Genomic DNA, 224,242 nt, shown 5'->3' on the forward strand with positions numbered 1-224,242 from the left:
CCTGGCAGGCGGCCGACGGCTCCAGTGTGACCGGCACCCAGCTGGCGGTGGCGCCGGGCGGCGATGGCAACATACCCTTCCAGCTGGTTCGGGCGAACCCCGCCGAAGGCGAGGGGGCCATGACAGGGGTGACCTACATTCAGCGGCTGAATACGCAAGGCGGGGTGGCGCCGGCCATGGCCTGTGGCCAGGACAACCAGGGCGAGCGGCAAATCGTGCAATATCAGGCCGATTACCTGTTCTGGAAGGCCGGCTGAGGCACGTCCTCGACGGGCTCAGGGTAAACAGCAAAACTCAGGGCCGCCCGTTCAAACTGGTCTACGCTTGAAACTGAGTTAGGCTTCGTTTGACTACTTTTGGGCGGCCCTGCAGATGAGCACAGAGACGACAGATACCGATTACCGGGCCCTGCTGGCGGCCTGTGCCAGGGGCGAGCGCAGTGCCCTTCATCGGCTTTATGAACGGGAAGGATCCCGGCTGTTGGGGGTGGTCATGCGCATAGTGCGCGATCATGCCCTGGCGGAAGACATAGTGCACGATGCCTTGATCAACATCTGGCTGCGGGCCGGCAGCTTTGATGCGGCCCGGGGCTCGGCCCGGGGCTGGATCTACAGCGTGGCCCGACATCTGGCCCTGAACACGGTACGCAACCGGGGCAGAGAGCTGGGCCTGGACCCGGAGCAGGCCGAGCGCATGGAGGCGCACCATTCGTTCGAGCACTGGCTACAGCGCCGGGACGAGACCTCCTGGGAAGAGTGCGGCGCTCGAGTCGAGCTCTGCCTGGAACAGCTCGAGCCGGAGCGGCGCAACTGCATACTGCATGCCTATATGGACGGCTGCACCCATCATGAAATTGCCGGCCGCATGGGCGCGCCGCTGGGCACCATTAAGGCCTGGATTCGGCGCGGTCTGGCGGCCCTGCGGGAGTGCATGACATGAAGGACGGGCATCAACCGGATCCGGCACTGTATACCCTTGCCGGCGAATATGTGCTGGGGACCTTGTCCGCCGAGGAGCGACGGCGGGTGGAGCAACGGCTGCAAGCCGATGCGGCGCTGCGGGACGCGGTGGCGCAGTGGGAGGAGCGGCTGCACCCGCTGACCGCTCTGGCCGAGCCGAGGGCGCCCTCGTCCCGGCTTTGGCCCCGGGTGGAGCGTACTCTGGATGCCCTGGCGCCGGTGCGACCGGACCACCGGCGCCCGCCCTGGTGGCGCCGCCCCTTGCTCTGGCAGGGGGTGAGTATGGCCAGTCTCGCCGCCTGTGTGGTGCTGGCGGCGCTGTTGTGGCTGCGGCCTTCGCCCACGCCGCGCTATGTGGTGGTGCTGGTGGCGCCGGAGCAGCAGACCCCGGGCTGGCTGGTGCAGGCCAGCGACTCGCGGGAGGTGCAGCTGACTCCGTTGGCGGCGGTGTCGGTGCCGGCGGATCGGGTGCTGCAATTCTGGACCAAGGGGGAAGACTGGCCACGGCCGGTATCCCTGGGGCTGGTGGAGCCGGGGCAGCCGCTGCGGGTGCCGCTGGCGGAGTTGCCGCCGCTGGCGCCCAATCAATTGTTTGAGCTGACCCTGGAGCAGGCCGGCGGCTCGCCCACCGGCCTGCCCTCCGGGCCCATCCAGTTTATCGGCCGGGCGGTCGCCCTGTGAACGCGGGCCGGGGAGTCAGGGTTGCAGGGCTTCGGCCAGAAAACCGCCGGTCTGGTGGTTCCACAACTGGGCGTAGATGCCGTTTTGGGCCAGCAATTCCTGGTGCGAACCCTGCTCGACGATACGGCCTCGGTCAAGCACCACCAGGCGGTCCATGGCGGCGATGGTGGAGAGGCGATGGGCGATGGCGATCACCGTTTTGCCTTCCATCAACTGGTACAGGCTTTCCTGAATGGCGGCCTCCACTTCGGAGTCCAGCGCCGAAGTGGCTTCGTCCAGCACCAGTATGGGGGCGTCCTTGAGCAGTACCCGGGCAATGCCGATGCGCTGGCGCTGGCCCCCCGAAAGCTTGATGCCGCGCTCGCCCACCTGGGCGTCGTAACCCCGGTTGCCGTCCTTGTCCTCCAGGCTTTGAATAAAGTCGTGGGCGTGGGCCTGGCGACTGGCGGCAACCAGGTCTTCCTCGGAAGCCGCCGGCTTGCCGTAGAGAATGTTTTCCCGAATGGAGCGGTGCAGCAGGGAGGTATCCTGGGTCACCATGCCAATCTGGCCACGCAGGGAGTGCTGGGTCACGGCGGTTATATCCTGGCCGTCTATGGTGATGCGGCCACCTTCGAGCTCATGCAGGCGCAGCAGCAGGTTCACCAGGGTGGACTTGCCCGCCCCGGAGCGACCCACCAGGCCCACCTTTTCACCGGGCCGAATATTCAGGTTGAAGTGCTCGATCACCGGCTCATCCCGGCCATATTGAAAGGTGATGTCCTCAAAGCGAATGGCACCCCGGTTTACGGTCAGCTCTTCGGCGCCGGCCTTGTCCTCGATGGCCACGGATTTGGACAGGGTGTTCATGCCATCGATCACCGTGCCGATGTTTTCGAACAGGGCGCCAATTTCCCACATGATCCATTTCGACATGCCTTGCAGGCGCAGGGCGATGCTGATGGCCACGGCGATCACCCCGACGGTGACGGAGGCGTTCATCCACAATCCGATCGACAGGGCGGTAATGGTGAACAGCAGCAGGTAGTTGATGGCGTCCACGCTCAGCACAAAGCCGGTGGCCAGGCGCATCTGACCGTAAACGGTATCGAGAAAGGCACGCATGCCTCGTCGGGCATAGCGGGTTTCGGCGTCGGCATGGGCGAACAGTTTGACCGTGGTGATATTGGCGTAACTGTCGACGATGCGGCCGGTCATCATGGAGCGGGCATCGGCCTGGGCGGTGGCGACGCGCTTCATGCGTGGCACGAAGTAGCACTGAATGCCGATATAGGTCAGCAACCAGAGCAGAATGGGCAGCATCAGGATCAGATCCGACTGGCCCATCATCACCAGCATGGCGATAAAGTAGACGGATACATATACCAGCACGTCCAGCAGTTTCATCACGGTTTCCCGCACTGCCAGTGCCGTTTGCATCACTTTGGTGGCAATACGACCGGCGAATTCGTCCTGATAAAAGCTCATGCTCTGGTTCAGCAGGTAGCGGTGCGCCTGCCAGCGAATGGACATGGGGTAATTCCCCAGCAGCGACTGGTGCATCAGCATCGAGTGGCCAAAGGCCAGCAGCGGAATGATCACCAGTACCAACGCACCCATGAGGATCAGGGTACCCCGCTCTTCGGCCCAGAATGACTCCGGGCTATGGCTGGCCAGCAGATCCACCAGCTGGCCCATAAAGCCAAGCAGGGCGACTTCGATCACGGCCACGGTGGCACTGAGCAGCGCCATCACCACCAGGGGCCATTCAAAGCCTCGAGTGTAGTGGCGGCAGAAGGCATACAGGCCTTTGGGAGGACGAGTGGGTGCTTCGTCGGGAAAGGGCTGGGTCAGGCTTTCAAACAGTTTGAACATCGGGTCTTCCAGTTACGGACATACTCGCGTTTTTACCCTTGATGTCGCGTTTTGCCAAGCCATAACGCGGCAAAGTCGCTCGCCGGCAGCGGCCTGCCGGTCAGGTAGCCCTGCACCAGATCCACCGGATAGCGCTCCAGCGCCTGCATCTGGGCCTCGGTTTCCACCCCTTCCGCCACCACGTGAAACGCCAGTTCCCGTGCCAGTCCGGTCACCGCCGCCAGAATGGCGGCACTGCTGCGGGACTCGCCCAGGCGCTGAATAAAGCTGCGGTCGATTTTCAGAACGTCCACCGGCAAATCCTGCAGGTAGCTGAGTGAGGAATAGCCGGTGCCAAAGTCGTCGATGGCAATGGCGCAACCCAGTTCGCGCAGGCTGTTGAGAAGGGGAATGGCCTGTTGCTGCTTGTCGAGCAGCACGCTCTCGGTCAGCTCAATGTTGATAAGGCCGGCGGGTAATTGATGCTCGGCGAGCAGCTGGCGCAGCTGCACCAGCAAGTCATGTTGCCAGAACTGCTGGGCCGACAGGTTGACCGACACCGGCACCGGCACCAGGCCCTGATCCAGCCAGCGCCGCTGTTGTCTAATGGCCTGACCGAGCAGGGTGCGGCCAAGGGCGACCATGAGCCCGGCCCGCTCTGCCAGGGGAATAAAGTCGGCGGGGGAGACCCGGCCAAAGTCGGGGTGCTGCCAGCGGGCCAGGGCCTCTACGCCGGCCAGGGTGCGGTCGTGCCGGTGCACCTGAGGCTGGTAGTGCAGGCTGAGCCCGTCGCCGCTTTCTACCGCGTCGCGCAGGGCGGTTTCCATAGCCAGGGCGCGATGCTGCTGGTGGTTCATGTCCTGGCTGTAGAGGCGATAGTCGTTGCGGCCTTCCTGCTTGGCCTGATACATGGCCGAGTCGGCGTGGTGCAGCAGTGTTTCCGGCGTGTCGGCATCGTCCGGATACAGGCTTACCCCCAGGCTGCAGCCAATGCGAAATGGTTGGTTGCGAATGTAAAAGGGCTCGGCCACGGCGTCGATCAGCCGCTGGGCGATGCGGCTGGCCTCGTCGGCCTGCTCGAGCTCGGGCAGCAGCACGATAAACTCGTCACCGCCGAGGCGCGCCAGGGTGTCGTCTTCCCGCAGCCGGGCACGAATGCGTCGGGACACCTCCAGCAGCAACTCGTCGCCGGCGGCGTGCCCCAGGGTGTCGTTGACCTGTTTGAAGTGATCCAGATCGATAAAGATGACCGCCAGGTGCCGGCGGCTGCGATGGGCGTGGCGCACCGCCAGCGCGAGCCGGTCTTCCAGCAGGCGTCGGTTGGGCAGACCGGTGAGGGCATCGTAATAGGCCAGCTGGCGAATGCGATCCTCGTTTTCCCGAATATGGGTGATGTCGGTAAACAGGGCGGCAAAGTTGGTGATGTTGCCGCCGTCATCCTGTATGGCGGTAATGGTGAGCAATTCCAGGTAGAGCTGACCGCTCTTGCGCCGGTTCCAGATCTCGCCCCGCCAGTAACCCTGTTCGTTCAGGGTTTGCCACATGGCCCGGTAAAAGGCGGCGTCGTGACGCCCGGAAGAGAGCAGGGCCGGCGTGCGGCCCATGACCTCTTCGGCACTGTAGCCGGTGGTATGGGTAAAGGCGGGATTGACAAATTCGATGCGACCGCCGGCGTCGGTAATGATAATGCCTTCCAGCGAGGCCTCGATTACCCGCTCCGCCAGTTGCAGGTTGAGCCGGGAGCGCAGCAGCGCCTGATCCCGCTGCTCCAGTAGCTGACGCACTTCCTGAAGGTAGCCATGCTCCACGCCGTCGATGATCTGGCGAAAGCCCAGCAGTCCTGCAATGCGCTCGCCGTCGAGCACCGCCAGGTGCCGCACCCTGTGATTGATCAGCAGGTCCCGGGCGTGCAGCAGGGTGTCGGTGGGGGCCACGGACAGCAGGGGCCGGCTGGCCAGTTCCCCGATGGGCGTGGCCCCCGGATGCCGGGCAATGTAGCGTACCATGTCGCGCTCGGTGATGATGCCGAGTGGCGCCCCCGCGGTGTGCACCACGGCGGCATCCTTGTCTTGCTCCAGCATGGCGGCGGCGGCCCGGGACAGGCTGAGATCGCCGTTCAGCACCAGGGGCGTGGCGTCCATGGCCTCGCGTACGTCCCGCAGGCTGAGGTAGGGCTCCAGCCCCTGTTTCAGCGCCATGTCGGTTTGTGACACCATGCCCAGCGGCCGCTGTTCGTCGTCCACCACCAGCACATGGCGGCAGCGCCACTGCCTGAGCCAGCGGGCTGCTTCGGTCAGGGAAGTATGGCGGGGCAGGCTGTGCACCGGCCGGCTCATCACACGGCGAATGGGCTGGTTGAGGCTGTCGGGGCAGGAGAAGTCCAGCCGCAGGCTGTCGCGTTCGGTCCATATTCCCACGGCTCGCCCCTGCTCCAGTATCAGCACCGAGCTGCACCGGCGCGAAGCCATGCTTGCGGCGGCTTCCCGCAAGGGCGTGTCGGGGCTGCAGGTAAGCAGGCCGGTGTGCATAAGTCGTTCAAGGGAAAGATGGGCGGGAGTGGTGTCTGGATGTGTCACTGGGCTCGATTTGCTGGTAGGTTGTCATTCAACTCCCTACTGTATATGGGGCCATTATCCTTGGCAATGGCCCCGCCGGTTTTTACAGCCAGGGCTGCAACTGCCGGCGCATATTGACCTGGGCGCCAAGGCGCGCCGCCAGCAGATAGAGGCCTCCTATCTTGCGATGCAGAAACAGCGCATCGGCGGGCGGGCTGTGCCAGTAATCCTGTCGCATGCTGAGTGCGGTGCCGGCGTCGCGCAGGCGCCGGGCCAGGCTGCTGTGGCCAAAGTCAAAGGGGGCGTCCTGGTGCAGCGGCTTGCAGGCCAGTTGCACCATGTGAATCACCGCCTGCTTCTGCTCGGGAATAATATGCTGGCTGAAAAAGCCGATGTCGCTCAGGGCCTGCTCCATGGCGGAATTATCCTGGTGCAGGGCGGCGGCAAACAGGTGGCGGTATCCTTGCGCAAAACCGGAAGCGTATTCCCGGGTGGCGCCAAAGTCGAGCAGCACCAGCCGGCCTTGATGGTGGAAAAAGTTGGCGAAGTTGGGATCGGTCTGTACCAGATTGAATTCAAACAGCTCGCGAAACAGCAGCTCAAACAGCAGCGCCATCAGCCGGTTGCGCACCGGCTGGGGTTCATTACTCAGGGTTTCAATGGGGCTACCTTGCACATAACTCATGGCCAGCAACCGGCCCGTACTGATGTCTGTACGCACCCGTGGTAACACAAAGCGGTCATCATCACCCAGCAGGGCGTTGAAGCGCGCCAGCTGGCGCGCTTCCCGGTGATAGTCGGCTTCGGCGTGCAGTTGCTGTTTGGCTTCGTCGAGCATCCCCTGATAATCGACCCCGGCGGGCACCAGGCCACTGAGCCGCAGCAGGCTGGCGACATTGTTCACGTCACTGTCGATGCTGCCGGCAATGCCGGGGTATTGCACCTTGACCGCCAGCGCCTCGCCATCGTCGGCCCAGGCCCGGTGTACCTGACCGATGGACGCCGCCGCCAGGGGACGAAACTCGAAATGGGCGAAGTGGCGTTGCCAGTCGGGCCCCAGTTCCTGCGTCAGCATTCCGGCCAGCTGAGGGGAGGGCATGGGCGTACCTTCGGCCCGCAGCCGGGCCAGCAGGTCGGCCAGCTCCGCGGGCAGCAGTTCGCCGGCGTCCATCGACAGCAGCTGGCCCACCTTCATCGCCGCCCCGCGCAAACGGGCCAGCTGATCGCCCACCCGGCGGGCGTTGGCGGGGGTCAGCAGCAACTCCCGAGCCGCCGGGCGCTCTCCCCTGACCAGGCGGCGGGCGCCTTCGCTCAGCATGCCACCGGCCACCCGGGTGGCCAGTGATGCCAGATGGCCCATGCGCGCCAGCCGGTGTGCAGGGACTTTACTCCCCTTGTCGTCGGTGCTCATAATGTCTCCTCAAAGATGATGGGCACACAGACCGAGAAACGGCCATTTCCATTCGAATTCAAGGGCTCCCCATGATCCATCCCAACCCTTTGTCGATACCGAGGAACCCCCTGCACAGGGGCGCAGGCTGGCTGGCGCTGTGTTTGATGCTGGCCGGTTGCGCCGGCCCCCAGGAGCGAACCCTGGCCCGCCTGGAGCGCATTGCCGACGCGGTGATGGCCGCGCCCTGTGACGCTCCTCGCTATGATTACCGGCTGGTGGACAACGCCCATGTGCCAGGGGTGACCGACCAGGTTGAAATTCTGCGTTGTCCCGGACTGGAAGCCCGCACCTATTGGTCCCGGGAAAGCGCCAGGCCCGGCGGCCTGCCGGTGTTTTTGCTGCTGACGCGGCCGCACCCCGGGCTGCCGGCATTTCTACAGCCGGGCAGCCCGGGAGAAGGGCTGGAGCGGCAGCTGGGCCGGCCCACGGAGCGGCACGCGGATTACTGGCGTTATGGTTCGGTGGAAACCACGGAGGCGGTGACCATCTCCTGGCGGGACGGGCGCATTCGGCAGCTGCGCTGGGAGTGGTATCTGGACTGAGCACATCAAAAAGGGCGCCGTGGCGGCGCCCTTGCGGTAACTGCCGGCGGGATTATTCGGCGTTGGTACGCTTGTCCCGCTTCTCCTGGCGTTTTTCCTTCAGGGTTTTTCGGGCTTTCTTTTTCACTTTTTCCTTGCTCATGATGTGGCTCCGTGGATTTCTCGCCCACAAAAAGGTGCCGTTTTCCTTTCTGGAGGGCGCAAAATGTCGTGATGACGACAGAGTGACTACATGATCACGGCAAAACGACTACTTCAAGGCGATGTCTCCCTTATCAGCTGCCCGATGGCAATACCAACAAAACAAACCGGCTTAAAGCGCCGCCATGTCGCTCCATGGCGTTGCAAGTGACTAAAAATGAAGAAAAAAGCTATAACCACGTTAGCCGGGGGCAAGCGGAAAAGCAAGCCTCGGGGCGGGTGGCGGTGCTACCATAAAACCATCTGTGTCATTGCGTGAGAGCAACATCATGAAAAGGCTGCTGTGGGGACTGTGCTGGGGACTGCCGGCGCTGGCCGGTGCCGAAACCATTACCACCGCCCCGGTGGAGCTGAACATTGCCGCCGGCATTGAGCCGGTGTGTTATTACGCCGACAAGCGCTATTCCCGAGGGGCGGTGATCCAGATGGGACAACAGTGGTTTGTGTGCGCGAAGGAGAAGTCGTTTGAGCAAAATGGCCGGCTGAGCTGGCAGCCGTTTGATCCCAATGCCGGCGAGGCCGGCAAAATGCGTTGAGGCTCAGGCCTGTTTTTTGACTCCGAGCAGCGGCACGTCAAGCAGCACCTCGCCCTCGGGCCGGCAGCAACAGGGCAGTACTTCGCCGCTGGCCACAAAGGCCAGCGGCGTTTCCGGGTAGCGCACGCAGCCCTCAAGCAGGGGGGTACGGCAGGCGCCGCAGTAGCCCTCGCGGCACTGATATTCCACCGCGTGTCCGGTGCGTTCCAGGCCGTCGAGCAGGGTTTCCCCCGCCCGCAGTTCAAAGCTGAGATCGCGCGTGCGCACTTTGCTCACAGTTCAAAGTCACCCAGATCGTCGTGGCTCACATGGGAGTCAATCTGACCCACCAGATAGGAGCTCACTTCCACCTCCTGGGGCGCCACCTGCACATTGTCGGATGACAGCCAGGCGTTGATCCAGGGAATCGGGTTTTGCTTGGCGCCTGCAAAAGCCGGCTCCAGACCCACCGCCTGCATGCGCAGGTTGGTGATGTATTCCACGTACTGGCACAGAATGTCCTTGTTCAGGCCGATCATGGAGCCGTCCTTGAACAGGTATTCGGCCCATTCCTTTTCCTGAATGGCGGCGGCCTTGAACAGCTCAAAGCACTGCTGTTCGCAGTCTTTGGCGATCTGCGCCATGTCTGGATCGTCGTCACCGCTGCGCAGAATGTTAATCATGTGCTGGGTGCCGGTTAGGTGCAGGGCCTCGTCCCGGGCAATGAGTTTGATGATCTTGGCGTTGCCTTCCATCAGCTCGCGCTCGGCAAAGGCAAAGGAGCAGGCAAAGCTCACGTAGAAGCGAATGGCTTCCAGGGCGTTGACGCACATCAGGCACAGGTAGAGCTTTTTCTTCAGCTCATACAGGTTGATCAGCACCTTGCGGCCCTTGATCTCGTGCTCGCCTTCGCCGTAGAGGTGATAGAAGTTGGTGTATTCGATCAGTTCGTCGTAGTAGTGGGCGATATCCTTGGCGCGTTTCTGAATGTGCTCGTTGGCCACGATATCGTCAAAGACCTTGGCCGGATCGTTGACGATATTGCGAATAATGTGGGTGTAGGAGCGGGAGTGGATGGTCTCGGAAAACGCCCAGGTCTCAATCCAGGTTTCCAGCTCGGGAATGGACACCAGCGGCAGCAGTGCCACGTTGGGGCTGCGACCCTGAATGGAGTCGAGCAGGGTCTGGTATTTGAGGTTGCTGATGAAAATGTGCTTTTCGTGATCCGGCAGCGCCTGGTAATCAATGCGGTCCTGGGACACGTCCACTTCTTCCGGACGCCAGAAAAAGGACAGCTGCTTTTCAATCAGCTTTTCAAAAATTTCGTATTTCTGCTGATCATAACGGGCCACGTTCACCGGATTGCCGAGGAACATGGGCTCTTTCATGTGATCATTCTGAACTTGACTGAAAGTGGTGTAAGACATTTTTCTCATTCCGCAAAGACAAGAGCGCAGTGCCGCTCAACCGCCTGGGGCGGTATCAGCGACGCTGCGCACGGCGGCGGGAGCAAACCCGCCGCGAGTTATTTCAGTAAGGCGCCTTAAATCTTGCAGGCGCCGCCGGCGCAGCCGTCATCTTCCTGCAGGTCATTCTGGGCGTCTGCCGCACCGTCACGGGTGTTGTGATAGTACAGGGTCTTGAGACCGAATTTGTAGGCGGTGAGCAGATCTTTCAGCAGTTGCTTCATCGGCACCCGGCCGCCGTCAAAGCGGGCGGGATCGTAGTTGGTGTTGGCGGAAATGGCCTGATCCACGAATTTCTGCATCACACCCACCAGCTGCAGGTAACCGTCGTTGGACGGCATCTGCCACAGCAGCTCGTACTGGCTCTTGAGGCGCTCATACTCCGGCACCACCTGCTTGAGAATGCCGTCTTTGGACGCTTTGACCGACACCAGGCCACGGGGCGGCTCGATGCCGTTGGTGGCGTTGGAGATCTGGCTTGAGGTCTCGGACGGCATCAGCGCGGTCAGGGTGCTGTTGCGCAGACCGGTGGTCTTGATCTCTTCCCGCAGGGTTTCCCAGTCCAGGCGCAGCGGCTCCTGGCAGATGGCATCGAGATCCTTCTTGTAGGTGTCGATGGGCAGCACGCCCTGGGCATAAGTGGTCTCGTTAAAGGCCGGGCAGGGGCCGAATTCCTTCGCCAGCTGTACCGAGGCCTTCAGCAGGTAGTACTGAATGGCTTCAAAGGTCTGATGGGTCAGGCCGATGGCACTGCCGTCGGAGTACTTGACGCCGTTTTTGGCCAGGTAGTAGGCGTAGTTGATCACGCCAATACCCAGAGTACGGCGGTTCATGGAGCCTTTTTTGGCTGCCAGCAGGGGGTAGTCCTGATAGTCGAGCAGGGCATCCAGGGCGCGTACCGCCAGATCCGCCAGGCCTTCCAGATCTTCCAGTTTGTCGATGGCGCCCAGGTTAAAGGCCGACAGGGTGCACAGGGCGATTTCACCGTTCTCGTCGTTGATGTCCATCAGCGGCTTGGTGGGCAGGGCGATTTCCAGGCACAGGTTGCTCTGGCGCACCGGCGCCACTTTGGCATCGAACGGGCTGTGGGTGTTGCAGTGATCCACGTTCTGCACATAGATACGGCCGGTGCCGGCACGCTCCTGCATCATCAACGAGAACAGCTCCACCGCCTTGACGGTGCGCTTGCGAATGCTGTCGTCGGCTTCGTACTTGACGTAGAGCTCTTCAAATTTGGCCTGATCCTCAAAGAAGGCGTCATACAGGCCGGGCACGTCGGACGGGCTGAACAGGGTAATGTCGCCGCCCTTGATCAGGCGCTGGTACATCAGGCGGTTGATCTGCACGCCGTAGTCCATGTGGCGCACGCGGTTTTCTTCCACGCCACGGTTGTTTTTCAGTACCAGCAGGGACTCTACTTCCAGGTGCCACATGGGGTAGAACAGGGTGGCGGCACCGCCACGTACGCCGCCCTGGGAGCAGCATTTGACCGCGGTCTGAAAGTGCTTGTAGAACGGAATGCAGCCGGTGTGAAAGGCTTCGCCGCCACGAATGGGGCTGCCCAGGGCGCGAATGCGGCCGGCGTTGATGCCGATGCCGGCGCGCTGGGACACGTAACGCACGATGGCGCCGGAGGTGGCGTTAATGGAATCCAGGCTGTCGCCGCACTCGATCAGCACGCAGGAGCTGAACTGGCGGGTAGGGGTGCGCACGCCGGACATGATGGGCGTGGGCAGGGAAATTTTGAAGGTGGACACGGCGTCATAAAAACGGGTGACGTAGTCCAGCCGGGTCTCTTTCGGATACTTGGAGAACAGGCAGGCGGCCACCAGCATGTAGAGGAACTGCGGGCTCTCGTAGATGTCGCCGGACACCCGGTTCTGCACCAGATATTTGCCTTCGAGCTGCTTGATGGCGGCATAGGAGAAGTTCATGTCGCGCTCGTGGTGTAGGCGCGCATTCATGGCCTCGAATTCCTCGCGGCTGTAGTCGGCCAGAATGTGCTGGTCGTACTTGCCCATTTCGGTCAGGCGCACCACGTGGTCATGGAAGTGGGGCGGCTCGAACTCACCATAGGCTTTCTTGCGCAGATGGAACATGGCCAGGCGGGCTGCCAGGTACTGGTAGTCCGGGCTCTGCTCGGAGATCAGATCGGCGGCGGCCTTGATGATGGTCTCGTGAATGTCTTCGGTGCGGATACCGTCATAGAACTGGATGTGGGAGCGCAGTTCCACCTGGGACACGGATACATTGTCCAGGCCCTCGGCGGCCCAGGTGATCACCCGGTGGATCTTGTCCAGATCGATGGGCTCCTTGGCGCCGGAGCGTTTGGTAACCAGCAGATGTTTATTCATGAGATGGACCTTCTCCCAGTGGTGTTGTGTTGCTCGGCAAATCCCGTGCGTCCAACCACCCTATATAGTGTGGTCGTGGTGCGGAGGAAGCACAACATATAGTTGTCGTTGAGTGGAATGGGCACAATATAGTGGGTTGGTTCACGATTCTCAAGCCGCCCCGGCACTGGGCAGCTTGTGGATAATCTGTGTGAAATACACCGATGTTTGCGTTTACTAACTGGTGTGCCGTTGGGACTCTGGCATTGGCAAAACACTGTCTTTTTTGTGGCCGGCGAAAAACTTTTTTTTAAATATTTGGCTTGCAAAAATGACCGGCTTGCGGATCCGCGGGATCTTTCAACAGGGGGCGTCAAATGCCCCTTTCAGCCAGTGGCTGAGTGCATCAACCGAGTCCATGACGGCCCCGGCCTGCCAGCGGTGGGGATCCTCACCCGCCGACACATAACCCCAGCCCGCGGCCAGGGTGGCCATGCCGGCGGCCAGCCCCGCCTCGATGTCGCGACGGTGATCGCCCACATAGACACAGTGGTCGGCTTTCACCCCCAGGTGCGCGGCGGCATGCAGCAGCGGCGCCGGGTGCGGCTTTTTATGGGCCAGGGTGTCGGCGCTGACGGTGACGCCACACTGCGAGAACAGCGGCAAGGCCGCCAGCAGCGGCTCGGTGAGCGCCGCAGGCTTGTTGGTGACTACCCCCCAGGGAATGGCATTCTGATTGAGCCAGCCCAGCAGCTCGGGCACGCCGGCGTAAGGCTGGGTGTGGTGACACAGGTTTTGACGGTAAAAACCGAGCATGCGTTCCCGTAACCGATCCAGCCCGTGCTGCTCAATCATGGCCTGCGGAATGCCGGCCCTGAGCAGGGCATAGGAGCCGTCGGAGGTAGTGCAGGCCAGCACCTCGTCGGACAGGGCGTTGAGGCCAAGGCCGGTGATCACATGGTTGGCGGCGGCGCCCATGTCGCCCGCGGTGTCGAGCAGGGTGCCGTCGAGGTCAAACAATACCGCCTTGAGCATGCCGTTTACTCCGGTTTGATGGCGTGAACCATGTAGTTGACGTCTGCATCATGGCTGAGCTTGAAGTCGCCCTGCAACGGCCGGTACACCACGCCCTGAATGTCCTTTACCACCAGACCGGCGGCCTCGATAAAACGGCACAGCTCGGCGGGGCGAATGAATTTGCGGTGATCATGGGTACCCTTGGGCACCATTTTCAGCAGGTGCTCGGCGGCGCCGATCATCAGCAGCCAGGCCTTGGGATTGCGGTTGATGGTGGAAAACACCAGGTTGGCGCCGGGTTTGGCCAGCCTGGCGCAGGCGGCCACCACGGAAGCCGGCTCGGGCACGTGCTCCAGCATTTCCATGCAGGTGACCAGCTCATACTGGCCGGGCTGCTCTTCGGCCATCTGCTCGGCGGTGGCCTGGCGGTAGTTGACGCTGACGCCGCTTTCCAGGGCGTGCAAGCGGGCCACTGCCAGGGGCTCCCGGCCCATGTCGACGCCGGTCACCTCGGCCCCTTCCCGGGCCAGGCTTTCACTGAGAATGCCGCCGCCGCAGCCGATGTCGATCACCCGCTTGCCAAAGAGGCCGTCGGCCTTGTCGGCAATCCAGCCAAGGCGCAATGGATTGATGTTGTGCAGGGGCCTGAAATCCCCCTCCAGATCCCACCAGCGAGAGGCCATGGCCTCGAATTTGTCGATTTCCTGTTGATCTACGTTCATGAAACTGCCTTGTGCCTGGGCGATTGGGGTGCCCATTATAACCAAGCCGGCAGGGGTCGCCAGCTTCACTGCTCCCGTCGGGCCGGAACTGTGCTAGAATGGCTCGCTTTTTAAAGCCATATAATCAATAACCTGGGGACAAGGCTTGCTATGACCGATTTGGCCCGAGAAATCATGCCGATCAACATTGAGGAAGAGCTGACGCGCTCCTACCTCGATTACGCCATGAGCGTGATCGTGGGGCGTGCCCTTCCCGATGTTCGAGACGGCCTGAAGCCGGTGCATCGCCGCGTGCTGTTCGCCATGAACGAGCTCGGCAACGACTGGAATAAACCTTATAAAAAGTCGGCCCGTGTGGTGGGCGACGTAATAGGTAAATATCACCCCCACGGCGACAGCGCGGTATATGACACCATAGTGCGCATGGCACAGGACTTTTCCATGCGCTACACCCTGGTCGACGGCCAGGGCAACTTCGGCTCGGTAGACGGCGACTCCGCCGCCGCCATGCGTTATACCGAAGTGCGCATGGACAAGATTGCTCACGAGCTGCTGGCGGATCTGGACAAGGAAACCGTCGACTGGGTGCCGAACTATGACGGCACCGAACTGATCCCGGCGGTGATGCCCACCAAGGTACCCAACCTGCTGGTGAACGGCTCTTCCGGCATCGCCGTGGGCATGGCCACCAATATTCCTCCCCACAACCTCAACGAGGTGGTGGATGGCTGCCTGGCATTGATCGATGACGAGCACATCAGCCTCGATCAGTTGATTGAGCTGATACCCGGCCCGGACTTTCCGACCGGCGGTATCATCAACGGCAAGTCCGGCATTCTCGATGCCTACCGTACCGGTCGCGGCAAGATCTACGTGCGCGCCCTGGCGGAGATTGAAACCGACGAGAAAACCGGTCGCGAGACCATTATCGTCTCCGAGCTGCCCTATCAGGTGAACAAGGCCCGGCTGATCGAGAAAATCGCCGAGCTGGTCAAGGAAAAACGCATCGAGGGCATTTCCGCCCTGCGCGACGAGTCCGACAAGGACGGCATGCGCATCGTGATCGAGGTGCGCCGGGGCGAGGTAGGTGAGGTGATCCTCAACAACCTGTATGCCCAGACCCAGATGCAGACCGTTTTCGGCATCAACATGGTCGCCCTCGACAACAACCAGCCGCGCACCTTCAACCTGAAGGAAATGCTGGAGTGCTTTATTCAGCACCGTCGCGAAGTGGTGACCCGTCGTACCGTGTTTGAACTGCGCAAGGCGCGGGACCGGGCCCACATCCTGGAAGGCCTGGCCATTGCCCTGGCCAACATCGATCCGGTGATTGAGCTGATTCGCCGCTCGCCGACCCCGGCGGAAGCCAAGGCCGGCCTGCTGGCGCAAGGGTGGGAGCTGGGCAACGTGGCCAGCATGCTGGAGCGTGCCGGTGACGACGCCGCCCGCCCGGAATGGCTGGAGCCGGATTACGGTATTCGTGACGGTCGCTATTACCTGACCGAACAACAGGCCCAGGCCATTCTGGAGCTGCGTCTGCACCGCCTGACCGGCCTTGAGCACGAGAAGATCCTGGATGAATACAAGTCGCTGCTCGAGCAGATTGCCGAGCTGCTGCACATTCTCAACAGCAGTGCCCGCCTGATGGAAGTGATTCGGGAAGAGCTGGAGGCGCTGAAAGAGCAGTTTGGCGACACCCGCCGCACCGAAATCACCACTTCCAGTGCCGAAATCAACCTGGAGGATTTGATCACCCAGGAAGACGTGGTGGTGACCCTGTCCCACCAGGGTTACGTCAAGTACCAGCCGCTCACCGACTACGAGGCCCAGCGCCGTGGCGGCCGCGGCAAGTCGGCGACCCGCATGAAGGAAGAAGACTTTGTCGAGCGCCTGCTGGTGGCCAACACCCACGACACCATTCTGTGCTTCTCCACCGCCGGCAAGGTGTACTGGCTCAAGGTGTATCAGTTGCCGGAAGCCAGCCGCACCGCCCGTGGCCGCCCCATTGTCAACCTGTTGCCGCTGGACGAGCACGAGCGCATCACCGCCATTCTGCCGGTGAAGGAATATGCCGACGACAAGGCGGTGTTCTTTGCCACCCGTCAGGGCACGGTGAAGAAAACCGAGCTGACTGCCTTCAGCCGGCCGCTGGCCTCGGGCATTCGCGCCATCAACCTGACCGAAGGCGACGAGCTGATCGGGGTGGACATCACCGACGGCGACAACGAGATTATGCTGTTCTCCGATGCCGGCAAGGTGGTGCGTTTCCATGAAGATCAGGTGCGCGCCATGGGCCGTACCGCCACCGGCGTGCGCGGTATTCGCCTGAGCGACAACGACAGTGTGGTATCGCTGATCGTACCGCGAGGCGAGGGCGCCATTCTTACCGCCACCGCCAATGGTTACGGCAAGCGTACCGCCCTGGAGGAGTACCCCACCAAGAGCCGGGCCACGCAGGGTGTGATGTCGATCAAGGTGAGTGACCGCAACGGTGCCGTGGTAGGGGCCATTCAGGTGGACGAAACCAACGAAATCATGCTGATCACCAACGGCGGTACCCTGGTGCGTACTCGCGTGTCGGAAGTGAGCCTGATCAGCCGTAACACCGCCGGCGTGCGTTTGATCCGCACCGGAGAAGACGAGCAGGTGGTAGGGCTGCAGCGCATCGAGGAGCCGGAAGACGACGAGCCGATCGAAGGCGAGGAAGGGCTGGACTCCGGGGCGGCGGATGACGCTGCTGCACCGGCCACCGACGAGTAACAAACATGAGGCCTGCGGGCCTCTTTTTTGTGCTCTGGATCGGATTTTGCTTTGACTTGGCGCTCAAGCGCCGTGTAAAACGAGAAAGCGCCGGTGTTCGGCGCCAAACAACTTAGCAGGTTAACTCAGGGAAAATGGGAAAGATGGTTTACAACTTCAGCGCAGGTCCGGCCATGTTGCCGGTTGAGGTCATGCAGCGGGCACAGGCCGAGTTTCGCGATTTTAACGGCTTGAGTGTGTCGGTGATGGAGCTCAGCCACCGCGGTGCCGATTACATGGCGGTAGCGGCGCAGGCCGAGCGGGATCTGCGTGAGCTGATGCAAATCCCCGACAACTACAAGGTACTGTTCCTGCAGGGCGGCGGACGCGGCCAGTTTGCCGCCGTGGCGCTGAACCTGATGGGCAAGAACGCCAAGGCCGATTACATTGTTACCGGTCAGTGGTCCCGTTCGGCGGTAGCCGAAGCCGAGAAGGTGGGTACCGTCCGGGTGCTGGACGGCTTTGAAGCCGGCGAAGGCCCGCGCAAACTGGCCACCAGCTGGGATCTGGATCCCACCGCCGCCTATGTGCACTACTGCCCGAACGAAACCGTGGAAGGCATTGAGTACGACTTTATTCCCGATACCGGCGATGTGCCCCTGGTGGCGGACATGTCGTCCACCATTCTGTCCCGTCCGGTGGATGTGAGCAAATTCGGCATTATCTATGCCGGCGCCCAGAAGAACATTGGTCCGTCCGGCCTGGCGGTGGTCATTGTGCGTGACGACCTGCTGGATCAGGCTTGCCCCAATGTGCCCGCCATCATGGACTACGCCGCCATGGCCAAGGCCGACTCCATGCTGAATACGCCGCCCACCTATGCCTGGTACCTGGCCGGACTGGTGTTCCAGTGGCTGAAAGAGAAGGGCGGTGTGGAAGCCATTGGCAAGCAGAACCAGGCCAAGGCCGAGCTGCTCTACAGCTATGTGGATACCAGCGACTTCTATGAGAACCGGGTTCACTCCAGTGCCCGCTCCTGGATGAACATTCCATTCCAGCTGAAGGATGAGTCTTTGAATGAGGCCTTCCTGAAGGAAGCCAAGGCCGCCGGCCTGCTGGCGCTCAAGGGCCACCGCATCGTGGGCGGCATGCGTGCCAGTGTGTATAACGCCATGCCCATTGAAGGCGTACAGGCCCTGGTCGACTTTATGGACGACTTCGCCAAGCGCAACAGCTGAACCAGCCTACAATGCGAAGCAGCAGCGCGGTTGCACTCTGCCGACACGCTTCCATGAATGACACTCAGCAGTGAACCCCGCTGCGAACATAGTTAATGTTCGGTCGGGATTCACTGCTTCGTCACGGCGAGCAAGCTCGCCCCATGAGCGCTCGGCAAATGCGTCTGACCGCCAGGGATGGCGGGAATGCCGAAAATGCAGGAGCAACTTTTCGGCCATGGCATTTGACGGTCGGCTACGGCAATCCCCACTGCTGCTTCGTGAAGCTTTAGAATTGCCTGTTTGCCGTAGGTTGGTGATGAGCGCAGCGAATCCCAACAGCTAAGTCGGCAGGTTAAAAAAGAATACAGCGCCGTTTTGGAGGGGCTGGCTACGGCCTGAAGCCTCGGGTTGCAGAAAAATTCGTATTTCTCTGCTGTCACTCCCGCGCAGGTGGGAGTCCAGTGCGATATGTCATGGATCTCCGCCTCCGCGGAGATGACGGCTTTATCATGGAAATTAAAATTGTCAGTAGCCGTCACTTCAGTAGGCGGGCCTTGCGGAGCAAGGCATTAACAACACATACAAGGAGCCAACGTGAGTATTGATTTTCTGGCCCTGGCCAACCCGGGGGTACCGGGTCTGCATCCTTATCAGCCGGGCAAGCCGGTGGAAGAGCTGGAGCGTGAGCTCGGCATCAGCCACAGTGTCAAGCTGGCATCAAACGAAAACCCGCTGGGCCCGGGCCCCAAGGCCATTGCAGCCATTCAAAAAGCGCTGCCGGAGCTGGCCCGCTACCCGGACGCCAACGGCTTTGCCCTGAAAACGGCCCTGGCCGGCAAGCTGAAGGTGAACACCGATCAGCTTATTCTGGGCAACGGCTCGAACGAGCTGATCGATCTGCTGTTCCACACCTTTGTGGGCTCGCAGCAGGAAGTGGTCTATTCCCAGTACACCTTTATCGTTTACGCGCTGGCCACTCAGGCCCATGGTGCCAAGGCGGTGGAAGTGCCGGCGGTGGACTGTGGCCACGATCTCGACGCCATGGCGGCGGCCATTACCCCGGCCACTCGGCTGGTGTGCATTACCAACCCCAACAACCCGACCGGCACCTTCCTCGGCAAGCAAGAGGTAAAGGCCTTTATGGAGCGTGTGCCGGCCCATGTGCTGGTGGTGCTGGATGAAGCCTATACCGAGTATGTGGGCGAAGACGAGCGTCTGCCGTCCATCGACTGGCTGAACGAATACCCCAACCTTATCGTGTCTCGCACCTTCTCCAAGGCTTACGGCCTGGCGGGCCTGCGGGTGGGTTACATGGTCTGTCATCCCGATCTGGTGGCGGTGCTGAACCGGGTGCGTGAGCCCTTTAACTGCAACAGCCTGGCGCTGGCAGCGGCGGAAGCGGCCCTGAACGACGACGCCTACCTGGCCGAGGCGGTGGCGCTGAATAATCAGGGCATGGCCATGTATGAAACCTTCTTCAACGAGCGAGGGCTGAAATACATTCCTTCTCGAGGCAACTTTATCACCCTGGATCTGCAGCGGGACGCCGGCCCCGTCTATCAGGCATTGCTGCGGGAAGGGGTGATAGTGCGGCCCATTGCCGGCTACGGCCTGCCTACCTGCCTGCGTATCAGCATTGGCCTTGAAGCCGAAAACCAGCGCAGCATCGAGGCACTGAAAAAGGTACTGGACTAAGCCGGTGCCTTCGGGGACAGAGCAGACTCAGTGCCGCCCTGTCCTCGACCCATCACTGCTCACGGCAACCGGGCAAGTCGCTTGCCCTGACCGGCCCGCCCTGATAACGTCAGGGTAGCTTCAAACGTTTTATCCCCATCTCCAGGAAGATTATGGAAAGTCTCAAACTATCTCCCATTGCCCGGGTGGCGGGCACGGTGAACCTGCCCGGCTCCAAGTCGGTGTCAAACCGTGCCCTGTTGCTGGCCGCGCTGGCCCAGGGTACCACCCGCCTGACCAACCTGCTCGACAGCGACGACATTCGCCATATGCTGGATGCGCTCAAACAGCTGGGAGTGCAGTATGAGCTCTCGGAAGACAAGACCGAGTGCGTGGTGCACGGACTGGGGCGGGCCTTCAGTGTCGGCGAGCCGGTGACCTTGTTTCTGGGCAATGCCGGCACCGCCATGCGGCCCCTGTGCGCCGCCCTGTGCCTGGGTACTGGCGAGTTTACCCTGACCGGTGAGCCGCGTATGTGGGAGCGTCCCATCGGCCATTTGGTGGATGCCCTGCGGGAAGCCGGTGCCGATATCAGCTATCTCAAGACCGACGGCTATCCACCGGTGTTTATCAACGGCAAGGGCCTGTGGGGTGGAGATGTGCATGTGGACGGCTCCGTCTCCAGCCAGTTTCTGACCGCCTTTCTGATGGCCGCCCCCATGGCGTCGGGTGATACTCGCATCCATATCAAGGGCGAGCTGGTGTCCAAGCCCTACATCGACATTACCCTGCACATCATGAAGCAGTTCGGTGTGGTGGTGGAGCACGACGACTACCAGACCTTTTACATTACCGGCAACCAGACCTATGTGTCGCCGGGCGCCTTTATGGTGGAAGGGGACGCCTCCTCTGCCTCCTATTTCCTCGCCGCCGGCGCCATCAAGGGCCGAGTGCGGGTTACCGGCATTGGCCGTGACAGCATTCAGGGCGACATTCGTTTTGCCGATGTGCTGGAAGCCATGGGGGCAAAGATCACCTGGGGTGACGACTTTATCGAGGCCGAGCATGTGGGCCCGCTGAAGGCGGTGGACATGGACATGAACCACATTCCCGATGCGGCCATGACCATTGCCACCACGGCCCTGTTTGCCGAAGGCACCACCCGCATCAGCAATATTTACAACTGGCGGGTGAAGGAAACCGACCGGCTTTACGCCATGGCCACCGAGCTGAAAAAGCTGGGTGTCGAGGTGGAAGAAGGGGAAGACTACCTGGTAGTGACCCCGGCGCCGGCGCTGCAGGAGGCGGAGATTGCCACCTACAATGATCACCGTATCGCCATGTGTTTTTCGCTGGTGGCGCTGAGTGACACACCCGTGGTGATTCTGGATCCGGGCTGCACTTCCAAGACCTTTCCGGACTACTTCGACAAGCTGGCCAGCGTCAGCCACGACCAATAAATCAAAAGCCCCGCCAAGCGGGGCTTTTTCTTGCGTCTGACGTTTTATTTCTCAGTGGTGCTTCATTTTTTCCAGCGCTTCCTTTGCCTTGATATCGGCGGCGTCCAGCTCTGCCAGCACCTTTTCTATGTCGTCCTGCTGCTGCTGCAGCACGATGCGCTTTTCCGCGATCATGGCCACCATGGAGTGCAGCTGGGGCCGAGTGCTGTGCTCGGCATCATAGAGTTCGAACAACTCGCGCATTTCCGCCAGGCTGAACCCCAGGCGCTTGCCCCGCAGGGTCAGGGTGAGGCGAATTCTGTCCTTGTGGCTGTAAATACGGCTGTTGCCCTTGCGCTTGGGGGTGAGCAGACCCAGCTCCTCGTAATGACGCAGGGTTCGGGGGGTAATGTCAAACTCGTCGGCCAACTCGGATATGGTGTAGGTGACTTCCTTATTGGGCATCATGGCAACTCCTGCTACAGCTGAAAAACAAGTTTGAGCGGCGAACCTTACACCCAAGGTGACAGGCTGTGAAGTCCGGCTTTGACTCACACCGGCTATTACGCCAAGATTATTGCTTTATGGCAACCGGCGGAGACGGCGTGTTTATTTTCAAGGTCAGAGACGGCGAGGCGGCCAGGGCAGAAATTCGCATTCAGGCCCTGGACTGGAGCGAGCAGGGAGAGGTTGAATTCTGCTGCAACAGTGACGCCTTGGCGGTTGTGTTGCTGTCGGGTTGTCGCAGCGGCCGGGGCCATTTTGAGCTGCTCGCCGGCGCCAAGCCCATGGACGTGGAGCAGTGGCTGGATTACCTGCAGGAGCAGGGCCGCTTGTCCCAGGTTGAAGTCACCATTCACAGCCCCCTGGATGACGGCTACGCTGCACTGACCGGTCTGGACGAAGAGCAGGTACAGACCCTGCTGCAGTTGGTGTACAAGGTGGGGGGCTTTAACCGCCTGCAGATCATGCGCTACCTCAAGCACCGCAACAATGCCTCAACCATGTCTACCCGCTACAGTCCGGAAGAGCTCACCCGCTACCGCCACCTGGGTGAGCTTATCAACTACCTGATCAAGCTGAAGTCAGCGTCAGCCCCTTGAAGCCGGTCAGGGGCACCGGTTTGCTGACGAGATAACCCTGCACGCCGTCAATATACATGGTTTCCAGCATGCGTTTCTGATCTTCGGTTTCCACGCCTTCCGCCACCACGTGGCAGCCCAGGCGCTGGGCCAGGTCGATGATCATGCGCACAAACTGCTGGTTAGCGCTGTCGTCTTCCAGGTGGTGCACCAGCTCAGGATCCAGCTTGACGTAGTCCGGTTTGAGCTCTTTCAGCAGCCGAAAGGAGCCATAGCCGTGACCGAACTTGCTGATCGCCGAGCGGGCGCCGGTGCGGCGTATCATTTCCAGCAGGCGCTTGCCGTTGGTTAGCTGGTGTTCAAGGACGTGTTCGTCGAGTTCAAATACCAGGGCGGCGGTTACATTGATATTGCGCATCAGCACTCGTTCCAGCCAGATCAGAAAGGAATTCTGCTGCAGGCTGGCCGGTGTCAGGTTGATGGCCCAGCGCTGGGCCGGCACCTCACAGGCCGCCACCTGGCGCAGTATCATTTCGATGATCTTCTGCTCAAACAGCATCGACATGCCCAGGCGCTGCAACATGGCGAACACGGTAGAAGCGGGGTAGTTGCCACCCTTGTCGTTGGGAAAATGGGTAAAGATTTCGTTGTAGCCGGGCAGGGAAGGCTTCAGCAATCGGGCCGGCTGCACCATCAGCCGCACCTTGTCACCTTCCAGAATGCTTTGCAGCCGCTGGCGCCACTGGCTTTCCCCCATGTCTTCATCGTCGCTGTTCTTCAGCACCACCCGCCAGCCGTTGGGCTCGCCGCTTTGAGCCTGGGCCAGGGCAGAGTCGGCCCGGATCAGCACGCTTTCCGGCGACTGACCCGGCAGCAGTTGGGTAAAGCCGATATAGGCGGCACAGTCCAGCTCGTGCACATGCTGGTAATGATGCAGTTCCTGTCGCAGCTGGCCACCCAGGCTCTTGGCCAGGGGATTGCACTGGCCTTCCAGCAGCACGGCGATGTCGCTGCCGTTCACACGATAGGCATGGGCGCCCGGGTGGGTTTGAATGACCTTGCGGATCAGACGGGAAATGTCCTGTAGATACTGATCACCGGCCTGAAAGCCGTTGCGGCTGTTGATGTCCTGCAATGAGCTGGCCCGCACCAGCATCAGGGTGGCGGTGGCCAGGCGGTTTTCGTTACCCAGCATGTGGATCAGGTCTCGGCGAAAGGCAAAGCGGTTGCCCAGGGTGGTCAGGCTGTCCTGCTGGCTTTGCAGACGGGCGGCATCCAGCTCCTTTTGCAGTGCATTGAGCTGCTCTTTATGTTGCTGATGCAGATCGCTGATGCTTTTGGCAATCGCATCCGGGCCGGCGGCGGCCCCGGCCAGCTCTGCATTTTGCAGCATGGCCTGCAGGGTGTGTTGCCGCTGGGTCTGTTGCCGGCGCCAGCGATAATAAAGGCCGCCAAACAGCAGCAGGGTGGCGGCGACAAGGGGCAGGGAAGTGGACAACCAGTGCCGGGTTGCCGGTCCGGTGTTCAGCAGGTAAAACACGGCGCCCTGCTCCACCTCCAGTTGCTGAATGGAGGCGCTGTCGCCAAACCACCAGGCCTTGCCCGTTTCACCGGGAGGGGCTTGGTGGTAAATGTCGGCGACGCCGGGCAGCGTCAGGGGAGCGGGCTCGGCCTGCTGGTTCAAGCGGGTGGCCAGTTGCTGTCGGGCAAGCCGTTCCTGATCTCCCAGGGCGTTTAACGCCGACCACCAGGGCAGCAGCAGACTCAGCAGTATAAAGACGGTGGCACCCAGCAACAGGGACCGGCCAAAGGGAGGTGCTCCCCGCATAGTCAGCATCCTTGTGAAAATGGTATGAATAACAATGTGATATATGGATAAAAGGACTCATTCTGTCGCTGTTATAATGGGCCAACCCCTCGGGATTGACAAGAAAATTGCGGTCTCGCTTGGGCCGGGTCTTGAACAGCAGGCAGAGAGTCAGGGAAGGGCTGTGCCATACGTACACAAAAAAACCGGCACTGGGCCGGTTTTTTTGTAATGATTGGCTCCCCCTGCTGGACTTGAACCAGCGACATACGGATTAACAGTCCGCCGTTCTACCGACTGAACTAAGGGGGAACAACTATTCAAACTGGCTCCCCCTGCTGGACTTGAACCAGCGACATACGGATTAACAGTCCGCCGTTCTACCGACTGAACTAAGGGGGAAGAGGCATCGCTTGAATGCGTGGCGCATGTTAAAGGCTGCCCCTTAGGCTGTCAACAGCGAATATGGCTTTCCCTGTGAAATCAGACTGTTTGCTGCAATTGTGTGCGGATGAGGGTGAAATCTTCACCTTTGCGGTTATAAAGCGCGCGCTGCTTGGGTGTGGTGTATTGAGCTGAATAAAAACGCCGGTGACGAACCGGGCCAGGGCCTCGTTGGCCTGGAACAATCCGCGGCTTGTTTCTTGGTGTACCACCCTGATATTCGCGCTGCATGGTACATCTCTTGCAGTAGGGTATTCTGAACCTGGCTTATCGGGCAAACACGGTCGCCAGCGCCCCATTGTAGTGAAGCAGTTTATTTGGAGGCTTCTTTTTGGTGCGCCGAAGCACGAAATTCCATTAACAAGTGAGGGCAGGGTTATTTGCAAAATGAAACAATAAACCGGTGGTTGAGAAGTATAACATGTCACTGTAAATACAATGTTAAGTGTCAATGTTATGAGTTGATGAATTAAAAAATTCATTGGCCTGTTTTTTGACTTTGAGTTTATTTTTACGGTAAAGAAAGGTGGCGATATGGGCCGCTTTAATGCCGATAGTAAGGCTGTTACTGTCTGTTTTTAAGGGTATTTATGGTTCGGTGACGCGAATTGTCAACGCGGTAAATAGAGCATGTTTTTTTTCATTATTAGTGATTATTTTAATGCATTTGTCATGAAGATCTGGTTATAGTGGTTTTGCTCGAGCAGGGAGTTGGTTCGAGTGTTGTATATAGTAAAACAGATGTGTCAGTAGTACTTGTTGGCAGATTTCGCCGGCAATGTTCACAAAATTTAAAGTTTGGCTTTTCTTTTTATTGTATATCCAAAGGAGTGATGTATTCATGACCGACAAGAAAATCGCTTTGGTTACCGGCGCTGCGGGTGGAATAGGCACAGAAGTTTGTCGTTTGTTTGTAGACAATGGCTACAAGGTGCTGGCCACTCACCGTCCAGGCAAAGAACAGCAGGCTGCCAGCTGGCTGCAGGAACAGGGCCTGGCCGGCAAGGACGTACAGCTGTTGGCTCTGGATGTGAGCGACCATGAAGCGATTGGCAAGGTGCTGGCCGAAACTCTGCGTGAACTGGGCCACATCGATGTGCTGGTCAACAACGCCGGCATTACCCGTGACGCCACCTTTAAAAAGATGTCCTGGGATCAGTGGAAAGAAGTCATGGATACCAACCTGAACAGCCTGTTCAGCGTAACCCAGCCGATTTTCAATCAGATGTGCGAGCAGGGCAGTGGCCGCATTATCAATATCTCCTCCGTAAACGGCCTCAAGGGTCAGTATGGTCAGGCCAACTACTCTGCCGCCAAGGCCGGCATGATCGGTTTCACCAAGGCGCTGGCCGCCGAAGGCGCCCGTTTTGGCGTGACCGTGAACGCCGTGGCGCCCGGCTACACCGCTACCCCCATGGTGACCGCCATTCGTGAAGACGTGCTCGATTCCATCAAGGCCACCATTCCGCTCAAGCGACTGGCTACCACGGAAGAAGTGGCCGGTGCCGTACTTTACCTGGCCGGCGAGCACGGTGGTTATGTGACCGGTGAAACCCTGTCGGTCAACGGCGGCCTGTACATGCAATAACCCCTTTGGTTCTGTTTAACGGAGTGAACACACATTATGTCTGAACCTGTATATATTGTTGCGGCCAAGCGTACTCCCATCGGTGCGTTCCTGGGCTCACTGAAAACCGTTTCTCCCGCCGACCTGGCCGCGGCCGCCATCAAGGGCGCCCTGGAGCAGGCCAAGCTGTCCGGTAACGATATCAACGAAGTGATCGTGGGCAACGTGGTCAGCGCCGGCCAGGGCATGGGCATCGGCCGTCAGGCCGCCCTGGCCGCCGGCATTCCCGCCGGCATTCCCGCCTATACCCTGAACATGGTGTGTGGCAGCGGCATGAAGACCCTGATGGACGCCTGTGCCCACATCAAGGCCGGTGACGCCGAGGTGGTCGTGGCCGCCGGCTGTGAAAACATGTCGCAAATTCCCCATGTGGTCAAAGGTGACCTGCGCAACGGTCAGAAGATGGGGGACATGAGTCTGTCCGATCTGCTGATCAGCGACGGCCTGACCGACGTGTTCAATCAGTACCATATGGGCGTGACCGCCGAAAATGTGGTGGCCCAGGAAAACATCAGCCGCGAAGAGCAGGACGCCCTGGCCGTGGCCAGTCAGTCCAAGGCGGTGGCCGCCATCGAAGCGGGCTTCTTCAAAGACGAAATCGTGCCGGTGGAAGTGAAAACCCGCAAGGCCGTGGTGACCTTTGACACCGACGAATACCCCAAGGCCGGCACCACCACCGACGGTCTGTCCCAGCTGCGTCCTGCATTCAAACGTGAAGGTGGTTCGGTGACCGCCGGTAACGCATCCGGCATCAACGACGGTGGCAGTGCCATCATCGTGGCCAGCAAGTCTGCCGTTGAACGCCTGGGCCTGACGCCGCTGGCCGAAGTGGTGAGCTATGGCCAGGGTGGTATCGATCCGGAAATCATGGGCCTGGGTCCGGTGCCGGCCATTGGTCAGGCGCTGGACAAGGCTGGCCTGAAACTGACCGACATCGAGCGTTTTGAACTGAATGAAGCCTTTGCTGGCCAGGCCCTGGGCGTGGTACGCCAACTGGCTCGCGAGCACGATGTGACCGAGCAGGCCGTGCTGGAAAAAACCAACAAGAATGGTGGCGCCATTGCCCTGGGTCACCCCCTGGGTGCTTCAGGCAACCGCATCATGGTTACCCTGCTGTATGAGCTGCAGCGCAGCAATGCCAGCCTGGGTCTGGCCTCCCTGTGCGTGGGCGGCGGCATGGGTACCGCCGTTATCCTCAAGCGGGTGTAAACAACAGCAAGGCGGTGGCAGCCCGCCGCCTTATTCAGCGAATCTCAGTTTAAAGGACATTGCCATGTACACGGATATTTTCAAAACCTTCAACGATCAGACCGAAAAAGCCTTTGGCCCCCTGTATCAGTACAACCAGCTGGTTGCCAAGAACTTTACCGCCCTGACCAACCTGCAGCTTGAGGCCGCCCGTCAGTATGCCGACATCGGTCTGGCCCAGTTGCAGAGCAACAGCCAGGTACGGGATGTGCAAAGCCTGGTGACCAGTGGCGCCAAGCAGCTGGAAACCATGACTCGTATCAGCCAGCAGATGATTGAAGACGGCAAGAAACTGGCCGACCTGGCCCAGGAGTTCAAGGCCGGAATCGACGGCCTGGCCGCCGACGCCGCCAAGCAGTAAGCCGGCGCAGTCTTTCCGATTGTTGGTTATGAAGGGAAGGGGCCGTTGGGCCCCTTCCTGCTTGCCAGGTAACCTTCGCCGGGCAAGCTTTGCTGTGAACAGCGGTCACCTTTTCATGCAGGGAGGGACATAATGGAACAGAATACTTTTCAGGGCGGTGATCCCATACACCAGTTTTTTCAGTGGAATGAAAGCGTTTGGGCCGACATTCAGCGCAGCCGTCTGGGCGACAATCCGGTTACCGACGCCCTGTCGCAGGTCAATGCCGAAGACCTGAAAACCTTTTACGATGCGGTGGCCGCCAATCCGGTGCGGTTGCTGGAAATGCAGATGCAATGGTGGCAGGGACAGCTTGCCATCTGTCAGAACAGCATGGTCAGGGCGCTGGATTCCAGCGCCGACAGCGTGATTAATGATCCTCCCGGCGATCGACGCTTTCAGTACAAGGCCTGGAAGGATGATCCCAATTTTGACTTTCTGCGCCAGTCCTACCTGCATTTCGCCAACTCCCTGATGCAGACCCTCGAAGTGGTGGAAGGTTTGCCGGAGCCGGCACGTCAACGCCTGATCTTCTTTTTCCGCCAGACCATCAATGCGCTCTCGCCCACCAACTTTCTGTGGAGTAATCCGGAGCTGTTGCACCGCACCCTGGAAGAAAAGGGCGCCAACCTGGTCAAGGGTATCGGCCTGTTTCAGGAAGACCTGGCCAACAGCGCCAACTTGCTGAAAATTCGCATGACCCGCCAGTCCGCCTTTGAGCTGGGCAAGGATCTGGCCACCACCCCGGGCGAGGTGGTGTTCCGCAACGATGTGTTTGAGCTTATCCAGTATGGTGCCAGCACCGCCAAGGTGCATCAGACCCCACTGCTGGTGATTCCGCCCTTTATCAACAAGTTTTATATTCTGGATCTGCGGGAGCAGAACTCCCTGGTGCGCTGGCTTCGGGACCAGGGCCACACCGTGTTCCTCATGTCCTGGCGCAATCCGGGCAAGGAGCAGGCCAGCATCGGTTTTCAGGATCTGATCAACGCAGGCTCAATGGAAGCCATTCGTGTCATCGAACGCATCACCGGTGAAAAGGAAGTCAATGCCATCGGCTACTGCATCGGCGGCACCTTGCTGGCCAGCACCATGGCACTTTACGCCGCCCGACGCATGAAGCCACGAGTGAAGAGCGCTACCTTCCTGACCACCCTGCTCGACTTTACCCAGCCCGGGGAAGTGGGCGTGTTTATCAATGATCCCGTGGTCAGCGCCATGGAGCAGATGAATGACGCTCAGGGGTATTTTGATGGCCGCCAGATGGCGGTGACCTTTAGCCTGTTGCGGGAAAACAGCCTGTACTGGAACTATTACATCGACAACTACCTCAAGGGCGAGGAGCCGGCGGACTTCGACATCCTTTACTGGAATAGCGACAGTACCAACTTGAGCGCCACCTGTGCCAGCTTCCTGCTGCGGGAGCTTTATCTCGACAACAAGCTGAGCAAGGGCGAGGTCAAGGTCGGCAACTTCGGTGTAGATCTGTCCAAGGTACAGACCCCCAGCTATTTCCTCTCTACCAAGGATGATCATATCGCCCTCTGGGACGCCACCTTCAACGGCTCACGGCTGCTGGGGGGGGACACCACCCTGGTGTTGGGCGAGTCGGGCCACGTGGCCGGGGTGGTCAATCCGCCCGCCAAGAATAAATACGGCTACTGGCTGAGCGACGCGTCCTTTGAGTCGGCGGAGCAATGGCTGGCGTCGGCCAAACGGGAAGAGGGCTCCTGGTGGCCCCACTGGCAACAGTGGGCGGCGCCTTACCTGGGCAAACAGGTGGATGCCCGTGCCGTTGGCAACAACGAGTGTCCTGGATTGATGCCGGCACCGGGCCGCTATGTGCAGCAGACCCTGCCGGTAGAAGAGTAATATTAAGCCGCCTGTGGGCGGCTTTTCCGCTTTTGGCTCCTTTATCATGGCGGGCCTATTGAGCCGTGCGCCGGAATCATGGATCATGGTCGTTTGATCCCATCACACCATTTTCCAGTTCGAGGTGCATTGAATGAGTCAGGCGGACCACAGTCCCAGCAATTTCATTCGTCAGATCATTGATGAAGATCTGGCCAGCGGCAAGCATCAGTCGGTGCAGACCCGTTTTCCTCCGGAGCCGAACGGCTATCTGCACATTGGCCACGCCAAATCCATCTGCCTGAACTTCGGTATTGCCGAACACTACCAGGGCAAGTGCAACCTGCGCTTTGACGACACCAACCCCGAAAAGGAAAGTGTGGAATACGTCGAGTCCATCAAACGTGACGTGCAGTGGCTGGGTTTTCAATGGAGCGGCGACATTCACTATTCCTCCGACTATTTCGAAATGCTGTATGGCTACGCCGTTGAGTTGATCGAAAAGGGGCTGGCCTATGTGGATGAGCTTACTCCCGAGCAAATTCGCGAATATCGCGGCACCCTGACCAGCCCGGGCCGTAACAGCCCCTACCGGGACCGCCCGGTGGAGGAAAACCTTGAGCTGTTCACCCGCATGCGCAACGGCGAGTTCAAGGAAGGCACCGCCTGCCTGCGCGCCAAAATCAACATGGCGTCCTCCTTTATGGTGATGCGCGATCCGGTCATTTACCGGGTGCGATTTGCCCATCACCACCAGACCGGTGACCAGTGGTGCATCTACCCCATGTACGACTTTACCCACTGTATCTCCGATGCGCTCGAGGGCATTACCCACTCCCTGTGTACCCTGGAGTTTCAGGACAACCGCCGGCTTTATGACTGGGTGCTCGACAACATCAGCATCGACTGTCACCCGCGCCAGTACGAGTTCTCCCGGCTCAACCTGGAATACACCGTCATGTCCAAGCGCAAGCTCAACCAGCTGGTGACCGACGGTCATGTTGAGGGCTGGAACGATCCGCGCATGCCTACCATCTCCGGCCTGCGTCGCCGCGGCTATACGCCGGCGGCCATTCGCGAGTTCTGCCGCCGCATCGGCGTGACCAAGCAGGACAACACCGTGGAAATGGGCATGCTCGAAGCTTGCATTCGTGACGATCTCAACGATAACGCCCCCCGCGCCATGGCGGTGCTGCGGCCGGTGCGGCTGGTGATCGAAAACCTGGCCGAAGGCCACGAGGAGATCCTCAAGGCCCCCAACCATCCCAATAAGCCCGAGATGGGCGAGCGGGAGCTGCCTTTTACGCGGGAAATCTTCATCGACGAGGCCGATTTCCGCGAAGAAGCCAACAAGAAATACAAGCGGCTGGTGCTGGGCAAGGAAGTGCGTCTGCGCAACGCCTATGTGATCAAGGCGGAGCGGGTGGAAAAGGACGAGGCCGGCAATATCACCACCATTTACTGCAGCTATGACCCCGATACCCTGGGTAAGGATCCGGCCGACGGCCGTAAGGTCAAGGGGGTGATCCACTGGGTGTCCGCCAGCCATGGGGTGCCTGCCGAGGTACGTCTCTATGATCGTCTGTTCGCCGTGCCCAACCCGGGTGCGGCCGAGTCTTTTGAGGCGGCCCTGAACCCGAATTCCCTGCAGGTGCTGAGTCAGGCGGTGGTGGAGCCGTCCCTGGCGGCGGCGCCGGCGGAGCGGGCCTGTCAATTTGAGCGGGAAGGCTATTTCTGCCGCGACAGCGAGTCCGATGTGCTGGTGTTCAACCTCACGGTGGCACTGCGCGACTCCTGGGGCAAGGAAGACACCTGATGGTATTGCCCGGGCGCCTCGGCACCCGGGCTTCAGCCACAAAAAAGCCGCAGCATCTGCTGCGGCTTTTTTGTGGCTGGGGTAATGACTTACTCGTCGTTATGATCGCACTCGTCGTTGGTGCAGTGGCCATAGAGATACAGGCTGTGGTTGGTCAGCTTGATATTGAACTGACCGGCGATGTCACGCTGGCGCTGCTCAATAACCTCGTCGTGAAACTCAATGACCTTGCCGCAGTCCAGGCACACCAGGTGGTCGTGATGCTCCTGGGTGGCCAGTTCAAACACCGACTTGCCGCCTTCGAAATGGTGACGGGTCACGATGCCGGCGTCGTCAAACTGGTTCAGAACCCGATATACGGTAGCCAGGCCGATCTCCTCGCCCTGGTCAATCAGCAGTTTGTACAGCTCCTCTGCGCTCACGTGCTGCGTTTCAGGTTGCTGTAACAGCTCCAGGATCTTGACCCGGGGAAGCGTCACCTTGAGTCCTGCTTTTTTCAGTGCTTGGTTGTTGTCGGCCATAAAATCAACGATTCACATTTCATTTGGGTATTGCCTTTAATTTTGCTTGTTCCTGCCGGTAAAGGCAACCCGAATTCGTTCGGCAGCCAAATGCCGGCGGCAAGATGAAAGCCGGCATTTGGCTGTGGCTGGCTTGCCGTATGCAGGCGCTTCAGTTGAAAGTGAGAGACTCGACGAAATCCGACGTGTCCCGCAATCCAATAGCGAGTAATTTGGGGTTACCCATATTAGTATGAAAAAGGAAAGGCGGTTGGCTGACCGACATGCATCACTTAAATCAAGTGTGCAAAAAAACGGCAAACAAACGCTTAATCATGATGTTAAGCAAATTTTCCTAATGTCATGGTCTATAAAATAATTTGCGGTAAGTGCTGAACTTCGTTCATACTTAGCTCGCCAATGTGGTCTTTTTGACTCCCATTTAAAACAAGGAGCAGGTAATGCGTAATAAAATGATGATGGTTGGTGGTGTTGTTGGTGCCCTGATGCTGGCCGGTTGTAGCTCCACTACCGCTCTGGAAGAGAAGCTGGACAGCCTGGCCCAGGACGTACAAGCCGTGCAGCAGGGCCAGCAGGCCAACTCTGCCAAGATCGACCGTCTGGCTGCCGACGTTGCCGAAGCTCGTGCTTCTGCCGACCGCGCCAACTCTCGCCTGGACCAGATGGGCCGTTACACCAAGTAACACGAATTCTGGAATGCCAAAAAGGCCTGACGAAAGTCAGGCCTTTTTTTATGACTGATATTCAAAGGGGCGTGAAACGCCCCGACAGGACGATCAGTATTCGGTCTGGCCCACCAGCTGCGGCGTGGCCTGCTGCTGGCTGATAATGCGTTCCAGGGTGCTGCGGTCAAGGCCATTCTGCAGCAGCGGTGCCAGCTGGCTCATGTCGAGCGGGCGGGTATCAACGTGGCCCTCGGGGGTCAGGGGCTCGTGAGACTCCACAAAGGTCTGGCCGTATTCGTCGGTGCTGACCTTGAGCGCCTGGTTCACGATTTGTACACGGGTGCCTTTGTTCACCTGGGCAAACAGCCATTCCACATGCTCAGGATACATGCGAATGCAGCCGGCGCTGGAACGCAGGCCCACGTCCAGGGGATCATTGGTGCCGTGGATCAGGTATTCACCGCTGCCATAGGCCAAGCGCATGGCGTATTCACCCAGGGGGTTGTCGGGGCCGGCGGGCACCACGGCCGGCAGGGGGATACCTTTGGCGGCATATTCCTTGCGGGTGGTGGCGGTGGGGGTCCAGGTGGGGTTTTCCCGCATTTGGGAAATACTGGTCACCATTTCGGGGGTGGCGCGGCCAACCCGGCCGATGCCGATGGGAAACACATATACCTGCTCTTCATTTTCGGGGTAGTAGTACAGGCGCAGCTCAGCCAGGTTGATCACGATACCCTGGGTCTCGGCCCGGGGCAGCAGCAGCTGGTTGGGAATGACGACCCGATCACCGGGTTGCAGCAGCAGCAGATCCTGATCCGGGTTGGCGGCCATGACCAGAATGGGGCTGACGCCGTAGTAGCGGGCCAGGGCGGCCAGGGTGTCACCTTCCTGGGCGGTATGAATCACAATCTGACCTACCGGCTGGCCTTTGTCTTCCGGCAGGGGCAGGGGGCGAACCGCCGCCTGGGCCAGTGATACCGGCAACAGCAGGGCCAGCAGTATAGCGCTCAACAGTTTCATGGTGTGGTTCTCTCAGTCTCTGGTTTGAACAGGGCATCATACTCTTGTACGACGAAAAAGGGATGCGCCCTGCGCATCCCTTAAAGACCCGGATTGTCGTGTTATGCTTCCAGCTCTTGCAGGCACATTTCTTCGTAAAGCTGTTTGCACCAGGCCTTGACCCTGTCCTGGGTCAGCTCGGGCTGACGGTCTTCATCAATGCCCAGGCCCACGAAATGGGCGTCGTCCACCAGGGCGCGGGATGCCTCGAAATCATAGCCGTCGGTAGACCAGTGGCCGATGATAATGGCGCCCTTGGGCTCGATGATGTCCTTCAGGGTGCCCATGGCGTCAAGGAAATACTCGGCGTAGTCTTCCTGATCACCGCAGCCAAAGATGGCAACCAGCTTGTCATTGAAGTCGATCTGTTCCAGCTCGGGGAAAAAGTCGTCCCAGTCCGCCTGGGATTCGCCATAGTACCAGGTGGGAATACCCAGCAGCAGCAGATCAAAACCGGCGATGTCTTCCTTGGTGCTTTTGGCGATATCGTGTACCTCGACCAGATGCTTGCCCAGCTCTTTCTGGATCATCTTGGCCACGGCTTCGGTATTGCCGGTATCACTTCCAAAAAACAGACCTACACTTGCCATAATTATGCCGTACCTGTTGAAAATGTATTGTTGAATCCTGGCCCTAGTCCAGATCCTGCTGAGCCAGCTGTTGCAGCAGCAGGACCTCGATCAGCTCGGCTCGGCTGAGCCGGCGTTCATCGGCCAGAAGGTTGAGTTTACTGAACAGTTGCTCATCTACCTTGAGCTCGATGCGGCGCAGGCCGCGCTCGCGATCCCGTCTGAGCTGGTTACGCTTGTTGAGCCTGAGCTGAGCCTGCCGGGGCAGGGGGTTGGTCTTGGGTCTGCCGGGGCGACGCTCGTCGGCAAACAAGTCCAGCGTGGTTCTGTCCGCCTCTTGTTTGGCCATGGTTCAACCGATACCGCCGCTTTCCCAGGCCGCCTCGATAATGCCCTTGGCAACAAAACCGGCACAGCCCAGAAACAGCACCAGCCACACAATGTAGCGACCAAATTTGGGCACGTTACCGCGCTTGAGCACATCCTGAATGGCCAGCCCAATCAGCAAAAAAATGACCACGAAAAACAGCTTCAGGCCCAGGCTTTCAAGCAGCTCGATTTGATCCAATGACATTCTGTTGACCGACCGATAAGAATGGGCGCCACTATAGCACAAAGCCAATCGGGCTGTTAACCGACTCCAAGCAGGAAATCCCGCACCAGCCGGTTGAAGGTCTGCGGCTTTTCCGCATGCAGCCAGTGGCCGGCATTGGCGATGACATGGGCCTTTGCCCGGGGAAACTGGGCGGCCACTTCGGGCTGGTGTTCGGGTAGCAGGTAGTCGGAGTCGCCACCCTTGATAAAGAGCACCGGTTGCTCATAAGGCGTGCTCAGGCCGGGCCAGTCCATGATGCTCGAATACGACCGGGACAGAACAGGAACATTGAAGCGCCAGCCGGCCTCGGCGGGCACGAAGGATTTAAGCAAAAACTGGCGCACGCCGGGTTCATTTACATGCTCGGCGAGCACCGCGTCGGCCTCCTTGCGGCTTTGACTACCGGCCTTCAGCACCGCCTGCAAGCCGGCAAAAACAGCCTGATGACGGGCCTTGTGGTAGGCCACCGGCGCCATGTCGGCCACCACCAGGGCGTGTATCCGTTCCGGTGCCAGGCCGGCGGCCATCATGATGGCCTTGCCCCCCATGGAGTGTCCCACCAGGGCGGGTCTGTCCAGTTGCAGCTGATCGGCCAGGGCCAGCAGATCGCCGGCCATGGCGGCATAGCTCATGTCATCGCTGCGGGGCGACAGGCCATGATTACGCAGATCCACGGCGATCACGTCAAAGTGCTCCGCCAGCTCCCGGCTCAGGCCGTTGAGGTTGTCGAGGCTGCCAAACAGGCCGTGTACCAGCATGACCGGCATGCCCTGGCCCTGGCGACGATAATTCAGTTGCATGGATACTCGAGGGTTGTGTTGACATCAGGGAGTCATATTGTTGCTCGCCTCGCTGGCGGGCGCAACCCGCTTGGGCCGCGGCGCCGCTCCATGTATAATCGCCCACTCTTCACTGGGAGTGGATATGCCAGAAAAAATGATGAAAACCATAGAGGTGGATGAAGAGCTCTACCGTTATATCGCCAGCAACACGCGGCATATTGGCGAGAGCGCCTCGGATATTCTGCGCCGCCTGCTGAAACTGGATAATCAGGCCGACGTCGAGACGGTAACGCCGGCGGCACCTGCCCGGGCCCAGGGCGAAGGAGTGCTGCGTATGCTGGAGTCTGGTGCGCTGGCCGCCCAGGATTCGGCCATTGAGCGCTTTATGACGATCCTGGCGGTACTTTACCGGGAAAATCCCGCCGCCTTTGCCCAGGCTTCGGACATCAAGGGCCGCAAACGCATTTATTTCGCCGACTCTGAAACGGCGCTGCTGGCCGCGGGCAACACCACCAAGCCCCGCCCGATTGAGGGCAGTCCCTACTGGGTGATCACCAATACCAATACCGGCCGCAAGCGCAATATCGTCGCGCAGCTGATGGCCGCCATGGGCTATGCCCACGGCCTGATCGAGCGGGTCAGCCAGAGCATCTGAATACATCAAGGACCGAAAACATGAGCACGCACCCCAGGGCCGGCTTGCCGGCCCAACGCGCCGATCTGGTCAATATTCCCCAGTTGATGGCGGCCTTTTACCAGCGGGTGCCGACCCCGTCCGAGCCTGCCCAGCGAGTATCGTTCGGTACATCCGGGCACCGGGGGTCGGCCCTGGATACCAGCTTTAACCAGGCCCATATTCACGCCATCTGCCAGGCCGTGGCCGAATACCGGCAACAGCAGGGGCTGAGCGGCCCGCTGTTTCTGGGCATGGACACCCATGCCCTGTCGGAAGCGGCCTTTGGTGCGGCGCTGGAAGTGCTGGTGGCCAATGGGGTAGAGGTCAGGGTTCAGCAGGGCGGGGGCTATACGCCCACCCCGGTCATTTCCCATGCCATTCTCGGCCATAATCGACGTCATGCTGAACAGCAGGCAGATGGCCTGGTGCTTACGCCGTCACACAATCCGCCCCGGGATGGCGGCATCAAGTACAACGGCCCGGACGGTGGCCCGGCCAGCGCCGAGGCCACCACGGTGATCCAGCGTCGTGCCAATGACCTGCTGGCGGAGGGCAACGCCGGTGTGCGCCAGGTGCCTTATCTCGAGGCGTTGGCCCGGGCGGTTGAGCACGACTATGTCTCCGCTTATGTGGACGACCTGGCCGAGGTGATCGACATGGACGCCATTCGCCGCGCGGGCATTCGCATCGGCGTGGATCCTCTGGGCGGCTCCGGCCTGGCCTATTGGCCGCGCATTGCCGCACGCCATGGCCTCGATATTACCGTGGTCAACGAACGCCAGGATGCGGACTTTGGTTTTATGACCCTGGATCACGACGGCAAAATCCGCATGGACTGCTCGAGCCCCTGGAGCATGCAGAACCTGCTGGGGCTGAAAGATCAGTTCGACATCGCCTGTGGCAACGATCCGGATTACGATCGCCATGGCATTGTGGACGCCGAGGGGCTGATGAACCCCAACCATTACCTGGCGGTGTGCATTCATTACCTGTTTACCCACAGGCCCGACTGGCCGGTCAGCCTGGCGGTAGGCAAGACCCTGGTGTCGTCGTCCATCATCGATCGGGTGGCGGCCAGCCTGGAACGGCCGCTGATGGAAGTGCCCGTGGGCTTCAAATGGTATGTCCAGCCGCTGATGGAAGGCCGGTTGGCCTTTGTGGGCGAGGAGAGTGCGGGGGCGTCTTTCCTGCGCCGTGACGGCGGTGTCTGGACCACCGACAAGGACGGCTTTATTCCCTCGTTGCTGGCGGCGGAGATGCTGGCGGTCACCGGCCTGACCCCGCACCAGTATTATGATCGACTTACCCAGGAGTTGGGCCGCCCCTGCTACCGGCGGGTGGATGCGCCGGCCAGTCACGCCCAGAAAAAAGTGTTGGCGGCACTCAATCCCGAGGACGTACAGGCCGATACCCTGGCCGGTGATGCCATTATTGCCCGGCTGACGGCGGCACCGGGTAATGGCGCCGCCATCGGCGGTCTCAAAGTGGTGACCGGGCAGGGCTGGTTTGCCGCCCGCCCCAGCGGCACCGAGCAGGTGTATAAAATCTATGCCGAAAGTTTTCGGAATGAGCAGCACCTCGAACAGCTGATCACCGAAGCCAAGGCTTTGGTTGGTGATGCCTTCGCCCGCGCCGGCGTCTGAGCCTTCCCTTACCGGCCGGCATTTCACTGCCGGCCGTTTTGTTTTACGTACCTGCCTTTTTCAGCGCCCGCTGTTGTCCTGTGTGAACGTATTTAGACTTTGATACCAAAATCGTGTTTCATGGCATGGTAATATTTTGTCAAAACGCGGATTAATGGAGGTATCTGTGAACAATACTCGGCTGAACGACTTTCTGGCCCTGAGCCGACGCCACCCCTGGCACCTGGAACCCTTTACCGAAACCCTGCCCGATGGCACTCGCGCCGAGGTGTGGGACACCGGTGTGATTTGTCTTGAGCCGGCGCTACCGGCGCAGCGGGATCTGGTGATTTCCTGCGGCATTCACGGCAATGAAACCGCGCCCATCGAGCTGTGCGAGCGGCTGCTGCAACAACTGGTTTCGGGCCGGCTGCGCTGTCGCCAGCGACTGTTGCTGATCTTTGGTCATCCGGCGGCGATGAATGCGGGCGTACGGGAGCTGAAGGAAAATCTCAACCGGCTGTTTTCCGGGGCACACGCCCGCGGCGGGGTGGAGAGTCAGGAACGGCAGCGGGCGGCGGCGCTGGAAGGCTACGTAACCCGTTTCTTTGACGCGCGCGAAGACGGTGAACGGTTGCACTACGATTTGCATACCGCCATTCGGCCCTCACTGCATGAAAAGTTTGTGGTGCACCCCTTTACCCATGGAGCTCCCTACAGCAGCAGCCAGCTGGGATTGTTGCAGGCGGCCGGCATCAACACCATTTTGCTCTCCCAGGCGCCCACCACCACCTTCAGTTACTTTAGTGCCCGCCGTTTTGGCGCCCAGGCCTTTACCATTGAGCTGGGCAAGGTCATGCCCTTTGGCCAGAATGATCTCGGTCGGCTGACGGCGCTGGAGCAGTGCCTGACCGCCTTGATCTCCACGCCCGGCTGGCAACCTCCGGCGCCGGATCTGGCCAGGCTGGAGGTGTTTGACGTTTGTCAGGAAATCGTCAAGCAGAGCGAGAATTTTCGTCTTAACTTTAGCAAGGATGTCTCCAATTTCACGACCTTTGAGGCTGGCACGCTGCTGGCCACCGACGGAGAACGTCGCTGGTGTGCACAATCTGACGGTGAGGCCGTGGTGTTTCCCAATGCCGGTGTGGCGCCGGGCCAACGCGCTGCCCTGATGGTGACACCGGTGCGCTTGACCACGGATCAGCTGGCTTGAACGGGTGGCTGGTGCAGAACTTTTGTGAAGCTGACGCATTTTTGTAAACAAAATGTAGATTTTAAGTGTGTGCCTGTGTAATCATTTAATTGCTGAAAAGTTGGGTACAATAAGTACAAAAAAATATTGCTTTGTATTCACATCAGGATACACCCTTTGAACCATGTGAAGGAATCACGGTTATGAAGCACACCAGCAAGCGCGTTTTCACCCTGTCTGCCCTGGCCTTGGCCGTTGTTGCCACTCCTCAGCTGAGCGCCGCCACCTGGTCCGATACTTATATCGGCTATCGCTATGGCACCGAGTTCACCGAGCCGAACAATCCTAATGATGTAGAAAAACACATTCTGCAGCTGACTCATGCCAGCGGTTACGCTTACGGCCAGAACTTCTTTAACCTGGATATTCTGCAGTCGGACGATATGGATCCGGCCAGCGGCAGCGATCGTGGTGAAGGCGACGGTGCCATGGAAGCCTATCTGACCTACCGCCATCAGCTGCACCTGGGCAAGGTATTTGATACCGATCTGAGCTTTGGCCCAGTCAAGGAAGTGGCCGTGACCGCCGGTGTCGACCTTAATACCAAAAATACCGCCTTTGCCCCGCGCAAGCAGTTGCTGGTAGTTGGTCCGACCCTGAAGTTCGGTCTGCCCAAGGGCTTTGCGGATTTGAGCCTGTTTTACGGCTATGAGCGAAACCACTGTGGTGCCAGTTTCTGCCAGCAGAGCGACATCAGCTTTGACCCCTACTATATAGTGAACCTGGCCTGGGGCATTCCCTTTAACGCCGGCCCGGTACCGATGAAATTCCAGGGTTTCGGTAACTACAATGGTGCCAAAGGGGAAGACTACAACTTTAACGAGACCAAGCCGGAGGTGCTGATCCGTACCTCCCTGATGGTGGACGTGGGTGATCTGGCCTTTAACAAGAGCAATACCCTGTGGGCCGGCGTGGGCTACGAATACTGGGACAACAAGTTCGGTAACCATGGTAAGCCGGGCGTTGACACCCGTGCCCCGACTTTCCAGCTGGAATGGCATTTCTGAGCCGGGGGCTTTTCCGGGTGTAAATCCCTTTCCGTGATATAAAAAAGAGCGCCTCGGCGCTCTTTTTCCTTTTCTGGTTCAGAAGCGCCAGGCTGCCAGGGCCTGCACCGCGCTCTCGGTCACCGAGCCGCCGAACTTGTTGTGCCAGTACTGATATTCCACGCCCACGAACAGCCGCTTGGGATCATTGAACAGGGTCTTACCCAGATCGTAGCGTAACTGGGGTTGTGCCAGCACATGTGCCTTGACCTTGTCACCAAATTCGTTGTCACGGCTGCCAATGTATTCAACATGACCTTCCAGGCTGAAGTCGTGGCGCCCCAGGGCAAAGGGGAAGGCCCAGGCGGTATCCAGCATCCAGCTGTCGCTCTCCCGCGGGGCTCCGCCGCCGGCCACGCCGGTGCTGTCGTCGATATAGGCGGTGATCAGAGTATTGAAGAAGGCGGCGCCCGGTACGTCCAGGGCCAGCTGCAGGCCCGGCAGATACTTGCGCACCTTGCTGTCTCCCCCGGCATTGACCCCAAGCACGATGCCCACGTCCTTGATCGGCCCCAGGCTCAGATCGTGTCCGCCGATCTTGCCCAGGCTGAAGTTGAAATAACCCTCGCCATACCAGTCACGATGGCGCTGATCGTCCTTCCAGTCGGAGTAGTCCACGAAAAAGAAGTTGTCGCCATATTTCCAGCCACTGGCATGTTGCAGGGTGTAGATGCTGGTGGTCGACTTGCGGTTGGCCTCGGGGCCAAAGGGCTGCTGTTTGAGCTCGCCCAGCTGGTAGTGCAGTTCGGTGGTGCTCCAGTCGGCGGCCAGGGCCGGCATGCCGGTGATGGCAACCAGCAGGGGCAGGGTGGATTTCCTGATCATGACTTCCTGTATCCTTGTATCCATTGTATTGATTGTCGAAAACCCAATGACACCAATGTGCGTGTGTTTGGGGTACAAGGATGTTACCGATTTGTGATGAGAATAGTGTGATCCATCTCTTAAAACCACAAACAATTTTATATGAAGAATCTTCTATTGAAGGTTTTTAAGTGCTGTCCGGCCGAGTGCCGAGTGTGAAGGAAGGCAGGGAATAAAAAGAGCCTTTCGGCTCTTATTTATCTGGTCTGCCTAGGGCGGGCGCTGTGGCGTCCGCCGGCTTGGCCTTTGCCTGTTCACCCTGGTGAGACTTGGGTCCGAACGGATAGCGTCTGTGGGTAAACACATAGTGATAGGCACTGGCAAAGCCTACCATAAAGAGGGTGCCGGCCAGGGTGGGCAGAATAAAGTCCAGGGGGGACAGGTGGGCGGCCGACAGGTAAATCAGTATGGGGTTGGCACCGGCGGGCGGGTGCAGGGTATCGGTCACGACCATTAGCGCCAGGCTCAGGCCAAAGCAGAATCCCAGTCCCAGCAGCGGGTCGGGAATCAGCTCCAGTCCGGCGACGGCGACGCAGGTGGTCAGCAGGTGTCCCAGAATCACGTTTTTGGGGCGGGACAGGGGCGAAGAAGGCAGTAACAGCAGCAGCACCAGGCTGGCACCCATGGGCGCGCTCAGCACCATGAAATGGGTCCAGTGTTTCAGATAGCTCAGGCAGATAACGGCCACAAAGCCGGCAATACCGGCGAGGCCAGCGTCACGCAGGCGGTGTTTTAAGTGCATTGAGACCTCATGGGGATGCGTATTTTTATGATTAGGCTTATGAAGCAAGCAGTTAAATTGTATTTAAAATGCATATAAAATAAAAGTCGCCTTTCCCGAAGCCCCGGCAAGGAGTAAACCATGAGAGAACATGAATCCCTGCGCAAGGCGTTGCGCTGGCTCACCGAACAGGCGTGTATCGATCGGAATGCCATCGCCGAAGCCAGCAACCATTTCGATCTGTCTCCCCTGGATGAGCAGTTTCTACGGGACTACTTTCTGAGACGCGGCACACCCGGCCCCTCAAAAAATGCGCAAAATGATGATTTGAAAAGCAATTGAACCGTCACGCCCTTTACAGCGCGAGGCCGGCCGCAGTATGATTCGCCGGGTCAGGAGGGGTGGCAGAGTGGTTGAATGCACCGGTCTTGAAAACCGGCGTGGGTTTATAGCCCACCGTGGGTTCAAATCCCACCTCCTCCGCCAGACATCAAAAAGCCCGCTGCATATGCAGCGGGCTTTTTGCATTAATCCCATGTAACAGCCGGCCGAGTTGGCCGGCCGTGTGATCAGGGGCTTGGTGCCGGTCGGCGCCGGCGTTGTCCCCAGGCTACCAGGCCGGCCAGGATCAGGGCGGGAATAAACATCCATTCCTTGTCGGGCCGGTCCGAGGGCCGTTGCAGTGCCACCACCTCCAGGTCGAAGTCCACCCCCAGCCGCTCGGCCTGGCTACCAAAGTCGACCATGTCGACCATGACCTTGTCGCCGTCGCGACGCAGGCTGCTGATGCCGGTACTGGCCAGGCGCTCGGCGGCACTCTGCCGGCTGGCGTCAAAGTTGAGCTTGACGATTTTACTGACCGGCTCGCCAAACAGGTTGGTGCCCCCCAGTTGCAGAATGATCGACTCGCTTGCGGGCAGGCTCTCCACCACCTGCTCCCACTGGCTGGCGTCGTACTGGGCCATGGGCGGAAACACCTTGTCCCAGAAAAAGCCAGGCCGGAACAGGGTAAAGGCCACCAGCAGCAGCGCCAGGGTTTCCCACCAGCGACTTTTCACCAACCAGTAGCCCTGAGTGGCGGCGGCGAACAGCAGCATGGCCGCCAGCGCGCTGGCGATGGTGATCAACAGGCCGCTCCAGCTGTCGATGCCCAGTAACAGCAGCTGGGTATTGAAGATAAACATAAAGGGCAAAATGGCGGTACGAATGTCGTAGGTAAAGCCCTGAATACCGGTCTTGATCGGATCGGCCTTGGCAATGGCGGCGGCGGCAAAGGCCGCCAGCCCCACCGGCGGTGTGTCGTCGGCGAGAATGCCAAAATAGAACACGAACAGGTGCACGGCAATCAGCGGCACAATCAGCCCGTGCTGGGCGCCCAGGTTGACAATCACCGGTGCCATCAGGGTCGATACCACTATGTAGTTGGCGGTGGTGGGCAGGCCCATGCCCAGCAGCAGGCTGATCACCGCGGTAAAGATCAGCATCAACAGCAGGCTGCCGCCGGAGATAAACTCCACGAACTCCGTCATCACCAGGCCGATGCCGGTCAGGGTGACGGTGCCCACTACGATGCCGGCGGCGGCGGTGGCCACGCCGATGCCAATCATGTTGCGGGCGCCGGTGACCAGCCCCATAAACAGATCAAAGGCGCCTTCCCTGAGCAGTCCCTCGCTGTGCTGTTTGCGAAACAGGGCCTTGAGCGGCTTGTGGGTCACCACGATAAACATCATGAACAGGGTGGCCCAGAATGCCGACAGCCCCGGCGACAGTCGCTCCACGGTCAGACACCACACCAGCACCACGATGGGCAGCAGGTAATACATGCCCGACTTGAAGGTGGGGCCGGGCTCGGGCATGTGAATGTCCGGGTTTTCCGGATCATCCATGGCCAGATCCGGCAGTCGGGCGGCCCAGGCCACCAGCGCCAGGTACACCAGTAACGCCAGCAACGCTAGTATCCAGCTGGCCAGGGGGCCGAACAGGGTCTTGGTCCAGCCGATGCCGTAGTAGACCACGGCGGTCAGTAGCATCAGGGCGATCACCGCGGTCAGCCCGCCAAGCAGGCGCTGGGCCAGGCTGGGGCGGTGGCGCCGTTGCAGTGGCTGCATGCCGGCCTTGACGGCTTCCAGATGCACAATGTAGATCAGTGCGGCGTAGGAGATCAGCGCCGGCAGTATCGCCGCCTTGATCACCTCGATATAGGAGATGCCGACGTACTCCACCATCAGAAAGGCGGCGGCGCCCATGATGGGCGGCGTTAGCTGACCATTGGTGGAGGCGGCCACTTCCACCGCACCGGCCTTGGTGGCGGGAAAGCCGACCCGTTTCATCAGCGGTATGGTAAAGGTGCCCGTGGTCACCACGTTGGCGATGGACGAGCCGGACACCAGTCCCGACAGCCCCGACGACACTACCGCCGCCTTGGCCGGGCCGCCGCGCAGGTGGCCGAGCAGGGAAAATGCCAGCTTGATAAAGTAATTGCCGGCGCCGGCCCGTTCCAGCAGCGAGCCGAACAGCACAAACATGAATACAAAGGAGGTGGACACCCCCAGTGCCACGCCAAAGACCCCTTCGGTGGTCAGCCACTGGTGGGTCACGGTGCGAGCCAGGCTGGCGCCACGATGAGCGATCACTTCCGGCATCCAGGGGCCGGCAAAGGTGTAGAATAAAAAGATCGCCGCCACCACCATCAGCGGTGGCCCAAGGGCCCGGCGGGTTGCTTCCAGCAGCAGCACCATACCGATACAGGCCACCACCAGATCCTGCATGATGGGCAGTCCCGGCCGGCTGGCCAGTTCCCGGTAGAACAGAAACAGATAGGAGGCGCAGAAGGCGCCAATCAAGGCCAGGGTCCAGTCGTGCCAGGGAATGCGGTCCCGGGGCGAATGCTTGAGCGCCGGAAAGGCGGTGAACGACAGAAACACCGCAAAGGCCAGGTGAATGGAACGGGCCTCGGTATCGTTGAAAATGCCCAGGTTGAACATAAAGGGCAGGGGCGAGACATACCACAGCTGAAACAGCGCCCAGCACAGGGGAACCAGCAGCAGCACCCAATGGCCAATGCCGGTGGGATGACGGCCGCCGGTGTCGGCCTGGGCCAGCATGTCGTCCAGCTGTTGTTGCGTGTTGTCCTGAGGCGGTTGGGACATGGACTTTTCCTCCGAAGGTCAGGAATAAACAGCAAGCCGGGGCGGCAAGGCACATGCTTGCCGCCCCGGGTGCGTGCTGACCGAAACAGGGGGAAGCTTGCTTCCCCGTTGCAGGGCCGGGTTATTCGACCAGGCCGGCTTCCTTGTAATATTTCTGCGCGCCGGGGTGCAGCGGAGCACTCAGGCCGTCCTTGACCATTTCCTCTTTCTTGAGGCCGCCAAAGGCCGGGTGCAGGCGCACAAACTGATCAAAGTTGTCAAACACCGCTTTGGTCAGCTGATAAATCTGGGCTTCCGGCACAGTGGCGCTGGTCACCAGGTTGGCGCCCACGCCAAAGGTCTGCACGTCCTCGTCCGAGCCGGTGTATTCCCCGCCGGGAATGGTGATGTAACGATAGTAGGCGTTGTCGCCGACCAGCTTGTCGACCACTTCGCCGCTGACCGACACCAGGTTGGCCTCACAGGCGGTGGTGGCTTCCTTGATGGAGCCGTTGGGGTGACCCACCACATAGACAAAAGCGTCGATGCGGTTGTCGCACAGCGCCTGGCCGTGCTCGGCCGGGCGCAGTTCGGACACCAGGCTGAAATCATCGTGGGTCCAGCCATAGGCCTTCAGCAGCACTTCCATGGTATCGCGCTGGCCGGAGCCCGGGTTGCCGATATTGACCCGCTTGCCCTTGAGATCGTCAAAGGTTTTGATGTTGGCGTCCTTGCGCGCCACTATGGTGACCGCCTCGCCATGCAGGGCGAAGACGGCACGGAGATCCTCATAGGCACCCTGCTCGGCAAAGGGGCCTTCGCCATTCAGCGCCTGATATTCCAGATCCGACTGGGCCACGCCCACTTCCAGCTCACCGGAGCGCAGCGAGTTGAGGTTGTAGCCGGAGCCCCCGGTGCTTTCCACCGAGCAGCGAATGCCGTGCTCGGCCCGGCCCTGGTTGACCAGGCGGCAGATGGCGCCGCCGGTGGGGTAATACACCCCGGTCACGCCACCGGTGCCGATGGTGATAAAACTCTGCTCTACCGCCATGGCGGCGGGCACGCCGGCGCCCAGTCCCAGGCTCATGATGGCTGCCGCGCCGCTGATGGTCTTCTTGATCGACATAGTTGCTTTCCTTGTCTTGAGGGTTCACTAAAGGTGCTGGAAATTTTTAGCTAAGCCATTAAAAGATAGCAAAAAATAACTTCGAAAGGCGAGGATAAAGGCGTCTTTTGAGTATGATTCGGCTGAGTATGAAAAAGGCCGGCATGTCTTCATGCCGGCCTTGCAGGGAAAGGGCGTGGGTTCAGCGGCTGTTGATGGCCGCCACCATGCGGTGCAGGGCTTCGTCGAGCATGGCGCGAGGACAGCCGAAATTCAGCCGCACAAAGTCGCTGCCGCCGAACTGGCCACCCGGAGACAGCCCCACGCCGGCCTGTTCAAAGAAACCGATAGGGTCGTCCAGCTCCAGGCCGCTGATGTCGATCCAGGCCAGGTAGGTGGCCTCGGGGCACAGCACCCGTACCCCGGGCACGCCGTTGAGGCGCTCCACCAGCAGATCCCGGTTCTGGCGCAGGTAGTCGAGCTGGGCCTGCAGCCATTCTTCTCCGTCGGCATAGGCGGCCTCGGCGGCCACAAAGCCGAGCAGGTTGACGTCGGCCATGATGCCGCGGGCGGCGCGAATAAAGCGGGTGCGCAGCTCCGGATTGGGCACCACCGCAAAGGAGCAGCACAGGCCGGCGATGTTAAAGGTCTTGCTCGGCGCCATCAGAATAATGCTGCGATCGGCGGCGTCTTCGTCGATGGCGGCATAGGGCACATGAGACTTGCCTTCATCCAGCAGCAGATCGCAGTGAATTTCGTCGGAGCACACCACCAGGTTGTGGCGTTTGGCGATGTCGTTGATGGCCTGCAGCTCTTCCCGCGTGTAGATAGTGCCGCCCGGATTGTGCGGGTTGCAGAACAGCAGCAGATCGCTGTCTTTGGCCTGACGCTCCAGGGACTCGAGATCCAGCAGCCAGCGCCCGTCCTTTTCCACCATTTCCACGTGGGCGGCCTTGCGGCCGTGAAAGCCCGGGGCGTGCAGGAAGGGGTAATAAATGGGCTTGGGCATCAGAATATTGCTGCCTGGCTCGCTGAAGGTCTGACAGGCCAGGTTCAGGGCCGGCACCACCCCGGGCATGTAGACCAGCCAGTCCGCTTCAATGTGCCAGCCGTAGCGCTCACGCAGGCGGGTGATGATCAGCTCGGTCAGGGCCGGCGTGGGGCGGCTATAGCCGAAAATACCGTGCTCCACCCGTTCGCTCAGCGCCTCGATGACCGCCGGCGGCGCCTTGAATTCGGTGTCGGCCACCCACATGGGCAGAATGTTGGTGCCTTCGTATTTCAGCCACTTGAGGGCGCGAGTGGGCCTGCGGTCTATCCACTGATCAAAATCAAACATTGCGTGAGTCCTTGTTTACTGCGAGCCCAACAGCATAAGGAAGCGCGAAGGCGGAGGCAAGATTCAGGAGGCCGGCGGAGTGGTGCCTGGCTCGCCGTAGTGCTGGCGGATCAGGCTCAGCAGCAGGCTGGCGGCCGGTCCCGGTGGGGTGGTGCCGGGTAGCACCAGGTGAGTAAAACGCTTGCGCAAGGCCTGGTTGACCATTGGCAGGCGCACCAGGGCTCCGTCGCTTATCATGGGCGACACCACATCCTGGGGCAACCAGGCAAAACCGGTGCCTCGGCGCAGCAGTGACAGGGCGTCGTGCAGGTGATGAATAATCCAGCGTTGCTCGGCCCGGGCCCAGCCTTCCTCTTGTTCACTGCCGTCCGCCAGCACCAGTTCCAGCTGTTGTTCCAGCTCGGTCTGACTGACCTCGGCCAGCGCCGCCAGCGGGTGATCGGGGGCGCATACCGGCACATAGACGGTAGTGGCCAGGGGCAGCGAGGTGATATTGGCAAAGGCGCGGGAAGCAAACACCATGTTGGCGGCCTGCTGGTTGATTACCGCCTGGCAGCCGGAAGGCTGGGTCTCCACCAGGTGAATGCGGCAGCCCCTGGCCTGAGGGCTGAACTCGGCCAGCGCCTGATACAGCGGAGCCCGCGGCAAGGAAGCTTCCACCACAATGCGCAGTACCGGCTCCCAGCCGCTGGCCAGCACGCCGGCGAGGCGCTCCAGGTTTTCCACGTCCTGAGTGAGCTTGCGTGAGCGGCGCAGAAACACCTCGCCCTGGGGAGTGAGGCAGGCCTTGCGGCCGCGCACCTCCAGCAGTGCCAGCCCCAGGGATTGCTGCAGTTTGGCCACCGCATGATTCAGGGACGACTGACTTTTATTGAGCTTTTCCGCCGCCTGGGCATAACCGCCACAGTCGACCACTGCCTGAAAAATACGCCACTGCTCAACCGTGCTTTTGGGACGATACATGGATGCCTTGCCTGCCTTGGCCGGGGGTGATGGACGGGCCTGGCGGCCCGTCCGGGGTTCCATGATCAGTTTTAGCCGATTTTACCGTGGCTGTCAGCTTTTGACGGAGGCGCCGGGCACTCGGTCGGGCTGGGCATCGATGGACTGACCATTGGTATCCTGGCTGTCCGGACCCATCAGCCACAGGTAGGGCGCCATAATGTCGGCGGGGCCGCGCAGGCTGGAAGGGGCCTCGGCGGGAAAGGCGCGGGCGCGCATATGGGTGCGGGTGGCGCCGGGATTGATGCAGTTGGCACGCACGCCGGTGCCGTCGAGCTCGGCGGCCAGCACCTGCATCATGCCCTCGGTGGCAAACTTGGAAACGGCATAGCTGCCCCAGTAGGCTCGACCCTGTCGGCCCACGCCCGAACTGGTAAAAATGATGGCGGCGGGCTTGCTGTCTTTCAGCAGCGGCAGCAGCGCCTGGGTCATCAGAAACTGGGACTTGAGGTTGACCTGCATCACCTTGTCCCACTCGTCTTCGCCGATCATCTCAAAGGGGCCCAGTGCACCCAGCTGGCCGGCGTTGAACAGTACGCCGTCGAGGCGACCAAACTGCTGGCGCAGGGTGGCGGCCATGTCCAGATAGTTCTGCTTGCTGGCACCTTGCAGATCCAGGGGAATAATGGCCGGCTCCGGGCTGCCCTGGGCCTGCAGCTCGTCGTAAACGGCTTCCAGTTTCTTGACCGTTTTGCCCAGCAGCACCACGGTGGCGCCATGGGCACCATAGCTGAGTGCGGCCTGTCGGCCAATGCCGTCGCCGGCGCCGGTCACCAGAATAACCTTGCCCTCGAGCAGATCGGAAGAAGGGTGATAGTCGAGCATGTGCCTCGTTCTCTGTGCGCAATTCAAAGTGGCCCGATCAAACCAGACTCCGCGGCACTATGCCAGTGCCGAAAGCAAAAAAGCCGATTGGTGTTCCTGTTTGAGACTTTTACAATGGCGGCATCAGCCAGCGAAGGAGATGAAATAGTGGAGTTTTTATACGAATACGGCCTCTTTGCCGCCAAGGCATTGACCTGGGTGGTGGCCCTGGGGGTTATCATCGCCCTGGTGGCCGGTGCGGCGGCCAAACAAAAGCAGGGGGGAGACGGCATTCGGGTCAAGGATCTGAGCGCGGCCCTGCGCCGTCAGCAGCGCCGGCTGCGCCTGGAGACCGCGGCGAACGACGCCGAGCGCAAGGCGCTGAAGCAGGAATTTCAGAAGGCCGACAAGGCCGAGAAAAAACAGGGGGACGCTCGTTCCCGGATCTATGTGCTCGATTTTCGGGGTAGCATGGATGCGCGGGAAGTGGCCGGGCTGGGGCGGGAAGTCAATGCCCTGCTGCAGCTGGCCGAACCCGGTGACGAGGTACTGGTGCGGCTGGAGTCCGGTGGGGGCGTGGTGCACGGTTATGGTCTGGGCGCCGCCGAGCTGCAGCGGCTTAAGGGCCACGGGCTCAAGTTGACGGTGGCGGTGGACAAGGTGGCCGCCAGCGGCGGTTACATGATGGCCTGTGTGGCCGAGCGCATCATTGCCGCCCCCTTTGCCATTATCGGCTCCATCGGGGTGGTGGCCCAGTTGCCCAACTTCAACAAATTCCTCAAAAACCACGATATCGATGTGGAACTGCATACCGCCGGGGAATACAAGCGCACCCTGACCCTGTTCGGGGAAAACGACGATCATGGCCGGGCCAAGTTTCGCGAGGAACTGGAGGTGATCCATCAACGCTTCAAGGCCTTTATTGCCCAGAACCGGCCCAAAATCGAGCTGGAGCGGGTGGCTACCGGTGAGCACTGGTTGGCCAGCGATGCCGAAGCGCTGGGATTGGTGGATGGCTTGCAGACCAGCAACGACTACCTGCTGGCGCAGAGCGCCGGCAAGCGGGTGATTAGCCTGCACTTCAAGCCCAAACAAACACTGAGAGACAAGCTTGGCAAGGCGGCCGAAGTGGGAGTGAGCCGGGCACTGATGAAGCTGTATGAGACCGGTCAGCGGCCCTTTGGCTGATTAAAAATACGGGAAGGGGGAAGGGGACCATTCCCCCACCCCAGTCCCGAATGTGCATTACCGCTGAAACGGATACACGGAGCCCAGATTCAGGATGCGGGTCAGCTCGTCCAGGGCGGTGCGGGACTCGGTCAGCAGCGCCGGATCCCGCAGATCATCGGGGCTCAGTCGATCCCGGTAGTGGCGGTTGACCCACTGGCTCAGGCGGCCATGCAGTTCATCCGTCATCAGACAGGCCGGGTTGACCGCGGCCAGCTCTGCCTCGTTCATGGCCACCCGCAGTCGCAGACAGGCGGGGCCGCCCCCGTTTTGCATGCTTTGCTTCACGTCCATGAAACGCACTTCCTGCACCGGCGTGCCCAGGGTGGTCAGCCGCGTCAGGTAGGCGCTCACACTGGGCGTGTCGGCGCACTCGGTGGGGGCGATCAGCGCCATGTGCCCCGGGGCCAGGGTAACCAGCTGGGTGTTGAACAGGTAGCTTTTCACCGCGTCGGCCACCGGCACGTCCTTATCGGACACCTCGATAAAGTGCAGCCCGGCATCGGGTAGTTTGCGGATCAGCTCGTTCTGCATGGCTTGCGTGTCGAGGAAGGCCTGCTGGTGATAAAACAGCACGTTGCCGTTGCCCACTGCAATCACGTCATTGTGAAAGACCCCCTGATCGATCACCGCCGGATTTTGCTGAATAAAGGCGGTGTTGTGCTCACCCAGGCCGTGCAGCCGGGCCACGGCGCGGGAGGCCTCCAGGGTTTGGCGCGCCGGGTAACGTTGGGGCGCCGGAGCATCGGGTTGATGGGCGCTGCGGCCATACACAAAAAGCTCCAGTCCGCGACCCTGGTCGTCGTACAGGCGGGTGTGGTTGGCGGCGCCTTCGTCGCCCAGATCATCATGGGCGGGCAGGGCGGCGTGGTGATGAAAATAGCATTCGTCGGCAAACACTCGGCGCAGAATGCGGCCGGTTACCTCATGCTCCAGGGAGCGGTGAAACTTGTTGATCAGATTGGCAGGAGTGAAATGCAGCCGGCCGTCGGCGGTGTCGGCACTGGGCGATACCGTGGCGGCGTTGGCGGTCCACATCGACGAGGCGGAACAGCAGGCCGCCAGCAGTGCCGGTGCTTCGCGATAGGCCTTGTCCAGCACCTCGGCGTCGGTGCCGCCAAAGCCGAGCCGGCGCAGGGTGGCCAGGTCGGGGCGCTCCTGGGGAGCAAGTACGCCCTGCACCAGGCCGAGGTCGGCCAGCGCCTTCATCTTGTCAAGTCCCTGCAAGGCGGCCTGGCGCGGGTTGGAACTGTTGCGGGCATGATGGCGCGACGCCACATTGCCCCAGGACAGGCCGGCGTAGTTGTGGGTGGGGCCGACCAGGCCGTCAAAGTTCGCTTCGGTAACAACCATTACAATCTCCTTTAAAATGGTTTATGTGGCCACAATTCTGCTGCATGAGGCCATTATATTTGGATTTTTCAAGGAGTTGTAACCGGATTTTAACAGTCGAACCCGCCGTCAAAATAATGATGCATAAAAAGCGGGCGAACAGGCACAAGATGTAAAAAAGCAGTTGATTCCTGCTGAGGTGAGGGCGTTAATAAATAAATATAAATTCATTGAAATTTTTTCAGGCCCGGGCCCGGCGAGTTTGCTTTTTACGGTCATATCACTTATACAGCCGTCATTACCGAGCCGCCGACCCGCCCGAACGGGGCCAGACATTAAGGATCTCAACGCGCTTTATGAGCAAATCTCTCGTTATTGTGGAATCGCCCGCCAAAGCCAAGACCATCAACAAGTACCTGGGCAGGAACTACGTGGTCAAATCCAGTGTCGGTCATGTTCGGGACCTGCCGACTGCCGGCTCTGCCAGTGGCAAAAAGCCTGCCGCCCGCAAGACCGACACCAAGAGCCTGAGTGCCGAAGAAAAGGCCCGGCTGAAAAAGGAAAAGGATCACAAGGCACTGATCGCCCGCATGGGGGTGGATCCGGAGCAGGGCTGGCAGGCCAACTACCAGGTGTTGCCGGGCAAGGAAAAGGTGGTGAGCGAACTGCAGGCCCTGGCCGAGAAGGCCGACACCGTCTACCTCGCAACGGATTTGGACCGCGAAGGGGAAGCCATTGCCTGGCACCTGAAGGAGCTGATCGGCGGTGACGACGATCGCTTCAAGCGGGTGGTGTTTAACGAGATCACCAAGTCCGCCATTCAGGACGCCTTCAGCCAGCCTTCGGAGTTGAACCTGAACCGGGTCAACGCCCAGCAGGCCCGGCGCTTTCTCGATCGGGTGGTGGGTTACATGGTGTCGCCGCTGCTGTGGAAAAAGGTGGCCCGCGGCCTGTCCGCCGGCCGGGTGCAGTCGGTGGCGGTGCGCCTTATCGTGGAAAAAGAGCGCGAGATCAAGGCCTTTGTGCCCGAAGAATACTGGGACATTCAGGCCCTGCTCGGCAATGAGCAACGGCTGGCGCTGACCATGATGGTGGCCAAGTTCCAGGGCAAGGAGTTCCGCCCTACCAACGAGGCGGACACCATGACGGCGGTGAATGCCCTGCGTGCCAGCTCCTTTGAGGTGGCTTCCCGGGAAGACAAACCGACCCAGAGCAAGCCGCCGGCGCCCTTTATCACCTCCACCCTGCAGCAGGCCGCCAGCACCCGGCTGAGCTTTGGCGTTAAGCGCACCATGATGCTGGCCCAACGCCTTTATGAGGCCGGTTACATCACCTATATGCGTACCGACTCCACCAACCTGAGCCAGGAAGCGGTGGCTTCGGTGCGCGATTATATTCAAGAGCACCACGGCAGCGCCTATCTGCCCGAATCGGCCAACGTCTACGGCGCCAAGGCCAACGCCCAGGAGGCCCACGAGGCCATTCGTCCGTCCGACGTGACCCTGTCTGCCGAGCAGCTCGACGGCATGGAGGCGGACGCCAAGCGGCTGTATGACCTGATCTGGCGTCAGTTCGTGGCCTGCCAGATGACCCCGGCCAAATACGACAGCAGCACCATCACGGTGCGGGCCGGTGACTACGAGCTCAAGGCCCGGGGCCGCATTCTGCGTTTCGCTGGCTGGACCAAGGTACTCACGCCGCAAAGTCGCAAGGGCGAAGACACCGAGCTGCCGGCGGTGCAGGCGGGTGAAGTCCTGACCCTGAACGAACTGACCCCCAAGCAGCACTTTACCAAGCCGCCGGCCCGCTTTACCGAGGCGGCCCTGGTGAGAGAGCTGGAAAAGCGTGGCATCGGCCGGCCGTCCACCTATGCCTCCATCATTTCCACCATTCAGGACCGGGGCTATGTCAAGGTGGAAAGCCGTCGTTTCTACGCCGAGAAAATGGGCGAAATCGTGGCCGACCGGCTGCAGGAAAGCTTCGCCGAGCTGATGAACTACGACTTCACCGCCCAGATGGAAAGCAAGCTGGATGAAATCGCCGGTGGCCAGCTCAACTGGACACAGGTGCTCGACGCCTTTTATGCCGAGTTCAGTGAGGAGCTGGAAAAAGCCGAGCGGCCGGCGGACGAGGGCGGTATGCGCGCCAATGAAATGGTGATGACCGACATCGATTGCCCGGCCTGTGGCCGTAAAATGGGTATTCGCACCGCTACCACCGGGGTGTTTCTGGGCTGCTCCGGCTACGCCCTGCCGCCCAAGGAGCGCTGCAAGCAGACCATCAATCTCATTCCCGGTGACGACTTCGTGCTTGCCAACGATGAGGAAGCGGAAACCGACGCCCTGCGAGCCAAGCGTCGCTGCGGTAAGTGCGGCACCGCCATGGATGCCTACCTGATCGACGACAAGCGCAAGCTGCATGTCTGTGGCCAGAACCCGGACTGTGACGGCCACGAGTTGGAAGAGGGCCAGTTCAAGCTCAAGGGCTACGAAGGCCCGGTGATCGACTGCGATCGCTGCGGCAGTGAAATGCAGCTCAAGAGCGGCCGCTTCGGCAAGTACATGGCCTGCACCAACGAAGAGTGCAAGAACACTCGCAAGATACTGAAAAACGGCGAGGTAGCCCCGCCCAAGGAAGACCCGGTACATCTGCCCGAGCTGCCCTGCAGCCAGTCCGACGCCTATTTTGTGTTACGGGACGGCGCCGCCGGTATTTTCATGGCCGCCAGCAATTTTCCCAAGTCCCGGGAGACCCGAGCACCCCTGGTGGAAGAGCTGGTACGATTCAAGGATCGGCTGCCCTCCAAGTTTCTCTATCTGGCCGAGGCGCCGGCCGAAGATCCGGACGGCAACAAGGCGGTGGTACGCTTCAGCCGTAAAAACAAGGAACAATACGTGATGACCGAGGTCAATAAGAAAGCGACCGGTTGGACCGCTCACTACGTGGATGGCAAGTGGCAGCAACACCAGAAAGGCAAGAAGTAGGCCGCACTGCAGTGCCTCGGCACTGCAAGGTCAAGCCGTGAGTTTGCAGGAGTGAATATGGATATTCGTGAAGTCAGACCCGGCATGATATGCCACACCACCGAAGGCTCGGGCTATGTGCTGGAGGTGGATCTTCAGAATGAACTGGTGTTAATGCAGCGGGAAGACGAAACCATTCCCTTTCAGGTGCATGTGAGCGATCTGCTCGACGAGCTCGACTGACAACGCCCGCCTTCAGCCTTCCATCAGCATCAGCAGCGCGGCCAGATCCGGCCGCCACTGGTGCTGTTTCATGTCTACCCTTTTCCCTTTGAAAGTGATGCCTTCTGCCCGCAGGCGCTGTCGTTGCTCCAGTGCCTCGTCGCTGCCTTCGGGCAGGCTGATGCCGCCATTGGCAGCTACTACCCGGTGCCAGGGCAAGTCGCGGATATCGGCCAGGCGCAGCACCCGGCCCGCCAATCGTGCCCGTCCGGGCAGGCCGGCCAGATCCGCCAGCTGGCCATAGCTCACCACCCGGCCGGCAGGCACCAGAGCCAGTACCCGCAGCAGGGCCTGGCTGGCGGCGTCAGGAGAAGGTGCGGGTGAGGTCATTCAGGCCTTGAGAACGATTCAGCAGCTCCTGGCTGGCGCCTTCCACCTGGGCGATTTTGCCCAGGTTGGCGGACGAGGCTTCGGAAATCTGATGCACATTGCGACTGATCTCTTCCGCCACCTGTTGCTGCTGCTCGGCGGCGGTGGAAATTTCCACGGTCACCCCCACGATGTCATCGATTTCCTGTACCACCCTGGCCAGGCTCTCGGTGCCCGCTTCGGCGGCGTTCACGCAGTCCTGACTCTGGGCCATATTGGCATCCATCATGGTGCGCCAGCGTCCCAGGGTTTGCTGGATCTGGCCGATGCTGCCCTGGATTTGTTCGGTGGCGCCATGGGTGCGAGTGGACAGCGCCCGCACTTCTTCCGCCACCACCGCAAAGCCGCGGCCGTGCTCACCGGCACGGGCCGCCTCAATGGCGGCATTGAGGGCCAGCAGGTTGGTCTGATCGGCAATGCCCTGGATTTCCGTCATCAGGGTGCCGATGCGGTCGGACTCCTGTGATAAGGCCTGGGTCGCCTCAGCGGCCTGCTCCGCTTCCCGGGCCAGCTCCACGATTTTCTGCCGGGTCTGCTCCAGCTGTTGCTGGGTCAGGTGGCACTGGTGCTGGGCTTCCTCCGCATTGCTGGCGGCCTTTTGCGTATTACGGGTGATTTCAAAGGCGGTGGCCGACATCTCGTCGATGGCGGCGGCAATCTGATGGGTGTCGCTGTCCTGGCGGCCGAGATCGTGACGGGCGCCGTGCATGGCCTGCAGCATGCCGGCGGCCAGTTGCTTGAGCGAGCCGGTGGCGTCATCCACCCGGCCCAGTATGGTTCGGGCCCGGGCCTGCCACATGCCCAGGTGATAGTCGGCGATGGCGTGGGGCTGATCACCGGAATAGACCAGGCGTGACAGGCTGTCGTAGTCCCGGCTCAGTTGACGGAAAAAACGAGGTCCGGCCACCAGCTGCTGGCGGCAGCACAGCGCCAGCCAGGCCAGCGGCAGCAGGCTCCATACCAGGCCGGTGACGCCGCCATTGGCCCAGGCACCGATCAGCAGGGCACCCAACCCGGCGCCTGCCAGCCAGGGCAGGGTGGCGCGCAGCAGGTTGCCGGCGGCGCCGCGTTTGCGTCCCTGGGCCTCCAGCAGGCGGGCATAGGCCTGCTCGGCCCGGGCGCGCACCGCCGGATCCAGCCGGGTGCGCACCGACTGATAGCCGGTGACCTCGCCGTTTTCATAGATGGGGGTCACGTAGGCATCCACCCAGTAATAACGGCCGTCCTTGCAGCGGTTCTTGACCGCGCCCCGCCAGGCCTGACCGCGTTGCACGTGTTCCCACAGATCCCGAAAGGCGGCCCTGGGCATGTCTGGATGGCGCACGAGATTGTGATTTTTACCGACCAGCTCGTCGGCGGTATAGCCGGCCACCTGACAGAACACCTCATTGGCATAGGTGATCACACCGCGTTTGTCGGTGGTGGACACCAGTTGTTCCCGTTCACCGTAACTGACTTCTTCATCGATCACGTGCTGGTTTCGTTTGTTCATCCGCGTACTTGTTCGTTGTTGGAGTTGGCTGTGCCTTACTATCGGCCCCATGGTCAACTTCTTGAGTGACTGGGATCCCACTTTCCGGCGCTGGCACCGAAGCTGCCAGTGCGGTTCGCTTAGTCGGCGGCAAGAGCCTGTCCTTCCCGGCGGGGGTCGGCGGCGCCGAACAGGCCGTCGGGCCGGCGCAGGATCAGATGCAGGCCGGAATTGAGCTCGGTCAGTCTGGTGTCAAAGCCTCGCTCGGCCATGGCCTGCTGCAGCGCTAGGTTGCGCCCAAAGGGCTCCAGCTCGAGGGCACCGCCCCGGTGCAGCACATGCGGCTGATGCAGGGCGTCGCGCACGTCCATGCCCCAGTCAAGCACATTAAGCAGGGTGTGCAGCACATAGCCGATGATGCTGCTGCCCCCGGGGGAGCCCAGTACCAGCAGCAGATCGCCTTGCTCATCAAACACCAGGGTCGGGCTCATGGAGGAGCGTGGCCGCTTGCCCGGCTGCAGGCGGTTGGCTACCGGCACGCCGTCCATCTCGGGGGTAAAGGCGAAGTCGGTCAGCTCATTGTTGAGTAGAAAGCCCTGTACCATCAGCCGGGAGCCAAAGGCATTCTCTATGGTGGAGGTGAGCGACACGGCATTGCCATCGCCGTCGATGATGCTGATGTGGGTAGTTGAGGGAAATTCGGGTGAGCCGTCGAACGAAGTGGGCCAATGACCTTTGGGGGTGCCCGGCGTGACCTCGGGCAGGGCCTTGTCGGCCCCCTTCAGCAATTGGGCCCGTTGCGCCAGGTAATCGCGATCCAGCAGGCCTTCGACCGGCACCGGCACAAAGTCGCTGTCGGCGGCGTAACGGCCGCGGTCGGCGAAGGCCAGCCGTGAAGCATCGGCCACCAGCCGCCAGGCCTGGGGAGAATTGGGGCCCAGCCGGCTGAGATCAAAGTGGGCCAGCATGCCCAGTATCTGTCCCAGGGCCAGGGTGCCCGAGCCCGGAGGACCCATGCCGCAGATGTTGTACTGGCGATAGGGGAAACACAGTGGCGGGCGTTCCTGAACCCGGTATTGCGTCAGATCGTCTAGGGTGAGGTGGCCGGGAGCGGCGGCATTGCGCACCTTGTCCACCATCAGCTCGGCAATCTTGCCCTGGTAAAAGGCCGAGGGTCCCTCGATGCTGAGTCGAGTGAGCAGGGCGGCCAGCAGCGGGTTTACCAAGTGGCTGCCGGCACTGAGTGGCCGGCCCTTGTCATCAAAAAAGTAATGGCGGCTGTCGGTATCCTTGCCGAGACTGTGCCGATTGTCGGCTATCAGCCGTGCCAGCCGGGGAGAAACCGTAAATCCGTTCAGCGCCAGGGTAATGGCCGGGCCAAACAAATCCTGCCAGGGCAATACGCCAAAACGCTGGTGTGCCTGCCACATCAGCATCACGGTGCCCGGCGTGCCCACCGAGCGTCCCCCAACCACCGCATCCATAAAGCCAAGGGACTGGCCATGGTCGTCAAGGAAGAGGTCGGCAGGTGCCTGTCTTGGGGCCGTTTCCCGGCCATCCAGGGTGACCAGCTGCCGTTCGTCCTCCTGCCAGTGCACCAGAAACCCCCCTCCGCCCAGCCCAGAAGACTGGGGCTCGACCAGGGTTAGCACCATCTGGGCGGCGATCATGGCATCCACGGCGCTGCCGCCTCGCACCAGCATGGCCTGGGCGGCGCGGCTGGCGTGGGGGTTGGCGGTCACCACCATGGCCTGCTCGGCCTGCACCAGGGGCTGGTTTTGCCAGCCGGTGGCGGCTTCGGGGGCGGGGCGGGTGTCGGCCTGGGCCAGGGGAAGCCAGAGCAGGGCGAACAAAAACAGGCGCATGGCGAACTCCATCATTGGGGAAATCAGGCCTAGGGTAGCCAGCGGAGAGGCGTCCTGCCAGCCAAAAATCACCCAAGGTGCTGAAAATAAAAGCAAACGGGGTGTCATTCAGAAAAATTGCTTGTATTGCCCAACGTCCTGCCTATAATGCCCACCCATCAGCAGCGACACTGCTGAACAGTCAAAAATGGTATGCGGGAATAGCTCAGCTGGTAGAGCACAACCTTGCCAAGGTTGGGGTCGCGAGTTCGAATCTCGTTTCCCGCTCCAAATCTGCAAAGGCGCGTTAGCAAAGCGGTTATGCAGCGGATTGCAAATCCGTTCAGTCCGGTTCGACTCCGGAACGCGCCTCCATTATTCCATCCTTGTATTCCCCTTTTACGCTTATCTTTCTTCGTTCCAGTTACGCTCCACTTTTACGTACCAGTTTCCTTTTGCATCCCGGTAGTTCTGACGTTGCCGAATGTCGTCGGTCTTGCGCCCTCCCGTCATCCAGCCCAACTTGTGCTGGGGCTCGAAGCCGTGTGCGGGTGCCTCATGACCCCAGCGGCCAGTGCGTGCTTCGTGCCCCTTGGGCAGGGGCGCATCAAGGGGATAAAACAGCCTGCCCTTGAGCACTAGCCGGGTATGGGAGGGCATCAGTCCTTCCGCCGCCAGGGAGCGCTTTACTTCGGGACGCTGACTCAGGCGCAGTTGGTGTTGCTGCATATGGTCCAGTTTGCGTCTCAGCCTGTCGCAGGGATTGATGCCAAGGGCACTGTCTCTGGGCTGTCGGGTGTCGGTGATCAGGTAAAATTTCACCGCCAGCTCCCAGTGCTCTACCCGGCGGTGCTGGTTGTCCCACAGCAGAAGATCAAAGGCCCCCAGGGTGCGTCCGGCCACCACCTGCTGACGGTTAAAGCCCAGCACCTGAAAGCGCGGGTTATCCAGCAAGAAAAAATGCCACAAGGCCTCAAAATACTGTCCCAGACGGAGACAATCCCCACAGTGGCGGTGCAGCAGGTCGGGGTGGCTGTCGAGCGCCAGTAGGCGAGGGTGATAGTCTCGTAGCAACTGCTCATACCATTGATCCGCAGGGGCCTCTTGTAGCCCGGGCAGCAAGCCGGGGCTGCCGATGGCCCAGGCCAAATCGCGCACCTGATTATTGCGGAGGGAGGTCAGCAGTTCGTCCAGTAAAGGGCTCATAATCGTTCTCTTTTGATTTACAATGGGCCAATTTTCAATGACGGGAGCCGGCATGAACAACATGGAGCTCGAACAGCTGCTGAACCGGCAGCTAAACGTGGATGCCATAAAGGATTATTGCCCGAATGGGCTGCAAGTGGAAGGCAGGACCCAGGTGCGCCATATTGTTACCGGGGTGACCGCCAGCCAGGCACTGATTGAGCGCGCCATTGAGCTGGGGGCCGATGCCTTGCTGGTGCATCACGGGTATTTCTGGAAAGGCGAATCCCAGCCGGTGAGGGGCATCAAGCGCCGCCGGCTGAAGGCGCTGCTGGAGCATGACATCAACCTGTATGCCTATCACCTCCCCCTGGACATCGCCCCCGAGCTTGGCAACAACGCGCAACTGGCACGGTTGCTGGATATTGCGGTGACCGGGCCGCTTGAGCCCGGCAATCCCCTGTCGGTGGCCATGCAGGGTGAGCTGGGGACGCCGGTCAGCGGCGCCGAACTGGCTAACCGCATTGAGCAACGACTCGGCCGCTCTGTGCTGCATGTGGGCGAGGGCGGCCCTCAGAGCATTCGGCGGGTGGGCTGGTGCACCGGCGGTGGCCAGGGTTATATCGATCTGGCGGCGGCGCAGGGCATGGATGCCTTTATCAGTGGGGAAGTCTCCGAGCAGACGGTGCACTCGGCCAGGGAGCAGGGCATTCATTTCTTTGCCGCCGGCCACCATGCCACCGAACGCTATGGGGTCAAGGCGCTGGGCGAATGGCTGACCCAGGCACATGGAATCCAGGTGGATTTTGTCGATATCGACAACCCGGCATAAAAAAAGGCCAGGGAGGACGGACCATCCCTGGCTTCGCAGCAGCCACACGGGCATAAAAAGCTTCGTTGTCGAATCGCACTAACTACATGGAGAACGGAACACTATGGTTCTGTATGAGTCAAAACTGATGTTGAAACCATGTTAACATGATGTTGCCTTTAGGCAAGTTTTTTTATGGCGAGAGAACAAATGACTGGAACGGAAACAACAAGAGAGGCGACATGCTAGAGGAAAGGCTGAGCGTCCTGATGGTGGAAGACACCCCATCGCTGGCGGCCATGTATCAGGCATTTTTGCAGGACGAGCCTTTGGACCTGACCGTGGTCAGCAGCGGCCAGCTGGCGCTGGAGCATATTCGCCGCGCCTCCCCCGACATTTTGCTGCTGGATCTGAACCTGCCGGACATGCCGGGCATGAACATTTTACAATGGCTGCACGAAGAGCAGCGTAACATCACCACCATCGTCATGACGGCACATGGCTCGGTGGACGTGGCGGTCGATGCCATGCGCTTTGGTGCCCACGACTTTATCAGCAAGCCGGTGGAAGCCGAGCGGCTCAAGGTGACCCTGCACAATACCATGCAGTTTCGCCACCTCAATCAGCTGGTCAATCAGTACCGCCATGAGATGGAGCGGGAGCGTTTTCAGGGTTTCATCGGAGAAAGCCTGCCGATGCAGAAGGTATACCGGCTCATTGAAAACGCCGCACCCAGCACCGCCACCGTGTTTATTACCGGAGAAAGCGGCACCGGCAAGGAAGTCTGCGCCGAGGCCATTCACCAGCTCAGCGGCCGGGCCGAAGGGCCTTTTATCGCCCTGAACTGTGCCGCCATTCCTCGGGATCTGATGGAAAGTGAGTTGTTCGGCCATATCAAGGGCGCCTTTACCGGCGCATTGCAGGACAGGGATGGTGCCGTCAGTCGAGCCCATGGCGGCACCCTGTTTATGGACGAAATCTGCGAAATGGATCTGGAGCTGCAAAGCAAGCTGTTGCGTTTTTTGCAGACCGGCTTTATTCAGCCGGTGGGCAGCTCCCACCACGTCAAGGTGGACGTGCGCATCGTCTGCGCGACCAACCGGGATCCCCTGGTGGAAGTGGAGCAGGGCCGGTTTCGGGAAGATCTTTACTATCGGTTGCACGTGATCCCGGTGCACCTGCCGCCCCTGCGCGAACGAGGCGCCGATGTCATCAGTATCGCCACTGCCCTGGTACGGCAGGCATCCCGGGAAGAGGGTAAGGAGTTTGTGGGGCTGTCCGAGGCCACCAAGGACCGGCTGCAGGCCTATCACTGGCCGGGCAACGTGCGTCAGCTGCAAAACGTGATTCGCAACGCCGTGGTTCTGCATCAGGGGGAGTGGATTGAGGTGGACATGCTGCCGGCACCCCTCGATCGTTCCCTGACCCAGCCGAGGGAAGGGCAGGGCGCCGCGGCGCCGGTAGTGCCGCAGCCGATATTGCCGCTGGCGGTGATTGAACGTCAGGCCATAGAGCGCACCATCGCCCACTGTGACGGCAATATTTCCCGGGCCGCCGCCCTGCTGGAGGTGAGTCCGTCCACCATTTATCGCAAGCTGCAGAGTTGGGGTAGCGACCATGGCTGACTGGAGTGCGTTGCAGCAACGCTTGCCGCTGATGGATAAGGCGCGCCTGGCCCAGCTTGACGGCGAGCTGGGCACCGACACCCTGCATCGCCTGCTCGGCTTGTTTCTTGAAGACGGCCGGCTTCAGGGGGAGGCCCTGAGCAGGACCTTTGCTGACGGAGACTTCGAGCAGATGGCCAAGTCCTGCCACAGCCTGAAATCGGCCTGTGGCAGCTACGGTGCCCTGCGTTGCCAGTTTCTGGCAGAAAAGCTGGAAGCTGGCTGTCGCCAGCAGGATGCCGAGGCAACCGGTGCACTGATGGTGGCCTGGGAACTGGCCCTGAGCGAAACCCTGAGCGAGGTGCAGGCGCAGCTGGAAGCGCGCTAACAGGCAAAAAAATGGCCAACCCAATGGGTTGGCCGAACTTCAGCGGGAGCTGAAGAGAGCACGGGATAAAAACGACTGAACATATACATGAAAGTATCGTGCCAACTTTTCCAAGCCCCATTCTACAAGGGATGAGCGCGATAATGTGGAAAAAACAGTCAATCCAAAATGCGAAAAATACCAAAATGCAACAACCTTCCCTTGTTAAATGCAATTCTCCTTCCTTGCTTTTTCCACTCCGACGAGATGCGGCTTCAGTCAACTCCTCGATAAATATTTCTTGATTTGAAACAATGTTTGCCTCTAAGGTGGAACAGACAATCATCCACCAATGTGGTTACAAACTCCGAGTCCGGCAGGCCTAAGTCCCCGCAGCGATAGGGTGGCCGGACCGCTCGGGCCGCCAGATCGGCGGCGCGTAAGGGTGCCGATAGAAATGTCGTCGCCTCCCGCTTTTCGGAAAGGTGTTTATGCTGGAATTACAAGACGCGTTCGCGCGCAAATTTCATTATCTGCGGCTGTCGGTCACCGACGTCTGCAACTTTCGCTGTCAGTATTGCCTGCCCGACGGTTATCGGCCGGACGGGCGCAAGTCGTTTCTGACCCTGGACGAAATTCGTCATATCACGCGGGCTTTTGCCGCCATGGGCACCAACAAGGTGCGCATCACCGGGGGTGAGCCGTCCATGCGCCGGGACTTCACCGACATCATTGAGGCGGTGGCATCGACCCCGGGCATTCGCAAGGTGGCCACCACCACCAACGGCTATCGCATGGCCGAGCGGGTGGCCGACTGGCGCAGCGCCGGGCTGGATGCCATCAATGTCAGCCTCGACAGCCTGGATCCGCGCATGTTTCATCAGATCACCGGCCAGAACCGTTTTCACGAGGTGATGGCGGGCATTGATGCCGCCTTTACCGCCGGCTTTGAACAGGTCAAGGTCAATACCGTGTTGATGCGCGGCCTCAACGACGGCGAGCTGGGGGAGTTTCTGGCCTGGATTAAATCCAGTCCCATTCAGCTGCGTTTTATCGAGCTGATGCAGACCGGCGAAATGGACGAACTGTTTGAACGCCACCATGTGCGCGGTGCCGCCATCAAGGAAAAACTGCTGGAGGCTGGTTGGCAACAGCGGGTGCGGGCCCACAACGACGGTCCGGCCGAAGTGTTCTGGCACGCGGACTATGTGGGCGAAATCGGCCTTATCATGCCCTACGCTCAGGACTTCTGCGCCAGCTGCAACCGGCTCAGGGTTTCGGCCCTGGGCAAGCTGCACCTGTGCCTGTTTGGTGAGTACGGGGTGGATCTGCGTGATCTGCTGCAGAGCCCGGGCCAGCAGGCGGCACTGCAGCGCCGCCTGCGTGAAGCCCTGGCCGACAAAAAGGCCACCCATTTTCTGCATCAGGGGCACAGCGGTATGACCCCGCACCTCGCCTCCATCGGCGGTTAATGCGTCGCGGCCACGCCCGTGGCCGCGGATAATTGATCTGAGTCAAGTCCGCCTTAAATAGGTATTTCATTTCATTCTTTTTGTCCTGCCGTTGCCATACCCTGTGATCAGCAATTCTGATTAGACCCACAGACATAATATTTTTATTGCCTTTGTGGGGCGTTGCCAGGTACGGGAGCATCATGGGCACACTCGATTTATCCAGGCGGCGCTGGCTCAAGGGAGGGCCGGGCGCCGACCGCCTCACCCAGTCGCTGCCCTGGGCGGTGGACCGGGCACTCTTCAGTGATGGCTGTTCCCGCTGTGGCGACTGCCTGAAGGCCTGTCCCGAGCACATCATTACCCTTGCCGATGGCGGCTTTCCGGCCGTTGATTTTACACGGGGGGAATGCACCTTTTGCGGTGACTGTGTCAGTGCCTGCAGCGAAACCCTGTTTAACCCAACCACTGAACCTCCCTGGCGCCAGCATGCGGTGTTGCAGGACACCTGCCTGGCGCACCGGGGCGTGCACTGCCGCAGTTGCGAAGACGGCTGTGGGCCTGCGGCCATTCGTTTTCGCCCCCGTCTGGGGGGCGTGTCGGTGCCCGAGCTGAACCGGGAGGTCTGTAATGGCTGTGGCGGTTGCGTGGCTGCCTGCCCGGTGGGGGCCATCGAGATTGTGAAGGAGAGGAGCAAGCATGAGTAAGCAGGAATGGCATGTGGCCAGCCTGGTGGTGTATTGCCGGCCCAAGCAGGTAGCGGCGGTGATCGCCACCATTGAAGCCGAGCCCGGCGCCGAGGTGCCGGTGTCCGGTGAGCAGGGCAAGTTGGTGGTGGCCCTGGAAGGCGCAGGCCAGCGCCATATTGTTGATCATATCGACCGCATCGCCGCCCTGGCGGGCGTGGTGTCCACCACCCTGATTTATCATGAATTTGCCGAGCTTGTGCCCGGAGAGGAGTCAGCATGACACTGAATCGTCGCGACTTTATGAAAGCCAATGCCGTGGCGGCGGCCGCTGCGGCTGCCGGGCTGGCGCTGCCGGCCGGCGCCACCAACCTTATCACCAGCCGGGAGCAGACCGCGATCAAGTGGGACAAGGCGCCCTGTCGCTTCTGCGGCACCGGCTGCTCGGTGCTGGTCGGCTCGCAAAACGGTCGAGTGGTGGCCACCCAGGGGGATCCACAGGCACCGGTGAACCGGGGCCTGAACTGCATCAAGGGCTATTTTCTGTCGAAAATCATGTACGGCAAGGACAGGCTGACCACGCCGCTGCTGCGCATGACCGACGGAAAATACGACAAGCACGGTGAATTCACGCCCATCAGCTGGGAGCAGGCCTTTGATATCATGGCCGAAAAGTGGAAGGCGGCGCTGAAGGAAAAAGGCCCCGAAGCCTTGGGCATGTTCGGATCCGGCCAGTGGACCATCATGGAGGGCTATGCCGCCGCCAAGCTGTACAAGGCCGGTTTTCGTTCCAACAACCTGGATCCCAACGCCCGCCACTGCATGGCGTCGGCGGTGGCCGGCTTTATGCGCACCTTTGGCATGGACGAGCCCATGGGCTGCTATGACGACATTGAAGCCACCGACGCCTTTGTGCTGTGGGGCTCCAACATGGCGGAGATGCACCCCATTCTGTGGTCGCGGCTGACCGACCGCCGGCTGAGTGCAGCTCATGTGCGGGTGCATGTGCTGTCCACCTTTGAGCACCGCAGCTTTGAGCTGGCCGACAATGGCATGGTGTTCAAACCCCAGACCGATCTGGCCATTCTCAACTACATCGCCCACTACATCATTGAAAATGGCCACGTCAATCAGGACTTTGTCGCTCGTCATGTGCGCTTTGCCCGGGGCGAAACCGACATCGGTTACGGCCTGCGCTCGACCCACCCGCGCCAGGCCGCCGCCGCCAATCCCGACTCGGGGGCGTCCAGCCCCATGAGTTTCGAGGAATTCGCCGCCTTTGTGGCCGACTATGACGTGAATACCGTGGCCAAGCTCTCCGGCGTGCCCGTCGAGCGCTTGCAGGCGTTGGCAAAGGCGTATGCGGATCCGAATACCAGGGTGGTGTCGTTCTGGACCATGGGTTTTAACCAGCATACTCGAGGCACCTGGGCCAACAACATGGTCTACAACATTCATCTGCTCACCGGCAAGATATCCGAGCCCGGCAACAGCCCGTTTTCCCTCACCGGTCAGCCCTCTGCCTGCGGTACCGCCCGGGAAGTGGGCACCTTTGCCCACCGGCTGCCCGCCGACATGGTGGTGGCCAACCCCGAGCACCGCGCGGCGGCGGAAAAAATCTGGAAGCTTCCCGAGGGCACCATCAATCCCGTGCCCGGTTATCACGCCGTGCTGCAAAACCGCATGCTCAAGGACGGTAAGCTCAATGCCTACTGGGTGATGTGTAACAACAACATGCAGGCGGCGGCCAACATGAACGAGGAAAGCCTGCCCGGCTACCGCAATCCCGACAACTTTGTGGTGGTGTCGGATCCGTACCCCACGGTCACCGCCCAGGCGGCGGATCTGGTGCTGCCCACCGCCATGTGGGTGGAAAAGGAAGGGGGCTACGGCAATGCCGAGCGCCGCACTCAGCTGTGGTATCAGCAGGTCAGGGCGCCGGAAGGGGCACGCTCGGATCTGTGGCAGCTGATGGAATTTTCCAAACGCTTCACCATGGAAGAGGTCTGGCCCGAGGCGCTGCTGGCGCAAATGCCCGCATACCGAGGCAAGACCCTGTATGAGGTGCTGTTCGAGAATGGTCAGGTTGACCGCTTTCCCGCCGAGGATTGCAGGAACGAGTTTAACGACGAGCGGGATCACTTCGGCTTTTACGTGCAAAAGGGCCTGTTTGAGGAATACGCCGAGTTCGGCCGGGGACATGGCCACGATCTGGCGCCCTACGACCGTTACCACCAGGAGCGCGGCCTGCGCTGGCCGGTGGTGAACGGCGAGGAAACCCGGTGGCGCTACCGGGAGGGGTATGACCCTTATGTGGAAGCGGGCAGCGGTGTGCAGTTTTACGGCCACAAGGACAACAAGGCGGTGATTTTTGCACTGCCCTATGAGCCGGCGGCGGAGGAACCCGATGACGAATTCGATCTCTGGTTGTCCACCGGTCGGGTACTGGAGCACTGGCACTCCGGCTCCATGACCCGCCGAGTGCCCGAACTGCACCGCTCCTATCCGGCGGCCCAGGTGTTTATGCATCCGGATGATGCCAAAGCCCGTGGCCTGCGCCGGGGCGATGAAGTGCGGGTGGCTTCCCGCCGGGGCGAAATGAAAACCCGGCTTGAAACCCGGGGCCGCAACCGGCCACCCAGAGGCCTGGTATTCGTGCCCTGGTTTGATGAAAGCCAGCTGATCAACCGCCTGACCCTGGACGCGACCTGCCCGCTGTCCAAGGAAACCGACTACAAGAAGTGTGCCGTCAGGGTGACCAGAGCATAACCGACTTATGTGAACAAGGTGGAGAACGCAGGATGAGCATCACCGCAAGACCGTTATTGGGGCCACTGTTGCTGGCTTTGGCCGGACTGGCCGTGGCCGCCCCCGACGCCGGCAACCTCGAGGCCCTGCGGGGCAGCATGCACCTGGATCGGGATCCGGCACCGGCCCGCATTGCCGATCCGCTCAAGGATCAGGGGATTCAGGACAGGGAGTACATTCACCAACCGCCGCTGGTGCCCCATCAGGTGCGTGGTTACGAGGTGGATCTCAAGGTGAACCAGTGTCTGTCGTGCCATGGCTGGAAAAACGCCGCCGATCGCAATGCGCCCCGAGTCAGCCCGACCCATTATGAAAACCGGGACGGCCTGACCCTGAGCGACATCAGCCCCCGACGTTATTTCTGCCTGCAGTGCCACATACCCCAGACCGGTGCCAAACCGCTGGTGGAAAATACCTTTACGCCGGTTGAGTCACTGCGCTAGGGAGGTCATATGGCGAACAAACATGGGTTGTTGCGGCGTTTGTGGAGAATCTTTCGTTCGCCCAGCCGAGTGGCCGTCGGTGTGGTGCTGTTTCTGGGGTTTGTCGGCGGTGTGGTGTTCTGGGGCGGCTTTAACACCGCACTTGAGCTGACCAACACCGAGACGTTCTGTATCAGTTGTCATGAAATGCGCGACAACGTGTATCTGGAATACCGGGATACCATTCACTATGCCAACCGCTCCGGGGTCAGGGCCAGTTGCCCCGATTGCCATGTGCCCCACGAATGGACCCACAAAATAGTCCGCAAGGTGGCGGCTTCCAAGGAAGTATGGGGCAAGATCACCGGTATTATCGACACGCCGGAGAAGTTCGAGGCCCATCGCCGGCACATGGCGGAGCGGGAGTGGCAACGCATGAAGGAAACCGACTCCCGGGAATGCCGTAACTGCCATAACTTTGATTATATGGACTTCAGCGTGCAGGGCAGCCGTGCCGCCGCGGCCCATTCCACCTCTTTGGCCAGTGGTGAAAAAACCTGCATTGACTGCCATAAGGGCATCGCTCACCAATTACCCGACATGCATGACGTGGCCGGTTTCTGAACAGGGTACCGGCGAGACAAGTTTCTGCGACCTCCTTGTTTGCGTATCGTCCGCCAAGCCTCAAATGGTAACAACTGTGCTACATTTTTGAGTTCAGGTCTCGACATTAACACCAATTCCATGACCTGGAGTGTTCATGGCGGTACAGGCTTCATTGCCGGTCGCCTGACGCAATGCGGGAGCAGGAGGAGAGCATGATGACACAACAAAAATGGCACATGGCCACCCTGGTGGTGTATTGCCACCCGGAGCGAATGAAGGCGGTGACCGTTGCCATTGAAGCCCTGCCGGAGGCGGAAGTGCCGGTGGCCGGTGAACAGGGCAAGCTGGTGGTGATGCTGGAAGGACCCGAACAACATCACCTCAAATACCATATCGATCATATTGCCGCGCTGGACGGGGTGGTGTCGGTCACCCTGATCTGCCAGGAGCCGGTCGTGTTTAAGGCCGGTGAGGGCATTGTCGTGGCTCCCTGACGCCGTCGGGCAAGGCCGTGAGAGGCGAATGATATGACCGCTTTCTGATCTGGGTCCATGAAGCGGACGCAAGCCTGTGGCATCATGACCTCAGGCTTTTTTGTTATTGACCTGCTGCGCCCCGGGGTGAACAATGCAGGCAAGAGATGATTTCAAGTGGAAATATTCAGGGGATTCTCATGAGTCATGCAAGCCAGGAGTTGGTACCGCTCAATATCGCGGTGCTCACCGTTTCCGATACCCGTACCGAAGACACCGACACCTCGGGCCGTTTTCTGGTTGATGCGCTCACCGGCGCCGGCCACCGACTGGCCGAAAAGGCCATTTTAAAAGACGACAAGTACCAGATCCGCGCCCTGGTGTCCCGCTGGATTGCCAGCCCGGAGGTACAGGTGGTGATCATCACCGGTGGCACCGGCTTTACCGGCCGTGACACCACTCCCGAGGCGGTGGGTCCGCTGCTCGATACCCAGATTGACGGCTTTGGCGAGCTGTTTCGCCATATCACCTATCAGGAGCTGGGCACCTCCACGGTACAGAGCCGTGCCCTGGGCGGCCTGGCCAACCGCACCGCGGTGTTCTGCCTGCCGGGCTCCACCGGCGCCTGCCGCACCGGCTGGAATGGCATTCTCGCCGAGCAGCTCGACGCCCGCCACAAGCCCTGCAACTTTGTGCAGCACCTGGTGTAATTCATGAGCGAACTGACCCACATCAATGCCTCGGGCGAGGCCAACATGGTGGACGTGAGCGACAAGGCGGTGACCAGTCGTGAGGCCCGGGCCGAGGCCTGGGTACTGATGACCCCCGACACCCTGGCGCTTATCGTGGAAGGCCGGCATCACAAGGGCGATGTGTTCGCCACCGCCCGCATCGCCGGCATCATGGCCGCCAAAAAAACGTCCGATCTCATTCCCCTTTGCCATCCGCTGGCACTGTCCAAGGTCGAAGTCAAACTCGAAGCCGACGGTGAGCGGGGCGGGGTGCGCATAGAAAGCTACTGCAAGCTGGCAGGCCAGACCGGGGTGGAAATGGAAGCCCTCACCGCCGCCTCGGTGGCGGCGCTGACCATTTACGACATGTGCAAGGCGGTACAGAAAGACATGCTGATCGACGGCGTACGCCTGCTGGAAAAACGGGGCGGCAAGTCCGGGGAGTTCAAGGCCAAATGATTAAAGTGGTATTTTTTGCCCGCGTGCGGGAACAACTGGGCGAGGATGAGCTGTCTCTCAACGCCGAATTTACCGATGTGAACGCCCTGCGGGAACATCTGGCCGGCCGTAATGACACCTGGGCTCAGGTGCTGGCCGATAACAGCCTGCTGGTGGCGGTCAATCATGAAGTGGCCACTCCCGGCACGGCGCTCAAGGACGGAGACGAAGTTGCGTTCTTTCCGCCGGTCACCGGAGGCTGAGATGATTCGGGTACAGACCGGCGATTTCTGCCTCGCCACCGAATATAACGCCCTGAGTCAGTCGCATCAGACCGGTGCCGTGGTCACCTTTGTGGGCAAGGTGCGGGACATGAACCAGGGGGATGCCGTGAGCGGCATGACCCTGGAGCACTACCCGGGCATGACCGAGCATGCCCTGGAGCAAATTGTGGCTGAGGCCAACGACCGCTGGCCCTTGCTGGAGTGCCGGGTAATACACCGGGTGGGGGCGCTGGCGCTGGGCGATCAGATCGTCTTCGTCGGCGTGGCCAGCCAGCACCGGGAAGCGGCCTTTGCGGCCTGCCATTTCATCATGGACTATTTAAAGACCAGGGCGCCGTTCTGGAAAAAGGAGCGCACCGCCGAGGGCGAACGCTGGGTGGACGCCAAGGACAGCGACACCGACGCCGCCAACAAGTGGTGAAGGCAACCTGATGAAGGCGGGCAGCCTGTGCGCCCGCCTGCATTGCTTACCAGTACAGCCCGTCAATCAACTCCAGGGTGACGGTTTCTCCGGTTTCCACCCGCCCTCTTTCCTGCTCCAGATACAGCAGGCAGTTGGCCTCGGCCATGGCGCTGAACACCGCCGAGCTCTGCGAGCCGGCAGGGACCACGCCCAGGCTGCCATCATCCTGGCGTTCCACCCGGCCACGCTGAAAGTCCATGCGTCCGGGAGATTTGTTAAAGGGCATCAGGGCGGTGGCCTGCAGGGTGAGGGTGGGGGCCAGGCGTTCACCGGCCAGTTTCGCCAGCGCCGGACGCACCAGCAGATGAAAGGTCACCGCCGCCGAGACCGGGTTGCCCGGCAGGCCAAAGAAGGCGCAACGGTTGATATGGCCAAAGGCAAAGGGTTTGCCCGGCTTGATGGCCAGTTTCCAGAAGCCGATGCGGCCCACATCTTCCAGCACCGCCTTGGTGTGATCCGCATCCCCCACCGATACCCCGCCCGAGGTGATCACCGCATCGTGGCTGGCCGCTGCCTGCACAAAAGCGGCGCGAATTTGCTCGGGATCGTCGGCAATAATGCCGTAGTCGCTAATGCTGGCTCCCAGCCGGGTCAGCATGGCGGCCAGGCCAATGCGGTTGGAGTCATAGATTTCGCCCGGCGCCAGCAGCTCGCCGGGGCGTTTCAGCTCGTCACCGGTGGACAGCAGCGCTACCCTGAGCGGCCGGCGTACATACACCTGCTCCAGCCCCAGCGATGCCAGCACCGACAGCACACGGGCGTTAATGCGCATGCCTGCGCGAAACACGGTTTCGCCCTGGGCCAGATCTTCCGCCGCCTGGCGCACATGCTGACCGGGCTCTATGTTGCCGCTGACGGTGACGGCGTTGTGCTCGGAGGTGCAGTTTTCCTGCATGACGACAGTGTCGGCCCCCAGGGGCAGGGCCGCGCCGGTCATGATGCGCACGCATTGCCCCGGCCCGACCTGGCCGTTAAAGGGGTGGCCGGCGAGACTGGAGCCGATCAGGGCCAGGGGGCCGGCATTGGCATCCTCGGCCCGCAGGGCGTAACCGTCCATGGCCGAGTTGGCAAAGGCGGGCACATCCAGGGGGGATTCCACGGCGTCTGCCAGCACACGGTCAAGGGCCTGCTCCAGCGGCACCAGCTCCGCCGGGGCAAGGGTGTCCAGCTGGCCCAGCATATCGGCTTTCGCGTCTTCAAAGGGACGCAGCCCGGGGTGACTGCAACTATCTTGAATGGCCATGTTAAGGCTCCGTATGGGATATCAATAAATATCATTATTTCAGACTCCGGCCCCGCTTGTCATGGCAACTGACGCGAATCCGTCATTCACAGAAAAGACCAAATGCACTAACATGCTTCCAGATTGTATATCCCACGGAGATCACCATGACCGCATTGAGCGACGCAGCCATTCGGGTCCGTTCCGCCCTGGAAGCCCGGGGCCTTGAAACCCCGATGCGTGGAACCCACCTGAGTACTGATGAACAGCAGGAACAAATCACCGGCCTGATGACCCAGGTGATGGACGTACTCGGGCTGGATCTGGAAGACGACAGCCTGGCCGAAACGCCCCAGCGTATCGCCAAGATGTATGTGCGGGAGATTTTTTCGGGCCTGGATTATGCCCACTTTCCCAAGATCACCCTGATCGAGAACAAGATGCAGGTGGACGAAATGGTCCAGGTGCGAGATATCACCCTGACCAGCACTTGTGAGCATCACTTTGTCACCATAGACGGCACCGCCACCGTTGCCTATATTCCCCGCGGCAAGGTGATTGGTCTGTCCAAGATCAACCGCATCGTGCAGTTCTTTGCGCGCCGTCCCCAGGTACAGGAGCGCCTTACCCAGCAGGTGCTGGTGGCGTTGCAGACCCTGCTCGAGTCCGAAGATGTGGCGATCAGCATCACCGCCACCCATTATTGCGTGAAGGCCCGGGGGGTGATGGACGCCACCAGTGCTACCACCACGACGTCCCTTGGCGGCATCTTTAAAACCCGGCCGGCCACTCGCCACGAGTTTCTGAGCGGCGTGGTGCGCTGATCTCTCGTTTGCCCATGTCGGGCCACCGGCATGGGCTCAAGGAAGCAGCATGAAACCCAGAGTGGAAATACGCTACTGCAGCCTGTGTCGCTGGTTGCTGCGTTCGGCCTGGCTGGCCCAGGAAATTCTGTCGACCTTTGCCGATGAAGTGGGAGAGGTAGCCCTGATCCCTGGTGACAAGGGCCAGTTTCAGATTTATGTCGACGGCACCCTCATCTGGTGCCGAGTGGCCGACGACGGTTTTCCCGAGGCCAAGGAAGTGAAACAGCGGCTGCGGGACCACATTGCCCCAGAACGGGACCTGGGCCACAGCGACCGGCCCTGAGACCGGTTCAGGCCGGCTCAGGGGACAGGTGCGGCGCGATGTAGCGCTGATAGCGGCTGTCCTTGAGTCGGGTCAAATCCACCACCACCAAACCATCAATGCAGTCGGCGAAGTCCGGATCCGTCCCAAAGTCCACAAACTGCACGCCACCGGGCTCACACAGTTCGGCGTATTGTTTGTACAGGGTGGGAATGGCCGCACCCAGGTGGTCCAGTCGCTGTTTCAGGCGTTGCAGATCCGCCCGGTAGTCATTGCCGTCAAAGGCGTTGAGCAAGTGGGCGGGACTGGCGGGAAAGGGGCGGCGCGAACGGGCTAGCTCGGTTTTCCGGGAGAAATACAGTCGGTAAAAGGCCACCAGCAGATCCCGGGCGGCCACCGGCAGCGCCGCACTCAGCGAAACCGGGCCAAACAGGTAACGGTATTGGGGATGGCGGGCCAGAAAGGCACCAATGCCGAACCACAGGTAGTCCAGGCTGCGCCGGCCCTGGTAGGCGGGCTGAATAAAACTGCGGCCCAGTTCAATGCCCTGCTCCAGGAAGGGGGCCATGTCCTCACCGAATTCAAACAGCTGGTGGGTGTAAAGCCCGTCGGTGCCGCGACGCTCCAGTTGCCGGCGCGCCGGCACAAAGCGGTAAGCGCCGATCACTTCCAGCTCTTCGGGATCCCACAGCAGCAACTGATAATAATCATCATCAAACGGGTCCAGATCCCGGCGTTTGCCGGTGCCTTCACCGACGGCGCGGAATGCCAGTTCCCGCAGCCGGCCGATTTCTCTCAGGATCACACAGTGGCCCGCTGGGTCCCGTTTGGTGAGGTAAATGGCCTTGCCGTCCCGGGTGCGGCCTAGCAGTTCGCTTTTTTCCACCGCCTTTTTCAGCAACTGACGCGGCTCGGGGGGGGCAATGGCCACCTGGGTTTCAAACAAACCGCTTTTTCCCTTGCCCAGCCGGTACAGATGGCTGCGAAACAGCATGGCCAGGCCCTTGTCGCTGACGCCGCCCTGGCGGCAGTGCTGCCAGGCCACCGGACGGCCGATGCGCACGCTAATCTGGCGGTTGCGCTGGCGAAACATTTCGCGGATCAGCAGCACGCCGCTCAGTGGGCGGCACAACAGTGAGCTTAAATAAAAGAAGGCGGAGTTTCGGCCATCCAGATGAATGGGCACGATGTCGGCCCGAGCGCGAATGGCCAGGCGAATAAAGCCGGCATGCCAGCGGCTGTCGCGTACGCCGGCGGGGCTGAGGCGCGACACCTCGCCGGCGGGAAAGATGATGACCACGCCACCGGCGCCCAGGTGATGTTGCACCGCGCCAAGCTGGGCACGGCCGGTACGGCCGCCCAGGTTGTCTACCGGCAGCAGCAGTGGACTGAGCGGCTCAAGCCGGGCCAGCAGCTGATTGGCCATGATTTTGGTGTCGGGGCGCAGGCGGCAGACCAGGCGCAGCAGGGCCAGGCCATCCAGAGAGCCGATGGGGTGGTTGGCCACGATCACCACGGGGCCGGTGGCCGGAATATGCTCCAGCTCCTGATCGTGCACCCGGACGCGAAAATGAAAATACTCGAGTACCTGCTCTACAAAATCCAGGCCGCGCAGATGGGGGTATTCGGCGGCAAAGTCGATAAAGGCCTGCTCGTGCAACAGGTAACGCAACGTGGCCTTGCAACCGGGAACGTGTTGCCACCGGGGCAGAAACTCGGCGGCCAGGGTATCTACAGAGAACATGGCGTGCTCCTTCACTTGCGGTGAGCCCAGCCTAGACAGGACCAATGACGGCCACATGGCGCCGTCATGATGATTTGATGACAGGGTTGTCTATGATCAGTCAGCGACCATATCTGGCGGCCGAAGTTGCCGCCGTAGTTAATGGGGCCGAGCCGAATACCGGCCGCCTGGCCCTGATTTGCGAAGGTGGTGGCCAACGTGGCATTTTTACCGCAGGCGTACTCGACGCCTTTATGGCCGCCGATTTTGACCCTTTTGACCTCTTTATCGGCTCTTCCGCCGGTGCCCAGAACCTATCGGCCTATGTCTGTTACAGCCGCGGCTTTGCCCGGGAAGTGATCACCGATTACACCACCCGCGCCGACTTTTTTCGTCCGCTGCATTTTGCCCGGGGGGGAGATCTGGTCGATCTGGACTGGTATTTCGAGGTGCTCCGTCACGAGCTGCCGCTGGATGTGGTGACCGGGCGCCGTCGGCTGGGCGAACGCGAGTTGTTGTTTTGCAGCACGCGGGCCCGGGATCACGTGCCCCATTATTTTCATCCCGCCGACACCGACTGGTTGCTTGGCCTGAAGGCGTCGAGTGCCATTCCGCTGTTCTACCGGGCGGGAGTGGAGTGGCGGGGAGAACGTTACCTGGACGGTGGCGTGGCCGACGCCATTCCGGTGTGTGAAGCCTGGCGGCGGGGCGCCGGCGTGCTGGTGGTGATCCGTACCCATCCCGGCGACAGTCGCTTCAGCCTGAACTGGGCCCGGCGGCTGGAAGACTGGCTGGGGCGGGAGCGGGTCGGGGAGTTAAAAGCCATGGTGGAGGCCCACCGGCGCTGCTGTAATGAGGCCCATCACTTTATGAGCCGGCCGCCGGCCAGCGTGCGGGTGTTTGACATTGCGCCACCGGAGTCGCTACACAGTCGAGTGCTGGGCTCGACGCGAGGGCAGCTGGAGCAGGATTATCAATTAGGGCTCATTTGTGGCCGGCGCTTTCTGAAGGAGCAGGGAGGCCTGCTGGAACGGCTGGCGCGCCGCTAAAATGCAGTTGACGGCCGATCAGTACTGGTCAGCGCCGGGCTCGAGCGTTACACTCGGCCCCCGATTTTTTTGCAGCTCACGGACGGCGTGCGCCGCTGCCTTATACTGACGAAAATCGACTCATTATCGTACCGGACCCATGTCGGGTTCGGATTATCTGTGACCCTGAACGAAAAAGGGGACAAAGAGCATGGCTGAATGGTCCGCAAACGATGCGCTCAAGGTGTATAACCTGCCTTACTGGGGCGCCGGTTTTTTTCATCTCGACGAGCAGGGGCGAGTCTGTGTCACGCCCGACAAAACCCGGCCCGAGGCCAAAGTGGTGCTGTCGGAGGTGGTGGAGCAACTCAAGGCCGAGGGCTATGCCGCCCCGGTACTGCTGCGTTTTCCCGATATTATCAAAAGCCGCATCGACGCCCTGTTCAACGCCTTTAACGGTGCCATCGAAGACTACGGCTACGAAGGCGATTACCTGACCGTTTATCCCATCAAGGTCAACCAGCAGCGTGGTGTGCTCGACGCCGTGACCAAGGCGTACAAAGACAAGCCACGGCTGGGCCTGGAAGCCGGCTCCAAGCCGGAGCTGCTGGCGGTGCTGGCCCACAACCACGAAACCGAGTCGGTGATCGTGTGTAACGGCTACAAAGACAAGGAATACGTGCGCCTGGCGCTGCTCGGCACCAAAATGGGCCACCAGGTCTACATCGTTATCGAAAAGCTCTCCGAGCTGTCGCTGGTCATGGAAGAGGCAGACAAGCTCAAGGTAACGCCGCGCCTGGGCGTGCGCGCACGGCTGGCGTCCCAGGGGGCCGGCAAGTGGCAGTCGAGTGGCGGCGAAAAGTCCAAGTTCGGCCTCAGCGCCACCCAGGTGCTGGCACTGGTCAACCGGCTGAAGGATGCCGGCTGCATCGACTGGCTGCAGTTGCTGCATTTCCATCTGGGCTCCCAGATCGCCAATATTCGTGACATTCAAAAGGGCATTCGCGAATGTGGCCGCTTCTACGGCGAGCTGCGTCGCCTGAATGTGCCGGTAAATATCGTGGATGTGGGCGGCGGCCTGGGCGTGGATTACGAAGGCACCCGCTCCCAGAGCTACTGTTCGGCCAACTACAACCTGCGCGAATACGCTAACAACGTGGTTTGGGGCATTGGTAACGTGTGCCGGGAATACGATCTGCCGCACCCGCGCATCATCAGCGAGTCGGGCCGGGCCATTACCGCCCACCATGCCATGCTGATCGCCAATGTGATCAGCATTGAGTCGGCCCAGAGCACCCGTCCGGCGGCGCCCCGGGATGATGCCCCCTTCCTGCTGGGCAACATGTGGGAAACCTGGGAAGACTTGTGTCGGGAAGATCCGCCTCTGCTGGAAATTTACCACGACACCGTGGCGGAGCTGGCCGATGTACACGAGCAGTACAACATGGGCCTGATGAGCCTGGAAGATCGTGCCTGGGCAGAAGAGGTGCACCTGAACATCTGCCTCGGCATCAAGGCCAGGCTGGACCCGGTTAACCGCGCGCACCGGCCCATTATGGACGAGCTTAACGAAAAGCTGGCGGACAAGTGTTTTGTCAACTTCTCGCTGTTCCAGTCGCTGCCCGACGCCTGGGGCATTGATCAGATCTTTCCGGTGCTGCCCCTGGACGGCCTCGACCGGCCGCCCAGCCGCCGGGCAGTGATCCTGGACATCACCTGTGATTCGGATGGTGCCATCGATCAGTATGTAGACGGCCAGGGCGTGGAAACCACCCTGCCCATGCCCGAGTTTGTGCCCGGCCAGCCTCAGTATCTGGGCTTTTTCCTGGTGGGTGCCTACCAGGAAATTCTTGGCGACATGCACAACCTCTTTGGCGACACTCACAGTGCCGAGGTGGTGCTGGATGACCAGGGCCAGCCACACATCACCAACGTCAAGGCCGGCAGTAACGTGGCCGAGTTGCTGCGTTACGTGGACATCGATCCCACGGTGATCAACGCCCAGTACGAGCTGCAGGCCAGCCACCCGGATCTGGATGAAGAAACCCGGGCATTGCTGCTCAAGGAGCTGTCTGCGGGCCTGGAAGGTTACGCCTACCTCGAAGAAGAGCACTAAGCAAAACGCCCCGTTACGGGGCGTTTTTTGTTTGGGACCGCGGCGTCAGTCGCCGTGATCCGTTTGCTGCTCGTTGCGCTTGCGTTCAAAGTCTCGCGTGACGATGGCCAGCGCGGCCAGGGCGACCTCGGCCGGCACCTCGTTGACTTCCAGCAGTTCAATCAGATCGACCGCCAGCTGAATGTGGGCGGGGGCGTCGTTCAGGCTCATGATGCTTGCGTGATGGTGAAGGAAGCGGGCAGTGTACATCAAAAAAACGCCCAGCAAGGAATGCTGGGCAAAGACTTAGTGCTTAATTGCAGTGGCACTAGGTAAGAGCGTCCTCTTTGGCAAAGGTTCCCCTTCGTTCAAAAAAAAAATGAATAAAATTTGTGCAAGCCGTGTCGCCTTGACAGGGGGCGGCCCCCTGCATAGCTTTTAAACGGGTGTTTGAATTCGCGGAGGCAGCCGGTGGCGCGACAGGATACCAGGCAAAAAATACTGGATACCGCCGAGGTGCTTTTTGCCGAGCAGGGCTTTAACGATACCTCGCTGCGGCAGATTACTCGCATGGCCGGTGTCAATCTGGCCTCGGTCAGCTATCACTTCGGCTCGCGCAAGGATTTGATCAAGGCGGTGATGGATCGTTATCTGAGCCGCTTTATGCCGGCACTGGACGACGCGCTGCAGCGTCTGCTGCCACGGCCCGATATTGCCCTGGAGCAGGTATTTGAGAGCTTTGTGGCGCCGCTGATGGGGCTTTCCCGATTGCGCCGGCGCGGCCCGGAAATATTTTTGCAGCTGCTCGCCTCCGGTTATATGGACAATCAGGGTTTTCTGCGCTGGTTCATCATCAATCATTACGGTGGGGTGGTGGTGCATTTTACCCAGTGTGTTCGCCGGGCGGCACCCGAGCTGGGTCCGGCGGAGCTGTTTTGGCGGTTGCATTTCACCCTGGGTACCGTGGTGTTCACCATGGCTTCGGGCGAGGCGCTGCGGGACATTGCCCGCAACGACTTCAACGAACACATCGATGTGGAAGGCCTGGTGCGCCGGGTGATTCCCTATCTGGCCAGCGGCATGAAAGCCGGTACCAGCCACGACGGCCGGCCGGCTGAGGAGGGGTAACAATGAGTTTACGCAAAAAGTGGATCAGCGGTCCGGCCTTTGCCACCTTCAAAAAGGTGTTGCCGCCGCTGTCGGCGACCGAGCGTGAAGCCATGGAAGCCGGCTCTGTATGGTGGGACGGTGAGCTGTTCAGCGGCCGCCCCGACTGGTCAGTCCTGCTGTCTTATGGCCCGTCCCGGCTGAGTGAGCGTGAGCAGTCCTTTCTCGACAATGAGGTGGAGACCCTGCTGGCCATGCTGGACGAGCACCGCATTGTCAGCGAGGAAAGGGAGCTGCCGGAGCCGGTGTGGGATTACCTGCGGCACCATGGTTTCTTCTCGCTGATTATTCCTAAGTCCTACGGCGGGCTGGATTTCTCCGCCTTTGCCAACTCCACCATAGTGGGGCGTATTGCCAGTCGCAGCATCAGTGCCGCAGTCACCGTGATGGTGCCCAATTCCCTGGGGCCCGGAGAGCTGCTGATGCACTACGGCACCGAGGCACAGAAGCAGCGCTGGCTGCCGGGCCTGGCCAACGGTGCCGAAATTCCCTGTTTTGCCCTGACCGGCCCGGAAGCGGGCTCCGACGCCGGCTCCATTCCCGACAGCGGCGTGGTATGCCGGGGCGAGTTCGAGGGCGAGCAGGTATTGGGTCTGCGCCTGAACTGGGACAAGCGCTATATTACCCTGGCCCCCAGGGCCACCGTGCTGGGACTGGCGTTCAAGCTTTACGATCCCGAGGGCCTGCTGGGCGACAGTGAAGAACTCGGCATTACCTGTGCGCTGATCCCTACTTCGCACCCCGGTGTGCACACCGGCGAACGTCACTTTCCCATGGGCCAGGCCTTTCTCAACGGCACCACCCGGGGCAAGGATGTGTTTATTCCCCTGGACTGGATCATCGGCGGGCCCGATTATGCCGGCCGAGGCTGGCGCATGCTGGTGGAATGCCTGTCGGCGGGGAGAGGCATCTCCCTGCCGGCGCTGGGCACCGCCTGTGGCCACCTGGCTACCCGCAGCACCAGCGCCTATGCCGTGGTGCGCAAGCAGTTTGGCTTGTCCATCGGGCGCTTTGAAGGCGTGCAGGAAGCGCTGGCACGCATTGGTGGCCTGACCTACCAGCTTGAAGCTGCCCGGCGGCTCACCACCCGGGCGCTGGACATGGACGAGAGCCCGGCCATTGTCACCGCCATTTCCAAATACCACATGACCGAAATGGCGCGCACCGTGATCAACGACGCCATGGATGTGCATGCCGGCAAGGCCATCCAGCTGGGTCCGAAAAACTACCTGGCCCACAACTACATGTCCATTCCCATCGCCATTACCGTGGAAGGGGCCAACATCCTTACCCGCAACCTGATGATCTTTGGCCAGGGGGCCAGCCGCTGTCACCCCTATGTATTGAAGGAGCTGGAAGCTGCCGCCAATCCCGATGAGCAGGCAGGACTGGAGGCCTTTGACCGGCTGTTGTTCCGTCATGCCCGCTTTGCCGCCGGCAATGCCCTGGGGGCACTGTGGCAAGGGCTGACCGGCGCCCGTTTCAACGGTGCCCCGGTGTCGGGGGAGACCGCTCAGTATTTTCGTCAGCTGGCCCGCATGAGCCGAGCGCTGGCGTTGTGCGCCGATGTGTCCATGCTGACCCTGGGGGGCGATCTCAAGCGCCGTGAAATGCTCTCGGCCCGGCTGGGCGACGTGCTCAGCCATCTGTATCTGGGCAGTGCCACGCTCAAGTTTTTTGAGGACAATGGCCGGCCCGAGAAGGAGCTGCCCTTTGTGCATTACGCACTGGCGCGCAACCTGCACGCCATGGGAGAAGCCCTGACCGGCTTTTTGCAAAATTTTCCCAACCGGGCGTTGGCACTGACCCTGAAGGCCCTGATCTTTCCCCTGGGCAACCGCTACCGGCCACCGGCGGATCGGTACGCCACCGCCATCTGTCGCCGGCTGATGACCCCGGGGGGCGTGCGCGACCGGCTCAGCGCCCTGTGTTACCTGCCGCCGGCCAGCGAACCCGGCCTGGGCGAGGTGGAGGCCGCCTTTGTGGCCATGGTGCGGGTAATGGACATCGAGAAGAAAGTGCTCAAGGCGCAAAAGGACGGGCTGCTGCCACGCAAACTGGCGCTGACGGAGCTGTTGCAACAGGCCAGGCGGCAAAACCTGCTCACCGATACCGAGGCGCAGCAACTCCGAGAGGCGGACGAGCTGCGCCGGCGGGCCATTGCCGTGGACGAGTTTGCCGTGGGCGAGTTGAGCCGGCAGCAAAGCCGAAAACGGGCGGACGTGGCCTGAGTTTGATGCCATAAAAAAGGCCGGGCGAGGTGCCCGGCCTTTGTCATTTCACAAGGCTGATCCTTACTCGACGGTGAGGATCTTGCAGGTGTTGGTGCTGCCTACCACTTCCATCATGTCACCGTGGGTCAGCAGTACCAGATCGCCGCTGTTGACGTAACCGGACTGCTTCAGGGTGGCGAGGGCTTCGCGGCAGATCTCGGCGATGCTCTTGGTCTCGTCGGTCTTGAAGAACACCGGGGTGACACCACGATACAGGTTGGCCCAGGACAGGGTTTTTTCTTCCTGGGACAGGGCGAAGATCGGCAAGCCGGAGCTGATGCGGGACAGCAGCAGCGGGGTGGTGCCGGAGTGGGTCAGCGCCACGATGGCCTTTACACCCTGCAGGTGGTTGGCGGCATACATGGTGGACATGGCCACGGTCTCTTCCACCGAGGTGAAGGTGAAGTTCATGCGGTGGTTGGACACATTGATGCTGGGGTGCTTTTCGGCGCCCAGACACACCTCGGCCATGGCCTTGACGGTTTCCACCGGAAAATCGCCGGCGGCGGTCTCGGCGGACAGCATCACGGCGTCGGTGCCGTCGAGCACGGCGTTGGCCACGTCCATTACCTCGGCCCGGGTGGGCAGGGGGGCGGTGATCATGGACTCCATCATCTGGGTGGCGGTGATCACCACCCGGTTCAGGCGACGGCTGGTGCGGATCAGCTTCTTCTGTACGCCCACCAGCTCGGGATCACCGATTTCCACACCCAGGTCACCCCGGGCCACCATGACGGCGTCAGAAGCCAGCACTACGTCTTCCATGGCGGCGTCGGTGGCGACGGCCTCGGCGCGTTCTACCTTGGCGACCAGCTTGGCGTTGCTGCCGGCGGCGCGGGCCAGTTCACGGGCGATGCGCATGTCTTCGCCGGTTCGGGGGAAAGACACGGCCAGGTAGTCGACGCCAATCTTGGCGGCGGTCTTGATGTCTTCCTTGTCCTTGTCGGTCAGGGCCGGGGCTGACAGGCCGCCGCCTTTCTTGTTGATGCCCTTGTTGTTGGACAGGGGGCCGGCCACGGTGACTTCGGTCAGTACCTTGTTGCCGTCCACGCCGTCCACGCGCAACTGCACGCGACCGTCGTCCAGCAGCAGAATATCGCCATTTTTCACGTCGCGAGGCAGCTCTTTATAGTCGATGCCTACGCTCTGCTGATTGCCTTCGCCCTTGGGCAGATCCGCGTCGAGCACGAATTTATCGCCGATGCTGAGGTGAATCTTGCCGTCCTTAAAGGTGGAGACGCGGATCTTGGGACCCTGCAAATCACCCAGAATGGCCACGTGCTTGCCCAGCTTTCTGGCGATTTCCCGTACCTGGTTGGCGCGGTTCTGGTGATCTTCCGGGGTGCCGTGGGAAAAGTTCATGCGAACCACGTTGGCGCCGGCCTTGATAATACCTTCGAGGTTGTTGTCGCGGTCGGTGGCCGGACCCAGCGTGGTTACAATCTTGGTACGTCTTAGCATGTTAGACTCCAATTGGAAGAAGGAATGAATACGACTGAATGAAGGAATGGGATGTCAGGTAACGCCGACAATGTGGGTAAGTGCGCAAAGACATGTCGGCAATCGATGCCGAACCGGCTGCATTTCCGGTTGAGGTTGACGGTATCTGAAGGCCTGCGCTGCTCACGGTTTGAGGCGTCGTCCCGGTTAATTAAATTGTTATCGATGATACCCGAAGACATGAAAAAAGTGTAGACGGGATCACAAAAATGCCGTTTTTTTTGCAAGGCAATGACGTCTTTTGAAAGTGAAGGCAAGAGAAGGCTGCGTGTTGCCTGGCTTGTATTACAAGTTAATGATATTAAAGATAAATCATTATTAACCTGACGCTTTGTCAAAAAGATCTCCCTGCTTTGTATGCAATATGTATACAAACGTGAGGTAAATATGCACATCAAAATGTGCAATGTAAAGTTTAACATTTGCACTGCAAATTAACATGAGGCAGGGCTGCACCCGTGCCGCCTTGATTCGGTGCCTAAAGCGGGGCATTGTCTGCGCCACTGGCGGATAACACGATGAGGAAACGGAATCATGACGGCGCTAAGTGAACAACTGGCCGCCCTGAAAATACTGCCGGTGATCACCCTTGAGCGGGCCGAAGATATTTTGCCGCTGGCGGAGATCCTGATACGGCACGATCTGCCGGTGGCGGAAATCACCTTTCGTACCGAGGCGGCGGCACAGGCCATTCACCTGCTGCGCCGTTACCGGCCCGCCATGCTGGTAGGTGCGGGAACGGTGATCAATCGGGAGCGGGCACGGCTGGCCGCCGAGGCGGGGGCTGACTTTGCCGTGTCGGCTGGGTTTAATCCGAGTACGGTACGAGCCTGCCGGGAGTGGCAATTGCCGTTGATCCCCGGCGTTAACAATCCCAGCGCCATTGAGGCGGCACTGGAGCAGGATCTGACGGTGTTGAAATTTTTTCCAGCGCAGGCATCGGGGGGCGTGGCCATGCTAAAAGCCCTGCAAGGGCCGTTTGAGCAGGTGCAATTTGTGCCTACCGGCGGCATTGATGTGAAAAACCTGGGTGAATATCTGGCCTTGCCCAATGTGCTTGCCTGCGGCGGCACCTGGCTGGTGGATCCGCAGCTGATTCGGAGCGGAGACTGGGACGCCCTGGAGCAGCGGGTCGCCGGGGCGGTGGCACTGGTCCGCCCGGGCCGTCAAGACTGAATCAGAAATGGGGGCTGTCGAAACGGGAGTTTTTGATGCCTTCCTTGACCTTTTTCAGGTTTTCCCGAAAACGGCTGCCGCGGCGCAGAATAAAGCCGGTGGCGAGCACGTCTATCAGTACCATCTGCGCCAGTCGTGAGGCCATGGGCAGATAGACATCGGTGTCTTCCGGCACATCCATCGACAGCACCACGTTGCACTCCCGGGCAAGGGGGGAGTCCTTTGCGGTCAGGCCAATGACCACGGCATCATTCTGCCGTGCCAGCTGGGCCACCTCTACCAGCGCCTTGGTGCGCCCGGTGTGGGAGATCAGCACCACCACATCGCCCTCGGCACTGGCGATGCAGCTCATGCGCATCATCACCACATCGTCAAAGCACTGTACCGGCACATTGAAACGAAAGAACTTGTTCATGGCGTCGTGGGCCACGGCGGAAGACGCGCCCAGGCCAAAGAACGACAGCTTGCGGGCCTGGGTCAGAATATCGACACAACGATTCACCGCCTGGGGATCCAGGCTTTGTCGGGCCGAGTCAAGACAAGCCATGCTGGACTCGAAAATCTTGGCGGTATAGGACTCGGGGCCGTCGTCTTCCTCTACGTGGCGGTTTACATAGGGTGTGCCATTGGCCAGGCTCTGGGCCAGATGCAGCTTGAAATCGGGAAAGCCCTTGGTATCGAGACGGCGACAGAAACGGTTGACGGTGGGCTCACTCACATCCGCCAGCTTGGCCAGGGCGGCAATGCTGGAATGAATGGCGGTCTGGGGCGAGGCGAGGATCACTTCCGCAACCTTGCGTTCCGACTTGCTGAAACTGTCGAGATTTTTGGTGATTTTTTCCAATGTATTCATCTGAACTTCCGGCTCAGTGAGGTAGCCCGGCCTGGACTCCGGGAGGCGCGTTACAACGGGATACACTATACAGCACAAGCGCTTGGGGTAAGAGCCCTGCCATACCAAAGTATGACGATAGCATGAAAAAATGATTCGTTGGGTGAAAAAAAGACCAACAAAACTGTAGCTAAATAACACATGAAATGAATGGATGGTTGTCCGGACACAAAAAAGCCCCGTTGCCGGGGCTCATGATTACCAGCGATGTGTTTACATTCTGCTCAGGCCAGCTCGGCCCAGAGATCGTACTCGTCGGAGTGGGTGACGGTGGCGGTGATCATGTCGCCGGGCTTGAGGTCGGTTTCCCCGTTCAGGTATACCAGGCCGTCAATTTCCGGGGCGTCGGCGCTGGAGCGGCCGATGGCACCTTCCTCGTCCACCTCGTCGATCAGCACTTTGATGGTCTTGCCCACCTTCTGCGCCAGGCGGCGGGTGGAAATCTGCTGTTGCAGCGCCATAAAGCGCTCAAAGCGTTCCTGCTTGACCTCTTCCGGTACCGGATCGGCCAGTTCGTTGGCGCGAGCGCCCTCCACCGGGCTGTAAGTGAAGCAGCCCACCCGATCCAGCTCGGCCTGTTCGATAAAGTCGAGCAGCATCTGAAAGTCTTCTTCGGTCTCGCCGGGGAAGCCCACGATAAAGGTAGAGCGAATGGTGAGCTCGGGGCAGATTTCCCGCCAGCGGCGAATGCGCTCCAGGGTGCGCTCCACTGCGCCGGGGCGCTTCATCAGCTTGAGAATGCGCGGGCTGGCGTGCTGCAGCGGAATGTCCAGGTAAGGCAGGATTTTGCCGTCGCGCATCAGCGGAATAAGGTCGTCCACGTGCGGATACGGATAGACGTAGTGCAGGCGCACCCACACCCCCATTTTGCCCAGCTCTTCGCACAGGGCCTGAATGTGGGTCTTCACCGGCATACCGCTGGCAAAGCCGGTCTTGTGCTTCACATCCACGCCGTAGGCTGAAGTATCCTGAGAGATCACCAGCAGCTCCTTCACGCCGGCATCTGCCAGGCGACCGGCTTCGGCGAGCACGTCACCGATGGGGCGGCTGTCCAGATCGCCACGCATGGACGGAATGATGCAGAAGGTGCACTTGTGGTTGCAGCCTTCGGAAATCTTCAGGTAGGCGTAGTGCTTGGGAGTCAGCTTGACGCCTTGCTCGGGCACCAGGTTGACAAAGGGATTGTACTCCGGGCGCGGTACATAGCGGTGCACGTGCTCCAGCACCTGCTCGTAGGAGTGGGGGCCGGTGATCTCCAGCACCTTGGGGTGCACTTCGCGAATTTGATCTTCCTTGGCACCCAGGCAGCCGGTGACGATCACCTTGCCGTTTTCGTTGAGGGCCTCACCAATGGCCTCCAGGGATTCCTGTACGGCACTGTCGATAAAGCCACAAGTGTTGACGATCACCATATCGGCATCATCGTAGGAAGGCACCACGTCGTAACCTTCAATACGCAGCTGGGTCAGAATACGCTCGGAGTCGACCAGGTTTTTCGGACAACCAAGGCTGACAAAGCCGATGCGGGGTACATTGCTGTCTATCATTGCTTGTTTTTTAACCAAACTGACGGGGAGGGCGGCAATTGTAGCGCAAACAGGCAGGTCAGAACAGTAAACTGTCCAAGCCCTCACCGAGGTGGTCACTCTATGTTTTTAATATATTTTAAATCAATGGGTTAAAGTCTTGTATTGAGCAGTCATTGGGTCTGGAGGATACTAATCAGTACGATGTTTTCTCTCTGTATCCAGTAGTGCTCGTTTTCGGTCCAATCCCCAGCGGTATCCACCAAGACTTCCGTCTCCTCTTAAGACTCTATGGCAAGGGATCAGCACGCCAATACGATTTTTTGCACAGGCTGATGCGACCGCCCGTACTGCTTTGGGCTTGTCGATTCGTGCTGCTACCTCACTGTAACTAAGAGCGTCACCTTCACGGATGCTCAACAGGAACTGCCATACCTTCATTTGAAACGCGGTGCCTCGCATATCCAGGGGCAAATCAGGCCTGGGAGCTCCTTTGCTAATATGCAGATCTAGTGCTTCCATCCAGGCATCGAGTTCGGGGTCATCTTGAGCAGGAGAGGCGATCAACTCTGCATTAGGAAACTCCGCCTTCAGATGGGTGACCAGTGACGTTTCATCATCACCAAATTGGGCAAAGCAGACTCCCTTATCTGTCGCTGCCATGGCCATTAGGCCCAGTGCAGTGGTTCGACACACGTAGTTGATGATCTCGCCAGTCCCGCCTGCTCGATAGACTTTGGGCGTCATGCCTATATTGCGGGTCGCTTCGCCGTAAACTCGGCTTATAGACCCAAATCCTGATGAGAAAATAGCATCAGTCACGCTGTTGCCTTCCTTCAAGGATTGCTTGAAATGCCGCATTCGAACTGCGTCTTGATAGGCTTTGGGCGAAACGCCAAAGGCTTCTTTGAATATTTTCTGTAGCCTTGATGGAGACAGCCCCGCCATATCTGCCAAGTTAGCCAGTGTTAGTTGTTCATCAGCATGCTCCTCAATATGACGTGCGATCTCAACCAGTCGAGTAACTCGCGGTATTCCTTCAGTTTGTTGGCAGCGCTTGCAGGGCCTGAAACCAGCCACCATAGCGCTTTCAATGGTAGGGAAGAATCTAAGGTGCTTGGGCTTGGCTGGGCGTGCGGAGCAGGATGGTTTGCAGAATACGCCCGTCGTGATGACGCCATAGAAAAACTGTCCATCACTGGACTTATCTCTCGCAGCTATCGCTTTTCGCATTTCATGTTCAGAAGGCATAGGCATGACATGACCCTTAATTCGAAGTGAAGTGGTTCCCATAGCCTCGGCAAGCATCCGCGTTGCTTGCCGGTTCATTCCGCCCCCCTGTTTCGTCATTCTGTGCAGTGACAGTTAGGCTTTCGCAGTCGCCTTGCGTCGCCAAAGTCTCCCATCGATAGCGGTTAATCCCAGCGCAATCAGCGCCATTCCAACAAAATGAACCGTCCCCAATGATTCGTTGAGGAACAGTGAACCGAGCAATATCGCCGAGACAGGAACCAGTAATGTGACCAGTAGCAGATTGGTTGCTCCTGCCGATGCCAGTATTTTGAAATAGAGAACATAAGCGACAGCCGTTGAGAGTACGGCAAGCCCAGTGATAGCGGACCATGTCCCTATGCCGGGCCCTGCAACGTCGAGAGGGCCATCTACAGCCAGGGCGATAGGCGCCAACACTAGTGCCGATGCAGTGACCTGACCGGCGGCAGTCATGATGGGGTTCATCGCCATTTTCTTAAATCGGCGGCCATATACCCCTGCAAACGCATAGGACACAGTCGCAGCAATGATAGCGACCTGTGCAAGCAAGCTGCTGTTGCCATCGATAGCTGGTAGTCCGATCATCACAACGACGCCGATAAAACCAACCATAACACCCGCAAATTTCAATGGCGTGGCACGCTCGTCAGGCAGCAGCATTCCCGCGACGACAACGGTAAAGATGGGAGTCGCAGCGTTAAGAATCGATGCCAGTCCAGAGGCGATTTGAGTTTGCCCCCAAACGATGAGAACAAAAGGAATGACGTTGTTCAACAATCCCATTCCCAGAAATGTCACCCACACCCCCATATTTTTTGGTGGGCGCAGCCTCATGACAAGCGCGATGCACCATAATGCGATGGCAGCAAGTCCCACTCTCAGCGTCACAATGGTTAGTGGCGGTAGGTCCGCAACAGCCACACCGACGAAGAAAAACGATCCTCCCCACAGTGCGGACAGTGTGATCAGCATTGCCCACTCACGAGCACCCATTGAGGTGTTTATTGATGATGTCATAGAGAATGTTGCTCTCGTGTTAACACATTGAGCACTAGCTTAGCGAGGTGCTGAAACACAAAACATCCGATTTTTGCCCCTAATTTTTTCTTTCTTGATGGAATACGGCGTCTGCTCGATGCGCCTACCGTTGCCGGTACCTGTCTGAGCATGATCAATAAGTATGCGGGAGAAAAGGAAGGTCGGGAAAAGCCGCTGGAAAAAGAACGGGCTGAGGTCAATGTGGATGTTAATCCCATGGTGTTCACCAGGGTATCTCGGGAAGTGCTTGATTATGAAAACACGAAGCCAGGGTGGAGGTGCGGCTGCTGATATATAAGACCGTCAGGCGCCTGGAGCTTCACGTCGACCGCAGCATCTTGGTCTGCTACGTCAATATGCAGCATAACCGGGTCGATGCTGATAAAAATGGAAGAAAAATCAATCTTATAGATGAGACTTGGTAAGTTATTAATAGTGGTGTGGCATGATCACCCTGAGCCAGCCGAGAGACACAAAGCCGATACGGGGAACAGACATACTCACTAGAATGGACTCACTTTGAAGTACTAACACAAGAAAGGGCGCATTTTACACCCAGGCAGGCTGATTAAAAAAGCCCCAATAACAAAAACACCCCGGCGGGCCGGGGTGTTTTACGTGGAAGAAAACTTACTTGGCGAAGTTTTCTGCTACGAATTCCCAGTTGACCAGGGCCCAGAAGGCTTTCACATAGTCAGGGCGTACGTTGCGGTAATCGATGTAGTAGGCGTGCTCCCACACGTCGCAGGTCAGCAGGGGAGTCAGACCGGCTTCGGTCAGCGGGCAGCCGGCGTTGGAGGTGTTAACCAGACCCACGGTGCCATCGGCCTTTTTCACCAGCCAGGTCCAGCCGGAGCCGAAGTTGGTCACGGCAGACTTGGTGAACTCTTCCTTGAAAGCGTCGAAGGAGCCAAAAGCGGCCTTGATGGCATCGGCCAGGGCGCCGGTGGGCTCGCCGCCACCGTTGGGGGCCAGGCAGTTCCAGTAGAAGGTGTGGTTCCATACCTGAGCGGCGTTGTTGAAGATGCCACCGGAAGAGGTCTTGATGATGTCTTCCAGAGACTTGCCTTCGAACTCGGTGCCGGGAACCAGGTTGTTCAGGTTAACCACATAGGTGTTGTGGTGCTTGCCGTGGTGATATTCCAGGGTTTCCTGGGAGATGTGCGGCTCCAGAGCGTTCTTGGCGTAGGGCAGAGCGGGAAGTTCAAATGCCATTTTTAGTTCTCCATGTTTATGCGCCGGATGACACCGGCGAAGACATTGCTGCTTGCTTATTATTGGTGACGATGACGACCGCTATCAGCATAGTCGCCCTTCGCTAAATTGCTGACGGGAGTGTAACAGTTAGCGCGCCGGCTAAACAACAACAGCTTTTGTACGGATACCACCGGCGGCAATTAATCGGTCGCGGCCCTTGAGACCGGGAAGGGATAAAGTAGAATGGAATCTTTAACAACCCTTGTCCGGAGTGGTCATGGACACCATTGAAAAGATCAAAACCCAAATCAGTGAAAACCCCATTCTGCTGTATATGAAGGGGTCTCCCAAGTTTCCGAGCTGCGGCTTTTCCGCCCAGGCGTCCCAGGCCCTGATGAACTGCGGCGAGCCCTTTGCCTACGTCGACATTTTGCAGAACCCGGAAATTCGCGCCGAGTTGCCCAAATACGCCAACTGGCCGACCTTTCCCCAGCTGTGGGTGGAAGGCGAGCTGATCGGTGGCTGTGACATCATTATCGAGATGTTCCAGCAGGGGGAACTGCAGACCCTGATCAAGGACACCGCCGCCAAGCATCCCAAGCCCGAACAGGCTTGATGTTGAACCGGCAGCCTCAGGCTGCCGGTTTTTTTTGCCTTTCTGATCAAGTGTTGCGGCCACGCCGATGACGCTTCGACCTGTTCACCCGCCAGGTACAACGGACACTTTCCATGGATGCAGACATTCTTATTATCGGTGCCGGCTCGGTCGGCATGGCAGCGGGATATTACGCGGCCTGTCAGGGCGCCCGAGTGCTGCTGCTCGACGAGGGCCATCCGCCCCATACACTGGGCTCCCACCATGGCAGCACTCGGCTGACCCGCACCGCCTATGGTGAGGGAGAGGCCTATATTCCGCTGTTATTGAGGGCGCGGGCGCTGTGGACCGAGCTCGAACAACTGAGCGGCGAGCGCCTGTTCGAGCCCTGTGGTGTGCTCAATCTGGGCGTGGCCGACAGCCCTTTCCTGGCCCAGGTCAGGCGCAGCGCCGCCGAATACGGGCTGGCGCTGGAGCAGGAAAGTGCCGCCGGCATCGAGGCCCGCTGGCCGGGCTGGGGACTGCCCGCCGGCTTTTCGGGCGGGTATGAACCCGAGGCCGGTGTGCTCTATTGCGAACGCGCACTGAGTGCCTGGCACCGGCTCGGCAGCGCGCAAGGGGCGCGGTTACTGGGTGGCCGCACCGTCACCGGGCTGAAGGCCATTCCCGGCGGGATGGGGGTCGAGCTGGCCGATGGTGAGCGGTTCACCGCCGCTCAAGTACTGGTGTGTGCCGGTCAGCGGGTGGCCCCGCTGATGGCCCAGCTGGGATTGCACCTGCCGTTGCAGCGAGTACGCAAGACTTTTGCCTGGTACCGGGCAGATGTGATGCGTTACGGGCCGGCGGCGTTTCCCGGCTTTTCCGCCGATCTTGCCAATGCCGTCTACTATGGGTTTCCCACCCTGAATGGAGAGGGATTCAAAATTGGCCGTCATGATGCCGGTCAGCCCTTGGAACCCGGTGAGCCACTGGCATCATTTGGTTCTTTTTCCCAGGACAGGGCGGAGCTGGACGCCTTTGTACATGACTACCTGCCGGGCGTGGGAGAGTTTATCGAGGGTAAGGTGTGTCATTACATTCGCACGCCCGACGAGCACTTTATTCTGGATCGCCATCCGGAGCACGAAGGGGTATTTTTCGCCAGTGCCTGCTCCGGTCACGGTTTCAAGTTTGCCGCCGTCCTGGGGGAAACCTTTGCGCGCTGGATGCTGGACGGCGAGCCGGGGTTTGATCTGGGCTCCTTTGCCCTGAGCCGGTTTGGCCGGTAAAAAAACCGGGGTCGACCGACCCCGGTTGCAGGCACTGATGCCGGCGTTTATACCGCCGGGATCTGCTGGGTGATGCAGTGAATATTGCCGCCACCGAGCAGGATTTCCCGCGCCGGTATGCCCACCACTTCCAGCTCCGGAAAGATTTGTTCCAGTCTGGCCTTGGCTTCGCCGTCGGTACGTGAGTCCAGCAACGGAAACAGCAGCCGGCCATTGGTGATCAGAAAGTTCACGTAAGAGGCCGCCAGCCGCTCACCCGCCGGACGTGGCACACCGCTGCCGGTGGCAATGCCCGCGGCTTCCTGCTCACTGATGTAAAGCGGGCCCGGCTGGGGTAGCAGCCACACCTTGAGTTTGCGGCCCTTGGCGTCTACCGCCTGACTCAGCACCTCAAATGCCGCCTGGCTGCGCAGGTACTGCGGATCCTGGGGATCGTCACAGCCGTGCAGAATGACCTCGCCCGGGCGGGCGAAACAGGCCATGTTGTCGATATGGCCATCGGTTTCGTCCATATATACCCCTTCATCCAGCCAGATAAAGGTGCTGACCCCCAGGGTGTCGCGCAGGTGTTGTTCGATGTCGGCCTGGCTCAGGTGCGGGTTGCGGTTGGCGTTCAGCAGGCATTCCCTGGTGGTGAGCAGGGTGCCTTCGCCGTCCACATGAATGGAGCCGCCTTCCAGCACCAGGGGGCTTTCCACCGCGGCAATGTCGTGCCGTGCCAGCATGGCCTGGGCCATGGCCTGATCCTGATCCCAGGGGGCATAAAGGCCGCCATGGTCGCCTCCCCAGGCATTGAAGCGCCAGTCGATGCCCTTGATGCCACCCTGGCCGTCAATGACCACGGTGGGGCCGGTGTCCCGGGCCCAGGCATCGTCGCTCTCAATGTCGACCAGGGTCACCGCCGCCGGCATGGTGGCCCTGGCCTTGTCCATTTCCGCCGCCGGCACCGCCATCAACACCGGCGTGGCCGCCGAGATGGCTTCGGCCAGTTTGGCAAAGGTGGCCTGGGCCGGGGCGGCGCCGTTGCGCCAGTTGTCGGGCCGATGGGGCCAGATCATCCACACCGCCTGCTGGGGCGCCCACTCGGCGGGCATGTAAAAGCCCTTGAGCGCGTCCATCAGCGGCCTCCGTTTTGTTTGCCGTCGGAGGTCATCAGGGTCTGATACATGGCCGGGCGGCGATCCCGGAACAGGCCCCAGCTGGTGCGGGTCTTGGCAATTTCTGCCAGATCAAAGCTGTGCACCAGCACGCCTTCGGAGGTCTTGTCGGCCTGCTGTACCAGCTCGCCGAACTGATCGGCAATAAAGGAAGATCCGTAAAAGGTGGTCTCCAGCCCGTCTTCGTATTTGCTTTGTTCGGTGCCGATACGGTTGGAGGCGATCACCGGCACCAGGTTGGCGGCGGCATGACCCTGCTGGGTACGGGTCCAGTGGGGCTGGCTGTTGATGGTCGGATCCTGCGGCTCGCTGCCGATGGCGGTGGGGAAGAAAATCAGTTCTGCTCCCATCAGCGCCAGGCTGCGGGCGGTTTCCGGGAACCATTGATCCCAGCAGATGCCCACACCAATTTTGGCGTAGCGGGTCTGCCACACCTTGAAGCCGGTGTCACCGGGGGTAAAGAACTGCTTTTCCTGATAGCCGGGGCCATTGGGAATGTGGGTCTTGCGATACAGGTCCAGTACGGCGCCGTCGGCGTCAATCACCACCAGGGAGTTGTAATAGGCGTTGCCGGCGCGCTCAAAGAAGCTGAGCGGCAGCACCACTTCCAGCTCCTTGGCCAGGGCCTGAAAGTGCCGAATCAGCGGGCTGTTATCCACTTCCTGGGCCAGGGCAAAGTGCTCCGGGCTCTGATCGATGCAGAAATAGGGCGCTTCAAACAGCTCCTGAATCAAAATGATCTGGGCCCCCTGACCGGCGGCCTGACGCACCAGCTTCTCGGCGCGGGCGATGTTTTCGTCTCGGTTCCAGCTGCAGGCCATCTGGGTGGCGGCCACGGTTACCATGGTCATGGGAAAGCTCCTTGTATGAGGTCAAAAGGCCGGCGTCATTTGCTGCCGCCGGTAGTCATGGGATGAGTCTGCGGCTTGCCAGTCCATCCATCAAATGAATAATATTTATTTTATTATCCATGATGTGAATTTTGCATGAAACTTCACCAGCTCGATCTCAACCTGTTGCTGGCCTTTGATGCGCTGATGAGCCAGCGTAACGTAACCCGGGCCGCGCAGCAGTGTTTTATCAGCCAGCCGGCCATGAGCCATGCCCTTAACCGGTTGCGCCAGTTTTTTGAAGATCCGCTGCTGGTGCGCAGCGCCACCGGCATGCAGCCTACCCAGCGGGCCCTGGGCCTGCACCAGGCGGTGCGCCGGGCACTGACCCTGCTTGAGCAGGAGTTGGGTCGGGAAGAGCACTTTGAGCCGGCCAACTCCCGCCGACGTTTTGTGATCAGCACCACCGATTATGTGGAATGCGTGCTGATCCCACCGCTGATCCGCCGACTGAAGACCTTGGCACCGGGGGTGCACATTGAAATCGATATTTTGCGGGATCAGTTGCCCGAAGCGAAGCTGGCCAACGGCGAGGTGGATCTGGTGCTGGGGTTTGACGAATACATGAAGGTGCCGGCGTCACTCTGCACCGAAACCTGGCTCACCGAGCCCCTGGCCGGCATCGTCGCCGACGATCACCCCGAGGTGGGCGAAGCCTTGTCGCTTGAGCAACTGACCGCGCTGCCCCATGTGTTTCACTCGCCCCTGGGCACCCGCGAGGCCAGCATCGATACCTGGCTGGCCAGCCAGGGGCTGAAACGGCAAATTTCGGTGAACAGCCAGAGCTACATGTCGGCGGCGGCCATCGTCGCGCAAAGCGATCACCTGCTGGTGCTGCCCAACAAGGTGGCGGGCCTGCTGGCCGGTGCCTGGCCGCTAAAAAAGGTAACGCTGCCGGCGGATCTGCCCGCCTATCACCTCAACTGCGTCTGGCACCCGCTGCACGACCGCCAGCCGGCCCTGCAGTGGCTGCGGGAGGTGCTGCGCTCGCTGATTTGAGTTAGCTGCTGGGTGTGAGGGGGAAAAGGAGTGAGGAAATGAAAACCAGTGTGCCGGGCAGGGCCCGGCACACAAACTGATGACTTACTGCTGAAATTCCGTTTACAGCACCATGGCGGCAAGCCAGCCAAAGCCGACCAGTGGAATGTTGTAGTGCAGGAAGGTCGGCACCACCGAGTCCCAGATATGATCGTGCTGGCCGTCGGCATTCAGCCCCGAGGTGGGGCCCAGCGTCGAGTCCGATGCCGGCGAGCCGGCGTCACCCAGGGCACCGGCAGTGCCGATAATGGCCAGGGTGGCCAGGGGCGAAAAGCCCAGAGACATGCACAGGGGCACATAGATGGGGGCGATGATCGGAATGGTGGAGAACGAGGAACCAATGCCCATGGTGATCAGCAGGCCCACCACCAGCATGGCCAGAGCCGCCAGCGCCTTGTTGTCGCCCAACACGGTGGCCACCGCCTGCACCAGGCTGCCAATGCCGTCGGTGGCCTTGATCACGGCCGCAAAACCGGCGGCGGAGATCATGATAAAGCCGATCAGCGACATCATCTTCACCCCCTGGGTAAAGGCGTCCTGGCTTTCCTTGAACTTGATCACCCCGCCCATGGTGAAGATCACAAAGCCCACCATGGCGCCCAGAATAATGGAGTCGCTGTAAAGCTGCAGGCTCAGGGCGCTGACAATGGCCACCACCGCAATGCCAATGTGCAGCGGGTTTATCTGAATGTGCTCCGGCTCCACCGCAATGATCTTGCTCTCATCGTAACGGCGTGGCTTGCGGTAGCTCACAAAGAGGGCGACCAGCAGGCCGAGAAACATGCCGCCCACCGGAATGCCCATGGCCAGGGGCAGCATGCCCTTGGTGGCTTCAACGCCGTTTTCAATCAGGTTGGCCAGCAAAATGTTGTTCAGAAAAATGCCGCCAAAGCCCACCGGCAGCATCATGTAGGTGGCGGTCAGGCCAAAGGTCAGCACACAGGTCACTGCACGGCGGTCCAGCTGAAGTCGCGCCATCACGTGCAGCAGGGGAGGCACCAGAATGGGAATAAAGGCGATATGAATGGGGATCAGGTTTTGGGAGGAGACCGCCGACAGCAACAGGGCACACAGCAGCACAGCCTTGATCCACACAACACGACCCTGGCTGGCATCCTGTCCCAGGGCGCGAATAATGCGCACCGCCAGCAGATCGGTAATGCCGGAGCGGGAAATGGCCACCGCGAAGGCACCCAGCATGGCATAGCTGAGGGCGATGGTGGCACCGCCACCCAGGCCATCGGCAAATATCTTCGCGGTGTCGGTCAGCGGCAGGCCGCCTACCAGGCCCCCCACCAGGGCGCTCAGCGCCAGCGAAATCACCACGTTGATGCGCAGCAGGCTCAGCACCAGCATCAGACACACGGCGACGACAACGGGATTCATGAAATATCCTTCAGGTTTTTACGAAAAATGAAGCGGGTAGTTTGCAAATCGAGCCGGGAATGTCGAGCATTATTTGCCAAAAGCGGGGAAAAACCGCATTGTGTGAACTTTGTGCAAGCGCAACGTTATCGGTGGGTCGGGTCTTGGGTTTGTCATGTGTCGCCCATATACTGTCTGTTCGAGTGCGATGGTTTGATGAACCATCCCCGTACAATACACCAAGGAGATAGACATGAGCGTACTGGTAGGCCGTCAGGCTCCCGACTTTACCGCTGCTGCCGTTCTGGGTAACGGCGAAATCGTTGAGAACTTCAACCTCAAGGAGTTCACCAAGGGCAAGGCTGCCGTGGTGTTTTTCTATCCGCTGGACTTCACCTTCGTGTGTCCGTCCGAGCTGATTGCCTTTGATCACCGCTTTGACGAGTTCCAGCAGCGCGGCGTGGAAGTGATCGGTGTGTCCATCGACTCCCAGTTCAGCCACAATGCCTGGCGCAACACCGCCGTTGAGAACGGTGGTATCGGCCAGGTGAAATACCCGCTGGTTGCCGACGTGAAGCACGAAATCTGCAAGGCTTATGACGTTGAGCATCCGGAAGCCGGTGTGGCCTTCCGCGGCTCTTTCCTGATCGACGCCAACGGCCTGGTTCGCCACCAGGTAGTGAACGATCTGCCCCTGGGTCGTAACATCGACGAGATGCTGCGTATGGTTGACGCCCTGCAGTTCCACGAAGAGCACGGCGAAGTGTGTCCGGCCCAGTGGGAAAAAGGCAAGGCTGGCATGCAGGCCTCTCCGGACGGCGTGGCCAAGTACCTGTCCGAGAACGCCGAAGGCCTGTAAGGTTCGACGTTATTCCATAAAAAATGCCGGCATTTGCCGGCATTTTTTTGTTTGCGTTATTCTCCCTCTGGGGTAACCGTAACCAGCTGAGGGTTGTCCTTGCCCGCCGCCTGCAACTGTCCCGGGTTGACCGGACCCAACAACACCATCAACACCACGGCAGCCATGCCACTCAGCAACCAGGGAACGGGTTTGCGCAGTGCAGTGCCGTCCTCCAGGCCCTCCCGCAGTGAGTGACAATGGCTACAGTGATCATGATGATCGTAAAAGTGCCTGTTGCACTGGTGGCAACGAATGATTGACATATCCCGACTCCGTACTGTTATTTTTGTTTTTTCGAAATCACTATAGCTGCAATTGCAAAATGAAAATGCGCAAAAAAGCGAATGGTATCGATACGGAAAGGAGATGGTGTGTTTGAGGGGCCGCAAGGCTGGCGGGCGTGGTACTGAAGCCCGCCAACCGGATTCAGGAGGGCACTTTTTCTTTCAGCAGACCCAGCAGCATTTGGGCATGTTCGGCGGTTTCCCGGCCCAGCTCGGTCAGGTAGCCGCCATCGACCTGAGTGATCAGTCCCTTGTCGTGCAGGCGGCTGGCGGCCTGGACCATGCCGGGACTGGCATCGTGATGCACCTTGATGCCTTGCCGGGTGGTATCGAGATCAAAATGCAGCAATAAGTTGAGTTCGTCCATCAGTGCCTGGTGATAATGCATGAGTACTCCTTGTACGTTGGCCACCTCTTATGACGTTAGCCGGTAATTGTGCTTTTGAGTGAGGCACACCTCACAATTAGCGTACCGGATGGGTCTTTTTCAGGCTTGCATCCATGGGCTCTGTTGCGGATTATGTGAGTTTTGTCACGCCAATAAAGGATAATCCCGCATGAGCGCCATTCGTATCAAGGACGCCCGCTTCTCCATCAGTGAACGCCACCAGCTGCATATTCCCGAGCTGAGCCTGGCCGAGGGCCAGTGCTGGGCGTTTGTAGGCGCCAACGGCAGCGGCAAAACCGCCCTGGCCCGCGCCCTGGCGGGAGAGCTGAAATGCGCGCAAGGCGAAGCCGACCATGAGTTTGCCCATGTGGAGTGGGTGTCCTTTGAGCAGTTACAGCAACTGGCGGACCGGGAGCGGGAAGAAGACGAAAGCGATCTGCTCGATGCCCAGGACGACGGCCACAGCGCCCGCCAGATTATTCAGGAAGGTGGTCGGGATCACGAGCGCCTGGAGCAGCTGGCGGCGCGCTTTGGTATTACCTCCCTGCTGGATCGCGGCTTCAAGTATTTGTCCACCGGTGAAACCCGCAAGGTGCTGCTGTGCCGGGCGCTGCTGAGCCAGCCCGAGCTGTTGGTGCTGGACGAGCCCTTTGATGGCCTGGATGCCAACGCCCACGAGGGCCTGATGAGCCTGCTGGCCGAGCTGGTGTCCGCCGGGCAGACCCTGGTGCTGATCGTCAACCGCTTTGAAGAGCTGCCGGATTTTGCCAGCCATCTGGGTATTCTGGTCGAATGCGAACTGACCCAGGCCGGCCCGCGGGACGACGTGAGTGCCTCGGTGGAGCTGCAGCAGCTCAATCACCTGGCGCAACTTGAGGCCAGCACCCAGGCGCTGCCACCGGCGGATCCCGATGCCGAGCGTCGGGAGCTGGACGCCGGCACGCCGCGTATTGTCATGCGTGATATACGCGTCAGCTTTGGCGACAAGGTCATCCTCGACGGCCTGAACTGGCAGGTAAATTCAGGGGAGCACTGGCAGATCATGGGGCCCAACGGTGCCGGCAAGTCTACCCTGCTGAGCCTGGTCACCGGCGATCATCCACAGGGCTACAGCAACGACCTCACCCTCTTTGGCCGTCGCCGCGGCAGTGGCGAGACCATCTGGGACATCAAGCAGCACATCGGTTATGTGAGCACCACCATGCAGCAGGACTATCGGGTCACCGCCACTCCCAGGGCGGTGATCCTCTCGGGCTTTTTCGATTCCATCGGTGTCTATCAGCAGCCGGGGGATGCCCAGCTCAAGCTGGCCGATCAGTGGTTGGCACTGCTGGGCATGGAAAGCCTGGGCAACGAGCCATTTCGCAACCTGTCTTATGGCCAGCAGCGGCTGTTGCTGATCGCGCGAGCCATGGTCAAGCATCCCCCCATCCTGATCCTGGACGAGCCACTGCAGGGGCTGGATACCTTTAACCGGCACTGGGTCAAGCGCTGGATCGATCTGCTGGTGGCCGAGGGCGGCACCCAGTTGCTGTTTGTATCACACCATCAATCCGACGCACCGGCGTGCATCAGCCATCGGCTCAGCTTTGTAGCCAATGAGGAAGGCGGTTACCGTTATCCCACCGAGGCACTTGAGAAAGCTTGACCCGAAACCGGGACGGGGTCAGGATGGGGATCCCACTTGTTCGTCGGGATCCTTGACCGATGCTGAATATGGACTTCTCTCAATCCTTGACCCTTCCTTACCAGGCCGAACGCTGGCAGCGCTCACCGGCAGACGGCGTGTGGCGCTATCCGCTGGAGCGCGAATCCGCTGAAAGCGGACACGTGACCAGCCTGGTGCGCTTTGAACCGGGGGCGGCGTTTCCCGAGCATGAGCACCCACTGGGTGAGGAATTCTGGGTGTTGGAAGGCACCTTTTCCGATGACAACGGTGATTACGGTGCCGGTACCTATGTGCGTCATCCGCCGGGCAGCCGACACCGGGCCTTCAGCCGGCAAGGTTGCCTGATTTTCGTCAAGCTTAACCAGTTTGTCGCCGACGATAATGGTTTTAAAGCGCTGGATGAACGTCAGGGACTCTGGCTGACCGGCGATCACGGCTTTCGCCGGCTGTCGCTGCATCGTTATCAGGGGATCAATACCAGTCTGCTGGAGTTTGCCGAGGGTGGGCGCTTTCCCGCCTGCTGCTACCGCGCCGGTCTGGAAATACTGGTACTGGAAGGGCAGCTGCATGACGGCGCCAGTGTTTTAGGCCCGCTCAGCTGGTTGCGTCTGCCGCCCATGGCGGTGCCGGCACTTGAAGTGACCGGGCATACTCGGCTATGGGTGCGCACCGGCCACCTGGTGGCCTCCAGCCCGGTGAGCCGCGCCGTCTGAATCCCCCGGTAAAACCACAAAGCCCGCCATTGGCGGGCTTTGTATTATGCCTGCTGCTCGGGGTCGGTGAAATCCGGCATGTCGGCAGGAGCGGGGGGCCAGCCGCCCAGCAGCTTCCAGCGATTAACGATGGTGCAGAACAGCTCGGCGGTCTTGCGGGTATCGTACAGGGCGCTGTGGGCTTCCTTGTTGTCAAAGCTCATGCCGGCGGCGCGGCAGGCCTTGGCCAGCACGGTCTGGCCCAGGGCCAGGCCGGCGAGGCTGGCGGTGTCAAAGGTGGCAAAAGGATGGAAGGGGTTGCGCTTGAGCTCGGCACGTTCCGCCGCCGCCATGACAAAGCCATGATCAAAGGAGGCGTTGTGGGCCACGATCACCGCGCGCTGGCAGTGATTGGCCTTGATGCCCTTGCGCACCCCCTTGAATATCTGCTCCAGGGCGTCCCGCTCGGTCACGGCCCCGCGCAGGGCACTCCAGGGATCAATGCCGGTAAATTCCAGCGCCGCCGGCTCCAGGTTGGCGCCTTCAAAGGGGGTGACATGAAAATGAAAGGTCTGATCCGGGCTCAGCCAGCCATTTTTGTCCATTTTCAGGGTGATGGCGGCAATTTCCAGCAGGGCGTCGGTACGGGCGTTAAAGCCGCCGGTTTCCACGTCGATCACCACAGGGTAGTAACCCCGAAAACGCTCGTGAAGCTGGTTGGCTGAAGTTGTTGCCGTCATGATGGTCCTGTTGCTGCAAAAAACGGTCGTCCATTATGCCAGAGTCCGGGGTTATCGTCGCCCGTCCCGGCAGCCAGACGGGCGAGTGGCGCAATTCTGCGCAAACGAAACGCAAAGCCAGAAAAAGGGTTGCACCCGGCGCCGGCCTTGCCTACTATACGCCCCGCTGACGAGGACGAGCTTCCGACCAGCAACAATTTGGTGAGGTGTCCGAGTGGCCGAAGGAGCACGCCTGGAAAGTGTGTATACGGAAACGTATCGAGGGTTCGAATCCCTCCCTCACCGCCAAACAAGATAAGCCCTTGATTCTTAACGGATTCAAGGGTTTTTTCGTTTCAGAACCCAAGCCGCCTTTCACCGATTGGTACAGAAGGGTGGTACAGAATGCGTGTCATGGCTACACCGTGGAAGCATTCTGAGTCGGGGTACTTTTACTTTCGTCGTCAAGTGCCCGCCGATATTCTAACCGTCGTTGGTCGCTGTGAGTGGAAGGTATCACTCAAGACCAAAGACCTGTCTGTTGCCGGCTTTCGTCTTGCCGCTGGGTCGCCTTATTTCAGCAATTTTGTTCAAGTCTCAATGCAACCGCCTCCCTATAATTTCTATTGTTTCTCTTGAGCGTAATAATGAACTCGGCAAGGCGACAGGCTATGCAGCAGGACAACCAATTCCAATACCGCAAAAGCAAGCATCTGGACCAGGTGATGCTCCTGAGTGCGCTCATGCATGATTTCGCTTATGGCAAACATGCGCACGAAGAATACTCGCTGGGTATCACGCTCGCCGGTCGCCAGGACTTTTTCTCCAACGGCATGTTTCATTACAGCACGCCCGGCAATGTCATCGTTTTTAACCCGGACGTGGCCCACGATGGGCATTCCGGCACCGATGATGTGCTGCAATATAAAATGCTCTACATTCACCCCGAGCAGTTGGCTCCGGCCCTGGCGGCGGCAGGGGTAAGGCGACCGCATGATTTCAGAATCGAAGACACGCTGCTAAAAGATGGTGTGCTGCGCGCCGAACTGCTGCGTTTGTGCACCCTGATTGAATGCGATGAGGCCGAGCCACTGGTTCAGGAGAGCCTGCTTTACTCGTTAGCGGCGCGTATTGCCCAACTGCACAGCGATTACTCACCGAACCAGACCCAGCAGAGGGTTGACAGTCTGTTGCTAAGGGCGCGCGATTACATTCATGCCCATGTGTTTGACGTTCTTTCACTGGAGCAGATCAGCCAGCAGGCGGCGTTATCAAAGTATCACTTTTTGCGCTTGTTCCGGCGGCAGTTTGGCATGACACCGTATCAGTACGTGTTGAACTGCCGCCTCAATCGTGCCCGTGAAGCCCTGGCCGCAGGTGTACAGCTGGATGATGTGGTTCACTCTTTTGGTTTTGCCGACCTGAGTCATCTGAACCGCCGCTTCAAACCCGTTTTTGGCATGACCCCTCGTCAATATCAGCAAATCGTTTTGAATCACTGATTTCCACTTATCCACTCTAACTTGATTCATTAGGAGTTCGACCATGGTCGAGATACTCATGTATGCGTTTGGCATTATGTATACCCCAGGCCCGGTAAACCTGCTGAGCCTGAATGCCGGGCTGAACGGTCAGGGAAAGAGGACGGTTCCTTTTTGTGTTGGTGTGGGCGTGGCCATGTTTCTGCTGTTTTTTGTGTTCGGTTACAGCGGTGCCTTGCTGCCTGTAGCGTTTCAGGCCGTCATTGGGTTGTTCGGCGGCCTCTATATCTTATGGCTGGCACTTAAAATCGGGAAGACGGCCATTCAATCCACTACGCCGGCCAAGGCGGACGACGCCAAAGTGGGGCAAGCCGCCCTGTCGTTCCGTTCAGGCCTGCTGATGCAGTTATGTAACCCCAAGGCGCCGGTCGCAATCCTGCCGATTGTCACCGTTCAGTTTCCGGCTGTCGGTATCAGCGGAGCAGGTATTGCCTTATGGTCGGTACTGCTGGGGGGGATGGCGCTTGGAGCCCCGGGTAGCTACCTGCTGCTGGGCGCACGACTTGGCAAGCTCATTCGGACACCGGCTTTTTTTCGCATGCTTAATGCGTTAATGGCGCTACTGCTGGTTTATGTTGGCTGCAATATCGTCAACGCCCAACTTGGAGTGTTTCAAGGCATGTCGTGATGAGCTGTCTTGCTCGAGTGAGGCTGTAAACATTCCGGCTCTTTTTTTGAGCAGTAATATCAATCAGCGGGCATTATCGAGTTTCGAATTGACCGGACATTCATGGGCGCATGAGTGAAATATTAATGATGAAAATAATGATGTATTTTTACTGAGTCATGAATTATATTCATTGATCTGGGTGCTATAGACCGGAGTTAAGGCATGTTGGAGAGGTTTCATCTTGAAGTACTGGCAGCAATCAAAGAGCAAGGAACGTTAACTCAGGCTGCTGAGTCATTAAATTTATCTCAGTCTGCCTTGAGTCACAGCATTAAAAAGCTGGAAGGTCAGCTCAAGACACCTGTTTGGCAAAAAGAAGGCAGAAACTTGCGGCTTACCAATGCGGGTGAAAAAGTATTGACTCTTGCGAACCGGGTATTGCCACAATTTAAACATACTGAGCATTTATTGCGCCAGATAGCGACAGGCGAAATGGGTTCACTGCGCATCGGCATGGAATGTCATCCTTGCTATCAATGGTTGTTAAAGGTCATTGAACCTTATCTTGAAAAATGGCCAAACGTTGATATTGACGTAAAGCAGGAATTTCAGTTCGGTGGCCTGGGTGCTCTCTATAGCTACGAGATAGATATCCTTGTTACTCCCGATCCCTTATATAAACCCAATCTGACGTTTATACCGGTATTTGATTATGAACACAGACTCGTCGTTGCATCATCCCATTCGCTTGCGACGCAAGACTCGGTTATGCCTGATGAGCTGAATGAAGAGGTGTTGTTCAGCTATCCGGTAGAGCCCGAGCGACTGGATATATACAGTCAGTTCTTAAACCCCGCCAAATGTTCGGTCAAAAAGCACAAAACCATCGAAACGACGGAAATCATGTTGCAGATGGTGGCGGCAGGCAGAGGCGTCTGTGCTCTCCCTGGCTGGCTAGTGGATGAATTTGCCAAACATATGGCCATTAAGAGCCTGCGATTCGGCAAGCATGGCATAAAAAAGCAAATCTTTTTGGGGGTGCGAAAAGGCGAAGAACAGATTCACTACCTGAGTGACTTCATTGCTCTGGCTCAGAATGTCAGGTAATGACTCAGCCTTGCTCGATCTCGCACATTTCCAAGCTGATACTGCTGTGGGCACTGTAAGGTGGCGCTGCCTTCTATACAGGTAACCCTGTCTCTCCTTCTCCTGAACTGCCCCTCTGACGAACGGGCTCACGAAGTGAGCCCATGATAAAGTACGGCATTACCTCAGCAACTGCTGGCAGTGCAACCGAATCCTGGTCCATCGACGTTTACTGACCTTCCAGATGGATGAAGAGGCTACCCGCTAGTGGTGCCGCCACTTTTCAACCGACAGAACCGGCCTGTCCTGCCGGGCTGCAGCCTGCTCTGTCAGCGTCCCATACCAAGAACGTGGCACATCGTTCGACCGAGAGCTTTGGCTTACCACAAATCATGAAATTTGTTCATGTATTTATGAAATCAAATCATTATTTTTCATGTAACCGTCCCTGTATAACATACTCACGCTTAGCTCTAGACATCTGGACTTCTGGATAGAAAAGAATCGTCAGGCCCAGAAAGAGCAAGAAACAAATTCAGGTTTTATCTCGGAAATTGGATGCCAGACTATGAGTAACGAATTTACATTTACTATCAACAGCATTGCCTTCGACGAACATTATCAGCCGTCAGACAGTACGCGTATTACTACCAACTTCGCTAACCTTGCCAGAGGCGAGAGCCGTCAGGAGAACTTACGCAACGCCTTAACGATGATTGATAATCGGTTTAATGCCCTGGCGAATTGGGATAACCCCAAAGGGGATCGTTATTCAGTCGAGCTTGAAATTATTTCTGTTGATATGGATGTTGATAGTGAAGGCAACGGCCAAAGCTTTCCCACGATTGAAATTTTGAAAACAAATATTGTTGATAATAAAACAAAGAAACGTATTGAAGGTATTGTAGGTAATAACTTCTCCTCTTATGTTCGCGATTATGACTTTAGTGTATTGCTGTTGAGTCATAATAAGGGTAAAGCCAGCTTTAGCATTCCAGATGGTTTTGGCGATCTGCATGGAAAGCTCTTTAAGTGCTTTGTGAATTCTCCTGCCTACAAACAACACTTTACTAAGCTACCTGTGATATGCCTCAGTGTTTCAGACAACAAGACCTATCATCAGACCGAAAATCAGCATCCCGTATTGGGTGTTGAATACCTGCCCAATGAGTCATCGCTGACGGAGCAATATTTCAAGAAGATGGGGCTGAAGGTGCGCTACTTTATGCCGCCACATAGCGTCGCGCCTCTGGCTTTTTTCTTCTTTGGCGATTTGCTGAATGATTACAGCAATCTCGAGCTCATCAGCACCATCAGTACGATGGAGACATTTCAGAAGATCTATCGGCCTGAGATTTATAATGCTAATGCCGTGGCAGGGAAATGCTACAAGCCTAACCTGAAAAACTCGGATCATTCGTTGACGCAAATTGTTTATGATCGAGAAGAACGTAGCCAGTTAGCTATCAAACAGGGAAAGCTTGCTGAGGAAAATTTCATTAAACCATACCAGTCTGTTCTGGAACAATGGTCTGCCAGTTACGCATTGTAATTAACAAAAACTTAAACGGTACCTATCATGAAAAAATTATTACCTACTTCCACTGCCGGAAGCTTACCCAAACCATCCTGGCTCGCACAACCCGAGACACTGTGGTCACCCTGGAAATTGCAAGAAGAGGAACTTATCGAAGGCAAACAGGATGCGCTGCGTGTGTCGCTGCATGAGCAGCTACAAGCAGGTATTGATATTGTCAGTGATGGCGAGCAAACACGTCAACATTTTGTCACTACCTTTATTGAACACCTCGACGGTGTTGATTTTGAAAAGCGCAAGACCGTTAAAATTCGCGACCGCTATGATGCGAGTGTGCCGTCGGTTGTGGGTGCCGTCAGTCGCCAAAAACCGGTGTTTGTTGAAGATGCAAAATTTTTACGACAGCAGACCAAGCAGCCCATTAAATGGGCACTGCCTGGCCCCATGACCATGATAGATACGCTCTATGATGATCATTATAAAAGTCGTGAAAAACTGGCCTGGGAATTCGCCAAAATACTCAATCAAGAGGCCAGGGAGCTGGAAGCGGCGGGTGTTGATATTATCCAGTTTGATGAGCCGGCATTTAATGTGTTCTTTGATGAGGTCAATGACTGGGGGATTGCCGCCCTGGAAAGAGCCATTGAAGGCCTGAAATGTGAAACTGCCGTACACATTTGTTATGGCTATGGTATCAAGGCCAACACGGACTGGAAAAAAACCTTGGGCTCCGAGTGGAGACAATATGAAGAGGTCTTTCCCAAACTGCAACAGTCTAATATCGATATCATTTCGCTGGAATGTCAAAACTCTCGTGTTCCGATGGAGCTGATTGAGCTCATTCGAGGTAAAAAAGTAATGGTAGGGGCCATTGATGTGGCAACCAACAGCATTGAAACGCCGGAAGAAGTCGCCAATACGCTGCGAAAAGCACTTGAATTTGTGGATGCCGACAAGCTCTATCCCAGCACCAACTGTGGCATGGCTCCCTTGTCTCGCCGGGTAGCAAGAGGCAAGCTGGTGGCCTTGAGTGCGGGCGCAGAAATCCTTCGCAGAGAACTCCTGGCGAAGGGCGTTGCTGCCTAAAGCAGAGAAACATTTTTCAGCCACGACTGCTTTTCTGACGAACGGGCTCAGGTGCCAGCGGGCGTGCAAAGCGCGGCAAAACATAAGTAACCGCCCTCATGCCAAAGGCTTTCTGCGGCCTTTCGCTGGGGAAGGGGTTATTAACTTCATGTTCAGTTGATGAATGTGTCGCTTCGACGCCGGTTATATCAGGGCTCGGATGAGGGGGCTGACGACACCAGAGAGTGCCGTCAGCCCTTGTCCGGCAGATTGAGCAATATGACCACCCCACCTCGCAAAAAATTAGGGCTATAGATGCGGCCTGATTAACGACATCGGTCGGTTTGGTGACGTTCTGGCCGGCCCTCCTGTGGCAGAGAGTAATTTGAACAATAACTCGCCTGCGTTGGTGGCAAAAAAGGTCATTGTTTGATCTGACGCGTGGGCGACTCAATTAAATCCAATGTTAAGACTGGAATAGCGTGGGTAATTCCGTTAGCTTCCTCGGGTTTTTGCCTGTCACCATGGGTCTAAATTATGAGTGAAGTTTCCACAAGTCGGCAGTCGTCATGGCATGTTCCACAGGTACAAAAGGCCTGTTGCTGTATTATTACGCTGTTGCTGATCTTGGGGCTGTCACAGTGGTTCTCCATTTTCAGAAGCGTGGAGTTTCTGATCAACTATGTACCGCTGAACATTATTTTTGAGGTAGCGGCCTTTGCCATTGCCATGATGATCTTTGGCATGGCCTGGGTGACCCAGCGTTACCGGCCATCCTTGCAGACCCTGGTGATCGGCATCGGTTTTCTGGGCATCGGCCTGCTCGATCTCTCCCATGTGCTGTCTTATCGAGTCCTGCCCGACTTTGTGACCGCCAACACGCCGGAAAAAAGCATCAATTTCTGGCTGCTTGCACGCAGTCTGACCGCGGTGCTGCTGTTGTATGTGGCCTTTGTGCCGTCGCTGGTCAACAAAAGGCCTGGCCAAGGGCTGCGTCTGGGGTTATTGGTGCTGATGCTGGCAGGGGTGGCAGTGGCCCACCTCTGGTTTTTCTACTGGCCCGAGCTGGTGCCGGATACCTTTATCGTCGGGCAGGGACTGACCGACTTCAAGATCCACAGTGAATACGTCATTATCATGGTGCATCTGCTGGCGGGCCTTGGCCTGGCCAGGCGCTACCTGCAGGAAGGCTACCTCGGCTACCTCTATCTGGCGGCCTCGGCCGTCATCATGGCCATGGGCGAGTATTTCTTCAGCATTAATGTGGACTTTACCGACGCCTACAATATTTTCGGGCACCTCTACAAAATAATTACTTATTGCTTTCTGTACCGAGCACTGTTTCGGGAAATGGTATACGAGCCCTATCAGGAGCTGGATGATGCCCGTAATCGGCTGCAGGCCACCCTCAAGGCCCTTCCCGATACCCTGCTGGAGGTGAGTGGGGCTGGGCGGGTGCTGTCGGTGAATGCCCGAAAAGAGAACGGTGAGTTTGCGCATTGGCAACCGGGCACGTATGTGCGTGACTGGCTGCCGGCGCCGGCCACGAAGGTATTTTTGGATGCCCTCAGTCGCGCCGAGAGTGATGGGGTGGTGCACGATCTGCGCATTGTGTCTGAGCGGGGCTGCCACCTTGGTCTGTCGGTATCCCGCCATGAGGGATGGTGCTATCTGGTGCTATGCCGGGATATCAGCGCCCAGGTGGAAAATGAGCATCGTATTCTGCATGAAACCCGGCTCAACAACCTGTTGCTGCAGATAAAGCGCCTGGCTCGGGACGATAACGAAAACGCCTTGCTGGACTGTTGTGCCGAGCAGCTGGCCGGTCTGACCGCCAGTGCCGGCAGCCTGATCCACCTGTGTCCGGAAAATACCCCCGACCAACTGCCCGAACAGCCTCGGACCTTTGGCGCTAGCCCGGCGCCCTGGCTGACTGACGGGCAATCGGCTTCTCCCTGGCAGCAGGCCGCCCGCAGTGACCAGGTGGTTGCCTGGGAGGGAGTCTCCGCCGGCGAGGGCATCAGCCTGCCCGTGCGCGATCATCAGGGGGTGGCACTGGTTGTCAGTGTGTTCGGCAGGAAAGAAGGCTACGGCGAGCAGGAGCGAACTACCCTCGGCATGGTGGCTTCGGCGCTGTGGAGCCGTATTCGGCAACGCCGTCAGGACAGGGCGATCCACCGGCTTTCCAAGGCCCTGGAGCAAAATCCCTATCCGGTCATCATTACCGACGCGCAGGTGCGTATTCAGTATGTTAACCGTGCTTTTACCCGGGTCAGCGGCTATGCCGTCGATGAGGTAGAAGGGCGTAATCCGAGCATGCTGCAGTCGGGCAAGACCGAGAACAAAACCTATGTCGACATGTGGGCACACCTTCACCGGGGCCAGCCCTGGAAAGGCGAACTGATCAACCGCCGACGCGACGGCAGCTGCTATATCGAGAGCGCGTCCATCTACCCCATCACCGATGACGCCGGTCGGGTGATCAACTATGTGGCCCACAAGGAGGACATCACTCAGCACCGTAACAACGAGGAGCGCCTGCGTCAGCTGTCCCAGTGTGATCAACTTACCGGCGTGCTCAACAAGCGGGCCTTTGAACAACAACTTATCCAGCAGTTGCGCCGTAGCCGCATGCGTGGTGGTGGCCTGTCGTTACTGTGGCTGGACATGGACAACTTCAAGTCGGTCAACGACAGCCTGGGTTATGTTGCCGGCGACGAGTTGCTGGTGGAGATCTCCAATCGGCTCCGTGCTCAGCTGGCTCCGGGTAGCCTGATAGGCAGGCCGCTGGGGGATGGCTTTGTAATGGCGGTGGAAGGCAACGAACAGGAAACGATCGCCCTGCTGGCCGAGCAGTTGCTGCAGGGCATTCAGGCACCGGTCACCCTCAACCATCAGCTTCTGTCGGTGAGCGCGTCCCTTGGCATTGCCACCTGTCCCCATGATGGCGATAACGCCGTGGCCCTGTTCAAGGCGGCGGAGCTGGCCATGTACCGAGCCAAGCAGGATGGGCGCAATGGCCTGCGCTTTTATGCTCCCGAGATGCAAAAGCACAGTGAACGGGCGCTGTCCCTGGCCACGGCGCTGAAAAATGCCATTGCCAGCCAGGAGCTGGCATTGGCATTCCAGCCCCAGATGGATATTTCTCACCGGCGCATGATCGGTGCCGAAGCCCTGTTGCGTTGGCGCCACCCTGAATGGGGCTTTGTTTCGCCCGCCGAGTTCATTCCCCTGGCCGAGCAGAACGGCCTTATCGTCAGCATTGGCTGGTGGGTCATTGATCGGGTACTGGAACAGCTGGTGGCCCTGCGCGCCGCCGGCCGGGATAATATTTCCATTGCCGTGAATGTGTCTGCCGCCCAGCTGGTGCAACCCGACTTCGTGACCGAGCTGCAGGCCAGGGTGCACGCCAGCGGCGTGCCTGCGCAGGCCATTGACATCGAACTGACGGAATCGGTGGCCATGGTGAACCCGGAAGACACCGGTGAAAAGATGGCCGCCCTGAGTGCCGCCGGTTTTCGCATTTCCATTGACGACTTTGGCACCGGCTATTCCTCCATGAGTTACCTGAAACGCTTTGCCATCGACAAGATCAAGATCGACAAGTCGTTTGTGGACGAGGTCACCCACAAGCACGAAGACAAAACCATCGTCAACGCCATCATTCACATGGCACGCAGCCTGGGGATGCGCACCATTGCCGAGGGCGTGGAGACAGAGGAGCAGTTTGAAACCTTGCGGCGCAAGGGCTGTGACGCCATTCAGGGCTACTGGTACAGCCGGCCGTTGCTGGGCGAGGATTTTTCCGCCTTTGTCAGGGCACACACATAGTGTGCACGTTTTATTTGAAACCAGGTGGTGCCATTCGGGCTGCTGACTTGGAAAATGTTTGCAATACTGAGGGTTGAGTCTCACGCCAGGCAATAAGGATAGCTATGAGTACCTCTTCACACACACTGCCGCTGCAGATGTTGTATCACTGGGCCGACGCCAGCCCGCATCAAACCTATCTGCACCAGCCCAGGGACGGGCGCTGGCACGAACACAGCTGGAGCAGCGTGCTGGAGATGGCCGCCCGGCTGGTGACGGGACTGAGCAGGCTCGGACTGACGCCGGGCGACAAGGTGGCCATTCTCTCCAAGAACTGTGCCGAGTGGTTTATCTGCGACTTTGCCCTGCAGATGGGCGGCTATGTCAGCGTGCCCATTTATCCTACCGCCGGGGCCGATACCGTCAATTACGTGCTGGAGCACAGTGAAAGCCGGGCGGTGTTTGTCGGCAAACTCGATGATGCCGAGCAGCAGGCCCCGGGCATTCCCGACGGGCTGTTGCGTCTGGCCATGCCCTATGACAGCAGCATTCGTACCGACCATGACTGGGACAGCCTGTTGGTGCACGAACCCATCAGCGAGCGGCCGGTGCCCGAGCCGGAGCGGCTGATGACCCTGGTGTATACCTCGGGCAGCACCGGCAAACCCAAGGGGGTGATGATAACCCATGGCGCTTATGCCGCCGCCTGCCAGGGGGTGCTGGAGACCACGGGACTCAATGCGGATGACAGGGCGTTTTCCTACCTGCCGCTGGCGCACATTACCGAGCGGGTCTACATTCTCGGCTCCAGCCTCTATGCCGGCGCCCAGGTGGGCTTTGCCCAGAGCCTCGACAGTTTTATCGACAACGTCAAAACCATCTCACCCACGGTATTCATCTCGGTGCCCAGGCTCTGGACCAACTTCCGCAGCGGCATTCTCGACAAGGTGCCGGCCTCCAAATTGAACCTGCTGCTGCGCATTCCGCTGTTATCGGGTCTGGTGAAGAAAAAGATTCAGACCGGCCTTGGACTGGACCAGGCCCGTATTCTGGGCTGCGGCTCGGCGCCCATCGCCCCGGCGCTGCTGCGCTGGTACGAGCGGTTGGGCATGCCGATCACCGAGGCCTGGGGCATGACCGAAAACCTGGCCTATTCCACCCTCAACTACCCGTTTCGTTCCGACAAGGTCGGCACCGTGGGCAGACCCGGTGCCGGGGTGGAAATCCGCATTTCCGAGCAGGGTGAGGTATTGTGTCGTTGTGACGGCATGATGCAGGGATACTACAAGGATGAAGAGGCCACTCGGGCGGCGCTGCAGGATGGCTGGCTGCATACCGGCGATCAGGGCCGGCTCGACGACGACGGCTATCTGACCCTCACCGGCCGGCTCAAGGACGCCTTCAAGACCGCCAAGGGCAAATACGTGCTGCCCGTTCCTATCGAATCCCAGTTGATCGATAACCCGCTGATCGAACAGGTGTGCGTGGTGGGCAGCGGCCTGGCCCAGCCCGTGGCACTGGTGCAGCTGGCCGACAGTGCCGCCGCCCGTGATAGGGACGAACTCGCCACGGCCCTGGGCGCCAGTATCGAGCAGGTCAATCACACCTTGGAAAGCCACCAGCGCCTGGGGGGCATGCTGGTCATGAAGGACGCCTGGACGGTGGAAAACCACATTATGACGCCCACCCTCAAGATCAAGCGGCACCTGCTGGAGCAGCAATACCAGGATCTGGATCAGCGCTGGGTCAAGGGCAACACCGTGTTATGGGAGCAGGATCTCGCGCCTTCCTGATTGTTCCAAAAATGGAATAATGACATATTTCGTTTTGCAAAATAACCGCTAATTAACACAGCCTCGCTGTGTTACCTTGAATTCAGCTTACTGAGTATCTTTTGTTAGTGGAGTCGGGCAGAGAAACACTGCCCTTTTTTTTGTCCATCATTCCTGCTTTCCCTCTTCCGCCATCACCCAGGTCGATGCCAGCCGCTCCCGCATGTGCCGATCAATAAATTCGATAAAGGCGTTCAGTCGCACCGGTGCCAGTTCCCGACCGTGATAGACCATGTGAAAGGGACGTTTGCCGCCCAGCCAGCCAGGCAGCACCGGGCGCAGCAATCCCGCCTCGGTATAATGGGCCACGTAGTGGCGGGGCACGTTGACGATGCCCAGCCCCTTGAGCGCGGCCTTGACCGCCGCCTGCATCTGGTTGACCGACAGCCTGGCCACCGGCTTTAAATGAAAACGCCGGCCCTGATTGTCGGTCAGCTGCCAGTTGCGGTGCGGCCAGCACTGAATGATGTGGTGTTGATCCAGCTCTTCGGGGCTGCCGAGCTCGCCCTTTTGCGCCAGGTAGCCGGGAGAGGCGAACAGGCCATATTGCACCTCACCCAGCTGACGGGCATGCAGGCTGGAATCGGGCAGTTCACCGCTGAAGAACACCACATCCAGATCGGTATCCAGCAGGCTGGTATAGTCGTTGCTTTGCAGCAAGTCGATGCGAATGTCCGGGTATTGCAGGCAAAACTCGATAATGCCATCCATCAGAAAGGTGTTGGAAATGGCGATGGGCGCGGCCACCTTGATAAGCCCGCTCATGCGCTGGCTCTGGCCCTGAATGTCGCCGGTAACCTGCTCCATTTCGCTCAGCAGCGGGTGCAGCCGTTCAAAATAACGCCGGCCTTCCTCGGTCAGCTGCAGCTTGCGGGTGGTGCGGCTGAGCAGCTTGCAGCCCAGCACCTGCTCCAGGGTGGAGATGCGCCGGCTGAGGGTGGCGGTGGGCATGCCGAGTTGTGCCGCGGCGTGGGAAAAGCCGCCCTGCTGCACCACCTTGACGAACAGGTAGAAGGCGTCCAGATGTTTCATGGTGATGGGACTCCGGGCTGAGGAATGGCAGGTCGGCGCATTGTGCCCGCCTTGGCCTGCTCAGGAAAGGGCGCCGGGGCCAGTGGCCAGGTAATGGCGTAATAATTGCACAAAGTCGGCGCTGTCCCTATCCAGGTTGGACTCGTGCACCAGCAAATCGTAACCGTAGAGCTCGCGCAAATGGCTCATGCGATGGCCCAGCATGGCGGCCAGGCCATGGTAATGCCGACCGGCGGCGGAGCGGTAGTGATTATCTTCGATCAGCCAGTCCTGCAGCCGGGCGCGATCAATGGCGCCGTGGCGCACGCCCATGGCCAGCAGCGGGCGCTGCTCGGTGAGCAGATGCACAATCAGCCTGGGCGTCATCAGCGGCAGAAATTCGTCGTAGTTCCGAATTTTGATGCCCACATAGGGCAGGGACACCAGCTCCAGGCCGCTGTTTACCCTTGGCTGATCCACGCGAATAATGTTGCTCCAGTGCAGGCTCCAGCCACCGATGCGGTGATGAAAGTGCAGGTTGTCTTCACTCAGTGAAAAGCTGTATACCGGCTCGCGCAGCTTGAGCAGGCCCAGCACCAGGGTTACCAGGCAGGCCAGCAGCAAGAACACCAGCACCAGCTGACCGCGGTTGCCGAGCCAGTAGAGCAGCGGCAGCAACACCAGCAGGCCGGCGCTACCGGCCAGGATCAGGGTCGGACCATGGCGGCGCGACATGGGCTCTATGTGCTGTGTTTCCTTCACTCGGGCTCCCAATGCTTGGCGGCTTGCTTTAAGGTGATGATACACACAGACCGACAGCAAGAGGTAGAAATGACAGGCACCATTGAGGTGATGCGCCAGCACAGATCCATTCGCAAGTTTACCGATGAGACCATTGCGGCTGAACAACTGCAGGCCATCATGGCCGCGGCCCAGTCGGCGTCCAGCTCCAGCTTTTTGCAGGCGTCCAGTGTGGTACGGGTGACCGACAGGGCCCTGCGCGAGGCGGTGATGCCCCTGTGTGGCAATCAGGCCTACGTGGCTGAAGCCGCCGAATTTTGGGTGTTTTGCGCCGACTTTTACCGCCATCTGCACTGGGTGCCCGAGGCCAAAACCGGCTATGCCGAACAGCTGCTGATCGGCGCCATCGATACCGCCCTGATGGGGCAAAATGCCATCACCGCCGCGGAATCTCTGGGGCTGGGTGGGGTCTTTATCGGTGCGGTGCGCAATCAACCCCATGAATTGAGCGCCCTGCTGGGGCTGCCGCAGGGCGTGATTCCGTTGTTTGGCCTCTGTCTGGGGCATCCGGCCCAGGATCCCGAGCCCAAGCCGCGGTTGCCGGCCCCGCTGGTATTCATGGAAAACCGTTACCAGAGCGAACCTGATGTGGCCGCGATGGCGAATTATGACGAGCAGGTGCGGCACTATTACCAGACCCGAACCGGCGGCAACAAGGACACCAGCTGGACCGGGCAGATAGCCGCCACCCTGGCCAAGGAGGCCCGGCCCTTTATGCTGGATTTTTTGCGTGAGCAGGGTTTTTGTCTGAAGTAACCGGATCCAGTTTTACCACCAGCAGATCGCAGTCGCTGATGTCGAGAAAACTGACACTGTTGGAAAACAGGTGACCCCAGAAGCGATGATCGGGACGGTGGCCACAGATCAACAGGTCTGCCCCGGTTTCCCTGACCGCCAGGCGCACCGCCTGGCGTACATCGCCGCTGGGCAACGACACGCTGGCCACATGATGCTGCTGCGTTCTCAGCAGGCGCATCAACTCGTGGCCGCTTTCCAGCCGCAGTTTCATTTTAAGCTGGCGCAGATCCATGCTTAGGCTGCCCACATAAACGCCGCTCAGATCAGGCTCAACGTGTACCAGATGCAGTGCCGCCTGATAACTTTCGGCCAGATCCGCCGCCCGTTTAAGCAGCGGTTTTTCCCTGTGGTTGAGCTCCAGCGCCACCAGAATATTGCGATAGGGCATGGCCACCTCCCTGGCTGAACCCTGTCAAGCCGGCACCGATAAGCCTCAGGCCGACACCATGTGTGTTACCAGCAACCCGCCAAGGCACAAATGCACAAACAGCATGCCCGCCAGTAACAGGGGTTTGATCCCCACTGCCCGCAGGGCACCCAGCTGGGTGCTGGTGCCCAGTGCCGCCATGGCCATGGTCAGCGCCCAGGTATCAATATGGCGGACTTGCTCCACCAGCCAGGCAGGTAGTGGCAGCAGCGAGTTGGCGATCACCACGGCCACGAAGCCAAAGGCAAACCAGGGCAGGGGAGCCCGGCTTGCCGTCCGATCCGGCTCCCGGCGGCTCAGCCACCAGCCCAGCAGCACCAGCACCGGTGCCAGCATCAGCACGCGGGTCAGCTTGCTGATCACCGCCACCTGGGCCACATCGTCACCCATGGCGCTGCCGGCGGCCACCACCTGCGCCACCTCGTGAACGGTGGCCCCGGTGTAAATACCCATGGCCTGGGGCGACAGCCCGAGCAGGGGATACAGTAAAGGATAGATCACCATGGCCAGGGTACCGAACACCACCACCGTGCCCACTGCCATGGCCGTTTGCTGGGGCCGGGCCCGCACCACCGGCTCGGTGGCCAGTACCGCGGCAGCCCCGCATATGGCGGAGCCGGCACCGACCAGCAGGGCGGTGGGGCCATCCAGACCCAGCCAGCGGCGTCCCAGCCACCAGGCCAGCAACAGGGTAGAGCTCAGCATCAGCACATCCACCAGCAGGGCGCCGGCACCTACGTCGGCAATCTGTTGCAGGGTAATGTGAATGCCGTAGAAGGCCACGCCAATGCGCAGCAGCCGTTTTTTGCAGAATTCCAGGCCGGCATGCCATTTGCCCTGAGTGATGACCGGCAACAGGTTGCCCACCGCTAGCCCGAATAAAATGGCGAAGATCAGCGGGCTAACCAGTCCGCCCATACGCTCGGCCAGGGAAACACTGAGTACCGCCAGCAGTCCGGCTAGCGTCAGACCGTGAATCAGCTTCATGATGGAGTGCTCCATTGACAACAGGCGGCCAGTCTAGGTGCAGGAATTTAATAATTAAAATTGAGATTAATGAGGTGTTATATCAATTTTTATGATGTTTATCAGGGCAAGGCATGTCCTTACTTCGACAAGGGGCAATGTGTTACTATTTCGCCACTCAGGAGGATTCACATGCTTGTTGCCATTATTCTGCTGGCGCCGCTGAGCGGGCTGCTGTTTTACGTTTTTGCGCTGAAAAGTGCGCTGCCGCCCCGGCGCTGGGCTATGCTGGGCTGCCTGTTTGGCCCTGCCGTGCTGCCCTTGTTTATGGCGCGGCGGCGCTGGTCTCTGGTGTGTGCCAGGGGCATGAAATATGCCCTGCTGAGGGCATGAGCGCGTGTGTGGCCGCATCGTCATTCTTTAAAGAGTTCAGGAGTCACCCATGAGTGTCATGGAACAATTGCTGTGGAACGTGCTTGGCTATGTGACCATGCCCCTGCTTTTTCTGGGCGGTTTTATCGCCGTGTCGGTGGCCGCCTGTCTGGCGCTGGGCTGGTTGGATAAACGCAAGTCTATTGACCGGGATCAATAAGAAGAGGTGTCAGTCGGCTATGATTCTTCGTGTTGGCGTCATGCCAACACGCTGCAGATCACCGGGGTGATCTGGGATTCTGGTTTCTGTTCACTCTTTCATACTGGCCTGCTGGCCAGTTTTTTTTGCCCTTGAAGCGCCGTCATGAAAGCGTCACCTGCCGTCGGCATTATAAGGCCGCTGGTTAAACCGGCGGGCCCCAGCCTTAAACATGAATGATTTATGTGATCGAAATGTTCTATATATGTTATAAAGGCAGCGACCAGTGCAAGGACTCAGGCGACTGTTCAAATGGTGAGCTGGATCCTTGAGCACAATACGTCGCAGGGGTATGATGCCCGCCGTTTTTACAGGGCGGGTTCGCCTGAAGGTGAGGTGGAGATGAACGTCTTTATCATGCGTCATGGGCAGGCTGCGCCACAGGCGTCGACAGATGCACTGCGGCCACTAACCGAGCAGGGATGTGAGGAAGTCTGTCTGATGGCGCAGTGGCTGGCACCCCAGGTGCCGGCTTTTGACCGGGTGCTGGTGAGTCCTTATCTGCGTAGTAAGCAAACCTGGCAACAGTTGTCCCGTTTTATTACCGGCAGCCGGGTGGAATATTGCGACGAGCTGCTGCCCAATGCCGATGCCGACATCACCGCCAGCCTGCTGCTGGCCTACGGTGAGCTGGAGAAAGACAGTAACCTGCTGGTGGTCAGTCACATGCCCTTGGTTGGCTACCTGGTGGAAAGCCTGTGTCCGGGCACCATGGCGCCGATTTTTGTTACGGCGGGCATGGCCAGGGTAACCCTGCACAAGGGGCAGGGTGGTTTGTTTAACTGGCTTGAAGGACCTCACAACGTGCGGCCTCACTATTCGCGGCCCACGCCGCTATGCGGTTTTATGGGCTGAATCTCAATCAATAACAATACGAGCACAGAAGATAAAACTGAGGTGGAAAATGCGCATATTTAACAAATATCAGCCTTTGTTGATTGCCAAGTATGTAAAAACCTTTTTCAAGGGAAGGCTCTACATTCACGGCCGCGGCGCCTACAGTTACGCCAAGGGCATGCTGATCATGCCCGAGCAGGCCGATGACCGTCACCGCAAGACGGTAAGTGAAATCAACCGTCTTATCGGCCAGCTGAATGCACCCCAGCCCGCGGCCTGATCGCGGCGTGATATAACCCTTTAACAAGGCCGGGCTCTCGCCCGGCCTTGTTGCGTTTTATTGCTCGGTTTTCAGCAGCACCAGCAGGGCGGCATCGCCACCCCATTCCTTGGTCGCCTGATGAAACGCCAGCACCTGAGGGTGCTGGGCCAGCCACATGGGCAGGCGCTGCTTGAGAATGTGCTTGCCATGGCCGTGCATGATCGACACACAGTCGATGTGGTTGCGCCGGGCCGCCAGCAGCAGTGCAGAGAGCTCCTGTTTGGCTTCTTCCTGGGTCAGGCCATGCAGGTCGAGAAACAGCTCGGGCGCATAATCGCCTCGGCGCAGCCGCTTCAGCTCAAAGGCCGAGGTGTCGTCGGCGCGAAAGCGGGTGGGGCCGTCCTGATCCAGCCAGGGTTCATACAGGTCGGAAAACGGATGGGCTTCGGCCCTGTCTTTGCGGGCCATCGCCCGGGTCGCTTTCACCTTGACCGGCGCCCGGAGCGGACTTATGGTATCCTGCTTCAATTTACGGACACCGCGCACCGCTTCCATAAACAGCGTTTTATCGTCGTCTTCGGGAGGGGATGAGGCGGTCATGTTCGCTTTTGTCACTTGAAAAACAGCCATTTTAGCGAGGCGGAGGGGATTTGGACACGCTTTTTAACGACGAGGCACTCAACGAGCTGCACACCATGGGTGACTGGCTGCGCTTTGCCGCCAGCCGCTTTCAGCAGGCCGGCCTGTTTTATGGTCACGGCACCGACAACGCCTGGGATGACGCCGTGCAACTGGTGCTGCCGCTGCTGCATCTGCCTCTCGACTGTCCTCCCCAGGCGCGGGATGCCCGCCTGGTGCCTGCCGAGCGCCGTGTGTTGCTCGAGGCCATTCGCCGCCGGGTGGAAGAGCGTTTGCCCACGCCTTATCTCACCAACACCGCCTGGTTTGCCGGTTACGAGTTTTATGTGGACGAGCGGGTGCTGATTCCACGTTCGCCCATTGCGGAGCTTATCGACACTCGCTTTTCACCCTGGCTGGCCCATGAACCGGCCCGCATCATGGACATGTGCACCGGCTCCGGTTGCATCGCCATTGCCCTGGCCCACGCCTTTCCCGAGGCGGAAGTGGATGCCCTCGACATCTCTCGCGACGCCCTCGACGTGGCCGAGATCAACATTCAGAACCACGGTCTGGAGCAGCAGGTCATTCCCATCGAGTCGGATCTGTTTTCGGCGCTGCCGGCCGGCGACAAGTACGATCTGATCGTGGCCAACCCGCCCTACGTGGACGAAGAGGACATGAGCGATCTGCCCGAGGAGTTTCTGCACGAGCCGGAGCTGGCGCTGGCGTCCGGCTTTGATGGCCTCGACTTTACTCGCCGCATGCTGGCTCAGGCCTGTGATTACCTCACCGACGACGGCGTGCTGGTGGTGGAAGTGGGCAACAGCCAAATTCACATGGAAAACGCCTTTCCCGAGCTGCCCCTGTCCTGGGTGGAGTTCGAGCACGGCGGCCATGGCGTGTTCGTGATCAGCCGGCGGGATCTGCTGCCGCACAAAGACCAGTTTTAACCATTTACAGTCAAGGAAACATTCATGGCAGGGAACAGTATAGGTACCCTCTTTCGCGTCTCTACCTTCGGCGAGAGCCACGGCCTGGCCTTGGGCGCCGTGGTCGACGGCGTGCCCCCGGGTGTGGCATTGTCCGAAGCGGATCTGCAGCAGGACCTCGATCGGCGCAAGCCCGGCACCTCCCGCTTTACCACCCAGCGGCGGGAAGCGGACGAGGTCAAAATTCTTAGCGGCGTGTTTGAAGGCCAGACCACAGGCACCTCCATCGGCCTTATCATCGAGAACACCGATCAGCGCTCCAAGGACTATTCCGCCATCAAGGATCTGTTCCGTCCGGGCCACGCCGATTACACCTATCATCAGAAATACGGCATTCGCGACTACCGCGGTGGTGGTCGCTCTTCTGCGCGGGAAACCGCCATGCGGGTGGCCGCCGGCGCTATCGCCAAAAAGGTGCTGGCCCAGCTCGGTGTGTCCATCTATGCCCACCTGACCCAGCTTGGCCCGATCAAGGCCGAGGCTTTTGACCAGGACATTATCGAAACCAACCCCTTCTTTTTTGCCGACGCCGGCAAGCTGGAAGCGCTGGACGAATACATGCGTGACCTGAAAAAGGAAGGCAACTCCATCGGCGCCAAAATTCAGGTGGTCGCCACCGGCGTGCCCGTGGGCCTGGGCGAGCCGGTCTTTGACCGGCTCGACGCCGATATTGCCCATGCGCTGATGGGCATCAACGCGGTCAAGGGCGTGGAAATCGGTGACGGCTTTGACGTGGTGGAGCAGAAGGGCTCCGAGCACCGGGACGAAATGACTCCGCAGGGCTTTGCCAGCAACCATGCCGGTGGCATTCTGGGTGGCATTTCCAGTGGCCAGGACATTGTCGCCAGCATCGCGCTCAAGCCTACCTCCAGCATCATGGTGCCGGGCAAGACCATCGACAAGGACGGCAACCCCACCGAAATGGTTACCCGGGGCCGCCACGACCCGTGCGTGGGCATTCGCGCTGTGCCCATTGCCGAGGCCATGATGGCCATTGTGCTGCTCGATCACCTGCTGATGCACCGGGCCCAGAATGCCGGCGTGCACACCGGTACGCCGCAGCTGAAATAAAACCGGCGTCACAGCCATGCCCCTTGTGTGCCCGCAGCCAGCGGGTAGAATAGCGGCCCTGTGAAGGGCCGTTTCTTTATCTGTTTATGTCGTTTTGCTACCGGGAGCTGATCTCCCTGTTTGATCACACCTTCTTCGACACTCATAACACGCGGCTTGAGCTGGGGAAGGATGAGCCCATCTATCTGCCCGCCGACGACGTGGTGGCGCACCACCGCATTGTGTTTGCCCACGGCTTCTTTGCCAGTGCCCTGCATGAAGTGGCTCATTGGCTGCTGGCGGGCGAGGCCCGGCGGCAACAGGTAGATTATGGCTACTGGTATCATCCTGACGGCCGCGATGCCGAGGCCCAGGCTGCGTTTGAGGCGGTGGAAGTCAAGCCTCAGGCCATTGAATGGGCGTTGTCGCTCAGTTGCGGGTTCACCTTTAACGTGAGTTGTGACAACCTCGAGGGCACGGTGGAGCCGGATCGCCATGCCTTTCGAAGCAAGGTACGAAAGCAGGCGCTGCATTACCTTGAAGCCGGATTTCCGGCCCGGGCGCAGCGTTTTATGGCCGAGCTGCAGCGTCATTACCGGCGCTCCCCCCTGACCGCCGCCGACTTTGTTTGAGGAGCCGTGATGTTCAGAATCGGACTAATCATCAACCCCCTGGCAGGCCTCGGGGGCAGCGTTGCCCTCAAGGGCAGTGATGGTATGGCCGCCGAAGCCCTGGCGCGGGGCGCCGAGCCCCGCGCCCAGCTGCGCAGTGGCCTGGCCCTGGCCGAGCTGCGTGAACTGAAAGATCGCTTTTGCATCTACACCGTGGCGGGCGACATGGGCGAGCAGTTGTGCCGGGAGCTGGCGCTGCCCTTTGAGGTCAGCCACCAGCCGGGCCATCCCACCACCGCCGACGACACGCGGGCCGCCGTGGTCAGCCTGGTGGAGCAGGGCGTGGATTTGCTGCTGTTTGCCGGTGGCGACGGCACCGCCCGGGATATTTGCGCCGTGGCGCCGAAGGGTCTGTGCGTGCTCGGCATTCCCGCCGGGGTCAAGATTCATTCCGGGGTTTATGGCGTCACCCCCGCCGGCACCGGCCGGCTGCTGGCCAAGCTGGTGCGCGGCGAGCCGGTGAGCCTGATGGAAGCGGACGTGATGGATATCGACGAAACCGCCTTTCGTGAAGGTAAAGTGCGCGCCCGTCGTTACGGTGAAATGCTCATTCCTGGCGAGCTCAGCTATGTGCAGGCGGTCAAGGTGGCCGGCAAGGAGTCGGCGGAGCTGGTGCTTACCGACATTGCCGACGAGGTGATTGAGCGCATGGAGGAAGAGGACGATTGCTACTTCATCATGGGCTCGGGCAGCACGGTGGCGGCGGTGATGGAGCGGCTGGGCCTGCCCAACACCCTGCTGGGGGTGGATCTGGTTTATCAAAAACGGTTAATCGCCTCGGATCTGGATGCCCAGGGCCTGTATGAACACATCAGGGACAGAAACTGCAAGCTGGTGATCACCCTGATCGGGGGCCAGGGCCATGTGTTTGGCCGGGGCAATCAGCAGCTCAGCCCGGCGGTGATTAACGCCGTGGGGCGCGACAATATCTGGCTGCTGGCGACCAAGTCCAAGCTCAGCTCTCTGAACGGGCGCCCGCTGCGAGTCGACACCAATGATCCCGAACTGGACCGCGAACTGGGCGGCCTGATGCGGGTGATCACTGGCTACCATGATGAAGTGCTGGTACGGGTGGCAAACCCGGAATACGAGGCAAATGAATGAATATTTTTGAATTTGAACAACGGCTGCTGAACGAGATCGACGGCAAGGTGGCGGTCGCCACCAACGATCAGCTCTTCGCCGGCGGTTACCTGCGCGGCCACATCACCCTGGCGGTAGCCCAGAGCGAACTGGCCGGGCGCAACCATGTGCGCGACGTCAAGGCACGGGTAAAAACCAGCCTGAACCAGGCCATTCTGAGCGGCGAACTCAACGACGACGATCAAAAGCTGGTGTTCAATTACTGGAACCAGTTGCTGGCCAAGGCGGAAGCCGACGCGTAACTGGCAGGACACTATGTAGTGGAGCATTAACAAAACTGATTGGCTTACCCGAGCGAAGGTCGGGACGCCAAAGAAACGAAGCTCCTCAGCAAATAAAAAGGCCGGCTCAATGAGCCGGCCTTTTGCGTTCAGCAGGGCTGGGGTCAGATAGACCAGTCACCGCCCTCGATAATGCCTTTTTCCTTCAGCAGTTCGATGACCGCATCCGCCGCTTCGCCGGCACTCAGCGCCGTGGTGTCGAGGCGAATTTCCGGGTTCTCCGGCTGCTCGTAGGCGGAGTCGATGCCGGTGAAGTTCTTCAGCTCGCCGCGGCGGGCCTTCTTGTACAGCCCCTTCACATCACGCTCTTCCGCCACGTTGAGCGGGGTGTCCACGTGCACTTCGATGAATTCACCGTCTTCCAGCAGCTCCCGGGCCAGGCGGCGCTCGGCACGGAACGGTGAGATAAAGGCGGTGAGCACAATCAGGCCGGCATCCACCATCAGCTTCGACACTTCCGCCACCCGGCGAATGTTCTCCACCCGGTCGGCGTCGGTAAAGCCCAGGTCTTTATTCAGGCCGTGGCGCACGTTGTCGCCGTCCAGCAGGTAGGTGTGGTTGCCTTGCGCGTGCAGCTTTTTCTCCACCAGGTTGGCGATGGTGGACTTGCCGGCGCCGGACAGGCCGGTAAACCACAGCACCGACGGCTTCTGGTTTTTGGCGAGTGCTCGCGCTTCCTTGTTCACGTCCACGTGTTGCATGTGAATGTTCTGGCTGCGGCGCAGCGAGAAGTGCAGCATGCCGGCGGCGACGGTGTTGTTGCTGAGTCGGTCAATCAGGATAAAGCCGCCGGTGTCCTTGTTGCTCTGGTAGTCGTCAAAGGCGATGGCGCGATCCAGGCTGAGGTTGCACACCGCAATGCCGTTCAGATCCAGCTTCTTGGCGGCCACGTGCTCCAGGGTGTTGACGTTCACCTGGTACTTGATGTCGGTCACCGAGGCGGTCACGGTTTTGGTGCCGATCTTCAGCAGGTAGGGGCGGCCGGGCAGCAGGGCGTCTTCGTGCATCCACACCAGGGTGGATTCAAACTGATCGGCGGTTTCCACCGGCGCCTCGGCGGTGGAGATCACATCCCCCCGGGAGATATCGATTTCGTCCTTCAGGGTCAGGGTCACCGACTGGCCGGCGACGGCCTGCGCCAGATCGCCACCGTGCACCACGATGCGATCCACGGTGCTTTCCTTGCCGGACGGCAGCACCCGAATGCGATCACCGGGTTTGACCACGCCACTGGCCACGGTGCCGGCAAAGCCACGGAAGTCCAGGTTGGGGCGGTTGACCCACTGCACCGGCAGGCGGAAGGGCGCGCGCTGCATGCGGGTGTCGTCCACTTCCACGGTTTCCAGGTAGCCCATCAGGGTGGTGCCGTGGTACCAGGTCATGTTCTGACTGGGCTCGACGATGTTGTCGCCCTTGAACGCCGACATGGGAATGTAGGTGATGTTGTCCAGGTTGAGCTGGGCGGCAAACTGGGCGTAGTCTTCCTTGATCTGGTTAAAGGTGGCTTCCGAGTAATCCACCAGATCCATCTTGTTGATGGCCACCACCACCTGGCGAATGCCCAGCAGCGACATCAGGTAGCTGTGGCGGCGGGTCTGGGTGAGAATGCCCTTGCGCGCATCCACCATCAGAATGGCGGCATCGGCGGTAGAGGCGCCGGTCACCATGTTGCGGGTGTACTGCTCGTGTCCGGGGGTGTCGGCCACGATAAACTTGCGCTTGTCGGTGGAGAAGAAACGGTAGGCCACGTCGATGGTGATGCCCTGCTCGCGTTCGGCGGCCAGGCCGTCCACCAGCAGCGCAAAGTCGATGTCTTCCCCTTGAGTGCCGTATTTTTTGGAGTCCGCCTCCATGGCGGCGAGCTGATCTTCAAACAGCATTTTGGATTCAAACAGCAGGCGACCAATCAGGGTGCTCTTGCCATCGTCCACGCTGCCGCAGGTGATAAAGCGCAGCAGGCTCTTCTGCTCGTGCTGTTGCAGATATTGCTCGATATCGGAAGCGATAAGATCGGATTGGTGCGCCATCAGAAGTAGCCCTCTTGTTTTTTCTTTTCCATGGATGCGGCGGAGTCGTGGTCGATCATGCGGCCCTGACGCTCCGAGGTTTTGGTCAGCAGCATTTCCTGAATGATGGCGGGCAGGGTGTCGGCCTCGGACTCCACCGCGCCGGTGAGCGGGTAGCAGCCGAGGGTACGGAAGCGCACGTTTTTCATCATCGGCACTTCGCCTTCCTTCAGCGGCATGCGCTCGTCGTCCACCATGATCAGGGTGCCGTCACGCTCCACCACCGGGCGCTTGGCGGCGTAATACAGCGGCACGATGGGAATGTTCTCCAGGTGAATGTATTGCCAGATGTCGAGCTCGGTCCAGTTGGACAGCGGGAACACGCGAATGGACTCGCCCTTGAGCTTGCGGGTGTTGTACTGCTTCCACAGCTCGGGGCGCTGGTTTTTGGGGTCCCAGCGGTGCTGGGCGGTACGGAAGGAGAAGATACGCTCCTTGGCGCGGGACTTTTCCTCGTCGCGGCGGGCGCCGCCAAAAGCGGCGTCAAAACCGTACTTGTCGAGCGCCTGCTTCAGGCCCTCGGTCTTGGTGATATCGGTATGAATGGCGGAGCCGTGGGTGAAGGGGTTGATGTCCTTCTCGATGGCTTCCGGGTTGATGTGCACCAGCAGCTCCATGCCCAGCTTCTTGGCCATGTGATCGCGGAACTCGTACATTTCGCGGAACTTCCAGCGGGTGTCCACGTGCAACAGGGGAAAGGGCGGAACCGAAGGATAGAAGGCCTTCATGGCCAGGTGCAGCATCACGGCGCTGTCCTTGCCGATGGAGTAGAGCATGACGGGGTTGTCGGCCTCGGCCACCACTTCCCGCATGATGTGGATACTTTCGGCTTCCAGCCGTTGCAGGTGCGTCAGATTCATAGTGATACTGTTCTCGCCTTTGGATTATACTAATAACAAAATGTTATAGATACTTCATGTATCCAGTCTATTTGATATATGCGTACAATGGTAGCCCTGCTAAAGAGCGAGTGGTTATATATGTCAGCATATTTGGTATTAGCATCGATTGGCGCCCTGCTGGTGCTGCTGGTTCATGGCCGAATATCACCGGCGGTATTGTTCAGCGGTTGGGCCGTAGGCTACGTGATTGTCGGCGTGGTGGACGAGCAGGCCATGCTGTCGAGCTTTTCCAACCCGGCACTGATCACCTTGCTGGTGCTGATGCTGGTGTCGCTGGCACTGGAGCGTTCCCCCTTGCTGGAACGCTTGTCCGACGCCCTGCTGCGGGGCCGGGAATGGCGCGCCAGCCTGAGGCTGATGGGACTGACCGCCGGGCTCTCGGCCTTTCTCAACAACACCGCCGTGGTGGGATCGCTGCTTGGTGTGATCTCCCGCCAGCGTCATATTCCCGCTTCGCGTCTGCTGATCCCGCTGTCGTTCGCCTCCATTCTGGGGGGCATTACCACCCTGGTGGGCACCTCCACCAATCTGGTGGTGAATTCCTTTGTGGTGAATGCCGGCCTGCCGGCACTGGGCATGTTCCAGTTTACCCTGGTGGGGCTGCCGGTGGCCTTGCTGTGCCTGTTGGGCCTGCTGTTCAGCCGGCGCTTTCTGCCCGCGCACCAGATGCAGGGCGAAGAAAGCACCCAGCCCTATTTTCTGGAAGCGCGACTGGAAGGCGGCTCACCGCTCATTGGCCACAGCATTGAAGATAACGGCCTGCGCCGGCTCAATGGTCTGTTTCTGTTGGAAATTGCCCGCAACGATCGGTTGATCAGCCCGGTGTCACCGGACGAAGTGCTGGAGGCCGACGACGTGCTGGTGTTTACCGGCGAGGTGGAAAAGGTGCAGGCGTTGCAGCAGTTTGCCGGCCTGCAGCTGTTTGGCAACGGGGTAGACCGGCTGCTGGCCTCCAACCTGGTGGAAGTGGTGGTGTCCAATGAGTCGGAGCTGGCCAACCGTACCCTGCAGGAAGTGGACTTTCGCACCATGTTCAACGCCGGTGTGGTGGGCATTCGCCGGGGCGGCCGACGGCTTTATGGCACCCTGGGCAAAATTCCGCTCCGGGTTGGCGACAGCCTGCTGCTGGCGGTAGGCCCGGACTTCAAGCAGCACCGCAACCTGGACCGCAATTTTCACCTGCTCAGCAATAGCCTGCAACGGCCAAAGCTGAGCGTGCGCCAGAGCCTGTTTGCCTTTGGCGGCTTTGGTGTGGTGATCGGCCTGGCGGCACTGGGGCTGGTGCCGCTGCTGAACGGTCTGTTGTTGCTGCTGGCGGCGCTGCTGCTGACCCGCATCCTCACGGTGTCGGAGCTGCGTCGGCGCTTTCCCTTTGAGCTGATGATGGTGATCGGCTCGGCGCTGACCGTGGCCAGGGCCCTGGAAAGCTCCGGGGCCGCCCAACTGGTGGCCGACGCCATGCGCGGCTTTTTCAACGGCTATGGCGTAGTGGGGGCCTTTGTGGGGGTGTATCTCATCACCCTGCTGCTGACCGAAACCGTGACCAACAATGCCGCCGCGGCCTTGGCCTTTCCCATTGGGCTGTCTACCGCGCAAGGCTTTGGCGCCGATCCCATGCCCTTTATCATGGCGGTGGCGTTTGGTGCCAGTGCCTGCTTTATGGTGCCCTTTGGTTATCAGACCCATTTGATGGTGTATTCGCCGGGCCGCTACCGGGTGATGGACTACATCAAGACCGGCCTGCCGATCAGCCTGCTCTACAGCGCCGGGGTGCTGGTTCTGGTGCCGCTGTTCTTTCCGTTTTGAGCCAATACACAAGCGTCAGGTCAGGAAGTGAAGCAGCCACAACGAGGTACCGTGACTGCGCATTAATGGCCATAAACGGCCAATAAATCCGCAGTCGGTTCAGCGATGGTTGCATTGAAACGGCATTTTGCTAGACTGGCGGCGCTTCGATGGTGGCCCCGTTGGTCCTCTCGCATCGAAACCTTGTCTACCTGGTCAGGCCCGGAAGGGAGCAGCCACGGCGAGGAGCTTCGAGTGCCGGGATGTGGCTGGCGGGCGCCACCTCCAATCCTCATTAAGAATCTTTCTAATTTTTCTTCTCTTTACGTTTCTCATTCAAGAAGCTGAACTTCCGACATCTGTTAAAACCTGTGCACGGCTTTCGTGTGGTCGGGTAGATCGTTGTCGTCTGTATGCTGTTGTGGTTGAGATTAACCGGCTCGGGTATGGCCGGGAGCACAGGCGGCTCGCTCGTGTTTTTACCACGACGCAGTAATTGCCTGTTAATCGCGCTACCGCAGTCTCAGCCAAAGCGGTTCAGGCACCAGTCCCATACCGCTTCCGCTGCCTTGCCGTGGGAAGGGGAACGCTTACGTACCAGAAAGTAGTCTGAGTCCGTTTCACGGCTTTCTTCCGTCACCTGTACCAACCGGCCGGCCGCCAGATCAGCCGCCACAAAGGCCCGGCAGACCAGGGCAACGCCCTGGCCGGCCATGGCCGCATCCAGGGCCAGCGTGGTCTGGCTGAACACGGCGCCGGGCAGCGTTTTGCCGGTTTGCAGCCACGCAGGCCAGTGGTTGTGGGCGTCATGCAACAGTGGTAGCCCGGCCAGTTGTTTTGCCGTGAGTGGCAGTGACAGTCCCTTTACCAGCAGCGGGTTGGCGACCGCCACCAGCTCTTGGCGGAACAGCAGTTTTGCTTCCTGCGCGGCGGGAAAGGGCGGGCGGGTCAGGCGCACTGCCATGTCCACCTGATCGCGGTCAAAATCGGAGATGGTCTCGGTGGCGATCGTGCGCAGCTCCACCTCGGGCAGGGCGGCGTTCAGTGCGGCTAGACGAGGGATCAACAGTTTGGCCGCGAAGGTGGGGGTGACGCTGATCGTGACCGCCGCCGGCGCGTCATAAAGCCGCCCCGTGGCCTCAGCAAGCAGATCAAAGGCGCGGGTCAGCTCCGCCAGGTAGGCGGTTCCCTGCGGGGTCAGGGCCAGGCCTCTGGGCAGCCGCCGAAAGAGTGTCAGGCCCAGGTGCTCTTCCAGGGCGCGTACCTGCTGGGCAACGGCGCCCTGGGTGACCCCGAGTTCGTCGGCGGCGGCACGAAAGGTCAGTCTGCGGCCTGCGACCTCAAAGGCGCGCATGGCATTTAGCGGTGGCAAGCCGCGGCGAGATGGCGTCATGGCATTTACCTGTAGATTTTCTACAGTCTGGCACGTTTTTATATCACGCGAAACCAGTGTCGGCCTTGGTCATAATGGCGGAAGTCCTGACCGGTCGGCGCATGCGCAGCACCAGTAAAACGGGGATGCATGGTCACCGGTGGGCGTCATTGCCATTTAAAGGAGATCAGACATGTTGCGCATCTATGCGGCACTCATTGCACTCGGGATTATCTGGGGTTCGAACTTTATTTTTATGAAGTGGGCCACGGAGCTGGTTTCGCCCACACAAACGGTATTATTGCGGGTGCTTTTCGGTTTTCTGCCGCTGGCCCTGGTGGCGTGGCGAACCGGGGTCCTGACACGGCGTCAGCTACGCCACCTGCCGCATTTTGCCGTGATGTCGGTGCTGGCCACAACGTTTTACTATTACGGTTTTGTGGCCGGCACGGCCCGGTTGCCGTCCAGCATCGCCGGGCTGCTGAGCGGCTCAATACCCATGTTTACCTTTATCTGTGCATTCCTGTTTCTGCGTGAGGATCGCCCAACCCCTCGCATGACGGTGGGCATGGTGCTCGGCTTTGTGGGCATAGTGCTAAGTGCAAGGCCGTGGCAAGGCGCTGCCGGGGCAGATGTGCTCGGCGTGCTCTGGATGCTGGCGGGCACTCTGAGCCTGGGGATGTCCTTTGTGTATGCCCAGCGGTTTTTGTTGCCGTTGAAATTGCCCTCGCTGGCACTGGCGACCTGGCAAACGGGGCTGGCGCTGTTGACCCTGGTCGTACTGACAGACGTTGACGGCATGGCTGCCATCGCAACCGACATGCATGCACTGCTGGGCACCGTGATTGGCCTGGGCATGCTGGGCACCGGTGGCGCCTTTTTTATCTATTACCTGATCATCGAGAGGCTTGGCTCGGTGCGGGCATCCGTGGCCACCTACATTGCTCCTGTGGTGGCGGTGATCATTGGGGCCGCGGTGGGAGAAAGCATCACTGCAGGCCTGCTGCTGGCACTGGGGCTGATCCTGGGCGGAGTGGTGCTGATCCAGACCGGTAAGCGCACAACGACTCCCGGCCGTGAACGTGAAGGGGCGGCAACCTGACCTCGACCACCTCATGGCGCTATCCTAGTGTTAGCCCAGGCCGGGAACCTCCAGGAGGCCGTCATGCTCGAGTTTCGTCAGGTTCACAAAAGCTATTCCACTCCTCAGGGACCGCAGTATGTGCTGTCGGGAGTGGATCTGCGGCTGGCTGCCGGTGAAAGCCTGGCGCTGATGGGGGAGTCGGGCAGCGGCAAGTCTACCCTGCTGCACCTGGCGGCAGGGCTGGACTTGCCCGAGCGCGGGGAGGTGTTGATCGGCGGCACGTCGTTGGCCGGGCTGAGCGAAACGGGCAGGGCAACGTTAAGGCGCCATACCCTTGGTCTGGTATTTCAGCAGTTTCACCTGGTTCCAAGCCTGAATGTGGCCGACAACCTGCTGCTGCAGGCCCGGCTGGCGGGGCGGGAAGATTCACGCTGGACCGCCCGGTTGCTGGAGCGGCTGGGGCTGGTGAAGCATCAACATTATTACCCCGAGCAGCTCTCCGGTGGTCTGCAGCAGCGGCTGGCCATTGGCCGCGCGCTGGCACCGCGGCCGGCCTTGTTGCTGGCCGATGAGCCTACCGGCAACCTGGATGAAACCACCGCCGATACCGTGCTTGGCCTGCTGCTGGAGCTGGTGGCCGAAAGCGGCAGCAGCCTGCTGATGGTGACCCACAGCCCCAGGGTTGCCGCCCCGCTGGATGCCTGCTTAATCCTGCATCACGGCCGGTTGTTGCCCGAACGTCCTACACCATGATGCGAGTGGTCCTGGCAACCCTGTTATCCCACTACCGCCGTCATCCGGGGCAGTTGGCGATGCTGCTGCTCGGGCTTTGGGTCGCAGGGGCGTTGTGGAGCGGAGTGCAGGCCATTAACGCCTCGGCACGGGAGAGCTATGGCCGGGCCGAGGCCTGGCTGGGCAGTGGCGTCGTTTGGCTGGTGCGCGAGGATGGCCAGCCGCTCACCTACCGCGATTTTGTGGTGCTGCGCCGGGCCGGCGTGCCGGTTTCGCCCCTGCTGCAAGGAAAGCGGGACATCGCCGGCGGTGCGAGGATTACCCTGGTGGGCATTGATCCGCTGACCTTGCCGGCCAATAGCGCGCTGGCCGACACGAGCGGAAGCTTGCGGGATTTTATTCAGCCGCCCTGGCAGGTGCGGCTGGCGCCGGACACGCGCGCGCAACTGGGCGATTCCCCTCGGCTGCAGGACGGCACTTTGCTGCCTCCCCTGGTGGAAGCCTTCGCGTTGCCTCCCCAAACCCTGGTGATGGATATTGCCGTCGCCGCCCAATTGCTGCAGGCCAATGATGGTATCACCGCACTGCTTATTGATAAGGAGCAGGCTGCCCCTGCGGGCTTTATGAGAATGACCCGGGCCGGCCCGGGTGAGCTGACCGAAAGCTTTCACTTAAACCTCACCGCCATGGCGCTGCTGGCACTGATCGTCGGTTTGTTTATTGTGCAGGTGGCGCTGGGACTGGCGCTGGAGCAGCGCCTGGCACTGTTGCGCACCCTGCGTGCCCTGGGCGTGCCGGCCCTTACCCTGCTGGCCTTGCTGGTGCTCGAGTTGCTGGGGATTGGGCTGATTGGCGCCTCGGCGGGGCTGATCAGCGGAGTCTGGCTGGCCAAAGCCCTGCTGCCCGACGTGGCCGCCACCCTGCAAAGTCTGTATGGCGCAAAAGTGAGTGCCAGCCTTAACCTGCCCTGGCATTACTGGCTGGGGGGCATGGGCGTGACCCTGGGCGGCCTGGTGGTGGCTGCCGGCGGCGTGCTCTGGCGGGCGAGCCGCCTTCCGCTACTGGGGTTGGGTCAGGCGCAGGCATGGCGCAGTGGGTTTGAGCGACAACTGCGCTGGCAGGCGCGGCTGGGTGTGATGGCCGCCCTGCTGGCACTGGTATGCGGGCTTGTGCTGTGGGGCTCCCCCGCCGGCGAGGGACTGCTCGCCGGGTTTGGCCTGGTGGCGGCCCTGCTGCTGGCTGCGGCACTCTGTTTGCCGCCGTTGCTGGCCCGGCTGTTGGTGCTGCTATTACCCTGGGCGCGACCGCGGCCACTCATGCAATGGGCCCTGGCGGACATGCAGCTGCAACTGCCCCGATTGTCGCTGGCCATGATGGCGCTGCTGATTGCCCTGACCGCCAACCTGGGGGTAAGCAGCATGGTTGGTGGTTTTCGGCTGACCTTTCTCGACTGGCTAGAGCGGCGGTTGATGGCGGACTTGTACCTTAGGCCGCCGCCGGCGCAGTTCGAAGAAATACACGCCTGGCTGGGCCGGCGCCCTGAGGTACAGGCGCGGCTGACCACCGTCAGTGCCGAGGCCGAACTGCTTGAGATCACCTCAACTGCCACGGCGCGCCGTTTGAGCCTGACCGTGGCCGTGTTCGGCATTACGCCGGCCCCCGAGCTGGTGGCGCGCTGGCCGCTGCTGGCCTCCTTGAGTGAGCGCGACGCGGCATGGCAAGCACTTCGCCGCGGTGAGGCCTTTATCAACGAGCAACTGGCCCGGCGGGAAGGGATTGCACCGGGAGACCGGTTGAGCCTGGTCACTCCCGGCGGAGCCCAGGTGATCACCGTGGCGGGCATCTACCCGGATTATGGCAACCCCAGGGGCGAACTGGTGCTGACCACGGCTCGGGTGCAACTTTTGTTCGAGGTGCCGCCAACGGCCATGGGGGTGGTACTGTCGCCCGGTATCAGTGCCGGTTCACTCAGGCAGGCGCTGCGCCAGCGCTTTAATCTGGGGGAGCAACAGCTGCAGGATCAGCGGGAGGTGAAGGCCGGGGCCACCGTCATTTTTGAGCGAACCTTTGCCATTACGCGGGCGTTGAATGCCCTGACCCTGGCGGTAGCGGCGCTGGCGCTGCTGGCCACCCTGCTGGCCCAGGCCGGGGCACGGCGTCGTGCCATGGCCGTACTCTGGGCGTTGGGAGTGTCACGGCGGCGGTTAGTGGCCATTCAGCTGGCACAGCTCGCCGGCATGGCGCTGGCCACCGGCCTGTTGGCCGTTCCCCTGGGCGTGGCGGTGACCGCCTGCCTGGTGTGGGGCATTAATGTGGCGGCCTTTGGCTGGCGGCTGCCGCTGCATGTGTTTCCGGGTGAAATGGGCCTGACCCTGGCCCTTGCCGTGCTGGTGGCGCTGTTGGCGGCGGCCCTGCCCATGCTCAAACTCTTTCGCACGCCACCCCGCGCCCTGCTGGCGGAGGATGAATACCCATGATCACCCTGCTTCGCGTATTACTCCTTTTGTGTTTGCCGAGTGCCTGCGATACCCGCCATAACAATGAGCACAGCGGCTTTGCCGGCCTGGGAGCCGCAGGTGAAGGCTATACCCAGGCTCACGCCGGCATGACCCTGAACTTTCCCGAGGATCACGGCCCGCACGCCGACTTTCGCATTGAGTGGTGGTATCTCACCGCCAACCTGAAAGACCGGCAAGGCGAGCCCCTGGGGCTGCAGTGGACCCTGTTTCGTCAGGCTCAACGGCCCGACACCGCGGAAACACCGTCCGCCGCCCCCTGGGCGGTGGAGCAGATCTGGATGGCGCATATGGCGCTGTCCCGAGGCGGGCAGCACAGAGTGGCCGAGCGCTTTGCCCGAGGCGGCCAAGTGAGCCGGGCCGGGCAGGCCGGGGTCATTGCGGCTCCTTTTCGTGCCTGGCTGGATAACTGGCAGCTGACCAGCCTGAGCACCACCGGGAACGAGCTGGACCGGCTGCGACTCTCGGCCGAAGCCGAGGATGAGCAGGGCCGCTTTGGTTATACGCTGGCGCTGCAGGCCAGCGGCCCGCTGGTAAGCCATGGCATTCACGGCTTCAGCCAAAAGTCGGACGATGGTCAGGGCTCCATGTATTACAGTCAGCCCTTTTACCGGGTGAGCGGTGAGGTATGGTTGAACGATGAGCGGCTGACGGTCAGCGGGCAGGCCTGGCTGGATCGGGAATGGAGCAGCCAGTTGTTGAGTGAGCGTCAGACCGGCTGGGACTGGTTTTCCCTGCACCTGGACAGCGGCCACAAGCTGATGGCCTTTCGCCTGCGCGGCGGAGGCGACCACCACGGTAATTATGTGTCCGGCAGCTGGATGACACCCACCGGCGAGGTAACCCCGCTCAATGCCGAGACATTAACCCTTACGCCGCTGGCCAGTGCCGAGGTTGCCGGCCGGCGGCTGCCGGTGCGCTGGCGACTAACACTGCCGGTGCAAGACCTCGTCATGAACGTCAGTGCCTACCATGCCAACCGTTGGATGAACACGTCGGTGTCCTACTGGGAAGGGGCGGTCAGCGTCAGCAACGCCGTCAGCGGTGCGCCACTCGGGGAAGGCTATCTGGAAATGACCGGGTATTGACCGGGTGACGGTTGCCACCCGGTATCCCTGGCTGGGGGTTAAAACATAAAGCGGGTGGTCACGCCAAACATGCGTGGCGCGCCCAACTGAATGTAGTCTTCGGTGGCGTAGCCCTTGCGCGGATCGTTGCCGAACTGAAAGCCGCGCACGGCGTAGTCTTCGTCGGTGAGGTTGCGGCCCCACAGGGTGATGCTCCAGTTATCCTGCTGGTAGCCCAGGCGGGCATGCAGCAGGGCGTAGGCATCGGAACGGGCATCGTGGCTGTCGGAGAAGTAGAACGCGTCCTTGCCTTCCACATCCAGCCCCGAGAACCAGCCATTGCCGAGATCGAGATTGGCGCCCAGGGCAAACTGATATTCCGGCGCATGGGCGGCTTCGCGGCCATCAAAGCTGGCATCGGCCTCTTTCAGGCGAGTGTCCAGCAGGCCCAGGCTGCCGTAGATGTCCAGATCGGCACTGGCCTGCCACTGGGCCTGGGCTTCCAGGCCATAGCTGTAAGCCCGCTCGGCGTTGGCAGTGTAATCGATGTAGTCGGTGGAGCCATTGGCACGCCTTACGTTGCGATAGGCGCTGATCTGAGCGTCATCCCGCTGCTGAAAGAACAGGGCCAGCTGAGTGTTAAGGCGATTGTCCAGCAGGCTATGCTTGGCGCCAAGTTCGTAGTTCCACAGGGTTTCGGCCTCAAAATCGCGCAGCTCGGCGGGCAGATCGCCGGTGGCGTTATAGCCGCCCACCTTGTAGCCCCGGGAGATCAGGGCGTAATACATGCTACTGGCGTCGGCCTGGTATTCCAGTGCCACCCGGCCGCCCCAGAGCAGATCGACAGGATCGCTGCCATTGTTGTCGCTGTCACGGTATTGAGTGCGATCCTGCTCTACCCGCAGGCCGTTGATCAGGGTCAGCTGGTCGGTAAGGGCCGTTTCCAGCTCGCCATAGGTGGCCACCCGGTTGGCTTCATATTCGCTGGTGAAGTGTTGTGGGGCGAAGGTGTAACGACGGGTCAGATCCGAGCTGCGGTGAAAGAAATAGACTCCGCCGGTCCAGTCGGTGCGGCCATTGAACAGAGCGGACTGCTCGGTGGAGATAAAGCGAATATCGGCGGTGGCGCCGCGCTCGTCCCGCTGGTAGTTGTCGGTGGCACTGTAGCCACCGAGGCCGGGGTTGGCCCAGTCCACATCATAGCCGTATTCCAGGTTGCTCTTGTTCACCGCCAGGGCGGTTTCCAGAATAAAGGCTTCAACGCCATACCAGCTGGCCTTGCCCGACAGGGCAATGGTTTCCTGGCGATCATGGCCCGGGTTGTCCGACAGGGTATGGCGGCTGTTGTCGAGGGAGAAGGCATCGTAGCCGTTGTCGATATTGGCGTAAAACGCGGTCAGATCCAGATCCAGATCGTCGCTGGCGGCAATGCGAAACTTGGTGCGCAGCAGGGTTTCATCAATGTTGTTGGTATTGTCGGCGTTTAAATAATCATTGGTAATAAAGCCGTCGCTCAGGTTGCGCTGGGCCGCAATGCGATAACCTACCTTGTCATTGATGGGGCCACCCACGGCCGCACTCAGGTTGCGGGTGTTGTATTCCCCCAGGGTCAGCTCCACATTGCCTTCCGGTGTATCGGTGGGCTCGTTGGCACGCACGTTAATCAGCCCGGCCAGGGCGTTGGCGCCATACAGGCTGCCCTGCGGGCCGCGCAGCACTTCAACCTGACTGGCATCCAGCAGGGTGGCGCCCGTGGTCATGGCGCTCATGTCGATGCCGTCCACCACCACGCCCACCGAAGGGTTGACCACCCCAATAAACTGGCTGCGCTCGCCCACACCACGGATCTGGTAAAACTTGCCCCGGGATGCACCGGCACTCAGGTTGACGTTGGGGGCCTTGGCCAACACGTCTTCCAGGTGGTTGGTGTTTGGCTTGTCGAGCTCGGCTTCATCGATCACGCTCACGCTGGCGGCGGTGTCCTGCAGGGTGTCTTCCCGAAAGCTGGAAGTCACCAGCACGGGGGCCAGGGTGTAAACGGATTCTGTATTTTCCTCGGCCTGGGCCGGCAGGGTGGCCGCCATGGCCAGGGTCAGGGCAGAAGGAACAAAGGGGGTCAGTCTCGGCACTTTACATCTCCATTTCAGTGCGAAGACCCGGTAACAATACGAGCAGGGCAGGGCGTTGTGAGCTTCCTATTCCTACGCCGGTATCAACCGGATCAGGTTCAAAGGGTTCGCGCGTTGCGCATCTCAGGCGGAAATGCCACCCCTTAGGATTTGGCCTTGGTTATAAGGCGAGCGGAATTATACGCATTCGGTAATAGAAATCGATAAAAACCGGCCGAATCCGGTTATTTAGTGACGAAGACGGCCGGAGATATTTCTCGACGGAGAGGTGCCGGTTGCTGGGGTGCAACCGACGTCATGGGAATAACTCAAAGGGCGGACAAGCCACCCTTTGACGGGGCTTACTGCTGCTGCACCAGGGCGGTGCCCACGCCGTGGCGGCGGGGTTCACTGACCGCGGTGACCGAGCCGTCGGCATGAAAGGCAATGCCGTTGGCGGCGCCAATCTGGTCGGTTTCCACAAAGCGGTGGCCCAGGGCTTCGAGCGCCCTGGCCTGCTCGCTGCCGGGAAAGCCGAGCAGGGTTTCCACCAGGGTGGTGTCGCCGTTGCGCTGGCTCATGCGCGGGGCTGCGAGGGCATCGGCCAGCGACATGCCCAGATCGATGTGGTTGACCATGGTCTGCAGCACGGTGGTGATGATGGTGGAGCCGCCGGGTGAGCCTATGGTAAAGGCGGGCTTGCCGTCGCGCAGCACTATGGTGGGGCTCATGCTGGAGCGGGGCCGCTTGAAGGCTTCGGCCACGTTGGGGTGCGGCGCACTGAAGTCAAAGTCGGTGAGCTCGTTGTTGAGCAAAAAGCCCCGGCCCGGCACCACAATGCCGCTGCCGCCCCAGTCTTCAATGGTAAAGGTGTAGGCCACCACGTTGCCGTGCCGGTCCGACACCGCCAGGTGGGTGGTGTGGGCCGACTCCTGCATCAGGCCGGCGGCGGCAGGGCGCAGGGGCACGGAAGGATCGTCCTGATAGGCGAAGGGATCTCCCGGCCCGCGCTGGCCGGCGGCCCGGGCTTCCAGCTGCGGGGCCCGGTGTTTGGCATATTCCTTGGACAGCAGGCCGGCGATGGGCACGTCGGTGAATTCGGTGTCGGCCACATAGGCGTTCCGGTCGGCAAAGGCCAGGCGCGAGGCTTCCAGATACAGGTGTTCCACCTCGGTGCGTGAAGCCGCCGACAGATCCCGGGTTTCCAGCAGGTTCAGTGCCTGGGCAATGGCAATGCCGCCGCTTGACGGCGGCGCCATGCCATAGACGTCATAGCCCCGGTAGGTGGAATGAATGGGCTGACGCAGCCGCACTTCGTAATCTTTGAGATCGTTCAGGGTCATGGTGGCGCTCAGCACGCTGACGCCGTCCACCACCGGCGGCTGGTTGACCGCCGCCACAATGTCGCGGGCGATGTCGCCTTCATAAAAGGCCTGAGCGCCGCCTTTGGCAATGGCCCGGTAGGTGGCGGCCAGATCCGGGTTGCTGAAATGGCTGCCCACGGGCAGGGCTTTGCCGTTCTGCAGATACAGGGCGCGGCTGGGCTCAAAGCGGGCGAACTTGTGTTCGTTTTTTTGAGCGATGCGGTGAAAGTTGTCGGTCACGGTAAAGCCCTGCTCCGCCACCTCAATGGCGGGGGCCAGGGTCTGCTCAAGGCTCATGGTGCCGTAGCGGCCAAGGGCCTCCTGCCAGCCCAGCACGGTGCCGGGCACACCCACGGAAATGCCGGTGGGCACCACCTCTTCCCAGGCCATGGCCTCGCCGTTGTGCTGAAAAATGCCGGGGTGAAAATAGGCCGGGGCGGTTTCTCTGTGGTCGATGCTGATGACCTTGTCGTCATCGGCGGAGTAAATCAGCATAAAGCCCCCGCCGCCAATGCCGCAGCTGAAGGGATCGGTCACGCCCAGGGTGGCGGCCGCCGCCACGGCGGCGTCGATGGCATTGCCGCCCTGGTCGAGGATCGCAATGGCGGCCCGGCTGGCCTGCTCCGAAATGGTTGCCACGGCGCCGCCCTGGCCGGTGCTGACGGCGGGGGCCGCCTGCAGGGTGATGCTCAGGGTGAGCAGCGAGAGGGTAATCACTGGTCGTAATGCCCGGTTCATGGGGGGTTCCTTTATCCGTGCTCGAGGTGAGAGGCGCGCACAAGCGCACCGGTGCCCGCTGAGTGTAGTTCTCTTATGAGTACCTTTTTGCCATAAGAAAAAATATTTCCGTTACCGCCCCGGCGAGGCTGGCGCCGGCCTTGGGTTCTGCTATTGTCGTGAGCGTTTCGCCCCGTGCCGGGGCCGGTGTTGTTGCAGGAGAGCGCAGATGGTCTGGTTGATGCTGGCGGCAGGATTGCTGTTGCTGATTGTGGGCGCCGATTTGCTGGTGCGGGGCGCGGCCCGGCTGGCCGCCAGTCTGGGCGTGCCGGCGCTGGTCATCGGCCTGACGGTGGTGGCCTTTGGCACCAGCGCGCCCGAGCTGGCGGTGAGCGTGAAATCGGCCTGGGCCGGGCAGACCGAGCTGGCCATTGCCAACGTGGTGGGCAGCAACATTTTCAACGTGCTGTTTATTCTGGGGCTGGCGGCGGTGATCTCGCCGCTGGTGGTTTCGCAGCAGCTTATTCGCCAGGATGTGCCCATCATGATCGGGGTGTCGGTGCTGGCGGTGATCCTGGCCTGGAACGGCACCCTGGGCCGGCTGGAGGCGGGGGTGCTGTTCGCCGGGCTGCTGGGTTACACCGGCTTTTTGTTTGTGCAGGGCCGGCGTCAGAGCGACGGCGGCACCGGTGACGAGGTGGTGCAGACTCCGGCGCCGGTGTGGCAAAACCTGCTGCTGGTGTCGGGCGGTCTGCTGCTGCTGGTGACCGGGGCGCGCTGGCTGGTGCAGAGCGCGGTGCAGCTGGCCGCCGGCTTTGGCGTGAGCGAGGCGGTGATTGGCCTGACCATCGTTGCCGCCGGCACCTCGCTGCCGGAGGTGATGACCTCGGTGATGGCCACCCTTCGCGGGCAGCGCGACATTGCCATCGGCAACGTGGTGGGCAGCAATGTGTTCAACATTCTGTGTGTGCTGGGGCTGTCGGGGCTGGTGTCCCCGGCGCCGCTGCAGGCCGGGCCGCAGCTGGCGTCTCTCGACATGCCGGTGATGCTGGGAGTGGCCTTGCTGTGCCTGCCATTGTTCTTTACCGGGGCGCGGCTCAATCGGGCCGAGGGCGGCCTGTTTCTGGCGCTTTATGTGACCTATGTGTGGTACATGGTGGCGCTGACCCTGGGCTCGGATTATGTATCCTGGCTGCGCGCCGGCATTCTCTTTGGCCTTATCCCGCTGGTGGTGCTGTTTGTGGCGGTGACCCTGGGGCGGGATCTGCGCCTGCGGCGCCGCAGTTAGGTGCCGGCACGTACGGCCGGCGCCCGTGTGCTCAGGCCGTGGCCAGCGGCGTGCCCCGCTGGGCCCAGGGCTTTTCCTCTATGGGCAGGTGCGCCAGGGCCGAGATGGCACCAAAGCCCACGCCAATCCACCAGACCATAAGGTAATTGGAGTGCAGGTCATAAAGGGTACCGCCCAGCCAGACCCCCATAAAACCACCCAGCTGATGGGAGAAGAACACCAGGCCATACAGGGTGCCCATATAGCGCAGCCCGTATATCTGGGCCACCAGGCCGGAGGTGAGGGGAACGGTGGCCAGCCAGAGCGCACCCATGGCCATGGAAAACAGCACCACGCTTTCCGGGGTAATGGGGTTGAGAATAAACACCGCCGACACCAGGGTACGCAGGGCGTAAATGACCGCCAGCAGATACTTGCGTGAATAGCGGTTGCCAAGCCAGCCGGCCAGCAGGGTGCCACCGATATTGAACAGGCCGATAAGGGCAATGGCCATGGCACCGAGGCTGGAGGTGGAGCTCACCCCCAGGGCCTGAATGATGCTGTCCGGCGCAATGGCGCTGCACATTTCGGCAATAAAGGCCGGAAAGTGGGCGGTAATAAACGCCAGCTGATAGCCGCAGGAGAAAAAGCCGATAAAAATAAACAGAAAGGACGGATCCTTCAGCGCCCGTTTCAGCACCACACCCATGTCTTCATCCTGAGGACCCTTGGCCGCCGGAGGCGGAACCCGCATCAGCCCCAGGGCCAGCAGCGAAAGCAGAATAAAGCCCGCCAGACTGACAAACACCGACTGCCAGGGCAGGTGGTCCAGCAGCAGCTGAGTCAGTGGCGGCCCGACTATCTGCCCGGCCGAGCCGGCGGCGGTGACAATGCCCAGGGCCAGGGAGCGGTGCTGATCCGAAGCCGCCCGCCCCACCACGGCGAGGATCACGCCAAAGCCGGTACCGGCAATACCAAAGCCCACCAGCATTTCCAGCAACTGATGCTGACCGGGAGTGATGGCCAGGGCGGAGAGCACCATGCCCACTACGTAGCAGGCCACCCCGGCCACAATGGCCTTGCGGTCGCCGTATTTCTCGGCAAGGGCGCTGAATAAAGGCTGGCCTATGCCCCAGAACAGGTTCTGCAGGGCGAGGGCAAAGGAAAAGTCGGCCCGCGGCCAGTTAAACTCTTCGGCAATGGGCAGCTGAAACAGTCCAAAGGAAGCCCGAACGGAAAAACTGACCAGAATGATGATGCAGCCACCGAGTAGCACGGGGTTAAGCAGCGCAGGGGAAGGAGAAGAAGAAGACGGTGTGCTTGAGGCCATTGTTATTATCCCGTTGGTCGTTTATGCGCGGCTCAGCGCATGCCAGCCCGTGTTCGTATGTTAGCCGTCCATTTTAGTGTGTGGCTGCCGGCATTTCCAAGCAGTAAAACGGTGCGTAACCTCACAGGCCGAAACGAAAGGCCGGCCCGCGCCAGGGGCGGATTCTGGCGCGCCGGCAGTGTGAAACGCTGGGCTCCGAGGCCGCCCACGGGTATGCTGGCCCATTGCGCGCCACGCTCATCGTTATTCACTTACCAACCCGGTGTTATGATGCATAGTCGACCCTGTTCCTCTTTCGTGACCGGCCGCCTGTTTGAGCAGGTGGATGCCGCGTCGCTGGCGTTTTTTCGCATCTGTTTTGGCGTGATCATGCTGGTCGAGTGCGGTCGCTTCTACCGCCATGACTGGATTGAGCGCTACTACATTAGCCCCGATTTTCTGTTCAGCTATTACGGCTTTGAATGGATCACGCCGCTGCCGGGCAATGGCATGTACTGGCTGTTCGGCGCGCTGGCGCTGTTGTCCTTGTGCGTGACCATCGGCCTGTTTTACCGGCTGGCCATCGTGCTGTTGTGGCTGGGCTTTACCTATGTATTCCTGCTGGATCAGGCGCGCTACCTCAACCACTTCTACCTGGTCAGCCTGATGCTGTTTTTGCTGTCATGGGTGCCGGCCCATCGCATCTGGTCGGTGGATGCCTGGCGCAAGGGCGGCCGGGATGGCACCACGGTGGGGTTGTGGTCGGTATGGCTGTTGCGGGGCCAGATGGAGGTCATGCTGATCTTTGCCGGCCTGGTCAAGCTCAACCCCGACTGGCTCAGGCTGGAGCCCCTGGGCATGTGGCTGGCGCGCCGCGCCGAGGCCCCGCTCATCGGCCCCTGGCTGGAACAGGACTGGATGGTGGCGGTGGCCGCCTACGGCGCCATTGCCGTACACCTGGTGGGGGCGCCGCTGCTGCTGTGGCGGCGCACTCGGCTGCCAATCATTCTGGCCTACTGCGGCTTTCACCTGTCGAATCACTTCATGTTCACCATCGGCATTTTCCCGTGGCTGACCATGGCGGCCACGCTGCTGTTCCTGGATCCCGACTGGCCAAGACAGGTGCTGCATGGCCTGCGGCGGCGGATGGGGCTCACGCCGGCACCGTATCGGCCTTCATTACCGGGACCAACACCCGGCCCGGCGCTGCGCCGGGTGGTGCTGGGAGGCATGGTGGTATGGTTTGCGGTGCAGGTGCTGTTACCGCTGCGCCACCTGCTCTATGAGGGCAATCCCAGCTGGACCGAGGAAGGTCACACCTTTGCCTGGATGATGAAGCTGCGCGACAAGAAGGCCGATATTGAGTTTCGTGTGTTCGACCCGCCCACCCGTCGGGAATGGCGGGTGGAGCCGAATGACTTTTTGTTTCCGCACCAGGCCCGCAAGGTGGGCACTCGCCCGGATCTGATCGTGCAGCTGGCCCATCATATTGAGCGGGTCTGGGAGCGGGAGCTGGGAGTCAGTGATGTAGAGGTGCGGGTTCGCAGCTGTGTGTCGCTGAACGGCCGCCCGGCGGCGCTGCTGATAGATCCACAGCGGGATCTCACCCAGGTGAAGCGCAGTCTGCGTCAGGCCGACTGGATATTGCCCCTGCGGGTGCCCTTTGAACGCCCGCCACAACGGAGCCGCCGTTATGATCTCAGCTGCTGAACAGGGCCCCATTCTGCTGTTTGACGGCGTGTGCAACCTGTGTACCGGCTCGGTGCGTTTCGTCATTGAGCACGATCCCGGCAAGCAGTTTCGCTTTGCCTCGCTGCAATCGCCGGTGGCGCAGCAACTGCTGGCCCGTTACGGCATCAAGGCGGCGGCGAATCTGAGCTCGGTGGTGTTGATTGATGAGCAGGGCGTCTGGCTCAGATCCACCGCCGTGTTGCGCACTGCCGGCCGGCTTTCCGCCCCCTGGCCGCTGCTGAAGGTGCTGTTGCTGGTGCCGCGGCCGCTGCGCGACCGGGTCTATGACATGATTGGCGCCCGCCGTTACCGCTGGTTTGGCCGCACCGAGCACTGCTGGGTGCCGGCGGAGGATGTTAGCGAGCGGTTTCTGGACCAATAAAAAACCGGCCTTGGCCGGTTTTTTTACGTGTTAGCCGCAAGTGCCGGTATGGCGCGCCGATGAGGTTGCCCGCTCCAGCTTCAGTGCCGGGGCTTCTCCCTGACGACTGCCCTCGAAATGTACCGTGCTTTGCGGGTAGGGGATCTCGATGCCGGCCTGTTCAAAGTGCATCTTCACCAGTCGGTTATAGGCTCGGCCCACGGCCCACTGCATGCCGGGGGCGGTCATGATGCGCACGCGAATGTTCACAGAGCTGTCGGCCAGGGCAATCACACCGGCCACCTCCAGTGCCTCCAGCACATAGGGCTTTTGCTCAGGATCGGCCACCAGCTCTTCAAAGGCGTGCTGCAGATGGGCAATGGCCTCGTCAATGTTCTCCCGGTAGGCCACTCGGTATTCACCCACATGGTAGGCAAAGTCGCGCATGTAGTTCGACACCGTATCCACACTGGAAAACGGAATGATGTGATAGGTGCCGCTCAGGTCACGAATGCCCACCGAGCGAATGCTGAGTTTTTCGGCGGTGCCGGTAATGCCGCCCAGGGTCACCACATCGCCGGTGTTCATGGCGTTTTCAATCTGAATAAACACCCCGGTAATCACGTCCTGCACCAGTTTCTGGGCGCCAAAACCAATGGCCAGGCCCAGCACACCGGCGCCGGCAATGAGCGGACCGATATCAATGCCCAGCTCCGACAGCGCAATCATCACCGTCATGGTCACCAGCAACACCGCCAGGGCACTGCGAAACAGCGACAGCAAGGTCTGGGTGCGGGCCGAGGGCATACCGGTGCCGGTTTCGGGGTTGAGCTTGTGCTCGATCAGGCTCGCCAGGCCGACCCAGATGGCGGCGGCCATGGCCAGTATGAACGCCACTGAAACAATACGACCCATCAACACCCCACCGGCGTCGGACGCATACCAGGTGGCCAGATCCAGCACTTGCCAGGCATTCAGGCTGAGCAGGATCACTGTCGCCAGCAGCAGCAGGCGCACAAAACGCAGGCCGTTGGGGATATAGCTGTTGAGCCGGGCCTCAAGCAGTGGCAGCTTGCGGCGCAGATCGTCCGACAGGCGAATGCGCCGGCCTATGATCTGGCCGAGCAGGGTTGATAACAAGGCGCCCATGCCTATTACCCCCAGGGTCTTGAGGGTGGCGAACAGCACAAAGGGCAGGGCGTTGCTCGGGCTCAGCAGCACCAGTACCAGCACCACGGTGAAATAGCCCAGTGCCAGCCAGTGCCAGGTGCGGGCCAGCAAATGCAGGCTGAGCTTGCTGGCGGTCAGCCTGCTTTGATTGGCCCGATCCCGCAGAGCCGCGCTCAGACGACGACGGTTTTTGAGGATGACCGCCACCGCATAGCCAAAAGCCGCCAGCATCAGCAGGGTGTTCAGGCCCTGGCTCAGGGCCGGTGACACATGAATGGCCACTAGCGGCTCCATCACCATGACGCCATAGCCCAGCAGGCTGATCAGCAGCGCCAGCCAGCGGTTCCAGTAGTCGGCTTCGGTGGCGTGAATGGGCAACAGTCGCAGGCCATTGTAGCGGCTGGAAAACAGCATGCGCAGGCCTGCCTTGAGCAACTCGATCACCATAAAGGCGTTAAGAAACAGCGAAGCCTGGGTGCTCTGCTCGCCGGTGACGCCCACCGCAAAGGTGGCCACCAGGTTACCGCCCACATAGGCCAGCCCCACTGCCAGCACATCCAGCGCCGCTGCCAGCGCCACGCACAGCACCAACCGTAGCACCGGCGTGTTGCCGGCGCCGTGGCGGGACCAGTGGTCCAGCCGGGAAAACAATGGTCCCGCCAGCCGGCGCAGCAGCAGAAAGGCCGCCAGGGTGGCGGCGATCACCAGGCCCAGGTTCAGGCTGGCATCCAGCAACCCGCTCATGCTGAACTGGCCGTTATCGCCGGTCAGGCGGCCCTCGGCCAGATTATTGAGTACGTCGGCCAGCACGGTGAACTGATCGCCCAAGCCTTCGGCAATGGCGCGAGTACTCTGGGCCAGTTCACGAGAGGCGGAAGGCTCCGCGGCGGCCGAGGCGGCAGCATTGGCTTCTGCCGGCGTGCCTTGCGCCAGGTTACGCAGCTCGTTAACGAGTGCGTTCCGGGACTGCTCGTTTTCCAGCAGGTCGGCCAGGGCGGAATAGGGTGGCGTGTCGGTGGTCTGGCTCTGAGCCTGTGCCAGGCCAAGGGGAAGGGCAAAAAGCAGCCACAGTAGCGGCAGCAAACGTCTTGTGGGTAGGGTCACCATGGCCTCCGGTTGGCGTTTGGTGCGGTGAATGTTACGACATCAGCAATGTCGCCCGGTTAACAGGGTATGAAGGGGCAGGGTAACATAGCCCGCCCGGCAATGATAATTGGCAAAAACCGGCATAAAATGCAGTGAAAAACACCGTCAGGAATCAATACGGACAAGATATGGAGCTGGTTTTTCTGGGTACTTCATCGGGCGTACCGACTCGGGGGCGCAGCCTGTCGGCGGTGGCGCTGCGCCGGCACAAGGCCAAAACCTGGTTGCTGGTGGACTGTGGTGAGGGCACCCAGCACCGGTTGCTGCGGGCGCCGCTGTCGCTGCACTGGCTGCAGGCGGTGTGCATTACCCATCTGCACGGGGATCACTGCTACGGCCTGCCGGGGCTGCTGGCCAGCGCCGGCATGGGCGGGCGCACCGCGCCGCTGACCATTATTGGCCCGGCGGGTCTGCAGGCCTGGGTGGAGCATACCGCCGCCGTCAGCCAGCTGCAGCTGAACTATGCCTTGCGGTTTGTGTTGGTGGAGGAGCTGGCCGCCGGGGCGGCACCGCTGGCGCTGGAGCAGTTTGAGGTCTCCGCCACCGCGCTGTCGCACCGGCTGCCCAGCTTTGGCTATGCCTTCACCGAAACCGGCCTGCCCAGCCGGCTCGACACCGCCAGGTTAAGGGCCGACGGCGTGCCCGCCGGGCCGCTGTGGGGGCGGCTGCACCGGGGCGAAGTGATCACGCTGGACGATGGCCGTATTATCAAGGGGCGGGACTATCAGCTGGCGCCGCCCACCCCGCGCAAGGTGGTGATTGGCGGTGACAACGACACCCCGGCCCTGCTCAATGAGGCGGTGAAGGGCGCCAGCGTGCTGGTGCACGAGGCCACTTATACCCATGAGGTGGCGGCCAGGGTGGGCCCAGAGCCGCAACACAGCAGTGCCGCCGCGGTGGCCGCCTTTGCCGCAAAGGCGGGGGTGCCCAATCTGGTGCTCACCCATTTCAGCCCCCGTTACCGGCACGGCGGCCCCGGCCTGACGGTGGCGGATCTGGAGCTGGAAGCCCGGGCCCACTATGCCGGGCGGCTGTTTATGGCCGAAGATCTGGCCCTGTATCGGCTGAACGGGGCAGGGGTGTTGAGCCGAATATAGGGCCTGCCGGGCTCACACCTTGCGGCCGGCAAAGGCGTCGTCCACCGGGGTGTCAAACAGGTGGTTGCAGTAATTGCTGAGGGTTTTCACCGCCAGCGCCAGGATCACGTCAAGCATGGCGGCTTCATCAAAGCCGGCGTCAAGAAAGGCCCTTGCCTGGTCCGGCGTGGGGTTGCCCCGGCTGCTGAACATGACCTCGGTAAAGGCTGCCAGTGCCGCCAGCCTGGCATCGGGCACCGGCTGGCGGGCGCGAATGGCGTCGGTCACCGCCTCGGGCACACCGGAGGCGGTATCGGCCAGGGTGCTGTGGGCCGCGAGGCAATAGTCGCAGCCGTTCTCCCGGCTGATCACCAGCAGTACCACTTCCTGCTCCACCGGGTTCAGGCTACCGTGTTCGCGAAACTGCTGGTAACCGTGCAGGTAGGTGTTGAGCAGTGCCGGGCCATTGGCCATGGCGCGGTACATGTTGGGCACAAAGCCGAGTTTCTGCCGGGCCTGCTCCAGGGGCGGTCGGGCTTTGTCACCGGCCTTTTCCGGATCAAGCAAGGCCAGCCATTGCATGTGATAACGCCGAGACATAAGGGCTCTCCCGAGTGATGAAGGTGGTGTCAGTATAGGCACTCGGGGCCAGGGTCACCTGTGGGTATCGAGGGTATAGCCCATGCCCCTTACGGTGTGGATCAGCCGAGGTTCAAAGCCGTCGTCTATCTTGCCGCGCAGCCGGCGAATGGACACGTCGATCACATTGGTGTCGCTGTCGAAATTCATGTCCCACACCAGTGAGGCAATCAGCGAGCGGGGCAACACTTCACCCTGGCGACGCACCAGCAGCTCCAGCAGGGCAAACTCCTTGTTGGTGAGATGAATGGCGACCTCGCCACGGCTGGCCTGGCGGCGGGGCAAATCCAGCACCAGGTCGGCTACCTGCAGCCGGTGCTCGTCCTGACGGGGCGCGCCCCGGCGCAGCAGGCTGCGCACCCGGGCCAGCAGCTCGGCAAAGGCAAAGGGTTTCACCAGATAGTCGTCGGCGCCCAGCTCCAGGCCACGCACCCTGTCTTCCACGCTGTCGCGGGCGGTCAGAAACAGCACCGGCATTTGCCGGTCCTGCTCCCGCAGGGCGGCCACAATGCGCCAGCCGTCCAGATCCGGCAGCATGACATCTGCCACCACCAGATCGTAAGGCTCGCTCACCGCCTGGTGCAGGCCATCGAGGCCGTTGCGTACCAGATCCACCACAAAGCCCGCCTCGCGCAGGCCCTTTTGCAGATAGTCGCCGGTGCTGTGTTCATCTTCGATGATCAGCAGTTTCATGACAGTCTCCGTTGAGGCAAGGACAGCATGATGACGCACAAGGGCCGGCGGGCTCAAGCCCCGCAAGCGGCGGTGCCAAGATGACAATTTTGTCATTTTCCCGTCATGTTGGCTTCAGGTGCGCCTTTCTATGCTTGATGTATGCACACCAAGTAGGACAACGGCATAGGTAAGGAATGTGATGACACAACCAAAAAAGAACCTCAACCTGCCCCGGCGGCGATTTGTGCAGGGCCTGGCCGCCGGCGGTGCCGTGCTGGGGCTGGCTCCCATGCTGGCCACGGCCAGGCAGCCGGCCCCCGTCACCGTGACCGGCCATGTGCCGGTGCTCTCCGGCACCGAGTTCGATCTGGTGATCGACGAAACCCCGGTCAACTTCACCGGCCGGCCGCGCATGGCCACCACCATTAACGGCTCCATTCCCGGGCCCACCCTGCGCATGCGCGAGGGCGATACCGTCACCATTCGCGTGACCAACCGGCTCAAGGAGCCCACCTCCATTCACTGGCATGGCATTATTCTGCCGTTTCAGATGGACGGCGTGCCCGGCATCAGTTTTGCCGGCATCGCCCCCGGCGAGACCTTCACCTACCGATACACCCTGGAGCAGAGCGGCACCTACTGGTATCACTCCCATTCGGGCATGCAGGAGCTGACCGGCATGTATGGGGCGCTGATCATCGAGCCGGCAGCAGCCGACACCATCAGGGCCGATCGTGAGCATGTGGTGGTGTTGTCGGACTGGACCGATGAAGCCCCCATGCGGGTGTTTGGCAAGTTGAAAAATCAGGGCGACTTCTACAACTTCAATCAGCCGACGGTGGCGGATTTTTTTCGGGACATGAGCAAGGATGGCCTGGGCGCGGCGCTGGAAAAGCGGCAAATGTGGAACCAAATGCGCATGAGCCCCAGCGATCTGGCGGATTTGTCCGCCGAAACCCTGACCTACCTGATGAACGGTACCACTCCCGCCGGTAACTGGACCGGGCTGTTCAGACCGGGCGAGCGGGTGCGGTTGCGCTTTATCAACGGTGCCGGCAACACCTTTTACGATGTGCGCATACCGGGACTGACACTGACCGTGGTGCAGGCCGATGGCCTCAACGTGGCGCCGGTGGAGGTGGATGAATTCCGTTTTGGCCCTGGTGAGACCTACGATGTGCTGGTGGAGCCCACCGCCGAGGCCTATACCCTGTTCGCCCAGGCCATGGACAGAACCGGTTATGCCCGGGGCACCCTGGCCACCCGTGAGGGGCTGAGCGCCGCCGTGCCGCCGGTGGATGAACCCCAGCAACTGACCATGGCCGACATGATGGGCGCCATGGATCACGGTGCCATGGGCCACGGCAGTATGGCGGGCATGGATCACGGTGCCATGGGCCACGGCAGTATGGCGGCTATGGATCATGCGGCCATGGGTCACGGCAGTATGGCGGGCATGGATCATGCGGCCATGGGCCACGGCGCCATGGCGGGGGGACTGACGGCGGCCAGCACAGCGGTGCGCCATGCGCGCACCGAATATGGCCCCAGTGTCGACATGCGGGTCGATACCCCTCGTACCAACCTGGACGATCCCGGTGTGGGCCTGCGTAATAACGGCAGGCGTGTGCTCACCCTGGCAGATCTGCGCACCCCCGGCGGCCCCATGGATCCCCGGCCGCCCGAGCGGGAGATTGAATTGCATCTCACCGGCAACATGGAGCGCTACACCTGGTCGTTCGACGGCGTTGAATTCGGCAGCTCCACCCCGGTGCACCTCAGCTACGGCGAACGGGTACGCATTATTCTTCACAACGACACCATGATGACCCATCCCATGCACCTGCATGGCATGTGGAGCGAGCTGGAAAGCCCGGACGGTGAATTTCTGTGCCGCCGGCACACCATACCGGTGCAGCCGGCCCAGCGTATCAGCTTTCTGGTGACCGCCGACGCCCTCGGTCGCTGGGCCTGGCATTGTCATCTTATGTTCCATATGGATGCGGGCATGTTCCGCATGGTGGTGGTGTCATGAGCAAGCACACAGTAATGATGAGGCATGTATTGGGCGCGTTGGCGCTGACCGCCTGGCCGGCTCTGGCTCAAATGGATCATGGCGATATGCAAATGCAGGGCGGCAAGCCGCCGGCCGACGCCCGGGATCCCCATGCCTACTCCGGTGGCGTATCCCTGGATGAAGGGCCTTACGCCCTGCCCGGACCCCGCCAGCTGAAACTGGCCGACGAGCACCTGTTTTACGGTGTGCTGGCCGAGCGGCTGGAGCGGGTGGACAACGGCGATGACCAGGCCCTGGCCTATGAGGTGAGCGCCTGGGCCGGGCGGGATTACGACCGCGCCGTGGTGAAGGCGGAAGGCGACATCGAACACGGCCGGCTGGCAGAAACCAGCACCGAGCTGCTGTGGAGCCACGCCCTGACGGCGTTCTGGAACAGCGAACTGGGCGTTCGTTACGACACCGGCCATGGCCCGGATCAGGGCTGGCTGGCCGCCGGCGTCTCCGGACTCGCGCCCTACTGGGTGGAGCTGGACGCCACCGCCTACCTGGGTGACGACGGTCAAACGGCGCTGGCGCTGGAGGCGGAATACGAGCTGTTGCTGACCCAGCGGCTGGTGTTGCAGCCGGCCATCGAGCTCACCGCCTTTGGTCAGGATGACGCCGAGCGTGGCCAGGGCCGGGGGCTGTCGGAGCTGGTAGCGGGCGCGCGCCTGCGTTACGAGTTCAGCCGCCAGTTCGCGCCCTATGTGGGCTGGGAATGGTCCGCCGCCCTGGGCAAGACCGCGGATCTGGCGCGGGATGAAGGTGAATCAACCCAGGACACCCGCTGGGTGGCCGGGGTCCGGTTCTGGTTTTAAGCCAGGGCCTTACGTTGTTTTAGGGGAGAAACAAACCGATGAAAGCAAAGTATTCCATCATGATGCTGGCACTGCTGCCTGGTCTGGCAGTGGCGGCGGGCACACACGGCGGCGGCCATGGCAGTGGTCACGAACATGGCGCGGCCAACATGGAGCAGCATATGGGCGGCCACGATATGGCGCAGCCCATGAGTGGTATGGGCCGGCCAGGGCAGGCGGCCGAGATCAGCCGCACCATCGCCGTGGACATGAACGACGACATGCGTTTCACGCCGGCGCGTATTGAGGTGAAGGCCGGAGAAACGGTGCGCTTTTTTGTGAGCAACCGGGGCCGGCTTGAGCACGAGCTGGTGTTGGGCAACCTGGTCATGCTGCAGCAGCATGCCGAGATGATGCGGGAGATGCCGCATATGGATCATGCCGAGCCGAATATGATCAGCCTGAAACCCGGCCAGAAAGGGGGCCTGGTCTGGCACTTTGACCAGGCCGGCACCGTGGACTTCGCCTGCCTGATCCCCGGGCATATGGAGGCCGGCATGAAGGGACAGGTAAGCGTGGCGCATTAAAGCGCTGACCTATCCTGTGACCAAAAAGGACGGCAAGAGGTGAAAAAAACATTGGGTGCAAACCGTTGGGTGATCTGGCTTGCCGGCGCCATGGTAGTGGTGGGGCTTTCCATGATCGCCGGCCATTTGATGATGGGCGGCCGCTTTATGGGGGCCGGCATGCCTCACGACCGGGAGCTGTCCCGCCAGGGGCGGGTGGCTTACGGTGAATATTGTGCCAGCTGTCACGGTGCCGACCTCAGGGGCACGCCCCAGGGGCCGCCCTTTTTGCACAAGGTATACGAGCCGTCACACCATGGCGACGAGGCCTTTTACCGGGCCGCAGCAAAGGGTGTGCATGCACATCACTGGCGCTTTGGCGATATGCCGCCGGTGGCCGGGGTAAGCCGCGACGAAGTCAGCGCCATTATTGCGTATGTGCGGGAGCAACAGCGCCGTCACGGCATACATTAAGGCGTCATGTCGTTGACGCAGGGGCGGGAAACCGGGCGGTAAAGCAGGTCTCCCGCTTATCGGAATGCACCGTCAGGGTGCCGCCATGACCGACGATAATGGCCCTGGCAATGGCCAGACCCAGGCCGGTGCCTTCGGTGGTTGGCTGACGGGCGCTGTCTGCCCGATAGAAGCGATCAAACAGCCGCGGCCACTGTGCCGGCGGAATAGGCGGCCCCGGATTGGCCACGGCCACGGTGACGCCGTTCTCGTTTTCACCAATGATGATGGTCACCGCTTGCCGTGCCGGCGTGTAGCGAATGGCATTGCTCAGCAAATTGCTGAAGGCCCGCTGTAACATGGCCCGGTCACCTTGCAGAGCGGCCTGTCCCTGGCGATGCAGCCGCACCTCTTGCTCGCTTGCCACGGGCTCGAAAAATTCAATCAGTTCATCCATCTCCTCGGCCAGATCCAGTGTACTGGGGTGCAGCGCCAGCTGCCCCCGATCTGATTTGGCCAGAAACAGCATTTCATTGATCATTCTGCCAAGCCGCTCGGCGCTATCCAGGTTGGCGTAGAGGGCTTCGCGGTAGTCCGCGGCATGACGTGGCTGGCTCAGGGCCACCTGAGTTTGCAGCATCAGGCTGTTTATCGGCGTGCGCAGCTCGTGGGCGATGTCGGAAGAAAAATCGGTCAGCCGCTGAAAGGAGTCTTCCAGCCGGTCCAGCATATTGTTGAAGGCGGCAATGGGGGCATGCAGTTCCGCCGGCGCGCCATGCAGGGGCAGCCGGTGATCCAGCTTGCTGGCGGTAATGCGGGTGGCGAGCCCGGCCAGGGCCCGCAATGGCCTGAGCCCGGTGCGGGAGGCAAACCAGCCCAGCAATACCGACACCAGTGCCATGCCTGCGGTCAACCAGAGCAGGCCGGCCTTAATGTCATCGATAAAATGCTGGTGGTAGCGGGTGTCGAGCACCACGCGGATCATCAGTGTGTCGGGCAGCTCCGCTGTGGCAGAGGGCGGCGCGAAGGACGAGGTGAGGGCACGGTAGCGAGTGCCGTTTTCAACCCAGCTTTCAAATACCGGCAGGGCCTGCAACGGGGGCAGTGGGTGGTGCCGGGCTTCGGGCGCGCGCGTGTCTGCCAGCACTCTGCCCTCGGGCGTGCTGATCTGCAGGGCATGGTCGCCATAACCGGCCAGGGCCTGGTGCAGGCGGGTCTGCAGCCGCGGCCAGTCGGGCCGGCCGCTGTTCAGCTGGCTGGCGAGCAGGTTGTTGACCAGCACGGCCTTGCCCTGCAGGGCGGCCTCGTCCTGGCGGGCAAAGTGCTGATCCAGCGCCTGCATCAGCACCAGGCTGACCAGGCCCCAGATGGCCAGCATGGTCAGGGTAAAAATCAGGCTGAGGCGCGTGGTAAGAGAAAGCAAACGGCCCATGGCTGGCGCTGTGCTCCGGTTGGTTGCAACAGCGCCCAATGTACCCTCAAGCCTTCAGCACCGCCAGCAGGGCGTCGGCGGTGGCGGCACTGGAGGCCGGATTCTGTCCGGTAATCAACCCGCCGTCGGCGACCACATGGCTGCTCCAGTCTTCGCCTTTGCTGTAATGCGCCCCCTGGCCGGTGAGCATGTCTTCAATGGAAAAGGGCACCACCTCGGTGAGCCCCACGGCGGCCTCTTCACGGTTGCTGAAACCGGTCACTCGCTTGCCCCGGACCACCGGCTGACCGTCGGGCGTTCTGGCGTGGCACAGCACGGCAGGGCCATGGCACACCGCTGCCACCGGACGGCCCCGGCGCAGCATGTGTTCAATCAACCCCACCGAGGTGGCGTTTTCGGTCAGATCCCACAACGGGCCGTGGCCGCCGGGGTAAAACACCGCATCAAAGTCCCGATCGTGAATTCGAGTGAGCGGCAGGGTGTTGTCGAGGGCGGCCATGGCCTCGGCGTCGGCCTCAAACCGCCGAGTGTCGTCGGTCATCATGTCGGGATCCCGGCTTTTGGGATCGAGGGGCGGCCGGCCGCCCCTGGGTGACGCCAGGGTAATGCGCGCGCCGGCGTCTTTCAGCCGGTAATAGGGGGCGGCCAGCTCCTCCAGCCAGAAGCCGGTGGGCTCGCCGGTGTCGCCGAGCCGATCGTGGGAAGTCAGCACCATCAGAATGTTCATGTCGGTCTCCTTGGGGTCACAAAGAGGGTGGCAGGTACAAGGTTATGCATTCAGTGTAAGAACTGCCGGGGTGGTTGCGACAAATAAATAACCACTGCAGGGTATCAAGGCACTGGCTTGCGCCGTGCAGTCGGGTTGTCAAATAATGTCAATAAGGAGACATACCATGAAAACCCTGATGTCACTGGCCCTGGCGGCACTGTTTTCCGTGGCCGTGGTGCCTGCCCAGGCCGCACCGCTTGCTTCCGAAGGCCCCATTGTCAGCAAAACCCTGTCGATGGGGGACGGGATTGACCGCAAGAAGTGTCAAATCTTGAAAAAACGCGGCATGAAACTGCCCGGTTACTGTGGTCCTAATTAATGCGACCGGCTACATAAAACAACGGGTGCCATTGGCACCCGTTTTAGTGTGTGAAGGTCTGGGACCTGTTACATACGTTCCACCCGGCTCCAGGGATCCGGTTTGCGACTGAACTGTCCGTGTTTCCAGTCATTAGCCAGTCGGCGAAAGTCGTCGCCGCTGATATGCACCAGATCGCGGTGATCCCCGCTTTCCAGATAGATATCGGCCATGCCCAGCAGCTCGTCGTCCACCATGGTATCCACGGCATAGGCTTCCCCCATGGCCGGAATGGCGCCCGGATCGCAGTCGTTGAACCAGTGGCTGAGGTGATGTTCCGGTGCCAGCGCCATGGGCGCGTGTATCAGATAACTGAGTCGCTCCATGTCGAGTTTATCGGCGGCGGGCAGCACCGCCATCATGGCACGGCCGTCTTCGCTTTCCAGCATGACCGCCTTGGCCATCTGAGCCAGGGGAATATGGCTGGCAATGGCGCTCTGGGCTGCGCCCTCGGCGTAGGGGTGGTGCACCATGTTGTAGGGAACACGGCGTTGTTCAAGAAACTGTTTAAGTCTGAGTGACATACCCATGATTACCTCCCGAAAACAGGCACAAAACACCCTGCTTTCTATAACAGCACTCAAAGTATAGTTCGGCTGATGTATTGGTGTGCGAATTAAAGATTCGTAAGAGTCTATTGATCCAAATCAAGCGCACTTTGGATTGTCATTTTCCCAAAATGAAATTGCTCTAGAATGAATGTATTGGCCCCATACGAAAACTCACCTCACATGCGTAACCTCTCACTGAACTGGAAAATTCTACTGCCGCTGCTGGCGACCTTCATCTTGGTGTTTGCGTTGTGCTATGGCGTGTCGACCCAGTTGCAGCGTGGCCTGGCCCTGAGCCTGGCCGAGGAAAAAATAGAGACCACCGCCAACCTCTATATGGATGAGCTGAATGTGCTGATGGTAAACGGGGCCATTCACCGGCGTGGCCTGGTACAGTCCAAAATTCAGCAGGAAAAGGGCATTGAAAGTGCCCGAGTGATCCGCGCACCCGCGGTGACCGAGGTGTTTGGCCCGGGGGCACCGGATCAGGGCGTGGAAGACGAGCTTGACCGGCGTGCCATTGAACAGGGTGAAACCGTGCTGGAGCTGAACCTGAAGGGGGACAGTCCCAGTTTGACCATGGTCAAGCCGTTTCGGGCCCATGAAGCATATCGCGGCACCGCCTGCCTGCAGTGTCACCAGGTGCCGGAAGGCACCGTGATGGGGGCGGTGCGCATCAGTTACGATCTGCGCGATACCTTTGCGCAAATCAAACACAACAACCTGCAGCTGGCGGCCATGCTGCTGGCGGTGTTCCTGTTGGCGCTGGGAGGGCTGTGGCTGGTGCAGCATCTTTACCTAAAGCGACCCATTCTCGGTATTCGTCGGCGCCTGCAGCAGGTGGCCAAGGAGCGGGATCTCTCCGGGCGCCTGCCCGAGCTCGGCAAGGATGAGCTGGGTGGCCTGGTAGACTCCATTAATGGCCTGCTTGGCAGTTTTCAGCACAGCCTGGCCGAGGTGCGCCGGGTGACCGGTAACATTTATGCCGCCGCCGGAGAAATTCAGCATACCGCCCAGCAGACCGACGCCTCGGTCAAGGCTCAGGACGGTGAAACCGCCCTGATCGCCACTGCCATCAATGAAATGGAGGCCTCGGCGCGGGAAGTGCGGGAGAACGCCAGACTGACCGCAGAGACCTCGGAGCAAACCCATGCCTTTGCCCTGACCGCCAGCGATCAGGCCCGGGTGGCGGTGACGGGCATTCAGGCCCTGAGCGGCGAAATTGGCCGTATCGACAGAGTGATTCGCGAACTGGACGGCCGTTGTGATCAGGTGGACAAGGTGCTCGACATGATCAAGGGCATTGCCGAACAGACCAACCTGCTGGCGCTGAATGCAGCCATAGAGGCGGCGCGTGCCGGCGAGTCGGGGCGGGGCTTTGCGGTGGTGGCCGACGAGGTGCGCACCCTGGCACTGCGCACTCAGCACTCAGCAGAAGAGATCACCGGCATGATTCGGCTGTTGCAGAACGAAGCCAAGGAAGCGGTGCACGCCATTGAAAAAGCAGAAGGTCAGGCCGGTGACAGCGTGGCCCGCACTCAGGATGCCATGGGCTCCCTGCAATCCATTATCGATCAGGTGGCGCGCATCAATGAGCTGAATGCCCAGGTGTCTACCTCGGCGGATGAACAAAGTGCGGTGTGCTCCGAGGTCAGCCGTAACATCACGCGCGTGCGGGACAGCTCCGGCGACACCCTGGCGCAGGCCGAAGCCGCCGCCAGTGCCAGCCTGCAACTGGTGGAGGAATGCCGAGTACTGGAGCAAATGATTGCCCGGTACCGGCTGCAGCATGATATGCATGCCGGCACCGAGTCCTTGACGGTACGGCCGGTGGCGGTGCATTAACGCCAAGGTTAATGGGAAAGCCGGCGGCCATCTCTTTTCTGAGCACGGATACTCATGTTTTTGAACGCCGGTCGGGTTCAACACCAAATCAGTCTGATTCGGCCGTCACGCCTTCCACCCGGCTTACCACTTCGCCCTGGGCCAGCCGAGTGGTGATAACGTCATTTTCCTTCAGCTGGCCGGCATTGGTGATCACGCTGTTGTTGTGCAGGGTGATGCTGTAACCCCGGGACAGGGTGGCCAGGGGACTCATGGCGTGCAGCCGAGAGCCGGCCAGGGCCAGTTTATGTTCGAGGCGGTTCAGTTTGGCACTCAGGGCTCGGTGCAGGCGTTGCTCCAGGGTGTTCAGTCGCTCTGCGCTGTATACCAGGCGCTGACCCGGGTGCTGGTGTGTCAGGCGCAGTGTGGCCTGCTCGGTCCGCTGCTGTGCCTGCTCCAACCGCCGGCTCATCGCCCGCTCCAGGCGTAGCTGCAGCTGGTCGAGCTGCTGGCTTTGCTGCTGCAGGCGTTGGCGTGGGTGCTGTCGCTCCAGTCGGTGCTGCCATTGCTGCAGGCGGTTGTGCCGGTCGGCAAGCCAGCGCAACATGGCCTGCTCCAGGCGCTGGCCGCCCTGTTGCCACTGGCGCCGCTGCACGCCGCCGTCCTGGCTGATGAGCTCGGCGGCGGCAGAGGGGGTAGGGGCGCGCAGGTCGGCCACCAGATCACTCAGGCTCACATCCACCTCGTGGCCCACGGCACTGACCACCGGCAGGTGGGACGCGGCAATGGCCCGCACCAGGCGCTCATCGTTAAAGCACCACAAGTCCTCCAGCGAACCGCCCCCTCGGGCCAGCAGCAGCAGATCGGTCTCGTTGCGCCGGTTGGCCTCACTCAGGGCATGAATGAGCTGGGGCACGGCGCCTTCACCCTGTACCTGGCTGGGATAGAGGATCACCTCCAGCTGCGGCGCCCGGCGGGCCAGCACGGTGAGAATGTCGTGCACCGCCGCGCCCGTGGGAGAGCTGATAATGCCAATACGCGTTGGGTGGGCCGGCAGCGGGCGCTTGCGCTCGGCGGCAAACAGGCCCTCGGCGGCCAGCGCCTGTTTAAGGGCCTCAAACTGCTGCTTGAGCAAACCTTCGCCGGCGGGAGCCAGGGTCTGGGCTACCAGCTGAAAGTCGCCCCTTGGCTCATAGAGCGTAACTTTGCCGAAGATAAGTACCTGATCGCCGTTTTTCGGCCGAAAACCCACGCTGCGGTTGTTGCCGCGAAACATGGCGCAGCGCAGTTGCGACTGGTTGTCTTTTAACGAGAAATACCAGTGGCCCGAGGCCGGCATGACCAGGTTGGAGATTTCACCGGTGAGCCATACCGCCCCCATGTCGCCTTCCAGCAGCAGCCGGGCGTGGCGATTAAGGCGGCTGACGGTGTAGATATTGGTTAACTTTTCCTGCTGCAAAATCACCTCTGGTGAGTATTTTTATTTGAAAATAAACCGCTTTGGGGAGAATTTTTCGTCTTGCCGACCAAAATAACAAAAAATCGCTTTACCCGAAGGGGGTGAATGCCTAAAATTCTTTGGCAATATTTTTACCCCCCAACTTATGGTGAATATTGCGATGCTTAGGATTGCCCAAGACGCCCTGACCTTTGATGATGTACTGCTGGTCCCAGCTCATTCCACCGTATTGCCCAACACGGCGGATCTCCGCACCCGGCTGACCCGGGAAATCAATCTTAACATCCCCATCGTCTCCGCTGCCATGGACACCGTGACCGAAGCCGATCTGGCCATTGCCCTGGCCCAGGAAGGCGGCATTGGTTTTATTCACAAGAACATGTCCGTTGAGGCCCAGGCTGCCCAGGTGCGCAAGGTCAAGAAATTCGAAAGCGGCATGGTGTCGGATCCGGTCACCGTGACTCCCGACATGACCATTGCCGATGTGCGTGAACTGACTCAGCAGAACGGCTTTGCCGGCTACCCGGTCATTGCCGCCGACGGCGAGCTGGTGGGCATTATCACCGGCCGTGACGTGCGCTTTGTGCAGGACATGAGCAAGCCCGTGCATGAAGTCATGACCGACAAGAGCCGCCTGGTTACCGTGCCGGTGGGCGCCGGCCGCGATCAGGTAGAAGCCCTGATGCAGCAGCACCGCATTGAAAAGGTACTGGTGGTAGAAAACAACGGTCGCCTGGCCGGCATGATCAGTGCCAAGGACTTCCAGAAAGCGGAAAGCAAACCCAACGCCTGTAAAGATGCTCAGGGCCGCCTGCGCGTGGGTGCCGCCGTGGGCGCCGCACCCGGCAACGAAGAGCGCATTGCCGCCCTGGTGGCCGCCGGCCTTGACGTGCTGCTGATCGACTCTTCTCACGGTCACTCCGAGGGTGTGCTGCAGCGCATTCGCGAAACCCGTGCCGCCTATCCGGATCTGGCCATCATCGGTGGCAACGTGGCCACCGCCGCCGGCGCCCTGGCCCTGGCCGAAGCGGGTGTGAGCGCGGTGAAGGTGGGCATCGGTCCCGGCTCCATCTGTACCACCCGTATCGTCACCGGTTGTGGTGTGCCGCAAATTACCGCCGTGGCCAACGCCGTGGAAGCACTCAAGGATCTGGGCATTCCGGTGATTGCCGACGGCGGCATTCGTTTCTCCGGTGACATCGCCAAGGCCCTGGCGGCCGGCGCCAACTGTGTGATGATGGGCTCCATGTTTGCCGGCACCGAAGAGTCTCCCGGTGAAATCGAGCTGTTCCAGGGCCGCGCGTTCAAGTCTTACCGTGGCATGGGCTCCCTGGGTGCCATGAGCAAGGGCTCCAGCGATCGCTACTTCCAGAGCGACAACGCCGCCGATAAAATGGTGCCGGAAGGCATTGAAGGCCGGGTGCCCTACAAGGGCAAACTGAAGGAAATTATCCATCAGCAGATGGGCGGTCTGCGCAGTGCCATGGGACTCACCGGTAGTGCCACCATAGATGACCTGCGCACCAAGGCAGAATTTGTTAAGATATCCGGCGCGGGCATTCAGGAGTCGCACGTGCACGATGTGACCATTACCAAGGAAGCGCCCAACTACCGGTTGGGTTAATCCCGGAACGCGACGAACGGGGGGCTGGTCCCCCCGTTTTTCTATTGCCGCCTGCTCCCCCCACAGGCGGTGTTTGTAACGAGTAGGAAGACGATGACCAAGAATATTCACGACAACCGGATCCTGATCCTGGACTTCGGCTCACAATACACTCAGCTGATTGCGCGCCGTGTGCGTGAACTGGGCGTGTATTGCGAGCTGTGGGCCTGGGACGTCACCGAGGAGCAGATCCGCGACTTCAATCCGAACGGTATCATTCTGTCCGGGGGGCCGGAGTCGGTCACCGAGGAAGGCAGCCCGCGGGCGCCGGAATACGTGTTTAATGCCGGTGTGCCGGTATTTGGCATTTGCTACGGCATGCAAACCATGGCTCAGCAGCTGGGTGGCGCCGTGGCCGGCTCCAACGAGCGTGAATTCGGTTACGCCCAGGTGCAGCGCGTGGCCGACTGCGCCCTGTTCGCCAACATTGAAGACGCCATCGACGACAACGGCAATGCCCTGCTGGACGTCTGGATGAGCCACGGCGACAAGGTGGTGGCCCTGCCCGAAGGCTTTGACAAGGTCGCCCAGACCGGCAGCTGCCCCTTTGCCGCCATGGCCGACGAAAGCCGCCGTTTCTACGGCGTGCAGTTCCACCCGGAAGTGACTCACACCCGTCAGGGCGCGCGCATGCTGGAGCACTTTGTGCGTGATATCTGCCAGTGTGAAGCCCTGTGGACCCCGGCTTCCATCATTGAAGACGCCGTGGCCCGTATCAAGGCGCAGGTGGGCGACGACGAGGTGATTCTGGGTCTGTCCGGCGGTGTTGACTCCTCCGTGGTGGCCATGCTGGTGCACCGTGCCATTGGCGACAAGCTGACCTGTGTATTCGTGGACAACGGCCTGCTGCGCCTGAACGAAGGCGAGCAGGTGATGGAAATGTTCGGCGATCACTTCGGCCTGAACATCATCAAGGCCGACGCCGAAGACCGCTTCCTCACCGCCCTGGCCGGCATCGACGAGCCGGAAGCCAAGCGCAAGGCCATTGGCCGCGTGTTTGTGGAAGTGTTCGACGAAGAGTCCAAGAAGCTCAAGAACGCCAAGTGGCTGGCCCAGGGCACCATCTATCCGGATGTGATTGAATCTGCCGCCTCTGCCACCGGCAAGGCCCATGTGATCAAGTCTCACCACAACGTGGGCGGTCTGCCCGACGACATGAAGATGGGTCTGGTTGAGCCGCTGCGCGAACTCTTTAAAGACGAAGTTCGCCGCGTGGGCCTGGAGCTGGGTCTGCCCTACGACATGCTCTATCGTCACCCCTTCCCGGGTCCGGGTCTGGGCGTGCGGGTGCTGGGTGAAGTGAAGAAGGAATACTGCGACCTGCTGCGCCGGGCCGACGCCATCTTTATTGAAGAGCTGCGCAAGCACGACCTGTACAACAAGGTCAGCCAGGCCTTTACCGTGTTCCTGCCGGTGCGCTCCGTTGGCGTCATGGGCGATGGCCGCAAGTACGACTGGGTGGTGTCTCTGCGTGCCGTGGAAACCATCGACTTCATGACCGCCCACTGGGCCCACCTGCCGTACGATTTCCTGGGCCATGTGTCCAACCGTATCATCAATGAAATCGACGGCATCAGCCGCGTGGTATACGATATTTCCGGCAAGCCGCCCGCCACCATCGAGTGGGAATGATCACACGTTAGGCATTAGCTGGTACTAACTGGCATTAAATGACGATTAAGCCCATGTTTTCATGGGCTTTTTTGTTTTTATGTCTGGCAGTATTTGGCAACTGATGGCAGCGGGAAGCACCGCTTGAGCGTGGTATCCAAAGTGGTATTATCGAGACATGATGCCATGAGTGATAGCCGATACCATGCTGCTTGATCCTGTGTGTTCATGGTATCAAAATTACTTAACTATCTGGTTTTATTGATTTTATGGCCTAATTTTCAGGTGATCTTCCAGCATGGTATTGGAATCGAAGAAGGATAAGACTCTTGCTGACCGATACCAAGCTGCGCAACCTCAAGCCGAGGGATAAACTCTACAAGGTGAATGACCGGGATGGCCTCTATGTGGCTGTCACTCCTGCCGGCTCTATCTCATTCCGTTACAACTACTCGATCAATGGCAGGCAAGAGACAATCACCTTTGGCCGCTATGGCGTTGGGGGGATCACGCTAGCAGAAGCCCGTGAGCGAATTAGTGAAGCCAAGCGGATGGTCGCTGATGGAAAGTCGCCAGCGAAGGAGAAGGCACGGGACAAGGCGCGTGTAAAAGGGGCTGAAACCTTTGGTGCCTGGGCGGAAAAGTGGCTACGTGGCTACCAGATGGCCGACTCTACCCGTGATATGCGCCGCTCGGTTTATACGAGAGAGCTGGAAACGAAATTCGGCAATCAGAAGCTGACCGAAATCACCCACGAGGACTTGCGAGCACTTACCGACGCCATCGTAGAGCGCGGTGCGCCTGCTACGGCGGTTCATGCGCGTGAGATTGTACTCCAAGTATACCGCTGGGCGACTGAGCGGGGTCAGAAGGTCGAAAACCCGGCAGACCTGGTTAGGCCAGCAAGCATTGCTAGGTTTGAGCCGAGAGATCGAACCCTGACGCCAGAAGAAATCAGTACCATGTACCAGTACATGGGGCGTATTGGTACATCACCATCGATCCGGGCAGCGGTAAAGCTACTGTTGTTGACGATGGTGCGTAAAAGCGAGCTGACGAATGCTACCTGGAGTGAGATCAACTTCAGCGAAGCGCTCTGGACGATCCCCAAAGAACGGATGAAGCGGCGAAACCCTCACCTGGTGTTTCTATCCAGGCAGGCTATGGACATCCTCATCGCTTTGAAGACGTTCTCCGGTGGATCGGAGTATGTTCTGCCGTCACGCTACGATTCTGACGTCCCCATGAGTAGTGCCACGCTGAACCGGGTAATGACGATGACTTACAAGCTGGCTCAGAAAGAGGGGCAACCGCTTGCCAAATTCGGCCCGCACGACCTGAGACGAACAGCCAGTACCTTGCTCCATGAAGCCGGTTACAACACCGACTGGATAGAGAAATGCTTGGCACATGAGCAGAAGGGTGTAAGGGCAATCTATAACAAAGCCGAATATCGTGAGCAGCGTACAGGCATGTTGCAGGACTGGGCGAATATGATTGATGAATGGACGGCTTAGAGTTGTATGTGCTAAAGGTTAGTATTTGTATGCTGGGAAGTGAAAAATGATGGTATAGTCATTGTGTTTATTCTCGATGTATGGGATTAGTATAGGAAAGCTAAAGTGCTTTTTTATTGCGTTATTAAATGTAAAAAAAATTATTTATTCGATAAATGAGGAAAAGTTTGTGAGTGAAGAGATCTCGATAAGTCACCCATTTGATCCTTCAAAAATTCAGATGGTATCAAAAGTACAATCTGTTTATAACTTGTTGTCTCGGGTTGAGCATAATGAGATTTCAACACCCTCGTACCAACGTGGTTCATCAATATGGACTAATGATACAAAAAGTCGACTAATTGAATCTTTGCTTGTAAGAATTCCGATTCCAGTTTTTTATATTGATGCTTCTGAGGAAAATGACTGGAAAATAGTAGATGGACTTCAGCGTATATCAGCTCTAAAAGAATTTGTTATTGATAAAAAATTGGTTCTTTCAGGATTGGAATATATAACTGAGTTAAATGGAAGTTATTTTGATGATTTAAGTCGTACATTCCAGAGACGTATTTTAGAAACTGATGTGACGGTTTTATTTATAAATCCTGGAACTCCGGAAGAGGTAAAGTATAATATTTTTAAAAGGATAAATACCGGCGGTCTTCCATTATCAGATCAAGAAATAAGGCATGCCCTAAATAATGGTAAAAATGGTAAGGCGACAAAGTGCTTAGAAAAAATTGTGATAGAACTCGATTTTCCGAGTTTATGGAGTAGTAAAGCTGATGCAAACGAGAGAATGGAGCTAAACGAACTGGTATTAAGGGGGCTCGGATCCTGGTTTGTTGAAAATGATGATGTCTATTATTCGGATATTGATCGATATTTAACGGAAAGTATGAAGGCAATAAACTTAGCTGGTGAAGAGCTGATTGAGGTTAAAGTTGAGGATTTTTCAAATGCATATAAAACTGCAATAAATATTTTTGATGATCTAGTATTTAGAAAAATAAAGTTAAAAGAAGACGGAGGCTACACGAGGCCTCGTGTGAATAAAAATATATATGAAGCTTGGATTTATTGCCTTCGCATGTTTTCAAAATCTGATCGAGATGTTCTTGTTAAAAATAGAGGTTTAGTTGTAAATTTGTTTTCGGAACTTTTAGAAGTAAAGCAGTTTAGCTGGGCGGTTAACTCTAGAAAGCCAGAAACTATGCGTTATAGAAATAGTGAAATTTTAAAATTGATTAAAAGGATTGTTGAGATTGATAGATAATATTTCATTAACTAATTTTAAAAGCTTCGATAATTGTAACCTCGAGCTGAGTAATCTTAATGTATTAAGTGGTATAAACGGTTCGGGAAAATCAACTATTTGTCAAGCTTTGCTCCTGCTTCAGCAGTATTCGAGGAACTTAAAGGAGACAGTCAGTCTTAATACTGAGACTTTAAGCCTTGGTAGGTTAAATGATATTTATTATCAGAATGCCGAAGCTGCATTTATAGATTTACATATTAGCAGCAAAGGTTTTAGTTTTGGGATTCATATTGATGCTTCTCAATATAAATTAGATAATGATTATGCTGACCTTAAACCCATAGAGAAGTTAAATCCTGATCATCAGGAAGGGGATAGTGAGCTTGTTTATGCTCTTTCGAAAATTAGATATTTATCAGCAGAAAGGCTAGGTCCTAGAGCAGCTCAAAGTGTTGATCATCAAATTGTACGTATAGATAAGCATGTCGGTATATTTGGTCAATATTCTAATAGTTATTTGGAATTTTATGGTGCTGACTCTTTGGATTTAGGGCTTAGAAATCATATAGATTCCCCCTCAGACCAATTAGCTATTCAAGTGGCTTACTGGCTAAAAGATATAAGCAAAAATATTAATTTAACAACAAAGGCTCATCCGGAAACAGATCAAGTGAGTCTGTCATATAGCTTTGATGTTAGTCTGGGTAAATCATCTGATGTTAGGCCAACAAATATAGGTTTTGGTATATCTTATGTTCTACCAGTTGTCGTTATGTGCTTATCTGCGTCTCCTGGGGATACGATAATTATTGATACGCCAGAAGCTCACTTACACCCTAGGGGGCAGTTTATTATTGGTGAGTTAATAGCATGTACAGCAGCTGATGGAGTTCAAGTTATTGTTGAGACGCATAGTGATCATATTATTAATGGTATTCGCGTTCAAACGCTGAAGAATGTTTTTGATTCAGATAAATCTAAGTTTTATTATTTTGAGTTAGGCACAGGAAAAGATTACGAAGCACCCACAACGATCGTGCATAATCCAGTAATGAACGCCTCTGGACAGTTTGATTATTGGCCTGCTGGATTCTTTGATGAATGGTCTTACGCGTTGAATGAGATCCTAAGATTACGTGGGAATAGTACGCCTTAATAGAATATATATTTTATACTGAGGTATAAATTCGTGGATTTTGCTTTTAATGAACTATCTGAGTCTAATATACGCTCACCTGATGATCTCGATGCTTTTTATAATCAGTTGGTAAAGTTGATGCGAATTGCCAATCTTAAGGAGTTTCCATCTGTTGTTTTTACCGATGATTTTTCTTCAAAAGATTTTAATGGGTTGGGAAACGCATATAAATTGATGAGCAGTAGTAAGTTAGAAAGGGATGAATATGAACATTTTTTAAGCATTATTGTTAATGCTCCTTTTTCTAGCAGTATTGAGATCATTGATGATCAATACCTGTATGATTCTTCAGAAGTTAAGGGGTTTCAGTATTCCTGCATTAACAGTATTCGTAGTGTATCTATTCCTGGATCTAATTGGGATAAATATAACTATTTGGTAGATAAACTTTCTTTAGATGACACAAGCGACGAACTGATTACTAGTCAGATTAATATTGAACATCTAGGAAGCTTATCAAACACAGCTGGTACGTGGCTTCAAAAGTACCTGCCAAGATCAGAATTCAGCAATGCTCAGGAATTTTTAGAGATATTCCCCTCTAAATATCCTAATGTCCTCATTTCTGATGAGGCAAGGAACTCTTTGCGTGGCTTTAATATGGGAAAGCTTAACCAGCTAGATCGGGCTATGGGAATCTTTCAGATATATTGTGATAATTATTGGAAAAATTCATTTCGTCGGCACGTAATAACGAAGCTTGGTGTGCATATAAAGGATGAAAGTGAGCAAACAATGAATAGATATGGAGATCAGAGATTATTTTTAAATGAAAATGGGGAGAAAGAAATAATACCTTTGCATTTTAATATATCGGAAGATTTTAGAGGTTACATTAAGCCGGCTGAAGAAAATAAAATATTTTTAGCTTATCTTGGTCCTCATTTAAGCACTGTTAAATATAAATGATTTTATTTTTATATAATTGTATCTATGTGTTTCTATCTTTTTAATTTAAAATCATCGGGAACTTTCGATAACGCTTTAGACACTGCCTGGCGCGTCATTGGCTGCTGCTTGGCATTTAGTATTCGTTTCCCTATCTCCTCCTGGTTAAAGCCGTTTCGCTTTAGTACCAACATTTTTTTCTTCGTATCCGATAGCTTAGAATTCACCATTCTGCGGGCGATATTGCGTAATTCGGATTTGTCTGCTGGTTGCAGAGTTAGACGCAACATTAATTGGAAGAAGTAGCTGTCAATCAACTCATCGCCTGACATAGCGTGAGGCTTGGACCGATTCGCACACTGGTGGGTCAGTCGTGTGAGTTCGATATTAAATTGTGTTTGAGAGCGTTTTGCCTGCCTATAAGTAGGGTTCCACTCACCATTCACCAACTTGGGTCTATGCTCTTCGCAGTACTTGTGGCTGAGCTCAAGTTTCTTACGATCCTCTAATTCAACGTCATTGATATGCTGACCTGCCACCGTCGTCATGAATGCCGCGAACTCTGTCTTGTTTCCGCATAATTCGCAAAAATCGTGTTTACGTTGTTCGTTTAAGTTGACGCCTTTTGTAGAGAATGATCTTTTGGGGCGCTTGCAAGCACATTCCCAAACCAGCCCAGTCAAGGATTCGAGAGTCGCTATGAAGTGCTCGTCCGTCGTGGTCTTCTGTTCTACTGTCTTGATGAACTGGCGCAGTAACTGGCGTTGCATTCGTTCCATGGCCTCAAGTCCTACCATTCGAATGATCGCGCTGAATCCTAGTCCAGTACCGGCTCCAGGAACATAACCAGCGTAGCTTCCTGGAAGGGTATCCATGTAGGTTGCCAGGGCAGGATCGATGACTTCCTCTATCAAGCGCACGATCGGGTAGCGTCTTGAGGACGCAGAGTAAGGATGCCAGCGTTCTTCAAACCGTTGGATAGCTTCTGTGACTATTGGGGCACAGCTCTCCCAGATGACGATTGTCCTTTTGGGGCGCTTGCACGCACAATCCCTAATCAGTCCGGTCAAGGATTCGAGAGTCGCTGTGAAGCACTCGTCCATCGGACTCTTCTGCTCCACTGTCTTAATGAACTGACGTAGTAATTGGCGTTGCATTCGTACCATGGCCTCAAGTCCTACCATTCGAATGATCGCGCTGAACCCTACTCCAGTACCTGCTCCAGGAACATGACCTGCGTAGCTCTCTGGAAGAGTATCCATGTAAGCAGCCAAGGCAGGATCGATGACTTCCTCTATCAATCGAACTATCGAAGATGCAGAGTAAGGATGCCAGCGTTCTTCAAAACGCTGGATAGCTTTCGTGACGATTGGATCACAGCCTTCCCAGATGACGATGTTCGACTCATTTTTCATGTCAACCATTTTAGCCAATTAATAGCCTTAATCAAGTGGAATTGCTGGGCACTATAGAGCTTTCATAAGTAAGTGGAGGCACAAGTATGCAAACAATGGCAAACAAGACGCTGATCAATCGAAAAGTGCTCTTGGAGATGATTCCTCTCTCCTCACGGACAATTTACAACTTGGAGAAGCGAGGTGAGTTCCCTCGTCGAATTGCACTTACCAGCAGAAACGTCGCGTGGGACCTGTCGGAAGTAGAGCAGTGGATTGAGGAGCGTAAGTCTTCAGGAATCCAGGCTACTCGGCCTGGCAACACGATAGGGGCCTAACAGTATGGCCCTTGATCTTATGGCGGCCTTTTCGGAAGCGCCGCTGCCTCTTGATTATGTTTTACCTAACATGGTTTCCGGCACTGTGGGGGCCTTGGTTTCACCAGGTGGTGCCGGAAAATCCATGCTGGCCTTACAGCTTGCCACGCAGATCGCTGGAGGCCCGGACTTGCTGGAGGTCGGAGAATTTCCTGTTGGGCAAGTTATCTATCTTCCCGCAGAAGATCCTCCAGCTGCTATCCATCACCGATTACATGCGCTTGGAGCACATCTCACTGCCGAGCAGCGGCAAGCCGTTGCTGAAGGCTTGCTGATTGAGCCGCTGATAGGAAGGTGCCCCAACATCATGTGTCTCGATTGGTTCGATGGCCTTAAGCGAGCGGCTGCGGGCCGCCGCCTGATGATCCTGGACACCTTACGTCGTTTCCACATCGAAGATGAAAACGTTAGCGGTCCAATGGCGCAAGTGATCGGACGTATGGAGGCCATTGCCGCCGATACGGGGTGCTCTATCGTATTTTTGCACCATGCCAGTAAGAGCGCCGCCATGATTGGTGCGGGTGACCAGCAACAGGCCAGCCGTGGGTCGTCTGTTCTGGTCGATAACATTCGCTGGCAATCGTATCTGTCTGGCATGACGCAAACCGAGGCTGAGGAATGGGGTGTTGATGATAGTCAGCGTGGGTACTTCGTCCGCTATGGCGTGAGCAAGGCGAATTATGGCTCTCCTTTCGCAGAGCGTTGGTTCCGGCGTCACGAGGGCGGTGTGCTGAAACCTGCCGTGCTGGAGCGGCAGCGCGTAGCCAATGGTGTGTTGCCATTCAAGAAATCTAAGGGGAGGTCACGTGATGAGCTTTGATTTTACCCATGTTCGACATGATCCAGCTCACTGCCTGGCTCCTGGCTTGTTCCGTAGTCTGAAGCGTGGAGAGCGCAAGCGGCTCAAGCTGGACGTAACCTATACCCATGGCGAGGATTCGATACGTTTCTGGGGGCCGGAGCCTCTAGGTGTTGATGATCTTCGTATCTTACAAGGGCTTGTGGCTATGGCCGCAATTTCTGGTGATGGGGGACGCGGGATTGTGCTGCGAAATGAAACAGAATCAGAAGTTGGGCAGCAATTGCGTCTCTTGTTAGACCTGAAGTGGGACGCGGTTGAGAAGGATGCAATGGTTGCCAAGGGCAGCTTCCGACAATTGGCCCGAGAACTTGGTTATGCCGACGATGGAGGCAGCCAGTTCAAAACTATCCGCGATAGCATCGAGCGCCTATGGGCAGTATCGGTCATTGTGGAGCGTAACGGGCAGCGTCAGGGGTTCCGCATACTGTCCGATTACGTCAGCGACGACCGGGAGGGTAAACTGTTTGTCAGCCTTAATCCTCGATTAGCAGAGGCTGTAATGGGAGAGCGTCCACATACTCGGCTCGACATGACTGAGGTTCGGATGCTACAGACCGATCCTGCTCGATTAATACATCAGCGATTATCGGGCTGGATTGATGCCGGTAAATCTGGGCGGGTAGAACTGGATACTCTTTGCAACTACGTTTGGCCGGACGAAACGAAGAACCCCAACACCTTGAAAAAGCGCCGTCAGACGGCCCGGAAAGCGTTGACTGAACTTATTTCAGTGGGTTGGACTGTACATGAATACGCCAAGGGGAAATGGGAAATTAGGCGGCCAGGGGCCAACCAGGCCACCCCCCGGCGCGACAGCACCCATCCCCGGCATAATAGTACCCGTGCCCCGGCATAACAGTATCCCATCCCCGGCATAACAGTACCCGCTACAATCGCGCAAACGCTTGCAGGGCAAGGCTTTCCGGCCTGTTTTGGAAATCGATCCAAGATATTCCAAAGAATATCCATCATGCGCGGCATAGCCCGCGCCTGAATGGCGCGTTCATACCTTGCCAACTCAATCGGCCTTTGGCCGATGTTTTAACGCCAAGAGGGTGGCCGATTCTGCTTACTCGTCAAGGGCTTTCACCTTTTATTGGCGTTCAATCCGTCCGAAGGACGACCAAAGCCGCCTTACAAGCCCCAGGAGCGTCGTTCAGAGGCTAACTAGGGGTTTGGGTGGGGGGGCTGGAGCGCCTCTCTGGGCGGTTCAGAAAGCCGTAATCCATACATCAAGATGAATAGCCACTTCAGGCGGTAGTAGGCTGGAAATGCGTGCGGTTTGTAGGTTGTAGTAGCACCATACAACATACTACAACACTACATTTCCTATCTGCACTGACGTTGTGCCGAAAAACTGTCCGAAGCTGGGTGCTAGTGGCTCGACACGCGCAGGGTGTTAATAGCGATCCCTCCTGACCGCATGACCCAATCGATATCAATCTGAAACCGTCAAAGAAAAAGCTGGCGAGAGCGTCTAGTGGGTTAGAAAACCCATGAAATACAGCGCTCTACACTCGATGAGTTGCTAGCACTTGTACGTTTCATTGACACTTGAGGGGCGCTATCCCTCCTAAATTGGTAAAGCTGTGTATTTCTGTGTTTGTTTGCTGTGTAAACTCCCGCGTTAGCGTAGTAATTGCCTGATATTACGTGCTTATTTCGTGCTTCTGTTCTAGCAAGAGGGTGCACAAGCGATTTTATATGGTTTGCACTAAAGAACAGATTTTCGCGGCAACACTTTCCTTGGCGTAAACAACGCTGAAAGGCGGGCAAGATAGGTGAAGTAGGCCCACCGACAAGTCGGCGGTTCCTATTTCACTCCCCTTTATTCGCACCGGAGGTGCTCAACGGGAATCTTGCTCTTCGAGGCTACCGGCTGCCGCCGTAGGAGTTATTGGCTTAAATTCTTCATGTCAACTTTTATGTCCAATTATTGAGCTTATACGTTATGTATTGAAAGGCACGATAAAGCATTCATTGGTAATGGAGATCAACGTATGCAAAAAGTTAAAAGAAAAAATTTAGCCGCTAAAATTGCTCTGGCCGTCGTTATGACGACCTGCACTTTGCAGCCCGTCTACGCCGGTATTCCAGTAGTTGATGGCACCAATCTGACGCAAAACATCATGTCTGCTTTGGAAGCGGTCGCGCAGACGGCCAAGCAGATTCAGGAATACCAAACCCAACTCCAGCAGTACGAAAACCAACTGCAAAACACGATGGCCCCGGCGGCCCATATTTGGGACCAGGCGCAGCGCACCATCAACGATCTGAACCAGGCGACCAACACGCTCGCCTATTACCAGAACCAGCTTGGCAGCCTCGATGCGTACCTGGGCAAGTTCCAGGACGTGGCCTATTACCGCAGCTCGCCTTGTTTCTCGTCGGCGGGGTGCAGCGATGCCGAACGGGCCGCGATGGCCGAGAACCGCCGCCTGGCGTCCGAATCGCAGAAGAAGGCCAACGACGCGCTGTTTAAGGGTCTGGAGCAGCAGCAAGACAACTTGCAGGCTGACGCCCGACAGCTCCAGCGTCTGCAATCTGCCGCCCAGGGCGCAGACGGCCAACTGGCCGCCATTGGCTACGCCAATCAGCTCGCCAGCAACCAGGCCAACCAGCTCCTGCAAATCCGTAGCCTGCTGATTGCTCAGCAAAATGCCGTTGGCACGCAAATGCAGGCCGACGCCGACCGCGAAGCTCAATATCAAGCGTCCCGTGAAAGGTTGTTCGATATGGGCGAGCCAACCGACCGCTCAGAAAACAGGGGGTTTTAATCATGAAGAATATCACCCGAGTTTTTATCGTTAGCGCGTTGGCCTCTTTCGTTCTGGTGGGGTGCGGTGAAGATGATGGGCCAAAGCCTGCAACGATCAACTGTGACAACCCAAACCTGACGAAAGAGCAGAGGGAAGAAGGGAACTGTCTTTGGGATATGGGCGAACCCACGGATCGCTCCAAGAACAAGGGGTTCTAATCATGAGCAAGATATTCATTCGACTTGTGATGCTCCTGGCAGTTTTACTGACTTCGCAAACGGCGTCAGCGGCCATTGAGCCTAATGGTGTCTTGGATGAAGTGGCCGTGCGTTTCATGACGGCCAGTGCTACTTGGGGCACGGTAATTACAAACTATGCCGCCTGGCTGTTCTGGACGCTGGGCACAATATCCCTTGTTTGGACTGGCGGGACCTTAATCCTTAAACAAGCGGATATAAGGGAGTTCTTTGCCGAGTTCGTGCGCTTCATCCTGACGTTTGGTTTCTTTCTCTGGTTGCTCAGGAACGGCCCAGACTTTGCGACGTCAATCATCGACTCATTGAGAACGATCGGTGCCCAAGCCGGTGGCCTTCCGAGAGACCTAACCCCGTCAGAGCCTATCAGTATTGCGTTCGACATTATTGTGAAAGCTGGTAAGTCATACAGCATCACAAGCCCGATAGATAACTTGTCTATCTTCTTAATCACGCTGGCAATTTTGGCATGTATGGCGGTAGTGGCGGCCAATGTGTTGTTGGCCTTGGTGACGGCTTGGATATTGATCTATGCCGGTGTCTTCGTGCTGGGGTTTGGTGGTTCGCGTTGGACTTCAGATATAGCAATCAACTACTTCAAAAGCGTATTAGGCGTTGCTTTGAAGTTGATGACAATGACGTTGCTCATTGGCATTGCCATGTCGATCATGGACGGTTTCTATGCCGATCTGTCCAATGATGCCCCTATGCGTGAACTGCTGGTGATCTTTGTCGTTTCACTGGTTCTCGTGATGCTCATTCACTCGGTTCCCAATGTGGTCGCCAGCCTGGTTCCTGGAGGCGGTGCGGCGGCAGGTGCTGGCAGTATCAGTGCCGGAGCGATGGCTGGAGCGGCTGTTGCCACTGGCGGTATGGCTGCCGGTGCAGCAATGGCTACCGCTGGCGGTGCGTCTGCTATTCAGGCTGCATTTGCAAAAGCAGGTGAGAACGTAGCGAACAATACTGACGTTATGTCGAGCCTGGGCGGAGCATTTAGCGGTGGCGGCGACTCTGATGAAGCTGGCTCATTTTCCCAAGCGTCCGGCCAATCTTCTAGCGGTGGCGAATCCTCTGGCGGCGGCTTTAAAGGCAGCGCTGTAAAAGCTGGTCGTATTGCAGCGGATACCGGTGCAAATTTGATGAAGGGTATGGGTGATATGGCCGGGGATCGGATTGGCCGAACTGCTGGAGGTCGTCTAGCCAGCTCGATCCGAAACAGTACGAAAGATAACTGGGATGACGACGACAAGGAGGGCGACTGACGACGCTTCCCCTGCATTTGACAACGATAGCTTAGGCGGTGGCGGCACTGGCTGGATGAATCAAACCGGCGGCTTTGATGGCCTATCCAGTGAGGACCAGGAAGAAGCCCGCCAAGCACACGCAGAATGGCAAGAGCGCGACCCGGAAAAGCACACCCTCGACGTTGAGGATTACGTTTCGTATGCCCAGGAACGTCAGCAGGAACGAAATAGTGAGATTGCCAGCTTTGTTAAAAAAGGCCGCATGGCCTAACTAGATAAGGATTACTGATTATGGAGTTTAACTTTCCACCCCAAAACCTTGCGGAGGTATTTGGTTTCTTCGCAGTGATGTTCATTGTGATGCTGGCCTTCTATTTTTTGGGCCAGTGGCTGCACAACACCGGACACGGCCCGAAGATGAAAGCCATTGCCGACAAAATGGAGGTATTCCAAAACAGGTTGGCCGGGCGTGCTTACAAGGACATGACGCGATCAGTCGATCAAATCGACAAAATGAGACGCTGGCCGTTTGGCCGACGCAAGTAGTTAGAAAGCACACGGGCCGGTGATGGTGCACCGGCCCGCATTTCCACATACCACCTGTCAGAGAGGTGACACATGACAACCACACATAATATCGAAGCTCAGCAAGCAATTCATCAGGCAGCGACCAAGCTGGCCGCCCTGGAGTTCATCGACCAGGAAACCGCTCGGCAGATTTCGCCTGTCGCGGAGGCAGTCGCCAATATGTTCACGATCCTGTACTACCAGGCTGAAACTGGTCGAGCGACGCCAGAGGACTTCCAGGAGGCGTTGGACACTATCCGCCAGGTAACAAGGAGGTAAGGCAAAAGATGATGAACGATAAGGCAAAACAAATAACGAGGAAGAGCAGTACACCTATCAAGGTGTACTGCTTACCCGAGGAAAAGGAACATATCGAGGCGCAAGCAGAGCGAGCAGGTATGAGCGCTGCGCGTTATCTGCGTGAGGTTGGTCAGGGCTACAAGATCAAGGGTGTGGTCGATTGTGAGCAGGTCCGGGAGTTGGCTCGAATCAACGGCGATCTTGGCCGTTTGGGTGGCCTATTGAAGCTATGGCTTACCGATGACGTGCGAACTGCCCAGTTCGGTCAGTCAACGATCCTTGCTGTTCTCAGCAAGATCGAAGCGACGCAGGAGGAAATGGGTAAGGTCATGACCAAGGTCGTTATGCCGAGGTCTTAGCTGTAAGGACTAAGAGCGTATCGCTTAGGTTCTCTGCTGTCTCTGTTGTAGCGGTTAGCGCCCTAAACGTGCCTTTCATTCATTACACTGTTAGTGCATAATGCGTGCATTGTAGTGCTGGAGAGTATAGGATGGCGCAGACAAATTTCACTTGCCGTGTTGATGCGGAGCTTAAAGAAGCCTTTCTTCGGGCCGCCAAGGCTAATGATCGGCCGGCGTCAGTTTTAATCCGTGATTTTATGCGTGACTATGTGCAGCGTTCAGTACAAGGGCTGCAGTCTAGTTTGCCTTTTGATCGCTTGGAAGATCGTCATGAGAGTTAAAAACACTTCTGGAAGCATGAAAAGAGTAAGTTTTCTCAGGAGAATGATGTAGATGGAAAATATCCTGATTCAAGATTTTGATGCTGCCCAGGCGCTTAGCTATTCGGCATTTTCTGGTCGTGTTCAGCAGAGCGATGACCAGCATCACCTTGATATCGTAGAAAAAGAGCGTACTAGTGCACTGCCTTGGCGAGGACAATTTAGTCCACAGTTAATTGAGTATCTTCTTGCAAAGCACTGTAAGAAAGGTGACCGTATTCTTGACCCATTCTGTGGGAGTGGAACTGTTCTACGTGAGGCTGCTAGGGGCGAGTTTAGTGCTTTGGGAATGGATGTTAACCCAGCCGCAGTATGTCTAGCTAAAGTAAGTGAATTGGCCGGAATGAAGCCTGATTTTCGTTGGCCATTGGTTGAACGCATACGGCAATTTAGCAGGGACTTGCAGTTGTCCTCTGATGAGCAAGGAATCATTGAAGTTGGTAAAGCTGCTGAACTATTTTTCAGCTTACAGTTAGATGCTCAGGAGAAAATTGCATTAGAGGGAGTTCTTCTCTTTTTGTTTTCTAACGCTAAATCTATCGCTGTAAACAAGGTGGAAAAAGGAGTTGACCGTTATTTGTCTGTTGCTTTCGACACGAATAACTCTCAGTGCAAAATTGAAGCTAGAGTTGGGGACGCTAGAGCTATTAATGAAGCGGATAATACTTTTGATTATTTAGTGACTTCTCCTCCGTACATAAATGTTTTTAATTATCATCAGAACTACCGGCCAATTATCGAGGCTCTTGGACATACGCCGCTAACAGCCGCGAAGTCTGAAATAGGGGCCAATAGAAAATTCCGTCAAAATAGGTATATGACAGTAGTTCAATACTGTATGGATATTGCGCAGTTCTTTGTGGAGGCTGGTCGTGTCCTAAAAGATAACGCGAAAATAACTATAGTATTAGGCCGTGAGTCTAATGTTCGCTCTGTATCTTTTAAAAATAGTGAATTAATAAGTGCAATAGCTTGTGAGGGCATGGGGTATAAACTTACTGACTGGAATGAACGGAAATTCATGAATAGATTTGGAGAGTCCATTTATGAAGATGTTCTTACTATGGTCCCTCAAAAATATTCCCATGATAAAGCTGTGGAAATCGGGCGGGCAGTTGGTGCTCAAGCGTTAAGAAATGCATTGGAGTATTGTCCGGAAGAGAGGCGTGTGGAAATCTCAGATGCTATTGCATCAGCTAATAAAATTACCCCTTCGCCACTGATAGGAAGTGTTGTTAATGGTTAATGTTGTTCAAATTCGAGCGCATGGAGATAAGCTACATGCCTTAGCGAGAAACACTAAGCTTCCTGCTAGTGATCGACCGCGCGTAGAAGCACAAATACAAGCTTACGATTCTTGGGTTGCAAGCATGGATGCGCTTCAGAGCGAGGGAGATGAGTTGTTAGCAGAGTTAGTGGGGCTGCTTAATGAGTATAAAAAGTCTGTAGAGTTTGATCTTATCTTTTGCTCTGAAGAGAACTTTCTATACCGGCAAAAAGGTCAGTTAAAGCTAGACAATACTATTTTGGAGGAGTTTCTTCCACGTCTATTTGATGCACGATTAATCCTTGGCTTTGCAAGGCAAAATGGACTTGAGTGTGGACCAAGAGCCAGCTTCGCAGGTCTTTCTTTTGAAAGTCCATTGCTCTCTTTGTCTAACGGTGGTGTTTATATCAAGCGCAAAGATCAAGATTTCTCTGTCACTCGTCAGCACAAGTTGAGGATTACGACACCTTCAAATCCTGATGATGCCTTTGAGCAAGACTTCCACGTTTCTTATTTTGCTACAGAGATAAAGACCAACCTAGATAAGACGATGTTCCAAGAAGCTGCTGCAACGGCGGGGGAGCTTAAGCGGGTGTCATCGGGGTCAAAGTATGTGCTGCTTTGTGAATGGTTGGATATGACACCGATTAATACGAAGCTAACGGCGATGGATGAAGTTATTGTTCTTAGACGAGCTAAACGTTTAGGTTCAAATCAGCGTTCTGCCTTTTCTACAGCAGAAGGGAGGCATGAGAGGAGGGAGTGGTATAGTGACTTTTTGGATAGCCACCCGCTTAGTCTTGAAGGATTCAAGCGTTTAATTTGGCACCTCAACGAATGCTTTCCAGCGGTAGAGCATGACTCTGAAGATATTGTGTTGGAACGTGGGTATTTTTGATATTGCAAACCGCTAAATGGCGGGTGTGTCAGAGTCATGACGTAATGATGTGATTTTAGGAGAAGTTTGTGACGCTTAGTGTGGATAAGGCTTCTATCAACCTGGCGGAGCCGAAAGTTAGAAGGCTGACGCCCGAGGAGGTGGCTGAATTGCGCCAAGATATGGCTGAATCCTCTGCTTGGGCCAAAGCCGAACTAGAGCGTCGACGAGCAGGAAAAAATCAAAAAAAATCTGAGCATGGTATGGGTAATGGTATCGAGAGTAAGTGATTTTATAACCATCTGTTATTTAAGTATGTTTTCTTATTGTTGATGTTAGAGTGGGAGTAGGGCTAGCTATGAATAGCTAATCCGCTTTTTCAAAAAAATAAAATGCCAGTCAGTTTTCTGACTGGCATTTTTTATGGTTCCTCTGATTATGGAGTTTAACTTTCCACCTAAAAACCTTGCGGAGATATTTGGTTTCTTCGCTGTGATGTTCATTGTGATGCTTGCTTTGTATTTTTTGGGGCAGTGGCTGCACAACAGAGGATACAGCCCGAAGATGAAAGCCATTGCCGACAAAATGGGGGTATTCAAAAACAGGTTGGCCGGGCGTGCTTACAAGTACATGACGAGAGCGGTCGATCAAATCGACAAAATGAGACGCTGGCCGTTTGGCTGACACAAGTAGTTAGAAAGCACATGGGTCGGTGATGGCGCACCGGCCCGCATTTCCATATACCACCTGACAGAGAGGTGACACATGACAACCACACATAATATCGAAGTTCAGTAAGAAATTCACCAGGCCGCGACCGAGCTGGTTGCCTTGGAGTTCATCGACCAAGAAACCGCCCGGCAGGTTTCGCCCGTCGTGGAGGCGGTTGCCAATATGTTCACGATCCTTTACTACCAGGCTGAAACTGGTCGAGCGACGCCGGAGGATTTTCAAGCCGTAGATTACGAGAACCAATACCAAAAACGACTGGAGAGTATCTAGTTTATTGGTGGCGATTAACTCTTTATAATTTTATACGAGCTATCGGGACTATCATTGAACTCTAAACCCCAAGGGTATTTATTTTCCGAACTATGGACATACTCGTACACTACAAACGATGGGTGGTTTTTGGTAATTTGCTGCCCGACAGAGAAATTAAATGAAGCCTGCGCTGCACAATAAACGTGAACCCTCTTGACTCCATCTCGACTCAACCGATTGAGCAACTTGCGAAACTCAACAAGGAAGTCATTTAGCTTTGACAAACTAGACATGTTGTCATGGTGAATCTCAGGCATAGTAATGGTGACAAGGGATTTAGTAGGGGCGCAGGCTCTGGCTACGTTATCAACATCAAATGAGATGCTCATTAACAAAGCCACTTCATTTGAATTTTCTTGGTATTCATCGAAGCAAATTAAAGGTCTGTTGTCATCAAATCCTCTGTCTAGAGGGTGCCAAAGTCCAGCATTTCGCTCATAGTCCCACAGTACTACCTTGGTAGTGTTTCCAACTAAATAGCCAGCGTAGAAGCCAAATGAGACAGGAGGAGTACCGCCGTAGTGAACCACAGCTTTACTGTTGCCTGTTGCGTTGGAATGCGCTGTCAATGCGCTTTCAAGCAAAACGTGTGTATTGTTGATCGCATCTTCCGGCTTGGATAAAACCCCACCTTCGTAATATTTGGAGATGTCAATTTTATTGCTAGTTACCCTACCGTAGGCTTTGGTCACTGTAGAAGCAAAAGATGTGCTCAACGGTGGGTACAAGGCAATATGCTCTACTAGGATGTTATTAGCCTCCTTGCTATCCTTTATAAATATGATTGCATCAATAATTATCAGCACGATCCCTAATGCAGTGATACTCAACAAAACCGCAGTAATGTACAGAGGTAGGTCACTTTCTTGCACGGAAAATTTCAGCTGACTTCCATCAGGCGCAGCGTAAGTGAACTTGAATGCCGTAACGCCTATTAGCCCTATTACTCCGATACTGACTAGGGAGCGACCAGCTACCATCAGCTTGCTCTTCGGCCTTGTGCACCAGCGAACGTAGGCATCTATCCAACTCAAGAATTTGTACCATGTAAATTTAAGATGTTTCTTCACTTTAACCTCAAAAATTTTCCGGAATCGGAGCAAGCAGAATTTTATTTACCAAAGTGACGTTCTCCAATGAGCGATATTTTAGTTTCCTTCTTTGAATTCACGCCCACCCAGCAGCGCAAACTTTGTTGGCCGACGATGATGAAAAACAAATGTTGCCCTTCGTATCGAGACTCTTTAAGGGCTTTCTCCCAATCACGCCTGTCTAACAAGGAATAGTTGGGGTTGGACTCTGGATGGGTGTGCCAAAGGCCAACATAGGTAGCGTGGCCTTCACTCTCTCTCCAGGCCTGGGTCACGATCCTGTTATGGGTTGCTGAGCGATAGAAACCACATCGACTCTGCTTATCTGTTGGTTGAGGCGGTGTGAAATCATCAATTTGCATTGCGCCACCAGAATTCAGATATTTGCCGATTAATACGCCTCCTGATTCTTTGTCACAAGCGTCGAGCTGGCGAAACTTCGCAAGCGATTTTAATAGCTCTTGGCGAAATATGACTTCACCAAGATTTGGAACATCAATTGACCAGTCACTTTGCATGACAACCCCGGCAACCTGCTTGTTTTACTAGTACCAATTCTTCTTGTATCTGCATCTGGTTAAAACGCTCTGTAACTTGTAACCCATACCTGTTTTTCCCCTTCCAAGAGTGAGCGACGGACAAGTTATTGTGACCAAGAAGAGCATCTATAGTTTGTTGTGCAGCAATAGCAGCTGTGCGTGATGAATCCAGGTATGAAAAGGGAGTAAATACGCCAGCACAACCAGTAAGGTTCTTAGAGATAGCTTGACCCGGCTTAACTAACGAAAGTATGTGTTCCGCCGTAAAGCCATTTTCATCACTAAAAAGGCATTCATAACATACCTTTGCCAGCTTTAATGAAACCGAATGTCCACCGTAACCGGAAGCTTCGTTCCAACAGAAAATGGCATGGTTGACTCCCAACTTCAGCAGCTGCTTGTTTAACAGAAGACTGAGACTTGGATTTCCGACAGCGACGACTACAGTGTCAACACCACTTATAGATCTAATTGCATTAACTTTTTCTGCCATTGATGCAACAGGGATGACTTTGACAAAAGGCAAGTTCGCCTGGATTTCTGAAGCGAGCGCGTGAACTTTGTTTACCGCCCTTACTTTTCCATCACTTCTTGAAGGCATGAAGTTAAGGTAAGAACCCCCAAGTCGATGGCGATATATGTTGTCTGCTTCGAGCGTGTCAGGGTCTATTAAAATAAGCTCACCAACGCCCGACTTTGCAAGCATGGCGGCAACCTCACCACCAACCGAACCACAACCTATGACAGCGACTTTCTTTTGGCTGAGCGACGCATTAGCTCCCCCCCTATCTAAGAGGTATGCTTTGTTGTGCCTCTGCACAGAATAAGTATCAACTTCCCAATCTGGGCAGAACTTTAGTAAAGGGTGCAGTAAACATGCGTTTGCTTTGAAATGAAGAAGCAACTGGGATCGCTCTTTTCCATCTCGAGGCATACTAAAAAGCACGAAGAATTGCCTGCCATGATCCTTTCTCTTAAGGATTTCTCGCAGGACGCCTAGCGCATGCTCATCAACTAATTTGAGAAGCTGCGTGACATAGTCGTTCGTGATTTCGCTGGCATTTTCGGGTGGATCAATGGCTTGCTTTAGAGGAAGGTGGGGAATATTTATGCTTTGAAGTTGGCCTAATTTCTCCGTGTTGCTGAATTCTATAGGAGGCCGTTCCCCATCACCTGATAGCATTATAGGAATAGTGTAACTGTATCCAAGAATCCGTTGCCTTTGAATTACTTTCAGGGTTGCTTTTTCTGGTTCAGTTCCAGCGAAATAAAATGAGTTAACAGCTGGCATACTAGAATAATAACCTTCAATCTCATTATGCAACTCACTTCGATATATCTTGAGTGATACTCGTTCTAACAGACGGAGCACATCAGCCAAGAAACTAATGATTATGAGCTCTGGCTTCGCATAATCAATCAGTACGCTATCGCTCTCCTCGACACAGATAGTGCCAAGTATGTTGACATGCGGCAGTTTCCCGATCAGAGCTTGATCAAGCAATTTGGCTTTCGGTAGGCAGAAGGGAAAGGTTGCACCAAACCACAATTCAACCTCCCAAACTCTTGAATTACCTTGAAGGGTAAATCGATGGGTTCGATCGCCGGTTTGAGATTGTTCAATGATGAAGGCTAACTCAATCTGCTTGACTACCTTGTTCAGCTCCTCTGGGGTCATGCATTGTTCCCGGTCGTCACATAAGGCGCTTGCTTGATGGCTCGACTGTCTTCAATAAGCGGAAAATCACCGAAGATCTTCCTCATGAGCTTGCTTGCCTCATGAGCTGAGTCGTTATCTCTAGCGCATTCCAAAGCTTCCAGCAGAGCATCCACCTTGTTGTAATAGTTGTCGAGTTGAGCCGGTGTCATCTTGTAGTAGACATTTTTATATGGCTTTACGGGTAGATTGACAGCGACTGTCTTTTTGGAAGTGAGGGTTTCAAGATCTAACGTACTTGAAAAACTGTTTTTTATGCTACTTGCGATGGCAATGAGGCAGTCAAGATCACTACCTGCTTTGTAGGTGAAAGCATCTCGAGCCTGGATAGTGAGCCCGATGGATGGAGGAGCAACGTTGCCGTTATTACTAAATTGATTATCTTTCCACCGCTTGAGGTAGCGGACACAACGTCTGAATTGAGCACGAGCATCGGAGTCAACCGATACGTCATAGACCCATGTCTTAAGCCCCTCTGGATCGGCCTCGTACCAACTGTATTCTGCTGAGAACTCTTTACCCCAAGCGATATGGATATCTCCATCATTTCGGGTGTAAACAGGCAAGTCAACATGGTATCCATCTAGATACTTTACGGTGATACAGGGCCTGTTAAATACAACTGTTCTGTTGTTTTTCTTTTTAAGCTTGTCTCTGACTAACTTTTTCAACTCACGAGAGTCGTACTCATCATTGGTAATGTCGAAGATAACTCCGACATCGATGTCATAATCTCCATCCACGGGCTTTACGCCGGTATGCATTGCATAAGATCCCTGATCGAGCTTGGAAAATGTCAATTTTCGCTCAGTGTTGGGTATCTTTTCCTCTGCCAACGACTCCCTCAGTTCATCAAGCAATAGGTCTCGCTTTTTGCGTAGGCCCGTGTTCTCTTCATAAGTCCCAAGCTTTATCTGGTCATGGTAAGCCAGCATCTGTTTTTGTAGTTCAGCCATGTCACCTCCGGCATATATTATCAAACAAAGATGGTGGCGAACCTGTACAAAAACAAGGGTTAAATGATTTTATTTTAAATTATTATCCTAAATAATCTCCTCTTAAGGCTTGATGGCAAGGGATCAGCACGCCCATATGATTTTTTGCACAGGTTGATGCGACTTCCCGTACTTTTACAACCTTATGAGTTACAGCTTTTTACCTTTGAGCCACTGCAGAAAAAGCTTGCTCTGCTCAAGGCAGCAAAGCCAGACCCTGCCGGCAGACTTTGGTTGGTCCCGGCGTTCTGGGGAAAGGAGCTGGATATCAACACCAAAGCCAAGGCGCTGCTGGCTGTTGCCGAGCTGCTTGCAAGTAACGATAGCCGAAACAAAAAGGTTGCCGAACTCATCAATGAGCAATATTTACACCTTAAAACTCTCCCTGAAACCCGCGTGTGAACCAGGTACAAGGTCGTGATAGTTCTGGCCGGAAAGCAAAGCTGTATCCCTATTAACATGAAAACCGCCTCAAGTGAGGCGGTTTCTTTATCACGCTGAGTTAAGGTATCAACCAGCTGCTTGTAACGCCTTGATAGGTGGTTGCGGGTGCTGCCTGGCTTGGGCCAGATCATAGTTCACCTGCATGGCGAGCCAGGCTCGGGCCGTGCTCACTCCTGCCATTTCTAGGCGAAGCGCAAGGTCAGGGCTGATCGCTGCTCGGCCGTTCAGTACACGGGACAGAGCTACACGGGACATGCCCAGTCGCTCAGCCGTTTCCTTGACGGACAGGCCCAGTTCAGCAATAACGTCTTCGCGCAGCAATTCGCCTGGGTGCGGAGGGTTCATCATCATGGTTTATTCTCCCTAGTGGTAATCGACGTAATTGACCAATTCAACATCCACTCCAATGAACCGAAAGGTCACACGCCAGTTGCCGTTTACCCGAATTGACCAGTACCCGTTCAGCTCACCTTTCAACTGGTGTAATCTGAACGAAGGAATGTTGAGGTCGTCTGGTCCAGCGGCAACGTCCAGTAACGCCAGGATACGACTCAGTTTGGCCGCATGTGCCGCCTGAATGCCTCGGGTCGTCCCAGTCTTGTAGAAGGCTTCAAGCCCTTTATGTTGGAATCCTGTGATCATGGGTTTGAGTGTATCTCGTAACGCTACGCTTTACAAGTGAGAGCTGTCATAACGGGTTCCTGCTTCTGTGGGATGATACTGTATTTTCATGCAAAGTTTATGAAAATTCTGAACATGGTATTTTTCTTGGTATTGAACAATGTCTACTTTTTAAGTTGCTGATAGTTAAAGGTTAAAATTCACTGTTGATATTAGAGTGGGAGTGAGGCTGGTTATCGATGAATAAGAAAAGCCCCTGCATGCAGGGGCTTTTTATTATGTGGGCTTTATCAAGCCTTGTGCTATCTGGTGTGGGGGAGGCACTGGAATAGGCCCGTTTCTAGCAGTGTTCGGGTTCTACAATACCGGCTTTTAAAGCATACGGGCCGGTAATGATGCTTTGCTAACCATCGAGCCACTCATCCTCAATGAGACGGCGCATGTCGTCGGGGGTCAGTTGCTGTGTCATCCGGCCACGTAACACGTGCCGATGCTCAAATGAACGTGCGCCGCGGGCCATTACCTTGGCCCTGAACTTCTCAATATATTCATCGCTGAAATGACTATTAAAGGTATTGAAGAGCACTACATGCTGGCCATCGAAGCGGTTGTGTTCAAGAAAGGCCCAGATCGGCGGAGCAGGACTGTAGAGCCACACCGGTGAACCGAGCCAAATACTCTCGAAGGGGGTCAGGTCAAGGACATGCGGGGTGATGTCGGGCAGTGCCTCTGGTTCGGTTTTCAGTGCGTTGGCGTCCTTAAGGGCGTGGGCCAGGCCGCTGAGGCCGAGCTGGTAGTCTGGTGCTTCCAGGGGGAAGAGTTGTGCATTGAGCCGTGCGGCGACATGACGGGCAGCCAGTGCAGTGTTGCCCGAGCGCGAGAAATACACCACAGCCGTACGGGAGTCCGTGACCAAGGAGCCCGCAAAGGGAAGCTTGCCCTCCAGTTGGCGGGCCTGTCGCTTTTCAGTCCAGGTCACGGCGAGTAATACACCCGATATAACGACAATGGCCAGCACGAGCACAATAAGGCTCCAGTGCAAGAATGACAGTGACTTCACAGAGCTGCACCTCAACATCTATTGTCCTGGTTAAACGATGGAAGCGCGGCTTTCTGCAGCGCGCGCTTCAGGGAAGACATTACGGTATGCCTGTTAGAGGTTCTCCTTAAAGAAGGGCACCACCTGGGCCAAGGCGATACCCACCGGCTCGGGTTTGTCGTACAGATCATAGTGCGACCAACCTTCGGCCACCACGATGTGCTTGTTTTCCGATGCGGCACGACCGTAGATTTCCCAGCCATCACGGTAGGCGCCGAAACCGCCAGGCTTGTCGCCGATAACGATCATCAGCGGCTGCGTCAGCAGCACTTCGGCATGGGTAAAAGCATCCCAGCCCATGGCGGCACCACTGAACGACATCAGCTGGCTGGTGGTGCCGTTCGGCTGCTGGCCTCGGGCTGTTTTGTAGTACTCGGTGGCTTCGAGCACATCAATGTCGGTAATCCCGGCCTGTTTTGCCGAATCTACCGATTCGGGCAACAGATCGGTCACCTCACGCGCCGCGCCCTGGGCCTGCTCAGTACGCATCCCGGCAATGTGTTGCGCCAATTCGCGCGGCTTGAACTGGGCAAAACCTTCGCGGATCAGGCGGCCATAATTCACTCCGGTGATGGACACCAGCGCCTTGAGGCGATGATCGGTTATTCCTGCATGCACCGTGTAGGCCCCGCCGCCGCACACACCAATCGCACCGATACGGTCGGCATCAACGTAGGGCAGCGATTGAAGGTAATCCACGGCAAAACGAATGTCAGACACCCGAATAGACGGATCTTCAATGCCGCGTGGCGTTCCGCCGCTGGCACCCTGGAAGCTCGCATCGTGCACCAGCACAATGAAGCCTTCCCGAGCCAGGTCCTTGGCGTAGATGTTGCCGGCAGTCTGCTCCTTGCAACTGCCGATAGGGTGGGTACTGACAATGGCAGGGTATTTGTTGTGCTCGTCAAAGCCGGGCGGCAGGTAGAGATCGGCGGCGGTTTCCCACCCCAGGTTCTGATAGGTGACAGTCTGGACGGAATTCATGTCGGGCTCCATTAAATTAATGATGGGGCAGATACGCCCCTGATCAGGATTACTTCAGCTTGGTCAGGAAGAACGGTGCCAGCTTCGAAATGGCCTCATCCACGTACCTGGGTACATCGTACAGGTCCATGTGATCGGCACCTTCAACAATGTGCAGTGTCTTGTCGGTACTGGCAGCGCGGGCAAGCAGATCGTCACTCATCCACTTGCTGCCCGCGTTGCTGCCTGCCACCGCCAGGATCGGCTGGCTCAGAAAGGCCTCAGCCTTGTGGTAGGCGTCATAAGTGATGATTTGTGTCAGGCAGCGCGCCAGGGTAAAGCCAGGGGCGTTAGGGTGCTGGCAACGTGGCGTGTGGTAATACTCCCAGGCGCCACGCAGTTCGTTGTTGGGGGCGTCTTCTTCCTTCATCGGGGCCAGGGGCATAACGGCCATGTCGTTGCCCCTGGCATCGGCGGTACGGGCGTGCGTACCTGCCTCTATATAGGGCAGAGCCTCGGCATCCTTGACGGAGCCATCCCAGCCATTACGGAACATCTGGCCGATGTTCACCGCGCTGACCATGCCAAGTGCCCGGATACGGCGATCATTGATTGCAGCATTGGCGCTGTAGCCAGCACCGGCACAGATGCCCATGGCTCCAATCTTGTCATTGTCTACGTAGGGCAGTGTGGTCAGGTAGTCCACCACGGCGCTGACGTCTTCGGTGCTGATGTAGGGGTTTTCCAGTTGGCGCGGTTCTCCGCTGCTTTCCCCCTGATAGGAGCGATCAAACGCGATACTGATCAGACCGTGCTCAGCCAGCTTTTTGGCGTACAGGCCGGCAGCTTGTTCCTTCACCCCGCCGCCGGGGTGAGATACAACAACAGCAGGGTACTGTTTGCTCTCGTTGAAGCCTGCGGGGAAGTTTATAACGGCGGCCATGGTGATGCCCTGGCCGTTGAGGTTCTTGAAAGTGACGTTAGGCATATGGAGTCTCCTACAAAAGGGGTTGTGATATAGGGGTTAGCACAAATAGTAGGAAAGTGATTGGGTTTAATAAACGCACTTTTAGTAACATGAGTGTTTAGCTAGACTATACAAATGAAAATCGAGCCTGCACTTCTTGCTTCCCTGACGTGGTTTGCCCATATCGCCCGTCACCGTAGCTTCACCAAAGCCGCCACAGAGATGGAGGTAACGCGTGGAGCCTTGTCTCAGCATCTGAAAGGATTAGAGCAGCACTTAAATGTGCGGCTGCTTAACCGTACGACACGGCATATGTCTCTGACCGAGGAAGGCCAGCGCTTGTTGGATGTCTTGGAGCCGGCGCTGATGGCCATCGAACGTGCGGTGTCGGAACTGGGGGAAACCCATGTCGAACCTTCGGGCTTGATCCGCATGAACGCTTCTCGCATTGCCACCAGGTTGCTGATCGAGCCGCATATGGGCGAATTTCTCTCGCGCCATCCCAAGGTACGGCTGGAGCTGGTAATGAATGACGGTTTATCAAATATTGTGGCTGACGGAATGGACGCCGGCATTCGACTGGGTGCGAGCCTGGACGAGCACATGGTGGCGGTGCCCGTTACGCCCCCCCTTGAGATGGCCATTGTTGGGTCGCCGGAATATTTTGAACGGCACGGCATACCCAAAACGCCAGCAGATCTGATGCAGCACAACTGCCTTGCCTACCGTTTCACATCCAGCGGCACGATTGACCGTTGGTCGTTTACTTCTCCCGATGCCGAGAAGCGCACTTTAGTGTTCGAACCTAAAGGCAATGCGGTATTCAATGATGACGAGAACATGCTGAACGCTGCGTTGCAGGGCGTAGGCCTGATTAAATATCTGGATCTGTGCATTCATGAGCATCTGGCCGAGGGTCGGCTGATAAGGGTACTTGGCCCTTGGTGTAAGCCGTCTCCCGGTTTTTATCTGTATGTGCCGTCACGCGCGCAGATGCCAGCCAAGATAAGGGCACTTACGGATTTCCTGATCGAAAAGCGTGAACAACTGGCGAAGGTGTCTATGGACTCTCTGCCGCCCCCATCTACATAATGACGGGCGGTCGCCGGTTCAGGCCTAATTTACTGTCCGGATTAGTTGGCCACTAAAGTCTGGCAACAATTGGCAGCGGGAAGCACGGCTTGAGCGTGGTATTTAACTTGGTTTATCGGTGAGCGATGCCATAAGTGAGAGCCAATACCAATTTGCGCCACCTGAAGCCAGAGACAAGCTCTTGTTGCTGATTACCGAGCCGTCATTCGAAGAAACAAGAATGTCGAGATGAAGAGTGCAGTTTTGGGGTTGCACATACCTCACTGGTTGGTGGAAACATCTAGATATATCATTTTTCAATAATGGTATTTCAGTCAAGCAAATCGCTTTCGCACTGCAGCCGCAACATCAGGTATATCGACTGTCTCAAACTACCAAGGGGCTTTTATCTAGAATTGAGCGGAACCAACTATACATGGGAGTTGCCGCCGCGTTGTCCTGGTTTGGCGCCTCACGCCCCAATCGAAGATCCTGACGATTGATAGTGCGCATTTCGACGCTGAAACGTGTGGCGTTCGTGATATTCACGACACTTGCATGCAGATGAGCGCTGGAAAAATTCAGGATATCACCCGGTTGCAATACAACTTTAACCACGTCGAATTCGTCGACGGCTTCAGTCGGGTGAGGAGCAGAAGGGTAGTTGACCTGGCGTTCTATCGGTGTTCGCTTTCGTGTTGCCAGGTAGTCATCAAAACTCCAGGTTGACGTATTATTGGCCAGATAACGATCCCAGTAACGCGGGTAAAAGGCGATGGTGCGCTCCTCTTCCAGTGGGTAGAGCGGTGCCCACCAGTTGATCTGACTTTGAATATTGCTGCCCCAGGTATCTCGATGATGACCGATGGCGGCTCGCAGTGCACCCTGGTGCTGATCGGAGTAGGGCACCACCCGCATTGGAAAATGATCATAATAGGTTTCATTCAGGTCGACACCGCATGCCTTCAGGGCTCGAAAGAACATTGTCTTGGGCGCTTCGCTGGTACGAAACGCTGTCTGAACTTTTCCCGTTCGTTCGATAAAGGCTTCTCTCGAGAAATGCTGTTGTGCCGTTGTCGGATCCCGTCCATCCAGAGCCTCTCGCAGATGCTTATCGCTGTAGGACACCAGCTCAGACATGGCGGGAATATTACGGTAGATCAGCAAATCGCCGGCAAACAGCCGCTCGGCACGTTCTTGATCCGAAACCGGTCGATCCAGGTGACAAATTTCCATAGCGGGCATCCTGTATATGACTTTGAACATCCATTCTCAAACCGTGATATTAAACCTACGTCGCCAACAGGAAAACAGGAACAGATCAGGAATAAAAACCGGAACAGATCAGCTGGAGAAGGGCAACACCATGAATCACACTGTGGTGTCTGTACCTGAGCGTCGACGAAGTGAAGGTTGACTGAGACTCGACCAGAGTTAACGGTGCGCATTGAGATAGGAAAGAAAAAATTGTTTATGGTAAAGAGCATAGTATGTACTTGAATGCGATATATAAATCCCTGTGATTTATTGTTTTTATATGCAGAGTAAAGTGACAGCTTTGGCCTAATGAAATTGCTTAGGTTTCTATTTGGTTTTCACCTTTATGTTTTTATAAGGTGACAACTTTATATTTCTGCTGAGGAAGCCGGAGTTTTTCCCTTTTAAACGGAAGGTCTATACGGTTTTTAATATTTTCCCAAATAGACTGCTCATGCTTTTTTATATATTGCCCATGCCAAATGTCGAATGGCTATTGAGCATGGCGTTATAGTTTTGCTGAAAATACAGAAGGCGGCCGACCAAACTGTTTGCTGAACGCCGTAGTATAAGCGCTATGACTCTCGTAACCACTCGCCAGTGCCACCTGGGTGATTGGTATACCCTTTATCAATAGCGTGAGTGATGACATCAACCGCAGTTGTTGGCGCCATTTGCCAAAAGTCATGCCGGTCGATTGCAGAAAACGTCGGTGAAAAGTTTTATCGCCCATTGCCAGCCTGTCAGCCCATTCGGTGGCGGTGGTTGCATCGCCAGGGTTGTTCAGTAGTGACTGGCACACTCGTTGTATCGGGCTGTCGGCATTTCCCGCAGGCCAGGGAAGATGAAACGGAAGGGCAGGCTGGGCATGTATTTCCTCGATCAGGAGCTCGCCCAGTAAACGCATGCGGGTAGCAGACAGGCTCTGTTTGTCGGCCTGGGTCAATGCCATGATCAACTCTCTTACCAAACCGGAAACATGTATCACGCAATCTGTCTTCGGCAGGCGTGCGCAGATATCATTGTGCACGAACAGACCGTGTGCTTGCAGTGCCACGGGAACAACCAGGCGGTGCGCAACACCTGACCGTAACCAGACCGCTGCAGTGGGAGGAACCAGCCACTGACCGCTTTGTGCTTCTACCCGCAGCAAACCACGATCTGCATAAATCAAATGACCATACGAATGCGTGTGCATGGGAACGACATGGCCGGCAGGGTAGTGCACCGCCACACCAAATATCGGCAGACCGCTTGCTTCTTTCAGGCTGAGGTCAAGTGCATGACTGCCGTCTTCAGGAGAGGAAAAACCCATACAGGTGGAATTTGTCCATTTGAATAAAGTATCTGTCCATTTTTATGTAGTTAGACAAATTGTACAAGTCTAATATTGGGTCTAGGCAAATCACCGGATCTCATTCCCATGTTCAATTTTTATCTTTCTCAACCACGACTAACGCTGGCTCCTGGTCGGGGTCCGCACGTATTTGCTTGTGCTATGACCCATCCTGATTTCCCCTGACCCCGACCATCGTCAGCTTGTTTCGAGCCAGGGGAGTCAGGAGTGAACCGATTCTTTTGGAGTATTTTTAATGCTGGCTGATCCTTCCCGAAAATATTGTCCTGTCTCCCCGGTTAATCTGGTCGATCGTCAATGGCCGTCCCGTACCCTGACGCAAGCGCCTGTCTGGTTGTCTACTGATCTGCGCGATGGCAATCAGGCACTCTTTGAGCCAATGAACCGCGAACGCAAGCTGCACTTGTTCCATGAACTGGTGCGGATCGGTTTTAAAGAAATCGAAATAGGCTTTCCCGCGGCCTCGCGCACCGACTTCGAGATTGTGCGCCATCTCATTGAAGCAGACCAGATCCCTGAAGACGTTACCCCCATGGTGATGACGCAATTACGCGATGACTTAATCACCGAGACGGTACGCAGTGTGGCGGGTGCACGGCGTGTCATTGTGCATGTTTATAACGCCATCGCGCCCGCCTGGCGTGACATCGTGTTCGGCATGAGCGTGCCCCAGATGATAGAAATGGTGGAACGCCACATTGGGCTGCTTAAGCAACTGACGGCCGACCATCCAGGGACGGAATGGGTTTTGCAGTACTCGCCCGAGACATTCAACATGGCTGAGCCGGATGTCGCGCTGGCCATGTGTAACGCCGCCATCCGCGTCTGGGATGCCGGGCCGCTGCGACCGATGATCGTCAATCTGCCGACCACGGTAGAAGTCTCCACGGCCAATGTCTTTGCCGATCAAATCGAATGGATGGATCGGCGGCTGGAGCGCCGCGAGCATGTTGTTCTGTCCGTGCATCCTCACAACGACAGGGGTACGGGGGTGGCTTGCGCCGAGCAAGCCATGCTGGCCGGCGCGCAACGGGTTGAGGGCTGTCTGTTTGGTAACGGTGAACGCAGTGGCAATGTTGATTTAGTCACGCTGGCGTTGAACCTGTATACCCAGGGCATCGCACCCGGACTGGATTTTTCCGATATTGCAGCGGTTGCCCGTGTGGCTGAGGAATGTACCGCCTTGCCGGTGCATCCACGTCATCCGTATGTAGGCGATCTGGTGTTTACGGCGTTCTCGGGCTCTCATCAGGATGCCATCGCCAAGGGATTTGATGCGCAGCAGGCCGATATGCCCTGGCGGGTTCCTTATCTGCCAGTCGACCCACAGGATCTGGGGCGCACTTACGACAGCATAGTGCGCGTTAACAGCCAGTCGGGAAAAGGCGGTATCGCGTTTTTACTGCAACGGGATCACGGCATCACCATGCCCCGTCGCATGCAGGTGGAATTCAGCTCTGTTGTTCAGGCTTTGGCCGACACCAGTGAAACGGAGCTGAGCAGCGAGCAAATTTGGGAGCTGTTTGAGAGCACTTATTTTGCTTCGATACGGGAGCAGTCCGGCTTCACCTATCGCGGCCATCGTCTGTACGAACATGCAGACGGGCAGGGCATTACCCTGGATATTGCGGATGCGAATGGCAATATCAACACTGTCGAGGGAGCAGGCAAGGGGCTGATCTCCGCTACTGTGGCTGCGTTGGGACTGCCGTTGCGTGTCGATAGTTATGAGGAGCGCAGCCTGGGCGCGGGCTCTGATGCAGAGGCACTGGCTATTGTAGAGGCGGCCATACCCGGCGTTCCCGGGTCCCGCTTTGGCGTGGGGCGGCATCTGAACATCGTCACCGCTTCGGTTTTGGCAGTGTTAAGCACGGCGGCCAGGTTTTCGATATTAAACGAGCCGGTCAGCTGATTTGGTGTGCATTGGTCACCAGGTTTGTAATGGGTTGCTGGTTGCAGCCCATTATGAATGGCACAGTAAAAATGCGGTATATGAACAAGTGGCTGTATCACTTGGGGCAACGGCTCCTCTTACCGCTCTTGTTGTTCATTGTTTTGATTTGTTCATGATTCATGAACAAAAAATTAGTGTGAACAGTAAGGTGGCCTTGCTGACTCCAGAGGTAGGGCCGCCATCTAACATCGGTAAAGGTTTATAAACAGCCTGTGCGTGGTATTTTGCATGGCACCATCCGATTATTTGTTTTTAAGTTGCTTATTTTAAACCTGTTAATATCGTTATTTAGAGTCGTGTTAAATCATTCCTGCTTCCTGAATAAATGAAAACCCCCTGCAGTGCAGGGGTTTTTGTTCGGAAGGGGCTTGCCAGGATCTTACTCCGGTTATAACCCCCGGCGCTAGAGTTCAATCACCACTTTACCCATGGCCTGGCCACTGGCCAGGCGTTCATGTGCCTTGCCTGCGTCCCTCAGGCCGAAGCGGTGCTCATCCACAACCGGGCGAAGGCCACCGGCTTCTGCGAGGGTTGTCAATTCGGCCAGGATGCGGCCATGGACAGAGCGGGCATGGTTGTGGATCATCGGGAGCAGCATAAATACCACGTGCAAAGACAAGCCTTTGAAGTGCGCCACCGACAGATCCAGCTCGGCCAGAGACAGGGTGGTGGCAACCTGACCGTTCAGGGCGGCAGCATCAAAGGAATTGAGCAGGTTGGCGCCGCCAACGGTATCGAAAATCACGTCAAAACCCGCGCCTTGAGTATGACTGGCCACATAGTCGGCAACCTTTTCCGTTTTGTAGTTAATACCTTTGGCTCCGAGCTTTTCGATCAGTGACAGTTGCTCGTCACCGCCGCCGGTGGCAAACACCTCGGCACCAAAGTGACGGGCCAATTGTACGGCGACGTGACCCACGCCACCGGCACCGCCATGCACCAGCACACGTTGCCCCTTGCCGGTGCCGGCCCGGGTGAGGGCCTCAAAAGCGGTGATTCCCACCAGGGGCAGGGCCGCCGCCTCGCGCATCGACAGGTTGGCGGGCTTGCGGGCAATAAGCCGGGCGTCGGCCGGCATATATTCGGCCAGGGTGCCCTGCAGCTCCCCCAGGCCACCGGCACAGCCATAGACCTCATCTCCCACCGTATATTCGGTCACACCCTCACCAATGGCCACTATGGTACCGGCAAAGTCCATGCCCAGCACGGCGGGCAGTGCGGGAGCAAACGGCAGATCCGCTCCCATCTGACGGATCATCAGGTCTATGGTGTTAACGCTGGTCGCGGCGACTTTCACCAGCACATGGCCGGGGTTGAGGTCGGGTTTGTCCATCTCGGCCGGCTCGAATGCCTCGGGGCCACCAAATGCGCAGATTACCATTGCTTTCATCGGTTGTTACCTCTGTTGGATTGCACCGATTCACTTTAGCCGACCATTCAATTCATGATAATGCTGGGAAATTACCAATCAGTTTTTATTTTTTATTAAAAATATAAGTGCCCTCGAGCCTTACCGTGAGGCCGGACTGCGTGGTTTTGGTTCGAACAACGGGCAGGTTGCCAGACGGACTGTTAGGTAAAGCTAGAGTAATCGCTTATATTCTTGGGTGAGTTTCGCCCTTTTGTTGAGAATGCGCATGAAAGTAGAGCACCTCAGGTTATTCGTACGGCTGGCCGTAACCCATAACATCAGCCTGGCAGGCCAGGAACTGGCCCTGTCGCCGGCGGTGGCCAGCTCGTATATCAGCAAGTTGGAAGAAGGGTTGGGGGTGCGACTGGTGCACCGCACCACCCGCAAGGTATCCCTGACCGAAGAGGGCAAGGCGTTTCTGCCCCATGCGGAAGAAGTGCTGTCGTCGGTGGAGGCCGCCTGTGCGTCAGTGGGAGCGGGGAAAGCCTCACCCACCGGTACCCTGAGGGTGTCGGCACCGGCGTCCTTTGGCCGCATGCACCTGATCCCGGCGATGCACGGATTTTTGTCGCAGTATCCCGAGCTGAAGGTGGATCTGAAGCTGAGCGACGCCATTATCGATATGGTCGAGGGCGGGTTTGATATTGCCATTCGCAATGCCGAGCTGAAGGACTCCACCCTGATCGCCCGCAGGCTGGCGTCTGACCGGCGAATCATCTGTGCGTCACCGGCTTATCTGGCCAGATTTGGCGAGCCCGCCACGCCGCAGGAACTGGGCGAGCATCAGTGCGTTAATCTGATGGGGCTGGAGCACTGGACCTTTGAGACCCCGAATGGGCCGCTCAATGTTAAAACCGGCGGCAGCCTGCGTATCGACAACGGCGAGGCGGTGCGGGATGCCTGTGTAGCAGGCCTGGGCATCGCAATGAGCTCCACCTGGAATGTATATCAGCATTTGCGGCGGGGTGAGCTGGTGCAGATCCTGCAGGAATACCCCTATGTTTCCGACACCGCCATCTGGGCGGTGTATCCCAGTTCACGGCTGCTGGCCCCCAAGGTCAGGGCCTTTATCGACTATTTTTCGGCGTGTTTCGGTGGCGAGCCCTACTGGGACCGGCAGGAAGACTGGGCTTCCAGCCGGTCAGGGGAACGCTAACTACTTATGCAGGGGTATGCTTGGCAATCAGCATGTCAATCAGGCTCACCATGTCGGTTAGTTTCCGATCATCCAGCGCATCGGCGTGAGGAGAGGCAAAACGGCCCGCATCGTTGTCGAAATAACGACCTGAAGCGTCGGCGAAGTCCTTCGACAATGCAGCCTGAGTGAGAATGTCGGCACCAATACCAATGTCGCCACCGGCCACGCCAAAGCCTTCCTTGACCATTTTGCTGCCCAGCAGGGAGCCCGGGTTGACCGCGATAATGGCCGGGCCCTTGTCCTTGAGGGCAAGCCCCATGCTGCGGGACCACATGGTCAGCGCCAGTTTACTCTGGGCGTAAGTGGCAAAGTCGTCGGTCAGCCTGGTATTCCCCGCCAATGCTTCAGGGTTCACCGAAGCCTGTGCCGCTGAAGACAGGTTAATCACCCGCCCGGAGTCGCCCAGCAAGGAGAACAGCCGTTGGGTCAGCAGATAGGGAGCCAGGGTGTTGACCACAAAGCGCACATCCAGACCATCCCGGGTAACGGGAGAAGCCGTGCGAAAGATACCGGCATTGTTGATTAACACATCCAGCCTGTCGTGGCGGGCGCTCACCGCCTTCGCCAGGGTCACTACCTCGGCCAGCTTTGACAGATCCGCCAGATAGCTTTCAATGTGACCTGCTCTCGGAATGGCAGAGAGTGACGCCTCGGCGTCGGCCAGCTTTTGCGGGTTGCGTCCGTGCAGTAGCACGCGGTGACCTTGAGACAGCAGCACTCTGGCGGTTTCCAGTCCAATGCCGTCGGTGGAGCCGGTGACAAGAATGGTTTTTGGCATGGGTTATTTCCCCTGATGATAGGCATGTCGGCACCGGCGCCTGAGCATCACGTTCAGCGGTGTGTGCCTCTCGGCGTATGGGCCGTAATCGACATCAAGTTTATCAATGATATTCGCTGTTGATAATCAGGGGTAATTACGAATAAGTTTTTATAAAATATTGAAAGTGGCCGAGTTACCGAGAAGGGACAGGCTATAGCGGCGTTAATACACATCAGTCGGCGGCTCAGCAATAGCCGGGCAGCTGGCCGATCGAGTCTCGGGCGCACAGGGTAAAGGCCCGGGACAGTTCGCTGCGAACCTGGCCGGCGGAATAATACATGGAATAGCGATATTTGAGTTCGGGGGCGAAAGGGCGCATTACCAGGTTGCTACCTTCCCACAACGAGGCATTGAAGGGCTCGAGCAGAGCAATGCACAGGCCGGCGGCCACCATACCATAGCCCGATAAGGAGCGCTGGGTGGAAAACTGCTCGTTCACCTTGATGTGATGCTCTTTCAGCAGGCTTTTATGGTGGCTCCATTCAATGCCGTTTTCATCCACCAGCTTCAGCAGGCATTCACCCTGCAGATCGGCGGGCGTAATGATCGCCTTTTCGGCTAGGGCATGCGTGGCCGGCATAACACAGACCCAGGAAACCTCAGCCAGCGGCTCTTCGATGAAACCGGAGTGGGCTTCGGTCTGATTGGTCATGATCAGATCATACTGTTGTTTGTCGAGGCCCCGGATCAACTGCTCCACGCTGTCGACCAGCAGACTGACATGCACCTGCGGGTGCTTATCGATAAACGACTTGATCAGCATGGGAGTCAGAATCGTCGCCAGGGCCGGAGTGGCGCCTATGGTCAGGCTGCCGTGGGTGGATTTTTTCAGCTTGTCGGCAAAATTTTCCAGATGGTGAATACCGTTAAAAATAGTGCTGACCTCGTCGTAAAACGCCACGCCTTCCGGGGTCGGTACCATCCTGCCTTTTTGTTTCTTGAACAGCTCAAAGCCGACATCATCCTGTAAGTCATTGATAAGACGACTTATGGAGGGTTGAGACAGGGAGAGTATCAGGGCGGCCCGGGAAAAGCTGCCCTGCTGAATGGTGGCCAAAAAAGCCTGTAACTGCCGGTATTTCATGACATCTCCATATAGCATTTTCAAATAATGCTACACAAAAAGTGACATTGTGCAAATGTGTTCGCTATGGAATAGTCCCGTCCCACACATTTAACCTGCACTCAAGCAACGAACATGGAGAGTGACAATGCAAGAGCATCTTGAACATGAGAACGGGGCGGGCGTACTGGTCTCCAAAGAAGGGAAGCGCTGGTATCAGAAATTTCCCGATCCCATGGTGCTTATCTTTTATATCCTGATCCTGGCCGGCTTTCTGACCTGGGTCGTTCCCAAGGGTGCCTATGAGACCGAGCTGGTAGATGGCCGGCAACGCGTGGTGGCAGACTCCTTCCATTACCTTGAAGATCACAACACGGGCTATTCCGTCGGTGGCGCCATCAACCAGCTGTTCGATCTCTTTGTGGCCATTCCCCAGGGGTTGGTCCAGTCCGGACAGTATTTGTTTATCGTCTTTATTGCCGGCGGGCTGTTCAATATTCTCTATCGTAGCCATGCGCTGGAAAACCTGGTGGGCACCGCGGTGAAGCGCATTGGCCTGAGCCGGGGCAACCTGTTGATCTGGCTGGCCACCTATCTCTATGGCCTGTTCGGAATTTCGGTTGGCTATGAAAACAACATTGCCCTGGTGCCCGTCGCACTGCTGGTGTCGAGCGCCTTGGGCTACACCAACCTGGTGGGGGCGTGCATCGCCATTGGCGGCATCGGCATCGGCTTTACCCTGTCACCCATCAATCCTTATACCGTGGGTGTGGCACAGAGCATTGCCGGCCTGCCCATTTTCTCTGGCGGCTTGCTGCGTTTTGCCATGGCCTTTGTGGCCCTGAGCCTGCTGGCCTGGTATATCACCACCTTTGTGGCGCCCAGACATTCGGCGCGCAAAGGCGAGGGGGACGCCGGAGCGCTTTCAAAAAAGATTGAGGACTATCGCCTCAGCTCCCGGGATCTGGGCATCATCTCGGTGTTCTTCCTTGGCATTGTGGTGATTGCAGGCTGTTCTTATCTGGCTGGTACGGGCACCTTGGGAAGAGGCTGGTATATCAAGGAAATCACCGCCGTCTTTATTCTGATGTCGATTGTCATTGCTGCCATTTGCCGCATTGCCCCCGATCGTTATGTGGCCCACATGGTTGAAGGGGCGTCCCGGGTTACCGGCGGCGCCCTGGTAATAGGCCTGGCTGCCTCGATCAAGGTGGTACTGGAAGATGGACAGATCATCTACACCATCGTCAATACCCTTAACCTTGCCCTCGACGTGATGCCCGAGTCGCTGATCGCCGTCGGCATCAGTGTGATTCAGGGAGTAATTAACCTCTTTATTCCGAGTGGCTCCGGTCAGGCGCTGGTGACCATGCCGGTATTGATCCCGCTGGCGGATCTGGTGGGCATTACCTATCAGGTCATGATACTGGCGTTTCAGGTGGGGGATGGCCTGACCAACATGATAGTGCCCACCTCGGGAGGCACCCTGGCCATGCTGGCCCTGGCCCGGGTCGGTTACTCCGACTGGCTGAAAGTGATTTTCCCGCTGGTCGCCCTGATCTATGTGCTTAGCTGGGTTTTCATTGCGCTGGCGCAATGGTTGCAGTGGTCCTGACCCTGTTACCAAATCCTTCATGCTCGGGATGCTGCTGCCGGTGTTCCGAGTCAGGCCGAATCATTGATCCGGCTTATCCATTGTCAACCTGGCCTTGCCCTGAGGCCCTGTGACGGAGAACATCATGCACAATATTACTCATGTTGCCCTGGTGGGCGGCACTCATGGCAATGAGCTGTCCGGCATTTATCTGCTGAAGAAATGGGATAAAACCAGCCAGTTCGCGCGTTGGCCTCAGCTCGAGCTGACGCAAACCATCGCCAACCCGAGGGCCTGCGAGCACTCCGTGCGCTACATGGAAACCGATCTGAACCGGGAGTTTGCCCTTGAGGATTTGCAGAATGACCGGCTGGTGGGTTACGAGCAGTTGCTGGCCAAGAAACTCAACCAGCAGTTTGGCCCCAGAGGCCGGTCGCCGGTTGAGCTGATGATCGATCTGCACAATACCACTTCCAACATGGGGGCTTGCCTGATGTTGCTGCGCAAGGATGCCTTCAATATTGGCATGGCGGCTTATGTGAAGGATCGCATGCCGGAAGCCGTTATCTATTTTCAGGACAACCTGCCGGAAGAGCGCAACCGCTTTCTGATATCCGTGGCCCAGCAGGGAGTTACCGTGGAGGTGGGCCCCCAGCCGAATTCGGTGTTGCAGCAGGAAACCCTGGAGCTGATGGAAACCATGACCGGTCACATTCTTGACTATGTGGTGCTGTATAACCGGGGGGAACTGGCGTCGCTGCCGGGCGAGTTTGAGGCCTTTCAGTATACGGAAGACCTGGTGCTGCCAACGGATGAACAGGGCCAGCGGCTCGCCATGGTGTCAAAGCGCCTTGAGCGGCGGGACTTCCATCCGGTTGAGCCGGGCGAGGTGATCATGGAAACCTTTGACGGTGTCCCGATTTGCTGGGAAGGGGACTATACCGCCTATCCCCTGTTTATCAATGAGGCTGCCTATCATCGAAGTCACAGCGCCATGTCGATGTCGCAGCGCATTGTGCTGCGCTGCGCCGATTATTTCTGAGTCATGCCTTCTTCTGGCCGCCTTTGCCGGCGGCCGTCTTCATTCACATTTATCTCGTCGGTATTTCCACGTCACTGAACTTGTCCACCCGCAGCAGGGATCTGAACCCCCACATCCAGGTGCCGGCCACCACCAGGGTGGCCACACCGCCGATGGCGGCCGCAGGCACGGTGCCGAACCAGGCGGCGCTGGTGCCGGCGCGGAATTCCCCCAGTTCATTGGATGAGCCGATAAACAGCATGTTGACGGCACTGACCCGGCCACGCATGTTGTCCGGCGTGGCCAGCTGGATCAGGGTGGAGCGAACATAGACGCTGATCATGTCTGCCGCACCGGCTATCAGCAGGGCCACAAAAGACAGCCAGAACAGGGTGGAAAAGGCGAAGACCAGGTTGGCCACTCCGAATATGATGACGGCGATAAACATGGCGGGCCCCACATGGCGGCTGAGCGCCCAGACACTGAGCACCATGCCCATCAGCAGGGCGCCGAGGGCGATGGCGCTGCGCAATGCCCCCAGACCTTCCGGTCCCACCTGCAATACCTCCTGGGCGTAAATGGGCAGCAGGGCCACCACGCCTCCCAGCAGTACCGCGAACAAATCCAGCGAAATGGCACCCAGAATGATGGGGCGGGAACGAATGTAGCCAATACCGGCGGTAAAGCGTCGCCAGGCGGTGGCTTCAGGCGGGCGCTGGCTGTCGGCATAGCGGGTCTGCACCGGAATGAGCAGCATCAGCGCCAGCACAAAGGCTGCCAGGCAAACCCCGTAGGCCAGACTGCCCCCCAGGGCGTAGAGCAGGCCGCCGACCAGGGGGCCGGCGATCACCGCCAGTTTCATGATCATGCTGTTGACGGCGATGGCCCGGGCCAGTTGCTCACGGGGCACAATTTGCGGCAACAGGCTTTGCAGGGTAGGGCCGGTAAAGGCGCGGGCACAGCCGTAGAGTATCAGCACCGCATAATAGTAGGGTACCTGGGGGGCGGGAGAGAGTGATAGCCACAGCAGCAAGCCGCTGCACAGGGCCTGTACCAGCCAGCTGGCGGCCAGCAGTCGCTTGCGTGAGTGGCGGTCGGCCAGGTCTCCCGCCGGCAGTAGCAATACCAGCATGGGAATAAACTGGGCCAGGCCCACATAGGCGAGGGCCAGGGGATCCCGGGTCAGATCGTACACCTGCCAGGCCACCACTACCGCCTGGATCTGCATGGCGAACACCGCCGCTAGCCGGGCGATAAGAAAGGGCAGAAAGCCCGGTTGTGTCAGTATTCGAGTACGACCGGAATCGAGCGACATGGTCTTCGGGTTAATGCGGGACGGGGCGGGCAGTGTACCCCCCGGTAACGGGGGGGTACAAGTCGTGCCCGCGGCTCGAGGTTATTCGGCGGTCTGGCTGTCCCGGCTCAGCTTGAGGTAAACCCCCAGTCCGCTGAGCATGGCCACGGCCGCCATCAGCATCCATACCGCATTGATCAGCTGGTTACCGCCATCGCCGCCGTCGAGCAATGATTTGAACATCAGCAGCAGGGCTTCGATAGATACCGCAATAATAATGGCGGCCATAAAGCGGGAGATGGTGCGCCGGGTGGAATCGTGATGGTGTATATCCTTGTTCACCAGCACTTCCTCTTCGAGAATGGTTTTTCCCAGATCGAAAATGGACATGCCCAGGGTGATAAGAATGACGATGCCAAAGGCCCCGGTGGCGATATTGCTGTCATCATCAAACAGCGAGACCAGGGACTCCAGCGCCGAATACAGCAACAGGGCGGCCACCACGATCAGCAGGCCGCCAATCAGGGTGTATATCCATTGAAAATAGTGATGGCAGCGAAAACGTCTTTCATCGCCGTTGAGATAGGAAATCAGGCGGCGCAGGTTGAAGTTAATCACCAGATAGCCGCAATCCCGTCCCTGTTCATCAACCAGGTGCTGGATGACCGAGATCGCCAGCTGATGGGTGGCGTTGGAAAGGTAGGGGCTGGTCACCACAATGGCGTTGGAACTTTGTTTGGCGGCCTGCACATAGGGCCGGCGGCTGCGATCGCTGCCTTTGCCCAGCGAGCGGCGGCGTCGTTCACTGACCGTGGGGCTGTAGGCCGACTCCGTCATCTGAATGCCGTTGTTGTCCAGGCTGTAAAGCAGCTCGACAAAGGGGTAGGGCCGACTGAGGTAATCAATGGTCTGTTGCTGGGCCTGTTCGCTCTGCAACAGTGACTGGCCGTTCAGGCTGGTCATGATCGATTCCATCAGGCTGTGGATCACGGATTGGTATTGCTGGTACTGCTCTAACAGGCGGAAATGGTTGTGGGTGCTCACGGTCAATAATGTCTCAGTGTACGGAAACCGAATGGGGAAACCATGACTGTAACCCAGCCCCATGACAGGATCCGTGCGCCGAACAAAAAATTATCGAAAGTTGTGCAGGTGTGATCATTCCCGTGGTGAAAAACGGGGTGGCGCTTTGTGGCGATGCTAAAGCGGCCCGTCACGCTGCGGGGCGGCGTGACGGGCCGGGGTTATGGGTTCCGGGCTCAGTAAGACTGACTGTGCACGCCCTTTACCGCGCGGCCTGATGGGTCGGCCATGTTCTTCCACTGCTCGTCCCATTCCAGCGCGGTGGGAGTGGAGCAGGCCACCGAGGGGCCGCAGGGCACGCACTTGGCGGCGGAGTCCTGGGGAAAGTGGCCCTCAAAGATGGCGCGGTAGTAGTAGGCCTCTTTGCTGGTGGGGGTGTTGAGCGGAAAGCGGAACGCCGCCGTGGCCATCATCTGATCGCTCACCTGCTCTTCCACCAGCGCCTTCAGGCTGTCTATCCAGGAATAGCCGACGCCGTCGGAGAACTGCTCCTTCTGGCGCCAGGCCACTTCATGGGGCAGCAGATCTTCAAAGGCTTTCCGCAGAATGTGCTTTTCCATCTTGCCGTTGACGCACATCTTGTCGGCGGGGTTGAGGCGCATGGCCACGTCCATGAACTCCTTGTCGAGGAAGGGCACACGGGCTTCCACGCCCCAAGCGGCCATGGACTTGTTGGCACGCAGGCAGTCGAACTGGTGCAGGGCCTTGAGCTTGCGCACGGTTTCCTCGTGAAAGGCCTGGGCGTCGGGGGCCTTGTGAAAATACAGGTAGCCGCCAAAGAGCTCGTCGGAGCCCTCGCCGGAGAGTACCATCTTGATGCCCATGGCCTTGATGCGCCGGGACATCAGATACATGGGAGTGGAAGCGCGCACCGTGGTGACGTCGTAGGTTTCCAGGTGGTAGATCACCTCGCGCAGGGCATCCAGGCCTTCCTGAACCGTGTAATGCAGTTCGTGATGCACGGTGCCGAGCTGGTCCGCCACCTTGCGGGCGGCAATCAGATCCGGTGCCCCTTCCAGGCCAATGGCAAAGGAGTGCAGTCGCGGCCACCAGGCCTCACTGTTGTCGTTGTCTTCAATACGCTTGTCGGCGTACAGCTTGGCCACGGCGGACACAATGGAAGAGTCGAGGCCACCCGACAGCAATACGCCGTAGGGCACGTCGCACATCAGCTGGCGTTTCACCGCCGCCATCAGTGCCTCGCGCAGCTCAGCCACGCTGGAGGTGTTGTCCTTCACCGCATCAAAGTCTTCCCAGTCACGGTGGTAATAACGGCGGGGCTGACCTTCCTTGCTGTAGAGCAGGTGGCCGGGAGGAAACTCGCTGATGGTTTTGCACACCGGGGTCAGCGCTTTCATCTCCGACGCCACATAGAAATTGCCTTCTTCGTCATGGCCGGTGTAGAGGGGAATAATGCCCATGTGGTCACGGCCAATCAGGTAGGCGTCGTTTTCCTCATCGTAGAGCACAAAGGCAAAGATGCCGTTGAGATCGTCGAGAAACTCCGGGCCCTTTTCCTGGTAGAGGCCGAGGATCACTTCACAGTCGGAGCGGGTCTGAAACTCAAAGCCACAGGTGAGGCCGGCTTCCAGCTCCTTGTGGTTGTAGATTTCACCGTTCACCGCCAGGGCGTGGGTACCGGCCGGGTTGAGCAGGGGCTGGGCGCCGCTGTCGAGGCCGACGATGGCCAGGCGTTCATGCACCAGAACGGCCTTGTCGTTGCTGTAAATGCCCGACCAGTCGGGGCCGCGGTGGCGCAGCAGGCGAGACAGTTCCAGCGCCCGGGAGCGCAGCGCGGCCGGATCTGACTTGAGTTCAAGAATACCGAAGATGGAGCACATGGTGGTTTTCCTTAACGAATGAGTCGAATGACTTCAGGTTGACAGAGGATGCCGTTGGTGAAAAGGAAAAATGATGAAAACTCACTATAAAACCATTCATGATTTTTTTTCGTGAATTAAAGGGGCCTTATTTGGTAAAGGATTAAAAATAAGGCCTCTAAAATGAATATTCGATAAATCCCTTTCCGCTACAGCCGCAGCGTGGGGGCGATGGGGTCATCCACGCGAAACCAGCCGGCAATGCTCAGCCTCGGCCGCCGCGCCGGCAGCACCTCGTGAGGAAAGCGCTCCGACAAAAAACACACCAGGGTGCCGCCTTCGGGCCGCACCCGGTGCAGCGGTTCGCCCCGGTCGCCATAGATCAGCAGCTCGCCGCCCTGATCGGGTTGCCAGTCGTCGTTGAGATAGAGCACCGTGGTCAGCCGGCGGTTGCTGCGGCCGCGAAAGGCGTCCAGGTGTTTCTTGTAGAAATCGCCCTGATCATAACGGGCGTAGTGGCATTCATAATCCCGCAGGCCCATGAACAGCTGACGGTTAAACAGCTGCTGCAGCTCGGCCATCAAGGCCATGTAGGCCTGCTGGGGCGCTGTGGTGCCGTCCAGCCAGCGGGTCTTGTCGGTGCGAATGCGTTCGTTATTGTGATGATCATGCTCCCGGCCAATGCCGGCGTGGGTGAGTTGCCAATCGGGCAGGGCGGTAAAGTCCCGGCGCAGGGCGGCGGTTTGGCCGGGGTCGAGAAAGCCGGGAAAAATCCCCATGCCGGGGCCGGCAATGGCGGTAATGATGTCGTCAAAAACGCAAGTCGTGAGCGGCGCAGTAGTCAATGGCAAAACCCTCCTGTGGAGCGCTTATGTACACCTTCAACAACGCGGGGAACAGCGAGAAATTTTTCCCGTCAGAAAGAACAGATTAAAGAATAGTGACAAATGCCAGCAATACAAAAAACCCCGCGCATTGCTGCGCGGGGTTTAAAAATGCTGGCGGTGAAGGAGGGATTCGAACCCTCGATACGTTGCCGTATACACACTTTCCAGGCGTGCTCCTTCAGCCACTCGGACACCTCACCACATTTTTTGTCGCGTTTTTATTTTGAGAGTGTTCGCTTCACTCCGTGGTGTTCCCTTGGGAACGGGGCGTAATGTACTGGCTTGCCGAAGCGGGTTCAAGCACTTTTCATCATTCGTGATTCAAGTGGTTTTTTACTGTGCATTCTGCCGGCTTAATGCACAGCGGCCGGCATTTTCTGCGGTTCGTCCTGCATCAGGTAGCCGACTTCGCCCAGCTCCTGCACCAGCTGGTGGGTGGCCATCATGGTTTGTTGCACAATCCACTGGAATTGATGCTGCTCCAGTCCGGCCTGGGTATGCAGGTAGTCGGCCACGATCAGCCGGGGCAGGTTGTCATCGACGATATCCACAAAAATCTTGAGGCTGGGGTAGTTCATGTTCAGCCGGCCCAGATCGGCCACCAGACTCAGCAGGGCGGTGGGTCGAATTTCCACCTCTGTGGTGAGAATGGCGTCTTCATGCTCCACGAACAACCGGCTTTCCAGCACGCCGTCCAGCCCCTGCAGTTCGGCAAGGTGAATGCCATGACAGTTTTCGCAAATGTAGTGATCAATGTGGCCGGCAACCAGCCAGCGCATGGCGATTTCTGCTGTTAACACGTGATGTCCCGATAAAATAAAGCCAGAAGGGGCAGCATTGTAAACCAAAGCCGGTGTGCGGCAAAACCGGACGGCCTGGTTGCTTTTTATGCGAAAAAGGGGAAAGCTGCCATCAGGGCCCAAAGCGGGGCCGTGCAACACAAAAAGGGTAACAATATGAAGATATTGCTGGCAGCGGTGGATCTGGAAGCAGGCTCCCACAAGGTGGTGGCACGGGCGGCGGCCCTGGCTGCCCAATTGCAGGCCCGGTTGCATCTGGTGCATGTCATTGACGAAGCCATGGTGCTGTATGAACCCATGGTGGAAATTTCGGTACGGCGCCGGCTGCAGCAGGGGGCCACCCAGGCACTGCAGCAGCTGGTTGACGCCCTGCCTGCCGGGCAGCGTGACAACATTGAGCGTCATGTGCTGCTGGGCAAGCCACCGCACACCCTGGCCCGCAAGGCCACCGAGCTGAAGGCGGATCTGCTGCTGGCCGGTCGCCATCACCTGGAGCCGGTGCAGGAGCTGTTTCTCGGCACCACGGTCGAGCGGCTGTTGCGTCACTGTACCATGCCGGTGCTGGTGGTCGGCCAGGGCGGCGATCGGCCCTATGAAAAGGTGGTGGCCGCCACCGACTTTTCCCGCAGCTCCCACCATGCCTTGCAGGCCGGACTGGCGCTGGCGCCCGAGGCCGGTGTGACCCTGGTGCATGTGTTTGAGCCGCCCATGTTGCTGGGGTTTCTGCGCCACGAGCCCATGCACACCGACAGCCTGATGGCGCATCAGCGCACCCGCATCGAGCAGGAAGTCAGGGAAGAGATGTCCCACTTCATTCCCGCCGATGATCAGGGCCGCATCAGTACCCGCATTTTGTCGGGAGAAGTGAAAAAGGCCATCACCTCCGTGGTTCACGACAGCAGCGCCCAGCTGCTGGTGCTGGGTTATCACGGTCGTCAGGGCATCAGCCGCTTGCTCATCGGCAACCTGGCCATGAGCTTTCTCAGCGCGCCTCCCTGCGATGTGCTGGTGGCCCGGTAACCCGAAAACTGATTGATTCCTGAACAACCCTTTGAACTTTCTGGCGGCCGCCGGTATCCTTGGCGGCCTTCAGGGTTCGCCTTCTGCGTTTTCCTTCTTTAACCACAGCGAGTTTGTTTCTTGATTTCCACCAATAACATCACCATGCAGTTCGGCTCCAAGCCGTTGTTTGAAAACATTTCCGTCAAGTTTGGCGACGGCAACCGCTATGGCCTTATCGGCGCCAACGGTTGCGGCAAGTCCACCTTCATGAAGATTCTGGGCGGCGACCTGGAGCCCAGCGGCGGCAACGTGAGCCTGGACGTGAACGAACGTATCGGCAAACTGCGTCAGGATCAGTTTGCCTACGAGCACGAGCGGGTGCTCGACGTGGTGATGATGGGGCATGCCGAGCTGTGGGCCGCCATGCACGAGCGTGACAGCATTTATGCCAATCTGGAAGCCAGCGACGAAGACTATATGCGTGCCGCCGAGCTGGAAGGCCTGGTGGCCGAATACGACGGTTACACCGCCGAAGCTCGGGCCGGCGAACTGCTGCTGGGCGTGGGCATTCCCCTGGAGCAGCATAACGGCCCCATGAGCGAAGTGGCGCCGGGCTGGAAACTGCGGGTGCTGCTGGCCCAGGCGCTGTTTTCCGATCCGGACGTGCTGCTGCTCGACGAGCCCACCAACAACCTGGACATCGACACCATTCGCTGGCTGGAAGGCGCGCTGAACGAGCGCAACAGCACCATGATCATCATCTCCCACGACCGCCACTTTTTGAACAGTGTCTGCACCCATATGGCGGATCTGGACTACGGCGAACTCAGGGTCTATCCGGGCAACTACGATGACTACATGCTGGCCGCCACCCAGGCTCGGGAGCGGCTGCTGGCCGACAACGCCAAGAAGAAGGCGCAAATTGCCGAGTTGCAATCGTTTGTGTCACGCTTCAGCGCCAACGCGTCAAAGGCCCGCCAGGCCACCTCTCGGGCCAAGCAGATCGACAAGATCAAGCTGGAAGAGGTCAAGGCTTCCAGCCGCCAGAATCCCTTTATTCGCTTCGAGCAGGACAAAAAGCTGTATCGCAACATTCTGGAAGTGGAAGGCCTGGCCAAGGGCTATGGTGAAGCGCCCCTGTTCAAGAACCTGAGCATGATGGTGGAAGTGGGCGAGCGCATCGCCATTCTGGGTACCAACGGTATCGGTAAATCGACCCTGGTGAAAACCCTGGTGGGTGAGCTGGCACCGGACAGCGGCAATATCAAATGGTCGGAAAACGCCAGCATTGGTTACTATGCCCAGGATCACGCCGTTGATTTCGACACCGATCTCACCGTGTTTGAGTGGATGAGCCAGTGGCAACAGGAAGGGGACGACGAGCAGACCGTGCGTTCGGTGCTGGGTCGGCTGCTGTTCAGCCAGGACGACATCAAGAAAAAGGTGGGTGTGCTGTCGGGCGGCGAGCAGGGCCGCATGCTGTTTGGCAAGCTGATGATGCACAAACCCAATATTCTGGTGATGGACGAACCCACCAACCACCTGGATATGGAGTCCATCGAGTCGTTGAACATGGCACTGGAAATGTATCCGGGCACCCTGATCTTCGTGTCCCACGACCGAGAGTTCGTGTCGTCCCTGGCCACCCGCATCCTGGAGCTGAGTGAAAACGGCATTCGCGACTTCAGCGGCAGCTACGACGACTACCTGCGCGAGCAGGGCGTGCTCTGACCACGACTCCATCAGCGCATTAATCCGCACGAAAAAACGCCGGGCACTTGCCCGGCGTTGTTATGAGTGGCGTATGAATATCAGCGCAATACCAGCATGGGTTTGTGGGATTCCTGCAGCATCAGGTTGGTAATGCTGCCCAGCAGCCACAGGCGAATGCGGGAATGGCCGTAGGCCCCCATGACCATCAGATCGATGTTCTGCTTCTCCTGATAGGCCAGCAGGTTTTGCTTCACTTCCCCCTGCAGCAGGGCCGCGGTGGCCTGCAGGCCGGCGTCTTCAAGCCGCTGGCGTGCCGCTTCCAACTGGGTTTGCTTCTCTTCGCTGGCGCCGGCCACCATCACCACATGGCATTCCAGGCCCGTGAACAGGGGCGAGCTGGCAATGTATTCCAGCCCCTTGCGGGTGGTGTCGCTGCCGTCAAAGGCGATCATGATACGTTTGGGCTGGGCGTAGTCGCCGTCGGTCAGCAGCAGTGGCTTGTCGGTGGTGCGAATGACCTGCTCCACATGCCCACCCAGGCGCTCCGGGTTGTCGTCTTCATTGTTGCCGCGCCGGCCCAGCACCACCAGATCGGCATAATCGTCATACTGCTCCAGCACGTCCACCAGACGGCCTTCGCGAGAAATGGTGCGGGGTGCCGAGTAGCCGGCCTGCTGCACGTGCTGGCTGGCCTGACTCAGGATCAGCTTGCTTCGCTCACTGGCCAGCTCGGCCCGCTTTTTGTCGAGATCGGCCAACTCGGCCTGAATCTTGTCCTGGGCGTTCAGGCTGGCGGTCGCCCCCATGTTATACAGCAGGGTGGGCTCTGGCTTGGGTAACACATTCAGCAGTACCAGGGAGGCAGAAAGGCGCTGTGCCGCCCAGGCCGCATAATCACACACGCAAGTGGTATGTTTGGAGCCGTCGATGCCGGCCAGTACATTGGTGCTCATTATTCGTTTCCCCTGAAATAGGTGATTGACATCAAAGGCTTGTGGGGGCTTGGCAAGCACTGTATCACAGTTCGGCAAAGAGAACAGATGGCGGCAAGGGCGGGGGAGGCTTCATTGATTTAGAGCAAGCGGTTATGAAAATGTCCGTTCTAAATGCGTAATTCTTATTAAATTAATTGCAATAAAATCGGTGGATGCCAAGTCTAATGGATAATCGTCGGTGTCATCCGGCGCAGGGGGACTTCCCCAAAAAATCGGGCCGGTCAGACAAGGCAGACCCAGGCTTCGATAACGTAGACAGGAGATGTACCATGAAGACGTTCACGTCAGTCATGCTTGCCGCTGTTTTCGCGCTGAGCATGGTGCCGCTTCATACCAGTGCCACCATGGCCAGTCAGCCCTTTGCCGACAACCTTGCCTCCAGGGGTGACGGAATAGATAACCGCAAGTGTATGATTATGAAAAAACAGGGTAAAAAGCTGCCCGGTTTCTGCCAGCCCTGATCCAGGCTGAAGTCATACACATAATTGCAAGGAGCCTCAAGGCTCCTTTTTAGTGCGCGAAGCCGCCCGGAACGGTTGTAGCAGCAAGGGCAACAGCCGCTGTTCGGCCGGGCCGCGAAACTGTTTCAGGCCCAGTCTCATGCCCTGGTGGCCGTCTCGAGGCTGGGCCCGGTAGCTGCCGAACAGGTGATCCCACCAGCTCAGGTTGAAACCAAAATTGCTGTCGGTTTCCGCGACATGTACGGAGTGATGCACCCGGTGCATGTCGGGGGTTACCAATACCCGTCGCAGTGCGGTATCCAGTCGTGTGGGCAGCCAAATATTGGCATGGTTGAACAGTGAAGTCGCATTGAGCAACACCTCGAACACCAACACCGCCAGGGGCGAGGCGCCCAGTGCCACTACGGCGGTCAGCTTGATGGCCATCGACAGCAATATCTCCAGCGGATGAAAGCGTACTCCTGTGGTGGCGTCGAGCTCGGTATCGGTATGGTGCATGCGGTGCAGACGCCACAGCAGCGGTACCCGGTGAAACAACCGGTGCTGCCAGTAGATGAGACAATCCAGGGCCAGCACCGCCAACAACAACGACAGCCAGCCGGGCAGGCCGAGCCAGGGCAACAGGCCCCAACCATGTTGCTGTGCCAGCAAGGCCGCGCCCACCGCGGCCAGGGGAAACAGGGCTCGTACCAGCAGGGTGTTAAGGGTGGTCAGCAGCAGGTGCCGAAGCCAGCGCGGCCCGCGGGGCTGCTCCCGTGGGCGGCGGGGAGAGGCAGACTCCCACAGCATCAACGCCAGCAGCAGGCCAATAAAGCTGCCCAGCCGCAGCCAGGGTTCACATTCGTTCAGCATAATGGTTCATCCAGCGACCGGGCAGTTGCAACAGATCCCCCGGCTCGTCTATGTCCTGCAAGGTTTCTCCCTCGTGCCAGTGCCAGCTCAGGGCGTCAAGCCGTTGCCGAGTAAGGGAGGCAACCTGAGAAGTACTCCAGGGTATATGTTCAAACAGCGTTGGGGAAAAGCGGCGCAGCCCGAGCAGGGCATAGCCGCCGTCGCGGGTAGGATGCAGCAGCGCATCGCACCGTGCCAGCCGTATCGCCGCCGTTTGCAGCAGATTGACACACAACTGCGGGCAGTCGGTGCCCACCAGCATCACCGCATCCTGTTGCGCCAGGCCCCGTTGTGCAGCCCGAGCCATGCGGGCACCGAGATCGCCGTCACCCTGATCACTTTGCACCAGGCCTGCGGGCAATGAAAAGGCACGCCAGTCGGAGTGGCCGGGGGCCGGGCTCATGCACAGCTCTACCGGGCCGAGCTCGGCGGCCAGGCAGTGTGTCAGGGTGCCGTCCAACATGGTTGTTGCCAGCTGTGCGGCGCCTTTGGCCCCCAGTGCCGGCTCCAGCCGGGTTTTGGCCCGGCCGGGCAGGGGCGCCTTGGCGAATACCAGAATACGGATGTTCATCGGTACAACTCCACCAGCCGGTGCGGGTCGGCCCCGCGCCAGTAGGCAAAGCGCAGCCGCCACATCAGCCAGATGGTACGCCAGACTCCATGCTGCGCCCAGCGTCGTCCCGAGGTGCACACCCGCTGGTGCAAACAGGCCGGCGCCCCCCATTGCTTGAGTCGTTTGCTGAGCTCGATGTCTTCCATCAGCGGCTGATCGGGAAAACCACCAATCGCCTCAAAGGTATGTCTGTGCAAAAAAATGCCCTGATCCCCGGTGGCGATGCCGCTCAGGCGCGAGCGCAGGTTCATCAGCCGGGCAATCATCGCCAGCATGGGATGGCGGCCGGTCAGCCGGACGTCAAACCGGCCCCAGTGATGATGCATCAGTGCGTCGGCGATCAACTGCTCTGCCCGCGCGGGCACCAGGGTGTCGGCATGCAGAAACAGTAACTGCTCGCCGTGCGCGCCGGCCGCGCCGGCGTTCATCTGCCGGGCCCGCCCCGGGGGCGAAACGATCACTCGGGCGCCCAGCCGGGCGGCCAGTGGCGCAGTGCCGTCGCGGCTGCCGCCGTCCACCACAATGATTTCGCAGCCCTTGGGGAGCGCCGCCAGGGTGGCAGGCAGGGCGACGGCCTCGTTCAGGGTGGGAATGATAATGCTCAGGGTCATGAATGGGGCTCGTGATCCAGGGCGCCGCCGCAGCTGCTGCCCTGGCCGGCGGTGCAGCCGTGACAGTGGCCCGCCACGCGAATCGCGCAGCCTACATAATCCGCTTGCAGCAGGCTTTTCAGGTGGGGGCGACCGTCACCGGCCAGGGCCAGGCCGAGCTGCTGATTGAAATCGCAGTCGTAGAGGTAGCCTTGCCAATCCACGCTCACCAGGCTTTTGCACATCACACCGGCGAGGTTGTCGGCACTGAAGTTGTCCTTCAGCAGCTTCATGTAATCATGAAACTGCCGCTTGCTGATGAGGTAATCGCCAAAACGCTTGATGGGCATGTTGGCCAGGGCAAAAAGGTGGTTGAACTCAATGCCGAAATGGCGGTGCAGTTCAGTGCGGTAGGCGGCTTCCAGCTCGTCCTGAGGGGGAGGCAGGCTGGGCCCTTGCGGGTTGTATACCAGATTCAGCACCAGTCCTGAACCGGGCTTGCCGTAGCCCAGTGCGTTCAGCCGTTGCAGGGCAATAATGCTTTTGTCAAAGCTGCCCTTGCCGCGCTGACGATCGACGTTTTCCATGGCGTAGCAGGGCAGTGACGCGACTATTTCCACTCGGTTTTCCGCCAGGAACGCCGCCAGATCCTCGTACCCCGGTTCCAGCAATATGGTGAGATTGCAGCGGTCGATGACCTTGACCCCGAGCGCGCGCGCAGCCCGCACCAGGTTGCGAAAGCCGTCGTGCATTTCCGGGGCGCCGCCGGTCAGATCCAGGGTACCGATGCCCCTGGCCTGCAGCACCCTGGGGATCAGGGCCAGGGTGTCGGCATCCATCATTTCGGTACGGTGGGGGCCGGCGGCCACATGGCAGTGCACACACTTCATGTTGCACAGATAGCCCAGATTGACCTGCAGGGTGTCGAGGCGTTCCCGGCGCAGGGGGGGAAACGCGGTCAGATCCAGCAGCGGCAGGGTGTCTCGCATGGGTAACTCCGTTTAAACACAGCATATTTATATAGTGGCGCGGCCAGGCCGGTTTCTTACAAAAAGGTAGCAGCGGAATTAAAAAAGGCTCATATGAACCATTTTCTTTGTAAAGCCGGCATCTATAGTGGAGGCTAGCGGCAGCATCCTTATTCCGGCGGAGGAACACCATGACGGGCTATCACGAGTTTTCCCTGAACGACGCCATCGATTTTGCGCGACGTCACTATGGCGGGTTTGACGGCACTACCGCACTTGCTGTCGAAGAAATAGGAGACGGCAACCTCAACCGAGTATTTCGAGTGACCGCTACCGATGGGCGGGGGGTGATCGTCAAGCAGGCTCTGCCCTACATTCGCTGCATCGGCGAGGGCTGGCCATTGACCCGGCACCGGGCCGCGCGGGAAGCGCAGGTGCTGTTGCGCCACGGCAGGCTCAGCCCAGAGGGTACCCTGGCCCTGTTGCACCATGACGACGCGCAGTCGGCCCTGTTGCTGGAAGATCTAAGCGGCTGGCGTGTCTGGCGCCAGGCCCTGCTTGTCGGCGACAACACACGAGGGGTGGCCGCCGCCCTGGGCCGGCACCTGGCCAAGGTGCTGTATGGCACTTCCGATTTCGCCCTGCCCTCGGCGGACAAACGGGTTGAGGTGGCCCGGCTGGCCAATCCGGAATTGTGTGCGACCACCGACACGGTGTTTTTCAATGATCCTTACCAGGATCACGAGCGCAACCGGGTGCCGACCGGGCTGGAAGCCGACGCCGCCGAATTGTGGAGCGACCGGGCACTGAAGCACAAGGTCGCCGGCCTGCGGCTGCGGTTTCAGTGTGATGCTCAGGCGCTGCTGCACGGGGATCTGCATACCGGCTCGGTGTTTGTACGGGAAGGCGAATGCCGCGTGTTTGACGCCGAATTCGGCTTTTACGGCCCCATGGGCTTTGATGTGGGACTGGTCGTGGCCAACCTGTTGCTGAACTTCTGTGGCTTGCCGGGATGGCGACAGGCCAGGGCGGCGGAAGAGGCCCGTTTCGCCCGGGTGGAGGACATTCGCGCGCTGTGGAAGGGGTTTAGCGAGGCATTTGTGGCACAGGCCGGCGGTACTCAATCTCCCTTGCTGAGTGAGCCGGGATTCGTGGCCGATTTTGTGCAACGGGTATGGCAGGACACGCTGGGCTTTGCCGGCACCGAGCTGATTCGCCGTACCATAGGCGTTGCCCATGTGGCGGATCTGGATGATATTCCCGACGATAACGGCAGAGAAGCCTGTCAGCGCCGGGCGCTGTGGCTGGGCCGGCGGTTGATTATGGAGGCGACCACCCTGAGCCCTCTGGGCCTGTGCAGCTGGCTCAGACGCATGGCGGCGGAAGGGGAGTAAAGAGCCGGAATCAGCGAGAACAGGGAGGGGCAACAACAACCGTCATCCCTGCTACGGTGGTCATCATTCCCACGGCTTCTTTTGTCGTCATTCCCACGAAGGTGGGAATCCAGAAACGCGGCGCCGGACTGTGGAATTGTGCCGCTTCACACATGGACCCCCGCCTTCGCGGGGGTGACATATTATGCAAACCGGCACGGTGAGTGACGTCAGCGTTACCGCAAAACCAGCAGCGGCACCTGGGAATCCCGCATCATGGCGGTGGTGGTGCTGCCCACCAGCCACTGACGAATGCGGGAGTGGCCGTAGGCGCCCATGATCATCAGATCCATGGCATGCCGTTGCTGGTAGCCGGTCAGGGCCTTGTCGGCTTCGCCGGGCACAATGGTGGTCACCGCGGCGATGTCCGCCTGCTCCAACAGCTGTTGAGCCCATTGCAGCTGGGCACGATTGTCGTCGGTATCGGCGCCGGCCAGCACCAGGTGTAGCTCCAGCTCCTTGAACAACGGACTGGCGGCCAGCATTTCCACGCCCTTGCGGGTGGTGGCGCTGCCATCAAAGGCCAGCATCACCTTTTGCGGCGCGCGAAATTCCCCCAGGGTCACCAGAATGGGCCGATGCAGGGCGCGGATCACCTGCTCTACATGGCTGCCCAGGTGAGCATGGGCCGAGGCGGAGGCTTCGCCGTGGCGGCCCAGCACCAGTAGCCGAGTGGTGGGCTCGAGCTCCACCAGGGTGTCGACCAAGGCACCATGGCGCTGCAGGGTTTCGGCCTGCTCAATGCCGTTTGCCTGGGCGCGTTCCTGCGCCGCGGCCAGCATCAGCCGGCCCTGCTCCTTGGCCAGCCGGCCGCGTTTTTCATCCAGCTCGGCCAGCTCGGCCAGCAGTTGCTCCTGGCTGCCCAGGCCAATGCTGCCACTCAGGTTGCCCTGCACCGGGGCGGACTCTTTATCGAGCACATGCACAAAGGTGAGCGGGGCCTCGAGGCGTTGACTGGCCCAGCCGGCCCAGTCGCACACCGATGCCGCATGGCCGGAGCCGTCGATACATGCCAGTACTTGTTCCGTCATTGTTGTTTCTCCGTTGCAGGGGACATCAGTGGCCCATCAGCTTTTCTACCGCCTTGGGGTCGTTGTGAACAGCAAAGCGGTCAACAAGTGTGGCACTGGCCTCATTCAGGCCAATAATTTCCACTTCCGTGCCTTCCCGCTTAAAGGTGAGCACCACCTTGTCGAGGGCGCTGATGGCGGTAATGTCCCAGAAGTGGGCACGGCTCAGATCGATGCGTACCCGGTCCAGCACTTCCTTGAAGTCAAAGGCGGCCACAAACTGCTCGGCGGAGGTAAAAAACACCTGGCCCACCACCTGGTATTCTCGCGTGCCATCGGCGGCTTTGTCTGAACCCACATAGAGGATCTGGCCCACCTTGTTGGCAAAGAACAGGGCGCTGAGCAGCACGCCCACCAGCACGCCCCAGGCCAGGTTGTGGCTGTAAACCACCACGGCCACGGTGGCGATCATCACCAGGCTGCTGCTCTTGGGCAGGGTGTTGAGATCACGAATGGAGGCCCAGCTGAAGGTACCGATGGAAACCATGATCATCACCGCCACCAGGGCGGCCATGGGAATTTGTGATACCCAGGGGCCGAGAAACACCACCAGGATCAGCAGCACCACACCGGCCACCAGGGTGGACAGTCGGCCGCGGCCGCCAGACTTAACGTTGATCACCGACTGGCCAATCATGGCGCAGCCCGCCATGCCGCCGAGCAGGCCGGTGCCGATGTTGGCCAGGCCCTGGCCCTTGCATTCACGGTTCTTGTCACTCTTGGTGTCGGTGAGATCGTCCACTATGGTGGCGGTCATCATCGACTCCAACAGGCCGACGATGGCCAGCGACAGCGAGTAGGGGAAGATAATGGCCAGGGTCTCCAGGTTCAGCGGCACGTCGGGCCACAGGAACACCGGCAGGGTGTCGGGCAGCTCGCCCATGTCGCCTACGGTGCGCACGTCAATGCCAAAGGCAATGGCGATGATGGTCAGGCTGACGATGCACACCAGGGGGGAAGGCAGCAGCTTGCCCACCACCGGCACCAGCGGCAGCAGGTAGATGATGCCGAGGCCGGCGGCGGTCATGGCATACACATGCCAGGTGACGTTGGTCAGCTCCGGCAGCTGGGCCATGAAGATCAGAATGGCCAGGGCGTTGACGAAGCCGGTGACCACGGAGCGGGACACAAAGCGCATCAGCTCGCCCAGGCGCAGGTAGCCAATGATGATCTGCAGCAGGCCGCACAGCAGGGTGGCGGCAAGCAGATATTGCAGGCCGTGCTCTTTTACCAGGGTGACCATCAGCAGCGCCATGGCGCCGGTGGCGGCAGAGATCATGCCCGGCCGGCCGCCGGCAAAGGCAATCACCACTGCCATGCTGAACGAAGCATACAGGCCAATTTTGGGGTCAACGCCGGCGATAATGGAAAAGGCGATGGCTTCCGGGATCAGGGCCAGGGCGACCACCAGGCCGGCGAGCACATCGCCGCGCACGTTGAAAAACCAGGTTTGCTTGAGACTGGATAACATGGTGTGGGTTCCAGGTTGGGGTAATAACAGTCCATGCCGGGCCGGTGCTTGGGACATGGGGTTCAGGTTGTAAACGGGTACACCAGAACGCTCGCAGCTAGCGAGCAAAAGACACCGCAAGGCGCGGCGAAAGCGGGGATCCGGGGCTAGGGTGGCGTAACGCCGCTATGCAAAAATTTCATAAAAGTGTAGTTTTTTATAAGCTTCATTGACGAGGCAGGCAGTATTATAGGTGCCTGCCTGTCCGGTAACAAGGCCGAATCCCGGCACCGGTTTGGCGAAATACCGCGGTGGGTGACTTGAACGTACTGTATCCAAAAGGAGCTAAGTTGAATGAGTAACAACAGAATGCTGGGCAGCCGGGCGCTGGATGCCTTGCAGCATGTCGGCCTGATTATTGTGGCCATTGCCACCGTGGTGGCGGTGGGCATAGAAGTAAACACCATGTGGCGGGCCAGGACGGTTACCTTGGCAGATCTGCTGCTGATGTTTATCTACCTGGAAGTGCTGGCCATGGTGGCTATCTACCTGCGTTCAGGCAAGCTGCCCATTCGCATTCCGCTCTATATCGCCATCGTGGCCCTGGCCCGTTACCTGATCCTCGACATGAAGGGCATGGACAACTGGCGGCTGATCACCGTGGCCGGTGCCGCCCTGGTGCTGGCGCTGGCCATTCTGGCCATTCGCTTTGGCCACGTAAAATACCCCTACGACAAGGACGAAGGCGGGCACTGATGGCAGTAAGGGGGAAGGTGGTGTGACTTACCTCACCCCCTCACAAAGTCAGCCCGTGTGCTCGATCACGTGACGGGCAAAGCCGCTGCCCGCTTCCTCATAGATATTGAACACATCGTCGGCGCCCAGCTCACGCAGCTGGGCGCCTTCTTCCGGATAGCGAATAATGGCAGCCACCCGGCCGGTGAAATTGGCGTGGCGAATCTGCTCAAGGGCGTAGAGGTTACCGGCATGGTTGGGCATGGCCAGGAAAATGTACTCCAGCTGGCTGCCGATATTGGTCTTGTCCCAGAAATCCGAGTCTGAGGCATCGCCCTTGATCACATTGATATTGAGCTCCTTGAGCAGGGGAATTTTCTTCTCGTCGGAGTCGATGCCCACCAGCCTTTTGTGGGGGTTGACGCTTTCCAGTTCCATATAGGCACCCTGGCCAATGCGGCCCATGCCCACGATCAGAATATTGGCGTCACCCAGCTGTATGGGCATGTCGTCGGGGTGCAGCCGCTTGGGATCCCGGGGCGACAGCCGGTGCACCAGCCGGCGGTAAATGTTCTCGTTGTTGGCGTTTAGCGGTGCCGAGGCCACAAAGGACACCGCCAGGGCGATGGAGGCCACGATCACCCAGTCATTGCTGAGCATACCCTGCTGGGCCGCCAGTGCCGCCACGATCAGGCCAAACTCGGAATAGTTGCTCAGGCTGAGGGTAGCCAGCAGCGAGGTGCGGGGGCGTAAAAAGCCGCGCTGGTAAAACTTGTAGTAGAGCAGGCTTTTCAGCGGCAGCACTAGCAGCAGGATAAGCGAGATCCACAGGGTATCCAGGGTCGGCATGCCGTTCAGGCCGATGTTCAGGAAGAACGCCACCAGAAACAGCTCCTTCATGTTGAAGAAGGACTTGGCCAGCTCTGCCGCACTGTAGTGGGACGCCAGCATCATGCCGATAACGAGCGCGCCCAGATCCCCCTTGAGCCCCACCAGCTGAAAGCCGTAATAGCCCACCACCAGCGCCAGGAAGATGGCAAACAGGGTCTGCAGTTCACCGTGACCGGAGCGCTCCAGAATGCGGCAGAACACCGGTCGCAGCAGCGGCAGCGCCACCAGCAGGGCCAGGGCCCAGGGGCTGGGCACTTTGCCGGCAGATATGCTGAGAAAGGCCACCGCGAACAGATCCTGCATGACCAGCACACCGATGGCGACCACGCCATAGAAGGTGTTCATGTCACTGCGCTCTTCCAGCACCTTGACCGCAAACACCGTGCTGGAAAAGCTGAGTGCAAAGGCCATCAGCATGGCCTGCTGCCAGTGCAGCTCCTGGGCCAGGGCGAAGCCGAGCGCCTTGATGCCAAGCAGCACTAGGGTAAAGAGCGCGGTGGAGGAGAGTATATGGCCGGTGGCGGTGCCCCAGACTTCCTTGCGCAGCAGGGTCTTGATGTCGAGCTTGAGCCCGATGCTGAACAGCAGCAGGGTGACACCCAGGTTGGCCAGGGTATCCAGGGTGGCATTGGGCTCAAAGCCCATGGCATTGAGCACGAAGCCGGCGGCGAGAAAACCGATCAGCGGCGGCAGCCCAATAAGGTAAATCGCGAGGCCGCAGCCAAAGGCGACAGCAATAAAAACGGGATCCATGATGCGCTTGTTATAGGTTGTAACCGACTTCAGTGATGGACGATATAGTCCCGTTCAGGCCGCACCTTGTCAACAAAGGCGGCCGCTTTGAAGCCGGTTTTTACAGGAAAGGACGGCAGGCACTGCCGCACAACGCCTCAGAACAGGTCGATTTCGTTGACCGAGCTGTAAATGTGCTGGGGGCGAAACGGCATCTTGTCGATGTCGGCCACCTGGCTGACCCCGGTCAGCACCAGCACGGTTTCCAGCCCGGCCTGAAAGCCGGCGAGAATGTCGGTGCGCAGGTTGTCACCCACGATCAGGGTGTTTTCCGAATGGGCATCCATGTGGTTGAGGGCGGCGCGGACTATCCAGGCGCTGGGCTTGCCCACATAGAAGGGTTTTTTGCCGGTCATGCGCTCAATGGGGGCGCACAGGGCGCCACAGGCCGGGTGCATCTGGGGGCCGTGGGTGTCGGGATTGGTGGCGATAAAGCGGGCGCCGTCGGCCACAAAGCGGGCCGCCATCTGGATCATGCTCCAGTTGTAGTTGCGGGTTTCGCCCACCACCACAAAGTCCGGGTCGATGTCGGTAATGGTAAAGCCGGCCTTATACAGCTCGTGAATCAATGCCCCTTCACCGATGACGTAGGCCTTTTCACCGCTCTGGCGCTTGAGAAAGTCGGCGGTGGCCATGGCCGAGGTATAAAAGCAGTTTTCCGGTACTTCGATGCCTGCGGAATAGAAACGGTTTTGCAGATCCTTCGGGGTCTGGGCCGGATAATTGGTCAGAAACAGCAGGTTGATGTTCTGCTCCAGCACTCGGCGAACAAAGACATCGGCGCCGGGGATCAGGTCATTGTTGTGCAGAATGACGCCGTCGATATCGCAGATAAGATTGGTTTTTTGCATTGGTTCTCCTTCGTGCCGGTTGCGATGCCGGCCTGATATCCACTCTGTTGCCAGAATATGACAGACTCATGACAGCGTTAAGGTTTTTGTCAGCCTTTATATGCACTCAAGCCAGCCACCCAGGCCATTGATGCGTCGTGAGATGGCCGCCGCCCGCTGCTGCACATAGGCCGATGGCCGACCAGCGGAGAAACGACGGGGGTTGGGCAGCACCGCCGCCAGCAGTGACGCCTGATAACGGCTGAGCCGGGCGGCGGAGGTATTGAAATAGGCTTGTGCCGCCGCCTCGGCGCCATAGATGCCGGGGCCAAACTCGGCGATATTGAGATATAGCGTCAGAATGCGTTCCTTGGGCAGCAGCAGCTCCAGCATGGGCGTATACAGGGCTTCCAGCCCCTTGCGGGTGTAGCTGCGCCCCGGCCACAGGTAGAGGTTTTTGGCGGTCTGCATGCTGATGGTGCTGCCGCCACGCAGTCGCCCGCCGTCGGCGGCCTCGCTCAGCACATCGCCAAGGGCTTCCCAGTCAAAGCCGTGATGGCGGCAGAACTTGTTGTCTTCAGCGGCGATCACCGCCATTTTCAGCTGGTTTGAGATGCGCGGGGCGGGTTGCCAGTCTTTTTTCAGGGATTCGCCTTCAAACAACCTGATCACCATCAGTGGCGTGACCGGCACCGGCACCACCCGGTACAGCAGGGTCAGTGCCAGAGGCACCAGCACCAGCAACACGGCCAGCCAGCCGAGCAGGCGTTTGAACAGGGTGGTCATGAGGCGTGTTCTCCATGTTGCGAATCGATCACGGATTTTGGTTTGCGGTGCCAAAAGCCGAGGGGCAGGGTGCCATTCTTTGTTATCTTTATGAAGTAATTCAGTGAGCTTGAGGAGACAGCACATGTCTGCATTTATCGAACAGTTGCCCAAGGTGGAGCTGCACCTGCACATTGAAGGCTCCCTGGAGCCCGAGCTGGTGTTCGCCCTGGCCCGGCGCAATGGTATCACCCTGGATTACCCCGACGAAAGCGCCCTGCGGGCGGCCTATGACTTTGACGATTTGCAGTCGTTTCTGAATATCTACTACGCGGGCATGAGCGTACTGCAGACCGAGCAGGACTTCTTTGATATGGCCCATGCCTACCTGGCCCGGGCCCATGGCGAGAATGTGCGCCATGTGGAAATCTTTTTCGATCCTCAGGCCCACACCGACAGGGGCGTGCCCTTTTCGGTGGTGATCACCGGTCTGCACCGGGCGCTGGAGCAGGCCCGTCACGACTGGGGCATGAGCAGCCGGCTGATTTTGTCGTTCCTGCGGCACTTGCCGGAAGCCTCGGCCATCGACACCCTGCGTCAGGCCGAGCCGTTCCGGCACTGGCTGGCGGGAGTGGGGCTGGACTCGGCCGAACAAGGCAACCCGCCGGAGAAATTTGTTCGGGCCTATGCTTTGGCCCGAGAGCAAGGCTACCGGCTGGTGGCCCATGCCGGTGAAGAGGGGCCGCCACAATACATACGCGACGCCCTTGAGCTGCTCAGGGTGGAGCGTATCGACCACGGCGTGGCCGCCATTGAAGATCCGGCACTGATGGACGAGCTGGCGGCGGCGCGCATTCCCCTGACGGTGTGCCCGCTGTCCAACCTCAAGCTCAAGGTAGTGGATTCGATGGCCGATCACCCCATGGCAAAGCTGCTGCAGGCGGGCCTGTGTGTCACCGTGAACTCGGACGATCCGGCCTATTTCGGCGGTTACATGAACGCCAACTTTCTCGCCTTGCAGCAGGGGCTGGGCATGACCGACAGAGAGTTGCTGCAGCTGGCCCTGAACGGGGTGGAGGCCAGCTGGTTATCACCGGAAGAAAAGACCCTGCTGATGCGGGACATTCGCGCCCATGGTGAAAAGTTCGGCGTTTATACCGGCACCGGCTAAAGAAGCGCAGTGGCGGGTCGATAACAGTAGCAGGTTGTAACAAGAGGCAGTTGGCGTGCGCAAACTCATGGCAGTAACGGGGCTGGTGCTCAGCACCGCAAGCTGGGCCCAGCCCCGTACCTATGTGGCGAGCCTGGATCATTCCCGCTGGCGGCTGGCCGCCGATTCGGCGGTGGAATGCCGGCTTGAGCACGGCATTCCCGGTTTTGGTAGCGGCGCCTTTGTGAGCCGGGCCGGCAAGCAGGTGAACCTGGTGTTTGAGTTGAGCCCGCTGCGGGCCATGCCCACCACCCGCCAGGCTACCTTGCGCAGCGAGTCGCCCTACTGGCAGCCCGGACGGGCGGCGCGTGCCATCAGTCAGGTGACCTTTTATCAGCAGTTCGACGCCCTGGTCGAGCAACAGAACGCCTGGATCATGCTCGACGAGCTTAGCCAGGGGCGCTGGCCGACCTTTTATTTCCGTGACTGGTACGCCGGCGATCGAACCACGGGGGTGGGGTTGTCGTCGGTGAATTTTCGCGCCCGCTATGCCGCCTTTCTGGACTGTCAGCACAATCTGCTGCCCTATGGCTTTGAAGACATCGCCTTCAGTGTGCTCAACTACGTCAATAACGCCGACGAGCTGACGCCGCACTCCCGTGAGCGGCTGGCGATGATTGCCGACTATGTACGTGCCGATCCCAATATCGGGGAAGTGGTGATCAACACCTATACCGACAGCTTTGGCACCGAATTTCATAACAAGCAGCTGTCGCTGCTGCGAGCCCAGGCCATCAGAGATCGTTTTCTGGAGCTGGGCCTGCCGGAGATCAGCATTCGGGTGGAAGGCCATGGTGAGCGCCGGCCGGTGGCCGATAACAGCACTCCGGAAGGGCGAGACAGCAACCGTCGAGTGGTGATAAGCCTGGGACGGGCCCCGATCTGATGCCGGTCTGCCTCGGTTATTCCGGCCTTCGAGGCGGAGTACATTCCGCGAGTATTGCCTGCAGAGTAAAGTACTTCATGCATCAGGCTCCATTACTCGCTTTCGAGCGGATAATGTTCCTTTGTCGTAATAACGATATGGCAGTTTAAATCACATTCCCCCTTTTCCTTTGCGCCCGTCTTGGGTAGCTTATGCAGCCTTTTCTTCTTTTTATTCTTTTCAAGGAACGAACATGACCTGGTTGATGTATATGGTGCTGGGAGCCTTTGCCGGCACCCTGGCGGGGCTCTTTGGCGTGGGCGGCGGCCTTATTATCGTGCCGGTGTTGATCTTCAGTTTCAACCTGCAGGGCATTGGTGGCGAGCTGGTGGCCCATATGGCGGTGGGCACCTCACTGGCCACCATCATGTTTACCTCGCTCAGCGCCATTCATACCCATCATCAGCGACGCGCCATCGACTGGAAGCTGGCGGCCATGCTCTCGGCGGGCATCGTGATCGGCGCCTGGCTGGGGGGATACACCGCCGACAACATGTCGGGGCTGCAGCTGCAGCGGGTCATTGGCCTGTTCGCCTGGCTGATGGCGGCACAGATGTTGTTCAACCTGATGCCGAGCGGTAGCGGCAAATTGCCGGGCAAGCCGGTGCAGGTGGCAATGGGGGGCGTGATTGGCTGGGCCTCGGGCATTTTCGGCATTGGCGGTGGCTCGCTGACGGTGCCGTTTTTAAGCTGGTGTTCGGTGCCCATGCAACGGGCGGTGGCGGTGTCGTCTGCCTGTGGCTTTCCCATTGCCCTGGTGGGGGCGCTGAGTTATGTGGTGCATGGCCTGGATCACGACAGTCTGCCGAGCGAAGCCTGGGGCTATGTCTATTTGCCGGCGCTGATCGGCATCAGCGTGGCCAGCATGCCCTTTGCCCGAGTGGGCGCCATTCTGGCGCACAAGCTGTCGGCGGTGATGCTCAAGCGTGGCTTCGCGGTATTTTTGCTGTTGGTTGGGGCCAAGTTCCTGTTTTTCCCTGCATAAGACAGGGACTGAGGCGTCGAGGGGAGTGAGTGAGACCTGCTCCCAATCGGCGCCTGGGAGCAGGTGACATGGCAGGTTGTGATTCGCCGGGCTTGTCCCAACCTGTGGCGCTAGTCCTGCTTCTCCCTGGCAGCCAGCCAGTCATCCACACAGGCCACGGCCCACAGGATCAGCAGGCCCAGCGCCACCATGCCGGCGTAGTGCAGCCAGTCCATCAGCGCCTCCTTATTTTGCGAATACCTGCCTCATAACGGCCTTCCCGGCTGTCGACCTGAGTCTGAAAGTATTTCAGGAACCACATGTACTGCTCGGGCCACTCGCTCAGCAGGGCTTCTATTTCGGCGTTCATGGCCCGCGTG

The 224,242-nt window shown here is 58.5% G+C and carries 213 protein-coding genes, 7 tRNA genes, 1 other RNA gene and 2 riboswitches (2 of these 223 running past the window's edge); of the genes, 125 read left to right on the forward strand and 96 right to left on the reverse strand.

The window, feature by feature from the left end:
- The 3 genes from OJHNALOF_RS07760 to OJHNALOF_RS07770 all read left to right on the forward strand — a co-directional run.
- Positions 1-257 carry the 3' end of a DUF3455 domain-containing protein gene (locus OJHNALOF_RS07760; protein WP_165661663.1) on the forward strand. It extends 268 nt beyond the left edge of the window, so the window shows 257 of its 525 coding nt (coding positions 269-525); its start codon lies beyond the left edge, outside the window; the stop codon is at positions 255-257.
- A gap of 115 nt (positions 258-372) precedes the next feature.
- On the forward strand, positions 373-939 hold the full coding sequence (locus tag OJHNALOF_RS07765) for a sigma-70 family RNA polymerase sigma factor (RefSeq protein WP_165661664.1): 567 nt from the start codon (positions 373-375) through the stop codon (positions 937-939).
- The gene (locus OJHNALOF_RS07770) at positions 936-1,640 is read left to right on the forward strand and encodes an anti-sigma factor domain-containing protein (protein WP_165661665.1); all 705 of its coding nucleotides are present in this window, start codon (positions 936-938) and stop codon (positions 1,638-1,640) included. The genes OJHNALOF_RS07765 and OJHNALOF_RS07770 overlap by 4 nt, the downstream gene beginning before the upstream one ends.
- 15 nt (positions 1,641-1,655) lie before the next feature.
- Here OJHNALOF_RS07770 and OJHNALOF_RS07775 read toward each other — a convergent pair whose 3' ends face one another.
- The 3 genes from OJHNALOF_RS07775 to OJHNALOF_RS07785 form a co-directional block, all read right to left on the reverse strand.
- Positions 1,656-3,494 (reverse strand): ABC transporter ATP-binding protein, encoded by a 1,839-nt coding sequence (locus OJHNALOF_RS07775; RefSeq protein WP_165661666.1) that lies wholly within the window; start codon positions 3,492-3,494, stop codon positions 1,656-1,658.
- A gap of 32 nt (positions 3,495-3,526) precedes the next feature.
- A complete protein-coding gene (locus OJHNALOF_RS07780) occupies positions 3,527-6,001 on the reverse strand; it encodes an EAL domain-containing protein (protein WP_165661667.1) in 2,475 nt (824 codons plus the stop codon).
- A gap of 130 nt (positions 6,002-6,131) precedes the next feature.
- A complete protein-coding gene (locus tag OJHNALOF_RS07785) occupies positions 6,132-7,439 on the reverse strand; it encodes an AarF/ABC1/UbiB kinase family protein (protein ID WP_165661668.1) in 1,308 nt (435 codons plus the stop codon).
- Between the two features lie 71 nt (positions 7,440-7,510).
- Between OJHNALOF_RS07785 and OJHNALOF_RS07790 the strand changes: the two genes are divergently transcribed.
- Entirely contained in the window at positions 7,511-8,023 is a 513-nt protein-coding gene (locus OJHNALOF_RS07790; protein WP_094199637.1) for a hypothetical protein, read from the forward strand.
- Positions 8,024-8,493: 470 nt separating this feature from the next.
- Complete coding sequence (locus OJHNALOF_RS07795; protein WP_094199636.1) at positions 8,494-8,760, forward strand: DUF1496 domain-containing protein; 267 nt, start codon at positions 8,494-8,496, stop codon at positions 8,758-8,760.
- Positions 8,761-8,763: 3 nt separating this feature from the next.
- On the opposite strand, the gene yfaE is transcribed toward OJHNALOF_RS07795, so the two are convergent.
- From yfaE to ubiG, 5 genes are all read right to left on the reverse strand, one after another.
- Complete coding sequence (gene yfaE, locus OJHNALOF_RS07800) at positions 8,764-9,027, reverse strand: class I ribonucleotide reductase maintenance protein YfaE (RefSeq protein ID WP_370462301.1); 264 nt, start codon at positions 9,025-9,027, stop codon at positions 8,764-8,766.
- A gap of 5 nt (positions 9,028-9,032) precedes the next feature.
- Positions 9,033-10,166: a class Ia ribonucleoside-diphosphate reductase subunit beta gene (gene nrdB, locus OJHNALOF_RS07805; RefSeq protein WP_094200550.1), complete on the reverse strand. Its 1,134-nt coding sequence runs from the start codon at positions 10,164-10,166 to the stop codon at positions 9,033-9,035.
- Between the two features lie 116 nt (positions 10,167-10,282).
- The gene (nrdA, locus tag OJHNALOF_RS07810) at positions 10,283-12,559 is read right to left on the reverse strand and encodes a class 1a ribonucleoside-diphosphate reductase subunit alpha (protein WP_094199634.1); all 2,277 of its coding nucleotides are present in this window, start codon (positions 12,557-12,559) and stop codon (positions 10,283-10,285) included.
- Positions 12,560-12,898: 339 nt separating this feature from the next.
- Entirely contained in the window at positions 12,899-13,573 is a 675-nt protein-coding gene (locus OJHNALOF_RS07815) for an HAD family hydrolase (RefSeq protein ID WP_094199633.1), read from the reverse strand.
- Between the two features lie 5 nt (positions 13,574-13,578).
- On the reverse strand, positions 13,579-14,277 hold the full coding sequence (ubiG, locus tag OJHNALOF_RS07820) for a bifunctional 2-polyprenyl-6-hydroxyphenol methylase/3-demethylubiquinol 3-O-methyltransferase UbiG (protein ID WP_165661669.1): 699 nt from the start codon (positions 14,275-14,277) through the stop codon (positions 13,579-13,581).
- 150 nt (positions 14,278-14,427) lie between these two features.
- Here ubiG and gyrA point away from each other — a divergent pair, with 150 nt between their 5' ends.
- The 4 genes from gyrA (at position 14,428) to aroA (ending at position 21,370) form a co-directional block, all read left to right on the forward strand.
- Positions 14,428-17,037, forward strand: a complete 2,610-nt coding sequence (gene gyrA, locus OJHNALOF_RS07825; RefSeq protein WP_165661670.1) for a DNA topoisomerase (ATP-hydrolyzing) subunit A — start codon at positions 14,428-14,430, stop codon at positions 17,035-17,037.
- A gap of 134 nt (positions 17,038-17,171) precedes the next feature.
- On the forward strand, positions 17,172-18,254 hold the full coding sequence (gene serC / locus OJHNALOF_RS07830; protein WP_165661671.1) for a 3-phosphoserine/phosphohydroxythreonine transaminase: 1,083 nt from the start codon (positions 17,172-17,174) through the stop codon (positions 18,252-18,254).
- A 576-nt stretch (positions 18,255-18,830) separates the two neighbouring features.
- Positions 18,831-19,931, forward strand: coding sequence for a histidinol-phosphate transaminase (gene hisC, locus OJHNALOF_RS07835; RefSeq protein ID WP_165661672.1), 1,101 nt, complete (start codon positions 18,831-18,833; stop codon positions 19,929-19,931).
- A 152-nt stretch (positions 19,932-20,083) separates the two neighbouring features.
- Complete coding sequence (gene aroA / locus OJHNALOF_RS07840; RefSeq protein WP_094199628.1) at positions 20,084-21,370, forward strand: 3-phosphoshikimate 1-carboxyvinyltransferase; 1,287 nt, start codon at positions 20,084-20,086, stop codon at positions 21,368-21,370.
- A 51-nt stretch (positions 21,371-21,421) separates the two neighbouring features.
- Here the strand turns inward: aroA and OJHNALOF_RS07845 are convergent, their stop codons facing one another.
- On the reverse strand, positions 21,422-21,817 hold the full coding sequence (locus OJHNALOF_RS07845; RefSeq protein ID WP_094199627.1) for a MerR family DNA-binding transcriptional regulator: 396 nt from the start codon (positions 21,815-21,817) through the stop codon (positions 21,422-21,424).
- Positions 21,818-21,954: 137 nt separating this feature from the next.
- Between OJHNALOF_RS07845 and OJHNALOF_RS07850 the strand changes: the two genes are divergently transcribed.
- On the forward strand, positions 21,955-22,452 hold the full coding sequence (locus OJHNALOF_RS07850; RefSeq protein ID WP_094200549.1) for a hypothetical protein: 498 nt from the start codon (positions 21,955-21,957) through the stop codon (positions 22,450-22,452).
- On the opposite strand, the gene OJHNALOF_RS07855 is transcribed toward OJHNALOF_RS07850, so the two are convergent.
- The 4 genes from OJHNALOF_RS07855 to OJHNALOF_RS07870 all read right to left on the reverse strand — a co-directional run bounded on the left by OJHNALOF_RS07855 (position 22,424) and on the right by OJHNALOF_RS07870 (position 24,913).
- Positions 22,424-24,259, reverse strand: a complete 1,836-nt coding sequence (locus OJHNALOF_RS07855; protein ID WP_165661674.1) for an EAL domain-containing protein — start codon at positions 24,257-24,259, stop codon at positions 22,424-22,426. The two genes, OJHNALOF_RS07850 and OJHNALOF_RS07855, sit on opposite strands and share 29 nt — an antisense overlap.
- Positions 24,260-24,474: 215 nt before the next feature.
- Positions 24,475-24,550, reverse strand: a tRNA-Asn gene (locus OJHNALOF_RS07860).
- A 14-nt stretch (positions 24,551-24,564) separates the two neighbouring features.
- Positions 24,565-24,640: transfer RNA gene (locus OJHNALOF_RS07865), tRNA-Asn, on the reverse strand.
- A gap of 81 nt (positions 24,641-24,721) precedes the next feature.
- Positions 24,722-24,913: a hypothetical protein gene (locus tag OJHNALOF_RS07870; RefSeq protein WP_165661675.1), complete on the reverse strand. Its 192-nt coding sequence runs from the start codon at positions 24,911-24,913 to the stop codon at positions 24,722-24,724.
- A 610-nt stretch (positions 24,914-25,523) separates the two neighbouring features.
- Between OJHNALOF_RS07870 and phbB the strand changes: the two genes are divergently transcribed.
- The 5 genes from phbB to glnS all read left to right on the forward strand — a co-directional run bounded on the left by phbB (position 25,524) and on the right by glnS (position 31,624).
- A complete protein-coding gene (gene phbB, locus OJHNALOF_RS07875) occupies positions 25,524-26,270 on the forward strand; it encodes an acetoacetyl-CoA reductase (RefSeq protein WP_094199625.1) in 747 nt (248 codons plus the stop codon).
- A gap of 36 nt (positions 26,271-26,306) precedes the next feature.
- On the forward strand, positions 26,307-27,518 hold the full coding sequence (locus tag OJHNALOF_RS07880; protein WP_165661676.1) for an acetyl-CoA C-acetyltransferase: 1,212 nt from the start codon (positions 26,307-26,309) through the stop codon (positions 27,516-27,518).
- Between the two features lie 64 nt (positions 27,519-27,582).
- Positions 27,583-27,918 (forward strand): phasin family protein, encoded by a 336-nt coding sequence (locus tag OJHNALOF_RS07885; RefSeq protein ID WP_094199623.1) that lies wholly within the window; start codon positions 27,583-27,585, stop codon positions 27,916-27,918.
- A gap of 132 nt (positions 27,919-28,050) precedes the next feature.
- A complete protein-coding gene (gene phaC, locus OJHNALOF_RS07890) occupies positions 28,051-29,829 on the forward strand; it encodes a class I poly(R)-hydroxyalkanoic acid synthase (RefSeq protein WP_165661677.1) in 1,779 nt (592 codons plus the stop codon).
- A 133-nt stretch (positions 29,830-29,962) separates the two neighbouring features.
- A complete protein-coding gene (gene glnS, locus OJHNALOF_RS07895; protein WP_165661678.1) occupies positions 29,963-31,624 on the forward strand; it encodes a glutamine--tRNA ligase in 1,662 nt (553 codons plus the stop codon).
- An 89-nt stretch (positions 31,625-31,713) separates the two neighbouring features.
- Here the strand turns inward: glnS and fur are convergent, their stop codons facing one another.
- Positions 31,714-32,145 carry a ferric iron uptake transcriptional regulator gene (fur, locus tag OJHNALOF_RS07900; protein ID WP_094199620.1) on the reverse strand — a complete coding sequence of 144 codons (432 nt, stop codon included), beginning with the start codon at positions 32,143-32,145 and terminating at the stop codon, positions 31,714-31,716.
- A 440-nt stretch (positions 32,146-32,585) separates the two neighbouring features.
- Between fur and OJHNALOF_RS07905 the strand changes: the two genes are divergently transcribed.
- Positions 32,586-32,828: an LPP leucine zipper domain-containing protein gene (locus tag OJHNALOF_RS07905; RefSeq protein WP_094199619.1), complete on the forward strand. Its 243-nt coding sequence runs from the start codon at positions 32,586-32,588 to the stop codon at positions 32,826-32,828.
- Positions 32,829-32,921: 93 nt separating this feature from the next.
- Here OJHNALOF_RS07905 and OJHNALOF_RS07910 read toward each other — a convergent pair whose 3' ends face one another.
- The 5 genes from OJHNALOF_RS07910 to OJHNALOF_RS07930 all read right to left on the reverse strand — a co-directional run bounded on the left by OJHNALOF_RS07910 (position 32,922) and on the right by OJHNALOF_RS07930 (position 35,833).
- On the reverse strand, positions 32,922-33,830 hold the full coding sequence (locus tag OJHNALOF_RS07910; RefSeq protein WP_094199618.1) for a L,D-transpeptidase family protein: 909 nt from the start codon (positions 33,828-33,830) through the stop codon (positions 32,922-32,924).
- A 101-nt stretch (positions 33,831-33,931) separates the two neighbouring features.
- Positions 33,932-34,459: a flavodoxin FldA gene (gene fldA, locus OJHNALOF_RS07915; protein ID WP_094199617.1), complete on the reverse strand. Its 528-nt coding sequence runs from the start codon at positions 34,457-34,459 to the stop codon at positions 33,932-33,934.
- Positions 34,460-34,502: 43 nt separating this feature from the next.
- Positions 34,503-34,787, reverse strand: coding sequence for a LexA regulated protein (gene ybfE, locus OJHNALOF_RS07920; RefSeq protein ID WP_094199616.1), 285 nt, complete (start codon positions 34,785-34,787; stop codon positions 34,503-34,505).
- Positions 34,788-34,790: 3 nt separating this feature from the next.
- A complete protein-coding gene (locus OJHNALOF_RS07925) occupies positions 34,791-35,012 on the reverse strand; it encodes a DUF2788 domain-containing protein (protein WP_094199615.1) in 222 nt (73 codons plus the stop codon).
- Between the two features lie 56 nt (positions 35,013-35,068).
- On the reverse strand, positions 35,069-35,833 hold the full coding sequence (locus OJHNALOF_RS07930) for an alpha/beta fold hydrolase (protein ID WP_165661679.1): 765 nt from the start codon (positions 35,831-35,833) through the stop codon (positions 35,069-35,071).
- A 124-nt stretch (positions 35,834-35,957) separates the two neighbouring features.
- Here OJHNALOF_RS07930 and seqA point away from each other — a divergent pair, with 124 nt between their 5' ends.
- The 4 genes from seqA to OJHNALOF_RS07950 all read left to right on the forward strand — a co-directional run bounded on the left by seqA (position 35,958) and on the right by OJHNALOF_RS07950 (position 40,372).
- Positions 35,958-36,470 carry a replication initiation negative regulator SeqA gene (gene seqA / locus OJHNALOF_RS07935; RefSeq protein ID WP_094199613.1) on the forward strand — a complete coding sequence of 171 codons (513 nt, stop codon included), beginning with the start codon at positions 35,958-35,960 and terminating at the stop codon, positions 36,468-36,470.
- Between the two features lie 20 nt (positions 36,471-36,490).
- Positions 36,491-38,134, forward strand: a complete 1,644-nt coding sequence (pgm, locus tag OJHNALOF_RS07940; protein WP_165661680.1) for a phosphoglucomutase (alpha-D-glucose-1,6-bisphosphate-dependent) — start codon at positions 36,491-36,493, stop codon at positions 38,132-38,134.
- Between the two features lie 166 nt (positions 38,135-38,300).
- Positions 38,301-39,326 carry a succinylglutamate desuccinylase gene (gene astE, locus OJHNALOF_RS07945; RefSeq protein ID WP_370462302.1) on the forward strand — a complete coding sequence of 342 codons (1,026 nt, stop codon included), beginning with the start codon at positions 38,301-38,303 and terminating at the stop codon, positions 39,324-39,326.
- A gap of 182 nt (positions 39,327-39,508) precedes the next feature.
- Complete coding sequence (locus OJHNALOF_RS07950; RefSeq protein ID WP_165661682.1) at positions 39,509-40,372, forward strand: hypothetical protein; 864 nt, start codon at positions 39,509-39,511, stop codon at positions 40,370-40,372.
- A gap of 78 nt (positions 40,373-40,450) precedes the next feature.
- On the opposite strand, the gene OJHNALOF_RS07955 is transcribed toward OJHNALOF_RS07950, so the two are convergent.
- Entirely contained in the window at positions 40,451-41,236 is a 786-nt protein-coding gene (locus OJHNALOF_RS07955; protein ID WP_094199609.1) for a nucleoside-binding protein, read from the reverse strand.
- Positions 41,237-41,468: 232 nt separating this feature from the next.
- The gene (locus OJHNALOF_RS07960; protein WP_165661683.1) at positions 41,469-42,017 is read right to left on the reverse strand and encodes an HPP family protein; all 549 of its coding nucleotides are present in this window, start codon (positions 42,015-42,017) and stop codon (positions 41,469-41,471) included.
- Between the two features lie 120 nt (positions 42,018-42,137).
- Between OJHNALOF_RS07960 and OJHNALOF_RS07965 the strand changes: the two genes are divergently transcribed.
- Both OJHNALOF_RS07965 and OJHNALOF_RS07970 read left to right on the forward strand, forming a co-directional pair.
- On the forward strand, positions 42,138-42,338 hold the full coding sequence (locus tag OJHNALOF_RS07965) for a hypothetical protein (protein WP_094199607.1): 201 nt from the start codon (positions 42,138-42,140) through the stop codon (positions 42,336-42,338).
- 53 nt (positions 42,339-42,391) lie between these two features.
- Positions 42,392-42,482 (forward strand) — tRNA-Ser (locus OJHNALOF_RS07970).
- An 83-nt stretch (positions 42,483-42,565) separates the two neighbouring features.
- Here the strand turns inward: OJHNALOF_RS07970 and OJHNALOF_RS07975 are convergent.
- From OJHNALOF_RS07975 to OJHNALOF_RS07995, 5 genes are all read right to left on the reverse strand, one after another.
- Entirely contained in the window at positions 42,566-45,145 is a 2,580-nt protein-coding gene (locus tag OJHNALOF_RS07975; RefSeq protein WP_165661684.1) for a TRAP transporter permease, read from the reverse strand.
- 121 nt (positions 45,146-45,266) lie between these two features.
- Positions 45,267-46,250, reverse strand: a complete 984-nt coding sequence (locus tag OJHNALOF_RS07980; RefSeq protein ID WP_094199605.1) for a TAXI family TRAP transporter solute-binding subunit — start codon at positions 46,248-46,250, stop codon at positions 45,267-45,269.
- A gap of 181 nt (positions 46,251-46,431) precedes the next feature.
- Positions 46,432-47,568: a MalY/PatB family protein gene (locus OJHNALOF_RS07985; RefSeq protein WP_094199604.1), complete on the reverse strand. Its 1,137-nt coding sequence runs from the start codon at positions 47,566-47,568 to the stop codon at positions 46,432-46,434.
- Between the two features lie 63 nt (positions 47,569-47,631).
- Positions 47,632-48,531 carry a LysR family transcriptional regulator gene (locus tag OJHNALOF_RS07990; protein ID WP_165661685.1) on the reverse strand — a complete coding sequence of 300 codons (900 nt, stop codon included), beginning with the start codon at positions 48,529-48,531 and terminating at the stop codon, positions 47,632-47,634.
- A gap of 93 nt (positions 48,532-48,624) precedes the next feature.
- Entirely contained in the window at positions 48,625-49,395 is a 771-nt protein-coding gene (locus OJHNALOF_RS07995; RefSeq protein WP_165661686.1) for a YciK family oxidoreductase, read from the reverse strand.
- 147 nt (positions 49,396-49,542) lie between these two features.
- Here OJHNALOF_RS07995 and sohB point away from each other — a divergent pair, with 147 nt between their 5' ends.
- Positions 49,543-50,562 (forward strand): protease SohB, encoded by a 1,020-nt coding sequence (gene sohB, locus OJHNALOF_RS08000; protein WP_165661687.1) that lies wholly within the window; start codon positions 49,543-49,545, stop codon positions 50,560-50,562.
- Between the two features lie 57 nt (positions 50,563-50,619).
- Here the strand turns inward: sohB and astB are convergent, their stop codons facing one another.
- Entirely contained in the window at positions 50,620-51,954 is a 1,335-nt protein-coding gene (astB, locus tag OJHNALOF_RS08005; protein ID WP_165661688.1) for an N-succinylarginine dihydrolase, read from the reverse strand.
- Positions 51,955-52,289: 335 nt separating this feature from the next.
- Between astB and topA the strand changes: the two genes are divergently transcribed.
- On the forward strand, positions 52,290-54,917 hold the full coding sequence (gene topA / locus OJHNALOF_RS08010; RefSeq protein ID WP_094199599.1) for a type I DNA topoisomerase: 2,628 nt from the start codon (positions 52,290-52,292) through the stop codon (positions 54,915-54,917).
- 57 nt (positions 54,918-54,974) lie between these two features.
- Positions 54,975-55,139, forward strand: coding sequence for a hypothetical protein (locus OJHNALOF_RS08015; RefSeq protein ID WP_165661689.1), 165 nt, complete (start codon positions 54,975-54,977; stop codon positions 55,137-55,139).
- A gap of 12 nt (positions 55,140-55,151) precedes the next feature.
- On the opposite strand, the gene OJHNALOF_RS08020 is transcribed toward OJHNALOF_RS08015, so the two are convergent.
- The 3 genes from OJHNALOF_RS08020 to ggt (OJHNALOF_RS08030) all read right to left on the reverse strand — a co-directional run bounded on the left by OJHNALOF_RS08020 (position 55,152) and on the right by ggt (OJHNALOF_RS08030) (position 58,883).
- The gene (locus tag OJHNALOF_RS08020) at positions 55,152-55,508 is read right to left on the reverse strand and encodes an MGMT family protein (RefSeq protein ID WP_094199598.1); all 357 of its coding nucleotides are present in this window, start codon (positions 55,506-55,508) and stop codon (positions 55,152-55,154) included.
- On the reverse strand, positions 55,483-57,039 hold the full coding sequence (locus OJHNALOF_RS08025; protein WP_165661690.1) for a PAS domain-containing methyl-accepting chemotaxis protein: 1,557 nt from the start codon (positions 57,037-57,039) through the stop codon (positions 55,483-55,485). Before OJHNALOF_RS08025 ends, OJHNALOF_RS08020 begins: the two co-directional genes overlap by 26 nt.
- Before the next feature lie 119 nt (positions 57,040-57,158).
- Positions 57,159-58,883 (reverse strand): gamma-glutamyltransferase, encoded by a 1,725-nt coding sequence (ggt, locus tag OJHNALOF_RS08030; protein WP_165661691.1) that lies wholly within the window; start codon positions 58,881-58,883, stop codon positions 57,159-57,161.
- Between the two features lie 194 nt (positions 58,884-59,077).
- On the opposite strand from ggt (OJHNALOF_RS08030), the gene OJHNALOF_RS08035 reads away from it, so the two are divergent.
- Together OJHNALOF_RS08035 and OJHNALOF_RS08040 are read left to right on the forward strand one after the other, a co-directional pair.
- Positions 59,078-59,153: transfer RNA gene (locus OJHNALOF_RS08035), tRNA-Gly, on the forward strand.
- A gap of 10 nt (positions 59,154-59,163) precedes the next feature.
- Positions 59,164-59,237, forward strand: a tRNA-Cys gene (locus OJHNALOF_RS08040).
- Positions 59,238-59,267: 30 nt separating this feature from the next.
- Here the strand turns inward: OJHNALOF_RS08040 and OJHNALOF_RS08045 are convergent.
- Positions 59,268-60,068: a DUF1853 family protein gene (locus OJHNALOF_RS08045; protein ID WP_165661692.1), complete on the reverse strand. Its 801-nt coding sequence runs from the start codon at positions 60,066-60,068 to the stop codon at positions 59,268-59,270.
- 52 nt (positions 60,069-60,120) lie between these two features.
- Here OJHNALOF_RS08045 and OJHNALOF_RS08050 point away from each other — a divergent pair, with 52 nt between their 5' ends.
- From OJHNALOF_RS08050 to moaE, 14 genes are all read left to right on the forward strand, one after another.
- Complete coding sequence (locus OJHNALOF_RS08050; protein ID WP_094199595.1) at positions 60,121-60,879, forward strand: Nif3-like dinuclear metal center hexameric protein; 759 nt, start codon at positions 60,121-60,123, stop codon at positions 60,877-60,879.
- 221 nt (positions 60,880-61,100) lie between these two features.
- Positions 61,101-62,483 (forward strand): sigma-54 dependent transcriptional regulator, encoded by a 1,383-nt coding sequence (locus tag OJHNALOF_RS08055; protein ID WP_094199594.1) that lies wholly within the window; start codon positions 61,101-61,103, stop codon positions 62,481-62,483.
- Positions 62,476-62,850 carry an Hpt domain-containing protein gene (locus OJHNALOF_RS08060; RefSeq protein WP_165661693.1) on the forward strand — a complete coding sequence of 125 codons (375 nt, stop codon included), beginning with the start codon at positions 62,476-62,478 and terminating at the stop codon, positions 62,848-62,850. The genes OJHNALOF_RS08055 and OJHNALOF_RS08060 overlap by 8 nt, the downstream gene beginning before the upstream one ends.
- Positions 62,851-63,182: 332 nt before the next feature.
- A riboswitch (molybdenum cofactor riboswitch) is annotated at positions 63,183-63,333 on the forward strand.
- Positions 63,321-64,301, forward strand: a complete 981-nt coding sequence (moaA, locus tag OJHNALOF_RS08065; protein ID WP_094199592.1) for a GTP 3',8-cyclase MoaA — start codon at positions 63,321-63,323, stop codon at positions 64,299-64,301. Its footprint overlaps the riboswitch before it by 13 nt.
- Before the next feature lie 182 nt (positions 64,302-64,483).
- Positions 64,484-64,987 carry a ferredoxin-type protein NapF gene (gene napF, locus OJHNALOF_RS08070; protein ID WP_165661694.1) on the forward strand — a complete coding sequence of 168 codons (504 nt, stop codon included), beginning with the start codon at positions 64,484-64,486 and terminating at the stop codon, positions 64,985-64,987.
- Positions 64,980-65,249 carry a chaperone NapD gene (locus OJHNALOF_RS08075; protein ID WP_165661695.1) on the forward strand — a complete coding sequence of 90 codons (270 nt, stop codon included), beginning with the start codon at positions 64,980-64,982 and terminating at the stop codon, positions 65,247-65,249. The genes napF and OJHNALOF_RS08075 overlap by 8 nt, the downstream gene beginning before the upstream one ends.
- Positions 65,246-67,735, forward strand: a complete 2,490-nt coding sequence (gene napA / locus OJHNALOF_RS08080) for a nitrate reductase catalytic subunit NapA (RefSeq protein ID WP_165661696.1) — start codon at positions 65,246-65,248, stop codon at positions 67,733-67,735. Before OJHNALOF_RS08075 ends, napA begins: the two co-directional genes overlap by 4 nt.
- A 32-nt stretch (positions 67,736-67,767) precedes the next feature.
- Complete coding sequence (locus tag OJHNALOF_RS08085) at positions 67,768-68,217, forward strand: nitrate reductase cytochrome c-type subunit (protein WP_165661697.1); 450 nt, start codon at positions 67,768-67,770, stop codon at positions 68,215-68,217.
- Between the two features lie 9 nt (positions 68,218-68,226).
- Entirely contained in the window at positions 68,227-68,820 is a 594-nt protein-coding gene (locus OJHNALOF_RS08090) for a cytochrome c3 family protein (protein ID WP_094199587.1), read from the forward strand.
- 194 nt (positions 68,821-69,014) lie between these two features.
- Positions 69,015-69,296 carry a chaperone NapD gene (locus tag OJHNALOF_RS08095; RefSeq protein ID WP_240919650.1) on the forward strand — a complete coding sequence of 94 codons (282 nt, stop codon included), beginning with the start codon at positions 69,015-69,017 and terminating at the stop codon, positions 69,294-69,296.
- A gap of 179 nt (positions 69,297-69,475) precedes the next feature.
- Entirely contained in the window at positions 69,476-69,985 is a 510-nt protein-coding gene (gene moaB / locus OJHNALOF_RS08100) for a molybdenum cofactor biosynthesis protein B (protein WP_094199586.1), read from the forward strand.
- A 3-nt stretch (positions 69,986-69,988) separates the two neighbouring features.
- Complete coding sequence (gene moaC / locus OJHNALOF_RS08105; RefSeq protein WP_094199585.1) at positions 69,989-70,465, forward strand: cyclic pyranopterin monophosphate synthase MoaC; 477 nt, start codon at positions 69,989-69,991, stop codon at positions 70,463-70,465.
- Entirely contained in the window at positions 70,462-70,707 is a 246-nt protein-coding gene (gene moaD, locus OJHNALOF_RS08110) for a molybdopterin synthase sulfur carrier subunit (protein ID WP_094199584.1), read from the forward strand. Before moaC ends, moaD begins: the two co-directional genes overlap by 4 nt.
- 1 nt (position 70,708) lies before the next feature.
- Complete coding sequence (gene moaE, locus OJHNALOF_RS08115) at positions 70,709-71,149, forward strand: molybdopterin synthase catalytic subunit MoaE (protein WP_165661698.1); 441 nt, start codon at positions 70,709-70,711, stop codon at positions 71,147-71,149.
- 46 nt (positions 71,150-71,195) lie between these two features.
- Here moaE and glp read toward each other — a convergent pair whose 3' ends face one another.
- Positions 71,196-72,434: a gephyrin-like molybdotransferase Glp gene (gene glp / locus OJHNALOF_RS08120; RefSeq protein ID WP_165661699.1), complete on the reverse strand. Its 1,239-nt coding sequence runs from the start codon at positions 72,432-72,434 to the stop codon at positions 71,196-71,198.
- A gap of 146 nt (positions 72,435-72,580) precedes the next feature.
- Between glp and folE the strand changes: the two genes are divergently transcribed.
- Both folE and OJHNALOF_RS08130 read left to right on the forward strand, forming a co-directional pair.
- Positions 72,581-73,237, forward strand: coding sequence for a GTP cyclohydrolase I FolE (folE, locus tag OJHNALOF_RS08125; RefSeq protein WP_094199581.1), 657 nt, complete (start codon positions 72,581-72,583; stop codon positions 73,235-73,237).
- A gap of 49 nt (positions 73,238-73,286) precedes the next feature.
- Complete coding sequence (locus OJHNALOF_RS08130) at positions 73,287-73,562, forward strand: SelT/SelW/SelH family protein (RefSeq protein WP_094199580.1); 276 nt, start codon at positions 73,287-73,289, stop codon at positions 73,560-73,562.
- A 7-nt stretch (positions 73,563-73,569) separates the two neighbouring features.
- On the opposite strand, the gene OJHNALOF_RS08135 is transcribed toward OJHNALOF_RS08130, so the two are convergent.
- Positions 73,570-75,285, reverse strand: a complete 1,716-nt coding sequence (locus tag OJHNALOF_RS08135) for a lysophospholipid acyltransferase family protein (protein ID WP_165661700.1) — start codon at positions 75,283-75,285, stop codon at positions 73,570-73,572.
- Positions 75,286-75,362: 77 nt separating this feature from the next.
- On the opposite strand from OJHNALOF_RS08135, the gene OJHNALOF_RS08140 reads away from it, so the two are divergent.
- Together OJHNALOF_RS08140 and speA are read left to right on the forward strand one after the other, a co-directional pair.
- The gene (locus OJHNALOF_RS08140) at positions 75,363-76,313 is read left to right on the forward strand and encodes a patatin family protein (RefSeq protein WP_240919651.1); all 951 of its coding nucleotides are present in this window, start codon (positions 75,363-75,365) and stop codon (positions 76,311-76,313) included.
- A 190-nt stretch (positions 76,314-76,503) separates the two neighbouring features.
- Positions 76,504-78,408 carry a biosynthetic arginine decarboxylase gene (speA, locus tag OJHNALOF_RS08145; RefSeq protein ID WP_094199577.1) on the forward strand — a complete coding sequence of 635 codons (1,905 nt, stop codon included), beginning with the start codon at positions 76,504-76,506 and terminating at the stop codon, positions 78,406-78,408.
- A 45-nt stretch (positions 78,409-78,453) separates the two neighbouring features.
- Here speA and rsmS read toward each other — a convergent pair whose 3' ends face one another.
- Entirely contained in the window at positions 78,454-78,618 is a 165-nt protein-coding gene (rsmS, locus tag OJHNALOF_RS08150; protein WP_094199576.1) for a pleiotropic regulatory protein RsmS, read from the reverse strand.
- Between the two features lie 240 nt (positions 78,619-78,858).
- Here rsmS and OJHNALOF_RS08155 point away from each other — a divergent pair, with 240 nt between their 5' ends.
- Together OJHNALOF_RS08155 and OJHNALOF_RS08160 are read left to right on the forward strand one after the other, a co-directional pair.
- Entirely contained in the window at positions 78,859-79,515 is a 657-nt protein-coding gene (locus tag OJHNALOF_RS08155) for a TetR/AcrR family transcriptional regulator (RefSeq protein WP_094199575.1), read from the forward strand.
- Positions 79,516-79,517: 2 nt separating this feature from the next.
- Entirely contained in the window at positions 79,518-81,785 is a 2,268-nt protein-coding gene (locus OJHNALOF_RS08160) for an acyl-CoA dehydrogenase (protein ID WP_094199574.1), read from the forward strand.
- Positions 81,786-81,848: 63 nt separating this feature from the next.
- Here OJHNALOF_RS08160 and pyk read toward each other — a convergent pair whose 3' ends face one another.
- Entirely contained in the window at positions 81,849-83,288 is a 1,440-nt protein-coding gene (gene pyk, locus OJHNALOF_RS08165) for a pyruvate kinase (RefSeq protein ID WP_094199573.1), read from the reverse strand.
- A gap of 573 nt (positions 83,289-83,861) precedes the next feature.
- Here pyk and OJHNALOF_RS08170 point away from each other — a divergent pair.
- Positions 83,862-84,503, forward strand: a complete 642-nt coding sequence (locus OJHNALOF_RS08170) for a bifunctional 4-hydroxy-2-oxoglutarate aldolase/2-dehydro-3-deoxy-phosphogluconate aldolase (RefSeq protein ID WP_165661701.1) — start codon at positions 83,862-83,864, stop codon at positions 84,501-84,503.
- A 1-nt stretch (position 84,504) separates the two neighbouring features.
- Here OJHNALOF_RS08170 and OJHNALOF_RS08175 read toward each other — a convergent pair whose 3' ends face one another.
- The 5 genes from OJHNALOF_RS08175 to sodB form a co-directional block, all read right to left on the reverse strand.
- Complete coding sequence (locus OJHNALOF_RS08175; RefSeq protein ID WP_094199571.1) at positions 84,505-85,356, reverse strand: MurR/RpiR family transcriptional regulator; 852 nt, start codon at positions 85,354-85,356, stop codon at positions 84,505-84,507.
- A 263-nt stretch (positions 85,357-85,619) separates the two neighbouring features.
- On the reverse strand, positions 85,620-86,942 hold the full coding sequence (gene rimO, locus OJHNALOF_RS08180) for a 30S ribosomal protein S12 methylthiotransferase RimO (RefSeq protein WP_165661702.1): 1,323 nt from the start codon (positions 86,940-86,942) through the stop codon (positions 85,620-85,622).
- A gap of 171 nt (positions 86,943-87,113) precedes the next feature.
- Positions 87,114-88,250 carry a bifunctional transcriptional activator/DNA repair enzyme AdaA gene (locus tag OJHNALOF_RS08185; protein WP_206063585.1) on the reverse strand — a complete coding sequence of 379 codons (1,137 nt, stop codon included), beginning with the start codon at positions 88,248-88,250 and terminating at the stop codon, positions 87,114-87,116.
- Between the two features lie 36 nt (positions 88,251-88,286).
- Positions 88,287-89,165, reverse strand: coding sequence for a DMT family transporter (locus OJHNALOF_RS08190; RefSeq protein ID WP_206063586.1), 879 nt, complete (start codon positions 89,163-89,165; stop codon positions 88,287-88,289).
- A 696-nt stretch (positions 89,166-89,861) separates the two neighbouring features.
- Positions 89,862-90,446, reverse strand: coding sequence for a superoxide dismutase [Fe] (sodB, locus tag OJHNALOF_RS08195; protein WP_094199569.1), 585 nt, complete (start codon positions 90,444-90,446; stop codon positions 89,862-89,864).
- A gap of 259 nt (positions 90,447-90,705) precedes the next feature.
- Here sodB and OJHNALOF_RS08200 point away from each other — a divergent pair, with 259 nt between their 5' ends.
- Together OJHNALOF_RS08200 and solA are read left to right on the forward strand one after the other, a co-directional pair.
- Positions 90,706-91,044, forward strand: a complete 339-nt coding sequence (locus OJHNALOF_RS08200; protein WP_094199568.1) for a Grx4 family monothiol glutaredoxin — start codon at positions 90,706-90,708, stop codon at positions 91,042-91,044.
- Between the two features lie 113 nt (positions 91,045-91,157).
- Entirely contained in the window at positions 91,158-92,291 is a 1,134-nt protein-coding gene (solA, locus tag OJHNALOF_RS08205; RefSeq protein WP_094199567.1) for an N-methyl-L-tryptophan oxidase, read from the forward strand.
- Between the two features lie 47 nt (positions 92,292-92,338).
- Here the strand turns inward: solA and aguA are convergent, their stop codons facing one another.
- The gene (gene aguA, locus OJHNALOF_RS08210) at positions 92,339-93,409 is read right to left on the reverse strand and encodes an agmatine deiminase (protein WP_165661704.1); all 1,071 of its coding nucleotides are present in this window, start codon (positions 93,407-93,409) and stop codon (positions 92,339-92,341) included.
- Positions 93,409-94,299, reverse strand: coding sequence for an N-carbamoylputrescine amidase (aguB, locus tag OJHNALOF_RS08215; protein ID WP_094199565.1), 891 nt, complete (start codon positions 94,297-94,299; stop codon positions 93,409-93,411). Before aguB ends, aguA begins: the two co-directional genes overlap by 1 nt.
- Before the next feature lie 135 nt (positions 94,300-94,434).
- Between aguB and OJHNALOF_RS08220 the strand changes: the two genes are divergently transcribed.
- On the forward strand, positions 94,435-95,337 hold the full coding sequence (locus tag OJHNALOF_RS08220; RefSeq protein WP_094199564.1) for a LysR family transcriptional regulator: 903 nt from the start codon (positions 94,435-94,437) through the stop codon (positions 95,335-95,337).
- A 102-nt stretch (positions 95,338-95,439) separates the two neighbouring features.
- Here the strand turns inward: OJHNALOF_RS08220 and OJHNALOF_RS08225 are convergent, their stop codons facing one another.
- Complete coding sequence (locus OJHNALOF_RS08225) at positions 95,440-96,762, reverse strand: Na+/H+ antiporter family protein (protein WP_165661705.1); 1,323 nt, start codon at positions 96,760-96,762, stop codon at positions 95,440-95,442.
- A 232-nt stretch (positions 96,763-96,994) separates the two neighbouring features.
- Here OJHNALOF_RS08225 and OJHNALOF_RS08230 point away from each other — a divergent pair, with 232 nt between their 5' ends.
- Positions 96,995-97,600, forward strand: coding sequence for a peroxiredoxin C (locus tag OJHNALOF_RS08230; protein ID WP_094199562.1), 606 nt, complete (start codon positions 96,995-96,997; stop codon positions 97,598-97,600).
- A gap of 56 nt (positions 97,601-97,656) precedes the next feature.
- Here OJHNALOF_RS08230 and OJHNALOF_RS08235 read toward each other — a convergent pair whose 3' ends face one another.
- Together OJHNALOF_RS08235 and OJHNALOF_RS08240 are read right to left on the reverse strand one after the other, a co-directional pair.
- Positions 97,657-97,905: a hypothetical protein gene (locus OJHNALOF_RS08235; RefSeq protein WP_165661706.1), complete on the reverse strand. Its 249-nt coding sequence runs from the start codon at positions 97,903-97,905 to the stop codon at positions 97,657-97,659.
- Positions 97,906-98,068: 163 nt separating this feature from the next.
- Positions 98,069-98,314, reverse strand: coding sequence for a TIGR02647 family protein (locus OJHNALOF_RS08240; protein WP_094199560.1), 246 nt, complete (start codon positions 98,312-98,314; stop codon positions 98,069-98,071).
- 169 nt (positions 98,315-98,483) lie between these two features.
- On the opposite strand from OJHNALOF_RS08240, the gene modF reads away from it, so the two are divergent.
- Both modF and OJHNALOF_RS08250 read left to right on the forward strand, forming a co-directional pair.
- Complete coding sequence (modF, locus tag OJHNALOF_RS08245) at positions 98,484-99,962, forward strand: molybdate ABC transporter ATP-binding protein ModF (protein WP_165661707.1); 1,479 nt, start codon at positions 98,484-98,486, stop codon at positions 99,960-99,962.
- Between the two features lie 59 nt (positions 99,963-100,021).
- The gene (locus OJHNALOF_RS08250; protein WP_094199558.1) at positions 100,022-100,696 is read left to right on the forward strand and encodes a cupin domain-containing protein; all 675 of its coding nucleotides are present in this window, start codon (positions 100,022-100,024) and stop codon (positions 100,694-100,696) included.
- A gap of 44 nt (positions 100,697-100,740) precedes the next feature.
- Here the strand turns inward: OJHNALOF_RS08250 and rnt are convergent, their stop codons facing one another.
- On the reverse strand, positions 100,741-101,415 hold the full coding sequence (rnt, locus tag OJHNALOF_RS08255) for a ribonuclease T (RefSeq protein ID WP_094199557.1): 675 nt from the start codon (positions 101,413-101,415) through the stop codon (positions 100,741-100,743).
- Positions 101,416-101,615: 200 nt separating this feature from the next.
- On the opposite strand from rnt, the gene OJHNALOF_RS08260 reads away from it, so the two are divergent.
- The 9 genes from OJHNALOF_RS08260 to OJHNALOF_RS08295 all read left to right on the forward strand — a co-directional run bounded on the left by OJHNALOF_RS08260 (position 101,616) and on the right by OJHNALOF_RS08295 (position 112,836).
- A tRNA-Ser gene (locus tag OJHNALOF_RS08260) sits at positions 101,616-101,703 on the forward strand.
- Between the two features lie 105 nt (positions 101,704-101,808).
- Positions 101,809-102,033 carry a DUF6538 domain-containing protein gene (locus OJHNALOF_RS17160; RefSeq protein WP_370462310.1) on the forward strand — a complete coding sequence of 75 codons (225 nt, stop codon included), beginning with the start codon at positions 101,809-101,811 and terminating at the stop codon, positions 102,031-102,033.
- Between the two features lie 32 nt (positions 102,034-102,065).
- Positions 102,066-102,896 carry an AraC family transcriptional regulator gene (locus OJHNALOF_RS08265; protein ID WP_165661708.1) on the forward strand — a complete coding sequence of 277 codons (831 nt, stop codon included), beginning with the start codon at positions 102,066-102,068 and terminating at the stop codon, positions 102,894-102,896.
- Positions 102,897-102,939: 43 nt separating this feature from the next.
- The gene (locus tag OJHNALOF_RS08270) at positions 102,940-103,563 is read left to right on the forward strand and encodes a LysE family translocator (protein WP_094199555.1); all 624 of its coding nucleotides are present in this window, start codon (positions 102,940-102,942) and stop codon (positions 103,561-103,563) included.
- 204 nt (positions 103,564-103,767) lie between these two features.
- Positions 103,768-104,652: a LysR family transcriptional regulator gene (locus OJHNALOF_RS08275; RefSeq protein WP_165661709.1), complete on the forward strand. Its 885-nt coding sequence runs from the start codon at positions 103,768-103,770 to the stop codon at positions 104,650-104,652.
- Positions 104,653-105,199: 547 nt separating this feature from the next.
- Complete coding sequence (locus OJHNALOF_RS08280) at positions 105,200-106,183, forward strand: DUF1852 domain-containing protein (RefSeq protein ID WP_165661710.1); 984 nt, start codon at positions 105,200-105,202, stop codon at positions 106,181-106,183.
- Between the two features lie 27 nt (positions 106,184-106,210).
- Complete coding sequence (locus OJHNALOF_RS08285) at positions 106,211-107,254, forward strand: methionine synthase (RefSeq protein ID WP_165661711.1); 1,044 nt, start codon at positions 106,211-106,213, stop codon at positions 107,252-107,254.
- A gap of 606 nt (positions 107,255-107,860) precedes the next feature.
- Complete coding sequence (locus OJHNALOF_RS08290) at positions 107,861-111,064, forward strand: EAL domain-containing protein (RefSeq protein ID WP_240919652.1); 3,204 nt, start codon at positions 107,861-107,863, stop codon at positions 111,062-111,064.
- 104 nt (positions 111,065-111,168) lie between these two features.
- Entirely contained in the window at positions 111,169-112,836 is a 1,668-nt protein-coding gene (locus OJHNALOF_RS08295; RefSeq protein WP_094199552.1) for an AMP-binding protein, read from the forward strand.
- Between the two features lie 147 nt (positions 112,837-112,983).
- On the opposite strand, the gene OJHNALOF_RS08300 is transcribed toward OJHNALOF_RS08295, so the two are convergent.
- Both OJHNALOF_RS08300 and OJHNALOF_RS08305 read right to left on the reverse strand, forming a co-directional pair.
- The gene (locus OJHNALOF_RS08300) at positions 112,984-113,907 is read right to left on the reverse strand and encodes a LysR family transcriptional regulator (protein ID WP_094199551.1); all 924 of its coding nucleotides are present in this window, start codon (positions 113,905-113,907) and stop codon (positions 112,984-112,986) included.
- Between the two features lie 60 nt (positions 113,908-113,967).
- Entirely contained in the window at positions 113,968-114,648 is a 681-nt protein-coding gene (locus OJHNALOF_RS08305) for a DUF2982 domain-containing protein (protein WP_245849808.1), read from the reverse strand.
- 69 nt (positions 114,649-114,717) lie between these two features.
- Here OJHNALOF_RS08305 and nfsA point away from each other — a divergent pair, with 69 nt between their 5' ends.
- Positions 114,718-115,443 (forward strand): oxygen-insensitive NADPH nitroreductase, encoded by a 726-nt coding sequence (gene nfsA / locus OJHNALOF_RS08310; protein ID WP_165661712.1) that lies wholly within the window; start codon positions 114,718-114,720, stop codon positions 115,441-115,443.
- Here nfsA and OJHNALOF_RS08315 read toward each other — a convergent pair.
- Both OJHNALOF_RS08315 and OJHNALOF_RS08320 read right to left on the reverse strand, forming a co-directional pair.
- On the reverse strand, positions 115,400-115,873 hold the full coding sequence (locus OJHNALOF_RS08315; RefSeq protein WP_094199548.1) for a universal stress protein: 474 nt from the start codon (positions 115,871-115,873) through the stop codon (positions 115,400-115,402). The two genes, nfsA and OJHNALOF_RS08315, sit on opposite strands and share 44 nt — an antisense overlap.
- A 45-nt stretch (positions 115,874-115,918) precedes the next feature.
- Entirely contained in the window at positions 115,919-116,899 is a 981-nt protein-coding gene (locus OJHNALOF_RS08320; RefSeq protein ID WP_206063588.1) for a YeiH family protein, read from the reverse strand.
- A gap of 171 nt (positions 116,900-117,070) precedes the next feature.
- Here OJHNALOF_RS08320 and OJHNALOF_RS08325 point away from each other — a divergent pair, with 171 nt between their 5' ends.
- The 4 genes from OJHNALOF_RS08325 (at position 117,071) to OJHNALOF_RS08340 (ending at position 118,626) form a co-directional block, all read left to right on the forward strand.
- Complete coding sequence (locus OJHNALOF_RS08325; RefSeq protein WP_094199546.1) at positions 117,071-117,271, forward strand: hypothetical protein; 201 nt, start codon at positions 117,071-117,073, stop codon at positions 117,269-117,271.
- A gap of 49 nt (positions 117,272-117,320) precedes the next feature.
- Positions 117,321-117,470: a TIGR02808 family protein gene (locus OJHNALOF_RS08330; protein WP_165661714.1), complete on the forward strand. Its 150-nt coding sequence runs from the start codon at positions 117,321-117,323 to the stop codon at positions 117,468-117,470.
- Positions 117,471-117,851: 381 nt separating this feature from the next.
- Entirely contained in the window at positions 117,852-118,364 is a 513-nt protein-coding gene (gene sixA / locus OJHNALOF_RS08335) for a phosphohistidine phosphatase SixA (protein WP_165661715.1), read from the forward strand.
- A 49-nt stretch (positions 118,365-118,413) separates the two neighbouring features.
- Positions 118,414-118,626, forward strand: coding sequence for a DUF1107 domain-containing protein (locus tag OJHNALOF_RS08340; RefSeq protein ID WP_094199543.1), 213 nt, complete (start codon positions 118,414-118,416; stop codon positions 118,624-118,626).
- 57 nt (positions 118,627-118,683) lie between these two features.
- Here the strand turns inward: OJHNALOF_RS08340 and smrB are convergent, their stop codons facing one another.
- The gene (gene smrB / locus OJHNALOF_RS08345) at positions 118,684-119,208 is read right to left on the reverse strand and encodes an endonuclease SmrB (protein ID WP_094199542.1); all 525 of its coding nucleotides are present in this window, start codon (positions 119,206-119,208) and stop codon (positions 118,684-118,686) included.
- Between the two features lie 50 nt (positions 119,209-119,258).
- Here smrB and prmB point away from each other — a divergent pair, with 50 nt between their 5' ends.
- From prmB to OJHNALOF_RS08370, 5 genes are all read left to right on the forward strand, one after another.
- On the forward strand, positions 119,259-120,179 hold the full coding sequence (gene prmB / locus OJHNALOF_RS08350; protein ID WP_094199541.1) for a 50S ribosomal protein L3 N(5)-glutamine methyltransferase: 921 nt from the start codon (positions 119,259-119,261) through the stop codon (positions 120,177-120,179).
- Positions 120,180-120,203: 24 nt separating this feature from the next.
- Entirely contained in the window at positions 120,204-121,289 is a 1,086-nt protein-coding gene (gene aroC / locus OJHNALOF_RS08355) for a chorismate synthase (RefSeq protein ID WP_165661716.1), read from the forward strand.
- Between the two features lie 86 nt (positions 121,290-121,375).
- Positions 121,376-121,900: an elongation factor P hydroxylase gene (locus OJHNALOF_RS08360; protein WP_165661717.1), complete on the forward strand. Its 525-nt coding sequence runs from the start codon at positions 121,376-121,378 to the stop codon at positions 121,898-121,900.
- A gap of 9 nt (positions 121,901-121,909) precedes the next feature.
- A complete protein-coding gene (locus OJHNALOF_RS08365) occupies positions 121,910-123,043 on the forward strand; it encodes an ATP-NAD kinase family protein (protein WP_165661718.1) in 1,134 nt (377 codons plus the stop codon).
- Positions 123,040-123,324: a YfcL family protein gene (locus tag OJHNALOF_RS08370; protein ID WP_094199537.1), complete on the forward strand. Its 285-nt coding sequence runs from the start codon at positions 123,040-123,042 to the stop codon at positions 123,322-123,324. Before OJHNALOF_RS08365 ends, OJHNALOF_RS08370 begins: the two co-directional genes overlap by 4 nt.
- Positions 123,325-123,467: 143 nt before the next feature.
- Here the strand turns inward: OJHNALOF_RS08370 and cysN are convergent, their stop codons facing one another.
- On the reverse strand, positions 123,468-125,390 hold the full coding sequence (gene cysN / locus OJHNALOF_RS08375; protein WP_165661719.1) for a sulfate adenylyltransferase subunit CysN: 1,923 nt from the start codon (positions 125,388-125,390) through the stop codon (positions 123,468-123,470).
- Positions 125,390-126,295, reverse strand: coding sequence for a sulfate adenylyltransferase subunit CysD (gene cysD, locus OJHNALOF_RS08380; protein WP_211284196.1), 906 nt, complete (start codon positions 126,293-126,295; stop codon positions 125,390-125,392). Before cysD ends, cysN begins: the two co-directional genes overlap by 1 nt.
- A 114-nt stretch (positions 126,296-126,409) precedes the next feature.
- On the opposite strand from cysD, the gene OJHNALOF_RS08385 reads away from it, so the two are divergent.
- Both OJHNALOF_RS08385 and ffs read left to right on the forward strand, forming a co-directional pair.
- Positions 126,410-128,137, forward strand: a complete 1,728-nt coding sequence (locus OJHNALOF_RS08385; RefSeq protein ID WP_165661720.1) for an SLC13 family permease — start codon at positions 126,410-126,412, stop codon at positions 128,135-128,137.
- 159 nt (positions 128,138-128,296) lie between these two features.
- Positions 128,297-128,394: signal recognition particle sRNA small type (gene ffs, locus OJHNALOF_RS08390), an RNA gene on the forward strand.
- 245 nt (positions 128,395-128,639) lie between these two features.
- Here ffs and OJHNALOF_RS08395 read toward each other — a convergent pair.
- Positions 128,640-129,509, reverse strand: coding sequence for a LysR substrate-binding domain-containing protein (locus OJHNALOF_RS08395; RefSeq protein ID WP_165661721.1), 870 nt, complete (start codon positions 129,507-129,509; stop codon positions 128,640-128,642).
- A gap of 172 nt (positions 129,510-129,681) precedes the next feature.
- Between OJHNALOF_RS08395 and OJHNALOF_RS08400 the strand changes: the two genes are divergently transcribed.
- From OJHNALOF_RS08400 to OJHNALOF_RS08415, 4 genes are all read left to right on the forward strand, one after another.
- Positions 129,682-130,590, forward strand: a complete 909-nt coding sequence (locus tag OJHNALOF_RS08400) for a DMT family transporter (RefSeq protein WP_094199532.1) — start codon at positions 129,682-129,684, stop codon at positions 130,588-130,590.
- 63 nt (positions 130,591-130,653) lie between these two features.
- Complete coding sequence (locus OJHNALOF_RS08405) at positions 130,654-131,325, forward strand: ABC transporter ATP-binding protein (RefSeq protein WP_165661722.1); 672 nt, start codon at positions 130,654-130,656, stop codon at positions 131,323-131,325.
- Positions 131,322-133,781, forward strand: a complete 2,460-nt coding sequence (locus OJHNALOF_RS08410) for an ABC transporter permease (protein ID WP_206063589.1) — start codon at positions 131,322-131,324, stop codon at positions 133,779-133,781. The genes OJHNALOF_RS08405 and OJHNALOF_RS08410 overlap by 4 nt, the downstream gene beginning before the upstream one ends.
- Positions 133,778-134,908: a lipocalin-like domain-containing protein gene (locus tag OJHNALOF_RS08415; RefSeq protein ID WP_165661723.1), complete on the forward strand. Its 1,131-nt coding sequence runs from the start codon at positions 133,778-133,780 to the stop codon at positions 134,906-134,908. The genes OJHNALOF_RS08410 and OJHNALOF_RS08415 overlap by 4 nt, the downstream gene beginning before the upstream one ends.
- A gap of 38 nt (positions 134,909-134,946) precedes the next feature.
- Here OJHNALOF_RS08415 and OJHNALOF_RS08420 read toward each other — a convergent pair whose 3' ends face one another.
- Entirely contained in the window at positions 134,947-137,016 is a 2,070-nt protein-coding gene (locus OJHNALOF_RS08420) for a TonB-dependent receptor plug domain-containing protein (RefSeq protein WP_165661724.1), read from the reverse strand.
- A 52-nt stretch (positions 137,017-137,068) separates the two neighbouring features.
- Positions 137,069-137,170: riboswitch (TPP riboswitch) on the reverse strand.
- Between the two features lie 187 nt (positions 137,171-137,357).
- Entirely contained in the window at positions 137,358-139,097 is a 1,740-nt protein-coding gene (gene ggt, locus OJHNALOF_RS08425; protein ID WP_165661725.1) for a gamma-glutamyltransferase, read from the reverse strand.
- A 208-nt stretch (positions 139,098-139,305) separates the two neighbouring features.
- On the opposite strand from ggt (OJHNALOF_RS08425), the gene OJHNALOF_RS08430 reads away from it, so the two are divergent.
- On the forward strand, positions 139,306-140,364 hold the full coding sequence (locus OJHNALOF_RS08430; RefSeq protein ID WP_165661726.1) for a calcium/sodium antiporter: 1,059 nt from the start codon (positions 139,306-139,308) through the stop codon (positions 140,362-140,364).
- A gap of 31 nt (positions 140,365-140,395) precedes the next feature.
- Here the strand turns inward: OJHNALOF_RS08430 and OJHNALOF_RS08435 are convergent, their stop codons facing one another.
- Positions 140,396-141,673 (reverse strand): MFS transporter, encoded by a 1,278-nt coding sequence (locus OJHNALOF_RS08435; protein ID WP_165661727.1) that lies wholly within the window; start codon positions 141,671-141,673, stop codon positions 140,396-140,398.
- Positions 141,674-141,943: 270 nt separating this feature from the next.
- Between OJHNALOF_RS08435 and OJHNALOF_RS08440 the strand changes: the two genes are divergently transcribed.
- On the forward strand, positions 141,944-143,362 hold the full coding sequence (locus OJHNALOF_RS08440) for an HTTM domain-containing protein (protein WP_165661728.1): 1,419 nt from the start codon (positions 141,944-141,946) through the stop codon (positions 143,360-143,362).
- Positions 143,346-143,765, forward strand: coding sequence for a thiol-disulfide oxidoreductase DCC family protein (locus OJHNALOF_RS08445; RefSeq protein ID WP_165661729.1), 420 nt, complete (start codon positions 143,346-143,348; stop codon positions 143,763-143,765). The genes OJHNALOF_RS08440 and OJHNALOF_RS08445 overlap by 17 nt, the downstream gene beginning before the upstream one ends.
- Before the next feature lie 30 nt (positions 143,766-143,795).
- On the opposite strand, the gene OJHNALOF_RS08450 is transcribed toward OJHNALOF_RS08445, so the two are convergent.
- Entirely contained in the window at positions 143,796-146,021 is a 2,226-nt protein-coding gene (locus OJHNALOF_RS08450) for a mechanosensitive ion channel domain-containing protein (protein ID WP_165661730.1), read from the reverse strand.
- Positions 146,022-146,188: 167 nt separating this feature from the next.
- Between OJHNALOF_RS08450 and OJHNALOF_RS08455 the strand changes: the two genes are divergently transcribed.
- Complete coding sequence (locus OJHNALOF_RS08455; RefSeq protein ID WP_165661731.1) at positions 146,189-147,157, forward strand: ribonuclease Z; 969 nt, start codon at positions 146,189-146,191, stop codon at positions 147,155-147,157.
- A gap of 12 nt (positions 147,158-147,169) precedes the next feature.
- On the opposite strand, the gene OJHNALOF_RS08460 is transcribed toward OJHNALOF_RS08455, so the two are convergent.
- Together OJHNALOF_RS08460 and OJHNALOF_RS08465 are read right to left on the reverse strand one after the other, a co-directional pair.
- The gene (locus OJHNALOF_RS08460; protein ID WP_165661732.1) at positions 147,170-147,736 is read right to left on the reverse strand and encodes a carboxymuconolactone decarboxylase family protein; all 567 of its coding nucleotides are present in this window, start codon (positions 147,734-147,736) and stop codon (positions 147,170-147,172) included.
- 54 nt (positions 147,737-147,790) lie between these two features.
- A complete protein-coding gene (locus OJHNALOF_RS08465) occupies positions 147,791-148,468 on the reverse strand; it encodes a heavy metal response regulator transcription factor (RefSeq protein WP_094199521.1) in 678 nt (225 codons plus the stop codon).
- 181 nt (positions 148,469-148,649) lie between these two features.
- Here OJHNALOF_RS08465 and OJHNALOF_RS08470 point away from each other — a divergent pair, with 181 nt between their 5' ends.
- The 4 genes from OJHNALOF_RS08470 to OJHNALOF_RS08485 are packed head-to-tail and all read left to right on the forward strand — an operon-like array spanning position 148,650 to position 152,343.
- Entirely contained in the window at positions 148,650-150,485 is a 1,836-nt protein-coding gene (locus OJHNALOF_RS08470; RefSeq protein ID WP_165661733.1) for a copper resistance system multicopper oxidase, read from the forward strand.
- 14 nt (positions 150,486-150,499) lie between these two features.
- Positions 150,500-151,324, forward strand: coding sequence for a copper resistance protein B (locus OJHNALOF_RS08475; protein ID WP_240919653.1), 825 nt, complete (start codon positions 150,500-150,502; stop codon positions 151,322-151,324).
- 38 nt (positions 151,325-151,362) lie between these two features.
- A complete protein-coding gene (locus OJHNALOF_RS08480) occupies positions 151,363-151,890 on the forward strand; it encodes a plastocyanin/azurin family copper-binding protein (RefSeq protein WP_165661734.1) in 528 nt (175 codons plus the stop codon).
- Between the two features lie 39 nt (positions 151,891-151,929).
- The gene (locus OJHNALOF_RS08485; RefSeq protein WP_370462303.1) at positions 151,930-152,343 is read left to right on the forward strand and encodes a cytochrome c; all 414 of its coding nucleotides are present in this window, start codon (positions 151,930-151,932) and stop codon (positions 152,341-152,343) included.
- A gap of 4 nt (positions 152,344-152,347) precedes the next feature.
- Here the strand turns inward: OJHNALOF_RS08485 and OJHNALOF_RS08490 are convergent, their stop codons facing one another.
- Both OJHNALOF_RS08490 and OJHNALOF_RS08495 read right to left on the reverse strand, forming a co-directional pair.
- Complete coding sequence (locus OJHNALOF_RS08490) at positions 152,348-153,754, reverse strand: heavy metal sensor histidine kinase (RefSeq protein ID WP_165661735.1); 1,407 nt, start codon at positions 153,752-153,754, stop codon at positions 152,348-152,350.
- 46 nt (positions 153,755-153,800) lie between these two features.
- A complete protein-coding gene (locus tag OJHNALOF_RS08495) occupies positions 153,801-154,481 on the reverse strand; it encodes a type 1 glutamine amidotransferase domain-containing protein (RefSeq protein WP_165661736.1) in 681 nt (226 codons plus the stop codon).
- A 166-nt stretch (positions 154,482-154,647) separates the two neighbouring features.
- On the opposite strand from OJHNALOF_RS08495, the gene OJHNALOF_RS08500 reads away from it, so the two are divergent.
- The gene (locus OJHNALOF_RS08500) at positions 154,648-154,842 is read left to right on the forward strand and encodes a hypothetical protein (RefSeq protein ID WP_094199516.1); all 195 of its coding nucleotides are present in this window, start codon (positions 154,648-154,650) and stop codon (positions 154,840-154,842) included.
- Positions 154,843-154,910: 68 nt separating this feature from the next.
- On the opposite strand, the gene OJHNALOF_RS08505 is transcribed toward OJHNALOF_RS08500, so the two are convergent.
- The gene (locus OJHNALOF_RS08505) at positions 154,911-155,405 is read right to left on the reverse strand and encodes an aminoacyl-tRNA deacylase (protein WP_240919654.1); all 495 of its coding nucleotides are present in this window, start codon (positions 155,403-155,405) and stop codon (positions 154,911-154,913) included.
- Positions 155,406-155,612: 207 nt separating this feature from the next.
- Here OJHNALOF_RS08505 and OJHNALOF_RS08510 point away from each other — a divergent pair, with 207 nt between their 5' ends.
- Positions 155,613-157,277, forward strand: coding sequence for a methyl-accepting chemotaxis protein (locus OJHNALOF_RS08510; RefSeq protein WP_165661737.1), 1,665 nt, complete (start codon positions 155,613-155,615; stop codon positions 157,275-157,277).
- 88 nt (positions 157,278-157,365) lie between these two features.
- On the opposite strand, the gene xseA is transcribed toward OJHNALOF_RS08510, so the two are convergent.
- Positions 157,366-158,715 carry an exodeoxyribonuclease VII large subunit gene (gene xseA, locus OJHNALOF_RS08515; protein WP_165661738.1) on the reverse strand — a complete coding sequence of 450 codons (1,350 nt, stop codon included), beginning with the start codon at positions 158,713-158,715 and terminating at the stop codon, positions 157,366-157,368.
- 160 nt (positions 158,716-158,875) lie between these two features.
- Here xseA and guaB point away from each other — a divergent pair, with 160 nt between their 5' ends.
- The 6 genes from guaB (at position 158,876) to OJHNALOF_RS08545 (ending at position 166,853) form a co-directional block, all read left to right on the forward strand.
- Positions 158,876-160,339 (forward strand): IMP dehydrogenase, encoded by a 1,464-nt coding sequence (guaB, locus tag OJHNALOF_RS08520; protein WP_094199512.1) that lies wholly within the window; start codon positions 158,876-158,878, stop codon positions 160,337-160,339.
- A 93-nt stretch (positions 160,340-160,432) separates the two neighbouring features.
- The gene (gene guaA, locus OJHNALOF_RS08525) at positions 160,433-162,010 is read left to right on the forward strand and encodes a glutamine-hydrolyzing GMP synthase (RefSeq protein ID WP_094199511.1); all 1,578 of its coding nucleotides are present in this window, start codon (positions 160,433-160,435) and stop codon (positions 162,008-162,010) included.
- Positions 162,011-162,318: 308 nt separating this feature from the next.
- Complete coding sequence (locus OJHNALOF_RS08530; RefSeq protein WP_165661739.1) at positions 162,319-163,506, forward strand: site-specific integrase; 1,188 nt, start codon at positions 162,319-162,321, stop codon at positions 163,504-163,506.
- Between the two features lie 169 nt (positions 163,507-163,675).
- Entirely contained in the window at positions 163,676-164,764 is a 1,089-nt protein-coding gene (locus tag OJHNALOF_RS08535; protein WP_165661740.1) for a DUF262 domain-containing protein, read from the forward strand.
- Positions 164,754-165,902: a DUF3696 domain-containing protein gene (locus OJHNALOF_RS08540; protein WP_165661741.1), complete on the forward strand. Its 1,149-nt coding sequence runs from the start codon at positions 164,754-164,756 to the stop codon at positions 165,900-165,902. The genes OJHNALOF_RS08535 and OJHNALOF_RS08540 overlap by 11 nt, the downstream gene beginning before the upstream one ends.
- A gap of 33 nt (positions 165,903-165,935) precedes the next feature.
- Positions 165,936-166,853, forward strand: coding sequence for a hypothetical protein (locus tag OJHNALOF_RS08545; RefSeq protein WP_165661742.1), 918 nt, complete (start codon positions 165,936-165,938; stop codon positions 166,851-166,853).
- A gap of 32 nt (positions 166,854-166,885) precedes the next feature.
- Here the strand turns inward: OJHNALOF_RS08545 and OJHNALOF_RS08550 are convergent, their stop codons facing one another.
- The gene (locus tag OJHNALOF_RS08550; protein WP_206063590.1) at positions 166,886-168,265 is read right to left on the reverse strand and encodes a hypothetical protein; all 1,380 of its coding nucleotides are present in this window, start codon (positions 168,263-168,265) and stop codon (positions 166,886-166,888) included.
- A 68-nt stretch (positions 168,266-168,333) separates the two neighbouring features.
- Here OJHNALOF_RS08550 and OJHNALOF_RS08555 point away from each other — a divergent pair, with 68 nt between their 5' ends.
- The 16 genes from OJHNALOF_RS08555 (at position 168,334) to OJHNALOF_RS08630 (ending at position 178,456) form a co-directional block, all read left to right on the forward strand.
- Positions 168,334-168,564, forward strand: a complete 231-nt coding sequence (locus OJHNALOF_RS08555; RefSeq protein ID WP_025673713.1) for an AlpA family phage regulatory protein — start codon at positions 168,334-168,336, stop codon at positions 168,562-168,564.
- A 4-nt stretch (positions 168,565-168,568) separates the two neighbouring features.
- Complete coding sequence (locus tag OJHNALOF_RS08560; protein ID WP_025673712.1) at positions 168,569-169,423, forward strand: helicase RepA family protein; 855 nt, start codon at positions 168,569-168,571, stop codon at positions 169,421-169,423.
- Complete coding sequence (repC, locus tag OJHNALOF_RS08565; protein ID WP_165661914.1) at positions 169,413-170,321, forward strand: replication protein C, IncQ-type; 909 nt, start codon at positions 169,413-169,415, stop codon at positions 170,319-170,321. The genes OJHNALOF_RS08560 and repC overlap by 11 nt, the downstream gene beginning before the upstream one ends.
- Positions 170,322-171,465: 1,144 nt before the next feature.
- The gene (gene trbJ / locus OJHNALOF_RS08570) at positions 171,466-172,242 is read left to right on the forward strand and encodes a P-type conjugative transfer protein TrbJ (RefSeq protein ID WP_165661743.1); all 777 of its coding nucleotides are present in this window, start codon (positions 171,466-171,468) and stop codon (positions 172,240-172,242) included.
- Positions 172,243-172,244: 2 nt separating this feature from the next.
- On the forward strand, positions 172,245-172,442 hold the full coding sequence (locus OJHNALOF_RS08575) for a hypothetical protein (RefSeq protein WP_000790452.1): 198 nt from the start codon (positions 172,245-172,247) through the stop codon (positions 172,440-172,442).
- A gap of 2 nt (positions 172,443-172,444) precedes the next feature.
- Positions 172,445-173,740, forward strand: coding sequence for a P-type conjugative transfer protein TrbL (gene trbL, locus OJHNALOF_RS08580; RefSeq protein WP_165661744.1), 1,296 nt, complete (start codon positions 172,445-172,447; stop codon positions 173,738-173,740).
- Positions 173,741-173,795: 55 nt separating this feature from the next.
- On the forward strand, positions 173,796-173,993 hold the full coding sequence (locus tag OJHNALOF_RS08585; RefSeq protein ID WP_240919687.1) for a conjugal transfer protein TrbL: 198 nt from the start codon (positions 173,796-173,798) through the stop codon (positions 173,991-173,993).
- Positions 173,994-174,013: 20 nt separating this feature from the next.
- Positions 174,014-174,268 (forward strand): hypothetical protein, encoded by a 255-nt coding sequence (locus OJHNALOF_RS08590; RefSeq protein WP_027696797.1) that lies wholly within the window; start codon positions 174,014-174,016, stop codon positions 174,266-174,268.
- Between the two features lie 72 nt (positions 174,269-174,340).
- Complete coding sequence (locus OJHNALOF_RS08595; protein WP_165661746.1) at positions 174,341-174,568, forward strand: type I toxin-antitoxin system ptaRNA1 family toxin; 228 nt, start codon at positions 174,341-174,343, stop codon at positions 174,566-174,568.
- A gap of 11 nt (positions 174,569-174,579) precedes the next feature.
- The gene (gene traJ / locus OJHNALOF_RS08600) at positions 174,580-174,948 is read left to right on the forward strand and encodes a conjugal transfer transcriptional regulator TraJ (protein WP_165661915.1); all 369 of its coding nucleotides are present in this window, start codon (positions 174,580-174,582) and stop codon (positions 174,946-174,948) included.
- 131 nt (positions 174,949-175,079) lie between these two features.
- Positions 175,080-175,271, forward strand: a complete 192-nt coding sequence (locus tag OJHNALOF_RS08605; protein WP_165661747.1) for a hypothetical protein — start codon at positions 175,080-175,082, stop codon at positions 175,269-175,271.
- Between the two features lie 52 nt (positions 175,272-175,323).
- On the forward strand, positions 175,324-176,556 hold the full coding sequence (locus OJHNALOF_RS08610) for a DNA methyltransferase (RefSeq protein WP_165661748.1): 1,233 nt from the start codon (positions 175,324-175,326) through the stop codon (positions 176,554-176,556).
- Positions 176,549-177,475 carry a Bpu10I family restriction endonuclease gene (locus OJHNALOF_RS08615; protein ID WP_165661749.1) on the forward strand — a complete coding sequence of 309 codons (927 nt, stop codon included), beginning with the start codon at positions 176,549-176,551 and terminating at the stop codon, positions 177,473-177,475. The genes OJHNALOF_RS08610 and OJHNALOF_RS08615 overlap by 8 nt, the downstream gene beginning before the upstream one ends.
- Positions 177,476-177,543: 68 nt before the next feature.
- Positions 177,544-177,744, forward strand: a complete 201-nt coding sequence (locus OJHNALOF_RS08620) for a hypothetical protein (protein ID WP_165661156.1) — start codon at positions 177,544-177,546, stop codon at positions 177,742-177,744.
- A 148-nt stretch (positions 177,745-177,892) separates the two neighbouring features.
- The gene (locus OJHNALOF_RS08625; protein ID WP_165661750.1) at positions 177,893-178,138 is read left to right on the forward strand and encodes a hypothetical protein; all 246 of its coding nucleotides are present in this window, start codon (positions 177,893-177,895) and stop codon (positions 178,136-178,138) included.
- Between the two features lie 117 nt (positions 178,139-178,255).
- On the forward strand, positions 178,256-178,456 hold the full coding sequence (locus tag OJHNALOF_RS08630; RefSeq protein ID WP_165661916.1) for a type I toxin-antitoxin system ptaRNA1 family toxin: 201 nt from the start codon (positions 178,256-178,258) through the stop codon (positions 178,454-178,456).
- 14 nt (positions 178,457-178,470) lie between these two features.
- On the opposite strand, the gene OJHNALOF_RS08635 is transcribed toward OJHNALOF_RS08630, so the two are convergent.
- Genes OJHNALOF_RS08635 through OJHNALOF_RS08650 form a run of 4 tightly spaced genes read right to left on the reverse strand, consistent with a single transcriptional unit; the run spans position 178,471 to position 182,801 of the window.
- Complete coding sequence (locus OJHNALOF_RS08635; protein ID WP_370462304.1) at positions 178,471-179,568, reverse strand: SAVED domain-containing protein; 1,098 nt, start codon at positions 179,566-179,568, stop codon at positions 178,471-178,473.
- A 41-nt stretch (positions 179,569-179,609) separates the two neighbouring features.
- The gene (locus OJHNALOF_RS08640) at positions 179,610-180,107 is read right to left on the reverse strand and encodes a Mov34/MPN/PAD-1 family protein (protein WP_165661751.1); all 498 of its coding nucleotides are present in this window, start codon (positions 180,105-180,107) and stop codon (positions 179,610-179,612) included.
- Positions 180,097-181,806: a ThiF family adenylyltransferase gene (locus OJHNALOF_RS08645; protein WP_165661752.1), complete on the reverse strand. Its 1,710-nt coding sequence runs from the start codon at positions 181,804-181,806 to the stop codon at positions 180,097-180,099. Before OJHNALOF_RS08645 ends, OJHNALOF_RS08640 begins: the two co-directional genes overlap by 11 nt.
- Complete coding sequence (locus tag OJHNALOF_RS08650) at positions 181,803-182,801, reverse strand: nucleotidyltransferase (RefSeq protein WP_165661753.1); 999 nt, start codon at positions 182,799-182,801, stop codon at positions 181,803-181,805. The genes OJHNALOF_RS08645 and OJHNALOF_RS08650 overlap by 4 nt, the downstream gene beginning before the upstream one ends.
- Before the next feature lie 156 nt (positions 182,802-182,957).
- On the opposite strand from OJHNALOF_RS08650, the gene OJHNALOF_RS08655 reads away from it, so the two are divergent.
- A complete protein-coding gene (locus tag OJHNALOF_RS08655) occupies positions 182,958-183,242 on the forward strand; it encodes a type IV toxin-antitoxin system AbiEi family antitoxin (RefSeq protein WP_240919655.1) in 285 nt (94 codons plus the stop codon).
- Between the two features lie 108 nt (positions 183,243-183,350).
- On the opposite strand, the gene OJHNALOF_RS08660 is transcribed toward OJHNALOF_RS08655, so the two are convergent.
- From OJHNALOF_RS08660 to OJHNALOF_RS08680, 5 genes are all read right to left on the reverse strand, one after another.
- On the reverse strand, positions 183,351-183,635 hold the full coding sequence (locus tag OJHNALOF_RS08660; RefSeq protein ID WP_025739069.1) for a HigA family addiction module antitoxin: 285 nt from the start codon (positions 183,633-183,635) through the stop codon (positions 183,351-183,353).
- 12 nt (positions 183,636-183,647) lie between these two features.
- Complete coding sequence (locus tag OJHNALOF_RS08665; RefSeq protein WP_165661754.1) at positions 183,648-183,926, reverse strand: type II toxin-antitoxin system RelE/ParE family toxin; 279 nt, start codon at positions 183,924-183,926, stop codon at positions 183,648-183,650.
- 382 nt (positions 183,927-184,308) lie between these two features.
- Positions 184,309-184,965, reverse strand: coding sequence for a flavodoxin (locus OJHNALOF_RS08670; RefSeq protein WP_206063593.1), 657 nt, complete (start codon positions 184,963-184,965; stop codon positions 184,309-184,311).
- Between the two features lie 93 nt (positions 184,966-185,058).
- Positions 185,059-185,988: an alpha/beta hydrolase gene (locus tag OJHNALOF_RS08675; RefSeq protein WP_165661755.1), complete on the reverse strand. Its 930-nt coding sequence runs from the start codon at positions 185,986-185,988 to the stop codon at positions 185,059-185,061.
- Between the two features lie 49 nt (positions 185,989-186,037).
- Positions 186,038-186,955 carry an alpha/beta hydrolase gene (locus OJHNALOF_RS08680; RefSeq protein WP_165661756.1) on the reverse strand — a complete coding sequence of 306 codons (918 nt, stop codon included), beginning with the start codon at positions 186,953-186,955 and terminating at the stop codon, positions 186,038-186,040.
- 114 nt (positions 186,956-187,069) lie between these two features.
- Between OJHNALOF_RS08680 and OJHNALOF_RS08685 the strand changes: the two genes are divergently transcribed.
- Positions 187,070-188,026: a LysR family transcriptional regulator gene (locus OJHNALOF_RS08685; protein ID WP_094199490.1), complete on the forward strand. Its 957-nt coding sequence runs from the start codon at positions 187,070-187,072 to the stop codon at positions 188,024-188,026.
- Positions 188,027-188,392: 366 nt separating this feature from the next.
- Here the strand turns inward: OJHNALOF_RS08685 and OJHNALOF_RS08690 are convergent, their stop codons facing one another.
- Positions 188,393-189,241, reverse strand: a complete 849-nt coding sequence (locus tag OJHNALOF_RS08690) for a hypothetical protein (RefSeq protein ID WP_165661757.1) — start codon at positions 189,239-189,241, stop codon at positions 188,393-188,395.
- Between the two features lie 529 nt (positions 189,242-189,770).
- Positions 189,771-190,577, reverse strand: a complete 807-nt coding sequence (locus tag OJHNALOF_RS08695; RefSeq protein ID WP_165661758.1) for a helix-turn-helix domain-containing protein — start codon at positions 190,575-190,577, stop codon at positions 189,771-189,773.
- Between the two features lie 277 nt (positions 190,578-190,854).
- Here OJHNALOF_RS08695 and OJHNALOF_RS08700 point away from each other — a divergent pair, with 277 nt between their 5' ends.
- Positions 190,855-192,531 carry a 2-isopropylmalate synthase gene (locus tag OJHNALOF_RS08700; RefSeq protein ID WP_165661759.1) on the forward strand — a complete coding sequence of 559 codons (1,677 nt, stop codon included), beginning with the start codon at positions 190,855-190,857 and terminating at the stop codon, positions 192,529-192,531.
- Positions 192,532-192,976: 445 nt separating this feature from the next.
- Here OJHNALOF_RS08700 and OJHNALOF_RS08705 read toward each other — a convergent pair whose 3' ends face one another.
- Positions 192,977-193,963, reverse strand: a complete 987-nt coding sequence (locus OJHNALOF_RS08705; RefSeq protein ID WP_165661760.1) for a zinc-dependent alcohol dehydrogenase family protein — start codon at positions 193,961-193,963, stop codon at positions 192,977-192,979.
- A gap of 247 nt (positions 193,964-194,210) precedes the next feature.
- On the opposite strand from OJHNALOF_RS08705, the gene OJHNALOF_RS08710 reads away from it, so the two are divergent.
- Positions 194,211-195,140: a LysR family transcriptional regulator gene (locus tag OJHNALOF_RS08710; RefSeq protein ID WP_165661761.1), complete on the forward strand. Its 930-nt coding sequence runs from the start codon at positions 194,211-194,213 to the stop codon at positions 195,138-195,140.
- A gap of 4 nt (positions 195,141-195,144) precedes the next feature.
- Here the strand turns inward: OJHNALOF_RS08710 and OJHNALOF_RS08715 are convergent, their stop codons facing one another.
- Positions 195,145-195,960, reverse strand: a complete 816-nt coding sequence (locus OJHNALOF_RS08715; RefSeq protein ID WP_165661762.1) for an SDR family NAD(P)-dependent oxidoreductase — start codon at positions 195,958-195,960, stop codon at positions 195,145-195,147.
- 226 nt (positions 195,961-196,186) lie between these two features.
- Complete coding sequence (locus OJHNALOF_RS08720) at positions 196,187-197,086, reverse strand: LysR family transcriptional regulator (protein WP_094199483.1); 900 nt, start codon at positions 197,084-197,086, stop codon at positions 196,187-196,189.
- 127 nt (positions 197,087-197,213) lie between these two features.
- On the opposite strand from OJHNALOF_RS08720, the gene OJHNALOF_RS08725 reads away from it, so the two are divergent.
- Together OJHNALOF_RS08725 and OJHNALOF_RS08730 are read left to right on the forward strand one after the other, a co-directional pair.
- Complete coding sequence (locus OJHNALOF_RS08725) at positions 197,214-198,680, forward strand: YfcC family protein (RefSeq protein WP_165661763.1); 1,467 nt, start codon at positions 197,214-197,216, stop codon at positions 198,678-198,680.
- A 124-nt stretch (positions 198,681-198,804) separates the two neighbouring features.
- The gene (locus tag OJHNALOF_RS08730; RefSeq protein WP_165661764.1) at positions 198,805-199,701 is read left to right on the forward strand and encodes an aspartoacylase; all 897 of its coding nucleotides are present in this window, start codon (positions 198,805-198,807) and stop codon (positions 199,699-199,701) included.
- Between the two features lie 49 nt (positions 199,702-199,750).
- On the opposite strand, the gene OJHNALOF_RS08735 is transcribed toward OJHNALOF_RS08730, so the two are convergent.
- The 6 genes from OJHNALOF_RS08735 to OJHNALOF_RS08760 all read right to left on the reverse strand — a co-directional run bounded on the left by OJHNALOF_RS08735 (position 199,751) and on the right by OJHNALOF_RS08760 (position 205,543).
- On the reverse strand, positions 199,751-200,995 hold the full coding sequence (locus OJHNALOF_RS08735; protein ID WP_165661765.1) for an MFS transporter: 1,245 nt from the start codon (positions 200,993-200,995) through the stop codon (positions 199,751-199,753).
- A gap of 81 nt (positions 200,996-201,076) precedes the next feature.
- Positions 201,077-202,018 (reverse strand): cache domain-containing protein, encoded by a 942-nt coding sequence (locus OJHNALOF_RS08740; protein WP_094200540.1) that lies wholly within the window; start codon positions 202,016-202,018, stop codon positions 201,077-201,079.
- A gap of 215 nt (positions 202,019-202,233) precedes the next feature.
- On the reverse strand, positions 202,234-203,898 hold the full coding sequence (asnB, locus tag OJHNALOF_RS08745) for an asparagine synthase B (RefSeq protein ID WP_165661766.1): 1,665 nt from the start codon (positions 203,896-203,898) through the stop codon (positions 202,234-202,236).
- A 188-nt stretch (positions 203,899-204,086) separates the two neighbouring features.
- Positions 204,087-204,656: a 2OG-Fe(II) oxygenase gene (locus OJHNALOF_RS08750; protein ID WP_165661919.1), complete on the reverse strand. Its 570-nt coding sequence runs from the start codon at positions 204,654-204,656 to the stop codon at positions 204,087-204,089.
- A gap of 220 nt (positions 204,657-204,876) precedes the next feature.
- A tRNA-Ser gene (locus tag OJHNALOF_RS08755) sits at positions 204,877-204,964 on the reverse strand.
- Between the two features lie 153 nt (positions 204,965-205,117).
- On the reverse strand, positions 205,118-205,543 hold the full coding sequence (locus OJHNALOF_RS08760) for a YbjN domain-containing protein (RefSeq protein ID WP_094199477.1): 426 nt from the start codon (positions 205,541-205,543) through the stop codon (positions 205,118-205,120).
- Between the two features lie 177 nt (positions 205,544-205,720).
- Between OJHNALOF_RS08760 and OJHNALOF_RS08765 the strand changes: the two genes are divergently transcribed.
- On the forward strand, positions 205,721-206,584 hold the full coding sequence (locus OJHNALOF_RS08765) for a universal stress protein (protein WP_165661767.1): 864 nt from the start codon (positions 205,721-205,723) through the stop codon (positions 206,582-206,584).
- Between the two features lie 120 nt (positions 206,585-206,704).
- A complete protein-coding gene (locus OJHNALOF_RS08770; RefSeq protein WP_165661768.1) occupies positions 206,705-208,297 on the forward strand; it encodes an ABC-F family ATPase in 1,593 nt (530 codons plus the stop codon).
- Positions 208,298-208,377: 80 nt separating this feature from the next.
- On the opposite strand, the gene OJHNALOF_RS08775 is transcribed toward OJHNALOF_RS08770, so the two are convergent.
- A complete protein-coding gene (locus OJHNALOF_RS08775) occupies positions 208,378-209,232 on the reverse strand; it encodes a universal stress protein (RefSeq protein ID WP_165661769.1) in 855 nt (284 codons plus the stop codon).
- Positions 209,233-209,543: 311 nt separating this feature from the next.
- On the opposite strand from OJHNALOF_RS08775, the gene OJHNALOF_RS08780 reads away from it, so the two are divergent.
- Positions 209,544-209,735, forward strand: coding sequence for a hypothetical protein (locus OJHNALOF_RS08780; RefSeq protein WP_094199473.1), 192 nt, complete (start codon positions 209,544-209,546; stop codon positions 209,733-209,735).
- A 36-nt stretch (positions 209,736-209,771) separates the two neighbouring features.
- Here the strand turns inward: OJHNALOF_RS08780 and OJHNALOF_RS08785 are convergent, their stop codons facing one another.
- From OJHNALOF_RS08785 to arsS, 4 genes are read right to left on the reverse strand one after another with little or no spacing between them, the layout of a single operon-like run.
- Positions 209,772-210,587, reverse strand: coding sequence for a sterol desaturase family protein (locus tag OJHNALOF_RS08785; RefSeq protein WP_165661770.1), 816 nt, complete (start codon positions 210,585-210,587; stop codon positions 209,772-209,774).
- Positions 210,571-211,197, reverse strand: a complete 627-nt coding sequence (locus OJHNALOF_RS08790; protein ID WP_165661771.1) for a TIGR04282 family arsenosugar biosynthesis glycosyltransferase — start codon at positions 211,195-211,197, stop codon at positions 210,571-210,573. The genes OJHNALOF_RS08785 and OJHNALOF_RS08790 overlap by 17 nt, the downstream gene beginning before the upstream one ends.
- Complete coding sequence (locus tag OJHNALOF_RS08795) at positions 211,194-211,850, reverse strand: TIGR04283 family arsenosugar biosynthesis glycosyltransferase (RefSeq protein ID WP_165661772.1); 657 nt, start codon at positions 211,848-211,850, stop codon at positions 211,194-211,196. Before OJHNALOF_RS08795 ends, OJHNALOF_RS08790 begins: the two co-directional genes overlap by 4 nt.
- Positions 211,847-212,818, reverse strand: coding sequence for an arsenosugar biosynthesis radical SAM (seleno)protein ArsS (arsS, locus tag OJHNALOF_RS08800; RefSeq protein WP_094199469.1), 972 nt, complete (start codon positions 212,816-212,818; stop codon positions 211,847-211,849). Before arsS ends, OJHNALOF_RS08795 begins: the two co-directional genes overlap by 4 nt.
- A 170-nt stretch (positions 212,819-212,988) precedes the next feature.
- Between arsS and mtnK the strand changes: the two genes are divergently transcribed.
- Entirely contained in the window at positions 212,989-214,191 is a 1,203-nt protein-coding gene (mtnK, locus tag OJHNALOF_RS08805) for an S-methyl-5-thioribose kinase (RefSeq protein WP_094199468.1), read from the forward strand.
- Positions 214,192-214,406: 215 nt separating this feature from the next.
- On the opposite strand, the gene OJHNALOF_RS08810 is transcribed toward mtnK, so the two are convergent.
- Positions 214,407-215,261: a universal stress protein gene (locus OJHNALOF_RS08810; RefSeq protein ID WP_094199467.1), complete on the reverse strand. Its 855-nt coding sequence runs from the start codon at positions 215,259-215,261 to the stop codon at positions 214,407-214,409.
- Between the two features lie 25 nt (positions 215,262-215,286).
- Positions 215,287-216,771, reverse strand: coding sequence for a SulP family inorganic anion transporter (locus tag OJHNALOF_RS08815; protein ID WP_094199466.1), 1,485 nt, complete (start codon positions 216,769-216,771; stop codon positions 215,287-215,289).
- A gap of 333 nt (positions 216,772-217,104) precedes the next feature.
- Between OJHNALOF_RS08815 and OJHNALOF_RS08820 the strand changes: the two genes are divergently transcribed.
- The gene (locus OJHNALOF_RS08820) at positions 217,105-217,506 is read left to right on the forward strand and encodes a phosphate-starvation-inducible protein PsiE (protein WP_094199465.1); all 402 of its coding nucleotides are present in this window, start codon (positions 217,105-217,107) and stop codon (positions 217,504-217,506) included.
- A 48-nt stretch (positions 217,507-217,554) separates the two neighbouring features.
- On the opposite strand, the gene OJHNALOF_RS08825 is transcribed toward OJHNALOF_RS08820, so the two are convergent.
- The 3 genes from OJHNALOF_RS08825 to mtgA form a co-directional block, all read right to left on the reverse strand.
- Positions 217,555-219,129 carry a cation:proton antiporter family protein gene (locus OJHNALOF_RS08825; RefSeq protein ID WP_094199464.1) on the reverse strand — a complete coding sequence of 525 codons (1,575 nt, stop codon included), beginning with the start codon at positions 219,127-219,129 and terminating at the stop codon, positions 217,555-217,557.
- 137 nt (positions 219,130-219,266) lie between these two features.
- Complete coding sequence (locus OJHNALOF_RS08830; RefSeq protein ID WP_094199463.1) at positions 219,267-220,019, reverse strand: HAD-IIA family hydrolase; 753 nt, start codon at positions 220,017-220,019, stop codon at positions 219,267-219,269.
- Positions 220,020-220,115: 96 nt separating this feature from the next.
- Positions 220,116-220,784 carry a monofunctional biosynthetic peptidoglycan transglycosylase gene (gene mtgA, locus OJHNALOF_RS08835; RefSeq protein WP_094199462.1) on the reverse strand — a complete coding sequence of 223 codons (669 nt, stop codon included), beginning with the start codon at positions 220,782-220,784 and terminating at the stop codon, positions 220,116-220,118.
- Between the two features lie 124 nt (positions 220,785-220,908).
- Between mtgA and OJHNALOF_RS08840 the strand changes: the two genes are divergently transcribed.
- The 3 genes from OJHNALOF_RS08840 (at position 220,909) to OJHNALOF_RS08850 (ending at position 223,883) form a co-directional block, all read left to right on the forward strand.
- Entirely contained in the window at positions 220,909-221,934 is a 1,026-nt protein-coding gene (locus tag OJHNALOF_RS08840; protein ID WP_165661773.1) for an adenosine deaminase, read from the forward strand.
- A gap of 55 nt (positions 221,935-221,989) precedes the next feature.
- A complete protein-coding gene (locus tag OJHNALOF_RS08845) occupies positions 221,990-222,859 on the forward strand; it encodes an OmpA family protein (RefSeq protein ID WP_094199460.1) in 870 nt (289 codons plus the stop codon).
- 232 nt (positions 222,860-223,091) lie between these two features.
- Complete coding sequence (locus tag OJHNALOF_RS08850) at positions 223,092-223,883, forward strand: sulfite exporter TauE/SafE family protein (RefSeq protein ID WP_094199459.1); 792 nt, start codon at positions 223,092-223,094, stop codon at positions 223,881-223,883.
- Positions 223,884-224,097: 214 nt separating this feature from the next.
- Here the strand turns inward: OJHNALOF_RS08850 and lpxM are convergent, their stop codons facing one another.
- Positions 224,098-224,242: the end of a lauroyl-Kdo(2)-lipid IV(A) myristoyltransferase gene (lpxM, locus tag OJHNALOF_RS08855; protein ID WP_094199458.1), read on the reverse strand. Its footprint extends 824 nt past the window's final position; only the last 145 of its 969 coding nucleotides appear in the window; the start codon falls outside the window, past its right edge — the gene reads right to left on this strand; the stop codon is at positions 224,098-224,100.

Source organism: Oceanimonas sp. MB9 (assembly GCF_011319775.1).
GTDB lineage: Bacteria > Pseudomonadota > Gammaproteobacteria > Enterobacterales > Aeromonadaceae > Oceanimonas > Oceanimonas doudoroffii.

Coding starts and splice junctions, on each gene's coding strand:
- OJHNALOF_RS07765 (WP_165661664.1), top strand. CDS start 373: ATGAGCACAGAGACGACAGATACCGATTACCGGGCCCTGCTGGCGGCC.
- OJHNALOF_RS07770 (WP_165661665.1), top strand. CDS start 936: ATGAAGGACGGGCATCAACCGGATCCGGCACTGTATACCCTTGCCGGC.
- OJHNALOF_RS07775 (WP_165661666.1), bottom strand. CDS start 3,494: ATGTTCAAACTGTTTGAAAGCCTGACCCAGCCCTTTCCCGACGAAGCA.
- OJHNALOF_RS07780 (WP_165661667.1), bottom strand. CDS start 6,001: ATGCACACCGGCCTGCTTACCTGCAGCCCCGACACGCCCTTGCGGGAA.
- OJHNALOF_RS07785 (WP_165661668.1), bottom strand. CDS start 7,439: ATGAGCACCGACGACAAGGGGAGTAAAGTCCCTGCACACCGGCTGGCG.
- OJHNALOF_RS07790 (WP_094199637.1), top strand. CDS start 7,511: ATGATCCATCCCAACCCTTTGTCGATACCGAGGAACCCCCTGCACAGG.
- OJHNALOF_RS07795 (WP_094199636.1), top strand. CDS start 8,494: ATGAAAAGGCTGCTGTGGGGACTGTGCTGGGGACTGCCGGCGCTGGCC.
- nrdB (WP_094200550.1), bottom strand. CDS start 10,166: ATGTCTTACACCACTTTCAGTCAAGTTCAGAATGATCACATGAAAGAG.
- nrdA (WP_094199634.1), bottom strand. CDS start 12,559: ATGAATAAACATCTGCTGGTTACCAAACGCTCCGGCGCCAAGGAGCCC.
- OJHNALOF_RS07815 (WP_094199633.1), bottom strand. CDS start 13,573: ATGCTCAAGGCGGTATTGTTTGACCTCGACGGCACCCTGCTCGACACC.
- ubiG (WP_165661669.1), bottom strand. CDS start 14,277: ATGAACGTAGATCAACAGGAAATCGACAAATTCGAGGCCATGGCCTCT.
- gyrA (WP_165661670.1), top strand. CDS start 14,428: ATGACCGATTTGGCCCGAGAAATCATGCCGATCAACATTGAGGAAGAG.
- serC (WP_165661671.1), top strand. CDS start 17,172: ATGGGAAAGATGGTTTACAACTTCAGCGCAGGTCCGGCCATGTTGCCG.
- aroA (WP_094199628.1), top strand. CDS start 20,084: ATGGAAAGTCTCAAACTATCTCCCATTGCCCGGGTGGCGGGCACGGTG.
- OJHNALOF_RS07845 (WP_094199627.1), bottom strand. CDS start 21,817: ATGATGCCCAATAAGGAAGTCACCTACACCATATCCGAGTTGGCCGAC.
- OJHNALOF_RS07855 (WP_165661674.1), bottom strand. CDS start 24,259: ATGCGGGGAGCACCTCCCTTTGGCCGGTCCCTGTTGCTGGGTGCCACC.
- OJHNALOF_RS07870 (WP_165661675.1), bottom strand. CDS start 24,913: ATGCAGCGCGAATATCAGGGTGGTACACCAAGAAACAAGCCGCGGATT.
- phbB (WP_094199625.1), top strand. CDS start 25,524: ATGACCGACAAGAAAATCGCTTTGGTTACCGGCGCTGCGGGTGGAATA.
- OJHNALOF_RS07880 (WP_165661676.1), top strand. CDS start 26,307: ATGTCTGAACCTGTATATATTGTTGCGGCCAAGCGTACTCCCATCGGT.
- OJHNALOF_RS07885 (WP_094199623.1), top strand. CDS start 27,583: ATGTACACGGATATTTTCAAAACCTTCAACGATCAGACCGAAAAAGCC.
- phaC (WP_165661677.1), top strand. CDS start 28,051: ATGGAACAGAATACTTTTCAGGGCGGTGATCCCATACACCAGTTTTTT.
- glnS (WP_165661678.1), top strand. CDS start 29,963: ATGAGTCAGGCGGACCACAGTCCCAGCAATTTCATTCGTCAGATCATT.
- fur (WP_094199620.1), bottom strand. CDS start 32,145: ATGGCCGACAACAACCAAGCACTGAAAAAAGCAGGACTCAAGGTGACG.
- OJHNALOF_RS07905 (WP_094199619.1), top strand. CDS start 32,586: ATGCGTAATAAAATGATGATGGTTGGTGGTGTTGTTGGTGCCCTGATG.
- OJHNALOF_RS07910 (WP_094199618.1), bottom strand. CDS start 33,830: ATGAAACTGTTGAGCGCTATACTGCTGGCCCTGCTGTTGCCGGTATCA.
- fldA (WP_094199617.1), bottom strand. CDS start 34,459: ATGGCAAGTGTAGGTCTGTTTTTTGGAAGTGATACCGGCAATACCGAA.
- ybfE (WP_094199616.1), bottom strand. CDS start 34,787: ATGGCCAAACAAGAGGCGGACAGAACCACGCTGGACTTGTTTGCCGAC.
- OJHNALOF_RS07925 (WP_094199615.1), bottom strand. CDS start 35,012: ATGTCATTGGATCAAATCGAGCTGCTTGAAAGCCTGGGCCTGAAGCTG.
- OJHNALOF_RS07930 (WP_165661679.1), bottom strand. CDS start 35,833: ATGCAACTGAATTATCGTCGCCAGGGCCAGGGCATGCCGGTCATGCTG.
- seqA (WP_094199613.1), top strand. CDS start 35,958: ATGCCAGAAAAAATGATGAAAACCATAGAGGTGGATGAAGAGCTCTAC.
- pgm (WP_165661680.1), top strand. CDS start 36,491: ATGAGCACGCACCCCAGGGCCGGCTTGCCGGCCCAACGCGCCGATCTG.
- OJHNALOF_RS07950 (WP_165661682.1), top strand. CDS start 39,509: ATGAAGCACACCAGCAAGCGCGTTTTCACCCTGTCTGCCCTGGCCTTG.
- OJHNALOF_RS07955 (WP_094199609.1), bottom strand. CDS start 41,236: ATGATCAGGAAATCCACCCTGCCCCTGCTGGTTGCCATCACCGGCATG.
- OJHNALOF_RS07960 (WP_165661683.1), bottom strand. CDS start 42,017: ATGCACTTAAAACACCGCCTGCGTGACGCTGGCCTCGCCGGTATTGCC.
- OJHNALOF_RS07965 (WP_094199607.1), top strand. CDS start 42,138: ATGAGAGAACATGAATCCCTGCGCAAGGCGTTGCGCTGGCTCACCGAA.
- OJHNALOF_RS07975 (WP_165661684.1), bottom strand. CDS start 45,145: ATGTCCCAACCGCCTCAGGACAACACGCAACAACAGCTGGACGACATG.
- OJHNALOF_RS07980 (WP_094199605.1), bottom strand. CDS start 46,250: ATGTCGATCAAGAAGACCATCAGCGGCGCGGCAGCCATCATGAGCCTG.
- OJHNALOF_RS07985 (WP_094199604.1), bottom strand. CDS start 47,568: ATGTTTGATTTTGATCAGTGGATAGACCGCAGGCCCACTCGCGCCCTC.
- OJHNALOF_RS07990 (WP_165661685.1), bottom strand. CDS start 48,531: ATGTATCGTCCCAAAAGCACGGTTGAGCAGTGGCGTATTTTTCAGGCA.
- OJHNALOF_RS07995 (WP_165661686.1), bottom strand. CDS start 49,395: ATGCTCGACTATCACCCTTCTTCCGATCTGCTCGAGGGCAAGGTTATT.
- astB (WP_165661688.1), bottom strand. CDS start 51,954: ATGGTTGTTACCGAAGCGAACTTTGACGGCCTGGTCGGCCCCACCCAC.
- topA (WP_094199599.1), top strand. CDS start 52,290: ATGAGCAAATCTCTCGTTATTGTGGAATCGCCCGCCAAAGCCAAGACC.
- OJHNALOF_RS08015 (WP_165661689.1), top strand. CDS start 54,975: ATGGATATTCGTGAAGTCAGACCCGGCATGATATGCCACACCACCGAA.
- OJHNALOF_RS08020 (WP_094199598.1), bottom strand. CDS start 55,508: ATGACCTCACCCGCACCTTCTCCTGACGCCGCCAGCCAGGCCCTGCTG.
- OJHNALOF_RS08025 (WP_165661690.1), bottom strand. CDS start 57,039: ATGAACAAACGAAACCAGCACGTGATCGATGAAGAAGTCAGTTACGGT.
- ggt (WP_165661691.1), bottom strand. CDS start 58,883: ATGCGCCTGTTTTTGTTCGCCCTGCTCTGGCTTCCCCTGGCCCAGGCC.
- OJHNALOF_RS08045 (WP_165661692.1), bottom strand. CDS start 60,068: ATGAGCCCTTTACTGGACGAACTGCTGACCTCCCTCCGCAATAATCAG.
- OJHNALOF_RS08050 (WP_094199595.1), top strand. CDS start 60,121: ATGAACAACATGGAGCTCGAACAGCTGCTGAACCGGCAGCTAAACGTG.
- OJHNALOF_RS08055 (WP_094199594.1), top strand. CDS start 61,101: ATGCTAGAGGAAAGGCTGAGCGTCCTGATGGTGGAAGACACCCCATCG.
- OJHNALOF_RS08060 (WP_165661693.1), top strand. CDS start 62,476: ATGGCTGACTGGAGTGCGTTGCAGCAACGCTTGCCGCTGATGGATAAG.
- moaA (WP_094199592.1), top strand. CDS start 63,321: ATGCTGGAATTACAAGACGCGTTCGCGCGCAAATTTCATTATCTGCGG.
- napF (WP_165661694.1), top strand. CDS start 64,484: ATGGGCACACTCGATTTATCCAGGCGGCGCTGGCTCAAGGGAGGGCCG.
- OJHNALOF_RS08075 (WP_165661695.1), top strand. CDS start 64,980: ATGAGTAAGCAGGAATGGCATGTGGCCAGCCTGGTGGTGTATTGCCGG.
- napA (WP_165661696.1), top strand. CDS start 65,246: ATGACACTGAATCGTCGCGACTTTATGAAAGCCAATGCCGTGGCGGCG.
- OJHNALOF_RS08085 (WP_165661697.1), top strand. CDS start 67,768: ATGAGCATCACCGCAAGACCGTTATTGGGGCCACTGTTGCTGGCTTTG.
- OJHNALOF_RS08090 (WP_094199587.1), top strand. CDS start 68,227: ATGGCGAACAAACATGGGTTGTTGCGGCGTTTGTGGAGAATCTTTCGT.
- OJHNALOF_RS08095 (WP_240919650.1), top strand. CDS start 69,015: ATGATGACACAACAAAAATGGCACATGGCCACCCTGGTGGTGTATTGC.
- moaB (WP_094199586.1), top strand. CDS start 69,476: ATGAGTCATGCAAGCCAGGAGTTGGTACCGCTCAATATCGCGGTGCTC.
- moaC (WP_094199585.1), top strand. CDS start 69,989: ATGAGCGAACTGACCCACATCAATGCCTCGGGCGAGGCCAACATGGTG.
- moaD (WP_094199584.1), top strand. CDS start 70,462: ATGATTAAAGTGGTATTTTTTGCCCGCGTGCGGGAACAACTGGGCGAG.
- moaE (WP_165661698.1), top strand. CDS start 70,709: ATGATTCGGGTACAGACCGGCGATTTCTGCCTCGCCACCGAATATAAC.
- glp (WP_165661699.1), bottom strand. CDS start 72,434: ATGGCCATTCAAGATAGTTGCAGTCACCCCGGGCTGCGTCCCTTTGAA.
- folE (WP_094199581.1), top strand. CDS start 72,581: ATGACCGCATTGAGCGACGCAGCCATTCGGGTCCGTTCCGCCCTGGAA.
- OJHNALOF_RS08130 (WP_094199580.1), top strand. CDS start 73,287: ATGAAACCCAGAGTGGAAATACGCTACTGCAGCCTGTGTCGCTGGTTG.
- OJHNALOF_RS08135 (WP_165661700.1), bottom strand. CDS start 75,285: ATGTTCTCTGTAGATACCCTGGCCGCCGAGTTTCTGCCCCGGTGGCAA.
- OJHNALOF_RS08140 (WP_240919651.1), top strand. CDS start 75,363: ATGACAGGGTTGTCTATGATCAGTCAGCGACCATATCTGGCGGCCGAA.
- speA (WP_094199577.1), top strand. CDS start 76,504: ATGGCTGAATGGTCCGCAAACGATGCGCTCAAGGTGTATAACCTGCCT.
- rsmS (WP_094199576.1), bottom strand. CDS start 78,618: ATGAGCCTGAACGACGCCCCCGCCCACATTCAGCTGGCGGTCGATCTG.
- OJHNALOF_RS08160 (WP_094199574.1), top strand. CDS start 79,518: ATGAGTTTACGCAAAAAGTGGATCAGCGGTCCGGCCTTTGCCACCTTC.
- pyk (WP_094199573.1), bottom strand. CDS start 83,288: ATGCTAAGACGTACCAAGATTGTAACCACGCTGGGTCCGGCCACCGAC.
- OJHNALOF_RS08170 (WP_165661701.1), top strand. CDS start 83,862: ATGACGGCGCTAAGTGAACAACTGGCCGCCCTGAAAATACTGCCGGTG.
- OJHNALOF_RS08175 (WP_094199571.1), bottom strand. CDS start 85,356: ATGAATACATTGGAAAAAATCACCAAAAATCTCGACAGTTTCAGCAAG.
- rimO (WP_165661702.1), bottom strand. CDS start 86,942: ATGATAGACAGCAATGTACCCCGCATCGGCTTTGTCAGCCTTGGTTGT.
- OJHNALOF_RS08185 (WP_206063585.1), bottom strand. CDS start 88,250: ATGAACCGGCAAGCAACGCGGATGCTTGCCGAGGCTATGGGAACCACT.
- OJHNALOF_RS08190 (WP_206063586.1), bottom strand. CDS start 89,165: ATGCTGATCACACTGTCCGCACTGTGGGGAGGATCGTTTTTCTTCGTC.
- sodB (WP_094199569.1), bottom strand. CDS start 90,446: ATGGCATTTGAACTTCCCGCTCTGCCCTACGCCAAGAACGCTCTGGAG.
- OJHNALOF_RS08200 (WP_094199568.1), top strand. CDS start 90,706: ATGGACACCATTGAAAAGATCAAAACCCAAATCAGTGAAAACCCCATT.
- solA (WP_094199567.1), top strand. CDS start 91,158: ATGGATGCAGACATTCTTATTATCGGTGCCGGCTCGGTCGGCATGGCA.
- aguA (WP_165661704.1), bottom strand. CDS start 93,409: ATGGACGCGCTCAAGGGCTTTTACATGCCCGCCGAGTGGGCGCCCCAG.
- aguB (WP_094199565.1), bottom strand. CDS start 94,299: ATGACCATGGTAACCGTGGCCGCCACCCAGATGGCCTGCAGCTGGAAC.
- OJHNALOF_RS08220 (WP_094199564.1), top strand. CDS start 94,435: ATGAAACTTCACCAGCTCGATCTCAACCTGTTGCTGGCCTTTGATGCG.
- OJHNALOF_RS08225 (WP_165661705.1), bottom strand. CDS start 96,762: ATGAATCCCGTTGTCGTCGCCGTGTGTCTGATGCTGGTGCTGAGCCTG.
- OJHNALOF_RS08230 (WP_094199562.1), top strand. CDS start 96,995: ATGAGCGTACTGGTAGGCCGTCAGGCTCCCGACTTTACCGCTGCTGCC.
- OJHNALOF_RS08235 (WP_165661706.1), bottom strand. CDS start 97,905: ATGTCAATCATTCGTTGCCACCAGTGCAACAGGCACTTTTACGATCAT.
- OJHNALOF_RS08240 (WP_094199560.1), bottom strand. CDS start 98,314: ATGCATTATCACCAGGCACTGATGGACGAACTCAACTTATTGCTGCAT.
- modF (WP_165661707.1), top strand. CDS start 98,484: ATGAGCGCCATTCGTATCAAGGACGCCCGCTTCTCCATCAGTGAACGC.
- OJHNALOF_RS08250 (WP_094199558.1), top strand. CDS start 100,022: ATGCTGAATATGGACTTCTCTCAATCCTTGACCCTTCCTTACCAGGCC.
- rnt (WP_094199557.1), bottom strand. CDS start 101,415: ATGACGGCAACAACTTCAGCCAACCAGCTTCACGAGCGTTTTCGGGGT.
- OJHNALOF_RS17160 (WP_370462310.1), top strand. CDS start 101,809: ATGGCTACACCGTGGAAGCATTCTGAGTCGGGGTACTTTTACTTTCGT.
- OJHNALOF_RS08265 (WP_165661708.1), top strand. CDS start 102,066: ATGCAGCAGGACAACCAATTCCAATACCGCAAAAGCAAGCATCTGGAC.
- OJHNALOF_RS08270 (WP_094199555.1), top strand. CDS start 102,940: ATGGTCGAGATACTCATGTATGCGTTTGGCATTATGTATACCCCAGGC.
- OJHNALOF_RS08275 (WP_165661709.1), top strand. CDS start 103,768: ATGTTGGAGAGGTTTCATCTTGAAGTACTGGCAGCAATCAAAGAGCAA.
- OJHNALOF_RS08280 (WP_165661710.1), top strand. CDS start 105,200: ATGAGTAACGAATTTACATTTACTATCAACAGCATTGCCTTCGACGAA.
- OJHNALOF_RS08285 (WP_165661711.1), top strand. CDS start 106,211: ATGAAAAAATTATTACCTACTTCCACTGCCGGAAGCTTACCCAAACCA.
- OJHNALOF_RS08295 (WP_094199552.1), top strand. CDS start 111,169: ATGAGTACCTCTTCACACACACTGCCGCTGCAGATGTTGTATCACTGG.
- OJHNALOF_RS08300 (WP_094199551.1), bottom strand. CDS start 113,907: ATGAAACATCTGGACGCCTTCTACCTGTTCGTCAAGGTGGTGCAGCAG.
- nfsA (WP_165661712.1), top strand. CDS start 114,718: ATGACAGGCACCATTGAGGTGATGCGCCAGCACAGATCCATTCGCAAG.
- OJHNALOF_RS08315 (WP_094199548.1), bottom strand. CDS start 115,873: ATGCCCTATCGCAATATTCTGGTGGCGCTGGAGCTCAACCACAGGGAA.
- OJHNALOF_RS08320 (WP_206063588.1), bottom strand. CDS start 116,899: ATGAAGCTGATTCACGGTCTGACGCTAGCCGGACTGCTGGCGGTACTC.
- OJHNALOF_RS08325 (WP_094199546.1), top strand. CDS start 117,071: ATGCTTGTTGCCATTATTCTGCTGGCGCCGCTGAGCGGGCTGCTGTTT.
- OJHNALOF_RS08330 (WP_165661714.1), top strand. CDS start 117,321: ATGAGTGTCATGGAACAATTGCTGTGGAACGTGCTTGGCTATGTGACC.
- sixA (WP_165661715.1), top strand. CDS start 117,852: ATGAACGTCTTTATCATGCGTCATGGGCAGGCTGCGCCACAGGCGTCG.
- OJHNALOF_RS08340 (WP_094199543.1), top strand. CDS start 118,414: ATGCGCATATTTAACAAATATCAGCCTTTGTTGATTGCCAAGTATGTA.
- smrB (WP_094199542.1), bottom strand. CDS start 119,208: ATGACCGCCTCATCCCCTCCCGAAGACGACGATAAAACGCTGTTTATG.
- aroC (WP_165661716.1), top strand. CDS start 120,204: ATGGCAGGGAACAGTATAGGTACCCTCTTTCGCGTCTCTACCTTCGGC.
- OJHNALOF_RS08360 (WP_165661717.1), top strand. CDS start 121,376: ATGTCGTTTTGCTACCGGGAGCTGATCTCCCTGTTTGATCACACCTTC.
- OJHNALOF_RS08365 (WP_165661718.1), top strand. CDS start 121,910: ATGTTCAGAATCGGACTAATCATCAACCCCCTGGCAGGCCTCGGGGGC.
- OJHNALOF_RS08370 (WP_094199537.1), top strand. CDS start 123,040: ATGAATATTTTTGAATTTGAACAACGGCTGCTGAACGAGATCGACGGC.
- cysN (WP_165661719.1), bottom strand. CDS start 125,390: ATGGCGCACCAATCCGATCTTATCGCTTCCGATATCGAGCAATATCTG.
- OJHNALOF_RS08385 (WP_165661720.1), top strand. CDS start 126,410: ATGTCAGCATATTTGGTATTAGCATCGATTGGCGCCCTGCTGGTGCTG.
- OJHNALOF_RS08395 (WP_165661721.1), bottom strand. CDS start 129,509: ATGACGCCATCTCGCCGCGGCTTGCCACCGCTAAATGCCATGCGCGCC.
- OJHNALOF_RS08400 (WP_094199532.1), top strand. CDS start 129,682: ATGTTGCGCATCTATGCGGCACTCATTGCACTCGGGATTATCTGGGGT.
- OJHNALOF_RS08405 (WP_165661722.1), top strand. CDS start 130,654: ATGCTCGAGTTTCGTCAGGTTCACAAAAGCTATTCCACTCCTCAGGGA.
- OJHNALOF_RS08410 (WP_206063589.1), top strand. CDS start 131,322: ATGATGCGAGTGGTCCTGGCAACCCTGTTATCCCACTACCGCCGTCAT.
- OJHNALOF_RS08415 (WP_165661723.1), top strand. CDS start 133,778: ATGATCACCCTGCTTCGCGTATTACTCCTTTTGTGTTTGCCGAGTGCC.
- ggt (WP_165661725.1), bottom strand. CDS start 139,097: ATGAACCGGGCATTACGACCAGTGATTACCCTCTCGCTGCTCACCCTG.
- OJHNALOF_RS08430 (WP_165661726.1), top strand. CDS start 139,306: ATGGTCTGGTTGATGCTGGCGGCAGGATTGCTGTTGCTGATTGTGGGC.
- OJHNALOF_RS08435 (WP_165661727.1), bottom strand. CDS start 141,673: ATGGCCTCAAGCACACCGTCTTCTTCTTCTCCTTCCCCTGCGCTGCTT.
- OJHNALOF_RS08440 (WP_165661728.1), top strand. CDS start 141,944: ATGCATAGTCGACCCTGTTCCTCTTTCGTGACCGGCCGCCTGTTTGAG.
- OJHNALOF_RS08445 (WP_165661729.1), top strand. CDS start 143,346: ATGATCTCAGCTGCTGAACAGGGCCCCATTCTGCTGTTTGACGGCGTG.
- OJHNALOF_RS08450 (WP_165661730.1), bottom strand. CDS start 146,021: ATGGTGACCCTACCCACAAGACGTTTGCTGCCGCTACTGTGGCTGCTT.
- OJHNALOF_RS08455 (WP_165661731.1), top strand. CDS start 146,189: ATGGAGCTGGTTTTTCTGGGTACTTCATCGGGCGTACCGACTCGGGGG.
- OJHNALOF_RS08460 (WP_165661732.1), bottom strand. CDS start 147,736: ATGTCTCGGCGTTATCACATGCAATGGCTGGCCTTGCTTGATCCGGAA.
- OJHNALOF_RS08465 (WP_094199521.1), bottom strand. CDS start 148,468: ATGAAACTGCTGATCATCGAAGATGAACACAGCACCGGCGACTATCTG.
- OJHNALOF_RS08470 (WP_165661733.1), top strand. CDS start 148,650: ATGACACAACCAAAAAAGAACCTCAACCTGCCCCGGCGGCGATTTGTG.
- OJHNALOF_RS08475 (WP_240919653.1), top strand. CDS start 150,500: ATGATGAGGCATGTATTGGGCGCGTTGGCGCTGACCGCCTGGCCGGCT.
- OJHNALOF_RS08480 (WP_165661734.1), top strand. CDS start 151,363: ATGAAAGCAAAGTATTCCATCATGATGCTGGCACTGCTGCCTGGTCTG.
- OJHNALOF_RS08490 (WP_165661735.1), bottom strand. CDS start 153,754: ATGGGCCGTTTGCTTTCTCTTACCACGCGCCTCAGCCTGATTTTTACC.
- OJHNALOF_RS08495 (WP_165661736.1), bottom strand. CDS start 154,481: ATGAACATTCTGATGGTGCTGACTTCCCACGATCGGCTCGGCGACACC.
- OJHNALOF_RS08500 (WP_094199516.1), top strand. CDS start 154,648: ATGAAAACCCTGATGTCACTGGCCCTGGCGGCACTGTTTTCCGTGGCC.
- OJHNALOF_RS08505 (WP_240919654.1), bottom strand. CDS start 155,405: ATGTCACTCAGACTTAAACAGTTTCTTGAACAACGCCGTGTTCCCTAC.
- OJHNALOF_RS08510 (WP_165661737.1), top strand. CDS start 155,613: ATGCGTAACCTCTCACTGAACTGGAAAATTCTACTGCCGCTGCTGGCG.
- guaB (WP_094199512.1), top strand. CDS start 158,876: ATGCTTAGGATTGCCCAAGACGCCCTGACCTTTGATGATGTACTGCTG.
- guaA (WP_094199511.1), top strand. CDS start 160,433: ATGACCAAGAATATTCACGACAACCGGATCCTGATCCTGGACTTCGGC.
- OJHNALOF_RS08555 (WP_025673713.1), top strand. CDS start 168,334: ATGCAAACAATGGCAAACAAGACGCTGATCAATCGAAAAGTGCTCTTG.
- OJHNALOF_RS08560 (WP_025673712.1), top strand. CDS start 168,569: ATGGCCCTTGATCTTATGGCGGCCTTTTCGGAAGCGCCGCTGCCTCTT.
- repC (WP_165661914.1), top strand. CDS start 169,413: ATGAGCTTTGATTTTACCCATGTTCGACATGATCCAGCTCACTGCCTG.
- trbJ (WP_165661743.1), top strand. CDS start 171,466: ATGCAAAAAGTTAAAAGAAAAAATTTAGCCGCTAAAATTGCTCTGGCC.
- OJHNALOF_RS08575 (WP_000790452.1), top strand. CDS start 172,245: ATGAAGAATATCACCCGAGTTTTTATCGTTAGCGCGTTGGCCTCTTTC.
- trbL (WP_165661744.1), top strand. CDS start 172,445: ATGAGCAAGATATTCATTCGACTTGTGATGCTCCTGGCAGTTTTACTG.
- OJHNALOF_RS08585 (WP_240919687.1), top strand. CDS start 173,796: ATGAATCAAACCGGCGGCTTTGATGGCCTATCCAGTGAGGACCAGGAA.
- OJHNALOF_RS08590 (WP_027696797.1), top strand. CDS start 174,014: ATGGAGTTTAACTTTCCACCCCAAAACCTTGCGGAGGTATTTGGTTTC.
- OJHNALOF_RS08595 (WP_165661746.1), top strand. CDS start 174,341: ATGACAACCACACATAATATCGAAGCTCAGCAAGCAATTCATCAGGCA.
- traJ (WP_165661915.1), top strand. CDS start 174,580: ATGAACGATAAGGCAAAACAAATAACGAGGAAGAGCAGTACACCTATC.
- OJHNALOF_RS08605 (WP_165661747.1), top strand. CDS start 175,080: ATGGCGCAGACAAATTTCACTTGCCGTGTTGATGCGGAGCTTAAAGAA.
- OJHNALOF_RS08610 (WP_165661748.1), top strand. CDS start 175,324: ATGGAAAATATCCTGATTCAAGATTTTGATGCTGCCCAGGCGCTTAGC.
- OJHNALOF_RS08615 (WP_165661749.1), top strand. CDS start 176,549: ATGGTTAATGTTGTTCAAATTCGAGCGCATGGAGATAAGCTACATGCC.
- OJHNALOF_RS08625 (WP_165661750.1), top strand. CDS start 177,893: ATGGAGTTTAACTTTCCACCTAAAAACCTTGCGGAGATATTTGGTTTC.
- OJHNALOF_RS08640 (WP_165661751.1), bottom strand. CDS start 180,107: ATGCAAAGTGACTGGTCAATTGATGTTCCAAATCTTGGTGAAGTCATA.
- OJHNALOF_RS08645 (WP_165661752.1), bottom strand. CDS start 181,806: ATGACCCCAGAGGAGCTGAACAAGGTAGTCAAGCAGATTGAGTTAGCC.
- OJHNALOF_RS08650 (WP_165661753.1), bottom strand. CDS start 182,801: ATGGCTGAACTACAAAAACAGATGCTGGCTTACCATGACCAGATAAAG.
- OJHNALOF_RS08655 (WP_240919655.1), top strand. CDS start 182,958: ATGCGACTTCCCGTACTTTTACAACCTTATGAGTTACAGCTTTTTACC.
- OJHNALOF_RS08660 (WP_025739069.1), bottom strand. CDS start 183,635: ATGATGATGAACCCTCCGCACCCAGGCGAATTGCTGCGCGAAGACGTT.
- OJHNALOF_RS08665 (WP_165661754.1), bottom strand. CDS start 183,926: ATGATCACAGGATTCCAACATAAAGGGCTTGAAGCCTTCTACAAGACT.
- OJHNALOF_RS08675 (WP_165661755.1), bottom strand. CDS start 185,988: ATGAATTCCGTCCAGACTGTCACCTATCAGAACCTGGGGTGGGAAACC.
- OJHNALOF_RS08680 (WP_165661756.1), bottom strand. CDS start 186,955: ATGCCTAACGTCACTTTCAAGAACCTCAACGGCCAGGGCATCACCATG.
- OJHNALOF_RS08685 (WP_094199490.1), top strand. CDS start 187,070: ATGAAAATCGAGCCTGCACTTCTTGCTTCCCTGACGTGGTTTGCCCAT.
- OJHNALOF_RS08690 (WP_165661757.1), bottom strand. CDS start 189,241: ATGGAAATTTGTCACCTGGATCGACCGGTTTCGGATCAAGAACGTGCC.
- OJHNALOF_RS08695 (WP_165661758.1), bottom strand. CDS start 190,577: ATGGGTTTTTCCTCTCCTGAAGACGGCAGTCATGCACTTGACCTCAGC.
- OJHNALOF_RS08700 (WP_165661759.1), top strand. CDS start 190,855: ATGCTGGCTGATCCTTCCCGAAAATATTGTCCTGTCTCCCCGGTTAAT.
- OJHNALOF_RS08705 (WP_165661760.1), bottom strand. CDS start 193,963: ATGAAAGCAATGGTAATCTGCGCATTTGGTGGCCCCGAGGCATTCGAG.
- OJHNALOF_RS08710 (WP_165661761.1), top strand. CDS start 194,211: ATGAAAGTAGAGCACCTCAGGTTATTCGTACGGCTGGCCGTAACCCAT.
- OJHNALOF_RS08715 (WP_165661762.1), bottom strand. CDS start 195,960: ATGCCAAAAACCATTCTTGTCACCGGCTCCACCGACGGCATTGGACTG.
- OJHNALOF_RS08720 (WP_094199483.1), bottom strand. CDS start 197,086: ATGAAATACCGGCAGTTACAGGCTTTTTTGGCCACCATTCAGCAGGGC.
- OJHNALOF_RS08725 (WP_165661763.1), top strand. CDS start 197,214: ATGCAAGAGCATCTTGAACATGAGAACGGGGCGGGCGTACTGGTCTCC.
- OJHNALOF_RS08730 (WP_165661764.1), top strand. CDS start 198,805: ATGCACAATATTACTCATGTTGCCCTGGTGGGCGGCACTCATGGCAAT.
- OJHNALOF_RS08735 (WP_165661765.1), bottom strand. CDS start 200,995: ATGTCGCTCGATTCCGGTCGTACTCGAATACTGACACAACCGGGCTTT.
- asnB (WP_165661766.1), bottom strand. CDS start 203,898: ATGTGCTCCATCTTCGGTATTCTTGAACTCAAGTCAGATCCGGCCGCG.
- OJHNALOF_RS08750 (WP_165661919.1), bottom strand. CDS start 204,656: ATGGGGATTTTTCCCGGCTTTCTCGACCCCGGCCAAACCGCCGCCCTG.
- OJHNALOF_RS08760 (WP_094199477.1), bottom strand. CDS start 205,543: ATGCGCTGGCTGGTTGCCGGCCACATTGATCACTACATTTGCGAAAAC.
- OJHNALOF_RS08765 (WP_165661767.1), top strand. CDS start 205,721: ATGAAGATATTGCTGGCAGCGGTGGATCTGGAAGCAGGCTCCCACAAG.
- OJHNALOF_RS08775 (WP_165661769.1), bottom strand. CDS start 209,232: ATGAGCACCAATGTACTGGCCGGCATCGACGGCTCCAAACATACCACT.
- OJHNALOF_RS08780 (WP_094199473.1), top strand. CDS start 209,544: ATGAAGACGTTCACGTCAGTCATGCTTGCCGCTGTTTTCGCGCTGAGC.
- OJHNALOF_RS08785 (WP_165661770.1), bottom strand. CDS start 210,587: ATGCTGAACGAATGTGAACCCTGGCTGCGGCTGGGCAGCTTTATTGGC.
- OJHNALOF_RS08790 (WP_165661771.1), bottom strand. CDS start 211,197: ATGAACATCCGTATTCTGGTATTCGCCAAGGCGCCCCTGCCCGGCCGG.
- OJHNALOF_RS08795 (WP_165661772.1), bottom strand. CDS start 211,850: ATGACCCTGAGCATTATCATTCCCACCCTGAACGAGGCCGTCGCCCTG.
- arsS (WP_094199469.1), bottom strand. CDS start 212,818: ATGCGAGACACCCTGCCGCTGCTGGATCTGACCGCGTTTCCCCCCCTG.
- mtnK (WP_094199468.1), top strand. CDS start 212,989: ATGACGGGCTATCACGAGTTTTCCCTGAACGACGCCATCGATTTTGCG.
- OJHNALOF_RS08810 (WP_094199467.1), bottom strand. CDS start 215,261: ATGACGGAACAAGTACTGGCATGTATCGACGGCTCCGGCCATGCGGCA.
- OJHNALOF_RS08815 (WP_094199466.1), bottom strand. CDS start 216,771: ATGTTATCCAGTCTCAAGCAAACCTGGTTTTTCAACGTGCGCGGCGAT.
- OJHNALOF_RS08820 (WP_094199465.1), top strand. CDS start 217,105: ATGAGTAACAACAGAATGCTGGGCAGCCGGGCGCTGGATGCCTTGCAG.
- OJHNALOF_RS08825 (WP_094199464.1), bottom strand. CDS start 219,129: ATGGATCCCGTTTTTATTGCTGTCGCCTTTGGCTGCGGCCTCGCGATT.
- OJHNALOF_RS08830 (WP_094199463.1), bottom strand. CDS start 220,019: ATGCAAAAAACCAATCTTATCTGCGATATCGACGGCGTCATTCTGCAC.
- mtgA (WP_094199462.1), bottom strand. CDS start 220,784: ATGACCACCCTGTTCAAACGCCTGCTCGGCTGGCTGGCCGTGTTGCTG.
- OJHNALOF_RS08840 (WP_165661773.1), top strand. CDS start 220,909: ATGTCTGCATTTATCGAACAGTTGCCCAAGGTGGAGCTGCACCTGCAC.
- OJHNALOF_RS08850 (WP_094199459.1), top strand. CDS start 223,092: ATGACCTGGTTGATGTATATGGTGCTGGGAGCCTTTGCCGGCACCCTG.